Below are 230,686 nucleotides of genomic sequence, written 5' to 3' on the forward strand. Positions count from 1 at the left end.
TCGGAAAATGGTTTTTTCCGAAAGAATTTGATTAAGGAATATTCATCTGTGTTTCCTCCAACTACTACATCAGCAACGACCTCTATTGAAAGTGGTTTAACCCCTTTGGAACATGGGTGGTTAGGATGGAGTTTGTATTTTAGTGAAATAAATAAAATTGTAAACGCATTTATTAATACGGAAAAAGACACAGAAATTCATGTGGCGGATTATCATGTTGCCAGTCAAATTTTACCGTATAAAAGTATTTACGAAAAAATAAGAGATGCTGGGATGGCTAACGCATATAGTGTGTCGAAATTCGGAAGTAATAAAATAAAAACATTTGATGAATTGACGCATGAAGTAGAACGGTTGTGTGCTACCTCCGAGAAAAAATACATATATGGATATTGGGAAAATCCTGATAGCTTAATGCATGAGTTTGGTTGCTATAACAGTCTGGTTACTGAGAATATAAAAGAACTCGAAGAAAAAGTAACAGATATGTGCAAAAGATTATCCGATACATTGGTTATTGTTACTGCAGACCATGGACATTGTAATTTGAAGCACTATATTTTGAGTGATTATCCTAAGTTAATTACTATGTTAAAACGTCCAACTTCTATCGAAACAAGAGCTACAGCTTTCTATATAAAAGATGAATATTTGAATGATTTTCCCATTGAATTCAATTATAATTTTGGCGACGACTTTTTATTGTATTCAAAAGAAGAGGTTACCGAAAAGAATATATTTGGTGTTGGAAAAATGCATCCTAAGTTTGAAGAATTCATAGGAGATTATTTAGCAGTAGCAATTAGTGACAAAGGTATTGTATATTCTCAAAAATCAAATCAATTTATTTCCAATCATGCTGGGATGACTGAACAGGAAATGAAGATACCACTTATAGCAATATGTAAAAAATGAGCATTTTCAAAAGTTAGTTCGCAATATTCTTTTTTAGCGTCACAACAATAAAAACCGAATAATTATTCTAAACACCGCATTATTCAGAATTGAATTTTGCGGTGTTTTTACGTCACAATACAAATATTTTATGACTTTATATTAACTTTAATAAGTGATTTACAATACTATATTTAGATGGTTCTTTATTAGAATATATTGGAGATAAATAGTAATTGAAGTATTTACCTAAAATGGATTTTACTTTTCACCTGGCGATATGATGCTGGAACTACCCTTATTAGTTAGCTCTAGGCTACTTTTTAATTCCTGTTGGTGTGATTCAGAGAAATGTTGGCGAGGCCTCTTATTACAGGCGTAGGAAGAGAAATAGGTAAAGTCATAGCAACATAATATACTACTAGTGGTGCAAAAGTATGCTGTTTACCAAGGAGTCAGAATGAAATCGATGATACAGCAGGTTTTACAAATAAGAACAATAGGAATGCAATAGCATTAACCTATGACGCTAGTAATTATAATGAATTAGTAAAGAAAGTATTTCAAAAAAATTATAAAACTTATGGTGGAGCCTATTATACATCTAAAGTAGTAATTCCATATATCAAGAAACAAGGTGGTAGTAAGATAATTACAATTGGCTTAGGATTAGGACATTAAGGAAGAATTAATTTTAACAAAGAATTTAGCTGAAACCTCATCAGATGAGCACATAAAGACTTATGGAAAAACAATAGAATTCTATTCTCTCGTTGAGGTAGAAGGCGCATCTGTGAAGCACAAATTAACTTTATTGACAGATAAAACAAACTACCATTTGATATTATTACTGAGGTTAGACTTTTGCCTACTATCATATTTTAGTTTAGCCTGACATGCTACACAAATTTATTTGTAGACTCAAAATCTATATCCCACTTTTTAGATAGTTGTTCTTTACCCTTAGCTGTTAACTTAATAGCTCTACTATCTCCTGTACGCTCTATCCATTGATTATTAAAAAATATATTCATTAGAGCTTTTCCTACACTACCAGCTACGTGATGTTTTCTCTCACTCCAATCTAAACACATTCGGCAGTAGCATCTTTTTTCTTTCTTTAATAACTCAATATTTACTCCATTGGACTCAAAAAAATTTTCCCCTTCTGTGCTTAAGCTCCAACCAGCTTCTGATTTTATAATATAATTCTTTTCAAGTAACCAATCAGTAATTTGTACTCCTATTTTTCCAGCTAAATGATCATAGCAAACCCTACCAAAATATAGCATCTGATTTTCAATACTTTGATTTAATGACCTTGAAGGTTTTAAAGGAGAAATTTGAAGCCAACTCTCGAGCATCTGAGCCAATTCTTTATTACTTATTTGATAATAATGAAATCGTCCATATTTTTCCATAACTATCCATTTCAATTCAGTAAGCTTTGCTAAATGATAAGAAGCAGTATGAGATTTAATTCCAGCAGCTCTAGCTAACTCATTAACAGTGTGAAATTCACCATCCATCATTACCATAAGAATGGTAGCGCGTGATTTATCAGCTAAAATTTCTGCTAATTGTGATATTTGTGGAGTTCCAGTCATATATATCCTCCTAATAATTTCATATATCGATGAGCATTGATGTATCTATAGTATATAATAACTTATACAAATTGTACAAGGGGTGAGTCTATGAATCATAAAATTATAAATCCTATAAATAATAAAAATACTTATGAAATGGGGACAAATATGGATATTACAAAGCAATTATACTTAGCAAAACAATTTCAAGAAATTCACCATCGTAATAAAATGTTTATCCTTCCTAATGCGTGGGATGTTGGTAGTGCAGTTATATATGAAAAATTTAATTTTCCAGCAGTTGGAACAACAAGTGCTGGACTTGCTTATAGTTTAGGTTATTCTGATGGAGAAAAAATTGATTTTGAACATATTATTCAAATGGTAAAGCAAATAACTCAAAGGATATCTATTCCTGTGAGTGTAGACATTGAATTAGGTTATGCTGACACAATTGATGGAATAGTGGAAAATGTAACTAAAATTATTGAAGCTGGTGCAGTTGGAATCAACATTGAAGATGGCTATTCCAAACCAACTCCTTACCTAGAAAATCTAGATATTCAAATAAAAAAAATCCAGGCTATATCTAAGCTTAAAGAAAAATTGGGAATTCCTTTTGTTATTAATGCCAGAACTTGCGTGTTTTTTATTAAAGCAGGAAAAGAGGAGGAAAGGTTATCTATTGCTATTGAAAGAGCCAATGCTTTTTATAAATCAGGTGCTGATTGTGTTTTTATACCTGGTGCAATTGAAGAATGTAATATTTCAAAATTAATAGAAAATATTCCTGCGCCTATTAATATTCTTGCCACACCTATGACAAATAATTTAGAAAATTTAGAACGATTAGGGGTTAGACGATTAAGCCTTGGTTCTGCTCCGGTTAGAGCCGCTTATTCTAATCTAATAGAAACAGTAAAGCAGATACAGGATGAAAACAAAATTTCAAAATTACTAGATCACGATTTTTCTTACGAAATAGCTAATAAACTATTTACGCGTTAACTATATAAATATAACTCAAGTGTATAAATCATTAGTAAAATGCTAAAATAGCATATAATAATGTCCCAATTAAATTATATAGAATATTAATACGAGTTTAAAATATTGTGTATTAACTGTTTAAATTAATAAAATTAATTAACTTCTGATTGGAGGATTTTACATAATCAAAATAGTAAAAACACCCAAAACACCTTATTATGCTGTTATTTTTACATCAATAAGAATTTTAGGTCATAATGGATATGGGAAAGTAGGAGATGAGATAGTAAACATTGTTTCTAAAGAAAAAGGTTTTTTAGGGGCAGAAAGTATTAGCGACGAAGATAGATTTGGAATGACAATATCATACTGGGACTCTTTAGAAAGCATTAGTTCATGGAAAAATAATAGTCATCATATGAGCGCAAAAGAAATGGGGAAAAAGATGTGGTATTCAAAATATATGATACGAATTTGTAAGGTAGAGAGCGACAATTATTTTGAAAATAATTTTTAATTCACATTCTTCTTATTATTCATTAACTAGAGTAAAAGCGCACTTAAAATGGTTGTTTGTTATGCTAGATGTTCCGACTAAAATTCTGCTACATTAGTTATACTAAGTTAAAAAAGAATTGTAGGAAGCTATGTGGGCTACGAATAGAATTTTTACGGGGATCTTTGTAGGTATAATTTTTATAGCGATAGCTTTTGTGCTTTATAAAAAAATTAAGGGTAAGTAATAGGGAATCTTCTTATAATACGTAACAATTATATAATTAAATAATTTATTTATAATACCGTATTATTCAACATTAGTATGCGGTATTTTTTATTTCGTAATTTAAGTAAAAGACGAATTAGTTAATGAATTTTAAGATACAAAAATTAATTTCTTTGAAAGCTAAATAATACAGTGTTGAAATAATTTATTTTAATAGAGAAGCCATATTATAATTTGAATGTAAATTAAGTTATAATATTAGAATATTATAACTTAGGTATAAGGATATTAAGTAGCAAATATAATAGTAGAAGGTATGTACGTGTACTATCTAATTGTACTCATAACAATCAATTGCTACTCGCTTTACTATTGTTATTATTTGTGATATTATGATAAAAATATTTTATTTTTGGAGGAATGAATAATGGAAACAGACCCTGAACCCGCGAATTTAACTTCACAATTAATTTTAATAGTCATTTTAACATTGATAAATGCATTTTTCGCGTCAGCTGAGATGGCTATAGTATCTTTAAATAAGAACAAGATGAAAATTCTTGCAGAAGAGGGAAATAAGAAAGCAAAACTACTATTAAAACTTATGGAGGAGCCAACGAAATTCTTATCTACTATTCAAGTAGGAATAACTCTTGCTGGATTTTTTTCTAGTGCTTCTGCCGCTACTGGATTATCAGGTGATTTAGCGCAATATCTAAATAGATTTAATATTCCTTATAGTGGACAAATAGCCTTAATAATAGTAACTATTATACTTTCTTATATAACATTAGTATTTGGTGAATTATTTCCTAAGAGAGTAGCACTACAAAAATCAGAGACAATAGCAATGATTTCCGTAATGCCTATACTATATATATCTAAAATAACTGTACCATTTGTAAAACTACTTTCAGCATCAACTAATATTTTGATTAGATTATTTGGTCTTGAAATAGATGGTTTAGATGAAAAGGTGTCAAAAGAAGAGATTAAGTCTTTGGTAGAAGTTGGACAAGAACATGGAGTTATAAATGAAACTGAAAAAGAAATGATAAATAGTATATTTGATTTTGATGATAAATTAGCAGATGAAGTAATGACACCAAGAACTGAAGTATACTTAATTAATATAGATACTCCTTTAAGTGAAATCTTAGATGAATTAGTAGAAGGAAGATATTCAAGAATTCCTGTGTATGAGGGACAGATTGATAATATTATTGGTATTCTTTATATGAAAGATTTCTTCATTGAAGCAAGAAAGTATGGTTTTGAAAATGTAGATATTAGAAGTATATTACAACGACCATATTTTGTACCAGAAACAAAAAATATTGATGAGTTATTTAAAGAATTACAAGCCTCTAGAAAGCATATGGCGATATTAATTGATGAATATGGAGGGTTCTCAGGAATAGTATCCATAGAGGATCTTATTGAAGAAGTTATGGGTAACATAGAGGATGAATATGATGAAGATGAACCAGCTATAAAGAAAATTGATAACAATACTTTTATAATAGATGGTATGCTTTCACTAGATGATTTTAGCGATTATTTTCATATAGATATTGAAAGTGACAATTACGATACAGTAAATGGATTTATTGTTGACCTTCTTGGACGTATTCCAGAGACTACTGAGGAAGAAAATATTGAATATGAAAATTTAATATTTAAGTTAGAACAAATAAAAGAAAAAAGAATTGAGAAAATAAAAGTTTATATTCAAGTAAAAGCTTAGTTTTGTATTAATCATATAAAACTATAATCTTATATAATTAATTATTTAATATAAAAATAAATAGTAATAACCAATACCGTATTATTCAAACGTGAATTTTACGGTATTTTTTCGTTGTAATACAAATATCTTATCATTTATATCAACTTATAACCATGTATGTTTAAAATAGGATATATATTTCATGTAGTAACATGTAAGGGTAAACAGTGTTCGTCAGTTCTTTTTAATACGTCTTATAGTTTAATATTTATTCAATAATATATGGTGAACACTATTCACCGCTACAGTTAATCAATTCTAAATTTCTCAGTTACCACTGAAAAATATCCGAAATTGTGAACTGTGAGTTTTGAGTTTAGTAGTTTTAGTGACAATACCAATAAGCATTAATTATTTTCAGAGATAGATTAAATTTATAAGTGGTATATCTATACATTACATGCTCATTTTCATTGGCGGCTGTTAAGCAAATTATGAATCGTTGATAAGTGAAGTAATACGATGTTTAAAAATAGAAAAATTTATATTCTTATACAAAGGATATAAGTAATAATGAGTAACTTAATATAATATCCTAGTAATAATGAAACGAAGTTTTAGTAATTCCGCAAGTCTAAACTTCCTGTCCGTGGAGGGATGATAGATATAAATAGCGACAAGGAGTAGTTTTTACGGAATTGTAAGATTATACACTATTAAGTTATTTAGAAGGTGAATGAGTATGGCAACGAGACCACAAATTTTACGTGAAGGAGATACAATCGGAATAGTTACTTTAGGGAGTCCATTATCTGCAAATGCCATTAATACTGGCATACAGACTCTTAATAATATGGGCTTTAATGTAGTTTTGGGAAAATATGTATATTCTTCTAATGGATATCTTGCAGCCACAGAAGAAGAGAGGGCCTCTGATTTGATGGATATGTTTAAAAACCCTGATGTGAAGGCTATCATACCCTCAAGGGGTGGAGTAGGTGTTGCAGGTATTATACCATATCTTGATTACTCTGTCATTGCACAGAATTCTAAAATCATCACAGGGTACAGTGATATAACAATTTTATTAAATGTTTTGTATGAATGGGCTGACTTAATTACTTTTCATAGTCTTCTTTTAATAGACTTTAAACCGACTACTCCTGAATACAACTTCAATCAGTTTTTCACTGCTACGTCTACACTTACCTCACCAAGGGAACTTGAAAATCCTCCTGGAATGCCTCTAATAAGCAGAATCCCTGGAAATGTAACAGGGGCTATAGTAGGAGGTAACCTTACATCCTTTGTAGATAATCTTGGCACCCCATTTGAAGTTGATACCAAAGGAAAGATAATATTAATCGAAGAAGTTCATGAGCCTATTAATACAGTTTACAGGTATATAAACCATCTAATATTAGCAGGTAAATTTAAGGATTGTGCAGGGATTATTATGGGTGAATGTACGAATTGTCCGATTGCATATGGTAAGTCATATGAAGATTTAATTAATGAAGTTATAGTGCCATTGAATAAACCTCTTATGACAAATTTAGCATCAGGACATGGCAGATACAAGATGGCTATACCTATAGGTGCTCAAGCTAACCTTAACACTTATAACAATACATTGACAATACTTGAACCAACAGTGCGTATATAAAGAGATAGAACGTTTTTTCGATTATTATGGAATAAGGTAACTATTTTATTCCATAAGATTATTTATGTTTATTTACGGAATAAACCATTTACTCCTGCATATCAAATTCTGATGGACACCACTATATACACATCAATGCCGACAATTCTGATTTAGCGCCACAACTGAAAAAACGAAGGATTTATAAAACGCCGTATTATTCATAACTGAATTTTACGGTTTCTTTATGCCGCATTTCATACTGACTTTAATAAATAGCTTATAATAATATGATAGATAATGTTATTTATAAAATAAGGAGAGTAATTATTTTTATTGAAATAGGAAGAAGGAGAACAATACTTTATAGGGAATATATTACAATTAAATATTGAACTAAATTTATAAAAATAAGCTTTAAATGGAATTTAGCACAATACAAATAAAACTTGCATTATAATAGAATTTTTATGAAAGGATGAGTTTTATGGACATAATACTAAAAACAAGAAGGACTGATCATGTAGTAACCTTTTGGGAAAAAACTCAAGATGAAGAAATAAAAAAATTATTTCCCTTTAGTATTAAATCTTTAGATGAAGCATTAAGATTATTTGAGGAGTCTCTAAAAGAAGATGCTTTGAGCTACGGCAAAGTAATCTATTTTGAAGGAAAATATGTTGGAGATATTTGGTGTTATAGTATAGATGAAAGTAATGAAAAAATGTCTATGCTAAGTGTTGTCATCTTTGAAAAGGAGTTGTGGGGTAAGGGGATAGCAACAGAGGTTACAAAAGCTTTTGTTAAAGAAGTATTCAATAAGTTTGATATAGAAAAAATTGGAGCCTTTACATATTCCAATAATTATGGATCAATAGGACTATTAGAGAAAGTTGGATTTGTAAGAATTGAAACATTTGTTGAAGATGGGATTGAATCAATGTATTTTGAAATACAGGATAAAAGAGAGAAGAGGTACTAAGAGAATATGGTGCTAGCTATAGTATTATATATGAGAAAAGTAGAATATTTTAAATAAAGCTAAGAAATTTGTTATTAATAAAGTATAATAATGAGATATTGTATTCAAATAATTTATTGATTTGATTATTTATCAATTAAAAAATCTGAAAATAGATAATTTTGCATGAATTGTTGCGAATAGGGAGGAAAAATGAAAGATAATAATTTAATTCTAAAGCAAGCTTTTAAACTTTTCCAATTAAATATACTGGAAGTTAATATTAATAAAATTGGCAATTCAGCTAATCTTATTTACGAGTTACAAAATGAAAACAATGCATATATTTTAAGAATTTCAAAACAAAATTCCTGTAATTTATCACGTTATGAGGCTGAAATGGATTATATAAATTATCTATTTCATATGAAAGTAAATGTATCAAAAACTATACCATCTATAAATAATAAATTTGTAGAAATTATATATGATAATGACCAATGCTATTTTGTTTCAGTGTTTGAAAAAGCTAATGGACACTTTCCAAGAGTGGATAATGTTAATGAATGGAATGAATCTTTATTTCATCAATGGGGAAAGACAATGGGCAAGATTCATTGTTTAACGAAGGATTATATACCGAAAGAAGGAATAGTTGCAAGGGAACAGTGGAATGAAGACATCAATTTTAGAGAAGGATATAGAATTACTAAAGAGGATTTTGCTATTTATAACATATGGACAGAAATAATAAATGAAATGAATACTTTGCCTAAAGATAAGGACTCTTATGGGTTGATACACAATGATTTCCATCAATATAATTTTTTTATTCATGATGGTAGTATAATAGTCTTTGATTTTGATGATTGTTTATATCATTGGTATGTTTGTGATATTGCAATTGCTCTTTATCATTCTTTACAAACAGTTCCTATAAGGAACGCACAAGAGCGTATAGAGTTTGGAGTTAAGTTTATTGAAAGTTTCTTAAAAGGATATTTAGAAGAAAATAAAATTGAAGAAGAATGGATAGAAAGAATACCATTATTTTTAGAATATAGAAGGATTTGCTCATATAACTTTATTTTTAAATTATGGACAAATTATGAGATTAATGATTCACAGAAAGAGTATTTAAAAGATATGAAATATAATATTGAGAATCGACTACCTTATATTGATATAGATTTTAAAAGGTTGAAAAAAATTAAATGACTTAGGCTACTATAGTTTGCTTCATAATTTAATTAAAATGCGACGTAGCATTAGAAATTTAAAGTACGAATAATAGTCTTTGAAAATTGAGTATATAGTATTAGAATATTTATCGCTTAGTTTATCAAGTACATTCATCTATATTTTGTATTATATGTTACAATTTTATATAAATGGTTCTTCATTGTAAAGAACAATAAGCAAAGATTAGTTACATTAGGTTGGGAGGTTTAGATGATTAAATATTTGGACATTTGCAAAGAAACTACTCGTTTACAAATACGACCATTAAATATGGACGATTACCAAACATGGCTTGAAGGATTTAATGGGCAAGAGCCATCTAAAACAAAGTTTGATGAGGGATGGTTTTAACAGAAGAATGGTTTAAAAACAAACTTAAAGAGCGCGAAGAGCTTGGTAAAAAAGATTACAGCTATATGTTGAATATTTTTTCGAAAACTAATGGTGCATCAGTTGGATATTGTGATATAACCACTCATATGAGAGAAGATTTTCAATATGCACGAATTGGATATACGATTTTCAATCAGTTTTGGCAACAAGGATATGCAAAAGAGGCTATCGGTGCCATTGTCCAAATTGGATTTGAAGATCTAAATTTTCATCGTTTGGAAGCTCACATTAATATAGATAATGAGATATCAAAAAAGGTTGTTCTCTCTGCAGGATTTAAATTTGAATGTATTAGAGAAAAATTTATTATGGAAGATGGTATTTGGATAGACAATGAAGTCTATTATATACTCAACAACAAATGGATGGCATGAGCATAACACACAACAAAATTATTTCATTATCTTAATATGTATTTTACATAAGACTAAATATAACATGTAAAAGTACCGTACTATTAAAAAAGAATATACGGTATTTTTGCGCCACAATTTAAATAAATATGGAACAATATATAGTTTTAGAAAAAATATGTGTGATAGCAAAGAAAGGGTATTGTTTGAAATTTTATGTTGGAGTAAGTTTATTTATACAGATTGTCAAAGTAATTCCATTATTGATAGAACACAAGGGTAAGAGTGAGAACATGTAGGGTTTGTATTTAAGTTGAGGTATATGACTAATCCGGCCACCTTGGAAGCCGGATGTGATGATACGACAGTCATGCTTGCTTTATTCAAGCGGATAGTCATAGCGAATGAAACCTTTGTGATGCGCAATCTTGTCATAGAGAACACGAGCGCCGGTATTGTCTTGGTGAGTTTGCCAATAGAGCTTAGAAGCGTTATGTTCGTACGCAGCTTGAGCTACTTGTTCAATGAGTGCGCGAGCTACACCCCGTCCACGGGCAACTTCATCGACAAAGAGATCTTGTAGATAACAGACTTTCTCCATCCAGATAGTGCGATGAAACAGGTAGTGAGTGATACCAATCAAGTTTCCTTGAAGATACGCGCCAAAACCGAAGATTTCATCGGAGTTTAGCAAGTGGTTCCAAACCTCGTCGTATTCGGAGTCGGGAAGCTCAGTCTCGTAAAAGGTTTTGTAACTTCGAGCTAAAATATTCCAGCGGTTACGGTCCTCTGCTCTTAGAGGTGCTATGTCAATTATAATTTGTTGATTCGATATTTTTGTCATCTAATAATCATCCTCCCAATTATAGTAATTGTATTTAACTAGTTAATTGTAGTATGCAATATATAATTTTCACGGCTTAAGAGATATTTGTATGAAACATCGCGCATGTTTAATTCTACCATATGTCTTACACAAATAATAGAATTGAAATCTTCCCTAAAAACTATTATACACGTTTCAAATATTAGGGGTAACAAGGGGAAGAAAGAATGGCGAAAAGTGTTCTTTTGAAGTATGATAAAGAACTTTGGATTGCATACTTTTGCCCAAGTTGAAAAATATTTGTAGCGCAGAAAATTGCAGGAAATGCGGTCAAAAGTTAGATTGGAATAATAAAGATGAGTATAAAGGAAAGTTAAGTGGAGTTAATTTACATTACAAATATTTTGTGATTTTATATTAATTTTAACAATTAGTTTATATTATATGAGTGAAAAAATTTAGATATACAAAGGAAAACTGGCTAGCACTGTTCACCACTACGATATTATAGATAATAAAGTATAATATTATTAAGATAATTGACAAGTATTTTATACAATGGTATTATCGTTATAAATTTAATAAATAGAAGCGAAGAAAAGAAGCAGTAGTTACATAATACTGGCTAAAGAGAGTAGGAGATGGTGGAATACCTACGCTAAGAGTGTAATGAATAACATCTTGGAGTTTCCAATAGAAATCTATATTTATATTAGAGTGTATATTTGGACGGAGCCAAACCGTTAGGAGTTGGACAGTATCGAACTTAGAAATAGTTCTGTACTGATATTGAGTGAGCATATGTAAGCTAACATAGGTGGTACCTCGGAAGTTATACCTTTCGTCCTATTTCTTTAGGATGAAGGGTTTTTTTATATTTAATAATAGTTCACTAAATTTTAAAAATAACAACAAATAAAGTTTAATTATATAAAAATAAAATAAAAAAAGGAGGCTATATTATGTTTGATGAAAGGATTTTTAGATTAGGAACAAATTCAATAAAATGGGATAGATACAATAATGAAGAAATTATAGCTATGGGGACAGCGGATATGGATTTTATGTCGCCACAGTGTGTTACTGAAGCGTTAATCAATAGGGCCAAATTAGGGATGTTTGCCTATGAATTAAAATCAGATTCATATTATAATGCTATAATTGACTGGTATGATCAAAGATACAATTGGAGGATAAAAAAAGAATGGTTGTCTAGTTCTCCAGGTATTTGGGCAGGAGTTAGAATATGCATTGATTCATTTACAGAGCCTGGAGATAAGATAATGGCACATTCACCAACATTCCATCCAATCATTGATATAGTAAAAAAAAGTGGCCGTGACTTGGTAACAAACTCACTGGCACTTAAAGATGGGCATTACAGCATAGATTTTGAAGATTTTGAAAGTAAGATTGCTGACAATGTGAAAATATTTATATTAGTCAACCCTCACAATCCAAGTGGCAGAGTATTTACAAGTGAAGAGCTTACACGAATAGGTGAAATTTGTAATAAGCATAAGGTTTTAATCCTTTCTGATGAGGTACATGGTGGGGCAATATTTAAAGGGCATAAACATATACCCTATGGATCTATTTCAGAAGAATTCGCAATGAATTCCATTATTATTACAGCTGCAAGTAAATCTTTTAATTTACAGGGTTTGGCTCATGGCATATTGATTATACCTAATAAACAATTATTGGATATTTATGAATCTGCATTGATAGGATATGATTTTGATTTCGCAACAAATGTATTTAGTTTAGCTGCTGTTGAGGCTGCATACAGGCATGGTGGACCTTGGTTAGATGAATTAATCACATATTTACAAAGTAATTTGCACTATCTAATTGATTATTTTGAAGTAAATATACCCCAAATTAAAGTAATTAAGCCTGAAGGTTCATATATGGTCTGGTTGGATTGCAGAGAATTAAAAATGAATAAAGATCAACTTGAAAATTTATTTATGACCAAGGCAAAGGTTGCATTAACATTTGGATCAGGATTTGGGAAAGAGGGTGAAGGGTTCGCTAGAATTAATATTGCCTGTTCTCAAAATTTATTGAATGAGGCCCTTGAAAGAATTAAAGAAGCAGTAAATAGTATTACGTAATATTCTCATTTAACGTAGCAAATATAAAAATTAAATAATCATTAAAATACCGTATTATTTAGAAATAGATTTTACGGCATTTTTTATTATCCAATTTAAATATTTTTTGATAAATAGATCATAGTACTATAATAGTTATTGTTTTTATTAGAATGAGGAGAAGGGAAACAGTATTTTCTAGGGAATATATTGTGAATGAAAAGAGTTTTAGACATAATATAAATTTATAAAAATATAAATTATTACACTTAAAGGAAGAATTTTATTTTATAATTATATATTAAAAATCCACTTTGCGTAGGGGAGAACAGTGTTCTCCCGAAAATTCAAAACCACCTCATAATCATATTATTAACAATCAGTATCATCTATTAAAGATGTTATTGATTTATTATAATGACGTAAATTGAATAAAATGCATACCAACTTAGAAATTTGAATATATAAAAATCGTTCTTTGAAAATTGAATAATGCGGTATTAAATAAATTAATAGTATGGCTCTATAAACATATTATGATATAATAATGGTCTTGAGCAATTTATTAATTATAATAAGGACAAACTTCAAGTAGGGATCATTATTAAATATGAAGAGGAGTTAGATATAATGAAAAAAGGTTTGAAAAAACCTGTAATAATAATAGGAACATTAATTATAGTTCTAGGAATATGGATAATTGGGAATATAGTATTAAATAAAACAACTAAAATTGATTATAATTCTTTAGATCAAACAGATAAAGAAATGTTTACAGAACTATCAAAAATCTATATAAATTTTAGAGATAATAGTGATAAATTATGGGATGAAAAATATAAACTAAATGAAAAACCTATTATTTTAGTTAGAGCTAATAAAAGTAATGGATTAATACGAAATCAAGCATATGCTATTAATTGGGATGATTATAATAAAAGTATTTTTTCAAAGAAAATAGAAGTATCAACATCTTTGGAATTACCCAATGTATATAGGTTAAGTAAATTTGAGCTTAATACACTCAATACATGGTTACCAAATAATTTTGGCAAAGTAAATATTAAAGGAAAAGATGTATTTTATTTTAAATATTATCCAGATATGTTCGAAAATCCAGATTTATATTTAAATTTTTCTTCATTTTTATTACATGAAGCATTTCATACATATAAACAAAAAGATTGGTTATATGATAGCAATGATGGAGAATATATAGAAAACTATCCATATGATAAAGAAAATTATGCATTGATAGGTTTAGAGTTTAAATTACTAGATGAATGTATGCAAGCTAATAATGTTAATGAAATTAAGAATTATTTAAGAGAATGGACTATTATTAGAACATATAGATATAAAAAATGGCCACAATTATTGGCTGAGACTAATACTGAGGCTATTGAGGGAACAGCAAGGTATATAGAATACTCTTATAGTAAATTAATAGAAGGTAAGTTAACTGTTTTAGCAAAAAAACAAGAACCCTACTATGTTACTTTTAGCGAAGCATATAATTATATAGCTAATAATCAAGCTGAATCACCTAATTATCTAGAGAAATCTATGAGATATGAAACTGGTGCTGCACTAGGACTAATTATGGATAAAGCTAATATTAATTGGAAAACTGAAATAGAAGATAGCAAAGATAAACGGGGAAAAACACAATATCAAATATTAAAAGAGTATTTTAATGTTAGTAATGAAGATATTTCAGATGAAAATGTAGATAAGATTAAAAATGAAAATAATTATAATGAGTTGATAAAGAGTGGGGAAAAAATAGTTAATTTAATAAAGTAATAAATAATTTAATTTAATACCGTATTATTCAGAAGTGAATTTTACGGTATTTTTTATGCTACAGCACAAAAATAAAAAGGACACTATTAAAGTGTCCTTTAAGAAATAAATACATTACCATTACCAACTATTACAATTCTATAGTCGGGTAATAGAGGAATTAAATTATACTTGTCAGATTTAGGAGATAGTTTTAGTGATTGTATTAAAATCTGATTTTCATCAAAAACTTGTAGGTAAACACTATTTTCATTAGATATATTTTGAACAATATATTTATTTTCTGGTACAAGATTAAAATCTGCTGCTTTATAAACGCCTTCATTAAAGATATTTACGGAGTATACAGATTGAGTAAAAATACTAAATGATAATGATAAAGAAATTAAAATCATAGCAATAAATTTTTTCATTAGAATAACCACCTTTCAAGTTTATTTTGGCTATATAAATATCTAAATATACACAGTAGTAGCTGGTAAAAAATATGACTAAATTTGATTATGCTTAAAATTATTTAAATTGCAATTCAAAAACTTTGACAAGGGGGTAACTATGGATTTGTCAAAAATACGAAGTTTTATACACAATTTTTGGGATAGAAAATGCAACGAAGAATGCTCAAATTGTGTATTTCATAAAAAAATAGAAATACAAAACGATTATAAAGAAACATTATGTAATATATTTAGGAATTGCTTTTGGAGTGAAAGAACTAATGGTAAACTTGAAGCTTACACAAATGAGCAATTAATTAATGAAGTAAGAAGAAGATTGAAGTCTAATTAGGGTCATAATTCAAATATTTTGCGGCTTTATATTAACTTTAATAAGTAGCTTATAGTATATAAGTGAAAAGAAATCTAAATATGCAAAGGAAAACTGGTGAACACTGTTTGTCCCTACGATATCATAGATAATAAAACAGATGAAAGAATATGTTATAAAATAAATTGGTTCTCCAATTTGGTGAAGATTATATCATGATAATAATATTTACAAAGTTAATACTATTATCTATAAATATATTATTTCTCTATATAATGATGCATATTGATTAAAGGATAAATTAAAATATATAAATATTAAATATGAAAAGAATGTTATTTAAAAGTTGAATAATACGGTAAATAAAATTAAAATTTTCATCTATCTAAAAATAATAATAAACACTATTATATGCTATAATTACTAATTAATTTAGCTGGAATTGCAATTTATAACGAGTAAGAGATGGTGATAAAATGGAAAAATATAATATATTAATTAATTTAGAAATCCAAAATCATGAGATTCCAGATCTTCGGCAAGCTGTAGGGTGGGAACGAAGAGATAGCGACTATCCTGTTTTATTTGAGCATTGTTTATTTTGGGCAGGGTTACGGGATAAGAATTATAATCTGATCGCATTTGGATATATGGTAGGTCCAGGCATAGAACACGGATATCTTGAGGATATTATTGTTCATCCAAGTTATCAAGGGAAAGGTATTGGTAATGCACTTGTAAAAAGGTTAATGCAAGAGGCGGAAGATAGGGGAATTTCTATTGTAACAGTAACATTTGAAGAAAATAATCGCGATTTTTATCAAGGTTGTGGTTTTACTTCATGTCCTGGAGGAGTATGGAGAAAAAAATGATTAAGTTTTAAATAAATCAATTTGGAATCTGAGTATTAGGCGACGTAACTTTTGAAAATGCAGATACGGATAATGTTATTTGAAAATTGAATAATGGGATGTTAGAAAATAAAGTTGTTTTACATTTATTACAAAAGCAATCATTCATTGTTATATAAACATGATATAATTATCATTAGTTAAGCCAAAATAGGAAATTTTTATGAAGTATCTTTAAAATGGAGGTATAAAATGAAATATTGCATTCTTATGGGTAGTCCGCGTAAAAATGGAAATACATCCAAGTTATTAAAACCTTTTGTTGAAGAACTTAAACTTCAGCAAGTTCAGTATGATTTGATTTGGCTTTATGATAAACATATCAAACCTTGTACTGCTTGTCGGAATTGTCAAAAAGACTGGACAATTTTTGGATGTCGATATGCCGATGACATGCAGGAAATTTTTGATAAAATATATGATTGTGATGTGATTATTTTAACTACACCTATCTATTCATGGTACTGTACACCACCTATGAAATCACTATTGGATCGTTCGGTATACGGAATGAATAAGTATTATGGTGATGAAAGAGGACCTTCTCTTTGGAATGGTAAAAAGCTAGCTATTATAACTACCTGTGGGTATAAACCAGGAGAAGGAGCTGATTTATTTGAAGAAGGTATCAAACGATATTGTAAGCACTCTCAGCTAAAATATATTGGAATGCTTGCTGAAAGAGATTTTGGATATAAATCTACCTTTATAACGAATGATAAAATGGAGCATTCAAGATTATTTGCCCGACAACTAATAAGTGGTAAAGTATAATATGATATGATTCTTGGCTCATAGTTTTCTTATTTAATGTCACAACGAAAAAATGAATGATTTACTTGAACACTGCATTATTCAAACTAAATTTTGCGGTGTTTTTTGCGTCATAATGCAAATATATTGTAAATAAGGAAAATGACTAAATGATAAAGGAAACATATAAATATTAAATATGAAAATAATATTCTTTTATTATTAAATTTGTACTATATATTGATGTATATATAGTACAATCTCATTAAAGCTAATTCTACATTTTATTAGAAGATAAAACAAATATTATTTATATAACATAACTCAGTAGAAAAGGGGGGAACTACTATAAAGATAGTGAAAAATGTGAGTGTAAGCATTGTAACAATTGTTGGTATTTTACTAATAATTATTTTGATTGGATTTATTAATCATAAAATTAAGTTAAGTCAAGAGTCGAAGTTATTTCAACCATTAGGTACAATGGTTACGGTCAATGAACATTTTATGCATGTTTATAGTGAAGGTAAGGGTGATTTTACTTTAGTATTTATGTCATGGGGGGGACTTGTTCTCCAACACTGGATTTTAAAAGTCTATATTCTCGATTAAGTGATGATTATCGTATTGCAGTTATAGAGAAAGCAGGATATGGATTTAGTGAAGTTGTAGATGTTCCTAGAGATATAGATACAGTTCTAGAAGAAATGAGAAAAGCCTTAACTCTAGCTGGAGAAAAAGCTCCATATGTACTATTTCCTCATTCTATGTCTGGAATAGAAGCATTTTATTGGGCGAGAAAGTATCCAAATGAAATTGCGGCTATTGTAGGATTAGACCCAGCTGTTCCAGATGTATATGAGAACCATCCAATACCAAATAAAGTTGTTTTAAACTTGTCTGCATTTGCAGCTAGGATTGGATTAACTCGATTTATACCATCTATTTGTGACAATTCAGCAGCAATCCAATATGGTTCCCTAACTGATGATGAAAAGCAAATATATATAGCAATTTTCTATAGAAGAACGGCTACAAAGACAATGCTACGTAAACTAGAATATATTCAAGAAAGTGCAAAAAAATTAATGAAATGGGTTCACCGAGAGTACCTATGTTATTCTTTATTTCAAATGGTGATGGAACAGGTTGGGAGAAAGGACAGTGGCAAAAATATTTAATAGAATATGTTTCAAGGATACCTGAAAGTCAACAGGTTTTATTAGATTGTGGTCACTATGTTCATGATTACGAGTATGAAACAATTGCATACCAAAGTAAAGAGTTTTTAAACAAGGTCGTAGTAGGAGAAAGAGCAAATTAAGAAGTTAAGCCGCTTTTTTCTTAAATAATATAATAACTGTAAAACCAAAGAATTTCTTAAGATAATCTATTATTCCGTAATAAATTTTACAGTGTTTATTAAAGATATTACTGATTTATATGATGAGGGAAATTGATGGACTTTAGTATAACAATAGTGTTCTCTAAAACCTGAATAATGCTATATTAGAAATAATGTGCTGATACATATTTAAAGAAATATAGTGCAATTCTCCTAAAGATAATTCTGCATTATAAAAAAGTATGAATTATGTAGAAAAATTAATTAAAAGATAAAAAGGAGTTTAATTATGGATAACACTTTAGTTTATGTTACAGAGAATGATAATAAGTTTGATGTTGCTTTAAAAACATTTACTAATACAGGAATTGCTCTCTTAAAAAAGAGTTTAAGCACTCCTGAAATTCAGAGTAAAAGTGTTCAAGAAGTAGCTATGTATTCGGCTAGTTGGGCAAGTAAGGAGTTAAATCAATCGGTTATGGTAACAGATGCTGGTTTTTATATTGAATCTTTAAATGGATTTCCTGGACCTTTTATCAAGTTTGTAAATGAATGGCTTTCCGTAGATGATTATATTAATTTAATGAAAGGCAAAACTAATCGTACTATTATCATCCAAGATTGTTTGGCATATTGTCATCCGGATGAAAAACCGGTTGTTTTTACTGGAACATATCGAGGAAAATTAGCAACTAAGCCTGGTAAGAAATGCGGTACTTCAATTGAACAGCTTTTTATTCCTGAAGGTTTTGATATTCCTATTTCAGATATACCTGAGGAGGAAATGGTAGTCTATTGGAGTAATGGTGAAATAATGAGTAATTTTAAAGAATATATTTTGAATAAAGATGGCTTCAATAATAAAAGATTATGATTCATACTCCATGTATTAGGCATAATAGCTATAAAATCAAATAGTTTTTTATAATACTGTATAATTGAAAAATCAATATACGGTATTTTTTAATTTGTAATTTAAAATATTTTATTACTTTGTATTAGCTTTAATAAGTAACTTATAGAGCATAATGATAATTATTTTATAAAATAGGGGGAAGGAGAACGATAAGTTTCAGGGAATATATTATGAGTAAAAAGGAATTTATATGTGTAGTATAAATTTATTTTGTGTAGGGGCGAACAGTGTTCGCTTGAAAATCCAAGTCGGGTTCTATTATCAGATATTGGATAGAGAGTTTATATTTTGATAGATATTATTTCTCTATATAATTACGTATATTGATTATAGGACACTGTAAAGTAACTTGGCTATGGAGGTAACCATGATTAATGAATGTAATATTGAAAACGAAAAAATTTTTGGTGAAAAAATAAGTGGAATAACCTATGTTATAAGAGAAGGAGTATATGGAGTAGTATTTAATGAAAACGGTCAAGTAGCAGTTATCAAAAATCCCTATGGATATTTTTTGCCAGGTGGGGGTATAGAAGATGGAGAAAGCCTAGAAGAATGTCTTGTAAGAGAGTTTAGAGAAGAAACAGGCTATAATATCATTATTAAGAGTTTTATTGGTAAGGCATCTAAATATTATTTTTCTGAGGCATTTAATCATTACAGGCATCCAATTGGATTTTTTTACATTGTAAGCTTAGAACAACATGTAACTGATGAAATTGAAAAAGATCATGAATTACTTTGGATGGAACCACCTGAATGTGCTGAATTTTTGTATGAACATCAACAATGGGCTGTTAAAGAGGGGATGAATTTTTACTCTTAAGATGCAAATTTCTTATACTATGACCTAAGGAGTCAAAGATAGAAAAATGTTTTTAATTAGGGGGAAAGTCATGGAGGCTAAAAATATAAAAGAATTTTACAAATTCTTTAACGAAATTGTAGATAATCTAGTTATTTCAGATTTAGATATAAAACAGTCTATAGGGAGAAAAGTTCAACATACCTTTAGAGTTTGTGAAAATGTAAGGTCAATTGGGACATCTTTACAATTGAGTGATAATGAACTGCGAATAGGAGAAACTATTGCGTTATTTCATGGTATTGGACGATTTGAACAATATATAAAGCACAGAACACTTGTGGATTCGGTGAAAGATCATGGAGAACTAGGAATCCTATTATTAGAGAATTATGAAGTTTTAAATTTCTTATCTAAAGAAGAAAAAAACATTATTTTGAGAAGTATTAGATATCATAATAAATATCAACTTCCTAAAGATGAAGATGAAAGAGTTTTACTTTTCAGTAAACTTATAAGAGATGCAGATAAAATGGATAATTATTTTATTCATGTTAAATATTTTGAAGAGAAAAGTGATTATCATAATGAAATTTTAAAAGTCCTTCCGGATACAGGAGAATATTCACCAGAAGTTGTACAGGCTATCTTATCTAATAAATGTCCTGAAGATGACCATATTAAAACCTATAATGATTTAAAATTAGCCTATGTTGCATGGCTTTTTGACATTAATTTCAATTATGCTATTGAATATATAGTGAACAATGATTATATTCCTCGGCTTATAACTTCTTTGCCAGAGAATGAAGATATGGATAAGATTTTTTTTCATATAAATGATTTTATATGGAATAAGTTAAAATTGAAATCCTAATTGGGATATATGGCTTCTAAGGTAAGATATAAATACTTTGAACTTCAGTTATAGAATTTTTTATAAATGAACTTTACCTAAAGAGAAGGATTATTTAATAGAAATTGAATAATGGAGAGAATAAATATGTATAATGGTGAAAATGAGATTGAGTGTCCAAAGGATAAATATATAAAATATTATTTGTGGAATGATTATTTTCATGACAGTAAAATAAAAACTATAGAATTTAGTAATTCAAAAGGAAAAGATAATTATCGTCCAGATCAAGTGGTTTTAACCCTTGAATCTTGCGTTGATGTTGATATGGAATGGGATAAACTTAAAGGAACAGATATAGAGAAAAGAGCTTATGTTGAGGAAAATAAGTCCAAATATATGTATAACCTATATTTTAGTGATTGTAAGTATTTTAATTATGAGAAATCAATTATGGCCAATGACTATATTAATGGAAGATTTAAGAATACAGCTATATTACAAAAGATAATAAAATCAACAAATAAACTTTATTATCATTTTAGAATATCAACAGATGATGGGTATTTAGATATTATTTTTTCTAAGTTTAAAATAAAGAAATTAATAGGTAGAATTCGTATTAAAGATATGGAAATTAAAGATTATCATATTAATTGGCTACAAAAGTATGATAAAGGTATTTTATTAAGGGAAAATGGTGAATTTAATGAGAAAAAATTACTAGAAATAATGAAACATGGTGATGATGTTGAAAGATATTATGCACTATATTACTTTGTGAACTACACCAATGAAATAATAATTGATTATGCTAGAGATATAATGCTGTTGGATTGGGATAACTTTGAAATGTGCAAAATTATGGCTATATCTGTGATTGGTATACAAGGAAATAGAAAAGACTTACCATTGTTGCTTGGGGAATACTTTACTATGGAAGAAAGATTAAGTAGCCATAGTGTATGTTATGGGAGCACTTTGCTGCCTAAAAGACATATAATGGATGCTGTTGAAAAAATAAAGTATCGTGAAAATGGAGATTATATTTTACTATTATAAGATGAAATCTAGTTAATCTATATGTTCAATATACTGTAGGGGAAATATAAGTTTAAATCTTGGGGTTTATAAATTAGTATAATAGGGAATGAGGAGAGTTACATGAATAAAAAGCCTTTTGTTATTAATAATACTCTCTTGTCTAACAACAGTTAGAGGAATTCTACAAGATGTAGTTGTATTTTATGTAGGGGCGAACAGTGTTCGCCCGAAAATCTAAATAGTTTTCTATTATTAGACATTAAATATATAGTTTTTTATCTATAAGTCTTAAAAGCAACATTAAAATGTCCATCTTTAAATTCTTTATATAAACTTTTTTCTAAGCAGTTCTTAAAATAATCATATTCTTCATTTGGAATAGAAAGGGAAACTATTACATCAGCATAAAAGGTACCTCTTAAATTATTAAAGGATATATTTATACAATTTTTATCGACATATATATGCTGTTTTTCAAGTTCATTTAATACAGTATATATAATTTTATCCTGATATTTATCTAAAATTTTTTTATTTGACCCTTCTTTATTTTTTTTCTTACAAATACTTATAGTAGGTATTGCTAAAGGGATAAAAGTGAATATTAGATGAGCTTCACCAAGATTATAATATTGTCTTAAAATTAAATTTATAGTAAAGATAATTAGAGGTGCCACCAGAGTTGTATACAAAGTTAGTATAAAAATATCTATTAAAAGTTTTTTACTACAGCTTTTATATATAAATCTATAAATGATAAAAATTATTATTAAGAGCATTATATTAATTAATATTACTTCCATGATAGCTCCTTTAAGGCATTTTAATATATAGATGTACTAACCTATCTCTGAAAATAATTAGCACTTATTAGTATCTGGACTAAAATTCAATTCACAATTATGGATATTTCTCAGTATAAGCTGAGAAATATATAACTGATTAACTGTAGCGGCGAACAGTATTCACCATATAATAGCTAGCGATTGTATTGCTAGTTAAAAATTCATTAAAGAAATTATTTTGATAAAAAATAATTTCATCCTTAATTGTGCATTTTGCATTGTGAATTAAAATACAATAAAGGTATACATTGAGTTTTGAGGTAGTTTATCTATACTAATCTTAAAACTATGCCTAATATCTAAAAATTATATTATGGACTCTAAGTACTTTAACACTATTAATTTTTGCTTCGATTATAAGAAAAAAAGTATTAAATTCTTCAGAGAAAATATTTTTATTTAAAAGTGAAGCTTTTAAATCTTTAGGAATTAACTTTGAAGAATAAGTAAAATCTTCATTAAAAGTAGTAGTTAATTGATAAATGTCTTGAAAAGCTTTATCCTTATCTTTTATACCTATATAACATTTTAAATTAGGATATATTAATAGTTCTTTTGAGGATTTATTAAAAAGCTTATAAGTAAAGTTATAGGGCTTATTACTATTTAAGTCTATTTCCTCATGAAGACTATTAAATATCACTTTTAAAAGTTCTTCTTTTATTATTTCAACTTCAAAAACATCAGATATTATAAATATAGAGTTACTACTTATAATAGTATCTCCCTTAGAAGGTTTTAATTCCACTAACATATCATTATCTTTTTTATATATTTTGTAATTATCAGTTTTTAGACCTTTCATAAAGAGATCAATGTATTTATAACTGTCCTTATGGGATTTTATTATCTTTTCTATAGCATCTTCATCAATAGTAAAATTTAAGCTTCTTTCTGTGTCAAAAGCATCTCTAACTTTTATTTCCATAGGTCTGTCAATATAATCATAATTTATTCTAGTAAGCTTATCACTTTCAATTAGAGATAAATCAATAAGTTCGATCTCTTTGTAAAGACTCTTATTATTTAATTCTACAGAAATAGAATATGATAGGCTGTTAAACTTTAATTTTACTTTTATATCTTTTATATCTAAATAATAAAACGTTTTTTCTTCAATAGGTTCTTTGTTTCCTAAGGCATCCTTAGAATACACTATAATATTATTTATTCCAGGTTTTAATTCTAAATCAGTTAAGTTCCCATTATCAATTAATATAGGTTTGTCTTTGTTTATTGAACACCAGGTTTGAACTACACCATAAGAACCTTCCTCTAAATTGTCTATTTTTAAATTAACCTTTCCAGTACCATATAAATATCCTTCATCAGAAGTATTTATTTTCTCTCCTATTATGCTATATTTTGTTTTAGGAAGGCCTATATTGTTTTTATTAGTAAAGTTATCTAAAATATAAAGTTTTTGTTTAATTTTTTCTATGCCATTATTAATAAATAGTTGAAATTTATCAATGATTGAATTAATTATTAAATCTGCTCTAATGCCTTTATCAATATTGAAGCTTTTAAACACCGCAGTCTTTTTTAAATTTCCATTCTCATATTCATCTACTGAAATTGTTACAGCACCTTTATCGTAGCCTTCAATAATGAAACTTTCGCTATTATCCTCATCTTCAACTATAAAGTAAATACTGTCACCTATACTTTGAACTTTATTGATATAACTATATATATTTAGTTTGTCCAATTGAAGACTTTCTGTACTACCATAAAGGATATTGCCTTTTTTATCTTTTAAATATACAACTACTGGGCAAGCAATTTTAACAATTTTATATTTAAAATTTATAGAATTTACGTCACTAAGATTATAAACTTTATGCTTATCTCCATACTGCACCGCAGTGTTATTAAAAATAAGTTTTAAAATATTGTGCACAACAGAACTCTTAGTTAATTCACCATGATCACATTTAACAAAGTATTTTTTTGTAGCATCAGTCATAGCACTGTAAAGAGGTACTGTACCATCACCATCATTAAATTTACCTTTAAACTCACCATTATTTTCAATTAAATTACATAGGGTAGGTATGTTAAATCCTATAACTTCATGGTGAGATATATGAGATGGTAGGGAAGAAGTTAAAGTTTTATAAAATTTATCTAAGGTTAAATCTACATCTAAATTTACATCTTTTAATAAAGGCATGTATATATCATTATAAATTTCTTCCCAAGATAGGTCATTGTTATCTTTAACTAAATAATAATCTTTAAGATTTTCATAGTAATTACAGTAGTCTTCATTAGGTAAAAGTTGATAAATACTTGGAAAATATTTAATAACTTTTTTTGACTCACCTTTAGATAATATTATAGGAAACAATTCATTAGGAACAGATTTACCAAATAATATAGCTTTATAGGCATCAGGAGAACCATTGTAGGGAGTTCCAAGAGTTATTATTTTATTTATCTTCGATAGTATAGGATCATCTTTATATTCATCTAAAAATAGTTTGGCTATAATTCCACCCATGCTATGGGCTACAATTATTATTTCATCTGCATTTTTATTTATTTTTCCTCTTAGGATGCTGGATTGAACGAGATTATTTTGCCTCCAATCATAGTAAAAAGCTGTATATTCTGTGCATTGAGTTTTTAAAAATTTTTCTAAGCTATTATAAGCTATAGGAATTATGCTAGAAGCGGAGATTGAATTGTCATCTAAATCTTTAAGTATATCGTAAAAATTAATATCAAAAATATGTGAGATATGTTTAGGCCATATTGTAAGTTGTTTTTGAGATAATGTACTTCCCATAATTCCGGGAATCATTATTATTTGTCTAGTTATTTCACTCAAAGTTTCCCCCTCAAATTACTTGTTTTCTATATAAATATATAAGGTTAATCATAATTTTAGAAATAAAATTACTTATCTTTAAAAATAAATAATTTTGATAGTGGATATTTCTTAAAGGAATTAAAAAAGATAATGGATAAATTAAAATAAGAGAATTATGCATTAGAGATATGGGTATGATAGAATATTGTTAATTATAAAATATTAGAAAAAGTGGAGATGAATTATGAATTTAATTGTTGCTGTTGATGAGAATTTTGGTATAGGTAATGAGGGAAACTTATTAACTTATATTCCAGAGGATTTAGAAGATTTTAAGAAGAAAACTATAGGAAAAGTCGTAGTTATGGGAAGAACTACCTTAGAATCATTTCCTAATAAAGCTCCGTTAAAAAGTAGAATTAATATAATCTTAACTAGAGATAAAAACTATAAAGTAGAAAATGCTATAGTCATAAATTCCTTGGAGACTTTATTTGAGGTTCTTAAAAGTTACAGTAGTAAGGATATATATATAATTGGTGGAGAGAGTGTTTATAAAAAGCTTGAAAGTTATTGTGAGTTTGCATATGTTACTAAAATAAATAAAACTTATAAATCCGATAGGCATTTTTTAAATATAGATGAGGATAAAAAATGGGTATTGGAGAATAGAGAAGAGACAATTACTTCTTGTTCTGGAGTAACTTTTAACTTCAATATTTATAGAAATACTAAACCATTAAATTTTGATTGATGTCGTTCCTCAGGGGAATCCTAAAGGGCTTCACTACTGTTCTAAAAGGTGTAAGAGTGGCGAACACTGTTCGCCACTACAAATAAAAATAATCAGTTATCAATCGTCAATTCTCAATTATATAAGTTATACTAAGTATATTTTAACTTATCAAATTTGCTATCATTTTCATCGGAACTCACAATAAATTTCATATTAATATTCTCATTCTTCATTATATAGTATTGTAAGAAATCAAAAGATATATTGTCCATCATATGTAAATTTTCTATTATAATTGTAATAGCATTTATAGTAGATAGATAATTTAACAAATTTTCTAAAGCTATAAATATTCTATTTTTTTCTGTTTGAGGTGTTAGTATATCTCGGACAATTAAGGTATCATCTATATATTGAACTTTAGGGTGCACTCTAAGCAGGTCTACCCAATAATATTTTTCAAATCTTCTTAATTGTTCTATATCATAAATTGAAATAATACAATCAATAGCGTCTGAAATCCAACAGTAATTTATAGCTTTCATAGGATAGCATTTTGTGTAGATTATATTTTTCGATGAAGTTTTTGATAAATTCATTTGCAATGTTTTTATATCATTTTTATCTATTTTTAAAAGTGTTAACTTAGCAGGCGTATTCTCTATGTGTTTTTCTTTATGAGAAGGGTTTAAAGAACCACTAGTTAGACTATCATAAAGATTACGAATATCTTCCATAGGTCTCACATTTAATTCTTCTCTAAGAATATTTTCACATCTTTCATATTGTTTAATAGCAGAATTTCTATCGCCTAAGTCAATATATATTTTCATAAGTTTTAAATATAATTCTTCTTTAAAAGGATTGATATTTAACATTTCTTCTAAAAGATTAATGGCATTATCATACTCTTTATCTTCATAATGTATATCTATAAGTTTACATAGAATATCTTCATAAGTTCTTTGAAGCTTTGCTCTTTCGTAGAATATCCAATCATTAAATTCAGGACAATTTTTTATATAAAATTCTTCTAAAAATTCACCTTTAAAAAGTTTTTTAGCATTATTAAGATTAGCCTTTATATTAAGATTTTTTTCTATAGAGTTTAATATATTGTCTAAATGAAAAATATCTATATAAAAATCATAATTAGGATTAATCATACATGAATCTTTTGTACTAATTAGTATGTCTTCAGAAAATTTATTTTCATTTATAATTTTTCTTATATTCCAAAAATTGTATCTTAAATTGTATCTGGCAGATTCAATATTAACTCCATTCCAAAAATAAGTAGCCAATTTATCTCTTCCAAATTTTTTTCCTTTATTAGCACATAAAAAGCATAGTAAAGCAATAGCTTTACTACTTAGTTTTTCTAAGATTGATTGATTGTCTAATCGTATTTCTATATTCCCGAGAAGGTATATTTCAAGTTTTTTCAACTGACATCACCCTTTGTTTTAAATAATATCTTCAATTATCTAAGGTTATTTTCATAAAGTATATGTCCTTCCTTTATAGTTGCTAAAACCTCTATATCCTTAAGATTTTCTTTAGGTATTTCTAAAGGATTTTCATTTAAGATTACAAAATCAGCATATTTATTAGCTTTAATTGATCCCTTAATATTATCCTCAAAAACTGCATAAGCACTATTTATAGTAAACATCTTAATAGCTTCCAAAACGGATACTCTATGTTCACTTATAGGATGATTGACAGCAGAATGAATACCTAAAATAGGGTTAATAGGAGTTACATCACTATCTGAACCACCACAAATTATTAGTCCATTATCAATTATTTCTCTAAATGGATTTGTTTCTTCGCATTTCTTTTTGCCAATTGTTTTAGAGTACATTTTATCATATCCACCCCAAAGATATTCATAAGTAGGTTGCATAGATGCAATTAATCCAAGTTTATTTGCTCTTTTTATATGGTCTAAAGATGGAAGTTCAAAATGTTCCACTCTATTCCTCAAATTTTTATTAGGATAGATGCTTTGGGCATATTCATGAGCAGTTATAATTTGCTCAATAGCTCTTTCACCAACAGCATGTGTACTTACTTGTATATTATTTTTATAAGCTTTTAGAATGAAAGAATTCATTTCTTCCTGAGTGAAATATAATTTTCCGTAAGCATCATCATAGCCCAAATAAGGCTCTGAAAGAGCAGCTGTTCTGGAACCGAAAGACCCATCTAGGAATATACTTCCGCCAATTCTTTTAAGATTTTTATCAAGAGCTTTATTTATATTCACTGTTTGATAAAATAAAATAATATCTATTGGAAAACTATCTTTATTGTTATAAATAAATTCAGCATCCTTATCATGGAAGGTGAATCCTCCTTCCATAGCATTTATGGAAGTTACTCCTTTAGCTATAGCATCTATTAGAGTTTTATTTACTCCTTCTAATCTCATCTCTGAGCTGATTTTAGCTAATATTTGTTTTCTTACTAGAGCACTGGCACTTCCTGTTAAAACTCCTGTAGGAATGTTGTTTTTTGTTTCTACTCCTTCTGCATTTAAAGGTGTTTTAAGCTTATGAAGAGCTAAAGAATTTACTATACTAGTGTGATATTCAACTCTATTTATCCATACAGGATGATCAGGTGCACAATTGTCTAGCTCATATCTATTAGGAAGCCTTTTTTCATCTAGCTTATATTCATCAAGTCCCGTAGCTCTTATAAATTGTCCTTTAGGAGTTTCTTTAGTTTTGTATTCAATTAATTTGAATATCTGCTTAAGGCTTGTGCATTTACTTAAATCAAGACTTAAGATATTTAATCCTGTTTGAACTAAATGGACATGACTATCATAAAAACCAGGAAGAATGGTTTTTCCCTTTAAATCAATTACATCTGAACTATTGGATATATAAGCTTTAAAACCTCCATCATTTCCAAAGTCATATATTAAATTATTTTTTATAGCTATCCAATGGTAGATAGCATTATCATTTTCTAAACTTATAATCTTTCCATTATATAAAAGTAAATCTACTGATATCATAAACTTCAACTCTCTTTTAATTTAATTATAAAGAACTCATCATACTTAATAATTATATATTAAGAGATTTTGCTCTCTTAGGTGTCTTATATAAAATAACTATTCATTATTGTAGTAAATTTTAGACTCCTTAAATAAATTTATAAATCTCATGAATCATGAGAATCTCTAAATTTATAACTAGTAATATTCTATCATTGAGAGGAAATAAAAAACAGTTCTAATTTGTATTTATATTTAGATAATTAATATATTTAGATTATTTTATCTTAATTTTTAAAAGAATTAATAATAAGATAAACAACTCTTAATTGTGAAGTTAAGCTTTTATTGATTTTTCTTTAAGAAATCATAAAATTATATTAATACTTAAGTAGAGAAACCTCCTATAGAAACTATAGGAGGTCAGTGCTTAAGTAGAAAGACTATTTATTAAAAAATCAAAAATTGAAAGTGCTGTATCAATAACTGAGTCAATATATACAAATTCGTTAGCAGTATGATAGTTTTCTCCATTAGCACCGAAAATCAGGGTAGGAATATTCAATCTTGAACCTATATAATTAAAGTCACCTATGCTTGAAAAATAAGCAATATGAGGACTTTTACCACAGCAACTTTCAATGGATCTTACGAAGTTTTGAACATAGATGTTATTTTCGTCTACAGTATAAGGCATAAACCCTCTAGTTCCTTCACTAGGAGCTTCCCTAAAATTAAATTCTGCTTTTGAATTTATGTTAGCTTTTTTTACAGCTTCAAATAATTCATTTTTTATAGTTTCTTCATTTTCACCTCTTACAATATGTCTAAAAACTGTAAAGGAAGAAGTGTCTGGTACACTACATGCTTGTCCGCCACCTTCAGAAGAAATGACACATATTGAGCCTTTTCCTAATTTGTCATCTTCAATTAAAGTTGATTTCTCAAGTTCAAGCATAACTTTAGCTGCTTCTACAGCAGCATTTATACCTTTTTCAGGGTTAGCTGCATGGGCAGATTTGCCATAAAGATTAACAGTATAGTTATAACCACCTCTAGCACCTAAACACAGGCAAGGAAAGGGTTTAGAGCAAAAACCACTACTAGGTTCAGTAACTATTGCTACATCAGCATTTTTGGCAATTCCATCTTCGATTACTGCATTAGTACCTAGTCCATAAGGACCTTCTTCATCGGAAACAAAAGAATATATTATTTCGCCTTTAAAGTCATCTACTACATTTTTAAAAGCTTCTAATGCAAGCATTATAGATACTGCACCAGATTTCATATCTAAAGCACCTAAACCATAAAGCTTGTTGCCTTCAATAGTTGCTTTTAATCCATCGTAAGTCCAACCATTGCAAAGATTAACTGTATCTAGATGAGCATTTAAATATATACAAGGTCCCTTTGAATTACCCTTTAAACTTCCTACAACATTTACTCCTTGAAATTTTGTTACATTATTTTCTACATAATGGTGAAATTTAGGATTTAAATCTCTATGTTTTAACCAATCATAAGTAAAATTCATAATTTCTTTTTCGTGAAAATAAGGACTAGGTATTTCAACAAGTTTTGATAATAGACTTATTACTGCTTCCTTATTAATGTAATTAGTTTTATTCATTAGTATTCTCCTTATTTTAATTCTAAGTTATTATTTTTATAGCTACTTAAAGATTTAATATCTCCTTCCTTGAACATGAACTTATCAGTATAAGCATAAATTATAGCTATTAGCGGCGTTAAATATGCTAAAAATACATAAGGTGCATAAGAAAGAGTTGGAACTCCTAATACTCCTGTAAAATAAACACCACATAATCCCCAAGGAACTAACGGAGAAGTTACTGTAGCAGAGTCCTCACAAGTTCTTGAACAAACTTGTGGAAGTAAATTTAGTTTCTTGTAAGCTGGAACCAACATTCTACCAGGAATAATAATACCCATATATTGGCTAGCTGAGAATATGTTAACTGCTATACCAGATAAGACGTGAGTAGTTATAAGTCCTTTTTGAGTACTTACAATTTTAGAAATTTTCTCTAATATAATTTCTAATATTTTAGTTTTTTCTAGAACTCCGCCAAGGCTTAATGCTAAGAAGCCAAGAGAAATTGTCCACATCATACTTTGAAGTCCACCACGGCTAAGTAGAGCATCAATTTCTGCAATACCTGTGCTAGAAACAAATCCATCATTCATAAAAGAAAGCATTTCTCCGACGCCATATCCTTGAAATAATACAGCAAACAATAATCCAACCATAGATGCAATAACCATAACTGCAAGACCTGATACCTTTTTAACAGCTAGAATAACTACTATAATAGGTGGAATTATAGTTGCAGGGCTAATCCAATAATTATCTTTTAATCCATTTAACATGATATCTATTTGACTTGTATCAATTGATGTACTCTTAAATCTTAAACCTAATACTCCATAAAGTATTAATGAAATTATAAATGCTGGACCAGTAGTATAAATCATACTTTTTACATGATCAAATAAATTTGCCTCTCCAACTCCAGCAGAAAGGTTAGTTGAATCTGAAAGTGGAGACATTTTATCGCCAAATATAGCACCAGTTATAACTGCACCAGCAGTTAGTTCAGGCGGAATATTAAGCCCCATACTAATACCCATAAAGGCAACACCAAAGGTAGCACCTGTAGTATAACTACTTCCAGTTGATACTGAAGCAACTGCACAGATAAATGCAGCAGTTAGTAAGAAATATTTAGGTGAAATTAATTTAAGTCCATAATAAATTAATGTAGGAATTGTACCAGCAGGTATCCAAGATGCTATAAGCACTCCCACAAGCATTAGTATAAGCATAGGAATCATTGCTATCTCACAGCCATAAAGTATTCCTTTTTCAACATCACTCCAAGTAAATCCAGACATAAGTGCAACTATTGCAGCAACTACTGTTGCCAGAATTAATGTAATATGTGTTGCGTATGGTTGTTTTAATACAAAAATTTGTACTGCCATAGCAGCGCATAGAAAAAATACTACAAATAATGCAGCGCCAAAACTAGGCATTTTTTCTTTAGAATTGTTTTGATTTGCCATAAGTTTAACCCCCTATAAATTAACTTTTATCTTATGATAACCTATACATGTTTTTTTATTTGTTTTAAAAAGTGTTTATATTAAGAAAATTTAAAATATTTTTTGTGTATAATCTGTAAACAATAAACAATTAATAGTACAACAAATAAACAAAAGATTTATTTTGAATTTAAGATAAAGAATTCTATTATAGATCTTCATATATTTTCTTGAGAGAAATATTATAAACTTATTAAAATACCAAATAACTAGTGCTTTTATAAGCAAGCTATTTTATAATATATCTGTTAACATTATAAATACGACTTTAAAGATTAGTCTCAAAAATAAGGAGAGATTTAAGATGGAGAATTTAATAAACTTCTTTAAAGGAATGGTTATAGGTATTGCCAATATCATTCCAGGTGTCAGTGGAGGCACAATGGCTGTAGTATTAAATATATACGATAAGCTTATATCCTCTGTAAGTGGGATTTTGAAAGATTGGAAGAAAAATTTAATATTTTTATTGCCAATAGGTATCGGTGCAGGCACAGGTATTGTACTTTTTAGTAAATTAATAAAAACTTTATTAGAGAATAAACCTATACCTACAAACTTTTTCTTTATAGGACTTATATTAGGAAGCATTCCTATGATACGTAAAAAAGCGTTAGAGTCTAAATTTAAAGCATCTAGTATAATTCCATTTGCAATAACTTTTGGAGTGTTAATAGTTTTGTCTGTAATAATGCCACCAGAAACTAATGCAACAGTTATTAGGGATTTAACTTTTAATTCATTTATTCAACTATTATTAGCAGGAATAATAGGGGCATCAGCGATGGTTGTACCAGGAATAAGTGGTTCTTTTATATTACTCTTAATAGGACTATATACAACAGCTATAACTGCAGTGGCGGAATTTAATATTCCTCTTCTGATTCCAATAGCATTAGGAGCAATGATAGGATTAATATTTACAACTAAGGTTATTAATAAATTATTGAGTAGATTTCCTCAACCTACATATTTTGCAATATTGGGGCTTGTAATTGGTTCAGTATTTTCAATTTATCCTGGATTTACTCTTAATATGGATGGAATTATAGCCCTAGTAGCTATGGTAGTAGGAATTATATTAGCATATTTTTTAGGCTCAGATAAAAAATAAAAAATATATATTTTAAACATTAAAAAATGAAATTAATAATAATTACAGGTTATAATTAGTTATATTATAGTATAGGAATATAAATTTATAAATATTTATTAAAAAAGTAAAAAGCCCTACATTTTTGTAGGGCTTTTTACTTTTTTAGAAAAATCACTTCAACTACTATAGATTGGGCTGTTGCAATGTAATTGCTAAGTTTATATTACTAAAACTAATGTTATGCTTTCAAACAAATAAAATACTAAACTATTTTGGGTTATACAATTAGCTGTGATTAGGGCGATGCTTGCTACTAAATAAAATATCGATTACTTGCTAAATCTATTACTATATTTTACTGATTAATTATAGCAGTTGAAGTTGATAACTAACTAAATTTATATAGTTATTATTTTCTTTATTATAACATTTAAGATAAAGTGAGTAAATAGAGAAAATTTGAACAAATAACTGTTAAATTTTAAATTCTTGTAAAATATTTGTTAAATATTATGAATTTCATGAGAAAATTGAATAATTTACTTACTGAGGCTACAAAAAAATATGAAAATAAGTTTCAATCGTAGAAAGTTTATAAGGTATAATTAATTTATAAAATAAGTAAAGATTAATTATAGGAAGATATAATTAGAAAAAACATAGAAATCTTAGGAATACTTGAAAATTATTAAGGTTTTTATAAAATTCCAATCAAATAAGGTTTTAGATTGGAAATGTATATTATAATATAGGATAAGAAACATCGTATATATAGACGTACTACTTCCAAATTTAATCTATAGATTTATATAATTGTGTTACTAAATTATTAAAATTTCTATCTTATATAATTAACAATTGACTATGGAGAATTATTGATACTTCTCTTTTATAAGAGAAGTTTTAAATTGATTTCTTTGATTTAAAAGTAGTTTGAGGGAGAGAGTTATGAATAGATATATTAGATTTAAAATCATAACAGAAGATAAAATAGGTATAACTCTTCAAATATTAGAAAAACTGTATACTTCTAATATAAATCTTATATCTATTGAGGTATTTCCAAAGAAGATATATATTAAAATTGAAAAAATTAGTGAAGATAAAAAATTATCTTTAATGGAAGATATAACTTCTATGGATGAAGTTAAGAGTATAAATGAAGTAGAACTTTTAACCTATGAAGCAAATGAGAGAAAACTTTTAGCACTCATAGATTCTGTAGATGATGGTATTATGGCAGTAAATAAAAATTTTCAAATAGAAATATTCAATCGTTATTGTGAGAAAATCTTTCATTATAAAAGAGAAGAGGTTATGGGCAAAGATATTCGAACCATAATAAAGGAAGATGCACCTATAATAAATCTTGTTAAAAGTGGAAAGGACTATACTAATTTAGAGTTTAGTAGCAAAAATGAAAGAGGAAATAGCCATTATATTGCCACAGGAAGACATATAAAAGATGATAATGGAAATACGTTAGGATGGGTGTCATCTGTAAGAGATATGAAAAAGGCTATAGAAATGGCAAAAGTAGTGTCTTATACAAAGGAAGGTGCATTTAATGAGATTGTTGGCAATAGTATTGTCATTGAAAGAACTAAAAAAATCGCACATACAGTAGCAAAGGGTAGTTCTACCATATTAATTAGAGGAGAAAGTGGCACAGGAAAAGAGCTTTTTGCAAAAGCCATACATAACCTAAGCCCTAGAATGGACAAACCTTTCATAGCAATAAATTGTGCAGCATTACCAGATAGTTTAATTGAAAGCGAACTTTTTGGATATGAAAAAGGAAGCTTTACTGGTGCTTTAAATAGTGGTAAAGATGGACTTATTAAAGAAGCTAATCAAGGAACATTATTTTTAGATGAAATAGGAGAGTTATCAATGGTTCTCCAAGCAAAGCTTTTAAGAGTATTGCAAAATTCTGTAGTACGAAAAATAGGAAGTAGTAGGGAAGAAAAAGTAGATGTAAGGATAATAGGAGCTACTAATAGAAATTTAGAGGAAATGATTAAGAACAAAAGCTTTAGAGAGGATTTATATTATAGATTAAATGTAATTCCATTATATATACCACCTTTAAGAGATAGAAGTGAGGATATACCTAGCCTTGTAAATTATTTTATTGAAGAATTGAATCTATCTTTGAACAAAAATATAGTAGGTGTAGATATAGGATTTATGAATAAATTATTGGAATACCATTGGCCTGGGAATATTAGAGAACTTAAAAATATTGTTGAAAGAGCCATGAATTTATCCTCTTCTAACATTTTAACTATAGATAGTTTAATGCTAGATATAAATCCCCATAATTTTAATAGAGAACCAAGAGAAGATGATAAATGTTTAACTTTAAAAGAAAGTATAGAAAAGGTAGAAAAGGCATCAATAATTGAAGCATTACAAAAACATAAAAGTCTTAGAAAAACTGCAAAAGCATTAGGGGTCACCCATACTACTATTATAAATAAGATAAATAAATATAATATAAAATGGAAATAAAATTAACCATATGTAAAAATTATTTACCATTATTGGTTTGAAAAAGTTCCATTTGGTTATTATATAATAGTTTAATATTAAGATTATTAGCTAAAATAGTTAGATTATTAACAATTTTAAAGCTTTTTATCCTATGGCATAATAATTGCTTTAATATTATTTTGTGAAGATACCATATAAAATATTAAGGGGGTATACATATGAATAAAGGGCAATTAAAACAAATGGGGTTTTCGACAAAAGCTATACATGGTGGGGCTAAAAAAAATGAATACGGTGCATTAGCTACTCCAATATACCAAAGTTCTACTTTTGTTTTTGATTCAGCAGAGCAAGGTGGAAATAGATTTGCGCTAGAAGAAGATGGATATATATATAGTAGATTAGGTAACCCTACTAATAGTGTTTTAGAAGAAAAGTTAGCAATACTTGAAGGTGGGGAAGCTGCTATGTCAATGAGTTCTGGTATGGGAGCAGTTTCTTCAGCATTATGGACAGCATTAAAAGCAGGAGATCATATTGTAGCATCAAAGACTCTTTATGGATGTACCTTTGCTTATTTAAGTCATGGATTAACTAGATTCGGAGTAGAAATTACTTTCGTTGATACAAAAAATCCACAAAATGTGAAAGATGCTATGAGAGAGAATACTAGAGTAGTTTATTTAGAAAGTCCAGCAAATCCAAATTTAGATTTATCAGACATAGAAGCTATATGTAAAATTGCTCATGAAAATGAAAATTGTTTAGTAATGGTAGATAATACTTTCTGCACACCATATATTCAAAGGCCATTGGAATTAGGTGCTGATGTAGTTATACATTCTGGTACAAAATTTTTAAATGGCCATGGAGATGTAGTATGTGGATTTGTAATAGGTTCAAGTGAATTTATACAACAAGTAAGATTATTTGGAGTTAAAGATATGACAGGCTCTAGTATGAGCCCATTTGATGCTTTCTTAGTTATAAGAGGGATGAAAACACTTCCACTTAGAATGGAAAAACATTGTGATAATGCTATGAAGGTAGCGGAATTCTTAGAAAATCATAAAGCAGTTGAAAAAGTATATTATCCAGGACTTGAAAGTTTTCCACAATATGAACTAGCACAAAAACAAATGTCATTACCAGGTGCAATAATTGCTTTTGAAATAAAAGGAGGAGTAGAAGAAGGTAAAAAGATGATAAACAATACTAAGCTTTGCAGTTTAGCAGTAAGTCTTGGAGATGCAGAAACTTTAATTCAACACCCTGCATCAATGACTCATTCACCATATGCTCCTGAAGAAAGATTAGAAGCTGGAATTAAAGATAACTTAGTACGTTTAGCTGTAGGACTTGAAGATGTTGAAGATATAATTTTAGATTTAGATAGAGCTTTAAAAACCATATTATAACTTTTGAAAATCTAAAAATCTACAGTATTGCTGTTTAAAATCAAAAACTCTAAAGTGATCATCAATAATTTCTATGATGATTACTTTGGGGTTATTATTTTTGGAATAAATTATATTTAAGTTGAAAAGTAGTTTCATACTATGGTATTGCTTTTAAAAATATTTATAAATAAGTAGAAAGTAATTCATTGTTTAATTTGGAATATAATCTTCATATTTAAATAGTTAGGCATATTCAAAAAATAACTAGTCAGTATGCTCATCTATTTTGTAACATACTGCGTCGTCAGAACTCCATGATAGCTAGACTATAATGGAAACCCGTCGACCTGTCTGATACAAAATATATTTTGCATCTTTAACTAGCTATTTTATTTCATATGCCTTATTTTATTTTCTATGGATAAATGGATATAATAATTAGTATAAGCTACGTAATATAATAAATAAGGAGTGTAATGGACTTGAAACTAGAAAGAAGTTTTTATAGCTGTGATTCAGTTACTTTGGCTAAGAAGTTATTAGGAAAAAAATTAGTACATGAAATAGAGGGAGAAAGAATTTCAGGAATTATTGTAGAGTGCGAGGCTTATATGGGAGTTATAGATAAGGCTGCACATGTTTATGGAGGAAGAAGAACAGAAAGAGTAGAGGTTATGTATGGAGAATGTGGCTATGCATACGTCTATTTTATTTATGGACTATACTATTGCTTTAATGTAGTAGCGGCGGAAGTTGAAACACCTCAAGCTGTACTTGTTAGAGCACTAGAACCAGTAGAAGGATTAGAGTCAATGAGTAGAAATAGATTTAATAAAGAGTATAATGAATTAACAAAAGCACAAATAAAAAATCTTACAAATGGTCCAGCAAAACTTTGTAATTCATTAAAAATTAATAAAGGATTAAATGGAGAAGATTTATGTGGTAAAAAATTATATATTGAAGATAATAATACTGAGAATTTTGAAATAGCTGAGTGTAAAAGAATAGGAATTGATTATGCAGAAGAAGCGAAAGATTACTTATATAGATTTTATATAAAGGGGAATAAATTTGTTTCAAAGCAATAATGAAAGATCTTTTGAAAAATATGAAGTTTAGAGTATGACATTAGGTTATAAAGGTGGTTGTCACATATAGATATACTAGTTCTAAAATTAACATATATGTTAAAATAATTGGTGTTTTTTAATATTATAATTAGAACTATTAAATTCACAATGCACAGTTCACAATTCACAATTATGGATATTTCTCAGCGAAAGCTGAGAAATTTAAAATTATTTATATAAGAAGTGATGTAATCACTTCTTATATAAAATTAATAGCTGTAGTTTTAGTTAAATTTCTTAGTGTTCTTCCAGGATACACTGCACCTCAGGGGAACCTTTATATAATTGAGAATTATTGATGCTTCTTCTTTAGGAAAGAAGTTTTGAGGTGATTTATTTTTCAAGTTATACAGTCACTTTTATTTAAAAATCTATTTAAAGAAATTAATTTACAAATTAATTTGAACCGTGATTGTGCATTGTCCATTCTGAATTCTCCATTGATTAAACTGTTCCCCAGAGGTGGGAAAACTAGCAATGTATTGCTAGCAAAAAATAGTTTAAGAAATTAATTTATAAAGAATTAATTTCAACTATAATTTTGAATTTTGAATTATGAATTGAAATTTTAATATATTTAGGAGGGGGAGCTTTGGAGGAATTATTTAAAAACATAACAGAGCTTATTGAGAAGATTGAAAACTCTAATATTAAGTGTAAAGCTGTAGTAGGATTTGATGGTTTTGTAGATGAACTTGTTCATGCTGTAGATATTAGAAAAAGTCCAGGTGAGTATGAAAGAATTAAAACATTAAAATCATTTGGAGAAAGAATATCAAAAGCAGCAGGGCTGAGTACTAATATAGAAAAAGTTCCTCTTAAGATTAAGCTAGGAGGAAATGGACCTATAATGTGTGATGCGCTTATAAATCTAGGACTTGATTTAACTTATATAGGAGCATTAGGTGAAGATGATATACATGAAGTTTTTAAGGATATGACAAAAAACTGTAGAACCATATCTATTTGTAATCCTAGTTATACTGAAGCTTATGAATTTGAGGATGGAAAGTTAATAACTTCTAAGCAAAACTCCATGAAAGAGATAAATTGGGATCTTATTGATAAAAAGATAGGGCTTTCAACCTTTAGAGAACTTATAGAAGAGTGTAAGCTCTTAGCTATGGTAAATTGGACTACACTTCCATATATGAATGAAATTCTCGAAAACATGATTTCTAAAATAAACCCTTACATAAAATCAACAGATAAGTTTGTATTTTTTGATTTAGCAGATATTGAAAAAAGAACAGAAGAAGACGTAATAAAAGTATTGAATTTAATTTCTAATTTTAATTTAAAGTTTAAAGCAATACTAGGCCTTAATAAAAAAGAGTGCTTTGATGTGGCGAAGGTTTTAAAATTACCTTCTATAGATGGGAAAAATTATAACAATATGGATTTAAGAGCAACCTGCAGGGAAATAAGTGAAAATATTGATGTTTATGCAGTAGTAGTTCATCCTGTAGATGAAGCTTTATCATATTGCAATGGAACGTATTATCATACATTGGGGTCATTTACAGCGAATCCTAAAATAACTACAGGGGCAGGAGACAATTTTAATGCAGGTTTTTGCTTTGGACAACTATTAGATTTATCTATTCAATTATCTTTGCTGTTAGGAACAGCAGTTTCAGGATATTATGTAAGAGAAGGCAAAAGTCCTAACAAGGAAGAACTAGTGAATTTTTTAAAAGACTGGAGAGATACATTATAGATATATATAGATAAATTACCTTAAAATTACATCAAAACTTAATGTATATCTCTATGGTATTTTAATTCACAATTCACAATGCAAAATACACAATTAAGGTGGAAATTATTTTTGATCAAAATAATTTCTTTAATGGATTTTTTAAATACAAGTGACTGTGTCACATAAAAAGAAATAATATGAATAAATAAAAGTGCTTAAATTTCTTAAGCACTTTTACCATTGTTTAAGCTATCTTCAATTAAAGAAGCTCTAAATTTTTTATTATTTACAATTAGTAACATAAATAAAGAAGGTAATAAGATTCCTTTAATTATACTGCTAATACTTATGCTCCACCAAACTCCATTTAGACCTAACATTTCAGGTTTTGATAATATCATAGCGGCAGGTACACGAAGCCCTGTAAATATGATACTTATTAGAGCAGGAAAGGCGGTTTTACCAAAACCATTAAAAGCACCAGTAGTGGTAATCTCTAAGCACATAAATAGTTGAGAAACTCCTAAGATTTTTAAATATACTATTCCCATTTTAATAGCTTCTTCTTCAGGAATAAAGTATGAGAATATTGGTCTAGCACCAAAAATTAATAGTGCAGTAGCAAATATTCCTACTATGCTAACTACTCCAATAGCAATAAAGTATCCTTTAAATATACGATCATGTTTTCTTGCACCATAGTTTTGTCCTACAAAGGCACTTAGTGCAGTGGAAAAGCCTCCAGCAGTCATCCAAGATATAGCTTCAATTTGTGAACCAACTTTTTGAACTGCAACAGCGGTATCTCCATGAACAGCAATAATTCTTCCTATTATCATAGCAAAAGAAGAAAATAATCCATTTTGTAATGCAATAGGAAGTCCTAATTTAACTATTTTGGATAAGTATTTTTTATCAAATTTTTTTAATATGTTTATTTTAAATAGCTCAAGATTTTCTTTTTTCATTTCTCTTAAGAATAACATTGTAACTACGAACTGAGCTAATACAGTAGCTATTGCAGCACCTAAAACTCCCATTTCTGGTATGGGACCAAATCCAAAAATTAATAGGGGATCAAATACCATGTTAAATATAAGTCCTACAGTATTTATTTTAAAAGGAGCTTTACTATTTCCACTACCATTGAAAATCCCTGTTAAAACTGGATTTATAAAATTAAATACCATTCCTAAAGCAACTACAAATAAGTAGGTTTCTGCCATAGAAACTACTTCAGGACTGTTTAATTTAAAAAATCCTATCAAAGGAGACTTAAATAGTATTAAGAATAATCCATATAAAACCGCTAGAATAATATTTAATTGAATAGCATTTGTGGCAACATTTTTAGCATCATCATTATTATTTCTACCTAAGGCTTGGGAAACTCCAATTTCTGCACCAGCTTTAGATAATAATATAAAAGACTGACCAAACCATATAAAAAAACCAGCAGTGCCTACTGCAGCTACAGCGAGACTACCCACTCTTCCAATCCAAATCATATCTGTCATGTTGTATGCCATTTGGATAAAAGAAGTTCCCATTATAGGGATTGCTAAGGAAACAAGTGATTTTAAAATATTGCCATTAACCAAATCTGTTTTTTGGCTCAATTTTAACACCTCCATTATTTTTATTATAGTAATTTATAAGTTTCATTTTATAGTTAGATAATTAAAAAAACAGAAGTTTAAGATAGATAGAAATCTTTAACATTAGAATTAAAAAAACTATGTTAAATTAACTATGATTTTTTATTTAATCATACTTTTTCATATTATGTAATAAACTACATATTGTCAATAAAAGATTAATATTTAACAACAATTTATAGTTATATATTTCTAAAATTAATGCATATACAAAAATAACACCATTGTTTAGCACATTTAAATGAAGAAGTTCAATTAAAGTGAATTTTAAATAATGGATAAAATATTATTTATATTATGAATTATTGTTGCAAAGTGAAATGCCTAAAAATTAAATTATGTCAATTTTCTATATTAATTTTAATTGGGCTTTGATATATAATCAATAGTAAATTGTATAGATTATAGATTATAAATAAAAATATTCTAAAGTTGTTAAGATATATAACTACTTTAGAATATTAGAAGATTGAAAAATAATTTCTTTTAGCCATCTGAAATAAAATAATTATTGAAAATGTGACAGATATTTGTTGGAAGATGAGAAGACTTTGAGTAAATATGAGCTGAAGTACATTCTTAAAATACAGTGTAAGTTAAAATAGACTTATTATTTTTTAAAATCCTTTAAGTCTCCACTAATTTCAAGACCTACAGTAGTTCCTATATCATCGAAAATTTTTTTGTAATGTTTATTAAATACTTGTATATGTATCTTTGAGTTTAAGCTTTCTCTTATGGTTCTTTCCATCTTACCACTGCTAGGTGCCTTTAATTCTACTCCATCTTCTTTAATGGAACAAAGATTAATTTTAAAATTTTTATCCTCTATGGTTATAAAAAGTCTATTTTTTATAATAGTTATATCTTTTATAATTGCGCCTGTATAAGTTGCAAAATTTAGCAGTATTCCATCAATGTAAAGAAAGCCTAGAAAACCTACAAAATGATTTTTTAGCCAAGGTATTTTAGCTATAGAAAGCATAAAGGAAGAATTACTACCTTTGAAATTATTACATTGTAACCATATCCATGAAGAAGGAAAAGATTTCCCCCAATCTTTTTCAATATATCCTTTTCCACTATCTAAATTATAAAGCTCCTCATTGATAATTAAGCTACCTTTCAAGATGTGATTTATAGATACTACTCCATGATAACATTCCATAAAAGGGACAAAGGAGTACCATCCCATAATTCCAGGTTTATATATTTTACTAGGGAAAGGAACTGTATCTTGGAAATAAACTTTGCCCTTTACCTTAAAATTATCATCATTTATGTTAATATCTATAAAATCCTTAGAAAATACATTATTAGCTATTTTTACTTCAAACTTATCTTCTCTATAAGAAAAATCCCACATAGGAAAAGTGAAATATTTACTTTCACCAGTAGAAGCATTAAAAAATTGAATAAAACAATGACCTTTTTTATTTTTTTCAAAGGATATTCCAGGAATAAATGCAAAAGTATTTTTCTCATCTTCTGACACTAGCTTAAAATACCACCCTTCAAAATAATTTCTTTTATTTAAATTTCCTTGAAAGATTGAAGGATTCCATCTTTTTAAAAAGTTATTATGTAACATAGTTGACTCCTTTTGTTTTTATTAATATTGTTGACATATTCTATAGATTATAAAAACATAATTAAAATTAAAGAGTTTCTATGATAAACCATAATTTTTACTTTTGAATTTCAATTTTATGGATTTTAAATTATTTATTAATAACTGTTAAATGTATAAAACATTAATTGAAAAATAAATTTATTTTAAAACTATAGAATTTTCAAATAAACAGTTATTTATCTATTAGCAAGTGGAATTGGAATAATACTATTTCAAAATGTATAATCATTGTTGGTATAATAATGTAATAGTGAGGTGTCTTATGAAAAGATCAAAGAAAATTTGTTTAGTTACTCATTGTATATTAAATGGAAATGCTAAGGTTGAAGGACTGTGCAGTTATAAAGGAGCAGTAAAAGAAATAGTAGAGCTTTTGATGAATAAAAATTTTGGTATAATTCAACTGCCTTGTCCTGAAATTAATCTTTATGGAATTAAAAGATGGGGACATGTTAAAGAACAGTTTGACACACCATATTTCAGAGAAAATTGTACAAGTTTGTTAAAACCTATTATTAATCAAATAGAGGATTATAAAAACAATGGTTATGAAATAGCTTTAGTATTAGGTATTGATGGAAGTCCTAGTTGTGGAATTAATTATACTTGCTCTTCTAAAAAGTGGAGTGGGGAACTAAGTGGAAATGCAAATCTCTCTGAAATATTAAATGATATTTCAACTATTAAATCTCCAGGAGTTTTTATGGAAATTTTTAAAAATAATCTAGAAAGTATAGGGGTTAATCCTACTTACTTAACTTTAAACGAGAGTAATGTAGAGTCTTCAATTGAAGCTATAAAGAATTATTTCTAAAGTATAAAATAGTTATGTTGATAAATTTACATAGTTGTATTTTATAAGCTCTAGATTGTGAACTATGAATAAGACATGATAAGGTTTGTCTACAGTCTTGTTCATAGTTAACATAAAAACTTAAATATATGTGGGAGGTAGTTATGAAAGAGGCATTTAAGAAAAAATTATTAGTGGGATTATTAACTGTAATTTCAGTTTTTACTTTTATCGGATGTTCAAATGCTAAAGATGAAAGTAAAACCATATCTTCAATGGTAGTAGAGGATGGAAATTTGAAGGTAGGATTATGTGCAGCATACCCTCCTTTTGAATCAAGAAATGAAAAAACTGGTGAAATTGAAGGCTTTGATGTAGACTTAGCAAAGGCATTAGGAGAGGAATTAGGTCTTAAAGTGGAAATAATTGATGCTGAATGGTCCGCATTATTAGGCGGAGTAGTTAATGGAGACTATGATACTTTAATAACTTGTATGTCTAAAAAGGAAGCATCTAAAGAAAATGTAAACATGTCTGACGCCTATTATAATTTAAATGATGTAATTGCTGTAAATAAGGATAATACTTCAATAAAATCAGTAGATGATTTAAAAGATAAAGTTGTCGGGGTACAACTAGGGTCGGGAAGCGAACAAGCACTTGATAAAATGGAAGGATTAAAAGAAATAAAAAGATATAATTATAATCCTGAAGCTTTCATAGACTTAGAAAACAATAGAATTGATGCAGTAGCAGTAGGATATGCTTATGCTTTAAATCAAATTAAAAAAGATAATAGTTTTAAGATTTTAGAAAGGCCTATTGATTCTGCAGAAATTGTTATGATACAAAAACATGGAAATGATGAGCTAACAAAAAAACTAAATGAAGCACTAGCTAAGATTAAGGAAAATGGAAAGTACGATGAAATACTTAATAAGTGGCTTAAGTTCTAAAATTTTATAATGGAGTGATAAATATATGAAGTTTGACATTATCTTTGATAATTTGAAATATATTTTGCAGGCAACTTCAGTAACTATCAAGATTACACTAGTATCTTTTATTCTATCTATATTAATAGGGGTTATAATAGGTACTATTAGAAGTTCAAAGCCACCTAAAATAGTAAATTTCATTTTATCAGTATATATAGAAATAAATAGAGGAATTCCTTTATTAATACTACTATTTTTTATATATTATGGACTGCCTTCTATAGGTATTAAAATGAGTAGTTTTACAGTAGCAATATTAGGATTATCTTTAAATAGTGGTGCTTACATATCAGAAATATTTAGAACATCAATATTAGCAGTACCTATAGGGCAAAATGAAGCAGCATATACCTTAGGTATGAATAAGTCCCAAATATTATTTCATATCATATACCCTCAGGCTATAAGAATAGCACTTCCACCACTAGTTAATTCTTTTTCTTCTGTATTAAAAGATAGCTCATTAGTTTCCATATTGGCTATCACTGAATTAACTAGAAGTGGTCAACTTATATATACAAGAACTTCTAGACCATTTGAAATATATCTTTTGGTTGGATTGTTATACTTTACAATGGTATTTATAATATCTACTATTTCTAAAATTCTAGAAAAAAATATAACTAACAAATATAGCATATAAGAGGTAATATTATGAAAACTATTCTTTCGGTAGAAAAAATAAATAAGTTTTATGAACATAATCATGTATTGAAAGATGTATCTTTTAATGTGAATAAAGGAGAAATACTAGCAATAATAGGCTCTAGTGGTTCAGGTAAAAGTACGATTTTAAGATGCATAAGTCAGCTTGAAAAGATAAATAGTGGAAAAATAAAAATTAATGATGAGATAATACAGGAAAATAAAAAGCTAAGTAGCAAAGTAGGGATGGTATTCCAAAACTTTAACTTATTTCCGCATTATACTGTAGTGCAGAATATAAGTAAGCCTTTAATGATAGTAAATAAAGTACCAGAAAGAGAAGCAAATAAGAAAGCTTTAGAACTTTTAAGAAAGGTAAAGTTACAAGGTAAGGAAAATAGTTATCCACATCAATTGTCAGGAGGGCAAAAACAAAGAGTTGCTATTGCCAGAGCTATGGCACTTGAACCAGATATATATTTATTTGATGAACCTACTTCGGCATTAGATCCAGAACTTTCTATTGAGGTTTTTAATACTATAAAAGGTTTAGCAGAAGAAGGACAAACAATGATTATAGTTACACATCAAATAAACTTTATAAAAAATATAGCTAATAAAATAATTTTTATGGAAAATGGAAAAATCTTAAAGTCTGGAAACGTAGAGGAAATGTTTAATAATTACGATGAGAATAATAAGATAAAAAGATTTATAGATTTAACAACAGCTGTTATATAAGATAAGGTTAAGGCCTTATCTTTTTTATGATAAGAAATTTATAAATAATAGGATTGAATATTTTTGATTAGGAAAGAAATTTTAAAAAGTCGTATGAAAATCATATTTGAAGAACTCTTTTGGTGATGGATTTCATTATGAACTGAAAGTCTAAACTTAATGATAATAATACTAAATACTATTATCAATTGATAAGAAAAGTCGTGAATATAAAATTCGATAAAAGAGTTGATAAAAATGGACTTGTTGCATATAATGTCAGAGTAATGTATTTTCAATTGAAAGGGGAATTGGGATGAATAATTATAAAAAAGCGACAAAAGTATCAATTATTACAGTAATTATTAACACAGTATTAGCAATATTTAAGGTAATAGCAGGAATTGTAGGAAAAAGTAGCGCAATGATAGCAGATGGTATTCATACCTTTTCAGATATAGCAACTACAGTAGTTGTTATTATAGGGTTGAAAATCTCTAATAAAGATGCTGATGAAAAACATCCTTATGGTCATGAAAAATTTGAACCTGAAATTTCCAAAGTAGTTAGTTTAATATTAGCAGGAACAGGAGTGTTTTTAGCTTATAATGCTATACAAATTTTACTATCAGGAAATTTAGATACTCCAAAACCTATAGCATTGTATGCTGCTTTAACATCAATAGCTGTTAAGGAAGGAATGTATTGGTACACAATTATAACTGCAAGAAAAGTAAAGAGCATTGCAATGGAAGCAGATGCATGGCACCATAGGTCAGATGCTATTTCCTCTGTAGGTACCCTTATAGGAATAGCTGGAGCAAGAATGGGTTTTAAATTCTTGGATCCTATAGCCGGAATTATAGTATCATTAATACTTATAAAAGTTGGAGTAGAATTTTATTTAAAAGCTACTGATCAATTAGTTGATCAATCTGCTGATGATGAAGTTATAGAACAAATTAAAGAAGTAGCTACTTCTATTGAGGGAGTAAAAGAAATACATGATTTAAAAACGAGAAAGTTTGGAAATAAAATTTATGTTGATATAGAGATACAAGTGGATAAACGTATAACAGTTGAAGAAGGCCATCATATTGCAAGTTTAGTTCATGATAGTATAGAAGACACTATAGAAGATGTGAAACATTGTATGATTCATGTGGAACCAGATTAAAAAAGAAAGCTTTAGAATTATAAAATTCTAAAGCTTTCTTTAAATGTCTTACAATTTTTTGAAATATCATAAAAAGATATTAATATAAATTTTTGTTTTATATCCTAATATAGTTTAGTAGTATAGATTGAATATAGTATAATAATTGTAAAATATACTATTATTATACTGATTATATATAATAGTATTTCTGGCATAAATATATTAAGAAGAATTTATAATGAATGATTTTTTAATAGTATATTTATAGAAATATTGTGATGCAACAAATTAATTTATATGAGAGGTAAAGATATGAAGCAATTTATCGAAAAATCTGATATTATAGTTTTAAGATTTACTGAAGAAAGTGATTTAGATTTTGTGGTTCATTCTGAAAGGGAAGATGAAAATGCTGATTATGTAGTTCAATGGAGTAGAGAAGAGCATTTCAATGCTTTGCTACAAGAAGATATTATGCATTTAATAGTTGAAGATAAAAATACACATAGGTCTGTTGGATATGTAATTATAGCAGGGCTTCAAAGTTCTAATCATAGCATTGAACTTAAAAGACTTGTAATATGTGACAAAGGAAAAGGATTGGGAAGGGAAACTTTAAGAACAATTAAAAATATTGTTTTTAAGCAATTAAAAGCACACAGATTGTGGCTAGATGTTTTTTATAAAAATCATAGAGCAAAAAAACTTTATAATTCTGAAGGATTCACTGAAGAGGGGATTTTAAGAGAATGTTTTCTGCGTAATCATCAATATGAGTCATTAATTGTTATGTCAATTTTGGAGAACGAAGTATGTGAACAAGCTTAACACCTAATATTTTTAACATAGCAATTTATCAATAATTTAAAATTAATGAAAAATAAATCTAATGGGTATAACTTCATAGGGGATTATAAAATACAAGAAATATGGAATTTCATATTAGTTTATAGAGTACTTTATAGACTAATGATTATTTAATTTTAATGTAAATTTTTGTGAATTTACATTAAAATTAATGAGACGATAATTTAAGGGGGAATTTAAGTGCTTGATAAGAAAAAAAGGTTATTACAGGAAATTGAAGAGAAAAATAGTGAAATAGAAGAGTTAAAAAAAGAAGTATATATGTTAAGAGCTATAAGAGATGCAGTACCAGATCCTTTTTATGTTAGAGATATGGATTATAATATAATATACTGGCCCAAAACTATGGAGGAACTAACAGGTTATACGGAAAATGAGGCAAAAAATATGACTTGTAAACAAATTTTTAATACAGAAATTTGCAAAGATTGTCCTACTACTAAGGCAGTCTATAGCAAAAATTTCATTAAAGACTCATTAGCAGAAATGGTTGATAGAAAAGGGAAAAGATTTTCAACTCTAGCATCAAATTCAGGAATGTATGATGATGAAGGGAATCCACTAGGTGCTGTTGAGGTAATTAAAAATAATAGTAAATATGAAGAATTAATAAATTTTGTAGATAGCAATTCATCAAGAATTAATAGCGCGTCTTCTGAAATAGCTAATTCAATGCAAGAAATATCAAAGGTTTCAAGTAATATACAAGTTCAATCAAATGAAGTATTAAATGAGGCTAAAAATAGTTTGAATGAAGCTAAAGAAGTCTATAAAAAAACAGATGCTTGCACTAAATTTGGCAATGAAGTTAAGGATAATATAGAATCTATAAATAATTCTATGAAAAAGTCTGTAGACAAGATAAATGATTTAAAAGGTAAATCAGAACTTATAATGGATATATTAATTACAATACAAGGAATTGCCTCTCAAACAAATCTATTAGCACTAAATGCATCAATTGAAGCAGCTAGAGCCGGTGAATCTGGTAAAGGATTTGCAGTAGTTGCAGAGGAAATTAGAAAATTAGCAGAGGTGTCACAAGAATCTACTAAAGAAATTAAAGTAACTATAGATGCCATAATGCAAATAGTACAAAGCACCGTAGATTTTATAGAGAAAACTGATAAGGATCTTTTAGATGGAGTAAATGGAGTAGGAAAGCTTTTAGAACTTATAAAGGATATAGAACATTCATCTAATGGAATGCTATATGCTATTGAGAATATTGAAAAGATATCTCTTGAAAGTTCTAAAGTTATTACAGAACAAAACGAGTCACTACAAGAGATAGCTTCCTCTAGTGAAGAGTTTGCAGAGATTTCTAGAGAATTAAAGGACACTTTTAGAGAAGAATTATCTCAAATAAAGAGAACAAAATAAAGCATATTTATGTAAAATATTTCCATAAAAGCTTTACAATATGTTTAGTTTGTTATATAATTAATTAATAGATAAATATAGGGAACATAAGGGAGTAGCTGGCAGATTAATCTGTTTCAAGGTCAACATACTGATGCTTTGCATCTGGCTTTGTATTAAATAGTGAGACTTATGTATAGCACAAAAATATTTTTTGTGCTATACATAAGTCTTTTATTTTTATTAGAAAATTATTATTAAAATTTTAGAAGGAGAAATGGGTTAACATGAGCATTATATCAATTTTTTTAACGTCATTAGCTTTAGCAATGGATGCTTTTGCAGTATCTTTAACCATCGGAATGAAAGAGAAAGGACATAGAATAAAAACTGCTATAAGAGTAGGTGCTTATTTTGGTATATTTCAAGGACTTATGCCGCTTATAGGATGGTTATTAGGTGTTAATTTTTCAGATTATATAATAAAGTTTGATCACTGGATAGCTTTTACATTGTTATTTATAATAGGTGGTAGAATGATTTATGAGGCTGTAAAGGGTAATGGTGAAGATGAACTTAAATATGAGCTAACAGTGAAAGTAATGCTTTTGCTTGCCATTGCTACTAGTATAGATGCTTTAGCAATAGGGGTTAGTTTTGCTTTTCTAAGTGTAAATATAGTGTTAGCAGTTGCTTTAATTGCTATAATTACTTTTATAACCTGCTTTTTTGGAGTTATAACTGGTAAAAGTTTAGGCAAGATTTTAGAAAGTAAAGCAGAAATATTAGGTGGAATTATATTAATATTTATAGGTGTTAAGATTTTAATTGAACATACAAATGCTCTGGAAGTATTTAAGAATATGTTATAAGTAAAAATAATTAAGGGAAGTAAGTTTGAAGTGACCCCAAAAAATTAGACAAAATTCAATTAAGCTACATGAGAGGACTGAATCCTATATTGAACAGGACTTAGTCCTTTTAATTTTTTCTTAATACGGTCATTGTTATAGTAGTCTATGTACTCGATTAGTTCTTCTATGAATTGTTCTATATTATTAAATTCCTGCAAGTACAGCAGCTCTGTTTTCAACATACTAAAGAAATTTTCCATAACTGCATTATCTAGGCAGTTACCTTTACGAGACATGCTCTGTTTGATACCTTTTTTCTTTAGCATTTGTTGATAACTAAACATTTGATATTGCCATCCCTGATCTGAGTGAAGTATTAATTGTGTATTATCGGGAATTTTCTCAAATGCCTTTTTTAGCATATCAGTTGTTTGATGAAAAGTAGGTCTTTCAGATAAATTATAGCTTACTATTTCTCCGTTGTACAAGTCAAGTATTGGTGAAAGATATAGTTTACTCCCAAAGATTGAGAACTCGGTTACATCGGTAACCCATTTCTGATTAGGTTTATTTGCTTTGAAATTACGTTTTAGCAAATTTGGTGCAATCTTACCAACCTTTCCACGGTATGATTTATATTTCTTAATACGAACCATGCATTTTAATCCCAGTTGTGACATTAGCTTTTGAACGGTTTTATGGTTTACAATATATCCTCTATTACGCAATTCCATTGTAATTCTTCGATATCCATATCTACCTTTATTCTCGTGATAGATTTGATTTATAGCAGATTTAACATCTTCATATTTGTCATGTTTTTTCATAGCTTTTAGCTGATAGTAAAATGTGCTACGGGCTATGCCCACAAGTTTCAATAAATCAGCTAACTTGTATTTATGCCTTAATTCAGTGATAACAACTATTTTGTCTTTTTCTCTGATTTTTCCTTGGCTTGAATTAAGGCATTCAACTTTTTTAAGTATTCATTCTCCATTCTAAGCCTTTGATTTTCTGATATTAAGTCTTCCTCTACTTGTTTATTGAGTTGCTTAGAAACCTTTGTATTCTTACCACCTTTTTTTCTTCCACGCCTCTGTATGTATAGTCCTTCTACGCCTTCTTCTAAATATATACGATCCCATCTTGAGATAATTGAATCAGCAATTCCATACTTTTCTTCTGCATCAGTAAAACTAAGATTATTATTTCTAATATCCTCTATAACCCTTTGCTTGATTTCACCAGTATAAGTTTTTCTTTTGGACATAAAATATGCATCCCTTTTTTAATTATACACTTCTTATTTACAGTGTCTAACTTTTGGGGTGCATATCAAGTTTACTTCCCTTGATTCATCTTTTAAAAAATGTTCATTAAGAACTTTAAAAGTGTAAGTTAGTTATTCTATTTTTTTACTACTGGATACCATAATTCAATATAAGCATATTCAGGAGTTCCACCATAAATTTCAAATTCGGCACCTTCAATTTTTTCGTAGTTTGAAGTCGGTAACCATTCGGTATAAAATCTTCTTTGCAGTGTGGTTAGAATTTTCATTAAATCTTTATTCCATTGAAACCTTTTAGATGGAAAAATAGCATAGGTTTGCTCTGGAATGTGAGCGATACTATAACCTTCTGTATTACTATTTTCACCTACAAAAGAACAAAGCATATAAGGAAATGTATTTTCTTCTGTTTTTCTATAGTTTACTGCACCATGAATTTTACATAAATCCTGTGAAATAAACGATGGTAAATTGCCGGAGTCTTTAAATAACTTTTCATACAGTCCATTTTTCTGACAATCTTGCCAAAGTTGAGCGGGGCTTTGATATATTTCATCTCCAATTGAAGATCCAATAGTCTCAATTCCAAAAATATCAAAAGCTTGTTTTGTTTCAATTCTGTATTCCATCTCACTCTCTCCTTTAATAGAAATCTGAAAGGATATTCGTGGATAGGCTTTAAGTACAACTCCACCATCACGCGCCAATGATGGCGCTATACCATGCAACGCCTGAAATGCTCTTGTAAATGAAATCGGTGATTCATAACCATACTTTAAAGCAATATCCATTATTTTTATATTACTGTTTTGAATTTCAAAGGCTGCAAGAGTTAGTCTCCTACGTCTTATATATTCAACGAGTGATATTTCAGTTATAAACGAAAACATTTTTTGAAAGTCATAAGATGAACATAATGCCATTTGAGACACTATATTCATATCAATTTCATTTGTTAGATTGCTCTCAACATAGTCCAATGCACGATTCATCCTTTTTAGCCAATCCATATAAAGACCTCCTTTCAAGAAAAAGTATATATAAAATACAGGTTATTGTCGCAACTATTTTCATACAGAAAATGTTTGGTTAATATAATAATGCAATCCAGTTTTATATTAACCTATATTACATTTAGTACATAATATTTTACAAGTGTGTATTAAATTGTAGTTCACCTATATGCTAATTATAACATTAATCCTATTCATCTACTTATATAATTTACTGTGTATAGCATTAATGTGTTGAATATGGTGAATTCCTTTTTTTATGTTTTCTTGCTTTTGTAAGTAGTAGAGTTTGCAAAATCAGTAAAAATCTTATTGCAGGATTTATAGATATATCTTTGTTTTCCTTTATACTTTCCCTTTCTAATAATATATCAATTTTCAACATTAGATTAAAACACATAGCCTAATTTATATACTATATAAAATAATTTAAATAGTAAAAATATTCGTACAATTACTTAAAAATTATGGAACAATATGGTATAATGTTTAATGGGAGGGATTAAATATGGAAAAAATTAACGAGTATAATTTAAGGTATAAGAAGAGAAGTGCATATTCAATTACTGCAATTATTTTTCTATTTTTAGCAGTCATAAGTAGTTTTGTATTTGGATTTTTAGTTTTTAATTGTAGCTCATTATTAGAAGTATTTAAAGGTTTTAGTTTATTGATACTTATTTTTGTAATACTAACATTGGTATTTGCTATCTATTTTTTTAATATAAGTAGAATGAACTATGTAAGTATAAAGAATAAAAAGATAATAGTTAATAGTGGAACTATATTTAGCAGAAGTATAGATATGGATAAAATTGAAAAGATTAAAATTAAAGATAACATGATGATAATAATGGCTAAAGATAGTGAGGATGAGATTAATATTAACCTTAGAAAACTTACATTAAGAAATGAAGAAAAACTTACAGATGCATTATCAAACTATATAAGAGTTTATTAAATAGCATATATAAAAGGCTATTTGTAAAAGGCAATAGCTTGTGTTTTGGCCTTTAATAGTAACAAATTGTAATTATATGGATACATTAAAATTAGAAGCAATATATTGGGGAGAGTTTATGAGTTACACAACTATAAGGCACCCTGAAGGAATGGTTTATAGCTATGATAATTTACTTAGGCAGGCTATGATTGCTGAACTTGTAGCTATCAATGACTATAGCGAAATACTTGCTTATAGTGATATTAAAGAGCTAAACAATATACTTGAGCATATTTTAGAAGAAGAAAAAGAACATTATGGGAAGCTTCTAAACTTACTTAGAAAAGTGGATGAAGAGCAATATTATATGTATAGACGGGTTTTAAATGAAAATGAATCTAAGTGTTTAGAACCTCTTAGAATTGACTATGGAATGGAAAAAAAAGATGGAAGATTTATTTTAGATAAATTACGAGAAGAGATAAAAGGGGAACTTGAAGCAATAGTTTTATATGAAGATCAATTAAGAAAAATTCCAGATCCAGAAGGTAGGACTATAATATATGAGATTATTATGGATGAGAAGGAGCATGTAGAAGAACTGACACAAGCATTATTAAGGCTTGATAAACATAAATACGGACCAATAAGTAGATGTTAAAAAGTGTGGGTTACCCACACTTTTCTATTTGCATTGCTTCTTTAGAATTATATCCATAATAATATCTTTGAGTATCCAAATCTGTAAAATACATATAGTTTATAGTATATAGGAAATGTTTTTAGTATCAAATTATTTTTTGTAGAAAACTATAACTATTTAAGGATTTTTCATTGTTTATATTTAAATATAATGTTATTGTAGAAATATACTATACCATCCTAAAATTATAATGAAATAAAATTAATAACAAATAATTTATTAACATTTCTTCTTAAAGAAATATTTATATGTTAGATATAATTTTAAAATAGATGATATTTTTAATTATGAATAAATCAAGAGGTGATGGGTATGAAGAACATACATAGAGAAAATTATAAGGTTAAGTTTAATGAAACAGACTATAGTACAAAGATAAAAATGCATTCATTAATCAATTATATGCAGGAAACCTCAAGCATACATGCAGAATTTTTAGGAGCAGGATATGAAGAGTTAAAAAAACATAACTTATTTTGGGTAGTTTCAAGATTAAAAATAAATATGAAGAAATATGTTAATTGGAACGATGAAGTAATTGTGGAGACATGGCCTAGTGGTGTAGATAAAATGTTTTTTACTCGTTCTTTTAGAATTTATGATAGAGAGGAAAATCATATAGGTGACATTAATGCAGCTTACTTATTAGTGGCTGAAGATTCTATGTTTCCTCAAAGAATAAGTAAACTACCTATAGATATTCCAGCTATAGAAAATCGTTTTGAACCTTATGAGAGACTAGAAAAGATTAAGTTTCCTAAAGGTGATAAAGTTCTAGTTGCGAAGAAGAAAGTTAGATACAATGATATAGATTTAAATCTTCACGTTAATAATGCTAAGTATATAGAATGGGTTGAGGATTGTTTTCCATTAGAGATATATAAAGATATGAGAATAGAAACTCTCCAATTAAATTTTATTAAAGAAGCAAAATGTGGAGAAAAGATTTTCTTCTATAAATATAATGATTTAGAGGACGAAAACACTTGTTACATTGAAGGAGTTGAAAAACAGTCAGAAAGCCAGATTTTTCAATGTAAACTAACCTTTAATAAGCTGTAAAATATTCTATTTATTTAAAGAGAAATTGCAATAAAAACGCTATTTAAAAATATTATAGATAAATATATAAAAAACTATTGAATTTTATTTATTTACAGTGTATTCTTAATAGGTCATTTTATTTCTTTTATAGATAGGAGGATGTAGAGTTGAAGGGATGTACTAATTTGATGTTTTTATATGAAAATTCAAAATTTAATGAGGCATATTTAGATAATATGTATAGAAAAAGTTTATCAACTGGTAAGTATATAGCAGAAGTAAAGCTTAATAATTATCAGGAAACTTTAATAAGCCACAGCTCTACAACAGATGAAATAAGAGCTACTAAAATTTATAATTTTTTGGCAGATCGCTTTGAAGATATAAATTCTATCAAGCAATATGGTGAATGTAATAGAAGTAAGAAAAATGTTCTTCAAAGCCAAGAGTTAATTCAAGATATTTTTTTTAATAGTAGTTCAAAAACTTTTATAAAAAAGCAATGTGTACTAAAAAATTCTACCTTAAAGTTTTTAATAACAATTATTATTTCAATAGTTGTATTTACTATATGCTATGGAGTGAATAGTAGCACTGTTTCTACTATTGTTACAGGAGTAAATGCAATTGCTATTTTATTTGTTATAGAAAGTGTATATGAATACTTTAAGGAAAGAGACTCACTATTAAGAAATATAAACAAAAATAAGAATTTGATGAATCCAAAGATTTATCTTCAATATAATAAAATGTAATTAAAGCCTTAGCTTATGCTAAGGCTTATTTTATTGTATAAAAGAAATATAAATAATAATTTATATTTTAGTGAACCAACCTCCTATATAATTTATCTAATGATTGTGAAGGGAGGAAGTAAGGTGGAGTTAGTAATGAAAAAGGATATAGATAAGACCTTAGAATATGAAGTAAAACTAGCTAAAAAAGGTGATAAAAAAGCTTTTATCTCTCTTATTAAAAGCTGTGAAAAAAGTCTTTATAGAGTAGCTAAAGGAATATTATCTAAGGATGAAGACTGTGAAGATGCCATACAAGAAACTATAATTAAAGCTTACGAAAGTATAATAAATCTTAAGAAAAATCAATATTTCAAAACTTGGATTATAAAAATATTAATTAACGAATGTAGGAAGATTTATAATTCTCAAAAAAGAATTGTTCCTATTGATAAATTAAAAGAAGATGGGGTAGAAGATAATCATGGTAAATTAGAGGTCAGAGAAGCTGTAAATAAGCTTTCGGAGGAATTAAAAGTTCCAACTATACTTTTTTATTATGAAGATATATCTGTTAAAGATATAAGTAAGATAATGGATATACCTGAGGGAACAGTGAAATCTAGATTGTCTAGAGCTAGATCAAAGCTTCAAGAACATTTAGAGTATAGGGGGATAGTGTAATGAATGAAGAATTATTTGATAAATTATTAAGAGATGAAATTAACGAAGAAGTTGTTAGCCTTCCAGAGAATATAATAAATTCTATAGATAGAACTTTAAAGAATTTACCAGAAAGAAAAAGGAAGAAAAATATTAAAGGTATAGTAGCAGCAAGTATTGTTGCAGCGGTAGGTATAGGATTGTTTACAATAAATCCTACATTGGCAAAGGATATACCTATTTTAAATTCTGTTTTTGAAAAGTTAAATCAAGTATTTAATATGGGAGAAAACTATATTAAATATAGTGAAGATATAAATATATCTAAAACTTATAAAGGAATAGAAGTAACTGTAAATGAGATAGTTACTGACAATAGCAGCATAACAATAGCTTATACTATAAAAAACAATAAGAAATTTGAAGAAAATATTAAATATCCCCATATAAGAATAGATAAATTTAAAATAAATGATAGAGATTATGGCAGTGGTATGAGCCAAAAGGGGGAATTTATTAATGAAAAAACTTATATAGCTTATCAAAATTTTCATTTTATGGAAGATAAAAACATACCGGAAAGTTTTAAACTAGACTTAGGAATATCTGGAATAGGTAATGTACAAGGACATTGGGATTTTAAATTTGATGTTTCTGGAATTGGAAAAGAAAATATAGCTAAAGAATATAATATATTTACTCCTCTAAAATCTGTAATTTTACCTAATGAGGATATAGTTATAGAGAAAATATCACTTACACCTATAAATACTAAAATATCAATTAGTGGAGTTTATAAAGATTTAAGTGATAATAAAGGGGAAGATAATGAGTGGTTTTTATTTGACGATAGTAATATGCAAATACAAAGTAAGAGTGCAGGAGGGTCAAGCTCTAGAGAAAATTTTGAAAGAGAGTTAATTTTTGACCCAGTTAAAAAAATACCTAAAAAGCTTAAAGTGGTACCATATAAATATATAAATTCGGAAGACACTACTAGAACTGTAGTATCAGAAAGGATTAATAGTAAATATCCTATAGAATTGTCTCAAGGAAAAATAGGAAAACTTACTATAGATAAGATAGAGTTTTTAGAAGAAAAAACCTTAGTTCATTATAAAGTAGAAGGTACTGCACCACTATACCAATACTCTAATATATTCTTTATTGATGATAAAGGAAATGAAATATGGGGAGAATTTGATAAGATTAAGAAGATAGATGAAAAAACTTATAGTTTCATTTGGGAAACTGAGCCTTTAGATAAAAATAAAGTATATGACATATGTACTTTGAACTTTGACGAAGTAATAGAAATTTATAAAGGTTTTGATATAGAATTAAAATAAATTTAGTTAAGTTATAGAGAAATTTAATTATCTTATGCTTTTAAGTGTAAAAGCAAAGATGATAAAAATAAAGAAAAATAATAAGCCAATATGTTAACTTATTTTATAGCAGACTGATTTACTAAAACCAGATGTTTTGCCTTATATAAAATACATTAATATTTTTGGTTTGTTATTTTCTTTCAAATGTAATTAATAAATGAGGTGGTATAAAAATGAAGAAGAAATTTCTTTTACTCGTTACTTTACTTTTTACACTGCTATTTATGATAGGATGTAAAAGTAGCGAAATTAAAGATAATAATTATAAAAGAGATATATACAGTGTAGATGAGTTAGATATAGAGAAATTATTAAAATATAAAAACTCATATGTTGGTGATAATAGTAAAGTAGGAGGAATTCTTTCAATTTTGCCTGGAAATATGTTCATAAAGGAATTTTCATTGACAAATGATAGCATAAAGGTAGATTATGAATACAAAGGACAGTTAAATATAAAAGAAGAGGATTTACACAAATACTTCAATGATGAAAATACCAAAAAAATATTTTTTAATAATCTTACTACATTATTTATATTGATTAAAAACGTAGAAAATATAGAATTAAACTTGCATACAGAAAATCAATTATCATTTAATATTTCAAGAAAAGAAGTTGAAGATTTTTATGGAAAAGATTTAAGAAAATATGCTGAGGATAAATTATTATGGGAAAAGGAAGTTTTAAAAGATAAATTGGAATCAAAGGAAAGTATAGAGGACTTTTTTGAAGCTCATAGCATTATTATTAAATAGAACTATAATATCTAAAATTTAAATTTTTACTAATAAGTGTAATATATTTCATAGTATAGGTGATTGCATAATGCCAAGACAAGAAATTTTTGTAAAGGTGTTAAAAGGTGAGAAATATCTGCAAATAAAATAATAAAAGCTAAGTTTAGAGAACTTATTTAAAAAAATAATTAATAATAATTAAAAAAAATCGTGGTGATTAACCACGATTTTCTTCATCCGTATTTTCAGGATTAATTAATAGTTTTTTATAATCTTTACTACTTTTATTTTTTCTTAAAAGATATAATCCAAAACCTATAAATAAAATAGGTACAAAATAGGATCTTATTGTGTAATAAAGTCTATATAAATCTATATCTAAATTCAAATATCTAGTAATATCACTTATTATTAAATTGAATACAGAGAAAAATCCAATAACTACAAAAATCGTTCCTATTACTTTTAGATTTAATTTGTTAAAAGAAATTTTAAAGTTTGAAGGATCATCTAAAAGTATAAATTTATCTTCGATATATTCACCATGATCTAATCTTGCTTTTACATTAAAGGTGTCAAAGAAAGTATAAAACCAAAACGGTATAAGTACTGCTGGTACTAAAACACCCAAACGTAAAAAATCACCTAATAAAATTATAAATCCAAATCCTAATAATACTTCTAGTCCTCTTTTTAAAAGTCCATTATACATATATCCTGCACCAGGTATACATGCAAATATAAAGTTTAAGAAATTACTTCTTCTTTTATATATCATAATAATCCTCCTATATTATCCATTATCCTAAGAAAAATAATACTTTTAGTCTCATAAAAAATTCTGCTATTTTTGAAGATAGTCCTAAAGAGTTTATTAAAAGCATTAAAACTCCACTAAATATAAGACTAAAGCCTTCTTTTTTCTTATAAAAGAAATTTAAAAATTTATTTTTTATTTTAACCTCTACAGGTTTATTGCTTTCTTCAAGTTTGTTTAATAAGTTGCTATTATAATTATCGCTTATTGTAAAATCATTATCACAGCGTTTAAATAATTCACTCATATAGTCCCTTTGTTGCTCCATAGTACTACCTCTCCTTTTTCTAATTTAACCTTAAGTTTTTGCTTGGCTCTATACAACCTACCTTCAACTGCTCTTTCAGAAATTCCTAAAATGTCACCAATTTCTTTATAACTAAGACCAATATAATAATAAAGTACTATAACATTTTTTAAATCTTCAGGAAGTTCTCTAATACATTGTCTTACATAGGTCTTATCGTCTAAATTTAAACTATGTTCTTTATGAACGTTAAAAAGTCCTCCTAAAAAACCCTTTAGGTTATTTTTCTTTTTAAAGTTTAAACATATATTAATAGTTATTCTATATAAATAAGTTGATACCAAGCTATCCCCTCTAAAGTTACTTATATTTTTATAAAATGCTATAAAAACTTCTTGAGATAAATCTTCGGCTTCACCGTAATCAGAGGTATAGGAGTAACATAGGGAAACAATTTTTTTCTTATATTTGTCTACAAATACTACAAATGCATCCTTATCTCCATCTCGTATTCTATCTATTAATTCTTTTTCCTCCAAAATTAATCACTCCAAATTATTTAATTACTACACCTTCCTCTGCATTTACTTTTAACCTATCAACATTAAAAGTGATTTCAAGGTTCTTAGGCACATACAAAATTCCAACCACGTTATATATATCATCAGTATTAGCATTTATTGTAATAACTCCTTTATCTACTTGAGATTTTAAAGTAGTAACACCTTCATCAGTATGAGAATTTTTAAATATAAGCCCATTAAATTTTACTACTTTATCATCACTTTTCACTACTTGCAAATCTGCGCTATGTGCATTAAATATTAATTTTGTATTTTCTCCCTCAATAACGGTATCTGCTTTTACACCCATAGAATTAAAAAACATATCATTTGCATTTATAAAATGTCTATATTCAGGAAGGTTAGATTCTACATGCCACTTAATATTATAATATCCTTGAGCACATAAAAATAAAAGAATAATTAAAAAAATTCCTTTATTGTATTTCATAGTACCAAAATTATCTCTTTTTTTGCTTTCATATAGCAATTCTCCACCAAAGCATATAAATAATACTGGCCAATAATTTATAAGAGATTTTCCGATCTGAAAGTCTAGCTGTATTAATAACATAATTATACCAAAAGCTATAAATCCTATTGCAACGGTATTGCTTCCAAGTTTTTTCATAACACTCCTCCTAATATTTCCTTTCATATATTTAGACAATATAATTTAGAAAAACCCACAGATAAATTTAAAAAATTTATTTTATATAAAATTTTATGAGTTTCTATTGTTTTAAATTGATAAAGTATTACTATATGTAAATATATCATCTACAGTTATACCATATTTATTTTTAGAAATATTATTTTTTACATTATCATTAATGCTGTAATATCCTTGAGCACATAAAAATAAAAGTATGATTAAAAAAATACCTTTATTGTATTTTATATTATGTAAATCCTCTGTATCCTTACTTTCATATAACAATTCGCCACCAAGGCAAATAAATAATATAGGCCAATAATTTATAAGAGATTTCCCAATTTGAAAATCTAAATATATTAATAGCATAATTATGAAAAAGGCTATAAAGCCTAATATAACTGTAGTACTTCCTAGTTTTTTCATGATAATCCTCCTAATATTTATCTTAAAACGTATTTATATATAAATTTAAAATAAATAAAATATTAAAGTTTAAGCTAGCTTATAAAAGATTTAAATTACATAGCCACACTAACTTAGACATAAGATAATCATAAAAACCCATGAAAAAAATTAAAAAAAGTAAATTTAAAAGCTTTTTTAATTGTAAACAGATATTTTCATTTATTTAATTATATGTTAACATTTTCATGTCATTAGTTTTGTAGTATAATGGTAATTATGATAGTATAAAAAATACATAATACCAATATATTGTAAGAAACTTAGTGAAAATATGGAGGCAATATGAAAAATCAAATAAAACAATTAGTTAAATGTTTTATAGTCTTATTAATAATATGTACAAATTTTTCAACTAAAGCATATTCATTAGATTCTAATTCTGATAATAAGAAGATATTGATAATTAACTCCTATCACTTTGACGAACCTTGGGAAGCTAGTATTTTTTCAGGAATAAAAAATATATTAGATAAAGGTTTTAAAAAAATAGAATATAATTTTGAATATTTAGATAGCAAGCAGAATGCTATTGATACAGAACAAATGATAAAAAATTACTCTATAAAATTTAAAAATCAAAAATATGATTTAATAGTTGTATGTGATGATGAAGCCTTTGAAGTTTTTAATCAATGTTACGAAGAAATATTTTATGGGACCCCAGTTGTGTATACTAGTATTAATAACCCCAATATAGAAATAAATGATAAATTAAAAGAGTTTTCTACAGGTGTACAAGAAGAACAGCCAATAACTAACACTGTTGAGCTTGCTTTAAATCTTCATAGTGACGTAAAAGTATTGAATTTTTTACTTGATAATAGTAAAACATCTACAGTTTATAGAGAGCAAGTTAACACTATAGAAAAACAATATAAAGATTTTAAGTTTAACATAATTCAAACTGATAATATAGAAAAAGTTATTAGCGAATTACAGGGAACTGAGAAAAATAGCATAAATTTTATTTATGGAGTTTATAAGGACAGAAATAATCAAATATTAAACAGAAGAAATAGCGCTAATATCATAGTTAATTATACAAAAGCACCATTATATACTTGGGTTGAACCTTATTTTAGTGAGGCAGTATTGGGGGGAATAGTATTAGAGGGAGTCAAAATAGGACAAGCCACCGGAACAATATGCTATAGGGTACTAAATGGGGAAGAAGTAAAAACAATTAAACCTGTAATGGATAAAAATTTTAAATATATATTTAATTATGATGCTATGAGAAAATACTCCATAAAAACTAAAGAATTACCAAGTGATGCAGTTATAATGAATCATCCCTCTGTATTTAAGCAAATTCCTACAGAGATTAAAGCAGCGATAATTTTAATTATTGCTATATTGAGTTTAATTGTAATTTTATTATTTGTTAAAATGGAATATAAAAATGAGTTATATAAAAAAGCCATAGAATATGAAAATTTAAGAACTGAGTTTTTTGCTAATATATCTCATGAACTTAGAACACCTTTAAATATTATTTTAAGTACACTTCAACTTCATGATATGTATGTAGAGAATGGAAGTATAATATATAAGAATGAAACTACATATAAAAGAATGAGTGCATTAAAACAAAATAGTATGAGATTATTAAGACTTATAAATAATTTAATTGATATTACAAAAATAGATGCTGGGTATTTTAATCTTCAATGTCAAAGTCTAAATATAATAGAATTTATAGAAGATATTACAATGTCTGTAGCTAATTATATAGAGAGAAAAAATATAAGTCTTATCTTTGATACAGAAATAGAGGAAAAGATAGCTTGTTTTGATCCAAATAAAATGGAGAGAATCATATTAAATTTACTTTCTAATGCTGTCAAATTTACACCTAAAGGTGGAACTATTTATGTAAATATACGTGATGAAAATGATAAAGTTAAAATTATAGTAAGAGATACAGGAGTGGGAATTCCTAAGGATAAGCAGGAAATAATATTTGAACGTTTTAGACAAGTAGACAATCTTCTTACAAGAAATCAAGAAGGTAGTGGAATAGGACTTTCATTAACAAAATCATTAGTAGAGATGCATGGTGGAAAAATCCATATTGAAAGTGAAGTAAATATAGGAAGTTCTTTTATTATTGAGATTCCTTGTGGAGCTTGCGCTATTGAAGATAATTCTGATAAGAGCTTTATAAATAGTCACGAGGATAGAGTGAATTTAGAATTTTCAGACATATATGATTAATATTTTATAATTTTAGTTATTTTATTATTGACATATAAATTGCTAAATTATATACTGATAATGATGTAACTTTATATGCATCTCATATATTCAAAAATATCACAAGGTGATGGAGTTCACCATAATCGCAGAAATGCTAATGACTCCTACAAGATGACAAAGGTCTATCTTGTAGGAGTTTTTTATTTTATTCCTATTATTCACATAATAATTTATAAAGTTTAGATGTTTAAAGATTTTTAAGGAGGGTTTTATATGGCTACGAGTATAGCACTAATTTTATTGTTAGGTTTTATAGTAAATAGTATTTTTAATAAAATCAAATTACCAGGATTATTAGGAATGTTGATTTTGGGAGTAATAATTGGACCTTATGGATTAAATTTATTAAGTAATAGTATCTTAACAATTTCTCCTGATATAAGAAAAATTGCACTTATTATTATATTACTGAGGGCAGGACTTGGAATTAATAAAAAAGAGCTTAAGGAGGTTGGGATTACTGCTATAAAATTTAGCTGTATTCCTGGGATAATAGAGGGATTATTCATTGCAATTATATGTACAAAATTATTAGGCTTTACTTTTATAGAAGGAGGCATATTAGGATTTATAATAGCTGCTGTTTCACCAGCAGTAATTGTACCATCTATGTTAGAACTTATTGAAAATAAAATTGGTACTAATAAGGGAATACCAACAATAATATTAGCAGGAGCATCTATAGATGATGTCTTTGCTATAACTATATTTACTTCTTTTTTAAGTATGTATGGGGGAAACAAAGTGAATTTAGGATTGAAGGTACTAGAAATACCACTATCAATACTACTCGGAATTTTACTTGGTATAATTGTTTCAATAATACTACTTCAAGTATTTAAAATTTTTAAAATTAGAAATACTAAAAAGGTTTTATTGGTATTAGCTTCAGCAATATTATTAAATTCTTTAGAAGGAATATTAAAGGATAAAATAGAGATTGCTACTTTATTAGGGGTTATGACTATTGGATTTGTAATAACGGAAAAGGATAATGCTATAGGGAAAGCGCTTTCAGATAAATTTAATAAAATGTGGATATTTGCAGAAATATTTTTATTTGTATTAGTAGGAGCTCAGGTTAATATATCAGTAGCTATAGATGCTGGATTTTTAGGTATACTGATAATATTATTTGGGCTTTTAGGAAGAAGTATAGGAGTATTTATTTGTACTATTGGTACAAATTTAAATCTAAAGGAAAGGCTATTCTGTGTAATAGCATATATTCCTAAAGCTACAGTACAGGCAGCTATTGGAGCAGTGCCTTTATCAGTGGGAGTAGCATCTGGAGATATTATGTTAGCAATAGCGTTTTTATCTATATTAATAACAGCTCCACTTGGAGCTATAGGAATAAAAATCTCTTCTAATAAATTTCTTAATACTGAAGAAACTATAAAGAAAACAGCATAAGTTAAATTAAAGTGAAGAAATTTAAGTATATTATCTTTTACAAGATTAAAAAAATATATCATAGAAATGAACTTTATTAAATTTATCTTCGTATATGTTTTAGATGTATAAATAAGACATATTTAAAACAATAACTAGTAAGTATGATTATCTATTTTGCATTTTTAATTAGTTATTTTTTAAGATGGCTAAATTTTATTTATAAGGAGGAGAACATATGAAAAGATTAATTACCTTAATATCAGCACTATTGATAGTGTTTACTTTTGGTGGATGTGTAAAAAAAGGAGATGAAGGTGCAATTAAAGATATTCCTGTAGCTGATATAATAGCTGCAATAGAAGAAAAAGTTGATTTAAATATAGTAAATTTGCCTAAAGATGAGACCTTAGAGAAAAATTATTATATAAATCCAGAAGATGTAGCAGAAGCGGAAATTAAAACCGCAATGATGAATGTTAAGTCTAATGAATTAGCTATAATAAAAGTTAAAGATAGCTCTAAAGTTGAAGATATTAAAAAGTCAGTTGAAAAACGTGGAGAAGATTTAGATAAACAATGGTCAAGTTACTTACCGGATCAATATGAACTTGTTAAAAATAGAAAAATAAAAGCTATTGGAAATTATGTAATATTAATTATAGATAAAGAAGCTGATCAAATAGAAGAAATAATAGAATCAAAACTTAAATAAGGAAGATGGTGCTAGTTTTTAGTAACCATCTTTTTCTTTTATCAAGGTGAAGATAAAAGAAAAATTATTATTTGAAGTAAGTTTCAGTATAGAAGATAACAATTTAATAATAAATTTATTTAAGTATGATAATATTATATATACCTATCATTTTTACTATTATTGAATTAGAGGTTCACATATGTTAAAATACAACGGAGCTAGTTAGGAAGAAATTAGGAGGTAATCTATGGAAGGTTTTAATTTTTATTATCTTTTTTCTTATTTTATAATTTATAGCTTTTTAGGATGGTGTTTAGAGGTATTATATCATTTATATTCAAGTAGAAAATTTGTAAACAGGGGCTTCTTACATGGACCTATATGCCCAATATACGGAAGTTGTGGAGCTCTAATGGCTTGGTTTCTAACTCCTGTAGTGAATAATCCATTTTATTTATTTTTAGGAGGATTTATATTAGCTAGTATTATAGAATATGTTACAGGGTATTTATTAGAAAAATTATTTGGAGCTAGATGGTGGGATTATACTGATGAGAAATTTAATATAAAAGGATATGTTTGTTTAAAATTTTCTCTTTTTTGGGGAGTTATAAGTATTTTTGTAATGAGAATAATACATCCGAGGATAGAAGCTTTAGTTTATTCTATACCTCCATTTTTATCAGAATCATTATATACATTTATATTAATCCTGTTTGTAATAGATTTTACTTTAACTATTAACAATTTAATAGAATTTAATAATATATTAAAGGAATTAAATAATATTGCTGATGAATTTAGAGGAAATCTAATAGAGATGAAAAATGGATTATTTGATAATATTAATGATATGAGAGACAATATAGGAGAGAGAAAAGAAGAAATCAATTCCAAACTTGATTTTAGAAATACTAATTTTAAGCAATATAGCGAAAAAGTTATGAGTAGATTAAAGCTTAAACATAAATCTCTTTTAAAAGCTTATCCTAATGTTACATCTAGAAAGTTTAATGATATACTTGAATACATAAAAAACAAAAAAAATAATTAGAACTCTTTTTAGGGTTCTTTTATTTTTGTAAATTTATCAAAATAAACAAAGGAATATATATAGTTTTATAGAAACTATGATATAAATTATAACTTTACTTTTAAGGGGGATTATTTATGTCAAGATTATATGGAAAGAATATTATGCTTAGGGAATATAAAAGAGAAGATTTACCTTGTATAAGAAAATGGGTAAATGATCATGAGATAATAGATATGTTATCAGATATATTTTTGTCTCCTCATACATTAAATTTTACTGAAAATTATTTAAATTCCATTCTTGAGAATACTTCTAGTAATACTGCTAATTTTATTATAGCTTTAAAAGAAACAGAAGAATATATAGGACAAATAGATTTGTTAAAAATAGATTGGAAAAATAGGGTAGCAAATATAGGCATAGTTATAGGAAGAACAGACTTTTTGAGTAAAGGTTATGGTTATGAAGCAATAAAGCTGCTTCAAAATTATGCTTTTAATAGATTGAATTTAAATAAACTAGAACTATCTGTTCATGATTACAATATTAGAGCATATAAATGCTATTTAAAATGTGGTTTTAAAGAAGAAGGAAGAAGAAGACAAGCTTTTTATACTAATGGTAAGTACACTGATTATATAATTATGGGAATTTTAAAAGATGAATTTAATATGGATAGTGAAATTAAATATTAAAATATAAGAACAAAGCTTATTAATGGATAATTTTTAGTAAGTTTTGTTCTTTTTTAATGATTGTATAAATAGTTTTTAGTAGGGAAAATATATATAGATACAATGTAAAAACTTAAAATATATTGTGGTAAATAAATTTTCTATAAAAATAGTTTAAATTCTTAGAAATTAAGGATTAATAATTAAGAATGAAGAATCTAGGGAAAAATTCACTAAAGGTGAATTTCTAAAATAAAATTTATTTTTAAAAAACTCCAAAGACTTTGAAGTTTTAGCCATAATTCGTATCTTTAATTCTTAATTTGTATTCATAGAAAAGAATTTTTTTATGGAAATTAAAATCATGTATAAGTTGAATTTTCATTGTAGAACTCTATATAAATATATAGAATATTAATTTTATAAATATAAAAAAAGGCGTGGTATTGTGTTAAAAAGGATTGATTGTAATGTAGAAAATCAATATGATAAGAACCTATTACAGTATAGATGCGGAGTCGCACATAATTTAGAAAGTGGAAATATATATATAGAAACTATTCCAGGAGAGTATGTAAATGATGAGCTTCCAGTATCATGGTATTTGGTAGATAATAATGGAAAAGTTTTAGTTAAGCAAATTCATAACTATGATCACATATATATATTAAATATAGAAACTAGACAATTTGAATATTCTAAAATTGAAGAAATTAATGGGGAAATTGAACAGGTGCATATATATGAAATAGTTAATTTAATAAAGAGATTTTCAGTTAGAAATCCTAATGTAAGAATTTATTGGAACTTAAATAAAGGAGAAGTTCGCTGCACTAATATAATTTATGATATTATGTAGGGGAGATAAGGAAAAATAACTTATAGAGCATTATATGGAGAATATAAACTTTTTGTAAGACCTTATGATATGTTTATGGAAGAAGTACCAGAAGGAAAAGAAAATCCTACTGGACAAAATACAGATTTATGACAAAGAAAGAAATATTAGATTTAATATAATTATAAATCCTTCTAGGTTCTACCTAGAAGGATTTTTTATATAAGGAATCGTAAAAAGAAAAAGGCACATTAAAGAAATATGAGATTTTAACGATAATTATTGGGGGAGATGATAATTTTATAGGGGTAAAAATATATGGATGAAAAGATATATATCATTGATTTTGAGATATTAGAAGAAAAAAATATAGAAGAAATATTTTATAAATGGGTTAATAGTAGAAAAAATACACCTTTGGGCTTTAAAGAGGATGTTAAGTTAATGGAGATAAATGCCCATTATGCACCTTGCTATGTTTGTGATTTAAATGTTAGTGCAGATTATAATATAAAAGTGCAAAAAAGACATGGACTTAGAAGAGGAGTTAGTACTTTAATTTCAAAGAATGAAGAATTCACAACAAAAGATTATACTATGTTTGCATCTAAAATACTTCATAGATATGACATGGATCAAATAGCACCTTTTGATTTTTCAAGAATGTCAATTAGTGGATATGAAAAAAAACAAGGAACTAAGGAGAGGTTTTCTCAAAATTATGAAGAATGCCTTCAACATTATAGAGGTGCAATACTAAAAAAATTAGAGATGTTTATAAATAGTGGGCTTGCTAAAGTCAATACTAAAGAGATGAAAAAGAAATTTAATAATATAAATTCACATGAAATAATTAAGACATCTAGCCATGAAGTACTAGTTCCAGTATGGGTTTGTAAATATTCTTATAAATATGATACATATTACTGCTTGATTAATGGACAAAACGGTAAATTCTATGGCCGTACTCCTAATAAACAGTTCAAAGGAAAAATTTTTATTATAATTTTTATTACATTGCTTTTATTATTAGGTGGAATGTATATTATATATAAATTTTAATATTTTGTTATGAGAAATTATTTTGCAACAGAGTTTAATAACTCTGTTTTTTTATTGTATTTTTATAAAAAGCATATTGACAGTGCATGTTAAAAAAGTATATACTGTGTATAGCGAATATGTACAGTATATACTTTATATACTCTTAAATAATGGAGGAACCTATGAATATAATAATATCTAATTCGTCATCGCAGCCGATTTATGAGCAAATAGCAAGCCAAGTGAAGGTTCATATAATTAACGGGGTTTTACAACCAGGTGAAGTTCTTCCTTCTATAAGAAATTTAGCAAAAGAGCTTCAAATTAGCGTAATAACCACAAAAAGGGCTTATGAAGAACTAGAAAAAGAAGGCTTTGTTGAAACAGTAGGAGGAAAAGGAACTTTTGTATCTGGACAAAACAGTGAATTCATTAGAGAAAAGAGACTTAAAGAACTAGAAGAAAAGATAACAGAAGTAGTTCAAGAAGGAAAAGCACTAAATATTTCAGCTCTTGAGTTAAAGGAAATGATAGATTTAGTTTACGAGGAGGAATAAGTATGGAAAAAATTTTAGAGATTAAAGATATATCAAAAAAATATAGTGATTTTGCACTTGATAATGTGAGTTTTAATTTAGATAGAGGATATGTTATGGGCTTTATAGGTCCTAATGGCGCAGGAAAAAGCACAACTATAAAGCTTATAATGAATTTGATTAGAAAAGGTAGTGGATATATTAAGGTTTTTGGATTGGATTCTGTAAGAGATGAAAAAGAAATTAAGGAAAGAACAGGTTTTGTTTATGATAATAGCTACTTTTACGAGGATCTAACTTGTGAAAGTATGAAAAAAATAATAGCTCCCTTTTATAAAAGATGGGATGAAAAACTTTATAAAAAATATATGGATGAATTTTCACTACCTAGAGATAAAAAAATTAAAGAATTATCCAAAGGTATGAGGATGAAATATTCTATTATATTAGCATTATCTCATAATGCAGAGCTTATTATAATGGATGAGCCTACTTCAGGGTTAGATCCAGTAGTAAGAGCAGAAATTTTAGATATATTTAGAGATATAATCCAAGATGAAAATAAATCTCTTATTTTTTCTTCTCATATAACTACAGATTTAGAGAAAATAGCAGATTATATAACTTTTATAAATAATGGAAAGATAGTTTTTTCAGAGGAAAAGGACAGTATAATTGAAAGTTATGGAATAGTTAAAGGAGATAATGATCTTTTAGACAGAGACATAGAGAAAGAATTTATTGGTGTTAAAAAAAATAAATTTGGATTTGAAGCACTGACCTCAAATAAAGAAAAAACAAAAAAAATCTTTGGAAATAAAGTTATTATAGAAAGACCAACTATAGATGATATTATGGTTTACAATGTAAGGGGGAATTAAACCATGTGGAATTTGGTGATTAAAGATTTTGTAGTACAAAAAACTAATATAAAATTTATATTGATATATGCATTAGCAGGTAGTTTATTCTTTGCCACATTAGGTGATGGCGCATATATTATGATACCAATGATGCTTTCATATACGTATTTATTGGGTGGCTTAGGACAAGATGATAAAAATAATAGTGAATTTTTATTAAACTCATTACCAGTGTCTAGAGATAGTATAGTGTATGCAAAATATCTATCTGTAATAATTTTTTCTGCAATAGCAATTGTATTGACTATGGGTGGAATATTTATAATGTCTTCTATAGGTTTAAGTAAAATGACAGGCAACATGAGGGCTGAGAATATCGTTGGATTCCTATTTGGAATTATGATATTTATGGCAATAAATTTTCCTCTATACTTTAAATATGGTTATGCTAAACTTAGATATTTTAATTTTGGTATATTTATATTATTTTTAATCAGTCCTATAATAATAAAATTTTTAAAGGATAATATAAATTTTAATAGTCCTTTTATGTTATCTATGAGGACAAAATTATTATCATTATCAGATACTCAAATTGGAATATTTATTATATGTATAGCATTATTTATATATATGGCATCTTTAGCTATATCCTTAAATATTTATAAGAAAAAAGAATTTTAATTAATAAGACGCATATTCAAAAAAGTAGAAGCAAGTAACTTCTACTTTTTTAATTTTATAAGTAGCTTAACATAAAACAAAGTTCTATATTGAATATTTATATTTTTTTATATAGCTAAATTCATTTAATGATAAATATGTGTAAAATTTATACAAAAAAAGAAGAGTTAGAAGGAAAAAACTTGAAACATATGGAATAGTTATGTAAGATTAAAACATGTAGATGTACGACTAAAATTAAAAATGTTTTAATTTACTTTATAAGAAACATAAAAGTGTTTTAATCAATTGACTATTGATAGTAGACAATTGATTTTTTAAAGATTTAGAGGGGGATTTTATGGGAATAAAAGTATATTCAAAAGAACAAAGATTATTTAAAGGAGTTAGGGAAGGAGAAAGGATTACTAATCCAATTTTAGTAATATTTATGCCTATAATCGTTATGTTCCTTTCTCGTTTTATTACAGTACCAATAATTAGAATAGCTTATAGAATATATCTTATTAATAATCCAGGAGAAAGTATTAATGAGTTTATTGGTAAAATTGGCGGCGGCTTTGGTGGGGGATTGCAGCTTATATTATCTTTTGGAAGTACTGCTTTGATTTATTTTTTATGGGTTAAGTTTGTGGAAAGAAGATCTATTGTTACTATGGGTTTCCACCTTGATGGAGCCTTTAAAAAATATATACGAGGTTTTTTATTTGGTTTTTTAATGATAGCACTGTCCGCTATAATGTTAATGCTCTTAGGAGAAGTAGAAGTATCAAAGGGAGATTTGATTTTCAATGATATTTCAATGGTATTTGGATTTTTATTTATGATTATTGGATGGATAATACAAGGTGCTACAGAAGAAATAATGATGAGGGGATATGCCTTACCGATATTAGGAACAAAAATTAATATTCCTGTAGGAGTTTTAATATCTTCATCTATATTTGGGCTTTTACATTTATTAAATAGTGGAATTAGTCCGCTAGCTATTGTGAATCTAATATTATTTGGAGTATTTGCAGCTTTTTATGCGATGTATGAGGATAGCTTATGGGGTGTATGTGCATTACATTCAGCATGGAATTGGGCTCAAGGAAATGTTTTTGGTTTTTTAGTAAGTGGAGGAGGCAATATGGGTGGAAGTATTTTTACTTTTACCAATAAAACAGATAATATAGTAAATGGCGGAGCATTTGGACCAGAAGGAGGACTCGTAATAACAATAATATATTTAATAGGAATTGGAACCTTATTGCTTTTGCAAAAGAAAAAAGTGGAAAGAATAAAATCAACCTATTTAAATAAAAGTTATTAAAAAGTAAGAAAATATTATATATATGTAAATTCTAAAATTAATATATATGTGAAAATAATTAGTATTTTTAAGTATCATAGTTGAAACTATTGAACTCACAATTCACAGTTCACAATTATGGATATTTCTTAGTGGTAACTGAGAAATTTAGAATTGATTAACCGTAGCGGCGAAAAATGTTCGCCATATATTATTGAATAAATACTAAATTATAAGACGTATTAAAAAGAACTGGCGAACACTGTTCGCACCTACAATAAAACACTAGCAATTGTATTGCTAGTTAAAAAATCCATAATTTTTGAGAAAGTCTATCTATATATAATAGGAGAGGGAAAATAAATGAAAGTAGTAAAAGCGGAATTAAAAGCAATTAGAAAAAGCGGTATAGATGTAAAAGTACATAATGGATTAATGGGACTTATTACTTCTATAGATAAAGAAGATATAACCTTCGAAGATATAGTAAATCATCAAGTTCATACAAAAGTTATACTTCTTACAAGAAAATGTTGCAGTTCTACACCTATGACAATATTAGAAACAGGTGTGAAGCCAGAAGATGATGAGGAGATTGTGGAATTATTAGATAGAATAATAGAGTTAATAGGAGAAGAAATAAAAGAAAATTTAAAAAAATAATTTAATATAAGAAAGTCGTGGTTTATAATCACGACTTTTTTAAATTTGAAAATAAATTTGATATTTAAAGCATGTATTGTATATTCCCTAAAAATATATTTCACAAATTTATAAATTAGGCCTTTTCCATTTCTATTAATATAAAATGAGAGTTTTGAGTTGCTTTTATTTTAAAATCCTCTTCATATATTTCTAGAGCTTCTTTTTCATTAAGCTCTATAGTATTTTTATATCTTGGCTCAAAGACTATATTTTCTATAATGGAGTTTCCTTCTATTTGTACTAAATATCCTTGACGATTTTTATTTATTTTAAATTCGATTTTTTTGTTAATATCTAATTCTAAGCTATATATGTTAACATCTTGATTAATTTTAACAGGGGCGAAACCTTTCTTACTACTTACCATATAGAGCCATTTATTCTTCTTTTCTTCTGTGTTAAAATCATAATCGCCATAGTTTGGATTGCATCCTAATTTATTAGGATATATCCATATTTGCATAATTCTTAAATCATTATTAGCTAAGTTATGTTCCTCATGAATTATCCCTGTACCTGCACTTATATATTGTATGCCATCTTTTTTTACTGCTTTCTTATTTCCCATGCTATCGCCATGAGTTAGATCACCTTTAATAACATAAGATATGATCTCCATATCTTTATGAGGATGATTATGAAAACCACTACGAGGTTTAATAATATCATCATTTAGAACTCTAAGTACACCAAAGCTCTCATTTAAGGGATTACAATAATCTTCAAATGAAAAATGATGTATGCTAGATAGCCAACAATGATCGCTTGATCCCATTTCAGTTAATGTCTTTTTCTTAAACATATTTTACTCTCCCTTAAAAATTTAAAATTGATATTTAACGTCACAATTATATTGTTTGTATTTTTATAAATTAAATTAGTGCCATCTTTTTCTTAATTTATAAAAGGCAGCATTATCAATGTTAGACAACTTTTAAAAAAATATACCAATATGTTGGAATATTTTTCACCATAATGTATTGCTAGAATCTTCTTACAGAGAGTATGAGTATAATTTGAAGTTTTGTCTAATATGAACATAACTAATATCTTTGCTCTATTATTTTTGGATATATTATCTAGAAACTTATTTTTATGTATTGACTTCAGTTAATTATTAGTGTACTATTTAAGTAGAACACTAATACGGTATGGAGGTTGCATATGAAAGTTGAGTTTGATAACAATATACCCATATATTTGCAGATAATGAATATAGTAAAAAAGCAGATAATTAGGGGTGAAATAAAAGAAGGAGATAAAATTCCTTCTGTAAGAGAGTTTGCAGAAATGCTTCAAATCAATCCCAATACTATTCAGAGAACCTTCCAGGAACTTGAAAGAGAAGGAATAGTAATAACCAAAAGAGGCATGGGAAGATATGTAACGGAGGATAGTGAAAAAATTATGGAAGTTAAACAAGAAATGTCAAAAGAAATAATTACTAATTTTTTAAATGGAATGAAGTCTTTAGGGTTTGAGGAAGAAGAAATTTTAAAAATTGTATTAAAAGAAATTAAAAAAGAAAATTAATTTAGAGGTGAATATAATGGGAGATTTATTAAAAGTTGATAATGTAACTAAGAAATATTCCTCTACTATTGCATTAAATAACGTTACTTTAAATATAGGAAAAGGAAAAATTGTAGGATTATTAGGAAGTAATGGGAGCGGTAAAACTACTTTATTAAAATTAATCGCTGGACTTTCAAGATATAATTCAGGAAATATTACTGTTATGGATAAGGAAATAGGTATAGAGACAAAAGAAATTGTATCATTTATGTCAGATAAACATTTCTTTGAAAAGTGGATGAAAATAAGTGATACCATAAATTTTTATAAAGATTTCTATAAGGATTTTGATGAAGAGAAAGCATTAAAAATGTTAGAGTTTATGAATTTAAATGTTGAGCAAAAAGTTAATACACTATCCAAAGGTATGGCTGAGAAGCTTCATTTAAGCTTAGTTTTATCAAGAAAAGCTAAACTTTATTTATTAGATGAGCCTATAGGTGGAGTAGATCCTGTAGGAAGAGATAAAATTTTAGATGCAATTATAAATTTTTATGATGAGGAAAGTACAATTTTATTTTCAACTCATTTAATTAGAGATGTAGAAAGAATATTTGATGAAGTTATATTTATTAAAGAAGGAAATGTAATTCTACATGATAATGTTGAAGATATAAGACTTAAAGAAAAAGTTTCTATTCATGATAAATTTAAGGAGGTATATGGGGAATGCTAAAATTAGTTAAATACCAATTTAAATCTAATTTTAAGAACTTGATGATATTTTTAGTAACTACATTAGTATTTCAAATACTATTTATTTTAAGATTAAACTCTCTAGTAAGTTCAGTACAAATGAGTTCAAGTAGTTTTAATGTCGGTGCGAATAATATTAGAGGGATTATAGATATAATAGTAGTATTAGGAGTGGTAGCTACTAGTGTTATTCCGTTAATACTCTTTATTCAAAATTGTAATTCTTATGAAAAAATGATGAAGAACTATAACTTGATGTTAACTCCTCAGAAAGGTATAAATTATCCATTAGCTAATTTGATTTATTGGACAATTTGTTTAGTAGTTATAGGTTTAATAGATTTAATATTTGTTATACTTATTATTACTGATGCTAGTGGAGCTATTGGATTTGATGGGATTATTTCTATATTAAAGTTATTATTAACTCCTATGGGATTAATATTTTTAGTAAATATTTTAATTGGAATATCATTATTCTTGGTTGGAATACTTTTATCTATAACAGTATGTACTATGAAAATTGCTAACAAATCTATACATTGGATATTTGGAATAGCATTCTTTCTAATCATTGATAAAATATATGAAGTTATAATAAATTTTGTTGAAAATAAAATAACATTTGCTAATGTCGCTTTTAATACAGATGTTTTATCTTTAAATACTTCTATAATATCTTCAGGTGTGACTGTTAGTAATGCAGCTGTTACTATAAATTTGATGGTGATGCTGGTGAAGATACTAGCTTTAGCTTTAGCTATATTTGCCACTGGTTATATAATCGATAAAAAGTTAGAGATTTAGCAAAGCTTAAAATGATTCATAATTTATAGATGGAATTAGTTTTAATTTAAATAATTTCTTTAATTAACTTTTTTACTAGCAATACAGTTGCTAGTTTTTTTGTTAAGAAGCCATTTTGCAACTTTAACAGGAATTAATCATGCTATTTATAATATAATTTTGGAACAGAGGAAAATCAAACTAGAATTTAAAAAGCTCAATAATTTGAAAAAATCAACATTAGCTTTATTTTAGGAAGTTCACACTTAGTGAATTTGATCCTAAATTCTTCATTATTAGCCATTAATCCTTAATTTTTAAGATGTTAAGCTATTTTCAAGGATATATTTAAATTTTCATATTGGATACCTATAATAGTAGTATTTAAATATTAATAGAAATTCTGAAAATAATTTATAAAATAGATTTTTAAGTTTTAGTTATTAATTATATAAATTAACCATAGATTAACTTAAGAAGTTTGCATTATACTAAAATGATAAGAAGTATATTTAAATAAATTTAAAGGGGGAATTTTCATGACTAATATTACTACAATTGAATTTAAAGAGAATAAATTATTTTTAATTGACCAAAGAAAATTACCTAATAGTTATGAAATTTTTATTTGTACAACCTATAAAGATGTAGATTTTGCTATTAAAGATATGGTAGTTAGAGGAGCACCAGCTATAGGTGTAGCAGCTGGTTACGGAATACTTTTAGCAGCTGAGGAATTTTCTGAATTATCTAAAAATAATTTTTTGGTTAATCTAGAGAAAGCCTGTGAGATTATATATAATTCTAGACCTACAGCAGTAAATCTTATGTGGGCAGTTAATAGAATGAAAAAGGTTATAAAAAGAAATGAAGGTAAATCCATAGAAGAAATCTATAAATTTATTGAAAAAGAAGCACATACAATTTTAAAGGAAGATATAGACATTAACATGACTATGGCTAAGCATGGAAATAAAATAGTACCAGAAAATGCGACAATACTTACTCACTGTAATGCAGGTGCATTAGCTACTGCTGCTTATGGTACAGCAGTAGGAGTAATAAGAGAAGCACATTATAGTGGAAAGAATATTTTTGTATATGCAGATGAGACTAGACCAAGATTTCAAGGAGGAAAGCTTACTGCATGGGAACTTGTTCAAGAAAAAATTCCATCAAAACTAATTCCAGATTCTGTAGCAGCTACTCTCATAAGAGATAAAAAAATTGACTTAATATTAGTAGGAGCAGACCGAATTGCATTAAATGGAGATACAGCTAATAAAATAGGAACTTTTATGTTATCAGCAATAGCGAAAATTTATAATGTTCCATTTTATATTGTAGCACCAACCTCAACTATTGATATTAATACAGAACATGGAGAGCTTATAGAAATAGAAGAAAGGGATAGCGAGGAAATTACTCATATAGATGGTAAAAGAATATTAGCAGAAGGAATTGAAGTTTATAATCCAGCCTTTGATGTTACACCTAATGAAAACATCACAGGAATTATTACAGAAAAGGGGATTATATCTAAACCATTTAAGGAAAACATATTAAAACTTAATTTAGCCCTAATGAAATAATAAAATTAAAAATATAAATTTTATTGGATGAATATATTAAGTATATATATTAGGAACTTAGAATTAAATATTACTAAGACTTTAATCTTCGGAAAGATAAAAGAGTATGTGAAAGAAAATTGTAATCAATGTTTTTAATTACAATTTTCTTTTCATATCTATATTTATCAATGATTATCGAAACTTTCTATTATATTTAATATGTGATTTTTATCGTTCTTGCTACTTATAAAAATATATAAAAGATTTTCATCATCAGCGTTTATTGCATTAAAAGTATAATAGGATTTATTACTATTAATATCTTCTGAAAGTAAATATATCTCTTTAAATCCTTTTAAGTTTAACCTTTCACTAGTATTTTCCATTTTATCCTTGGAAGATATAAAAAGTTGTAGTTCATTATCAGTACTTTTATAATGTACTTCTGTCATGGGATATTCAAAATCTTTGCAATTAAATTTGACAGAAGTTATAGTATAACCAAAGCTATTTAATTGAGGGATTGGAAAATGTCCCATAGAAATATTTACATCTTCTTTATTAATGGAATTTAATTGGTTCTTATTATCTGAAAAATATAATAATGAAATATGACTGCATATAAATATTAATGTTATAGCTGTAATTATTAGCGCTTTATTCTCTTTAGATACTGCTAATAATAAAGTTATTATAGATAAAATAATAAATAAAGCTCCCACAAAAAACATAACATACCTCTAAGAAAATATAAGATAAATACATTATAATGGATAATTTTACAAAAGTCACCATAAATTTATAAAAAAGAAATATTTTTAAATTTTATTGTATATTAGCTTTGAAATATTCTTGCATTTAAGCCATTATTAGAGTAACATATGTTAAAATATATAAGTTCTGTGTGTTAACAACTTTTTCAATTCACAATTCACAATTATGGATATTTCTCAGCAAAAGCTAAGAAATTTAGAATTAATTAAACCGTAGGGGAGAACAGTGTTCTCCAGAAAGCCTAAATCCATTCCTAAATTGTGAATTGTGTATTATTTTAAGTTGTGAATTAAAATATTTAAGGATATAACTATATTGAGTTATACATTGATTTTTTAAGCAGTATGTGCTAATTAAGTGTAAAAGTAATTATTCAGAAAGGATGTTGATTATGAATATTCTAATTAAAAATACAACAATTGTAACTATGAATAATGATAATGAAGTAATATATAAAGGTGATATAGCTATTGAAAAGAATAGAATTAAATATATCGGGGAAATACCAAAAGGATTTATAGCTGGAAAAATTATTGATGGCAGTAATAAAGTCGTTATGCCAGGAATTATAAATGCACATACCCATATAGGAATGTCCTTAATTAGAAGCTATGCAGATGATCTACCACTTTGGGAATGGTTAAATGAAAGAATTTGGCCTATAGAGAAAAAGTATACAGAGGAAGATATATATAATGGAGACATGCTTAGTATAGTGGAGATGATTAAAAGTGGTACTACTTGCTTCTTAGACATGTATTTTTCCTTAGAACAAACTGCAAAGGCCGTAGAGATTTCAGGTATGAGAGCTGTACTATCAAAGAGTTTAAATGGAGAAATTAATAAAGATGAGAATAAATTTGATGAAGTTAGAGAGTTTAAAAAGAACTGGGAAAATAGAGGAGATGGAAGAATAAAAATGATGGTGGCTCCTCACTCACCATACACTTCTTCTAAAGCTTATTTAGAAAAAACAATAGATCTTGCCAAAGAACTAGAGCTTCCAATTCATATACATGTATCTGAAAGCAGAAAAGAAGTAAAAGATAGCTTTGAAGAGCATGGAGTTTCACCGGTAAAATATTTAGAGAATTTAGGATTATTTAAAATTCCAACGGTAGCAGCTCACTGTGTCCACATTTCTGATGATGATATAGAAATCTTAAACAAATATAAAGTATCAGTAGCAAATAATCCTTGTAGTAATTTAAAGTTAGCTAATGGATTTGCACCAGTAGAAAAAATGTTAAACAGAGGGGTGAATGTAGCTTTAGCTACAGATAGTTCTTCAAGTAACAATAATTTAAACATGTTTGAAGAAATTCATACAGCTGCACTTATAAATAAAGGAATAAATGAAAATCCTCTTTCCATACCGGCTATAAAGGCACTAGAAATGGCAACAAAAAATGGAGCTAAAGCATTATTTTTAGAAGATGAGATAGGGTCTTTAGAAGTAGGAAAAAAAGCGGATATGATATTAATTGATTTAAATAAACCTCATCTATATCCAAGGCATGACATAATATCATTGTTAGTTTATTCTGCTCAAGGTTCAGATGTGGAAACTGTTATTATAGATGGAAAAATAGTAATGGAAAATTACAAGATGAAAACTATAGAGGAAAGTGAAGTAATGAAAAGAGCAAAAGAATCAGTGGAAAGAATATTTTCATAGAAGATAAATAAACATAAAGAATTAACTTTACTAATGAATTTTAGGAAAAGTAACGGATTTACTTTTCCTTTTTAATTTTTTATTTTATTTATTTTTGAATTTTTTAACTTTTTTAAATAAGTAGGGTTGTATTTCCTTATAAGTTAAGTTTTCTGGTAAATTTTCTCTAAAAATTACTTCAGCGATTTCTAGTGGTGGTAATTCACCTAATTTGTAAACTTGGGCATAGAATAACCTTCCATAAGAAGGTATATCATCTCTAGTAACAGAATAATCACAAATAGCTTCAATGTGGAAATCTGTAGCTCCAGTTTCTTCAAAAAGTTCCCTAGATGCAGTCTTATTTATATCTTCTCCATCTTCTCTATGGCCACCAGGAATTTCAAGAGTAGTTCTTTCTTTATGTCTTACAAATAACCACTTATTATTATATTCAGCTGCAATTACTGCAAATTTTAAGCTTTTATTAGCTACAGTGTCTAAACTGTAAAAGTTTATCTCCATAATTACCTCCTTGTATTTCATAACAAATACTTTAATAAAGTTAATCTTTATTTAAAGCTTTTATATTATATTATTTTGATTTAAATTCTCATTAATTGCATTTTGTATTTTTTTTACCATTTTAAAATCATGAATGGTAAGAGGTAGTTTCTTAAGTAGATTATTTTTCACAACAAAAATAGAAATAATCTGTATCTTTTATTTTCATTTCTTTAAAGTCGTATCTATTACAAAGTTCTACTAAAGTACTATCTATAGGAATGGGATCATTAATAGAGGTATAGCCAAGTAATTTACGACGTTCTTTTAATTCTTCTCTGGTTCTACAATGAACAATAATAAATTTTCCATCAGGATTTAAGTTGTTATAAGCATTTTTAAATACAGTATTTAAGTCGTAAAAATGAGGAATAGAGTTGAAAATTATTATGTAATCAAAGTCTTCTTTAAAGGTTACTTCCTCCTCAAAGTCCATTAATCTCACATCTGTATTAGGATGAAATTTTAAAAATTCACTTACCATTTTTTCAGCTATATCCATAGCTGTATATTTTGAAAGATTGGTATTTTTTAATATAGGATATAAAATACCTGTACCACAAGCTACATCTAAAAGAGATTGTCCTTTAACTATATTTAAATTCTCAATAATTTCTTTAGCAATAATATAATTCTTTTCTGGGATATTCTTTTTCCATTGTGATGATAGTTCATTAAACATATTAATATCTTGTTCTTTCATAAATAGCCTCCTAATCAAATTATTAGTAATTTATATCTTTAATCACTGTTTAAAAATATAATTAAAACTATTGAATTTACAATTGATCTTTTATTGAAGTGACACAGTCACTTCTTATAAAGAACTAACGATAGTTGTGAATTGTGCATTAGTCTAAATTTCTAATTGAAATATTTAAGTGCATAGCTATATTGGCTATATATTAGTTTTTAAGGTAGCTTATCTATACAGTTGTATTTGAAGTCTAAAAAAGCGTGATTTAGTCACGCTTTTTATAATTAATTATTTATAATTGATTTCTGATAGTTTTGATACATGCTGAAAATTTATTTCTTTATTTTCATATAAGAATCTAACACCATCAATCCATTGACCAGGGTATGAACGTTGTAGAAAGCTTTCAATTAAAGCAGTAGATGTAATGGTTCCACCTGCTGAACCTTGAAAATAATTTTTTGACCAACTTGGACCTTTAAAATCAATAGCTTCATTAATTCCAGCATTTATTTCAGATTCTTTAAGATTTATTACAGCTATTTTTTTACCATCTTTGTCTTCTATTTTTGTTACTTCTATTGGTAAAGAATTAAATTCAATTTTAGATAAATTTTTAGCTAATATATCTAATTTCTCTGTTAATGTACCGCTATTTATTGGAAGATAACATAATAATTCTTTTTCATAACTATCAATGTTAGCAGTATATATAGCATAAAGATTATTAGTATTATCTCCAGTGATTGGATTGTCTGTACCTTTAGAGGTTTCTGGAGTTTTATTAGGTTTTGAACCATTATCTTTATTAAGTTGTTCTTTTAAAGAAGATACTTCTTTATTTAAAGTTGCATTTTTTGAATCCAAAGAAGAAACTTGAGTGGTCAATTTTACATTTTCTTCTTTAGCTTCTGAAAGTTGCTTTGAATATTTCACATTTAAGTTAATAGCATAACCGATAACTGGTATTAAGATAATAATTAGCATTGCTATAACTAAATTTTTTCCTTTCATTGGAATCCCTCCTTAAAATTATAATGCTATCAAAGTATCTTTATGTTTTCATAGGTACATATATTAATCATCATATAAATTTATATAGATGATTTTTTAAAAAAGTTTATACTTGCAATTTTTTCTCCAAATTATGACCTCAAATATAATTATTTTTTGTAAAAACTCTCTATATTCTTATAAATATTCTATAAAATCATAAAAATTCCTCTAAAACTTTAAATTTAATTAATCAAAAACTTATTTCATTAAATTAGAAATGTAATTTATTTAGGAATACTTTATATTTATTATTTTAAAATTAACAGTGGGATATAAATGGAGTTATACTAAAATGAGACATATAAAAATACTTATAGGAATACTAAAAGGTCTATTATTAAATAAAAATAATTTAGAGATAATATGAGAAGTTAACCATACAATAAATAAAAAATATATATTATAGTTTGTTATTAAACGAATGTTTTTATTAAAATTTTTAAAAAAGTACTTTTAAAAATAATAATAATATACTATAATATAATTATCGAACAATAATTATAAAATATAAAATAAAGTTCGTAATATTAAAGGATTACTCAAGGGGGAAAAGATGAGAAAAGATATTTTTACAGTGTTTGTAGAGAAAAAACCGAATTTTAACTTAGAGAGTGAAAATTTATTAAGGGATTTTAAACACCTCTTAAGGATAGATGACTTAAAGGACGTTAGAGTAATCAACAGATATGATATAGAAGGAATTAATGAAAGTGAATATAAAGAAATAAAAAATAATATTTTAAGTGAATCCAATATAGATAAAGTTTATGATGGAGATTTAAAATTTGGTGGTAGAAGGGCATTTTCAGTAGAGTATGTACCAGGACAATATGATCAGAGAGCAGACTCTGCTGCACAATGTATACAAATAATAACCCAAAAAGAAATGCCTAAAGTTAAAAGCTCAAAGATTATAGTTTTAAATGGAAATATTAGTGATGAAGATTTTGAAAAAATAAAAAAATACTACATAAATACTGTAGATTCAAGAGAAGCTTCTATGGGAGAATGTAAAAGTCTTGAAGTAGAAAGTAAAGATCCAAAGGATATAGAAATACTAAAGAATTTCATTAATTTAGATGAAAAAGAACTGAATGAATTTTTAGGATATCATTCACTAGCAATGAATATAGGGGATTTGGAGCTTATTCAAAAATATTTTAGAGAAGAAGAACAGAGAGATCCTACAGTTACAGAAATAAAAGTAATAGATACTTATTGGTCAGATCACTGTAGACATACAACCTTCCAGACTATTTTAGAGGATATAAGTTTTGAAGATGGAAAATATACAGAAGCTATAAAAGAAGGTTTTGATATTTATAAGAAATATAGAGAAGAGTTATATGAGGATAAAGAAAAACCTATGACACTAATGGATATAGCTGTTATAGGAATGAAGAAGCTAAGGTCTACAGGTAAATTAGATGATTTAGATATATCTGATGAAATTAATGCTTGTAGCATAGTGGTTGATGTAAATGTAGATGAAAAATTAGAAAAATATTTAATAATGTTTAAAAATGAAACACATAATCATCCTACAGAAATTGAACCTTTTGGTGGTGCATCTACATGCTTAGGTGGTGCTATAAGAGATCCGCTATCTGGTAGAAGTTATGTTTATCAAGCAATGAGGGTTACTGGAAGTGGAGATCCTAGAACGCCAATTGAAAAGACTTTAAAAGGAAAATTGCCACAAAGAAAAATAACAAAAGAGGCAGCTAAAGGTTATAGTAGCTATGGAAATCAAATAGGTCTTGCTACCGGTCATGTAGCGGAAATCTATCATGAAGGCTATTTAGCTAAAAGAATGGAAGTTGGAGCGGTAATAGCTGCAGCACCTTATGAAAATGTAATAAGAAAAGCTCCAGAAAGTGGCGATGTGATAATTTTACTTGGAGGAAGAACAGGCAGGGATGGAATAGGTGGAGCATCTGGTTCCTCTAAAGAACATAGTGAAAACTCACTTGAAAGTTGTGGAGCAGAAGTTCAAAAAGGAAATGCTCCAATAGAAAGAAAAATTCAAAGGTTATTTAGGAAAAAGGAAGTTACAACTTTAATTAAAAAATGCAATGATTTTGGTGCTGGAGGAGTTTCTGTTGCCATAGGAGAACTTGCAGAAGGAATAAATATAAATTTGGATTTAGTAACCAAAAAATATGAAGGATTAGATGGAACAGAAATTGCCATATCAGAGTCTCAGGAAAGAATGGCAGTAGTAGTTGACAAAAATCATTCAGAAAAATTTATTAAACTTGCAGAAGAAGAAAATTTAGAAGCAGTAGCAGTAGCAGTGGTTACTAATGATAAGCGAGTTACTATGACTTGGAGAGAAAAGGAAATAGTAAGTCTTTCAAGAAAGTTTTTAGATACTAATGGTGCTAAGGGTTATATAAACATTGAAGTGAAAGAGCCTTTGAAAGATGAAAATTATTTTAGTAAAAGTAAGTTTAAAAGTGAGTCTGTAAGAGAATGTTTTAAGAATACATTAAAGGATTTAAATATATGCTCCCAAAAAGGACTTGTAGAAATGTTTGATAGTTCAATAGGAGGAAACACAGTACTTATGCCTTTTGGAGGAAAAAGTCAAAGTACTCCAAGTGAAGGTATGGTGGGGAAAATTCCTGTTTTAAATGGGGAAACTACAACAGGAACCATAATGGCACATGGCTTTAATCCATATATATCAGAATGGAGTCCTTTCCATGGAGGATTATATGCGGTAGTAGAAAGTGTCACAAAGATTGTTGCATTAGGAGGAGATTACAAGAATATTAGATTATCTCTTCAAGAATATTTTGAAAAGCTAGGTACAGATAAAAGAAAATGGGGTAAACCTTTTTCAGCATTATTAGGTGCACTTTATGCTGAAGATCAGCTTCAAATACCAGCTATAGGTGGAAAAGATAGTATGTCTGGTACTTTTAAAGATTTAAACGTGCCACCTACATTAATATCCTTTGGGGTTTCCACTATAGATGTAAATAAAGTGATTTCACAAGAATTTAAAGCTTTAAATAGTAAAGTGGTAGCTATAAATTCAAGAAGAGATAAAAGAGAAGTTATAGATTTTGATAATTTAAAGAAAAATTATGAGCTAGTTCATTCTTTAATAAATAGAGGAAAAGTACTTGCATCTCACACTGTAAAATCAGGTGGAGTAGTTGAAGCTATAAGTAAAATGTGTTTTGGAAATAAAATTGGATTTAGCTTTAATAATAACATTTCTTTAGGGGAATTGAGTGAGCCAAGATACGGTAGCATTGTTTTAGAATTAGAAAATCACATAAATATTGAGGAAGAATTAAATGATGTGGAATATACTCTTTTAGGAAGTACCATAGAAAAATATGAAATTAATATTAATGGAGAAATAATTTCATTAGAGGAACTTCAAAATGATTTTGAGGATACATTGGAAGAGGTATTCCCAACAGATTATTCAGATAATAGATTTGCAAGTGAGAAAATAAAAAAATATAGTTCAAAAATAAATAATTTAATTAAATCTCCATTAATAAAGATATCAAAACCCAAGGTATTAATACCTGTATTTCCAGGTACAAACTGTGAATATGATTGTGAAAGAGCATTTGTAAAAGCAGGTGCAGCAGTAAATACCTTAGTATTTAATAATTTAAGTTCAAGACATATCGAGAATTCTATTGATGAGTTAGCCAATCAAATTTCTAAATCGCAAATAGTTATGCTTCCAGGAGGGTTTAGTGCTGGGGATGAGCCAGATGGATCTGGAAAATTTATAGCTACAATTTTTAGAAATGAAAAAATTAAATATGAAGTTATGAATTTACTTAAGAACAGAGATGGATTGATATTAGGTATATGTAATGGCTTCCAAGCACTTATAAAGTTAGGGCTAGTTACTTATGGAGAAATTGTAGATATTAAGGAAGATAGTCCAACTCTAACTTATAATGCTATAGGAAGGCATATATCTTGTATGGTTAATACTAAAATAGTTTCAAATTCTTCACCGTGGTTTAGTTCAATGAAGGTAGGAGAAATTCATACTATACCGGTTTCTCATGGTGAAGGAAGATTTTATGCAGATGAAGGAAATATTAAGAGATTATTTGAGAATAATCAAGTTGCCACTCAATATGTAGATTTTGAAGGTAATCCAAACTATGATATAAAATTTAATCCTAATGGTTCTTGTTATGCCATAGAAGGAATAACAAGTCCAGATGGAAGAGTTTTGGGGAAAATGGGGCATAGTGAAAGAATAGGAAAGAACGTAATTAAAAATGTTATAGGAAATCATGAGCAAAAAATATTTGAAAGCGGAGTTAATTATTTCAAATAAGAGGTTTAAAATGAAATAACTAGACAAAGATGATATAAAAATTTAAGAGTATTTGCTAGTTATTTCAAGATTCTTAAACTAAAAATTGATAATGGCGATTTATATATTTAAAAAATAATACTTTGGAGGTTCTTATGAGAGTAGCAATAATTTTTGGTAGTAAATCAGATACAGAAGTAATGAGGAATGCAGCAAAATGTTTGAGGGAGTTTGATATAGAATTTGAAGCACATATTTTATCTGCTCATAGAGTACCAGAAAGATTAGGAGAAGTGCTTACCGAACTTGAGAACAAAGGATGTGAATGCATAATTGCAGGGGCAGGACTTGCTGCCCATCTTCCAGGAGTCATAGCATCAAAAACTCTAATTCCTATAATAGGAGTTCCTATAAAGGGAGCTATTGAAGGATTAGATGCATTATATTCTATAGTTCAAATGCCAAAATCAATACCAGTAGCAACAGTTGGAATTAATAATAGCTATAATGCAGGAATGTTAGCTGTACAAATATTAGCAAATAAATATCCAGAAGTTAAAGAAAAGTTAGCAGAGTATAGGAAAATTATGAAAGAAAACTTTATAAAAGAAAATGGAGAAGGGGTTGAATTATAATGGAAAATAAAGTATTAATGTACGAAGGAAAAGCTAAAAAAATATTTTCAACAGATAAGTTAGATGAAGTTTTAGTTTATTATAAGGATGATGCAACAGCTTTTAATGGAGAGAAAAAAGCTTCTATAGCTTCAAAGGGAATATTAAATAACAGTATTACTTCATTATTATTTGAAATGCTAAATGAAAAAGGTGTAAAAACTCATTTTATCAAAAAAATAAGTGATAGAGAACAAATTTGTAAAAAGGTAGAAATAATACCTCTTGAAGTTATAGTAAGAAATGTGGCAGCAGGTAGTATGGCTAAAAGATATGGATTAGAGGAAGGAACAGAGCTTAAAACTACAGTATTTGAATTAAGTTATAAAAACGATGATCTAGGAGACCCATTAATGAATGATTATCATGCAGTAGCTATGGAGATTACGACTTTTGATGAATTATATTATATTTATGGAGTAGCTGCAGAAGTAAATGAACTTTTAACAGAATTCTTTAAAGCTCAAAACATAAAATTAATAGATTTTAAATTAGAATTTGGTAGATTAAACGGAGAAATTCTATTAGCAGATGAGATTTCACCTGATACTTGTAGACTTTGGGATATGACTACAGGAGAAAAACTTGATAAAGATAGATTTAGAAGAGACATTGGAGATTTGGTTGAAGGATATACTGAAGTGCTAAATAGAATGATGAAATAGCTATAAGGTTTGAAAGATAATTATAAGGCTATGAAGATGGAGGATATAGAGATAATGAAATTACCTTTAAAAGACGGATATGTTTATAATAACTACGATCCAGATAAATTTCATGATGAATGCGGTGTATATGGAATTTTTAGTTTAGGTGATAATTTAGATGTGGCAAGAAGAACTTATTATGGGTTATATGCTCTTCAACATAGGGGCCAAGAAAGTGCAGGCATAGTTACTTATAATGGTAAGAAGATGAAGTGTCATAAAAATATGGGTTTAGTTTCAGAAGTATTTAATAATGAAATACTAAATCAACTTACAGGATATTCAGCAGTTGGACATGTTAGATATTCCACTGCTGGAGATAGTTCTGTAAAAAATGCACAACCTGTACTTGGGGAGTTTAAATTAGGAAATATTGCCATAGCTCATAATGGAAACTTAATAAATGCGGATATTATAAGAGAATTACTTGAAGATTCAGGATGTATTTTTCAAACTTCTATAGATTCAGAAGTTATTTTAAATCTTATAGCTAGAGGAGCTAAAAAGGGTATTTTAAATGCAGTAGTAGATACAGTGCAAGCAATAAAAGGATCTTTTGGTATTGTAATTTTAACAGAAAATGAATTGATAGGTGTTAGAGATCCACATGGTATTAGACCATTATGCCTTGGGAAAATTGGAGAGAGTTATGTTATAGCTTCAGAAAGTTGTGCATTAGATGCTACAGGAGCAGAATATATTAGGGATATTGAGCCAGGAGAAATTGTAGTTATAAATAATGAAGGAATAAAAAGTATTAATTTTGCGGAAAAAAGTAAAAAAGCAATTTGTTCCTTTGAATATATATATTTTGCAAGACCGGATACAATAATTGATGGCATAAGTGTACATTCATCTAGAGTTAAAGCAGGTAAGAAGCTTTATGAAGAGTATCCAGTAGAGGCAGATATAGTAGTTGCAGTTCCAGATTCGGGGGTATCAGCAGCTATGGGATATGCAAAAGCTTCAGGAATACCTTATGAAATAGGGTTGATAAAAAATAAGTATATAGGAAGAACCTTCATTACTCCTTGCCAAGAAGAGAGAGAAAATGCTGTTAATGTTAAGTTAAATGTATTAAAAGAAAATGTAGAGGGTAAAAAAGTAGTTTTAATAGATGATTCAATAGTTAGAGGAACTACAAGTAAAAGGTTAGTTGAACTTCTAAGAAAAGCTGGAGCAAAAGAAGTACACTTTAGAGTTTGTTCACCTGTAGTTAAATTTCCTTGCTATTTTGGAATAGATACTCCTTATAGAAAAGGTCTTATAGGAGCTAATATGAAAGTAGAAGAAATAAGACAAATAATAGGTGCAGATACTTTAGGTTATTTAACTCAAAAAGGCCTTTTAGAATGTTTAGGAGAAGGCGAAGGCTTTTGTTTAGGATGTTTTGATGGAGAATATCCAATTTCTGCTCCAATTAAATCAAGTGAAGATTAAGAATTTAAAGTGGTTTTTAGTAATTTTAAATGTAATTTGGGGAGTAATTATGTTTAACTAGCATTTTATTGAATTAAGCCATAAGGATTTAAGCTTTCTTCTTTAAAAATATTTTGGAAAGAAGGGTGAAATAATGATAACATACAAGGATGCTGGAGTTAATATTGAAGAAGGATATAAAGCAGTACAGCTTATGAAAAATTACACTTCGAAAACTTTTACTAGTGGAGTTTTAAATGGCCTTGGAAGTTTTGCAGGAATGTTTGAAATAGGAAGTGGCTATGAAAATCCTGTATTAGTTTCTGGTACTGATGGTGTAGGAACTAAACTTGAAATTGCAATAAAATTAAATAAATTTGATACTATTGGAATTGATTGTGTAGCAATGTGTGTTAATGATATTTTATGTCATGGTGCAAAACCATTATTTTTCCTTGACTATATAGCTTGCGGAAAATTAGACTCTAGTATAGCGGCGGATATAGTGAAAGGAGTTTCTAAAGGTTGCATTGAAAGTAATGCAGCATTAATTGGTGGAGAAACAGCAGAAATGCCTGGTATGTATAAAGATGGGGATTATGATGTGGCAGGTTTTGCAGTAGGAATAGTAGATAAGAAAAATATAATAGATGGAAGCGCTATAGAAGAAGGGGATGCTCTAATAGGAATTGCTTCTTCCGGAGTCCATAGTAATGGATATTCATTAGTTAGAAAATTAGTTGAAAATTATGATGAAATTCTAGGTAATAAAACAATAGGAGAGATTTTACTTGAGCCTACTAAAATATATGTTAAACCTGTGCTTAATTTAATAGATAAATTTAGTATAAAAGGAATGGCACATATAACCGGTGGCGGTTTTTATGAAAATATTCCAAGAATGTTTAAAGGAAACTTGACTGCTATTATTGATAAAGATTCCTTTGAAATTCCTGAAATTTTTAAGTATTTAATGAGAAAAGGTGTAGATGAGTCTCATATGTTTAATACTTACAATATGGGAATTGGAATGGTTCTGTGTGTAAATGAAAGTGACAACGAAAATATAATAAAGGCATTAGAAGAAATGGGAGAAAAGGCATATAAAATTGGTACTGTAGCTGCTGGAGGTGAAGGAGTGTGCTTAAAATAGCAGTTTTAATATCAGGTGGTGGCTCAAATCTTCAAAGTATAATTGACAATATAAACTCTGGATATTTAAAAAACTGTACTATTGAATATGTTATTAGTGATAGAGAAAACGTCTATGGAATAAAAAGGGCAAAAGAAAATAATATAAAAACTATGGTTTTTGATAGAAAAAAATATAGTAAAGCTTTAAGTGATGAGATTCTAAAGGTGTTAAAGGATAAAGTTAATTTAATAGTTTTAGCAGGTTTTACCTCCATATTAAATAAAAGCTTTATTGAGAGTTTCAAAAATAAGATAATAAATATTCATCCTTCATTAATACCTAATTTTTGTGGAAATGGCATGTATGGTATAAAAGTTCATGAAGCAGCTATTAATTATGGAGTTAAGGTTAGTGGGTGTACTGTTCATTTTGTAGATGAAGGGACAGATACAGGGGCTATAATACTTCAAAAAACGGTAAATGTATATGGAGAAGATTCTGCGGAAGGGTTACAAAAGAGAGTTTTGATAGAAGAACATAAAGCATTACCAGAAGCTATAAAGCTTATAAGCGAAGATAAGGTTAAGATTAGAGGAAGATTAGTTTACATAAAGGAGTAGTTGATATGATAAAAAGAGCATTAATAAGTGTTTTTGATAAAACCAATGTATTAGATTTTGCTAAATTTTTGGTGAGTAAGGATGTAGAAATAATATCCAGTGGTGGTACTTATAAATATTTAAAAGAAAATGGTATTGATGTAATAGAGGTATCAGAAGTTACGAAGTCAGAAGAAATGCTAGATGGTAGAGTTAAAACACTTCATCCAGCTATTCATGGTGGTATATTAGCACTTAGAGATAATGAAAGTCATATGAAAACTATAAAGGAAAGACAAATTAATACCATAGATTTAGTTTGTGTAAATCTATATCCATTCTTTGAAAAAGTCAAAGAAGATTTAACTTTTGAAGAAAAAGTTGAATTTATAGATATTGGTGGACCAAGCATGATAAGAAGTGCAGCTAAAAATTTCAAAGATGTACTTGTTGTAAGTGATATAAATGACTACAGTGAGATTATGAAGCAAATAAATGAACAAGGAGAAGTAGATTATGCTACACGTAAAAAATTTGCAGCTAAAGTTTTTAATTTAACCTCCGCTTATGATGCAGCAATTTCAAAATTTTTATTAGAAAATGATGAAATATATGAAGAATATCTTTCTGCTTCCTACATAAAAAGTAAAACTTTAAGATATGGGGAAAATCCACACCAAAGTGCAGCAGTTTATAAAAATGCAGATGGTAGTGGAATGATGAATAATATAATAGAGTTAAATGGTAAGGAACTTTCTTATAACAATATTAAAGATATGGACATTGCATGGAAAGTAGTTAATGAATTTGAAGAAATAGCTTGCTGTGGATTGAAACACAATAGTCCTTGTGGAGTAGCAATTGGAGAAACTGTTAAAGAAGCGTATATTAAAGCATATGAATGTGATCCTATATCAATTTTTGGTGGAATAGTAGCAATAAATAATACTGTAGATAAGGATACAGCAGAAGAGATGGTAAAGACCTTTTTAGAAATAATAATTGCACCAAACTTTACAGAGGAAGCTTTAGACATATTAAAAAGAAAGAAAAACTTAAGAATAATAAAATGTAATTCAAAACCAATGGACAATAAAGAAATGGTAACTGTTGATGGAGGAGTATTAGTACAAACTGTCGATAATAAATTAATAGATGAAATAAAGGTTGTAACTAAGAAGTCACCTAGCGAAGAAGAAATGAAGGATTTAATTATAGGTATGAAGGTAGCTAAATACGTTAAATCCAATGCCATTGTAGTAGTTAAAGAGGGAAAAGCTACAGGTATAGCAGGTGGCCAAGTGAATAGAATTTGGGCCACTGCACAGGCATTAGAAAGAGGAGAGGGTGGATTTGTATTAGCTTCAGATGCATTCTTCCCATTTAGAGATTGCGTAGATGAAGCTGCAAAATCTGGAATTAAAGCTATAATTCAACCTGGTGGTTCTGTGAGAGATGAAGAATCAATAAAAGCTTGTGATGAACAAGGAATATCTATGGTATTTACCGGATTAAGACACTTTAAACATTAAAAATTGTCTATTGTCAATCGTCAATTTTCAATTGAATAAAAGGTGGTATAACTATGAAGATATTATTAATTGGTAATGGTGGAAGAGAGCATACATTAGCATGGAAAATGTCACAGAGCAGTTTAGTTAAAAAGATTTATTGCGCACCAGGTAATGGCGGTACAGCCTTTGAAAATAAATGTGAAAATGTAAATTTAAAAAACATTAATGAATATTTAACTTTCGCATATGAGAACAAGATTGATCTCACTGTAGTTGGTCCAGAAACACCTCTTTGTGATGGAATTGTAGATATATTTAAAGCTCATGATTTAAAGATTTTTGGACCAAGTAAAGAAGGAGCAAAGTTAGAAGGCAGTAAGAGTTTTTCTAAGGCTTTTATGAAAAAATACGGGGTAAAAACAGCTGAATATGAAAGTTTTAATAATGTAATAGAAGCTTTAAATTATATAGAGTACTGCAAATTTCCTGTAGTTATTAAAGCAGATGGGTTAGCAGCAGGAAAAGGTGTTGTTATAGCTAATAGCAGAGAAGAAGCTAATAATACAATAAAAGAATTTATGGAGAAGGATATATTTTCTGGAGCAGGGAAATCTATAATTATAGAGGAGTTTTTAGAAGGTGTGGAGGCGTCAATACTATCTATAACTGACGGAGAAACTATTATACCTTTTATATCTTCAAAAGATCATAAAGCTATATATGACGAAAATAAGGGACCTAATACAGGGGGAATGGGTACCTTAGCGCCTAATCCTCATTGTAATGAAGAAGTTTTAAAAGAATTTTATGAAAATATTATGTCTCCTACATTAAAAGGAATCAAATCAGAAAATATGGACTATGTAGGAATAATATTTTTTGGGTTAATGATTACCAAAAAAGGCATTTATTTATTAGAATATAATGTAAGAATGGGCGATCCTGAAACTCAAGTTGTACTTCCGCTAATGGAAAGTGATTTAGTTCATCTTATGATGGAAGCACTAGATAAAAGATTAAATAGAAATAAGGTACTATTTAAAAAGGCTTATGCATGCTGTGTGATAGCCTCATCAGAGGGATATCCATTAGAATATAAAAGTGGATTTGAAATAACAGGATTAGATAATATAGATAGTAAGGTTTTCTTAGCAGGAGCAACAAGAACAAGTAGCCAACTTTTAACTTCGGGTGGAAGAGTTTTGGGAATTACAGCTTTAGGAGAAAGTGTAGAAGAAGCAAGAGAAAAAGCTTATAAGGATATAAAAAATATAAATTTTAGTGGAATATATTATAGAAGTGATATAGGAAAGTTGTAAATACAATAAAAGGTAACCATATTGTCCTTAAAATAAAAGGAGATATGGTTATTTTTAGTCGATAAGTATTATAGATAAACTACCTTAAAAATTGATATATAGCTAAATATAACTACACCCTTGAGTATTTCAATTCACAATTCACAATGCAAAATTCACAATTAAGGTTGAAATTATTTTTTAGCAAAATAATTTCTTTAATCAATTTTTTCACTAGCGATTATATCGCTAGTTATTCTGTGGCGAACACTGTTCGCCGCTACAGTAATTCTAAATTTCTCAGCTTTTGTTGAGAAACATCCACAATTGTGAATTCAATATTTTCAGCTATTATATCAAAAAAATATTAATTATTTTCACATATATATTAATTTTAGAGCTGGTATATCTATAGATAAGCTACTCTAAAATTTAATGTATATCTGAATATAGCTTAACACTCTGATATGTTAATTCACGACCTTAAAAAATTGATAATTGATAATGGAGAATTGACAATTATTGTTGAAATTAGTTTTAATCAAACTAATTTCTTTAATAGATTTTTAATAAAAGTGACTTCGTCACTTTTATAAGGAATAAGTTCAAAACTTCTCTTAAGAGAAGTATCCAGAATTGTCCATTGTCAATCGTCAATTCTCAATTGCATAAATATAAGCTAAAACAATTTGTTAACACAATTTTATGAGCGTATAGATTAAATTTATGAGTGGTACATCTATATATATAGTAGAGGATAGGAAAAGTTAAAAACTAATGTAGAATTTGTATTGTTTAAATAAGGATTTTTGAATGATTATTTTTGAAGATGTATAAAATACTGAATAATGAAAAAAATATGATATAATATTATCTATGTAATGAGAAATTAGCTCAAATTTAGGAGTTGATAGATTTGAATTTATTTAAAAAGTTTGTTAAGGAATGGGGTATACCTATACTATGTGCTATAGGGTTAGCGCTTTTAGTTAATAAATTTATTTTCTTTAATATTAGAGTACCTAGTGAATCTATGTATCCTACTATACAACCAGGAGATAGAATCTTTGTAACTAGAAATTATAGTGAAAAATCTCTTGAAAGAGGAGATATTTTAGTTTTTCATTCTAAAGAATTAAAAGAAGATCTGATAAAGAGATTAATTGGGCTACCAGGAGATACTATCGATATAAAAAGTGATGGGACAGTATATATAAACGGTGAAAAATTGGACGAACCGTATGTAGCATATAATAGTGATAAAGAAGCAACGTTTCATGTACCCGAAAAGTCTTATGTATTTATGGGGGATAATAGATCGAACTCATTTGACGCAAGATTTTGGGAAAATCCATATATATCCTATGATGATATAATGGGAAAAGCAAGATTTATAATAAAACCATTTTCTAGATTTGGAAAATTAAAATAGTAAAAAAGGAGCTGTTGCAAAATGACTAAAGTTTAGTCAGGATAGCATGGCTTTTTTATTTTTGTACAATTTTTATCTAAATAATTTTCTCTTTTTCATTATAGACATAAGTATTTTATTAAAAATTTAGGCTATATTTAAATAATAGTAGGATTGTGTAATAATGTAAAATCTAAATAATGTATAATAAAAAATTCTGTGATATAATATTATCTGTGTGATAAGGAGTTAGGCAAAATTTAGGAGTTGATAGATTTGAATTTATTTAAAAAGTTTGTTAAGGAATGGGGTATACCTATACTATGTGCTGTAGGATTAGCACTTTTAGTTAATAAATTTATTTTTTTTAATGTTAGTGTGCCTACAGAGTCTATGTATCCTACAATACAGCCAGGAGATAAAATTTTCGTAACTAGGAATTATAGCGAAAAATCTCTGAAAAGAGGGGATATTTTAGTTTTTCATTCTAAAGAGTTAGGTGAGGATTTAATAAAAAGGTTAATTGGACTTCCAGGGGAGACTATTAATGTAAAAAGCGATGGAACGGTATATATAAATGGAGAAAAATTAGATGAATCTTATGTAATATATAATAGTGATAAAGAAGTGACACTACAGGTACCTGAAAATTCTTATGTATTTATAGGGGATAATAGGGCAAATTCATTTGATGCAAGATATTGGGAAAATCCATACATATCATACGAAGATATAATGGGAAAGGCAAGATTCATAATAAAGCCATTTTCTAGATTTGGAAAACTACAATAGCAAAAAACACTAGTAGCTTAAGCTACTAGTGTTTTTTATTAAGCCCATGAAAACTATAAATTAATCAACTGTAGAGGAGAACAGTGTTCTCCTAAAAATTTAAATCTGTTCTCATGGTTATATATTGAACAGATGATTGATGTTTTAATAAATAATTAGGAAATGCAAATTAAAAAGCTATGACTATTAATTATAATTTTATTTTAAAATCAATATAAATTATTTGCAAAAATAAAAAGTTACTATTTTAAATAGTTTAAATATTGATGAAATAAAGAAGATCATTGTTGAGTTTGTTTCTAAAATATGTGATAATAACACTATATTTGTTAATAAATAATTAATAGAAATTCATAAATAAGAGAAAATAATTTAATAGAAGGTAATAATATATGATTTTTATGAAAGGAATGAGTATTTATGGAAATTAATAAAAGAATTGATGAAATGAGCAATGATATAATAAATTCAGTAAAAGAAATAGTTAAAATAAGAAGCCTTGAAGGAGAAGCAAAGCCTGGAATGCCTTTTGGAGAAGAAGTAGATAAAGCACTTCAATGTGCTCTTGAAATTTCTAAAAAATTAGGATTTAAGACAGTAAATGTTGACGGATATGCAGGCTATGCAGAATATGGAGAAGGAGAAGAATATGTTGCTACACTAGGTCACATAGATTTAGTACCAGAAGGAGATGGATGGATACATCCTCCATATGGAGCTGAAATTCATGATGGTAAGATGTATGGAAGAGGGACTACAGATGATAAAGGACCTATAATTGCATGTCTTTATGGACTAAAAGCTATAAAAGATGCAGGACTTCCGTTATCTAAAAAAATAAGAATAATATTTGGAACAAATGAAGAAACTGGTGGAGAAGATATACCCTATTATTTACAAAAAGAATCAGCACCAGTAGCAGCATTTACTCCAGATGCAGATTTTCCAATAATAAATGGAGAAAAAGGAATAACTATATTTGATTTAGTTAAGGATTTTACATCAGCACCTACTGGAGATATAGTTATAGAAAACATAATAGGTGGAAACGCTGCTAATATGGTACCAGATTATGCAGAAGCATTATTGATTTGTAAAAATACTGCAGAGGTTGTTGAAAAATTAAAAAGATTCGCCTTAGATAATGAATATGATATGACCTCAGAAGTAAATGGCTCTGAAATTAAAATTAAATCTATAGGAATTTCAGGACATGGAAGTACTCCTGAACTAGGGAAAAACGCTATAATGCAACTTATAACATTCTTAGCGTCATTGGATTTAGGAAATGACGAGTTATCTAATTACGTTAAATTCCTAGGAGAAAAAATAGGAATGAATCTTAATGGGGAAGGTTTTGGTATATATCTTGAAGATGAAAATTCTGGAAAACTATCTTTTAATGTAGGTAAGATAGCTATAAACAAAGATAAAGGAGTAATTACTTTAAATTTAAGATATCCTGTAACAAAAACATTAGATGATATGATGAAACCATTAAATAAAGCGTTAGAGGGAACTGGAATAACTATAGAAGATTTTTCTCATCAAGCGCCATTATACTTTTCCCCGGATCATCCATTAATTCAAACTTTAGCCAAAGTTTATAATGAGCAAACTGGCAAAGAGGCAGAATTAATTTCAATAGGTGGAGGTACTTATGCTAAAGAAATGCCAAATACAGTTGCCTTTGGACCAATATTCCCAGGGCAGCCAAGTACAATACATCAACCTAATGAATATATAGAAATAGAAGATTTAATAAATATAACAAAAATATATGCGCATTCACTATATGAGCTGGCAAAATAGTTAATATAGTTACAATTAATAAGACATGTTCAAAAAATTAACTAGTCAAAATGATAGTCTATTTTTCATTAGATTGTGCCTTTTAAACTTCATGAGAGCTTAGCTTTCATGGGAACCTATTGACCTATCTAATGGAAAATATACGACTTATTTTTGACTAGTTATTTTCTTTTAAATGCCTTATAAATATTTTATAGATATATAAGGAATAAAATGCTATAATATGTACATATTGTTAATTGGTTTATTAAAAGTTAATTTGTTAAGTATTTCACCGAATTTTTATAACTTTTAATTATTATTTTTTAATCAATTAAATATTTGATTAGTGTGGTATAATTATATTTAAAATCATATAAGGTGTCTAATATAAGATATATTAATAACTGATTAATTACTTTTTAAGATGGCTAAAATTTTTTATTAAAGACATAAGTTTAGGTGAAACAAATGTAGGAAAAGGCAATTATTGTAGTATTATTAACATTCATATTAAGAATGTTAAAAGTATAAACAAAATTTATGATTAAGTCTATCTATAAAATTTTAGCAATAGTAAGATTATAAAAATTGTTAAAGAATTTAAAAAGGTAAGAGCTTATAATTTACTAAAAAATTTAAGCTTAGAAACTTTGAATGATAATAAATTATTATTAATAAATAAAAACAAAATTAATAAAGGGAATTAGAGAAATGTTGCAAAATCTTACTTTAAAAAAAGATATAGAATTTAATAAATATTAAAGATATTGATGTATTTAAATATATACTATAACAACTATTTATTAGTTGATAATAAGAAGAATAATAGCTTAAATTGTAATATGAAAAGAACATAGCCTAAGCTAAAAATAAATATACAATATTATAATTAACAAATTTTATGTAAAATAGGAGAAGATAAATGGTTATATTGCCAATAATATCATTAATAATTATAATAATGGTGTTATGTACACCTATAGTTAATTCTACATTAATAGCCTTGGGATTTATTTTCATAAGTATAGTTAGCTCCATTATATCCATTAAATATGCTTCTACTGCAAAAGGAGTTAATAATAAATTAGCTAAGGTAACGATAAATTTATGTTCAGTAATTATTATTATGAGTATGTTCGCATTAGCTTTTATTATAGTATTAAATATATTAACTTGCTTAACTTAAATATAAAGAGATAATGTGATATTAAGATTTAGCATTTATTTATATGAAATATTTTTAATAGATACATAGCTACATTAGGACTTGCATGAAGAAATTATTTTATAATATAATAGAGCAGTAATAGAAATATTTTACGTAATTTGGTAGAGTGAAATAAAGATAATTCACTAGATTTATATACAAAGGTTTATGTTAATACTATTTAATATAAACCTTTATATTTTTTAAAGACTAATAAAGTACATTCAAAAAATGGCTAGTCGGTATACTCATCTATTTCTTTATCATACCGGGTTGTCATAACTTGAACTAGCATGGAAATCTATCTATTTGTTTGATGCAAAATATACTTCATATCTTTGACTTGTTATTTTCATTTAGATGTCTAATATTATTTAATCTTACACAATTATAGTAGTCTTAAAATTTATATTATTTTATTAAGAAAGGAAATGATATCTTGCATAAGAAAGAAATAGAAGAAAAACTTAAAAAAGAATTAGAAGTTTCATTAGAAGAAGAGAAGCTAAAAACAGTTATAGAAATATTAAATCAAGAGATATTACAGAACCTAGAAAAGCGTAAAGAAGTTACTAAATATATATTAGACTATAGAAAAGGTGTTCTTGATGAATATAAGGATGATGAAGATAAAATAATAGAATACTTTGACCATGAAAGATTTGTTAAAGAAGAAGCATTTAAAACTATAGATAGAAAACTTAAAGAATTTAACATACTCAAAAGCTCTCCCTATTTTGGAAGGGTAGATTTTAGGGAAGAAGATTTTGGGGTTGAGAAAATTTATATAGGACGTTTTGGGGTGACGCCAGAGGAGAGCTTTGAACCTCTCATCATAGATTGGAGAGCACCTATAGCATCACTTTTTTATAATGGAACTTTAAATGAAGCACATTATGAAGCACCTATGGGAATAGTAAAAGTAAATATGCTAGCAAGAAGACAGTTTATAATTAAAAAGGGTATTTTAGAAGGAATGTTTGACTCAGATATAAACATTAATGATGAAATACTTCAAATGGTATTAAGTAAAAATTCTTCTGAAAAGTTAAAAGATATAATTATGACCATACAGAAAGAACAGGATGATATTATAAGAGAAGAAAAGAATAAAGTAGTAGTTGTTGATGGAGTAGCAGGAAGTGGAAAAACCACTATAGCTCTTCATAGAGTGGCATATCTTTTATATAATTATAGAAAACTTTTAGAAGATAAGGTACTAATTTTAGGACCTAATAGTATATTTATGGATTACATTTCTGAGGTATTACCTAGTCTTGGAGAGAGTGGAACAAAGCAAAATACTTTTTTAGATTTTGCATTAGACCTTTTAGATATTGAAGAAGTATTAACGTTAAAAGAAGTGATGGAAAAAATATTAAAAGGTGATGAAGGTTTTAGTGAGGATATAGCGTATAAAGCTTCTTTAGATTATAAAAGTTATTTAGATAATTATATAGAAAATCTTAATAAATGTTATTTTGAGTATAAGGACATTATCTTTAGAGATAAGATAGTTATATCTAAAGATGAAATGGAAAAGATGTTTAATGTATATTTCAGCAACTTACCTTTATTTAGACGTAGTAAAAAAATAAAAAGAATTATATACTCTAAACTAAAAGATGTCAGAGATGAAGAGTTTAGAGAAATTGAAAAGAAATATAAAGAAGAAAAAGAAGCTATTCCTAAAGATGAATTACTACTTCACATAAATAACTTAGATTTTCAAAGAAGGCTTAGCATAAGGGAGCTTATTCAGGATTTAATGAATTTAAAGAAGAATCTAATTTATTTAAACTCACCAGATATTCTTAAGTTATATAATGAAATTAATAATAATAAAGAGTTACATGAAGGTGATTTAAGTGCAATACTTTATTTAAAGGTTAAATTGGAAGGACTAAAATTAAAAGAAGAAATTAAGCATATAGTAATTGACGAAGCTCAAGATTATTCACCTATACAGTTTATTGCAATTAAAGAATTAACTAGATGTAAATCTTTTACCATTGTAGGAGACAGTAATCAAAGAATACTTCCTCTTCAAGGTAAGGTAGCTATGTCAAATATGGAGGATTATATTGAAGATTTCGATGTAGAGCATTTTAATCTTCATAAAAGTTATCGTTCTACTAGAGAGATAATGGAATATGCTAATGATTTTTTAACTAGCAGTAACATAGTACCATTAGTTAGAAGTGGTAGTGAAGTTAAAGAAATAAATTTAGAAAATAGTAATGAATTAAATGATAAAATAGTTGAAATAGTTGATAATATGAGAAGTGAAAAATTAGAAAATATTGCTATTATTACTTACAATACTGAAGAGGCACGTGAACTAAATGAAGGATTAAAACATAAGTTGAATTTTAAATTAATAGATAAAGATTATATACAATACTCTCATGGTGTTGTTGTAATACCTTCTTATTTTGCAAAGGGACTAGAGTTTGATGGAGTAATAATAGTCAAAGAAAATAATTTTATAGAAGAAGGATATAGTAATGCTAATAAATTGATGTATGTAATGGCGACGAGAGCGCTACATCAACTATATGTAATAAATAAATAGCTTAAAGCAATGCACAATTCAAAATTCATAATTCACAATGCGGAGGAAATTAGTTTTGATTAAACTAATTTCTTTAACTTCTTTTTATTAGCAATACAATTGTTAGTTTTTATAAGAAGTTATTTTGTAACTTCAAAAACAAACTAATTCTAAAATTCTCAGCTTCTGCTGAGAGTTTCCACAATTGAGGATTGTGAATTGAAAAAGTTGTGAATTTAATATTTCTAGCTAAAATGCTAAAAATAACGTTTATTCTCATATATACATTAAATTTAGGATAAGTATAATCTATATTATTGCAGATATTATTAAAACAAAAAAATCGTGATTGAATCACGATTTTTTTATTTTATTATAGCAATTAATCTTTCAATCCAGAATAAAGTAAGTATACCAGCAGTAAAGAAAAATAATCTTCCTTCTTTTTTCTTATTTCTAGCATATATAGTCTTTATTCCAATAAATATAAAACCTACTATTAAAAATCCATTAGCAACTAAAATTGATATAATTTTTTGCTCTTCATTGAGATTTTTATAAAATATAGAAAAAATACTAATTACAATAGCTATAAAAGGAAATCCCAAAGTAGTTATTTTATATATTAAAGAGTTTTCATTTTTAAAATCCATAAATTAAATCATCCTTTCACAATTTTTATACAACTAAATAGTATATAGCATTTTAATCTATTATAAAAGCATTTATAAATGTGCCACTTTGAAATTTAGTCTATACATTCATAAAATTGTATTATTAAATTGTTTAAGCTTGCACTAATATGGAATTGAGAATTGACTATTGACAATAGACAATTATGGTGAATTCTCAGCAGGACATGAGAATTTTTAAACTGATTATTTTTATTAGAAAATAGTTAAGAAGTATAGCTTTTTAACTAAATTTCAACTTCAATTGTCCATCCTCAATTCTCCATTGACTAAAGTTGTTGATTAAAATATTTAAGGCATAGTTACTGTTGATAAATTAATTTTAAGTAGCATATACATGATATTATTTTGTTATATGAACAGCAAATTTATAAAAAATTCCCTATAGTTTAAAAATGTGATACCATATTTATAGGATTTTATAACATGTAGGGGAGATAGGAAGATGAAACAAAAAATAGTTATATGTAAAGCAGCTTTTATGTTTTTTCTAGGATTAATGGGTGGAGGTATACTAGGAACATTAACACTAGGAAGGGAAAAAGGTGTACTATATTATCAAATAGGAATTCCACTATGTATATTATTAGCAGCAATTGCTATTTATTTTTATAGCAGAGAAAAGAGATATAAAAAAATACTTTATTTAAAAGAAAATTGGCCTAATGAAGTAGAAACTAAAAGAGATTTTAATAAAATTGTTAAGTTTTTTAAAGAGATAAGTATTGATTTTTATGGTGAAAAGATAGGATATACTATCGATGATCAAACTGCTAATGATTTAGATTTAAATGATGTTTATAAAAAATTTGATAGTACAATTACAACAGCAGGGCAGCATATGCTTTATCATATTTTAAGAACTCCTAAATTAAAAAAGGAAGAACTTAAGGATAGGGATAAGATTATAGAATTATTTCAGAATGATAATGGCATAAGAGAAGAAATTCAAGTTAATTTGACTAATTTAGGAAAACAAGGAAATGGAGATATAATAAATTTATTTAATAGTACAACTAAAGTAGATAAAATGAAGAAATATGTTTATAGTTTTTTAGCTCTAATACCAATAGTGGCAGGAGCGAGTTATTTTATTATAGGTAGTAAAGCTATTTTATATATAATTATATCATTTACTGTTAATACTTTTATTCATCATAAATCTACTAGCGAAATAGTGGATGAAGTAGATTCTATTGCTTATCTAGGTAATTTAATAGCTATAAGTAAAAATTTATGTAAAATTAAGAATCAACAATTAGAGGATAAAATTAAAAATATAAATGATAATTTAAAATACTGCAATACAATAGATAAAAAAGCTGTATTCTTATCTTCTGCTGAAGGCGTAGATATTTTAATGGATTATGTAAATAGTATATTCTTAACGAAAATTAGGGCTTACTATAGCATAATTGAAATAATACAAAAAAATAGAGAGCATTTAATAGAAGTATATAGTACTTTAGGTGAATTAGATGCCTTAATTGCTGTAGCCGCATATAGAGAGAGGGGAAAGGGATATTGTAAACCAAATTTTATAGATAATGATCAATACATATCGATAGTTGATGGAGTACATCCCCTTATTGATGAACCAATAGCCAATAGCATAATGCTTGATAAAAAAGGGATTATACTTACCGGCTCAAATATGTCTGGTAAATCTACATTTTTAAGAACTGTAGGAGTCAACATATTATTAGCTCAAACAATATATACTGTATGTGCTAAAGAATATAAAGGAAGCTATTTTAAATTATTAACTTCTCTTAGTATTACGGATGATGTAAATAGTGGTAAAAGTTATTATCTAGGAGAAGCGGAAGCACTACTAAGAATTTTAAATTCTTTAGAAGGAAATATAACTACCTTTTGCATGATAGATGAGATATTTAGAGGAACAAATCCTATTGAAAGGGTTGCTTCATCAACAGAGATTATTAAATATATTATGGATAGAAATGCTATAGCACTTATAGCAACTCATGATTTAGAGCTTACAGAAGTTGCTAAAGATAAGTACGAATGTTACTATTTCTCAGAATTAGTAGATGAAGAAGAAGGATTAAAATTTGATTATTTAATGAAAAAAGGAGTATCTCCAACAAGAAATGCAATTAAGCTCTTAAAGTTTATAGGATATCCTGAAGAAATAATAGAAGGGGCTAATGAGAGAGTAACTATGGCGTTAAAAAGTGAATAACAAAGCTATAAATTTACTAAAGAATATATAAAATAGAGTTGATTAAATGTTGAAATTTCAATATATTATGGAGGCTGGGGAAAATGGAATTAACTATACTTCATACCAATGATATTCACAGTAATTATGAGAACTTTTCTAAAATAGTATCTAAAATAGAGGAATTAAAAGATGAAAATACCATAATTCTTGATGGAGGAGATTTTGCTGACTTTAAAAGAATGGAGTTACAGGGTACCGATGGAATGGCTGCAGTAGATTTATTAGAGTATAGTTGCTATGATGCAATAGCTATAGGAAATAATGAGACTTTTAATGGACTTGATATACTAACAAATATGGCCACTACATCAAAGGTTCCATTTCTAGGTTGTAATCTTTATAAACTAGGATTTGAGAATATTAAAGGGGTTAAAAAAAGTACAATAATAAATAAGAATGGCGTAAGAATTCTTATTATAGGGGCATCTCCTGACTTAGGGGTATTTAATACATTAAGTGGTATAGAAACAAAAGATCCCATAGAGTCTATAAAGGAAGAGATAGGGTTAAATAGTGGAAAATATGATTTATGCCTAATCTTATCTCATTTGGGGATGGATAAGGATAAAGAAATTGCAGAAGAGATAGATGAGGTTAATGTAATAATAGGAGGTCATTTTCACATATTAATGGACAAGCCAGAAATAGTTAATAACACTATTATACATACCTCTGGATGTTATGGAGAGAATTTAGGCTTATTAAAAATTAAAGTTTATAAAAATAATGTGGAATTATTAGAAGGTAAAAATATAAATGTAAATACTTGTGATTTATGTGAAAATGTAATAAACATATTAAAAGAGAATAAAGAAAAAGCATTAGATAATCTAATGAAGCCATTATATAGCATACCTGTTGATTTATGGCATGATGTGGCGGAAGAAAATCCAATTACAAACTTACTTGCAGATGCCTTAGCTCACGTATTTAACTGTGATATAGGCATTATAAATAGCGGAGTAATTAATGGAGGGATTAAAAAGGGTGAAGTTTCAAGTAAAAAGATTTTTGAGATATGTACATCACCTTTAAATCCAACTTACTTTGAAATACAAGGAAAATATCTAAGAGAAGCTTTCCAATCTTCCTTAGACAGCGATGTTTGTTTTAGAGATGGAAGTGGACCAGGTTTTAGAGGGAAATATTTAGGTCGAATTCATGTTTCTAAAGCATTAATAGAGCATGATGGCAGAAAGGTAAAAGATATTTTTGTTAATGGAGAAAAACTTCAAGATGATAAATGGTATAAGGTGTCAACATCAGACTATCTTCAAAGAGGAACAGGATATGAATCACTAAAAAATAATAGAAATGAAATATATAATAAAGAATACTTAAGAGATGTATTAAGAGAGTATATGGGAAAAAGAGAATTTTTAGAGGAAGCTATTAAAGATAGATGGATATTAAAGAAAGGTTAGAAATACTCTTATATTTTTAAAACATGGTTTAGAAACCATGTTTTTTATATGGATTTAATCTGTTAAAGAGGCAAGTAAGTAAAACATTAAACCATCTAGTATATTGTAGATGTTAATAAGTTATACAGAAAACTCATCTTTCCATTATAAGAGAAGTGTTTAAGTCGCTATTATGGTGAGAGAAAGATGAGTTTCATGGATAAAAGTTTAGTAAATAAAATCAATGTGAAAATACTCTATATAAAGATAAGCCAATGAAATCTCTTCATAAAGTGATAGAAAATTTCCATATTGTACTTTTTCCTTGCAGCTTGAGCAAATGTAAATATGGTCAATCAGTTTCAGCAGCATTTCTTGATGAAATTAGTTAATAACAATATACTTCTTAATAAGTGCAAGTAGTGTATCAATATCCTTCCGTCTTTGTTTGGAGAGGAAAGTTTTTCTTTTTTGGTGTGTTGATCTGTTTCTGTAGATCAACAATGTTACATTGGTAAATTTGTTCTTTAAAATCTATTTTTAGAATTCGCATAATCATCTAAGCATCATCATCCTCTCTTTGGTACAAGACCTTTGCCAATACAGTCGTAAGTAGCATGGCTGAACTCATAAATAATGTGGGAAGGTAGACCTTTAGACTAAATGTTTCAAATAGAATACCATATAGTATCTGTCCTACCGGAGCTGCACATTGTGCAACTGCAGTAATAATTGCCATAACCTTTCCCAATAGATTGTTGGGAGTTTGTTTCTGTACACGGGTCAGTACAAAAATAGATAGAATTGTCATTGCCATTGCAATAGGAACTACACAGATAAAAAAGACAATAAACGCAGGATAATATCCAAGCTTAAGAACCATAGGAGAAAGGGAGATTGCCATTGGCAGAGCTAAGAGAGCAATCATAAGCAGCCATTGATACAATGTTTTCATTTTCATTCTTTCGGCAAAAACGCCAATGGATAGTGCACCTAAAATAGTACTGAACTGAATAATTCCCATTCCAATTCCATATAGCGTTTCATTGCTCTGCATAGTGACACGCAAAATGATTGGACCACCTACAACAAGAAAAGGAGTTAAAATCAGGTTTAGCAGAGCTGCAAGAACCATGGCTTTGAGAATATAAGGCTGTTTTACAACATAAACAAATCCTGCTTTCAGATCCTTTGCGATTGTGGGAATAATATGTCTTTCTGGCTCCCTTTTTACAAAAGGAATCTTTATAAAAATTTCCATCACCGCGGATAGGAAAAAGGCAATACAACTTATCACAATCAACATTTTTAAGCCTAACATACCATATAGTACACCGCCTAATACAGGAGCGGTAACGTTGGACAAAGCACCCACACCACTTACAATACCATTTGCCTGCTCCAGCTTGTTTTCCTGTACCAGCAAAGGGATACTTGCCTGTACAGCAGGCTGGTACATCGAACTAATGAGAGCTAGAAGCAGCATAATCATACCAATGACAAGAACAGTTACATTTCCTGATATCAAAAGGTAGAAGAAACATAAAACAAGGGCGCTGCTTGTAAAATCAAAAATGACCATCAGATTACGGCGATTGAATCTATCAGCAATAGCTCCGCCAATGGGTGAAAGTAGTAGGGGAATATTCGATATAGCATATAATGTGGCATAGATATCTGCCCGACCAGTAATATCAAGTACATAGAGGGATAGTCCAAATCGCAGCAAAGCAGAACCAAGGATAGATACAATTTGTCCTAGCACCATAAGATTAAAGTTTTTAGAGGATGTCTGAAAAGAATAGTTATTTTTCATAATGAACACACACCTTTCATGCTTAGACTGACCGTCAGTCTATAAAATTATAAAAAAAGAGCAGCCTCTTTTTTATGTTTGGGATGCAAGTAGTTGTAAAATATTATCAAAACTGCCTTTTTTGGCCCCTAATGTGGTTTCCATGATGGATACAAAGGCTTTCACTTTTTGCAACATTTCATCAGGATTCCAAGCAAACAAATCCTCATCAAATAGAAAAGTAGAGGATGCAATTAAAAATTCTATGGTTTCTTCTGGATAATCTGTGGCAAATATATTCTCCTGAATTCCTTGGCGGATGACTTCTGCCAAGATAGGCGTTAAATGGCGAATAGTCTGAACCAAGCTTTTTTGATGCATTTCTGCATTGCCCTTCTGATGGAATTGTTTAATCATTTGTTCCTTGCTATCTCCATTTTTCGGTCTTTGTGCAATTAAGATTTGGAACAATTTATCAATAGTAGGGATACTTGGATTAGATGCAATTTTTTTTGCTGTGGCTACGTCCGTACTTACAATCCGCATAATAATGGCATCCATCACTTCTTCTTTGGATTTGAAATAATAATAAAAGGTTCCCTTTGCAATACCAATTTCATTCAATATGTCAATAATAGTTGTTTTGGTGTAGCCTTTCGTGGTAAAAAGCATTTCAGCGGCATCCAAAATTTCATTTCGCCGTTCCTGTGGTTCTTTTATAATTCTCATATGTAATACCTCCGTCTCTATAGACTGACCGACGGTCTATAGATATAATATACCATATTCTTGAAGCTGTCAAGCTCTTTTTGTGAGGAATGATGGACAGAAAAATATCAAAAGTTCTATTGAGGTTTAGAATACTAGATTAGTTAAGGAAATCGAGAGGAGATAAAAGTTTATTGGTATTTTTCAGTGCTTCACTTTGAATTGCATTGATAGTAGTAGTTTTGTAACTAGACTGTCTCATAAACTGAGATAATATAGATGATAATGACCAGTGGATTTTATAATCAATATAAACTTAATTCAAAAGGCACTTTCTGCTCCTTTCAGTAGATTAAGCACTAAAAGAATTGCAAAAATCACCACTTCTAGAGGTAATCATGGCTGCAAATACTAATAATAGAGAATTATTTAAAATATGTTTTTAGAACCTTTTATTTAAGAAAGTTGTTAAATAATACTATTTAATATAGAATGATTATTATGAATTTAAAATATTTAAGATAAAGAGAGGATTAATTATGAAGGCACAATCTGCAGGTAAAGGTTTTTTAGTACTATCTATATCTTCATTAATTGTGAAGTTGGTTTCACTATTGTATTTACCTATATTAAATATAATTATTACTACAGAAGGCTATGGGGTTTATAATATTGCTTATATTTTTTTTGCATTTATATACACTATTAATTTAGGTGTGTCTGTAGCAATATCTAAATCAGTATCTCATTATACTTCTATAGACAATAAAAAATCCTCTAGACAGTGTTTTGAAAATGCAAAAATAGTTATTTATATATTCGGCATTGGAATAGGATTAATTATGTTTTTCTTTTCAAAACCTTTAGCAAACTTATTGAATTATCCTGATGCATATTTAACAATAAAAATGCTTTCACCTACGGTATTGATATCAGGTATACTGGCAGCTTATAGGGGATATTTTCAAGGGAAAAGAAATATGATTCCTACGGCTATTTCAGAAATAGTTGAGCAACTTATAAATGTACCAGTGAGCCTATATTTTGCGTCAAAATGGATTGAAGATGGTCTAGCAAAAGGATGTGCAGGAGCTACCATAGGCTCTTTTACAGGTGCGTTAATAGCATTAATTTATTTAAGAATTCTTTTTATAAAATCAGAAAAAGAGAAATATAGCTATAGCTTTTTACCACATATAGTAAAAGAAATATTAAAGTATGCTATTCCTGTAACTTTAATTTTAGGATTACAGCAATTTATTAGTTTAGTGGATTTAGCACAGATAAAGGGTAGATTATTGTATATTGGATTTGATCATTCTCAAGCAGATAAGCTTTCTGGCATATTAGGGAATTTTAACACTTTAATTAATGTACCTATGACTATAATATCTGCATTATCTACAGCATTACTTCCATCTATAACTTCTTCTTTAGCTTTGAAGGATAATATAAATTTACAAAATAAAATATCCTATGGATTTAAACTTTGTGTATTAATTTCAATACCAGCATTTGTAGGACTTACAGTTTTAAGTTCTCCTATATATAAAATGCTGTATCCTACTGTGCCGGAAGGTCACATTCTTATGAGATTTGGTGCCATTATTATATTATTATGGTCTATAATGCAAATTCAAGTTACTATACTTCAAAGTATGTCTAAGACATATAGATTGTTTTTACACATATTTATAGGAAGTGTATTTAGAATAGTGGTAAACTATTTTTTAGTAGGAGTGCCTTCCATAAATATCAAAGGTGCAATAGTAGGAATCGGTATTAGCTTTTTAATTCCAGCAATTTTAAATCAATATTATATAAATAAGAAGCTAAATATAAAGTTAAGAATATATAATTTTAGCTTTAAAGTGGTAATTTCAGCTTTAATTATGGGAATCAGTTGTTACATTTTCCAAAGCAACTTATTAAGTATATTTAACAAAATAGCAAGTAGTGATTATATAGCTAATGGATTATCTGTATTAATTTCAGTAATTTTTGGTATTGGAATCTATGGATTTTTAGTATATATATTAGGAGCAGTTAAAAAAGAGGAAATTAAATTTTTTATAAAGCGATGATAAATATAAATTAGATAGAGGAAAATATAATTTATATTTTAGACATTGAAACAAAATAAGTCTTAAGTTCTTTAAAATAACCGCACAACCATTAAATTAGGAGGTGCGGTTATTTTAAAACTAGGAATATTTAATTAAATTTACATATAATATATAAATTTATTTAGTATTGTTTTCTTTTAAATATTCTTCTTCATATTTTAATAATTTATTTATAACTTCATTTGTTACAGCATTAACTTTTTCAAAATCCATATTTGGTATATATAGTTTTTCAAGTTCATCATGTAATGCCTTAGCATTTTCTATACAAGATAAGGCTTTATTTAATAGTATATAAAAGGTGTTTTTTACCTGTTCGATTTCATCCTTATTTTTTTCTATAGAGGATGAATTAAGGAAACTAGTCATGTCAAATATTCTTCCATCAAAAGTAAGTTTATTAATTTCATTTGAAGTAATAATAGCTGTATTTAATTCAGGGATTAAAACATGTTCAATCTTATCTGGCATTAGTGGAGTATGAAGTACTTCTACATAATATCCTCTTCTAACACCTTCTTCATATAAGTACTGAAGAACATCAGTCTTTCCTGTACCAGGAGGACCTTTTAAAATATATATATTTTCATAGTCTTCAATTAAATTTGTTATAAAGCTTATGACTCCAGCTGGAGTAAAGGCAGTAGCGAATAAATGTCTGTCATAGCCTAATTTAGAAATATCTTTTTTAAATATGGTATTTTTTAATTCCTCTTTAAATACATTTATTTTGTTCATGTTTAAAGCATCATTATTGAAAGTATACCAGTCTTCATAAATATCTTTTGCAGCAGCTAAAAATCTGTAAGCTCTTTTGAATGTTTTACCTATTTTTTTATTACTATCAATAATTAGATCTTTAGAATCTTTAAAATCATCTTCTCTCCAACATTCACCCATGTTTAATATTTCATCTACTGCACCAGGATTTATAGGATCAACCACATGAGGTGATGTTGCATCTAACAGTGCAACATTAAGTCCTTTAACTACAACTCCATCTAGAGAATTGCTGTCAGAGGAACAATGATGATATTCTACAGTATATCCTTTTTCTAAAAATAAATTGCCAACTTTTTTCATTAATGAAGATTTTCCAGTACCAGGACCACCCTTTATACATATAATTCTTCTAGCTTCATCTTGAGAAAGAATATATCTGTAAAGTGAATAAAATCCTTTAGATGTATTGCCACCTAAAAAATAGTGCCTTTGCTTTTTTAACATATAAGATCACACTCCATAATTTCATATCAGTATATGATATTCATTTATTTGCAAAAAGTTAACATGTAATACTTTAAATGTATGCAATCTATATTATACTATAAATCAAAGAAATGGTTAACATTTATGTTCAATATTAGCAAAATCAACGAATTTTACATGATGATTTTAAAAAAAATTTTAAATTTCTCTCTTATAAGAAAAATATTAGTAATTGTGAGCTGTGAATTTAATAACTCTATTTATAAAACTAAAAATAATCAATTATTTTCACATATACTAATTTTGCAACTGATATATCTAGATATAGCATTACATTTATGTTTGTATTAAACCTTAACTTTGCTGCAACTTATATAAGATAGTGAACTGCTACCACTTACTTCGTTGAAGTGATAGCTTCGTGGTCAATACTCCCAACGGAGCAAGTTTACCCACGCTCAAAAGGTCGAACCAACCTCGTTATAATACCAAAATTACATTGCTAATTTCAGTAGATTTTTACTAGCATTTATATCTCTATCATGGTGAGTACCACAATTCGGACAAGTCCATTCTCTAAGTGCTAGATTTCTTACTTCTTCATTTTTATAGCTACATTCAGAGCATAATTGGCTACTAGCATAATTACTAGGTGCTATAACTAGTTCTCTCCCATACCAATCAGCTTTATATTCTAACATCCTTCTAAATTCTGACCAGCTAGCTTCACTTATAGCTTTAGCTAATTTATGATTTTGCTGCATGTTCTTAACTTTTAAGTCCTCAATAACTATAGATTGGTTTTCTCTAATTAATTTTATTGATAACTTATGTAAAAAATCTGCCCTTTGATTTGCTATTCTTTCATGTAATTTAGCTACTTTTAATCTTGCTTTATTTCTATTGTTACTACCCTTTTGCTTTCTTGATAAGTCTTTTTGTAACTTAATTAATCTTCTTTCTGATTTTCTAAGATACTTTGGATTAGGTTCTCTATATTCATCTGAGCATATTGCAAATTCTTTCAGGCCCATATCTACACCTATTTTTTTATCAATTTTAGGCAATTTAGTATTTTCTGTATCAACTAATATAGAAACATAGTATTTATTGCTGGGTGTTTTAGATATAGTACAACTCTTAATTAATCCATTGAATTGTCTATGCTGTTTTATCTTTATCATAGTTTTAAATTTTGGTATTTTTATTTTATTATTTTTAATATATACAGTACCTTTTTGATTATTAGTTGTGTAACTATGATAATTACTTTTCTTATTTTTGAATTTAGGAAATCCTACTGACTTATCTCTAAAAAAGTTCTTATAAGCTTTGTCTAAATTTAATTGTTCATTAGCTAAAGCTAAACTATCAACTTCTTTTAGCCAAGGAAATTCAGTCTTGTATTGTGCAGGTGTAGGATATTTAATTTTTTTAATATCTAAATCTTTGTTTTCTTCGTAAGATTTAATTCTATCCGCTAACATTTTATTATAGATAAATCTACTACAGCCAAATGTTTTAGCTAAATATAATTTTTGTTCTTCATTTGGATAAATTCTATATTTATAAGTCTTTAATATATCCTCACCTCATTTCATTCCTTGATTTTCTATATATTTTTAACTATATCTATGGTCACGCTCCCAACTGCTATAAGGCAATAACTTCTATCTTAAAAATATTTTTTTCATAACTGTTTTTTTACTTGAGGAAATTCCTTTTTCATCAATCTACTACTAGCACTCTTATAAGCATTTATGAATTTTGATAACTTACTATTAGAATGTGCTTTGAATAATACATGAACATGATTTCTATAATATTCCCATTCTACAGTTGTTATATTATAATTTTTGCTTATATTATTAAATATATCTTTCAGTCTTATACTTACATCATCGCTAACTTCTATTCTGTAGTATATTACTAATACTAGGTGGTAATATACTGAGAATACTTAATAATTGTTACTATCTAAATCCATTAGTATCACTACTTTCTGTAATTTAATATAGTATAAGCACGTTATTTTTACGTATTCATCACCACCTTACTTCGTTGGAGATGAGGACTTTTGCTAGGTTACGTTAAATTTTATATAATAATATATATTCTTTGTTTAAGATAAAAATATTATTTTTTGAATTTATTATGATGTAATATAAAATTGAAATTTGAGAAATTAATATAGTTAATAAGATTATAAAAAGATATATATTTAATTTATAAAATAACCCCATGTACAAATTTTGTACATGGGGTTTGTAGTTAATATAAATTTTAATGAAGTACTACAGTCTTTTCTTATTCCACTCCAAGATAATCTTTATCTATAGTTATAATAACATTATATTTGGAGTGAATTTTTTTTATTGAATTATCTATATCTTTAATCAGCTTATGCTCTTCATCTTTTGATAGATGATGGCTTACATCTATAACTGCATCAAAAATTAAGTTTTTTATCTCACCTTCACCTACAACTCTAAAGTCATGTATAGATTTTATTATAGGAAATTCTTCTAAAACTTCATCTAGTATATTTCTATCATTTAAAACATCTTCACTATTTGTATTAATAGGATCCATATGTATAACTAGATAAATATCAAGTTCTTTAGAAACTTCTTTTTCTGCTTTATCTATAATTTCATGAATTTTTACTATAGAAATATTACAAGGTACTTCAGCATGTATTGAAGCTATTATTCTTCCAGGGCCATAATTATGAATCATTAAATCATGTACACCGCATATATTGTCATAGCTTAATACTGATTTTTGAATACTTTCTACTAATTCTTTATCCGGTGCCATACCTAATAATGGATTTAGAGTATCTTTTACTAAATTATAACCTGCATAAAGGATTATCAATGATACTACAATCCCCATGTATCCATCTAGTGGAAATGAAAAAAAATTAGAAAGTAACAAAGATAATGCTACAGTACTTGAAGATATAACATCACTTAAGGCATCTACAGATGAAGCTTTAAGTGCAGAAGAGTCTATAGTTTTTCCAACATATCTATAAAAACTGCTAAGCCATACTTTAAATAAAATAGATACTAAAATTAATAAAAAGGGTATTAGAGAAAAATTTACTGGTGTTGGGTTTTTAATTCTTTCTATTGAACTTAAAACAAATTGAAATCCTACAATCATTACAATAAATGCTACAATAAGTCCAGAAATATATTCAATACGTCCATGGCCAAAAGGATGCTCTCTATCAGCAGGTTTACTAGCAAGCTTAAAGCCAAAAATAGTTATTACTGATGAACCTACATCTGATAGGTTGTTAAAGGCATCAGCTATTACAGCAATACTATTACTAAAAATACCTATTGTAACTTTTACTCCAAACAATAATAGGTTTATGAGTATTCCTATAATTCCACCTAGATATCCATACTTTTCTCTTACATCTTTGTTTTTTACATCTTCATAATTTTTTATAAACTTTCTTACAATTAATTTAGAAATCATCTAATCACCTCAATGAAGCATATTTATTATCACTAAATTATACCATAATATAATAAATATGTTTTAACAATAGCAATTAACTATAAAAGACAAAATTGAATTTAAAATTTATTTAAAGGGTTTTCTATATAGATTATAATTCAAAGAGTGCTTTCGATAATTTGTGCTATATCTTATTATTTCAAAAATTCATAGAAATATTATGGAGAAATTTGTTATACTAAAGATATATATAGATATATTAGTTCTAATATTAATGTATATGTGAAAATAATTGCTACTTTATTAGTAGTATAGTTAAAACTTTAAATTTACAATTCACAATGCAAAATTCACAATTATGGATATTTCTCAGCAGAAGCTGAGAAATTTAAAATTGATTTGTTTTAAAGTCATATTAGTCACTTCTTATAAATAAGCTAGAAGTTATAGTCTCTTTAAAGTATTAGTTAAATTTATTGGTGTTGTTCTGATCTATACTGCATCTCAGTGGAACCCTTATACAATTGAAAATTGACTATTGAAATTGGAGAATTATTGATGCTTTTCCTTTATGGAAGAAGTTTTTAATTGATTTATTTTTAGAGTGACACAATTACCTTTACTAAAAAATCTATTTAAAGAAATTAATTTACAAAATTAATTTCAACCTTAATTGTGAATTTTGAATTGTGCATTATTTTAAGTTGCTAATTGAAATATTTAACAGCATAATTATTAATTATAAATTAACTTTAAAAGTAATTTATCTATAAATATTTTCGGAGGTGTATAAAATGTCACAACAATTAGAGTTTGCAAGAGACCTTATTGATTTTTTATATGAAAGTCCAACTGCTTTTCATGCGGTTAAATCAGTTAAGGGAAGATTAAATAAAGCTGGATTTACAGAAGTTAAAGAAGAAGATAAATGGAATTTAGAAAAAGGTGGAAGATACTATACAACTAAAAATAATTCAGCATTAGTTGCTTTTGTTGTAGGTAATGGAGAAATAGAAGAACAGGGATTTAAACTAGTAGGTGCTCATACAGATTCACCAGGATTTAGAGTAAAACCAAATGCTGAAATGACGGTAGAAGACTCTTATGTAAGACTAAATACAGAAGTTTATGGTGGTCCTATATTAAGTACTTGGTTTGATAGACCTTTAGCTATAGCAGGAAGAGTGGTTCTAAAAAGTGAAAGTATACTTTATCCAAAAACAACACTTATTAATATAAATAAACCATTATTAATTATACCTAATATAGCTATACATATGAATAGAGAGGTAAATAAGGGTTTTGATATAAATGCACAAAAGGATACATTACCAGTTTTATCATTAGTAAATGAAAGCTTAGAGAATGGTAATTATTTATTAAATGCATTAGCAGAGGAATTAAAAGTATCTAAGGAAGAGATTATTGACTTTGACTTATATCTTTATGAATATGAAAAAGGAAGCATAATAGGACTAAATAATGAATTTATATCTAGTGGAAGATTAGATGACCTTCAAATGGTTCATGCAGGAATTGAAGCTTTAATAAGAGCTGATATTACTAAGGGAACTAATGTTATGGTTTGTTATGATAATGAAGAAGTGGGAAGTTCAACTAAGCAAGGTGCGGATTCTGACATGTTATCTAACATATTAGAAAGAATAGTAATATCTCAAGGGAAAGGTAGAGAAGAATTCTTTAGAGCATTAGCTAAATCTTTCATAATTTCAGCAGACAATGCTCATGCCGTTCATCCTGCTGCACCAGAGAAACATGACCCAACAAGCAGACCGCTTATGAATAAAGGACCAGTTATAAAAATAAATGCAAATCAAGCGTATACTACTGATAGTGATTCCGATGCAGTTTATGAGGAGGTTTGTAAAAGTGCGGGAGTACCTGTACAAAAGTTTGTTAATCGTTCAGACTTAAGAGGTGGCAGCACTATAGGACCTATAAACTCAACACATATTAACATTCGTTCAGTAGATATAGGAAATCCTACTTTAGCGATGCATTCAATAAGAGAACTAGCTGGAGTAGAAGACCATACTTATGTAATGAAATCTTTTATAGAATTTTATAATCTATAATTTGATAAGAGCTAATACGATATTTAATGTATAAACTAAATATCGTATTAGTTTTTTATATATAAAGCAATATACCTATACCTTTAAATATTTCAATTTATAATTAAGGTTGAAATTAATTTCTTTAAAGATTTAGCTGAAAGGTATAACTTTTTAGTTGTTCTCTAATAAAAACAAACTATTGAAAAATATAAGGAGAGGAGTTTTATATTATTATGTATGATGATTATGTTTTAGAAACTTTAAGCTCAGTATTAGAACATATAAATATTGGGATAATTATCTATGATATTAATGAAGAAGTTAAGTTCTTGAATAACACTGTAAAAGATGTTTTTCAAATTGAGGAAGAAGTAGTAGTAGGTAAAGCCATAAGTGATATTTTGCCAAAGTACCAACAAGTTAAAATGTTTAATAGATATAAAAGTGAAAGCAATAGCACTATAAATTTGGAAGAAAAAATTATTCTATTTAATTCAGCTGAACTTGTGAAAAATAATCAGCTTATAGGAACAATTTGTGTATTTAAAGATATAACTGAATTGAAAAAAGCACAAGCACAGTTAAATATAGAAAAGGATTCTACAGAAATATTAAGAACTGCTTTAGATATGGCATATGATGGAATAGTAGTAGTAGATGACAAAGGATATGTAACTGAAATAAGTAAAGCCTATACAGATTTTTTAGGAATTGATCATGAAAAAGCTATTGGCAAACATGTTGAGGATGTAATTGAAAATACTAGAATGCATGTTATTGTAAAAACAGGAAAAGAAGAAGATGCCCAGTTACAAAGTATTAAAGGTAAATATATGATAGCTGATAGAAAACCTATAGTTATTAATGGAGAGATAAAAGGTGCTATAGGAAAAGTTCTTTTTAGGAATATAACTGAGCTTAATTTTTTTTATAAAAAGTTCAGTAAAATCCAAAAGGAACTTGAGGATTACAAAGGAGAAATTCAACAACTAAATAGTGCAAGTTATTCTTTTTCAGATATTATTGGTAATAGTGATGAGCTACTTGAAACTAAAAGATTAGCTAAAAAAGCAGCAGCTACCGTTTCAAATGTTTTATTAATTGGAGAAAGTGGAACAGGAAAAGAATTGTTTGCACATTCTATACATAAAAATAGCAGTAGAAAATATGGATCTTTTGTTAAGGTAAATTGTGCAGCAATTCCATCTGATTTATTAGAGTCTGAGTTATTTGGTTATGAAAAAGGAGCATTTACTGGTGCAAAGAAAGAAGGAAAGATGGGAAAGTTTGAATTAGCAGATGGTGGTACTATCTTTTTAGATGAAATTGGTGATATGCCATTACATATGCAGGTAAAGCTTTTAAGGGTAATACAGGAAAAAGAAGTGGAAAGAGTAGGATCTATTTCCCCCAAAAATGTAGATATAAGAATTATTGCTGCCACAAATCAAAATCTTAACGATATGGTTAAAGAAGGAAAATTCAGGGCAGATCTATATTATAGATTAAATGTTGTTACTATAAAAATTCCTCCTTTAAGAGATAGAAAAGATGATATTGCATTATTGACCAATTTTTTATGTAATAAAATTTGTAAAAAGTTAAATAAACAACCATGCAAAATTTCAAAACAAGTGTTAGAGTATTTTAACAATTATAAATGGGAAGGTAATATTAGGCAATTAGAAAATACAATAGAGAGAGCTATTAATGTAATTGAAGAAGAAAATATACTTTTACCTAAGCATTTACCTGCAGAAATAACAGGAGCTAAAATAAGCACAAAAATAAAAAAACTCGAAGACATTATAAATGATGCGGAAAGAAATGCAATAATAGCTGCAATAGAAGCTTGTGATGGCAATAAATTAAAAGCAACGAAGCTTTTAGGGATAAGTAGAACCACCCTATATGAAAAAATTAAGAAACATAAAATTATTTGAAAATTGTATCTATTATAAGAAAAATGTGCTAAAATTCGTACACATTTTAAGGTTAAATCTTAAAGTGTACGAATTTTAGTACATTTTTTTATTTGTAATTTTAAAAATATACGGAATTCCTTACATAATTAAAAGAAAATTCAGAATATAACTTAGAGATTTTTAAGGTTACACTTTAAGAATCTACTGAATTCAATGGTTATAGAAGAATTTTTAAAGGAGTTCATATATTGGCATGGGTATTGCTTTAATTATAGTCAATAAAAATAATAGTTATTTTTATAGAGGGAGGAATTTATTAGTGAATAAAGTAAAAGCTGTGTCAGAAGCTGTAAAAATGATTAGAAATGGTAGTACTGTTGCTATAGGAGGCTTTATTGGAACTGGACATCCAGAAGAGATAACCTCACAAATTGAAAAAAGCTATTTGAACCAAGGATTTCCTAAAGACCTTACTATTGTATATGCTGCTGGTCAAGGTGATTCAAAGGAAAAGGGACTAAATCATTTAGGACACGAGGGATTAGTATCAAAAGTAATAGGGGGACACTGGGGACTTGCACCTAAACTTCAAAAATTAGCATTAGATAATAAAGTACAGGCTTATAATCTTCCACAGGGAGTAATATCTCATCTTTTTAGAGATATTGCTGCTAAAAAAGTTGGAACTATTACTCATGTAGGATTGCAAACCTTTGTTGATCCTAGAGTTGAAGGTGGAAAATTAAATGACATAACTAAGGAAGATATTATAAAAGTAATCAATATTGAAGGTAAAGAAAGATTGCTATATAAGACTTTTCCTATAGATGTCAGCATAATAAGAGCAACTTATGCAGATGAAAAAGGAAATTTATCTTTTGAAAAGGAAGCCACTACTTTAGAGTCTATTTCAATAGCGCAAGCTGCAAAAAACTCTGGTGGAATAGTGATAGCTCAAGTAGAATCGGTTGTTAAGTATGGAAGTTTAGATCCTAAGTTAGTAAAAATTCCTGGAATATATGTGGATGCTGTAGTTATAGCACAATCAGAAAATCATATGCAAACATTTTCGGAACAATTTAATCCAGCATATTGTGGAATGATAAAAACTATTTTAGATACTAACAAAAATATGAATTTAGATGAGAGAAAAATAATATCAAGAAGAGCAGCTATGGAGCTCATACCTAACTCCATAGTGAATTTAGGAATAGGTGTTCCAGAGGGAGTTGCATCCGTCGCCAATGAAGAAGGAATAGCAGATATGATGACTTTAACAGTAGAAGCAGGACCGATAGGGGGAGTGCCTGCCAGTGGATTAAGTTTTGGAGCATCATTAAACCCTGAATGTATATTGGATCAACCATATCAATTTGATTTTTATGACGGAGGAGGACTTGATATAGCATTTTTAGGATTAGCTCAATGTGATAAAAACGGAAATGTTAATGTAAGTAAATTTGGTCCTAAAATAGCTGGATGTGGAGGATTTATAAACATAACCCAAAATGCAAAGAAAGTTATATATTGTGGTACATTTACAGCTGGTGGTCTAAAAGTGTCCGTTACCGATGATAATCTACTAATCGAACAAGAAGGAAGAACTATAAAATTTATTGATGAAGTAGAACAAATAACTTTTAGTGGAGAATATGCAAAAGAAATAGAACAACAGGTTTTATATATAACAGAAAGAGCGGTATTTGAATTAAGTAAAAAAGGATTAACTTTAATAGAAATAGCTCCAGGTATTGATTTAAATAAAGATATATTAAATGAAATGCAATTTAAACCAATAATATCAGAGAATCTCAAAATTATGGATAAAAGAATATTTAGAGAAGAAGTTATGGGGATTAATGTAGGGTAAAAATGAAAATTAGGAAGGAGTCATACTATGTTAGGTGTTTTAGGTATTATAATTTCCTTATTACTATTGATGTATTTAGCTTATAAAGGAATTACAGTTTTAATTTTAGCTCCATTACTAGCAATGCTTGCAGTAGCATTTTCAGGTGATCTTCCGATGCTTGCAAGTTATACAGAAGTATTTATGAAAGACTTTGCAGGATATGCTAAGACTTATTTTCCATTATTCTTATTAGGGGCTATATTTGGTAAAGTAATGGACGATTCTGGAGCTGCAAAATCTATTGCAAATTTTATAGCCAACAAGCTTGGAAAAGATAAAGCTATACTAGCAGTAGTACTATCTTGTGCAATATTAACTTATGGAGGAGTTTCTTTATTTGTTGTTGCTTTTGCAGTATATCCAATAGCAGCTGAATTATTTAGAGAAGCTAATATACCGAAAAGGCTTATACCAGGAACAATAGCTCTAGGAGCATTTACTTTCACAATGACAGCATTGCCAGGAAGTCCTCAAATACAAAATGCAATTCCTATGACTTATTTTGGTACAACTGCATGGGCAGCGCCAATACTAGGTATTGTGGCATCAATCGTAATGTTTGGCGTAGGTATGTGGTGGCTTAACAGAAGGGCGAGAAAAGCCATGGAAATTGGTGAAGGTTATGGTAATCATAAGGAAGAAATAGAGATGTTTGATATAAGTAGCCTACCTAATGTTGGTATAGCCATTATGCCAATAATTGTAGTACTAGTGCTTAATTATATATTAGGAAAGTATTTTGGTAATATGAATGCAGAATATCTTAAAGATTTTGGAACTTCTATAGATAAGGTAAAAGGTGTGTGGAGCTTAATAGTTTCATTGGCTATATCAATAGTAATGGCAATTATACTATTAAGAAAGAATTTTAAAAGTATTATAAAAACTGTGAACCAAGGAGCAATTGGATCCTTACTAGCAATAATTAACACATCATCTGAAGTTGGATATGGTAATGTAATAAAATCATTAGGAGCCTTTGCTTTAATTAAAGGAGCAATACTCTCAATACCTGGTACTCCACTTATTTCACTTGCTGCATCAACAAGTATATTAGCAGGTATAACAGGTTCAGCATCAGGAGGAATGAGTATAGCACTAGGTGCATTAGGTGATATATATATGCAAAAAGCAATAGCCCTTGGAATTAGTCCTGAGGCATTCCATAGAATAGCAGCTATTGCCTGTGGAGGGTTTGATACATTACCACATAATGGAGCTGTAATAACATTACTAGGAATCACAGGTCTTACACACAAAGAATCCTATATTGATATTGGAATGTGCACAGTAGTTATTCCAGTTCTAGCCACAGTAGTATGTATAATTTTAGCTAGCTTTGGAATTGTGTAAATATTTAGAAAATAAGGAGTGTTATTATGGGAAAGTCAATAAACGAATTACAAATAGGAGATAAATCTTATATAGAAAAAACCATAAGTGAAACGGATGTATATCTTTGCAGGTATAACTGGAGATTTAAATCCAGCTCATATAAATAAGGTGCAATCAGAACAAACTATGTTTAAAGGCAGAATTGCTCATGGTATCTTAGTATCAGGATTAATTTCAGCAGTATTAGGAATGCAATTGCCTGGAACAGGGACAATATACTTAGGGCAAAATTTAAAATTTACAGCTCCAGTTAAGATTGATGACACAATAAAAGCAGAAGTAGAAGTAATAGAGATGATTCCTGAAAAAAATAGAGTAAAATTAAAAACCATCTGCACTAATCAAGATGGAATAGTAGTTGTTTCAGGAGAGGCCTTGGTTATGCCACCAAAATGTGTACAAGTTAGCTGATAAATTAAAAATATGAAATTAATATAAAGTCTAAATTGAACTACAAGATACTATTAGCTAAGCTTATGTTATATGGAACTTTTAATTTGTTTAGGTAATAATTACAAGGCCTTGACTATAACTTTTATTATGATATAATAATATAAATTTTATATAAATATTTTATATTATACTTTAATAATATAAAATATTTATAATATCTTCGTATAACCCCAATAATATGGTTTGGGGGTCTCTACCAGGAATCCAAAATTCCTGATTACGAAGAAGATACCTTATGGGTATTTTCTTCGTAATCAGGATTTTTTATTATTTAACATTTATTATAGAAAAGGGGAGTAATATGGAATTGATAAAGTTACCTAAAATTGAATTACATTGCCACTTAGATGGTAGTGTTAGACCTGAAACAATTGTTGATATAGCACAGAAAGAGAATATAAATATTCCTAGTTCAGATATTAATATTATTAGAAATATGATGATTGCGCCTTTAGAATGTACCTCTCTTTCTGAATACTTAGAAAGATTTGCATTACCTATAGATATTATGCAGTCTAAGGAAAGCTTAAGAAGAATTGCTTATGAACTTATGGAAGATGCAGCAAAGGAAAATACAAAATATATTGAAATTAGATTTGCACCACTACTTCATACTAAAAAAGGATTAACTATTGAAGAAATAATATCAAGTGTATTGGAAGGAATTAAAGATGGAGAAAATGATTATGATATCAAAGGTAATTTAATACTATCTTGTTTAAGAAATGTTCCTGTAGATACTGTTTATGATGTGGTGGAAGCGGGAAGAAAGTTTCTAGAAAAAGGTGTAGTAGCTATAGATTTATGTGGTAATGAAGAAGCAGAATTTTCTAAAAGATACATAGAGCCTATTGCATTAGCGAGAGAATATGGATATAGAGTTACTATTCATGCTGGTGAAACAGGAATAGGAAAAAATGTTTTAGATGCTGCACAAATGCTTAAAGCTGAAAGAATAGGTCATGGAGTTTTTATAAAAGATTGTCCTGAAGCTTATGATATTGTAAAGAATAAAGCAATAACACTTGAAATGTGTCCAACCAGTAATATTCAAACTAAGGCAGTAAATTCTTACGGAGATCATCCTATTTTTAATTTTTACACTGATGGAATAAAGGTGACAGTTAATACTGATAATAGAACTGTATCAGATACAACCTTAAGTAATGAATATAATGCTATATTTAAAGAATTTAGTTTAAACTATGAAAATTATAAGGAGCTTTATTATAATAGCGTTAATGCAGCCTTTGTTAGTGAAGAAATGAAGGAAGAGTTAAGAAAATTCATATAAGTATTATATAAAAAGTCGTGATTTATCACGACTTTTTATATACCATGCAATATTGAATTATATCACTATTGGTCAAGTTTATATTCTTTATAAGTTTAAAGCCAAAATGTGTATATAAATTTATATTTTTTATATTTTGAGTTTCTAAAGTACAACAAATTCTTCTTTCATCAGCTTCTTTTAAAATCTCATTCATAATCTTGCTCATATATTTTTTACCTCTAAAATTTTTTTGAACAACAATTAGATCTAAATGAATATATTCATTTTTTACTATATCTGTTATCCAAGCAGAACTCATTTTCTGGAGAGTAAAAAATCCTTTTATAAATGTTTTTACATTTACATATCTACATATTTTAAAAGATTTTAATGTAGCTATAAAAACTTTAGAGATATATTGAAATGATGAAGTAAATTTTTCTGAATGAAATATAAGAGCAATGGCTTCCATATCTTCAGAGGTGCTATATAAACTGCTATAATCGTAAAGTAATTCAATATAATTCTCAAAGAATATGTTCAATACATCTAGCCTATTAGAGGTATGAGGAAGTATGTGCTCATATAAGGGATCATCTAAAAATTCCTTTGCAAAAATCTTTGAGGCCTTTTTTAAATCTTTTCTTGAGAGTTTAACTAAGTTACAAATAATCCCACTCCTAAACTTTTTATTTTTAATTAATTATAGCGCATCAATTTTAACGAAGTAAAGAAAAATATATACATATATAAGTTATCTTTAAATTAATATATAGCTTAATATAGATGGGACTTTAAATATTTCAACTATAATTGCAAATTGTATAAATGAATTGAAAAATCATCATTAAAATATTAGAACATAAATAATAGGACTATACCTTTTGATATAGTCCTATTATTAATATTTAAATTCAGTATTATTTTTAAATATAACTTTTATTTAAAGTATTTATACTTATTAAGTGTTGGTAAAAAGGTTAATATCATTAGGGATACCCCCATAATTAATATTTCACCTGTTGATTTTATTATGTTTTTATTTATAAGGAAAGCAACTAAAATCATATATCCACCAATGAGTAAATATAAAAATCTTTGGCAAAATATAAATCTTTTTTTATTTGATATAACTTTTCCGTTTTCTTCATACATTGCAAGGATCTTTTTCCAAGGCATGAATAAAGCCAGTAAGAGCTGTAAAATTCCTGCAGCAATCAGTATTATAATAATTAAGTTTTTCAAATTAAATCCTCCCTACAATAAAGAACTATATTATAATTCAATCCTCTAATTCAACATTAATTACATTGTACACTATAGATGGACTACTTCCAAATTTAATTTTATACATTTTTAAAACTAATTTATAACAAACTTTATTCCAGAAAACTTAATATACAGTAATAAATTATGATTACCTAGGAAATAATATACAGGTGACAATATATATTGAAAGTGAGGATTTTTATGGAGTACATAGTTATATTATCGATAGTTTTCTTAGTAGCATTGAGAGTTGTTACATTAAGAAAATGTAGTGATGATGATTTATTAGATTATATTAAGATAGGTGAAAATAATAAAGAGGATTTAAATAGCTTAGCTATGGAACTTTCACAAAAATACAGTGATATAACTAATAAGAGCTGTAAAAAATCTCTAATTTATAATATTCAAAAGTGCTATAAAAAGATTATTGCTTGTCATGATGAAATAAATGAGGAGTACAAAAAAAATTGCGATATTATACAAGGTGGAGAATGGATATTAGATAATATGTATATTCTAGAGAAAGAATATCATGATATAAAACTTAATATGCCACATAAATATTATAAACATTTACCTGTAGCTAAAAGAGGTATATTTAAGGGATATCCTAGAGTTTATCAAATTGCGGTAGAAGTTGTAAGTAATAGCGAAGGAAACTTAAATGAAAATATAATTAAAGAGTTTATTAACAGTTATCAAAAAGAAACTATATTGACCATGGGTGAACTATGGGCATTACCAATTATGATTAGAGCTGCTTTAATTCAAAACATAGGAAAAACTTGTGAAGAAATTTCTTTTACAGTGAGAGAAAAAAAGAGAGCAGAAATTTTAGCACAAGATATAATTAACAGTCAATTAGATGGAAGTTTAAAAAATAATTTTCATGAAACACTAAAAAAACAGAAAATAACTACTACTTTTGCAGATCATTTATTAAAACTTTTAAGAGATAATGGAATAGAAAATAATGAAATTAATAAAGTGATAGAAGACAAATTAGAGCTTAAAGAAATTAATATGGACACTGTAATAGCTACTTCTTATAAAAGAGAAAGTAAATTTGAAACCATATTAGGTAATAGTATTACATCTTTAAGAGATGTGGATAGTTTAAATTATAAAAGGCTTTTTGAAGAAATATCTATAGTTGAGCAAATATTAAAAGAAGATAAATTGAAAGTTTACAATAATATGGATTTTCAATCTAAAGATTATTATAGGCATGTAGTAGAAAAAATATCAAAGCAGAGTAATATTCCAGAATCTTATATTGCAAAAAAGGCTTTAGAATGTTCAAATGAAAGCACAGAGAAACCCTATGAAGATCATATTGGGTATTATTTATTTGATGATGGAAGAAAAAAATTAAATAAAAAACTAAATATTAATTATAAAGGCTTTGAAAGATTAAAAAACTATATAAAAGGGAAGGCAGTTACATTTTATGTAACAACTATTATTCTATTAACTATTATTTTATCTGCAACCTTTGTATATTGGAGCTATATAAATGATTACAATTTTAGGTTATGGAAGTACATATTAGCGGTATTGATAACAGCTATACCTCTTAGTGATGTTGTAATTTCTATACTGAATTGGAGTATTACTCACTTATGTATTCCAACCATAATGCCTAGAATTGAATTCAACAATATACCAGATGACTATAAGACTGCAGTAGTAGTGCCTACTATTATAAATGACAGCAAAAGAGCTAAAGAATTAGTAGATAATTTAGAAGTTTATTATCTAGCTAATAGAGATGAAAATCTGTTTTTTGTATTATTAGGAGATTTCAGAGATAGTGATAGAGAAGTATTAGAAGATGATAAAAAAATTGGTGAAGATACCATTAGTTATATAAGAGAATTAAATGAAAAATACTGTAAAGATAAGGATGATAAGTTTTTCTTTTTATGTAGACATAGAGTATATAATGACAGAGAGAATCTTTATATAGGTTATGAAAGAAAAAGGGGAAAAATAATGGAGTTTAATGCTCTATTAAGAGGAGAAAAAAATACAACTTATAATATTTTTAGTAGTAGTATCGAAGAGTTAGGAAAGATAAAATATGTAATAACTTTAGATGCTGATACAGTACTTCCTAGAGAAGCAGCTAAAAAACTTATAGGTGCAATGGCACATCCTCTTAATGTAGCATATGTAGCCAAAGAAAAGAAGGCTGTATTAAGAGGTTATGGGCTAATGCAACCTAGAATTAGTATAAGTCTTTTAAGTTCGAATAAAACCTATTTTTCTAATATATTTTCTGGAGAAACAGGGATAGATATTTATACTATGGCAGTATCTGATGTATATCAAGATCTTTTTGGAGAAGGTATTTTTACTGGTAAAGGTATTTATGATTTAGACGTATTTGAATATATGTTAAAAAATGAAATACCTGAAAATAGAGTATTGAGCCACGATTTATTGGAAGGTTCCTATGTTAGGGCTGGGCTTATAACAGATGTGGAGTTAATAGACGATTATCCAGCTTATTATAATTCAAGTTCCAAAAGACTTCATAGATGGGTTAGGGGAGATTGGCAGCTTATCCCTTGGCTATTTAAGAAAAGTCCAATAAATAGATTATCTAAATGGAAAATTTTTGACAATCTTAGAAGAAGTTTAATTTCGCCTTCTATGATAATACTACTATTTTTTACTTTAATAAAATTATTACCTGATGGAACTGATAAATGGTATATGGTTGCATTTATATCTCTCATCACACCTATACTATTTGATGTTACTGAATATGTTGTATCACCACTAAAAGGCATTAGCTTAAGTGGAAGAATACAAGATGGAAAAATGGTATTTAAACAAGTATTTTTTATATATGTATTTTTACCTTATCAAGGATATTTAATGCTAGATGCTATAATTAGAACTATTTATAGAATGACTATATCTAAGAAAAATCTATTACAGTGGCAAACAGCAGCAGATGTAGAGAGAACTTCAGGGAAAAGTCTAAAAGCATACATATACTCTATGTGGTATGGTAGTATAATTTCTTTAATTATACTGACTGCAGCTTTTTATAACAACATAAATGTAGGATTGTCTTTATTACCAAGTTGTATCTTATGGTTTTTAAGCCCTATGATAGCATGGTTAATTAGTATTGAAAATGAAAAAGAGATATATACCATGGGAGAAAATGAAGAGGCTACAATAAGAAGGATAGCTAGAAAAACTTGGGCATATTTTGAAGATTTTATAACTGAAGAGTGTAATTACTTAGGGGTGGATAATTATCAAGAAGAACCATATAAAGGTGCAGCATTAAGAACTTCTCCTACTAATATGGGAATGAGTATTATTTCAAATATAACTGCTGTAGATTTAGGCTATATTAGCATTTTAAAAGCTGTAAAAAGAATAGAAAACTCTATAAATAGCATGGAAGAATTAGAAAAACATAGAGGACATTTTTTAAATTGGTATAATAGTGAAACTAAAGAACCATTATATCCAAGATATATTTCCACAGTAGATAGCGGAAATTTAGCAAGTTATTTGTTTACTACTTATGAAGCTTTAAATATCTATGAAGAAAAGCCTTTTATTACGTCTATCACTAAAGGAATTCAAGATACAATTAGCTTAGCAGCGGAAGAAATTGAAAGTTTTCCATCTAAACAATATATATATTTGATGCTTCAAGATGAATTTGATAACAATACTAATGATTTGATTTCTTTTAGGCACAATTGCTGTAATTTATTATTAAGGGTAAAAGAAATATTAGAAATTCAAGATTTGAAGTCAACTTATTGGACTAACAAACTTATAGAAGACTTACAAGGCTATATCAAAGAAATAGATAATATATTTCCTTGGATTACTCATTTGGAGTGTTATGATGATGATATTTTAAATGAAATAGATAATATTGCTACCTATAATACATTAAAAGAGTATGAAAGTAAGATTAATGTGTTAATGGGAAAAGTAAAATCAAGTGAAGGAAAGTCTTTTCTAAAAAACAGTATAAATAAAATAAACACATTAATAAACTCTATAGATGAAGTAAAAGAAAAAGTATTAAATATGGCTTATGCAATGGATTTTTCTATACTTTTTGATAAGGATAGAGAATTATTTTCCATTGGCTATGATTTAGAAAGTAATAGTAGAGGAAAAAGTTATTATGATCTTTTAGCTTCAGAGGCAAGACAGGCAAGTTTTATAGCTATTGCTAAAAATGAAGTACCAACAAGCCATTGGTTTAAACTTGGAAGAGCTATGACCACTGATGGTGTAGGAAAAGGGTTAGTATCTTGGAGTGGTACTATGTTTGAATATTATATGCCTAGGCTTATAATGAAAAATTATCCTAGCACTCTATTAGATGAAAGTTATGAGTTTTCTTTAAATTCACAAATAGAATATGGAAAAAATAAAAAAGTTCCATTTGGTATTTCAGAAAGTGCTTATTACAACTTTGACATGGATTCAAATTATCAATATAAGGCCTTTGGAGTGCCAACATTAGGATTACAAAGAGGTCTTGAAAATGAATTAGTTGTGTCACCTTACTCAACTATAATGTCACTTATGGGAAATCAAGAAAAGGGATTTAAAAATATAGGCAAACTTATTCAAGAAGGGTCCGAAGGATTATATGGTTTTTATGAAGCTATAGATTATACTCCAGATAGAGTTTCAAAAGATGTGAATAAGCAAGTTGTAAAATGTTATATGATACATCATTTAGGTATGAGCATAATGGCTATAGATAATATATTAAACAATAATATACTCCAAAAATATTTTCATTCAATGGCAATGGTTCGAGCTACAGAGTTATTATTGCAAGAAAAGATTTCTAAAAGAGTAATTTATGATAGAGAAAAGAAATATGCAATTCAGAAAAGTATGCATGATATACAAAAGATTATACCTAGAAAAATTGAATCTCCAGTTAGCAAGTATCCTATAATTGGTCTTTTATCTAATAATAATTATAGTGTAATGCTAACAAATAGTGGTAGTGGATATTCAAAGATAGATAAATTACTACTTTATAGATATAGAGAAAAAAATGCAAATAATAATACTGGTATGTTCTTTTATGTAAAAGATATTAATAATGGAGAATATTTTTCTTCAACCTATGAACCTTGTAGGGAGCATAGAGAGAAATATACTGCTAATTTTTATTTAGATAAAATTGAGTATACAAGAAACGATAGTGAGTTGTTGACTAAAACTTCTATAGTGTTATCTAAAGATGAGAATTTAGAGCTCAGAACTTTAGAATTAAAAAACAATAGTGAAGAAGAGAAAATATTAGAGATCACCAGTTATTGTGAGGTTGTACTTCAGGAATATGATGGCGATTTAGTTCATCCTGCCTTTGGAAACTTATTTATAAAAACAGAATTTATAGGAGAAGATGACTTAATAATAGCTAATAGAAATCCTAGACATAAAAATGAGAAAACTCCTTATATGATGCAATATGCAGTAGTAGAAGGAGAGGTAATAGGTGCTTTAGAGTATGAAACTTCAAGAGCAAAATTTATAGGAAGAGGTAACGATAAGAATGCTCCTCAAGCTATAAAAAATAATATAATGCTGACTAACACCGTAGGTGCTGTACTTGACCCTATTATAAGCTTAAGAAAGAGAGTTAAAGTAAAACCTAAAAGTAGTTGCAAAATTCATTTTTTAACTTCTTTTAACTATGATAGAGAAGAATTGATAGGAATTTCAAAAAAATATAGTGAAGTAGAAACAATAAATAAGTTATATAGTTTAAGTTTTGAATATTGTCAAAAAGAAATGAAAAACTTAAATATAAAATCTACTCAAGGAAATTTATATCAGCAATTAGCATCAAAAATATTATTTTTAAATTCTAGCTATAGAGAAAGAGAAAAATATATTATAAAGCTCAATAAAGGGCAAAGAGATTTATGGGGATATGGAATATCTGGCGATATACCTATGGTTTTAGTAGTGGTAGAACAAGAAAAACACATAGATATTGTAAGGCAAATTATCGATGCTCATAGTTATCTAAGAAGAAAACATATATTTTTTGATTTAGTAATATTAAATTTAGAACCTATAAGTTATAAACTTCCTCTTCAAAAAAGTATAAGAGATTTAATATCTTCAACTAACTTGAAGTATCTAGAGAATAAAAAAGGTGGAGTATTTTTACTTTCATCAACTATACCTGAAGAAGATATAAACTTGTTTAAAGCGATATCTTCTGTAGTTGTTCAGGGCGATAAGGGAACTTTAGCTTCACAAATAAATTATATGGAAAAGGAAAATAAAATAGTCTTTTTAGAGGATGATACAAAAAAAGAGAAGAAAAGATATAACTATAAGGAAGATATAGATATTAAAACTCCACAACTAGAGTATTTTAACCAATATGGTGGCTTTGGAGATAATGGGAAAAATTATACTATTATACTTAAAGATAATCAGAATACCCCTGCACCTTGGATAAATGTAATAAGTAATCCTAATTTTGGATTTTTAGTGTCTGAGAGTGGAACATCTTATACTTGGTTTAAAAATAGTAGGGAAAATAAGTTAACCATATGGAACAATGATTATATTGTAGATTATTGCAGTGAATGTATATATATTAGTGATGGCCAGGAAGTTTGGAGCCCAACACCAAAGCCTATAAGAGATAATAAAACTTATATAATTGAACATGGTTTTGGTTACTCTAAATTTGTCCATTATAATTTTGGAATAACTTCTGAAACTACAATGTTTGTACCTATAGATGAAAATGCAAAGCTCATAAAATTAAAACTTAAGAACAATGAAAATTATGAACGAGAATTACGTGTAGCCTATTATGCAGAATTAACTATGGGTGTTGTTAGAGAAAATACTTACAAAAAAATCTTTACTGAAATAGATAATGACAAGTCATATATATCCAGTAAGAATTCTTATAATACACCATTTAAAGATACTATATGTTATTTAACTATTAACGGAGAAGAACAGATATCTTTTAGTGGAGATAAAGTTGAGTTTTTAGGAGAAGAAGGTAACATTTCAAATCCTAGAGCTATGAAATATAAGGAGCTAAGAGGTACCTATGGAGGAGGATTAGATCCTTGTTTGGCATCAATGGCCACTATTAAACTTAAAGAAAATGAAGAAAAAGAAGTTGTCATTATTTTTGGAGCTGAAGAGAGTAGAGAAGTTTTAGAGAAAACCATAGAAAAGTATAGAAGTATAGAAAATGTAAATGCTTCCTTAAAAGAAGTAAAAGATTATTGGAATATACGTTTAAATACACTTCAGGTTAATACTCCAGATAAAAGCTTTGATATAATGATAAATGGATGGCTCATGTATCAAACTATATGTTGTAGGCTATGGGCTAGAACTGCATTTTATCAATGTGGAGGAGCATTTGGCTTTAGAGATCAGCTTCAAGATGTTATGGCAACATGCTATTTAGATCATAAAATTACTAAAAATCAAATTCTCTATGCTGCTTCAAGACAATTTGAAGAAGGAGATGTACAACATTGGTGGCATCCAATTATAGATAGTGGAATTAGAACTAGGTTTAGTGATGATTTATTATGGCTTCCTTATGTAGTTAGTGATTATATTGATAAAACAGGAGATTATAGTATTTTAGATGAAGAAATATACTATTTAAAAGATGAAGAACTTAGAGAAGGTGAAGATGAAAGATATAGAATTTCACCTAGATCGGAGTTAAAAGAAAGTTTATATAAACATTGCTTAAGGGCTATAGAAAAATCATTAAAATTTGGAGAACATAATATACCATTAATGGGTAGTGGTGACTGGAATGATGGAATGAGTACCGTAGGCAATAAAGGAAAAGGAGAAAGTGTTTGGCTTGCATGGTTTTTATATAGTATCTTAAACAGCTTTAAAAATATTTGTAGCTTTAAAGATGATGATAAATCTTATAAAAAATATGATGAAATACAGCAGTTTATAAAAAAATCTCTAGAGGAAAATGGATGGGATGGACAGTGGTATAGAAGGGCTTACTTTGATGATGGTACTCCATTGGGATCATCTTATAATGAAGAGTGTAGAATAGATTCACTAAGTCAATCCTGGTCTGTTATTTCTGGGGCTGGAGATAAAGAAAGAGCAGAAGAAGCTATGAATAATCTTTATAAATATTTAGTAAGAGAAGATAAGGGAATGATATTATTATTAACTCCTCCTTTTAAGAAATCAAAACTTGAGCCAGGATATATTAAAGGATATATACCAGGAGTTAGGGAGAATGGAGGTCAATATACTCATGCTGCTACTTGGGCAATACTGGCTTTTGCTAAAATGGGTAAATGCGATATTGCGATAAAACTCTTTAACATGATTAATCCTATAAATCATAGTAGTGATTATTTATCCACAGAAATTTATAAAACAGAGCCTTATGTAATGACGGCAGATGTTTATTCTGTTGAGCCTCATGTAGGTCGAGGTGGTTGGAGTTGGTACACAGGAACTTCTTCATGGATGTATAAAGTAGCTATTGAGGGAATTTTAGGATTTTCTATTAAAGATGGGAAAGGATTCACTATAAATCCTTGCAGCTCTTTACCTTGGGAGCAATATGAAATACAATATAAGTTTAATAAGGCTATTTATAATATTAGGATTAAAAAAGGTGACAAAAAGAGTATTTATCTTAATAATAAAAAAATTGAAGATAATTTTATCCCTTATTTTGATGAAGGACAATATAATATAGAAGTAACTTATAATTAATACATTTTTTAAAAAAATAATAAGTTAACATTTAACTATAAACTATTAACTAAAAAAACGTGGTGGTTAACCACGTTTTTTTAGTTAAAATCTTCTTCTATAAGTTCAATGGTGATTCCATCCATATCCTTTACAAATATGATTTTAGCGCCTAAATCTGTAGTTATAGGTCCCTGTAAGATTTCAATATTTTCACTTTTAATAATATCTAACATTTTATCTATATTTTCAACATGAACTATTACAGACATATTAGACTTAGATGAGCTTTCAGAGTTTATATTATTATTTTTTATAAATTCAATAAGGTTATTGTTTTCATCACCTAATATTATTATGTGTACATTAGGTTGAGGAGTAAAATTTCTTTTTTCTTTAAGATTTAAAAGCTTTTTATAGAAATTTGTAGATATTTCCATGTCTTTTACAAAAATTGTTGGGTAAATAGATTTTATCATGTACTTTCCTCCTAAAACTAAATATTTTAAATTTTATGGTATACATTCTTAATTTCCTTATATTTTGATTATAACAATTTTTTGAATTTTTCACCATATAAAAATACCTAGCTTTAAAAGCTAGGTTAAGGCATTTAAAATAAATTATTTTTTCTTTAAAGTTTTTTCAGATTTAAAACCAGGTATATCTGAACCACTATTATAAGTATAGTCGAATTCTTGATTGGAGATATTATTTGATACAATATTATCTCTTACATTATCAGGAAGCTTTGTATAATCTTTTAATGAATAAGCTCTAACTTCTTTTAATGGTGCTTCTAAAAATTCGCGTTCATTTGGTCCATAAGAGTTTTTTTTCCTCTTCGCCATAAAAATCACTCCCTTATATAAATATGATTTAATTTAAGTATTTTTCAAAAAAGCTAGTCATTATATTAATTTACTTTCTGTCACACCACCTATAACGTGGATAGAACTTATCAATGTAAGTTAACTTTTAACCTGATATAAAATATTACTATCATTTTTAACTAGTTATTTTATTTCAGACTCTTACAGTTATTTTGCGTACAATATAAAAAATAATACTAAATATATTTTGGATAAATTATAGAATTAAAAGGAGAATATTTCTTTTTGTAGAATAAGATAATTAATGATACTAAAATTAGAGAATTTGTAATTTTATCCATATTTATGACAATTGTTATAAATATGGCTTTAATACAAATTGCAGTATAGTAAGTACTAGTATTTTAGCATATAAAAAATAACTGATCAGTATGCACATTTATTTCGTGGTATGTTATGTCTTTAGGATGGATGATAATCTAACTACTATTGGAATATATATATGCATGACGGAAAATATACTTGGCATCTTTGACTAGTTATTTCTTTATATAGTTACAATTTTTATTAAATAAGGAGGAATTAATATGACAGAATTAAGACAAGTTTATAAATGTGATATTTGCGGAAATATGATAGAGGTTGTACATGCTGCTGGAGGTAGTTTAGTTTGCTGTGGTAAACCTATGACTCTTAAAAAAGAAAATACTACTGATGCAGCTAATGAAAAGCATGTTCCTGTGTTAGAAGAAGTGGATGGAAAAGTTGTTGTTAGAATAGGTTCAGTAGAGCATCCAATGACACCAGAACATCATATTGAGTGGATAGAACTTCATACAGAAGATAGAGTTTACAGAAAATATTTAAGCGTTGATGAAAAACCAGAAGCTGTTTTTAGCACAACTCTGGATAAAGTTTTATACGCAAGAGAATATTGTAATTTGCACGGATTGTGGAAATCATAAAAACTATTGACATTATCTGCTTAATGTCATATCATATATAAAAAGAAAATTAATAAAATCGTTGAAAAGAAGTAAGTAAGCTTAAAAAACAGATTTAAAGAGAGTGATAGATGGTGGAATTATCATAATTATGCTTAAGCTGAATGGGTCTTTGAGATTCAAGATGAACTTAAAGTAGTCTTTGACGTGAACCTCCCGTTATAGAGGTAAGATATTATAATGTATCTGATAAAGAAGACTAAATTAATTAGTTTTGAATTTAGGTGGCACCGCGTATGATAGCGCCCTATGGAATTTTTCCATAGGGCTTTTTTATTTAATTTAGGGAATAATTTTAAAAGATAAAGGAGGAAGTTTTATGGAAGACAAAAAAAAGGTTATATTTAGTGGAATAAAACCTTCAGGAGATTTAACATTAGGCAACTATTTAGGAGCTATTAAGAATTGGACTAAACTTCAAGAGGAATATGAATGTTATTTTTGTGTAGTTAATTTACATGCAATTACGGTATCACAAAGTCCAGCAGAGCTTAGAAGAAGAACTTTAGAAATTTTAGCAATTTATATAGCGGCAGGCATAAATCCAGATACTAATACACTATTTATTCAGTCACATGTACCAGCTCATTGTGAGGCATCTTGGCTTTTAACTTGTAATAGTTATATGGGAGAGCTTAGCAGAATGACTCAATATAAAGATAAATCTAAGAATAGTGGAGAAAGTATAGGTGCTGGATTATTTAACTATCCAGTGCTTATGGCAGCAGATGTGCTTTTATATCAAACAGATGTGGTGCCTGTAGGAGTTGATCAAGTACAACATTTAGAACTTGCTAGGGATTTAGCTGAAAGATTTAATAGGCTATACAGTCCTACTTTTGTAATACCTGAAGCTTATGTAGGTAAAACTGGAGCTAAAATAATGGATTTACAAAATCCAGAGAAGAAAATGTCTAAATCTGAAAATAATCCAAATGGATATATATTAATTATGGATCCACCTGAGGTTATAAGAAAGAAAATTTCTAGAGCTGTTACAGATAGCTTAGGTGTAGTTAAATATAATGATGACCAATTAGGAGTTAAAAATTTAATGACCATTCTAAGCACTATAACAGGAATGACAATGGAAGAAATAGAGAAGAAATATGAAGGTTTAGGATATGCAGAATTTAAGAAGGATGTAGGAGAAGCAATAATTTCTGAGCTTGAGCCAGTTCAAAAAAAAGTTAAAGAGCTTCTAGAAAACAAGGATTATCTTGAAGAAATATATAAAAAAGGTTCAGAAAAAGCAAATTATGTAGCTACAAAGACATTAAGAAAAATGCAGAAAAAGATTGGACTTATACCAAGATAATTAGATTTATTTAAGAGATTTTGCTTCATATCTAAGTAAAATGTTGAAAATTGCATAGTAAATTGCTATAATTTACTATGCAATTAAAATATTTGGAGGTCATAAGCAATGACTACTAGAATAGCAGTTTTGGGTGGACCAAGATGTGGAAAGACTACACTTATACAACAATTATATGTTGATATGAAAATATTAGGATTAGATGTAGGCTGTGCGGCAGAATATAGTACAGAATATTTAAGAGAAAAGGGTATGATTGAAACTATCTCTGAACAATATGGTATATATTTAGGCCAAGCTAAGTTAGAAGAAGAGCTAGAAATTTTTGAGTATGCTATTACTGATTATGCTACTTTTGTTCCATACATATATGCAAGGTTTATGTTAGGTGATAAAAAACGCACTGTAAAAGAAATAGAGATATTAAAAGATCTTTATGGCCTTGCAATTAGAGATATTTCAAAATACGATTATATATTTTATGTAGGACGAGAATTTGGATACTCTAAAGATGGAGTTAGATGGCAAGATGAAGAAACTGCCAGCAAAGTAGATGAAGCTATTAAACAGTTTTTAGATGTAGAGTCTGTACCGTATATTAAATTAACGGGAAACACTAGAGAAAGAGCGAAACAAATATTAGACATAATTGGGATAAAAGGTGCAACTTCAGAAGTTGCGGGAGAAAGCATTTAGAGACTATATTTTAGTCACTAAATGTCTTTTTTATTTTAATTCTTTATTGTCAATTTTCAATTGTATAAGGTAGAAATTTAAAGAATTCAATAATGTAATTATAAAATGTATAGATTAAATTGGAAAGTAGTACATCTATATCTTAACTAAAAAATATTTTTAAAAATTGTTTTATACAAATCAATATGATATTATATAAGGTAGGTTTATTTACAGAACATAGCCTAAATCTTATAAAAATTTTATTAACTTAGCTAATTTTACTAAAGATTAAAGTGATAATAATATACAATAAATTATAGTTTTATTTTAAAATATTTATATAATTAATTAAAAGTTTATTTTAAATTGTTTCAATTTATTATAGTTAAATTTTTCTTTACAATAATAGTTATATGGATATTTATAAAACTTTAAATTTATATATTTTGTGAAGATTTAGGATAAAATAGTTAATATATTTAAATAAAGGAGCGGTACTTTTGAGCGATTACATAAAAGAAATTGAAAAAAGAAGAACCTTTGCTATAATTTCTCACCCTGACGCTGGTAAGACTACACTTACAGAAAAGTTACTTTTATATGGAGGAGCTATTAGACTTGCAGGGTCTGTTAAAGCTAGGAAAACAGCTAAACATGCTGTTTCGGATTGGATGGAAATAGAAAAAAAGAGAGGAATTTCCGTTACTTCTTCAGTAATGGAGTTTAATTACAATGGATTTTGTATAAATATATTAGATACTCCAGGACATCAGGATTTTAGTGAAGATACCTATAGAACTCTTATGGCAGCGGACAGTGCAGTTATGGTACTTGATGGGGCTAAAGGGGTTGAAGAACAAACAAGAAAGTTATTTCATGTTTGTAGTATAAGAGAAATTCCTATATTTACTTTTATAAATAAAATGGATAGAGAAACAAGAGATCCTTTTGAACTTATGGAAGAACTTGAAAATGAACTTGGAATTAAATCTTATCCAATAAATTGGCCAATAGGTACAGGAATTCACTTTAAAGGAGTCTATGATAGAGAGAAAAAAGAAATAGAAATATTTAATGCAGGGAACCATGGACAAACTGAAGTTGAAACAGATATAATTCCTATGGAAGATGAAGATGCAGTAAGAGAAGCTATTGGAGATTCACTATATGAAAAACTTTTAGAAGATATAGAGCTTTTAGATGTAGCAGGAGATGATTTTAATTATGAAAAAGTTAAAAGAGGAGAATTAACTCCTGTGTTTTTTGGAAGTGCATTAACAAATTTCGGAGTAGAACCATTTTTAGGGCATTTCTTAAATTTAACTACAGTACCATTACCTAGAATATCAGATAAAGGTAAAATAGATGTATTTTCAGAGGATTTTTCTGCCTTTGTTTTTAAGATACAAGCTAATATGAACAAAGCACATAGAGATAGAATAGCATTTATGAGAATTTGTTCAGGGAAATTTGAAAAGGGCATGGAAGTTTTCCACATTCAAGGAAATAGTAAAGTTAAACTTTCACAACCTCAGCAATTCTTGGCACAGGATAGGGAAATAGTAGAGAATGCTTATGCTGGAGATATAATAGGGGTATTTGATCCAGGTATTTTTAGTATAGGTGACACACTATGTTCTCCAAACAATAAGTTAAAATTTGAGGGAATACCAACTTTTGCACCAGAGCATTTTGCTAGAGTTAGAACAGTAGATACAATGAAAAGAAAACAATTCATAAAAGGAATAACTCAAATTTCTCAAGAGGGTGCTATTCAAGTATTTAAAGAACTTCATATAGGTACAGAACAAATTATTGTAGGTGTTGTAGGAGTACTCCAGTTTGAAGTTTTAGAATTTAGACTTAAAAATGAGTATAATGTTGATATTAAAATGGATATGCTTTCCTTTAGAAATATAAGATGGATTGAAAATTCTGATATACCAGCAGAAAAATTGAATATTACTAGTGATACTAAAGTGGTAAAAGACTTTAAAGATAGAGATTTACTGATTTTCCAAAATGATTGGGGAATAAGTTGGGCATTAGAGCATAATGATGGCCTAGTATTATCAGATATAGCTAAAAATAATGATTAAGATATTTTGAAATACCTAACAAAGAAAGCGTGATGAATTCACGCTTTCTTGCTTTTAAAAAACTAATTATAGATAGATTGGAAAAAGGAATTTAAAAATTAAGAATCATTTTTGACTCCGCTTTTAGAGATGTTTTATGGACGTAAATATTTATGAAATATATCTTGAATTATAGTAAACAAACTGATTATTAACAGCACATTTATCAAATTTCCACCAATTAAAAAGAAGAGACATATTAATAATAGTAGTAACATAAAACCGCCAAACCACCGTAAATATGTCATTTAGCTATCATCCGTTATGTAAAACTTATAAAATTTAATAAAAATATTATAAAACTTTATTGTTGATTTTATCTTTAATTTGTTCATCTTCATAAAATGCTATTTTTATTTTATATATCACTAGAAGAGATCAAATTTCTATGTAACTCATAATACGCAGAAATGCTTACTCTAATGATTAATTTATTAAGTATCTTATCTACTTAAAGCTTTATTAAGCATAAGTGAAAGTATAGTTGTAATTTTATATTTACTAATATAATGTCACATATTCAATGAATAAAAAGATAAATAGTTTTATAATAGATTTTTATAAGTAACAATAACGGTTTTCACCTACCTTTCTTCAAAGAATTTTTGAATATTTTTATAAAAATGCTTTAACTGTAGACAATATATAGAAAAGCAGAATAATAAATAAAATTTTACTTATTATATATAAGCTTTTTCTTTTAAAACAAATTTATAAACTTAATAGAACTATTCACTTATAAATTTGCAATTAAAATTAGTTTCCTCTAAAGGACAATAAAATATACAAAACTTTTTAAATATTATAAACAAAACATTGTAATTTTTTTGTTTATATGTATAATTAATATGGGAAAACTTTATGGAGGAGTGTTTAGTATGGGAAATAACAAGGTAACTACTAAGAATGGTGTAAATAGTAATACAGCATTATCATTAGTACAAGTTGCTATAATGGCTGCAATAATTTATATTGCAACTAGTATAATACATGTACCATTTATTTCTGGAGAAGGTGTACTTCACTTAGGTGATAGTGCAATTTTTGTTGCAGCAGTATTGTTAGGTAGGAAAAAGGGAGCTGTGGCAGGAGCGATAGGAATGACTTTATTTGATGTGCTTTCCCCATATATTATTTGGGCTCCATTTACTTTTATAATAAAAGGCTCAATGGCTTATATTGCTGGTGCTTTAGCTTATAGAAATGGTTATGAGGGGAAAAATTTTATGAACAACTTCTTTGCTTTTGTTATTTCAGGAGTTGTTATGATAATAGGGTATTTTTTTGCAGGTTGGATAATATATGGCTTACCTAATGCAATAGTAGCTATTCCAAGTAATGCATTGCAAGTTGCAGCTGGTATGGTTATAGCGTTACCACTAGCGACACAATTAAAAAAATACATAAAGTTTTAATAAGGTAGAGGGTATACTTCCCTCTATTTTTTATATAAAGCCTTTTATGCTAAGAATATTATCCATATGGTCTAAAATTAAAAAAGAGAGCAATTGCTCTCTTAGTATTCTAGTTATTATTTGCTATAGTTATTTCTAGAATTTTTTCTAGATTTTCTGCACTCTGGGCATCTTACTGGATCATTTTCGAATCCTTTTTCTTTGTAGAAAGCTTGCTCTCCTTCAGTGAATACAAATTCTTTTCCACAATCTTTACAAGTAATATTTCTATCTGCCATTATTAATGACCTCCTTTTAATCTAAGGACTAATTAAACAATGGATACTATCACTTTCTTTTCCTCGATTAAAGGAGGGGATAATTGCCTTGTTCTAATTAACCTTGTTCAATCTATTAGAGTTGAATAAAACCCTAATATTATTATAGCATAATTATTATATAATACAATAGAATTTTTCAAAATAAGTGGAAATTTTTTTATGAAAGTAACAATTTATGTATATGAGTAAATTAAAATTATCATCTGCATAAAATAATATAAAAGCCAGTTATGAAGAGGATTATAGAGCATATGGAAAAAAAAATTATTGGCAAAAAATAGTATATAATTTAAAATTCAAAAAATTCAAAAATAATCACAAAACTAGCATAAAAAAATATTTCAAGACCAAAGATTATTTTATAAAATATAGGTTAAAATGAATAATTATATAAGATTTAGTTATTGTAAAAGTGAGAAATTTATAAATAGATTTTACATTAATTGAAAATTTTCCTAATAGTTTATTGTAAAAATATTCTGAATAATATATAATGAATATAACTCAAACATAGTAACTCATAGTAATAATTAAATAATAAAATAAGTCTGGGGGCGTTAAAAATGATTCATGTATTCTGTAACAAAAAAGGCTCAGGAAAAACAAAGGCTCTTGTTAGCTTAGCAAATGACAAGGTTTCGAAGGCAAAGGGTAACTTAGTTTATGTTGATGATGACAGAAGAATGGTTTTTGAACTAGATAGGAAGATAAGGTTTATATGCGCAGAGGACTTTAAAGTAGATAATGCAAAAGATTTCTATGGTTTTTTATGTGGAATGATAGCACAAGACTATGACATTGAAGCTATTATGATAGACGGAGTTATGAATGGAGTAATTTCATCCTTGGAAGAAATGAAAAAATTATTTTATAAAATTGAATATTTGACTCAAGAGTTTAACATTGAGTTTTTCATAAATATTAGTGGAGATCCTAGACAGTTACCAGATGAGATAAAGAGATATATTAGTTAAACCCAGTTATTTTATATAATTTATACTTGTATTTACTAAAGAATAATAGTATTATAGTAATAATAAATTTTATATTTAAAGGCGATGATAGAAATAAGTAGTTATGGAAATCATAAAGAGAGCTGATGGTTGGTGTAAATCAGTTGAGGAACATAATGAAATACATTCTTGAGCTTTAGGCTGAACTTAGATTTTAATAGTAGGCTGATACGGCATTTCTTACGTTACAAGATATGAGTGGATTTTTTACAAAATCAATTTGGGTGGTACCACGGAAAATTTCGTCCCTAGTTTTTTAACTAGGGACTTTTATTATTTAAAAAACTATAAAAGCTTTAAAAAAGTATTTTTAAAGAAATTTCAATGATAATTTTAAATTTTGAATTCAAAAAGAGATATAGCTAATTATTATTAAAATTAATATCGTACTACAAAGGGAGGAATTAAAATGAGTAATACAAATGTATATGACGTTTTAAAAGAACGTGGATTTTTAAAACAGTTAACACACGAAGAAGAAATGAAAGAAATATTAGGAAAAGAGAAAGTTACTTTTTATATAGGATTTGACCCAACAGCAAATAGTCTTCATGTTGGACATTTTATAGCTATGATGTTTATGTCCCATATGCAACAAGCAGGTCATAGACCAATAGCATTAGTTGGTGGCGGTACTGCAATGGTAGGAGATCCATCAGGAAGAACTGACATGAGAAAAATGCTTACAAGAGAAGATATAGATGAGAATATTAGAGGTATTAAAAAACAATTATCAAGATTAATAGATTTTAGTGATGATAAAGCTATACTTGAAAATAATGCTAATTGGCTATTAGATCTTAACTATGTTGAATTTTTAAGGGAAGTAGGAGTTCATTTTTCTGTTAATAGAATGCTTACAGCAGAATGCTTTAAGCAAAGAATGGAGAAAGGATTATCTTTCCTGGAATTTAACTATATGTTAATGCAAGGATATGATTTCTTAGTATTAAATCAAAAATACAATTGTACTATGCAATTAGGTGGAGATGACCAATGGTCCAATATTTTAGCAGGTATGGAGCTTATAAGGAGAAAAGAAGGTAAAGCAGCATATGGTATGACATGTTCACTATTAACTAATAGTGAAGGAAATAAAATGGGTAAAACTGCAAATGGTGCTGTGTGGTTAGATCCAGAAAAAACTTCTCCTTTTGATTTTTATCAATACTGGAGAAATATTGATGATGCTGACGTTGAGAAATGTTTATCATTATTAACTTTTGTACCTATGGATGAAGTTAAGAGACTTTCTGCATTAGAAGGATCTGAAATAAATAAAGCTAAAACAGTACTTGCTTATGAAGTTACAAAGCTTGTTCACGGAGAAGAAGAAGCAGAAAAAGCTAAGACTGCTGCAGAAAGCTTATTTGGTGGTGGAGTTGATATGTCTAATGTGCCTACAGTGGCTATAGGCAATGATATGTTAGAAGGTAATATATTAGATATATTGGTTCAAACAGAAATAGTACCATCTAAAGCAGAAGGAAGAAGACTTATACAACAAGGCGGATTAACTATAAATGAAACCAAGATAGAGGATGTTAATGCTAAATTCTCTATAGATTTTATAAAAGATGGATATGCATTAATAAAAAGAGGGAAGAAAAAATTCTATAAATTAGAAGTTAAATAGAAGAAAAACTGCTAACAATGTTAGCAGTTTTTCTTTTGTTTATGTATTATAATGGTATTTTTAAAAATATATGTATACAAGTATTTTAAATAAAGGTGGTTTTAATGAAACTTCAAAATAAAATGATAATTTTAGTAACTAGTATAATATGTTTTACCTTAATTATTGTAACTTATTTTTTTATGAATTATTCCAAGATGATATTAAAAGAAGAAAAAGGTAAGGCTGTTATGAATATGGCTACCTCTGTTGCAGCTATGGAAGTAGTTATAGATAATGTAGGAATGGAAAAAGGAATTTATAAAATACAGCCTAGAATAGAAGCCTTGAGACTTAAAACAAGAGGTCAATTTATTGTAGTGATGGACATGAAAGGTATTGCATATTCTCATTATCTTACAGAAAGCTTAGGGGAAGCTTTTATTAATGAGGGAGAAAATATTGTATTATCAAAAGGACGAAGTTATATTACTACAGACACAATTGAAGATATAGATAAATCTATTAAGGCTTTTACACCTATATATAGAGATGGAAAACAAGTTGGTGCTGTTTGTGTAGGATTATTCTTAGGGAGTTTTAATGACGAATACACAGATTTAATGATAAATTTTCTTCCCTATGTAATTATAGGTCTTATAATAGGAATTGTAGGAGCTATTATAATTTCTCATAACATTAAAAAGTCTATTTTCGGACTTGAGCCTGATGAAATAGCTTGGGTACTTAGCGAAAGAGAAGCAATTTTAGAAAGTATGAATGAGGGAATAATAGCTTCAAATAAAGAAGGAATAATAACAGTAGTAAATAAAAATGCTAGAGAATTTTTAGCTGAGGAAAAATATGTAGGAAGAACTTTAAAAGAAATTGAGCATTTTAATAAATTAAAAATAGTGTTAAAAAATGGAGTACCTATTACAAATGTAGAAGAAAAACTTCCTTTAGGAAAAACAGTTATTAGTAATTATTATCCTATCACTAATAATGAAAGTAATATCATAGGTTCTATTGTGACTTTTCAAGATTTTACAAAGGTTAAGCTTATGGCTGAAGAGCTTACAGGAATTAAAAGACTTATGTGGTCTTTAAGAGCACAAAATCATGAATTTATGAATAAGCTCCATGCAATTTCAGGGCTTATTCAACTAGAAGAATATAAAAAAGCTTTAGAGTTTATACATAATACTGCACAAGCGAGAACGCATATTTTAGATTTATTAAATAATAAAATTAAAGAACCTGTTATAGCCGGATTAATATTAGCAAAATATAATAAAGCATCTGAAGCAAGGATAGATTTTCAGATTGATAGCAACTGTGAACTGAGGGAAATTCCTAAAGTCATAACAATAGATGAGTTTGCAATTATATTAGGAAATTTAATTGAAAATTCCATTGATGCAGTTATAGGAAAAGAAAATGCTAAAATAACAGTGTTTATAATGGATTATGACCAGGAGATTCAAATAGAAATAAGTAATAATGGAGATAAGATATCAAAAGATATAGAAGATAGAATATTTAATCAGGGCTTTACAACAAAACTTGGTGATAGAGGACATGGACTTTATAATATATTGAAAATAATAAAAGAGATAGAGGGTAATATATACTTTACTACTGATGAAAAGACCACTTGGTATGTAACAATTCCAAAATAGAGGAGGATATTTAAAATGATTAATGTTTTAATTGTAGAGGATGATCCAATGGTAAGAGAAATAAATTCAATGTTTTTAAATAAATTAAAGGGATTTAAACTATGTGGAGCAGTAGGAAATTTAGAAGAAGCAAAAAAAGAATTATAGAAAGTAAAAATCCACAGTTAGTGCTTTTAGATATATTTCTTCCAAATGAGAATGGATTAGATTTTATTAGATGGATAAGAAATGAAGGGATTTGCTGCGATGTAATATTGATTACTGCTGATAGAACCTCTGAAGCTGTGCAAGAAGCTTTTAGATATGGAGCAATAGATTATTTAATAAAGCCTTTTACTTTTGATAGATTTAAAGAGGCATTATATAATTATAAAAAACGTATGGAAACCTTTAATAAACTAATTTCTATAGAACAAAAAACTATTGATCAATATGTTCTAAATAATGAAGAAAATTATAAAAATATGTCTGAGAATGAGAGAGAAATAGAGTTGGCAAAAGGACTGAATATTCACACATATAATCAGATTTGGAATTATATTAACGATGATGCACACTGTTGCTTTACAGCAGAAGCACTTTCTGAAAATATAGGCATGGCAAGGGTTACAGTTAGAAGATATCTTGAATATATGTTAAAAGAAGGTAGGCTTTATATTGAATTAGAATATGGGAAAATAGGTAGGCCTTGTCATGTATATAAGATTCTAGACCAAAAAGAACAAAATAAATAATAAGAACAAAATATTGATTGTTTATTATTTAACAAATATGCTCTAGCCATAGATAATTTCTGTTAGGGGGAAGAAAAATGAAAAAGAAGATATTAGCCTTAGCAATGACAGCTATAATCACTATTCCGTTATTAGTTGGTTGTGGAAGTAAAACGGAAAGTGCAGATATTGTTATTATAGGGGCAGGTGGGGCAGGTCTTGCAGCAGCTGTTGAGGCACAGGAAAGTGGAGCTAAAATTGTTGTTTTAGAAAAGATGCCTATGGTTGGAGGAAATACAACTCGTGCAACAGGTGGATTGAATGCTGCTGGAACAAAAGCTCAAGAAAAAGCTGGAATTGAAGATAGTGCCGAATTATTCTTTAAAGATACTATGAAAGGTGGATATAATAAGAATAATGAAGAGTTAGTTAAAGTATTAACTGAAGAAGCAAAAGATACTGTTGAATGGTTAGAAAGTTTAGGTGCTGATTTATCAGATGTTGGAGCGGCAGGAGGGGCCTCAGTTAGAAGGATTCATAGGCCAACAGGGGGATCAGCGGTAGGACCTAATATAATTTCAACATTAAAAAAGGTTTCAGAAGATAAGAAAATTGATATTAGAACGATGAATGAGGCTGTGGAAATAGTTAAAGATAAAGAAGGGAAAATTTCAGCTGTTAAAGCTACAAATAAAGAAGGTAAAGAATACACAATAAATACTAAAAGTGTTATATTAACTGCTGGAGGATTTTCAGCTAATAAGGAAATGGTTGTAGAAAATAAAGCTGAGTTAGAAGGATTTGATACAACAAATCACCCGGGGGCTACTGGAGATGGAATTGTATTAGCTAAAAAAGTAGGTGCTGCTTTTGTAGATATGAGTGAAATACAAACTCACCCAACGGTAGTTCCAGGAAAAGGTATTATGATTACTGAAGCAGTAAGAGGTAATGGTGCAATACTTGTAAACAAAGATGGTAAAAGATTTATCAATGAATTATTAACTAGAGATGTTGTTTCAAAAGCTATATTAGATCAAAAAGACAAGGTTGGTTACTTATTTTTTGATGAAGAATTGAGAAAGGGATTAAAATCTATAGAAGAATATTTTAGTATGGATTTAGTTACTGTGGGAAACTCTATAGAAGAATTAGCTGAAAAATTAGATATAGATAAAGCTAATTTAACTACAACAGTTGAAACATATAATAAAGCTCAAAAATCTAACAATGATACAGAATTCCAAAGAACTGATATGGCAGTAAGTTTAGAAAGTCCAAAATTTTATGCAATTGAAGTTACACCAGCAGTTCATCATACTATGGGTGGAGTTAAAATTAATACCGATGGAGAAGTAATTGGTGAAGATGGACAAGTTATATCAGGATTCTATGCAGCAGGAGAGGTTACTGGAGGAATTCATGGTGGAAATAGACTTGGCGGAAATGCACTAGCAGATATAATAGTTTATGGAAGAAGGGCAGGACAAACTGCAGCAAAAAATTTAAAATAATACTATTGCTAGTAAAATAAATTCTTTATAAGTTTGTTTTTTATAGTAGAAGCATTTATAAGTATAAACTGTGAATTATAAATTTAGATATTAAATAAGTAACAATTATTTTAGATATATATTAATTTTATAATGGAACATTATGGGGAACTATGAGTAAAATGAGTTAAAAACAAACTGTATACAATGTAGAAAAATTATGGTATATTTATTGAGAGAAATTATCAAAGAATAATTTTGTTATGTGATATTAGTAATTATTTGCATTGAAAATTTAATATCACTAAGGAGGAATTTAGAATGAAAAAAGTAGTAATCGTATTATTATCATCAATATTAACAATGGGGATATTAGTAGGATGTGGAAGTAAAGAAGCGGCTTACAAAGACGGAATCCATGAAGGTGTTGGAAAAGGATTTAAAGGTGATATAAAGGTATCTGTAGAAGTTAAGGATGGAAAAATAGAAGATATTAAAGTTGTTGAGCAAAAAGAAACTGAAGGTCTTGGAGATAAAGCGATAGAAGAGATAATCAAAACAATTAAAGAAAAACAAACAACTGAGAAAATAGAAGCAATTTCAGGAGCAACAGGATCAAGTAATGGTGTTGTAGAAGCTGTAGATAAAGCTTTAGAGCAAGCAAAATAGATAAAAAGAATTGGACAAGGTCTTACTGATGAAAATCGGGAGGCCTTTTTTATATATTATAATAGAAAAAGGAATAGTAATTATTAGAACATAAATAATATATTTAGACATTTTAAAGAAAATATTTATTTTATCTTTAAATACTATTTTAAATAAATTAACAAAATCTATTTATAGGAGATGTTATTATGATTATAGCTATAGCGAAAATAAAATTAGGTGCACCTTGGGTACACTCATTAAAGGAAAAACGGATGATTGTTAAAAGTATAATAGATAAGGTAAAACATAAGTTTAATGTGTCTATTGCAGAGGTAGAAAATCAAGATATACATCAAACTATAGTAATTGGAATTGCGCTAGTGAGTAGTAGTAGCAGTCATGGTGATAGTGTATTACAAAAGGTTATAGATTATATAGAAAAAAATTGTGAGGCCAATATTGAGGGTATAGAAACAGAAATATTATAAAAGCTTTCCTTTATGTTATCAATAAATATAGATTCTTTACGATAATTAAAGTAAATATAGATACCTTTAAGGAGAGATATTATGTCTGGTATTTGGAAAATCAACATGGTTCAAAATCAGGCTACTCAGCAAGATTTTAATAAAACTACTTTCAGAAAGGGAGATAGCTTTAGTGCAAGGATATTAAATATCAATAAGGAAAGTGGTGAAATTGTAATAAGACTTTTAGATGGAAGACAATTTCCTGCTAAAATAGATGGCTTTATTGAGGATACCCTGTTAGAAAATTATTTATTAAAATTTGTAGTAGATGATTTTAGTGAAGGAAAATTAACTTTAGTATTAGGTGGGGACAGTAAACCTCTAGAAGCCTTAATACCTTTAGAGAGCAAAAGCATATTAGAAGAAGTAATAAAAAACTTAGGATTAAAAATTTCAAAAGGCGATGAGTATATATTAAAGGAAATGCTCAAATTTAATATTCCATTAACTCAAGAAAACTTTGATGAGGTTAAAACTATAGTTGACTTTACTAATAAAATAAATATAACACCTGGAGAAGAAGATAATTTTATAGAAAAGTATTTAACAGCAAAAAATATAGAACCTAATAGTGAAAAGGGAGTTATGGTTAAAAATACTTTAAAGAACTTTTTCTCTTCTCTAAAGACTTTAGATTTAAACTCATTACTAATGATGAAGGAAGAGAACATACCAATTACAGAAGAAAATATAAAAAGTTTCAATAATATTAATAAAGAAGACTCAGTAGTAGTTAAAAATATTCAAGAAGTATTAGAAGCATTAAATATTGAGAATAAAGATATGACTGTAGATAATAAAATTTCTAAGGAGAAAACTATTCCGGATAAATCATTAACAACATTAGATGCGGAGAACAAGGTAATAAAAAATGAGAGTTTTGATAATACTGTAAAAGACATTGCTTTACAAGGCAAAGAGATATCAGATAAAGAAATTAATAATAAAGTTGTTATTGATGAGAAAAATCTTTTAGTTAAAAACGAAGAAAAAAATATTAATAGTAATGAAGTGATAGAAAAGGAAATCATTACTTCAAAAGAAGGTAAGATTATAGATGATAAAGTTACTAAAGATATAAAAGAAAATAAAGTTATTGAAAAGGATATAGACTTAAAATTTAAAGTTCCTACTTCTGATATAGTTAAAAGTGAAATAAAAGAAAAAGTATCTATGATGAAAGATGGAATTATGCAACTTATAAAGACTAATGAAGATAGTCCATCTACATTCAACAAGGTAATGCAACTTATTGAAAGTAAAATGCATGATTTTAAAGTTTTCAACACTTTAAGCAATGATTACTATTATTTAAATGTACCTATGAATATTAAAGAGCAAGATTACGACTGTAAGCTTGTAATTAAAGATGAAAGAGGTAAGGGCAAAAAGATAGATTCTAGAAATATTAAAATTGCTACAAGTATAAGAACGTTAAATATGGAAGTAGTAGACGCTTTTATTAATGTAAATAACGACTATATAAATATAGATATTCATTCACAAAAGGCTTTTATGGATGTATTAGAGGCTTATAGATATAAGCTTATTGAAGATTTAAGTTGTAATTCATATGTTTTTAATGTTAACATTAAAGAAAAAATAGAAAAATTTACATTATCAAATTGTAGGGAATTTTTTGATGATAATGATTTAAGTATAATTAATGTAAGGGTATAACTAGTATTCAATTGAAAATTGACGATTGACAATGGAGTATTATTAATACTTCTCTTTTATAAGAGAAGTTTTGAATTGATTTTTTTCATGTGGCACAGCCACTTCTATTAAAAAATTTATTTAGAGAAATTAATTTTCACTATAATTGTCAATTGTCTGATTGTAGCGGCGAACAGCGTTCGCCATAACACTTTCTTATTGATATTAAATTATAATATGTATAAAAGAAAGATGGCGAACAATGTTCGCCGCTACAAAACCAATTAAATTTTAAAATATTTTAGTTATACATATTAATTAACTATTTTATAAAGGTGTGGTAAAATGAAAAATGTAAAAAAAGCTGCTGCAGTAAAATATGATTATGGAGCTACTGCACCTAAGGTTACTGCAGCAGGCATGGGGCATATCGCAGATAAAATTCTAGAAAAAGCAGAGGAAAATGAAGTTCCTATAGTTGAAAATGAAGAGTTGGCAAATCTTCTTACTAATGTAGACGTAGGAGATGAAATCCCTTTAGAGCTTTATGACGTGGTAGCAAAGGTCATTGCATATGTTATGGATATTGACAATAGGATGAAGAGCAGGTGATAAATATTGGCATTATATGCTATATCTGATTTCCATTTAGCATCTACTGGAGATAAGCCTATGGATGTTTTCGGAGATAAATGGTATAAACATGATGAAAAAATAAAAAATAATTGGCTAGAAACCATTAAGGTAGAAGATACGGTTTTAATTGCAGGAGATATTTCTTGGTCTATGAGGATGGAAGAAGGTAAGGAAGATTTAGACTTTATAAATAGACTTCCAGGAAGAAAAATATTAGTAAGAGGAAACCATGATTATTGGTGGACTAGTATAACAAAGCTTAATTCTCTTTATGATAATATGGATTTTATACAAAATAATTTTTTTACTTATGAGGATTATGGAATTTGTGGCAGTAGAGGATGGATTACTCCAATAAGTTCTAAATTTACTGCTCATGACAAAAAAATTTATGAAAGAGAACTTATAAGACTTAGATTATCTTTAGATAGTGCTAAAAAAGCTGGTTATGAAAAATTTATAGTTATGCTTCATTACCCACCAGTAAATAGTATTGAAGAAGAAAATGGATTTACTGAAATATTAAATGAATATGGAGTAGAGAAGGTTATTTATGGGCATATTCATGGTAATGCTTTAAATTATGCCTTTGAAGGGATTAAAAATGGTATAGATTATATATTAACTTCTTGCGATTATATAGATTTTTCACCAAAATTAATACTACCATAAAAATTTATATATTTATAACATACAGGTTATAAATATATAAATTGTGAATGAAAAATTGTGAATAATAATATCAATTTTTCATTCACATCTTTAATTTTAAAAGTGGTGATTAGCTAATCACGATTTTTAGAATTAAAGATTTTTGAAAAGATTCCTTTAGATTTATCTTCTTTATTATTTACTTCTTGAATATGGTCTTTTTCATCTTTACTATCAAAGTTAAAATTATCATCAAGGATATCACTAGTTTTTTCAAGCTTAGCTTTAATAATTTCTGCTTCTCTAATTAGGTCTCTTTGAGTTCTGACTAATTCTTTTAAACTTTGCTTTACATTAGGAGCAGTTAATACTTGGCTAAACCATACAAGAGCTGTATTATAATTTAGCAATCTTCTATTTAATTCACCTATTAGATACATCATAACAAACTTATCCATGCCATATAAAGGTAAAGTCTCGTTGTAATAGGCATCGTTAAAGCCTTTTAATGCAAAGCTTAAAAAGGTTCGTTCCATTTCATTATGATAGTCTGAATTACCTAATCTATACATCCATGATAGTTTCAAACAAATCATAGCCTTCTGACTAGGTTTAGCATCCATAAAAACTGCATTTAATAGTGCCATTTTATATCTTTCTATAGCAATTTCTAATGTATATTTATCAGGATAAGTTCTTGGTTTAAATTTTAAAGTTACATTTTTAAGTATTAAATCTTTTTGAACAGTCATTATTTTATAGAAGTCAGATTTTAAAGCTGAATACCCACAGCTTTCACAAATATAAACATCATAAAAATAAGGATTTATAAGATCATATCTTATAAAAAAATCTGAGTCTTTTGAAATCATTCTATAAGAAGTACTTTTAAGTGCAAGTTGTTTAAATTTATAATTACATACAGGACAGTCTATAGTCTTATGATAAAGTAAAGACTCATATAAATTATTTTCAACTTCTTCTTTTTTGTCTGTGCTTTTTTCTACCTTATATATTTGAAGATTCTCTATCTCTTCAAATCCTAGATCCTCTAATCCAGAAAAAATATTTTTCATAATAAAATCCTCCATAAACCGCTAAATAAACAATAAATACAATATTATATCTAAATCATTGATATTTTTCTATAATAACATTATATTATATATATAATCTAATATATATTTCGTAACAATTTAATATTTGTGAAGGGTGACTTACATATGGCAATAAGAGAATGGAAAAAATTTTTAATTCCTTATGAACAGGCAGTAGAAGAACTTAAAGTTAAATTTAGAAGTATTAGAAGAGAACTTAGAAGAAAAAATGAATATTCTCCAATAGAATTTGTAACTGCAAGAGTTAAGGAAGTATCTAGTATTTTAGAAAAAGCAAATAAATTTAACATACCATTAGATAGAATAGAATATGAAATGGAAGATATAGCTGGTATAAGAATTATGTGCCAGTTTGTTGATGATATAGAAAAAGTTGTTAATTTAATTAGACAAAGAAAGGATATGCAAATAATCTATGAGAAAGATTATGTAACTAATGTTAAGACAAGTGGTTATAGAAGCTATCATATGATTATAAAATATCCAGTAAATATGGCTGATGGACAAACAGAAATTTTAGCAGAGTTTCAAATTAGAACTTTAGCTATGAATTTCTGGGCTACAGTAGAGCATTCTTTAAATTATAAATATAAACACGATATACCTAAGGATGTAAGAATGAAATTAAAAACTGCGGCAGATGCAGCCTTTCAATTAGATGAACAAATGCTTGAGATAAAAGATGAAATTAAAGATGCTCAGAAATTATTTGAGGTGAAATCTAGCCTGGTTACAGACATAGTTGAAAATATTTTAACACTTTCATCTTTAGGAAAACTTTTAGAGGCTTCAAGATATACTGAACAGTTAAATAAGCTTTTAGAAGAAGGTGAAGTATTTGAACTTAGTAGTCTATTAGAGGCTACAAAAAAGACGCTAGATAAATACAAAGCATAAGACCGATATATTGGTGTTATGCTTTGTATTTATATTATAGGATATTTTATATAATTAGGATGACTTAATAAGTATTAACTAGTAGATTACAACTATTCTTAATAAGAATTTTTTAATTTTATCATAATTATCTATAATTATAGTATATATAGATATATTACATAAAAAGTTAATATATAACTAATATTTATGCCATTAAATATTTCATTGGCAACTTTAGTTAATGGAGAACTGAAAATGGACAATTGACAATTATGGTGGAGATTAGTTTAATTAAAACTAATTTCTTTAATAGATTTTTTAATAGAAATACAATTACTAGTACTTTATAAGAAGTGACTAGGTCACTTCAAAAAGAAATCAATTAAAAACTTCTCTTATAAAAGAGAAGTATCAATAATTTTCCATTGCCAATTGTTAATTCGTATTGTATAAGGCAAAATTCTAATAATTCAATAATAAGATTATATAAATATATAGATTAAATTTAAATGTAATATATTTTTAATATAAGGAGGATATATGTTAAAAAGAGAAGATATTATGGGGATATTAGAAGAATTAAATTTTCCTAAGGAGCATTATTGGGTTTTAGCAGGTGCGTCATTAGTTATGCACGGAGTGAAGACCGAAACTAGAGATATTGACTTAGGCTGTAGCAAGTTTTTATTTGAAAACTTAATTAAAAATGGATATAAACCAGTAGTTTTAAAAGATAGTTCAAGAGTAATAAGGGTAAATGAAGGATTAGAGGTTTTTGAAGAATGGAACGTAGATAATGTGGAATTAATTAATGATCTTCCTGTAGGAAGTTTAGAAAGCATAAGAAAACATAAGATAAAACTGGGAAGAGAAAAAGATTTAAGAGATATCGAGCTAATAGATGTTTTTTTACAGAAAAAATAAAATATGTATGTTTTATTAAGATATTTTAGCCTAAGTAACTGATTAAATAGATTGCTATGATATATATATATATCGTTTTGCTTATATGTATTTTAACTAAAATAAAAGTTAGTATATGCTAATTAAGCGAAGTAGAACCAGAGAGCAACCTCTGGTATTTTTGTTTCTAAATAATATGGAAATTGGTCATTTTAAAAGAAATTCTTAAAATTTTAATTATTATAATAAATCTCTTTTAAAGTGACCTTACATTTATTGAAATGCTTATAATTTCTATTTAAAAGAATTTGTGTACAAATTTAAATGAACTGTTAACATCTCTAAATATCTATTTTTACATCTAAAGAATTTATTTGCTTTATATTATTTGAAGAGTATTTTCTTTTAAATTTTCCATAGATAATTATTTCTTATTTGAAAAAAATATAATTTCATAATTCATAAAATCATCATATTTCACTAAAATTTACATTGTTAAATCATTTTCCTCTTTAACTTCAATAGCTACTTTAAAAAAGTCATTTAATATTATACAAGTGAAACCTATTATTATAAAGAAAATCCAGCTTGAAGTCTTAATATTTAAAACTCCAACAATATCTTTAAATTTTTAGAAGCTATTATTATACAAATGCCGGATACTATCATGAGCAATTGAATATATATAGTTAGGATACCTTTTTAAAAATTCGAAAATACACTAAATACACATATAAGAATTAAATATTAAAAAATTAATAATAAATTGGCTAAGGAAATATACAAGCTATAAGTATTATTTTCTCTATTTATAAGAACCTACTCAACATATTAATTAATTATATTATAGATAGAAATTTTAGAGAGATGAATAAAAAATTATTTAAAAAAATAAAAATATATTCTTTCAATAAAAATTCTTAAAGAAATCAGTAAAAAGAATATAGCTATAAATAAACTATTATGTTAAAAAGGATTTAATGGATATTAAAAGAATAAGTAGTTAATGGATTAAAGGGGGAATATATTGTGGAAGAACTAAAGTGTCCTAAATGTAATTCTACTGAAATTAAAAGAGCTGCAAGCAAAACTATATTATTAGAACCTATGGACAAAATTTTTGCATTAGGATCAAAACTCTATGCTAATGTTTGTACTGATTGTGGTACAGTTTTTGATTTTACTGTAGATTTTCCAGAGGATTTTAAATAAGGGAAGGTAGAAGAAATGAGAGAGGGAATTATAATAGAAAATACCAATACTATAAACACTATAGAAAGCCTAAAAAAAGATTTAACTGCATTGGGACTTAAAAAAGGAATGACTGTTATTGTACATTCCTCTTTAAGTTCTATAGGCTGGGTTTGTGGAGGGGCTGTATCAGTAATAAAATCACTTATGGATATAATTACAGTGGAAGGCAACATTATTATGCCAGCTCAAACAGGAGATTACTCAGAACCTTGCTATTGGGGAAATCCTCCTGTACCTGAACAATGGTATGAAATAATTAGAGAAACTATGCCTGCCTTTGATAAACATATAACCCCTACAAGAGGAATGGGAAGAATTGCAGAAGCTTTTAGAAGCTTTCCTAATGTGTTAAGGAGTGATCATCCACAGGCTTCTTTTACTGCCTGGGGTAAGGATTCAGAAGATATTATAGGGGTTCATAATTTGGAGGATTCACTAGGAGAGACATCACCTCTAGGAAAAGTTTATAATATAAATGGATATGTACTACTGCTAGGAGTACCTTATGAGAATAATACCTCTTTTCACTTAAGTGAATATAAATCTAATGTAAGAATGTATACAGAATTAGCTGCACCTATTTTAGAAAATGGTAAGAGAGTTTGGAAGACTTTTAGGGATATTGATTTAGATAGTGAAGATTTTAATTCTATAGGCTTAGAATTTGAGAAAAAGCATAATGTGAGTAGAGGATTGGTAGGACAAGCTGAGAGTAGATTATTTCATCAAAAAACAGCAGTAGATTTTGCAACAGAATGGTTTAAGAAAAATAAGGGGAGTAAGAATTTATTAAAGTAGAAGCTTATTTAGCATCTACATATAATAATCATAGAATCAATAATTTCGGAGGCGTATTCTATGAATGTACTATCTATAATTTGTATTATTTATGCCATGTTTTTAATAATTTATGGTTTTATAAATAATGAAAGAGTAGATAACAGGAATAATTGGTATCACATTAAAGATATGAAGAGCTTTTTAAGAATTCAATTCTTATGGAAGTTTATAACTGCAATATATTGTATTGCTACTGCTTATTTTTATGAAAAATATACTATAAGCTTTTTATTTATCCTTACAATTATTTTTATAGATAGAATAATATTTTTTATTATAGTTAGGCTTAAAAAAATAGCTTTACCTAAAAGATATTTAGAATAAGGCATGTAAAAGAAAATACTATTCTTTTAGGACTATTAAATAAAACATTGATATCTTCAATATCTTATAAAAGATTAAAATAAAGCTTGAATTTATACAATTTGCTAATAGTTTCTATTAAAGAGATTTCTAATCTGAATATATCGAATATTCAGATTAGAAATCTACATTTGCCTTTAAAAATAATTTACTTTTTACATTTTCCTGTTATATGATCTATACTAATTTTTATAATGTTAGCTTTAGAAAAAGCTTTATCTATATATTTTTTTCCTTCTTCCATAAAATCAGAAGAATATTTTTCAATAAATTTTAGTAATACAGCCTTTTTTTCTTTTTCTTCTTCAATATTTTCAGCCTTTCCAAAGATTATTACATTTTCAAATTTAGTATTGAATGTTTTAGATAAAACTTCAACATTATCAACAATTGAAAAACATACTTTATTATTAAAACTTATATTATCAAGTTTATGTCCTACAGGAGCACAATGAAAATAAATAGCATCATTGTAGTATACATAATTTAAAGTTGTACAGTAAGGATAACCAGTTTCACCTATAGTACCTAAAGTGCCTTCTTGTCCTCTTTCTAATAGTGCAAATATATCTTTATCGTCCATTGCCTTGTTAATCTTTATCATCTCTTTAAACATTGAAAATACCTCCACATCTTTTAATTATTTAAATAAGATTAGTTTTATATTAACATATCTTTTAATTATATGTAATATATAAATATATTGTAAGTTTCACATTATATACTGTAGAACTCTATGTAATTATTAATTAAAACTTTGAGTTAATGATAAAATAAATTAATAGTATAGAATGGAAGGGGCCGTGGGGGAGAAAAATTGAAATCTGCAAATGCTGTGATGAGTGATGTTTGTGAGCTTTTTTGTTTTGAAATGAAAGAGATGTGCCTTGTAAAAATTAAAACTTGATATAACTGACGAACTTCTCACCAGTATGTAAATCATTTGTGGTTCCTGTGGAAGCTTAGAACCTCTGACTTTTTAATACTAGTAAAGGCGATCACTGGAAAGAAAGTCTTAATCTTATCGTTTTTAGAAAGCGAAAGATGTGTCAAAAGCTCTTTTAATTCTTCTTTAGCATAGAATTTTATTGCTTCTTTTTCCTATTTCTTACGAGGTAAGGTAATTTTTTGCATAGGTGATGATTCTATTAGTTCAATAACTGTGCCGAAAAAATTACGGATATCATTGTGAATGTCGACTAGAGAATAGAACTATTAAGCAACTATCCTTTAAGCGAGAAGGAACTTTACAACAAGTGATTTAATTTGTTGACATAAAGTAAAATAGAGCGTAATATAAAACATACCGAATGAATGTTTTTTCGGAAAAAGATTAAAGGGGGATTAAAGAATGTCTTAGGAGACAGCACTAAAAACAGGGTTAGAGAATAGAACCGTTAAGGAAATTATCTTTTAACCCAAAAGAAACTAGAAATTTATGATAAGTGATTAAGTTTGTTTACATAAATTGAAATGGAGTGTGGTCTAGAACATACCGACTAAATGTTTGTTAGAAGGAGAGCTGAGTAATGAGTAAAAGGTATAGTACTGAAGACACAATTAGAGATATTTTAGATGCATCGACGCGGCTGTTTGTAGAAAAAGGTTATGAGAAAACGACCATCCAAGATATTGTCAACGAATTAGATGGCTTGTCGCGTGGAGCGATTTACCACCACTTTAGATCAAAAGAAGAGATTATTGATGCAGTTGTAAAGCGACTTGTTCCAGGCTCAGAGTATATAGAGGCGATTAGTAAGCGCCAAGATCTAAATGGTTTAGAAAAAATTCAACATTTACTAATGGAAACGCTAATTAATAAAGATGTTAGAGCTTCATTTGGGATGGCATTTCCTTTATTTAATAATCCAAAATTTTTCATGATGCGTATGATTAATAGCAACGAGGTCCTATCACCCCAAGTTGAATTATACATAGACGAAGGAAACAGGGATGGATCACTTGATGTGAAGTTCCCAAAGCAGATTTCAGAGATTATTGTCCTATTATTAAATACTTGGTTTATGGTATCTTTATTTCCCAACACTATAGATACTTTTTGGGATAAAGTTTATGCAGCGAAATATGTCTTCGATGGTATAGGAGTTGATGTACTAAGCGATGAAATTATAGAAAAAATTATTAGTGAAATAAAGAAAGAGGAGGCAGAAAATGAACGAAAATAAAAAAAGTGGTATTAAACAAATTCTGCATATCCTAAAGATAAGTGCTCTTGTACTTGTACTGATAATAGCCTTAGCATTGGGGGGAATCTTTACAGCTCACCGTTTAAGTTTACGAAGTGAGGCTAAGAAAATTGTAGATTATGGACAGAAATTAGAGGTTTTTGATGGCACGATGAACGTACTTATTGAAGGTAAGGGCGAAGAAACAATTGTTCTTTTAACAGGCTATGGCACGGCAAGTCCAAGTATTGATTTCAAGCCGCTGATTGATGAACTTAAAAGTGATTATCGTGTGGTTGTTATCGAACCCTTTGGCTATGGATTAAGCGGGCAAACGGAGCGTGAGCGAACAGCAGAAAATATGGTTGAGGAGATTCATGATGTTGTTAAACAATTAAATATAGACTCCTTTATTTTGATGGGTCACTCAATTGCAGGCATTTATGGGTTGAACTATGTCAATACTTTTTCTGAGGGTGTCAAAGCTTTTGTTGGGATTGATTCAAGTGTTCCGAACCAACCTTGGCCAGGTTTTGATGATAGATTAATCAACTTCGTGCAAAAATCAGGAATCTTCAGATTGATAGTAAAATTGAATCCTGAAAGCTTCATGGGTGAAAATATGAATGAAGAGTCTTCTGATCAATTGCGCATGATTACCATGAAAAATATGGGAAATGAGACTGTGCGAAATGAACTAAAGTCACTAGGGCAGAGTTTTGATTCGGCAAAAAGTCTGTCGTTTCCAAAGGAAGTCCCTTTATTACTATTCGTAGCTGAAGCAAGCGAAACGTCTATAGAAGGATGGCTTGAGCTTCATGAACAGCAAATTGAAAACTCATCTAAGGGTAAGGTGGTTGAATTGCCAGGAACACACTATCTTCACCACACGCAATCTAAAGCAATCGCAGAAGAACTAAGGAAATTTTTAGATTAATAGTAAAAAGCTAATAACAAGAATAAGAAGTGCCTATACTTTTTTGGCTGCTAACTTAAATAAAACAGTATACTTATAGAGAACTTATTGTCAATTCATAAATGTGAGTTGCAATAAGCTCTTTTTTTATTTTAGGGGAACCATTACTTCTATCAATTATCAATGTCATGAATGAATTAGTCTAATTATGTGGTAAAATAATCATGAGGTAAGTAATTTATAAATTCAGTATAATTATTAGTTGAAAGTAGAATTGATGTCATGCAAGTTAAAAAAAGTGAGGAATATATTTCATTCTAATAAATAGATATTTTTATTAAAGTAGAGCGTATTGTTTTATAGTATCTCTTTTAATAGGTTTTAAATATAAAAAATAAAATAGAATAATCAGTTATTTATAAATATATAACTAATTATTTTATTCAAAAATTAAGGACGAATTGGTAGTTTTGAATATAAATCTACATCAGTTAATTTGTTAATTTGGGATATTATCAGTTTGTCATCAACTTTATCTATAGTAACTTGGCCTATAAGCTCTACATCATCTTTAGTATTTTTTTCTACATTATTTAGATTTATTATAGCCTTAAAATTATAAACTTTATCTGTATCACTTTTTTTAAAATCTTTCAATTCTACGAACTTAGAATTAGTTTTATTGGCAATTAAGTGGCGTATATACATATAATTAGCTCTATCAGATGTAGTTGCTTTAAAGGCATTATCTGATAATAATTCTTTATATCTAAGGGTATATTGATCATTAGGAAATTTATCAATAGTTTCATTAAGATCAACTTTAGTGTAATCTTCTATGTCATAGAAAGCATGAAGAAAATCTTCTATTAATTTTTCTTCAGTATTTGCTTTGCTGCATCCTATTAAGAAAAGTGGAATAATAAATACTATTAGAAGCATAGGAATTAACTTTTTAAATTTCATAACATTACCTCCTATAAATAATTTTTCACTTGACTTTTTTCCATATATTAGATAAAGCATTTTAAATATTATAAATCTTTTCATAGAATTACCTAATTAAAGAGTACATTATTATTATATTAACATATTTTACAATAATATGTTAATATATCCTTAATATAAGAACTTTAATAACTACAAAAAAGAATAATATAAATAAATTAATATTGTTTAATAATTAAAAATGTTGAATAAGTCTTATGGTACATTGATAAAAATTTATAGGGGTAAAGTATATGGGGAAAACTAGTAAAGTCTTGATTATAGCTTTTTTAACAATAAGTTGTATTTTATTATTAGGCTGTGAAAAAACAGAACCTAAAATTGTTCTTAGTGATTTTTCGGAAGAACAAAAAGAACTATTACAAGGTACTATTGATACTGATTTTAAGGCTTTTAAGATAATTGGAAGTTTAAAAGATTATGATGATATTGAGATAAGCTTATGTGTCTATGAAAAAGGAAAGCTTATAGGGAAAGATAATACGGCAACTATATCTTTAGATAAAGACGATACTTTAAAATATATAACTATGAGCTTATATCAATACTCTGATAAATATAGTGATAAAGGGGAATTTAAGTTTACTGCTATAGGTGATGAGTTTAGTAATTCAGCTAAAATTAACATAGACTTTAGTAATAACTTAAATGGAACTAGGAGATTCTATAACAACGAAGTAACGATAGAAAAAGATGTAGAGCATATTTTATTTGCACAGCTAGAGCGAAATGAAGGAATAGGTCCTATGAGCTTTATTTTTGATGGAAAAAATGAAGTAGATAGAGCTATAAAAAACTATGATAGAGTAGTTTTATTAAAATGTAAATTTAAATAGAGGAATATTTATAAAAAACAACTATACTCAGAGTTTCTTTAAGTTATTTTATAATAGTAAAAATAAACTAGTTAGCTAAAAGAGAAATTCTGTCTATAATATAGATAAATTTTTTAGGGAGGCAAAGAGATGAAAAGAGAAGAAACATTTGAAATTTTAAAAAAATATATGAGTAGTGAAAGTTTACTTAAACATTCCTTTGCAGTAGAAGGATCAATGAGAGGGCTTGCAAGAAAATACAATGAAGATGTAGAAAAGTGGTCTATAGTAGGACTATTGCATGATATAGACTATGAAAAATATCCTGATACTCATCCAGAGGAAGGGCAGAACATTTTAAAAGAAGAAAATGTAGAGGAAGAAATAAGAGTGGCTATTTATGGTCATGCAAAGGAAGCAAAATCGTACAGAGAAAGCCTTATGGCAAAAGCGCTTTTTGCAGTAGACGAGCTTTCAAGTTTTATTGTAGCATGTGCTTTAGTTAGACCCTCAAAGAGTTTTGAAGATTTAGAGTTAAAGTCAGTAAAGAAAAAATTAAAAGATAAGGGATTTGCAAAAGGAGTAAATAGAGAAATAATTAAGGAAAGCAGTGAAGAACTAGGATTAGAATCTTCTGAACTCATAACAGAGATAATAGAAGCACTTAGAGTCAGAGAAAGAGAATTAAATTTAGAAGGCTATAGTTTACTCTAATTATGAGAAATATCTAGAGTAGAAATCAATTCACATTAATTTTTCACCCCTGGGGTTTACAACAAAATTATAAATTTTAAATAAAATTAAAGTAATCACAGAATTTTAATTTATAACTACTTTCTATTTAAACCCCTGGGGTGCAGTATGATATGGCACTATATTTGCAACATTAACTAACATCTTAATTTTATTTCTTATCTTCATAGTATTATTGTAAAATCAATAAGATTGTTCCGAATTATACTGCACCTCAGGGGAACCCTTACGGGCTTCGCTACTGTTCCACAGAGGTGGAAAATTTATTCTGTAGCGGCGAACAGTGTTCGCCATAATAACTAGCAATTTTATATTGCTAGTGAAAAAACATGTTTAAAGAAATTATTTTTTATAAAAATAATTTCAACTTAAATTGTCCATTGTCAATTCTCAATTCTCAATTGCATAAATGGGGGAAGATGGTTATGGTAAAAGTAGAGATTTTAACAGATGAAATAAAAAAGTTAATATTAAAATTTTTATATGAAGAAGAGGAGATAAACCTTTTTATAATACATTGTATCGAAAGTAATAATATAGGGGATTTATATATAGATAGTGAAAAAAGTATAGGAGCTATATTGCATATAAAGGATGATGGAAATTCACTTTTTACTAATTTTTATTATAATAATAAAAAAAGTTTTGAAATTATTATAAAAGAAATTAAAAGAATAAATAATCCACGTATGCTTTTGGCATCTAGAGAAGAAGATGTAAGAGAAATATTAAAAAGATTAAATATAAGTAGAAATATAGATAAAAATTTTTATTATATTTTTGATAATGATAAAAAAACTAATTTACATATAGGAGAATTTAATTTTAGAAAAGCAACTTTTAAAGATAAAGATTTTATTAAAGAAGCATATATAGATTTTTTTGAAGCAACTTCTGAAGATGACATAAAATCTTTAACTAATGATAAAAAAATAAAATATGATTTAAAAAATGGGATATATTTATTATGGAGAGAAGATACTCCAGTTGGGCTAGCTAAATTTAGCGAGTTTAGTAAACATTTTGGAGAGATTACTACTGTTTATATAAAAAGTGAATATAGGGGTAGGGGATTAGGAAAAATTCTTATGAGTAAAATGGTAGAGAAATTGATAGAAATGGGAAAGACACCAATAACTCAAGTAAATATAAGAAATTTAAGTGCAAAAGCTATATATGAAGGTATAGGATTTAAAAAATACTGTGACTATGCCTTTGAATTTTTAAATAATTAAAATTTATTTTCAATTTCTTTCTATAGTAAACATATATAGTTAATTATTAATTTAAAAAGTCGTGATGGTTAATCACGACTTTTTGTTAGTTAGCTACTATATTTACAAGCCTACCTTTAATTACTATAACTTTTCTCACAGTTTTTCCTTCAAGGGCAGCTTTTATATTTTCATTGTTTAATGATGCTTCTTTTATTCCAGCTTCATCAAGACTTGTTGGAACATCAATTTTAGCTTTAATTTTACCATTGATTTGTATTGCTATTTCAACTTCATCTTTAATTAAGGCAGATGGATTGAAAACAGGCCAACTTTCGTTAAATACTGAATAATCCATACCTAAAGCTTCCCATTGCTCTTCAGAGAAGTGAGGTGCAAATGGTGCAAGAAGCTTAATATAATCTATTAATGCTTCTTTTAGGAAAGCAGGATTTTTAATGCTTTCATTAAGGTATTTAGATAGAGCATTAGTAAACTCCATCATTCTTGCTATTGCAGTATTAAATTGAAGTTTTTCAGCATCTTCAGATACACCTTTTATAGCAAAATGCCTCCAATAATTAAGTTCTTTTTCAGCAGTTTCCATAACTTCCTTATTATTATCCTTGTTTCTAAGTTCAGCTATAGAATGTTCTAGAACTCTTTCTATTCTCTCAACGAATCTACCTATAGATTTTATTCCATCATCACTCCAAGCTCCACCTTCAGTATATCCAAATCCAAACATTAGATACATTCTGAATACGTCCGAACCATATTCTGTAATATAGCCATCAGGAGATATAGTGTTTCCTTTAGATTTACTCATCTTAAGTCCATCTGGTCCTAAGATAAGTCCTTGGTGAGTTAGAGATTTAAATGGTTCTCCAAAGTTTATATAGCCAAGATCTCTTAATGCTTTAGTTATAAACCTTGCATATAATAGATGCATACAAGCATGTTCTGGGCCTCCAACATATTTATCTACTGGAAGCATTTTATTTGCTAATTCACTATCAAAACAAACTTCACTATTTTTGTTATCTACATATCTTAAATAGTAGAAAGAAGAACAAACAAAGGTATCTAAAGTATCTGCTTCTCTTTTAGCAGGTCCACCACAACATGGGCATGTGGTATTCATAAAGCTTTCACATTTAGCTAGTGGAGACTTTCCATCTGGTGTAAATTCAACGTCGTATGGAAGCTCTACAGGTAAATTACTTTCAGGCACTGGTACTGTTCCGCATTTTTCGCAGTATACTATTGGAATTGGTGCTCCCCAATATCTTTGTCTTGATACTAACCAATCTCTTAATCTATAGTTTATTTTCTTTTCTCCTAAACTTAGTTCATGAAGCTTATTAACTATAGCTTCTTTAGCATCTTCACTAGAAAGTCCATCAAATTCTCCACTGTTTACAAGTTTTCCAGATTCAGTATATGGAAGATTTTCTCCGCCTTCAATAACTTTTTCTATTGGAAGATTATATTTAGTTGCGAAGGCAAAATCTCTTTCATCATGAGCTGGAACAGCCATAACTGCACCAGTTCCATAAGTATTTAGTACATAATCTCCAATCCAAATAGGAATCTTTCTTCCGTTAATTGGATTTATAGCATAAGAACCAGTAAATACACCAGTTTTTTCTCTTGTTATGGATTGTCTTTCTATATCAGATTGCTTTCTAGCATTTTCTTTATATTCTTCTACAGAAGTTTTATACTCCTCAGTAGTCAACTGATCTACTAGCTCATTTTCAGGAGCTAAAACCACATAAGTTACTCCAAATAGTGTATCAACTCTTGTAGTGAATACGTTGAAGGAAATATCTTTGCCATCTACTTTAAAAGTAGCTTCTGAACCTGTAGATTTACCTATCCAATGTTTTTGCATTGACTTAGTTTTTTCTGGCCAATCAAGATTATCGATTTCATTAAGAAGTTCTTCAGCGTAATCTGTAATTTTTAAGAACCATTGAGTTAAATTCTTTTTAGTAACTTCGCTAGAACATCTTTCACAAACACCATCAATTACCTGTTCATTAGCTAAAACAGTATTACAATCAGGACACCAGTTTACTGGTGCATTTTTTCTATATGCAAGACCTTTTTCATATAATTTTAGGAATAGCCATTGAGTCCATTTATAATAGTCAGGACGACAAGTTACTACTGAATTTTCCCAATTAAACATAGCTCCCATAGCTCTTAATTGTTTTTCCATAGTTTCAATATTCTTTTCTGTTGAATCCATTGGGTGAATTCCAGTTTTAATTGCAAAGTTTTCAGCAGGTAATCCAAAAGCATCAAAACCCATTGGTTGAAATACATTATATCCTTGCATTCTTTTCATTCTAGCCCATGAATCAACAGGCCCAAAGTTAAACCAATGACCTGCATGAAGTTGGCTTCCAGATGGATAAGAGAACATTTCTAAAACATAAAGTTTTTTATCTAAATTATTTTTATTAAATTTATATAGTTCTGTTTCTTCCCATTTTTGTTGCCATTTTTTATCAATTTCTGTGCTATATCTAGCCATATTATTTCCTCCTAATCTATAGTGAATTTTTATTATTTTAAATAAGATATAAGACAATAGACTTTTTCTATCTATGAAAATCATTAAACAGTGCATTAAAATACAGGTTTTAGCTATTTCTTATTAATAGATAGATATATAAAGGTTATTATAAATAAAAAAAGCCTTCATCTCGCAAAGAGACGAAAACTTATAATTCCGCGGTACCACTCTAATTAGGCATAGTGCCTCACTTTAAAATATAACGGTTTAATCCGTACTTGTTTTTCACAAGTAAGCTCCTAGGCAAGTTCATAGTTCTTAACTACTGCATTACACCAAACTGCAGCTCTCTGAAAATTAAGATGAATATTACTACTCCTAATCAGTGCAATAATATATTAAGTTAATAATTTCATATTATAAATTAAAATCTTTTTATTGTCAATAGTTTACTAATTTTTTGTATATGGTATTAATTATTTAATTTATGAATAAAATTACTATCTACATAGGTTATAAATATAGTCATTGCATAATCATAAACTATAAACATAAATTGATAAGCTAATATTAAAAATAAAAAGTTTCCTGGTATTGATAGTGAGGACACAAATAAAAATTTATAAATTAAATAAAATATTCCCATAGATATATTAAAATATACAATCTTTAATATAAATTCTAAGGACATTTTTCTTAATTTTTCTATATAAAGTTTTATAAAACCATAAAGTCCAAAAAATACAGTATAAGATAACCACATAGATTTTAATGGAAGTAGAAAGTAAGATAATAAGGAAACACCCACATATACTATAATAGAGTTTTGTATGTTAGTAGTTAATATTGATAGAGGAATTATAGCTGAAGCTACTCCTAAAAGAAATATTGTGTTAAATGGCAAAAAGGAAGTGGAGTACAGCACAAATAAGCTAAGTGCTACATATATTCCACCTCTTGCAACAAAACTTGCTTTATTGTTTATATTATGTTTTCCCATATTAAAAAACCTCACAATAAAATATTATTTTAAATTATCATGTTATAAATTTAGGTATATTCACAAATGAATCTAAAGACTCGTTTATTATTTTTAACAAATGACTTTTCATAGTGTAAATTATATTATTAAAAGCAACTAATTAAATCTCCACCCATACATTCACAACAAGTATCTGCGCACCAAAGTTTACAACAAAGATCACAGCACTCACTATCACTACCTTTTCGTGTTCCATAATAAGTTTGTCTATAAGAATTTTGTCTTTGATTTAAACTATTTAAAGTCTGTCTATATTCAAAATTATTTGGATCCATATTACAAGCTTGATGAATTAAATTATAGGCATTATCAAACCAACCTTTTCTATAATTAACCATGCCCATTAAAAAATACCATTCCGCAGTTCTATCTGATATGGAATTAAGCTTTGCCTCTGCGCCACCTATGTTTCCTTTATTTAAATCCATTCTTATACTTTGATAAATGTTAGAATTATTATCTCCTCCACTATAACTTTGATAGTTACTAGAACTTCCATTATTTTTAGTAAGAGCATCATAAGCATCATTTATTTCTCTCATCTTTTCTTCAGCTAAATCTTTTAAAGGATTATCACCATATTGATCTGGGTGATATTGCTTTGCTAGTTCCCTATATGCTCTTTTTATTTCATCTTGTGATGCACCTTGTCTTACACCAAGTACCTCATATGGATTTCTCATGTTTTTTACACTCCTTAATCTTTATACTTTCAATTTTTTCCATTAAGCCAAGCTGAAGAATGTTGGTTAAAAGCTCCTTATTTTTCTTTAATGGAAGATTCTCCAAAGAAGCCGCACAGCTTTCAGCGCTTAATATTAGATTAAATTCAATTCTTTCTCTAATAGTTTCTATAAATTCTTCAAAGGTGAGCTTTTCGCTATTAAAAGCTCTTTCAATAGCATTAAATTTATGATTTTCCATATCTTCCTTTAAGTCATCATAGGCATCAATTAAATATATAAATCTTCCTAAATTATATCCAAGCCAATAAAGAGCGGTGTTATCCTCTTGCTTATAATATTGAGAAATTATATAACCAGTTAAATCTGCAAATATATCAGAAATTTCATCTATATTTATAGATTCTTTAGAGTTCTCCATTTTACTTAATAAATCTAATTTAGTTTTCATATAATCGATTATTTCTTTTTTTTGTTCATCACTAATTTTTATATACTTTTTCAAAAATTTAGATAATAGTTTACTGATTTTAGAATTATTATCATTGTAGTTATCTAATAATTTAAAGTAAGTTAAAGCTACATTACAAAAAGCGGCATATTTTAAAGCATCATTATCAATTACTTTAGGTTTTTTATTTAATGGATGTGCAATACAGCTAGATTTTTCATAATGAATTGTATCTTCATTAAGTCCATCTAAAAGTATAGCTAAAAAAGTCATATCATAATTTAAAGTAAGTCTAGGTATATGACCAAAGGTTTCTTTTATAGCTAAGCATAATCCACAGTAATAAGCTTTAAATTTTTCATAGTCTTTTACTTTAAGCTCCATTTTGCAGGGAGTAACATATCCAAACATTATAGTCCTTTTAAAGCTCCTTTATTTTTATCTTCTAAAATTTCATGAATAGTTTTAGAAGTAGTATCTTTCATAGTGTACCCCAATAGATTCACTACATCCATAATTTCATCTTCATTACTGGATTCAATTTCTACGTAAGGAAAAGGACAAAAGCTTTTATCATTAATATCTATTTCAATTAGAGTATTCTTATACTTATAACTTTCTCTATATTTCTTAATAGATTCTACTAATTCTAGACCTAATGCTTTAAAAATATTAGAGCCTTCAACGGAGTCTAATATTTCAATTTCATGCTCTTCCATTACCTTATATTTTTCTTGACTTATAAGCTTTTTAGTAGTCATATAATTTATTGTTTTATTATGTAGATGATCATCTACTACTCTAATTCTAGCATAGCCTTTGGCGTTTAATAGCCTTCTATCTGAAAAGTCATATATATTATTAACTTGGCTTTCTTCTTTAACCTTTAATGCATTAATATCTTTCATTTTTTTTCGGATATCTTCTACGTTAATATCTAATATTCTAGTTTCCATTTCTTTCAAGGTACTCACTCCTTTTAGGTAATTATATCATAATTTTTTTTCCTAAGCTTTATTTTAATTTGTTTATAATTTATTTTTAACCCAATTAGGCATTTGAAAGAAAATAATAAACCAAAGATGTTAGTATATTTTATATCAGGCAAGGCGTCAGAATCTGCTCATAGTGGTGCTATGGGCAGGTTCTGACAACGCAGTATGATGGAAAATGGGCTAACATACTGGTCTATTATTTTTTGAAGATGCCTTATATTTAATAATTACTTTGGAGAAAAATCATATATTGTTATATAATTATATTAATCAATTGATAATTGTCAATTAGGATAAATTCATTCATAGATGATGAACGGATTTTAAAAATTTTTTGGTCAATTTTAATAATTAGTCAACGCTTAGAGGAGGTTTAACATTTGGATTACATTAAAGAAATAAATATAATTGAAGCAGTGATTCATATACTAGATAACAATGCTGATGGAGCTGTGTTAAATGAATTTGCACTAGAATTAAATGAGGAGATATATACTTTTCTTTTAAAACATATTCAAAGATGTTTAAAAGATGAAGAGTTAAAATATGCCATTTTTAATGAAGAGAGGAACATAGTTAAAGATTTGTCCCAGGAATTTTTGAATGGAGAAAATAATATTTTAGGAGTATCTAAAGAATTAGCAAGACAGATGTTTGTACTTATGAGATCCAAAGGCAATATTCCTTCCTGTGATTTAATTACCGTTAGCTTTTCTACAGAATACGGAATGTTTTTAGGTATATTTAAAATGGATTATATAAAAAATTATATGCATACTATTGAATATATAGATGATAAGGTAGGAATTGATATAATTCCTCAATTTACAGGATTACCTTCTTCAAGTTCGCGCATTCAGAAATGTGCTTTTATAAGAGCAATTAGAGATGATAATGAATATGATCTTATGGTAATTGATAAGCAAAGTAAGAATAAAAATAATGAGGATTATGGCTCAAATTATTTTATAGATAGTTATTTAGGATGCACTATAATTGATAATGAAAGAGACATGACTAAAACATTTGTAAAAGCAGCAGAAAAATGGACTCAAAATGCACTAGTTGAAAATGCTTCTGAACAGGAGAAAATTAGAACTCATATTAAGAAAAAACTAAGAGAAGAGGATAATATTGACGTTAATGAGTTAACTGAGGAAATTTTCAATGATAATGCAGAAAGAAAAGAAAGCTTTAAAACTTTTATTGCTGATCAAGGAGTAGCAGAGAAGGTTTCTATTGATAAAGAATGGGTTGAGAAAAAGCTTAAAAGAATAAGATTAAAAATTGACAAGGATATAGATTTATATTTATCAGAAGAAGCTTATCATGATTTTGAAAGATTTGAAATTAAACGTAATGGTGATGGAAGTATTAATATTATAATAAAGCATATCATGAATTATGTAGAGAAATAATAAATAAACATAATAATTACAAATTTATTAATAATAATTATAAATATGTTTAAATACAAGAGTCGCTAGAGAAAATTCTAGCGACTCTAAACCGTTGAACTTGACTTAAATATAAATTTAGATAATATCTAAATATAAAATTAAAGTAAATCTATTATGTTAATATTTTATCAACAAAATATAAAATAATAAACCCTAAAATTACATTAGGTATATAAAAAAATAAATTAACTAGAATTATGCGTATTTTTAATAATAATTATTAATTCTAGATGTCTTATGGACATAATTATCACTCCTCTAAATTTAGTTTCCATTTAAGAATATCATATATACGTGATAAATATATAGCTTTATATGGATGTGTTTACAAAAAAATAATATTTATGAATTATTTAGTAAAAATTTTAGATTAATTAAAATTTTTAAGTTAATTAGACTATGACTTATTAAATTTACTTATAAAAGCTATATGAATAAATAATAATTGATTTAAAGGATAATATTGTAATCATGTCTAATTAAATTGTTAAGAATATTTTAATTATTTTGACTAAGGAGGGGCATAATGTCAAGCTATAACGACAATGAAATAAAAAGCATAGTTTGCTCTATAATGAAAAGTGATAAATTTGTACTTTTTCCCATAATGCAAGAAGAACAATACATGATTTATGAAATTAATATCAAAGGGAATAAATATGCTACTTTTAAACTTTCAAAGGAAAATATAAGCACTAATGCTAATATTATTGAAAAAGGAGTTTTAGAAAGTGGAGAATATTGGACAATAGAGGTTGAGTAATATCAGTATGTATGATAGTCTTGTCTTAATGTTGATGAAAATTTAATTTATACAGTATTTTGATTTCCATAACAAACAAAAATTTTTTCTGTGAATTAAAGATTAAGGATAAAAAATTATAGTTGAAACTCCAATGACAAAGCCTTTGGAGTTTTTTTAAACAAATTTTATTTTAAGAAATCAACATTTAGTGAATCTCATCCTAAATTCGTATTCTTAACTATTAATTTTCAATTTTTAAGGAATTAACCCACTTTTATAGAAAATTTATTTTCTAGCGTATATTTTAATTTTTTATATTAGATACCTATTTATTACTCTCGTAATAATAATAAATAGGCGGCTCCAGATTTAAATATATCATTACCATGTATCTTTCCTATAGGCTCTGCTCCAAAAGCACTATCGTAAACAAAACCATTTTTATCTACATATCCTATAGGGAAATTCCCCTTGCTATAATCATAAACTAATCCGTTAGTATCTACCTTACCAATAGGAGTATTTATAGTATGATTATAAATAAATCCTTCTTCATCTATTCTTCCAACAACATTACCAAAAAGTGAAGCGTCATAAACAAGTCCATCTTTTTCTAATATACCAATTGGTCTAATACTGAGAATGTTATCGTATATTTCACCCATATCAATACCTCTTAAAACATAATAAAAATACATTATAATATATTGATAGAGGAATACTTATATTACATTAAAATATAAAATTAAAAGAATATTGATAAAGTATATTCTGTGAAATAAAATGTAACTAATACTTATGGAATTATATTTGGAATAGTAGCAGGAATTATGGTCTATATATCTTTAGATCAAATAATACCTACTGTAGAAAAATATGGAGAGCATAAATATGTCATGAGAGGTACTTTTGCAGGAATGTTAGTAATGGCAACTAGCTTAGTATTACTTATGTAAATTGTAATTAATTTTTAATATGTACGTTAAAAAACGTGGCTACTATGAGCCACGCTTTTTTATTTATTCATAGAATTTTGACAACCTAAAACATTTGTTATCTTATCTTCAACTAGTGTTTGAATATTTTTTCTAGCTTCTCCAAGATATTTTCTTGGGTCAAACTCACTTGGCTTATCACCCATAACTTTTCTTATTGTACCAGTCATAGCAAGTCTTAAATCTGTATCCATATTAATTTTGCAAACAGCCATTGATGAAGCTTTTCTTAACATTTCAGCAGGAACTCCTTTAGCTCCTTTTATATCTCCACCATTTTCATTACACATAGCAACATAATTTTGATCCACAGCTGAAGCACCATGAAGGACTATTGGGAAGTTATGTATCCCAGCTTCTTCTAATTTTTTTGTTATTGTTTCTAGCCTATCAAAGTCTAATTTTGCTTCACCTTTAAATTTATAAGCACCATGACTTGTTCCTATAGCAATAGCTAAGGAATCAACGCCAGTTCTTTTTACAAAATCAGCTGCTTGGTCTGGATCAGTATAAGTAGCTTCATGAGCAGCAACTTTAACTTCATCTTCAACTCCAGCAAGTTTTCCAAGTTCTGCTTCAACAACTACACCTTTTGCATGAGCATATTCAACTACTTCCTTTGTAAGTTTAACATTCTCTTCATATTCATAATGAGAACCATCAAACATAACAGAAGTAAATCCAACATCTATACATTTTTTTACTAATTCTAAAGAATCACCGTGATCTAAGTGTAGAGCTATGTCTATTCCAGATTCTTCTACTGCAGCATCAATCATTGCTTTTAAGTAAGAAGGTCTCATATATTTCATAGCGCCTGAAGAAACTTGAAGAATAACAGCAGAATTTTGCGCTTTACATCCGTCTACTATTCCTTGTATAATCTCCATGTTATTGATATTGAAAGCACCAATAGCATAATTTCCTTTAAAGGCTTTATCAAACATTTCTTTAGTGGTAACAAGTGCCATATAATTCACCTTTCCTTTCAGCGTAATCCTTTTAATAATATAACTATCTTTATTATAATGTATGCTATTAGTATTTTCCATATAAATTAGGATTATTTACAAATTTATAGAATTGACATGTTAAAGTTATATATCAAAATACATTACGAAGAGTTATCTTTTGACCTTCTTTAATTCCTTCAATTAGAGATTTTACAAGATGAATTGAGGATAGCGAATGAGTTTTATCTTCTTCCTTAGTGTATTGAGTTAATTTTAGAGCCTCATTATATATAATATCTAGCTCTTCATGATTTAAGAATAGTGTTACTATAGACATATCTTTTTCATAACTAGTAAGTAATGTCATAGAATTTATATATGCATTATCCCATTGTTCAAAAGCAATGGATGATTCAGTTTCATAAGCAATTTCTAAAAGTTTATCACAGGTATTATTTGTATATTTAGTAGAATAATAAAGCCCTACTAACATGGCTAAAAAAAGCATAAAAGGCAATATAACTTTTTTCATTTTTCTACCTCTTTATAAGTTTATTTTTCATTATTTTCTTTAAGCTGATAAAAGAATTTGTCATCTTCATAAACTATTCCTATAAATACATCTTCATAAGATTCGATATTGTTTTGTCTAAGTTGTTTTTTGACCCATTTCATATTTTTACCTACTTTTTCTAAGTTTTGCTTATTTATGGTGCCATCGTTTATAATTATCATAGGCATAGATTTTTCTTGTACACTTATATTTAAAAATTTTGGAGTTATAGGAGTATTTTCTTCTTTAGGCATTATGGATATGTTTCCATTGGTTTCTAATATAGCATAATGAATATCGGATAAATTGAAATATCCATTTAACCGTAACTCTTCTAATAAATCATCTAGATTAAATCTTTGATTTCTAAGTTCATTTAAATCAACTTCGCCATCTTTAATTAATATACTAGGCTCTCCATTTAGTAAGGTTCGCGCCTTTTCGCTTTTAAGCTGAATTATTGAAGTAATTATTTGAAGAATAACTAATGTGGTTATAGGAATCATAGAGCTAATAAGTGGCATTCTATTATCTTCCATTGGAAGAGCAGCCAACTCTGAAATCATTAATGCAGTTACTAAATCAAAAGGCTCCAATTGTCCTAGTTGACGTTTGCCCATAAGTCGCATTATTATTAATAGAAAACTATATAATATAATTGTTCTTATTACTAATAGGAACATAATTTCACCTCCTAATAGTTTTAGTCTTCCAATTTTTCAATAAAATATTATTAAAATAAAGGATACAATTCATAGGAGTGCAAATATAATAATATTAATCAATTTTTGAGGTGTTGAGATGAAAAAAATTAAATTACAATTTGAGAAAGAGTACATTATCGAAGTTAATAGTGGAATTAGCTGCTATGAGGTTGTAAAAAACTATAGTTTAGAAAAAGATGTACCGATAGCACTTGCAAGAGTTAATGGAAAGTTATGTGAATTATCTTCAGTTATAGAAGAAGATTCCACATTTAACATTGTAGATATTAAAGATAAATTTGGAATGATGACTTATATTAGAACTCTTCAATTTGTTCTTATTAAGGCAACTTTAGAACTATTTAAAGATGCTCAAATCACTATTGGACACTCTTTGAGCAAAGGATTATTTGGAGAGATTTATAAAAAATCTAAACTTGATATAGATGATATATATTTAATAAAAGAAAAGATGAAAGAAATTATAGAAAAAGATATTAAAATAAATAAGAAATGTTTTCAGAAGGAAGAGGCAATTAAAATCTTTAAAAACTATGGAATGGATGATAAAGTAAGACTTTTAAGTTCAATAGATTTAGAAAAAGTAAATTTATATGAATTAGATGGACAATACGATTACTTTTATGGCCCAATGGCATATTCTACAGGTGTTTTAAGAATCTTTGATTTAATTTATTACGATCCAGGATATATTTTAAGATTTCCAACATTAGAAGAAACTTTTAAAATTCCTAAATTTGAAGAACATAAAAAGCTTGCAAAAGTATTTTATGAAGCTGAAAAGTGGGGGGAGACTATTAATATTGAAGATGTTGGAGCATTAAATAAAATTATTGATAATGGAGATATTGTTAATTTAATTAGAGTAGCAGAAGCTCAGCAAGAAAAGAAAATTGCATATATTGCAGATAAAATAAGTGAAAACAAAAGTGTAAATCTTGTGTTAGTTGCAGGACCATCTTCCTCAGGTAAAACAACTTTTTCTAAGAGATTAGGTATTCAGTTATCTGTTAATGGCCTAATACCGATACCTATTTCACTAGATGATTACTTTGTAAATAGAGAAGATACACCAATGGATGAGTTTGGCGCATATGATTTTGAATCCATACATGCCTTAGATCTAGAACTGTTTAATAATCATCTACAAATACTATTATCTGGTGGAGAAGTAGAGGTTCCTACGTATAATTTTAAAACAGGTAAAAGAGAGTGGAATGGTCATAAAATGAAGCTTCCTCATAAGGGAGTGTTAATTGTAGAAGGAATTCATGGTCTTAATGAAATGCTAACTTCTTCCATAATAAAAGATAGAAAATTTAAAATTTATATTAGCCCATTGACACAACTTAATTTAGATGATCATAATAGAATAGCGACCACTGATGTAAGGATGATAAGAAGGATTGTAAGAGATTTCCTTTCAAGAGGTTATGGAGTGGAAGATACCCTAAAAATGTGGCCTTCAATTAGACGTGGCGAAGAAAAAAATATTTTTGTATTTCAAGAAGATGCGGATGTTATGTTCAATTCTGCTTTAATTTATGAACTTGCTATACTAAAAAAGTATGCTTTAACAGAGCTTCGTAAAGTACATCCAGACAGCATAGTTTATGATGAGGCGAGAAGGCTTATAAGTTTTTTAAACTTCTTCAAGGAAGTTGATAAGGAGTTAGTACCTAGTAATTCACTTATGAGAGAGTTTATAGGAGGTAGTTGCTTTTATCAATATTAGTATATAGAAATGAATGCTAGGTTTGCCCTAGCATATCCTTTGAATTTTATAGTTTAAAATATTTTTAAGTTAAAGCATGTTTTAAATTGATTAATTATTTTGAGTATTAAGTACTTTATAAAATATTACAACAAAACTTTAAAGTAGGTAAATTTTTAAAATTTATTACTACAGAATTATGTAGGAGGAAATATATGAAGAATTACAGTGCTTTTGATATTTTAGGGCCTATTATGATTGGTCCATCAAGTTCGCACACTGCAGGAGCAGCTAGACTAGCAAAAATAGCAGCTAAGATAGCAGGAGAAAAAATTATTAAAGTAAAGTTTTTATTACATGGTTCTTTTGCAAAAACTTATAAAGGACATGGAACGGATAGAGCGCTAGTGGCGGGAGTTTTAGGAATGGATCCTATGGATGAAAGATTGAGAGATGCTATGGATATAGCAAGAGAAAAAGGATTAGATTTTTCTTTTGAAGAGGCAGATTTAGGTGACAATGTTCACCCTAATACAGTAAAATTTATTTTAACTACAAATGAGGGATTAGAAGTTAATGTTGTAGGATCATCAATAGGTGGGGGAAACATAGAAATTTTTGAAGTTGATGGTCAAAGATTAAAATTTACAGGAGAATATCCAACACTTATCATAACCCATTTAGATACACCAGGAGTAATTTATAAAGTTACCACTGTACTTTATAAAGAAGAAGTTAATATAGCCTCTATGAATGTATACAGAAAAGGTAAAGGATCAGAAGCCTCAATGGTAGTTGAAATAGATAGTATTGTAAATGATAATATTATACATAAGTTAGAAGAAGTAGAAAATATAAAAACTGTAGATCAGATAGTACCACCTAAGGAAGGAGAATAGACCATGTTTGTTAACAATGCAGTTGAACTAATAGAGATTTGTGAAAAAGAAAATATAAGTATAGCTGAATACACAATAAGAGAAGAAATAGAGACAACTGGATTAACTCGCCAGGAGGTAATTGAAAAAATGAGAAGAAATCTAGAAGTTATAAAAAAATCTTCTAGAGAAGCTATGGAAAAAGAAGTTATTTCTGTAAGTGGATTAATCGGTGGAGATGCTATTAAAATAAGGAAGTATTTAGAGAAGAATAAAGATAATACACTATGTGGAGAAACAATGATAACTGCTATGGCAAGAGCACTTTCTACTTCAGAAGTAAATGCAGCTATGGGAAAAGTAGTTGCTGCACCTACTGCTGGAAGTTGTGGTATAATTCCAGGAGTTATAACAACAGCAGGAGATAAGCTCAATAAAACAGAAGAAGAGTTAATAATGGCATTATATGCTGCAGCAGGAGTTGGAATTCTTATAGCTAAGAATGCTACATTATCAGGAGCAGAAGGCGGATGTCAAGCGGAATGTGGAAGTGCCGCTGCAATGGGAGCAGCAGCAGTAGTAGAAATGATGGGAGGAACTCCTAATATGGCTTTTGATGCTGCAGCAATAGTAATTAAAAATGTAGAGGGGTTAGTTTGCGATCCAATTGCTGGACTAGTTGAAATTCCTTGTGCTAAAAGAAATATAGCTGGTGCAGTTAGTGCGTTAACTACTGCAGAATTAGTTATGGCAGGAGTTAAAAGCAAAATTCCTTTTGATGATTGTATAGCTGCAATGTATAAAGTTGGTCGTGAATTGCCAAGTTCTTTAAGAGAAACAGCTATGGGGGGACTTGCAACAACTCCTTGTGGATTAAGATTAAGAAAACAAGTATTAAAAGAGAATAATTAATTTAGTACATAATGCCTGTTGGTTTCCAACAGGCTATTTTAATGCACAGATTAAAATAATGGAGAATTGACAATTAAGGAGGAAATTATTTTTTGATTAGCAATTTTATACTGCTAGTTATATGGCAAACACTGTTCGCCGCTACAGGACCAATTTTAAATTTCTCAGCTTTTGCTGAGAAATATCCATAATTGTGAATTGTGCACTGTGACTTGTGAATTAAATTTACAAGTCACCTTTTGTCAGCATTTGAATAAAGTAGAAATAGGAAAAAGTCTAAGGAGGATAAAATGGAAGCAAAACATGGGAAAACAATAAACATGACAATATTTTTTAAATTTGTATTACCTATAATATTTTCTTTAATATTATTATTTATAAACACCTCCTCTAGTATTTTAAATACGGTACTTTATTCAATAGCAATGATACCTTTAGCAATAATGTTAGGAAACCAAACTTCGAATATGACCGAGTATATAGGTGAGAAAAAAGGGGGATTATTAGCAGCTACAGTGGGAAATATTCCTGAGCTTATGATGGGATTATGGTCAATTAAATATGGAATGATAGACATGGCTAAAGCAGGGCTTATGGGTGCTGTTATAACTAACATGCTTTTAGGACTTGGACTTGCTGTTTTTTTTGGAGGGATACAGTTTAAAGAACAAAAATTTAGTAAAATGATAGCTAGAACAAATTTTCATTTGCTACTTTTAGCCATATCATCAATTATAATAATATCATCATTAAATAGATACGGAGTAATAAATGGTTCTAAAATGGTATCGGTCAGCGTAATTGTTTCTTGTTTATTAGTTGGAATATATATATTGGGACTTGTTTTCTCTTTATATACTCATAGAAATTTATTTGTAATTACTAAGGAGAGAGAGAATAGTGATTATAAAAAATTTGGAAAAGAAGCTTTTATAATACTGATTAGTATGGCTATAATTTCTAGTTTATTATATTTTGTTAGTGAAAAACTAATTTTTAACGTGAATAACATAGTTAAAAATTATAATATTTCTCAAGAATTTATAGGAATTATATTGATTCCACTTTTAGGTAGTTTTGGAGAAAATGCTACAAGTATAGTTTGTGCTGTAGATAATAAGATAGATTGTAGTCTTGAAACGGCAATAGGGTCAAGTATACAAATAGCGTTGTTTGTAACTCCATTATTAATAATTTCTTCTGCAATTATGGGATTGAATATGACTTTAGTATTTTCCACTTTTCAAATTATAATGCTTATCATTGCTGTGGCTATGTCTTACTTTGTATTTCAAGATGGTAAAACCTATTGGCTTGAGGGGGGAGTACTAACTGTAACCTATCTAATAATAACAATAGCTTATTATTATCTAGGTTAAAGTTAAGTGCATAAAAGCCTTTTAAAATTAATATATTAAATTATAATCAATAAATTATGGTGATAAAGTGGGACATAGAAGGGTAATTGAAACTTACTATAAAGATGTAAATAACTTAGTATTTTTATTGGAGAAACTAGTAGGATCATATAGATTATTAGTAGGGGGAGCAGATGAACTTAATAGAATAGCACTTGCTAAGAAAAGTGATGTTAAACATGCATTAAAAAGAGCAGATGATCTAGGCAAAATAATAGATGATGTTATAGAGGCATTAGATTGTGCAACTCATGATTGTACTTGTTATACTAAGATAAAAACTAATGTAGTTAAGAATACACTTAACACTCAATATATTCAAGCAGAAATTGAAGAAGATCTAAAGTTTAATGGATAGTTAGAGAGGCTGAATCATTTATTGTCAAGAAATTAAAGATAAATATGAGAAAAGTTGAAAAATAGAAATTCACAAATATCGGTGAGTTTTTTATTAAGTATATACTATAAATGGAAAAGTGGTAACATTTAGTCACCACTTTTCTTAATTATCTTTTTTTAATTTGTAGTTTACTAACCATAAGGTAAGAAAAAACTAACATAAGTATAACAGTTACAGTAACTCTAGGCTGCATATTTTCTGTAAAAATGGCATATATAGCCATAATGCTGCCTGCAATAGTTATAGGAATTCCTGTAAATACATTATTAAATTCTGAACTATTATAACGTGCTAATCTAAAAGCTCCAGCTACAGGGAATATTATAAGTGTACTATATCCAATAAATCCTAAATTTGATAATCTATAAAGCGTAAATATTAACATTGAAGGTGCAACACCAAAAGATACTAAGTCCGCTAGTGAGTCGAGTTCTTTACCAAGAGGGCTTGAGACACCTAGAAGTCTTGCAACAGTACCATCATATCGATCTAATACACCGGCAAGAAGTATTAATGCAGCTGCTACTTTAAAATTTTGTTGCATTGTAAATTGAATTGATAAAACTCCACAAATTAAATTACCAAATGTAAGTGAATTTGGTATAGATGATTTTTGCATGATATCACCTCTCGTCATTAACAAATTTCTATTAATATTGCTATGAATTTAGTATAAATAGACTATAAAGACAATGATTATTATACTATAGTTTGATAATTAATATAAGAGTATTAGGCGCTTTCTTAATGAAATTATAATAATTTTATAAGTTTTCCCTAATAAAACATGAAAATGTAAATATTCAGATTAATAAGTGGGTAAAATATGATAGAGGTGATATTATGAAAATTAATGACATTATGACTAAAGAAATTTTAAAAATAGACAGTAATGAGTCAATAAATAAGGCTGCAAAAATGATGAAAGAATATAATATTGGTGCAGTTCCAGTTTATGATAATGACAAGGTAATAGGAATAATTACTGATAGGGATATTGTAGTTAGAGCAATAGCGGATGAAAAAAATTTGCAAAGCACTACTATTAGAGAGGTAATGACATCTAATCCTGTATGCTTGAATAGTGATGAAGCTGTAACGGAAGCTGCTCGAGTTATGAGTGAAAGACAAATTAGAAGAATAATAGTAAAAGATAATGAAGAAGTAAAAGGAATAGTATCATTAGGAGATTTAGCAGTTGAAAAAATTCCAAAAGAAGAGATTGGTGAAACTTTAAAAGAAATATCTACTCCATGTAGCCCTTCTTTTTAAAAGGTTTAGAACAATCAATAAATTTTCTACTAAATTCAAAAATTTATACCAAATAAAATATTAAGATATCTAAAAACAAATCAGTATGTTACTCTATTTTGTAAATATTATTTTGTTAGAATTTCAGTGGAGTATTACTATGATAGAAAGTTAACTTCATGTCTAGTATATACATATTCAAAAAATAACTAGTCGCTATGTTTGTATATTTTTTAGCATACTGAGCTGTCAGAACTTCATGATAGCTGGGTTATCGTTGAAATTCATCTCCTTATCTAATGCAAAATATATGACTAGTTATTTTATTTCACATGGATAAAATAGACTAATATCTTTGAACTGTTATTTTTTTCAGAGACTTAATATAATGAACTGTGAACTATAAATCCATTGAAAATACCTTGTCTAAAAATACTATAGAGGTTACAATTATTAAATAATGTGTTATTTTTTAGTTAGGAGGAAAGTCATGAAAAAGGTTAAGTTTATATACAATCCTTATTCAGGTGAAAATGCAATTATAGATGATTTAGACAAGGTTATAAAAATACACCAAGAATATGGCTTTTTTGTAGAACCTTATAGGATAGAGAGAAATAAAAGTATAGAAGATGGATTTATAGGTATAAATGATAATTTTAAATATATATTAATTGCAGGTGGGGATGGTACTATTGATTCTGTAGTGAATCATATGAAAAAAAGAAATATAGATTTACCAATAGCAGTATTACCAGTAGGAACAGCTAATGATTTTGCAAAAAATATTATGGGAATGCCGCAGGATATAGAAAAGGCGTTAAGACAAATATTAGAAAGCAAAGTTAAATACTTAGATTTAGGAAAAATAAATGATAAATACTTTGTAAATGTGGCAAGTACAGGTATTTTTACTGATGTATCTCAGAAAACTGATACTAATATGAAGAATACCATGGGAAAATTAGCATATTATATTAAGGGCTTAGAACAAATTCCCAATATAAGAAAACTTAAAGTGAAAATAACTTCTCCTAAGGTTAACTATGATGGACTCATGTATGCACTATTAGTTTTTAATGGTAAAACTGCAGGGAATATAAAATTAGCACAAAAGTCTGAAGCTGATGATGGACTTTTAGATGTAATTGTTATAAAAAGTGATGTAATAAAAAATGCTTTAAATAATTTATTTATAATAGCTACCAAAAGAGATATTTATGATATGGACGGTGTGCTATGCTTTAAAACAGATGAATTAATTATTGAATGTGATGAAGATATAGTAACAGATATTGATGGAGAAAAAGGGCCAGATTTCCCTCTTTATATAAAATGTGAAAGAAGAGCAATTAAAGTATTAGGATATCTTAGGGAATGTAATTATTTGTCATAATTAATTAAAATAATAAATATATATTACTAAGAATAAGTGAAATGGAGACGATAACTTGGTAGGATATATTTATTTGGCATGCATATTGGGAATGATAATGCTAATCTATGAGGGAATTACTACTTCTATAAGTTATGCACCTGAGAAAATAAAGCATATAACAGTAATGGCCTTAATTCTAGTAGTATTAAGATATATTTCACTTTTACTCTTATATTTAAATCAAAGACCTTTATATATATACTTATTAAAGCCAATAATGTTTTTAGAAATAGTTTATTTGCCAATAATAGGATTTATATGTATTTATATTTTTTCTAGGAATGATAAGATTAAACTTAACTATTTTTACTTTATAAGTACCATATTTTTAGTGATTTATTTATTTATAGCAGTAAAAGCACCAATAAAAACAACTTTATCAGAATTATATGGATATACTATAATACTTGGAAAAGATTATAATATGTATTTAATATTGTGTATAATAAATACAATATATTTTGTTATGGGGATTAGAGCTTATGGATATAAATATTCAAATAAGTTAGGCTCATTATTAATATTAATATCTTCCTTATTGACACTTGCTTCAGTACTTTTAACAATAGTAGATATGAGATTTTTTGGAGTAAAGTTAGTTGGTGAGATATTATGGGTAATAACTATGGTTTATGGACTAAAAAAATTTAGACAAAATTATAAAAAATGAGTCTTCTCAAAATAATTTTTAAAATCATCTGAAAAAATGGCTTCTTTTCTCTTTAAATTAAAGAAAATATTAAAATTTCATTGCTATCAGCAATGAAATTTTAATGTTTTTTATTTTTCAGATAATAAAATAGAGATAACTTAAATATTTAGTCTTTTAAATTTAGGATGCACATTTTAAATAAAATTTTAATGACAAATTTTAATAAATAAATCCTATATGTTAAATGCTTTCTTTATATTTTTCTCTTTTTTTAAGCTTATAGTCTAATTAAAAAGAATACTCGCTAATACTTTTAAAAATGTCTAAAAGATTGTTACAATTTTTTTGAGCCTTTTGATGATTTTAAGCTTTTTTTATTTTTATAAGATTTTTTACTCACATCTTGCTCTTTCACTTTATTTTTACCTTGATAACCTTGCTTTTTTATAGGTCTAGGAGCAATCAAACAATTTGATCCAAATCCAATTAAGTCACTTCTATTTGCTTTAATTAGTGCATTTTTAACTAAGGTATGATTCTCAGGATTTTGAAACTGTAGAAGTGCCCTTTGCATACTTTTTTCTTTATGTTCTTTAGGTACATAAATCTCTTTTTCAGTTATAGGGTTTATACCAGTGTAATATATAGTAGTTGAAAGACTTCCAGGTGTTGGATAGAAATCCTGTACTTGTTCTGGCATATGTCCCATAGTTTTAATATATTCTGCAAGCTCAATAGCTGCGTTTATATCACTACCAGGATGACTAGACATTAAATATGGAACTACAAATTGATTTTTCCCTAATTTTTTATTTATGTCTGCATACTTCTTTTTAAAACTATCATAAACCTGCTTTTTAGGTTTACCCATTTGTGATAATACTTTATCACTTATATGTTCTGGGGCAACTTTAAGTTGTCCACTGATATGATGTTCACAAAGCTCATGAAAAAAATTTGTGTTTTTATCCTCCATTAAATAATCGTAGCGTATACCAGAACGAATAAATACTTTTTTTATTTTAGGAAGAGCTCTTACCTTTCTTAAAAGACTTAAATATTCGCTATGATCTGCAATTAAATTTTTGCAAGGAGTAGGGAACATACATTGTCTATCTTTACATACTCCATGTTTCAGTTGTTTTTTACAAGCTCTATGTCTAAAATTAGCAGTAGGTCCGCCAATATCGTGAATATACCCTTTAAAATTACTATCTTCAGTTAAAAGTTTAGCTTCATCTATTATAGATTGCTGACTTCTATTTTGTATTACTCTTCCTTGGTGATATGTTAGAGCGCAAAAAGAACAACTTCCAAAGCAACCTCTATGGCTTGTAATTGAAAATTTAACCTCTTGTAATGCAGGAATTCCTCCCATAGGCTCATAAATTGGATGATAGGTTCTTGTATATGGAAGATTATAAACTTTATCCATTTGTTCTTCTGTTAGTGGATGTTGAGGAGGGGTTTGTACCACATATCTATCACCATAGGGTTCAATTAAAGTTTTTCCCCATATAGAATCCTGCTCTTTTGAATAGAGCTTATAGCTTTTAGCATAGGCTTTTTTATTTGTAGAAACTTCTTCAAAAGAAGGAAGTAGAATGTAATCTTTAATATTGGAAATGTCTTTAGTTATATAAGATGTGCCTCTTACATGATGTAATCTTTCTACAGAACTTCCATAGCTTAAAAATTTAGCCACTTCTAATATAGGTCTTTCGCCCATACCATATATTAATAAATCTGCCTTAGAATCCATGAGAATACTTTTTCTAACCTTATCATCCCAATAGTCATAGTGAGCAAATCTCCTAAGACTAGCTTCAATACCACCAATAATTATTGGAACATTTTTATAGGCTTCTCTTGCTCTATTACTGTAAACAATAACTGCTCTATTTGGCCTATATCCTGATTTCCCACCAGGAGAGTATAGATCATCACTTCTTCTTTTCTTAAAAGCAGTGTAATGATTAACCATAGAATCAATATTACCAGAGTTTATTAAAAAACCATATTTAGGTTCTCCTAATCTTTTAAAATCATCAACATTATTCCAATTAGGTTGAGCTATTATTCCAACAGTATATCCTTCACTTTCTAAAACTCTTCCTATAATGGCTGTACCAAAGGAAGGATGGTCTATGTAAGCATCACCAGTGATAATAACGAAATCTAACTGTTCTATATTCCGCTTTTTCATATCTTCTTTATTTATAGGTAAAAATTCTGTATTTAATTTCATATAAATTCCTCCATAGAGATAGTATAATCTATTAATAATTATCTTTCGTTAATAATTTATTATAAAATATAAAAAATATTTAAATTTCAAGTGAAATTTAAAACATAGCCTAATATTAACACAAGTATTAAAAAATATGAATAACAATATATTCTTATAAATTATCTAAAATGAGGATAACCAAAGGAAAATCAATCATATAATGGTAATATACTACAAATATGAAGGAATTTTGGTTTAAAGGTAGAATTAGTTTTCATAGTAGAGTTAATTATATTAATGAAATAAAAAATAAACATAAAAATATATTTTTTACTTAAAATTTGAAGTTATAAAATGTGATTTTGTAACAAAATAATAAAATAAAATAACTAGTCAAATATGAGAAAACATTTATGTCATAATGACTAGTTATTTTTAAAATATGAACTATTACTTTTTTAAAGTTATAGTTATTATGGAAAATCACATTTTAATTACTTTCTAGGATCATCGTATTCATAATTTAATCCTTCAACTAAATCTTGAATAGAAGTATTGACATTATTAACTTGACCTTTAGTTGGAAGACCAGTATTGGAAATTTCATCCTTTAAATCCTTATTTTGACTAAGATTAGTTAAATTAGGATCTACATAATCATCAATTTTCATTTTAACATAAGGTACACCTTTAGGATTACTTACATCAAATTTTTCTCTTTCTTTATTCATTATATATCACTCCTTTACTTTAAGATTTTGATTTCTTATTTTAGTATGGGATGTATTGAGAAAATTATGTATGGATATTTATATAAGGCTATGTTATAAACTCAAATTGATATTATTATGTAATATTTTAGAAGGGTGATGTGAATGGCATTTGAAATATATAAAAAAGGATTTATATTTTGTATTTTATATGTAGGTCTTATGTTTATATTAGGAGGAATTTTCGATGGGTTTAATCTAGAAGGAGCAGATTTACCCAACGATTTATTAGCAAATATTATGCATATTAATGGAACTTGTATAATGGCTTTTTTAACGGTTTTTAGTGGTTGTGGTATGTATTTAAGTGAAAAGCATTTCAAATGGTATTATACATTAGCGATATCTATAGCTTTAGGATTAGCAACATCTAAAATTATTAATAAATTTATAATAAAGCCACTTAAGAAAATAGAAGGAAGCTTTGATATGAAGACAGAAAACTTAATTGGCGAAAAGGCAGTAGTTACTACAACAATATATGAAAATGGTTTTGGACGAATATCTTATGTATATAATGGAGTTAAAATGACTTCACCAGCTAAAGAAATAAACTTAAAGCAATTAGATGTAAATACTCTAGTATGTATAAAAAAAATTGAAAATCAGGTATTTTATGTGGAAAAATTATAAAATTATTAATATAAAGGAGCAATAATCATGAATTCACCTTTTTTTATTCCTCTTATAATTTTAGGAGTATTATTATTACTAATCTTATTATTATTTTCACTATGGAAGAGAGTGCCTCAAGATAAGGCTTTGGTAGTAACTGGTCTTAAGAAGAGAGTAATTAGCGGAGCAGGAGGATTTGTTTTTCCTCTACTAGAAAGAACTGATATTATATCCTTAGAAAATATGAAAATTGATGTAAGAACTGACGGAGCTTTAACAGAGCAAGGTGTTGGAATAATAGCAGATGGAGTGGCTATTGTTAAAGTTAAATCTACAGCAGAATCTATTTTATCGGCAATAGAGCAATTTAATACTGGTAACGAAGCTAATACCATAGTAAACATTAAAGATACTGCAAAGGATGTACTTGAAGGTAAGTTAAGAGAAATTATTTCAAAGCTAACAGTTGAAGAAATATATAAAGATAGAGAAAAATTTGTTTCTCGAGTTCAAGAAGTTGCAGCTGTAGATTTGGCAGAGTTAGGATTAGAAATTAAAGCTTTTACTATTAAGGATCTATCCGACAATGATAACTATTTAGTTAATTTAGGTCGCCCAAGGGTTGCTCAAGTTAAAAGAGATGCTGATATTGCACAGGCAGAGGCACAAAAAGAAACTCATGTAAAAACTTCTCAAGCTTATAGAGAAGGAGAGGCAGCTAAAATACTTGCAGAAACTCAAATTGCAGAATCTAACAAAGAAAAAGAATTAAAGGTTCAAGCTTATAGGAAAGAGCAAGAAAGTGCAAAGGCTATATCAGACCTCGCATATCAAATTGAAAGTAACAAGGTTCAAAAAGAAGTTACAGAAACACAAATGCAAGTCGAAATATTAAGAAAACAAAAAGAAAGAGAACTTGCTGATGAAAATATGAAGATAGAGCTTGTTAAGAAGGAAAGAGAAATAGAAATTGCTACTCAAGAATCTTTAAGAAAGGAAAGAGAGCTTGAAGCAACCATTAAAAAACAAGCAGATGCTAATAAATACAAACAAGAAAAAGAGGCAGAAGCAGTTAAATTTAAAGAAATTGCTGATGCTGAAGCTAGAGCAAGAGCCATAGAGCTTGAAGGTAAGGCTAAAGCAGAAGCATTAAAACTTCAAGGTATGGCAGAAGTAGATATTATACGAGAAAAAGGACGTGCAGAGGCGGAAGCAATGATGAAAAAAGCAGAAGCTTTTAAAATGTATAATGATGCTGCAGTTACCCAAATGATAATAGATAAGCTACCAGATATAGCAAAAGCAGTTGCGGATCCATTATCAAAAACTGAGAAAATTGTTATTATAGATAGTGGAGAGGGAAGTGGAAAAGGAGCTTCAAAAGTTACTAAGTATGTAACTGATATAATGAGCTCTCTTCCTGAAACCGTTAATGCATTAACTGGAGTAAATATAAATGATTTATTTAAAAGCAAAACTGAGGAAATACAAAATAAGGATGAAAAAGTAGAGCATAAAGAAATAGAAAAATAAAATAAAGTGGTGACTAATTCACCACTCTATTTTATAGATAAACTACTTTTAAAATTAATGTATAGCTGAATATAGCTACACTCTTAAGGATTTTAATTCACAATTCACAATGCAAAATTCATAATTATGGATATTTCTCAGCAAAGGCTGAGAAATTTAGAATTGATTATTCCTTGAAATTACAAGGCAACTTTTCATGAATGATTAGCAATTACATTGCTAGTCAAAGAGTACATTAAAGAAATTATTTTGCCTAAAAATAATTTCAACCTTAATTGTGCATTGTGAATTTTGAATTTTGCATTGATTAATCAACAATATTATTAATTTTTCATCAAAATCTTATTAAATTAGCTACTGATAGGGTTACATTTAAAGCTATTTATTGTATAATATAGGAGAAGGTATTTTATATGCTTTAATTAAGTTAAACAATTTAAATAATTAACGTTAGGTGAGGCTCCTATATAGATATACGCTACTGCCCCGAAACATCGAGAGATGCCAATGGGTTAACAGGTACTACCGAATCAAGGTTTTACTTAATGTAGCTGGCATAATGTCCAAAGCTATATAGTGCTAAAGCTCAAACATAGTTTTATGGCTAGAGATCTCACTTTATTTAAGTGAGTTTTTTATTGTGTATAAATATATTTTCTATAAGAAAAATTTTAATATAAATTTATTTTAGGTGGTGAGTTTGAATGGAAAGTGGCCCTCGAATTAGAGAGTCAAAGTTAAAATTAAATAAATTCCAGAGAAATATTTATGATTTAATAGCTTTCTGTTCAAAAAGATAATTAGATATTTCTCTGGTAAAAGGAGGAGTATCTATGAAAAAACTAAATGAATTCTTTTTAAGCAATATTTTAAATGCCTATATTTATGATGAATTAGATGATAATATAGGTAAATTAATAGATATATATGTAACTACAGAATCAGGATATCCAAGGGCTATAGGATACAAGATTAAGAAAGGTAAGGAATTGTTAAACTTTGAATTTAGAAATATAGATATCTATAAAGAAAAATCAACTTATATGGTAAAGATTATAGGAGCAAAAGATATTATCCCTAGGAGGTACTCCTATCTATTATCTAAAAATCTTTTGGATAAACAAATTGTGGATATTAATGGTAAAAAAGTTATTAAAGTTAATGATTTAAAGATGATAAAGACAGCAGGAGAAATAAGAGTTTTAGAAGTGGAATCTGGATTACTATCTTTATCACGAAGATTTGGAATGGAAAGTCTAGTCAAAGGATTTTGTAGATTTGTAAATAAGGAAGTAAAAGATGATTCTATAACTTGGGAAAGTGTTCAATCTATAGAAATGATTGACGATAGGTTAAGACTTAGTGAACCATATAAGAAGCTTACAGAACTTCATCCTGTAGAACTTGCAGAAATTGTTGAGGGATTATCTTCAGAGGATAGAAGAAAAATATTTGAAAGCTTAAGAAATGATTTTGCAGCAGATACATTAGAGGAATTAGAAACGGAAATCCAAATAGATATTTTAAAAAATCTTAGTAGTGGAAAGGCAAAGGAAATATTAGATGTTATGCCTAATGACGAAATTGCTGATATTTTAGAAGACATGGATGATGAAACTAAGGAGAATTTATTAATAAATATTGATGATGAAGATGAGCTAGAGATAAGGGATCTTATGGAATATGAAGATGAAATGGTAGGTAGCATAATGAACACTGACTTCATTTCTCTAAATATTGATATAACTGCTAGTGAAACCATTGATATTTTAAGAGCACTAAAGCCAGACGACGAGGTTGCACATTACATTTATATAGTAGATCAGAATGAAAAACTTCAAGGTTTTATATCTTTAAGAGATTTAATTTTAGCAGATCCCAATTCAAAATTAAAATCTATAATGAATACAAAAGTTTTACTAGTAAAAGATAGTGATGACATAGAAAAAGCTGTTCAACTTTCAGTAAAATATGAACTCTATTCATTACCAGTAGTAGATGAGGAAGAGAAATTATGTGGTGTGGCAGTGATGAGTGATATTATTGAAGAATTATTAACACCTAGCTGGAAGAGAAAACTTAAAAAATCAAGTTAATATATAGTTTCATAATATAAAGATGTATGTTATGAAACTATATATTTATGAAAAATCGTGACTTTTAGTCACGATTTTTTTAACTCACAGAAGAGTATAAAAAATTAGAATTATTATAATAGCCATAGAGAACAGATATAGAAATAATTTAAAACTATCATGATGTAAATTACTACATGATAGTTTTAAAAGGATAATTTATAGTTCTCTAAAGATATATTTTTTAATAGAAATAATAAATACTTTTTACAATAAGTGTATATTGTGTTTTTTACATTCATCTATCATATCTAAAGGCCAAATTGAGGATTGTACTTCACCAATATGTATCTTGTTTAAAAAATACATACACATTCTAGATTGACCTATACCTCCACCGATGGTATAAGGAAGTTCATCCTTAAGTATTGAACTATGAAATTGAAAATTTCTTTTAAAATCTGAGTTTGTAACTTTAAGTTGATGATCTAAAGCGGCACTATCTACTCTTATACCCATAGAAGAAAGCTCTAAACCTTCCTCAAGTAATGGATTCCAAAAGATTATATCGCCGTTTAACTCCCAGTCATCATAGTCAGCTGCACGATTATCATGTTTTTTTCCTGAAGCCAATTCTTTTCCTATTCCAGTAATAAAAATTGTACCATACTCTTTAGAAGCAAGATTTTCTCTTTCCTTAGATGACAAATTAGGATACTCATCTTCTAGTTCTTGAGAAGTAATAAAGGTTATTTTAGACGGAAGTTTTTTACCTAAATGAGGATATTTTTCAAAAAGGTAGTCTTCTGTATTTTGAAACACGGAATAAATACTTTCTACAGTATTTTTTAGATAGTCTAAATTTCTTGAAGATTTATCTATAACTTTTTCCCAATCCCATTGATCTACATAGATAGAGTGAATATTATCTAAATGCTCATCTCTTCTAATTGCATTCATATTAGTATAAAGGCCTTCTTCCACTTGAAAATCATATTCATGAAGTGCAAGCCGTTTCCACTTTGCAAGAGACTGGACTATTTCTAATTCTTCACCAGTATGAAGTATGTCAAAAGAAACAGGTCTTTCAACTCCATTTAAGGTATCATTAAGTCCTGATGATTTTCTTACAAATAGTGGTGCTGAAACTCTAGAAAGATTAAGAGTTTTAGCTAAATTTTTTTCATAAAATACTTTTATTTCCTTGATTGCCTTTTGAGTTTCCTTAATAGTCATTGATGGAATGTAAGGAGTTTTGCTTAAGCTAATCATAGAAACACCCCCTTTAATTGTAATATCATAATTTAAAATGCCAAAGATGTAAAGCTTATTAACAAAAAATATATAATATTCATTATTTGTTTTAAATTTATCAAAGTAAATATAGATATATTACTTTCAAATTTAATCTATGCATTTATTATAATTATGTTATTTAATTATTTTAATTTCTACCGTATATTTTTACTAGTAATACAACTGCTAGTTTTTTTGGGGGAAGTTACTACGTAACTTCAAAAACAAATCAATTTTAAATTTTTCAACTTTTTCTGAGAAATATCCTCAATTGTGAATTTTGCATTGTGAATTGAAAAAGTCGTGGTACAATTACCACGACTTTTACTATTTAACCTCTTCTTGAATATACTTAACTATTAAATCAACTGTAGCTAAAACAGAATCAATATGGGTTCTCTCATATCCATGAGAAGCGAATATTCCAGCTCCAATTAATGCAGTTTTAATATCATAGCCCGCTCTTAATGCTGCAGAAGCATCAGAACCATAGTTAGGATATACATCAATTCTATAATCAATATTATGAATTTTGCAAAGTTCAGTTAATCTTACTCTTAATTCTACGTCATAAGGACCAGAAGAATCTTTAGCAGCTATACAGCAGGCATATTCTGTAGAATTTTGTTCAAGTCCAGGGCACCCCATATCAACAGCGATAAATTCTTTTGTATTTTCAGGTATTGAAGAAGAAGCTCCATGCCCTATTTCTTCATAGTTACTTATAAATATGTTTATTGTATGAGGAAGCTCTATTTTATTTTCTACAATATACTTTAATGTGTATAATAATATTCCTACACTAGCTTTGTCATCTAAGTGTCTTGATTTTATAAATCCACTTTCAGTAAACCTAGTTCTTGTATCAAAGCATATAAAATCTCCAATTTCAATTCCTAAATTTTCAACATCTTCTTTAGAAGATACTTTCTCATCTAGAATTACTTCCATATTTTCAGCAGATCTTTTTAAATCTCTAGCTTCTGAACCGCTAATGTGAACAGATGGTTTTATAGTCTGAATTGTGCCTTCAAAGGTTTTGCCATAAACAGTTTCAATAGTGCAATTTTCACCTTCAATTGATGTCATCATATATCCACCTAGTGGAGTTAAAGATAGTTTCCCATTGCTTTTTATACCACTAACCATAGCTCCTAAAGTATCTACATGAGCAGATAAGGTTTTTTGGTATTCATTGTTTTTACCTTTTATTGTAGCGATAAGTGCACCTTTATTTGTAGTTTTATATTCTATATTTAGTTTGTCTAGTTCACTTTTTATATAACTCATTATTTTTGTAGAATATCCAGATGGACTTGGTATTAATAATATATTTTTTAGATAATTTTTAATTTCGTCTATATTGTACATAATAACACCCCTTAATTGTAATATATGTATTTAATGCCATTTATTAATAGTATCATTGTTTTTAATATTATCATAAGGAAATAAAAAAATCTATGTTTTGTTATATATAAAAAACTATTTTTCTATTTTGTTTATGCTTAATCTATAAATACATTCATATAATTAATTATGGAGGTGTATTATGTGAAGAATAAAATACTATCAACAACATTAATTATAGTTCTTTTTTTACTCTGTGGAATTTTATCTTTTAGTTTTTTTATGATAAGAAAATATGATAAATTAATATATCCTAATGTACATGTTGAAAATATTCCTGTGTATGATTTAGAGATAGAAAAAAGCAAGGTAATTCTACATAAAGATTTGGAAGAAAAAATATATAACAAAACATTAGATATATTAGTAGAAGATGAAATATATAGGATAGATTATATGGAGTTAGGGGTTAAATTCAATGTTGATAAGGCACTAAATGAAGCTTTTGCCTATGGTAGAGATTTTAATATATTTAAGAAGATGTTCATTATTACTAAACCAAACTATATAAATATTAAAGTTGAATTGACTTTTAGTGAACAAGCTATAGAGGGTATTATAGCTAAAATTGAGAGCCAAACAGATGTAAAAGCTGTTGATAGTAAAATTAAACTAATTAATAATGGAGAGTTTCAAATATCAGATGAAATAAAAGGTAAAAAATTAGATAGGGATTTATTAAAAAAAGAAATAGTTAAAAATATAAATACTAATATAGATACAAGCAACATAATTATTCATGCTACCATTAATGAAATTAATCCAAAGCGTACCAGAGAAGAGCTTTCGAAGATTAATGCCAGCATAACTAGTGGTAGTACTAATTTTAATAGTTCTTCTAGTGAGAGATCAAACAATATAAGACTAGCTACTAATGCAATCGATGGTACAGTAATAATGCCAGGTGAAATTTTCAGTTTTAATGATATTGTAGGTGAAAGAACCTATAGTAAGGGATATGAGAAAGCTTCTGTAATTATGGGGGATGAGTTTATAGATGGCCTAGGTGGAGGAATTTGTCAAGTTTCTACTACACTTTATAATGCAGTTCTAAGGTCTGAATTAGAAGTAGTAGAGAGAAAAGCACATAGTCTTTATATTACCTATGTACCTTTAGGACAAGATGCCACTGTGAATTATGGTACCACAGATTTAAAATTTAAAAATAATTTACACTATCCCATATATATTCATGGATATACTAAAAATAATAACTTATCTTTTGATATATACTCTAATAACAAGATGAAAAAGAAAAGCTATAAAATTGAAAGTGAAATTTCAGAAGTTTTAAAGCCTATGGATAAAATAAAATATGATAATAACCTTCAAAAAGGAAGAAGATACGTAGAAAAGGTAGGCAAAAATGGATATATAGTTAATGTTTATAAATATATTTATGAGGATGGGGAAGTAGTAGAAAAAAAGCTTGTCTCAAAGGATAAATATAAAGCAACAGATAATATGGTTAGAGTAGGAATTTAATAAATCTCTAAGGAATTTCTTAGAGATTTTTAATTTTGTTGTAATTATAACTATGTTATAATTACATAGCGCAGAAGCCAAGAGGGAAGGGTGAGGTGCATATATAATGAGAATGGTTATATTGATGATAATAGTGTTAATTATTTTAATATCAACAGTATTATATTTAAAGTTATCTATTAAAAAAAATAGAAATAAGAGTGTAATATTTAAAAGTGATACCATATATATTGGGGGATATGATGGAATAGATCAAGATAAAGATTGCAATTTTGTAGTTTACTGCAATAAATTATGCCTTAATATAGATGAAAATATTGAAAAAGTTTATGACCTTATAAATATTAAAGAATGTAAAATAATAAAAAAAAATGAATTAATAGAAGCTTTAGATAAAAAGCAAATAACTTTGCTGAATAAAATTGACTATGATAAATTAATAGAAAATAAATATATATTATTTAATATAGAAGAAAAAGAGGAGAAAAATACAATAATATTTACTGCTAGTTATCCTGAATTTATTGTTAGTACAATACATGGGATTATGGAAGAAGAAATTTAATATACAAAATAATACATTTATAGGCGTCCAGTATGAAAGCTTAAAATATACTCTGGAAAATAATTTTTCTAAAAAATAGCTTAAATCCTTAAAAATTAAGGATTAACAATTAAGAATGAAGAATTCAGGAAAAAATTCACTAAGGCGAATTTCTTAAGATAAAATTTATTTTTAAAAAACTCCAAAGGCTTTAGTAGAGGAGTTTTAACTATAATTCTTCATTTTTCATTTTTAATTTTTAATTCATAGAAAAGAATTTTTGTTATGGAAATTAAAATCATGTATAAGTTAAATCTCTATTGTGGAACCCTATAGATAGCAACATTATATAAAAGTTTAAATATACTCTAAAGAATAAAATATTATGTAAGTTTATACAATTTTTTAGAAAAAATGCACATTTATATGTAAATTTAAGAACATTTTCTTTTTTTTAAAATATATTGATATTAGAATATGAAAAGAAAACTTATGTTTATAAAAGTTGGTGTTATAAATGTGGTGTTGTAATGAATTACTTTTATTGATTTTATTATTAATATTACTAGATGATGAAAATTGCTGTAGACCAAAGTATAAGATTAAAGTAGATAATGGTGAGTGTAAATCCTGTAATAAATGTAATAATGACGAAAATGATTGTGGAAATATAATTATATATTCACATAAGGTTAATATCTTTAATAAAGTATAAATACCTTTAAATACTTAATCTTCAATGGAGTAGGTAACCAATGTGAATATTGATATGGCTACATGTTATTATAAAAATTAAAAAATAAATACTATCAATATATTACTAAGATTTACACACTGTATTGAAGTTGAATTTAAAAAATGTGTATAAGAGGTGCATAATATGAGTGATATAAACAAAGAAATACTAGGTGAAAAAGAATTATTAGAAGAAGAATTACTTGGAGAAAATACAGATAAGAGATTAGAAGCAAACCATGGATCCTCACATAAACATGAATGTAACTCAAATTGTGGAGTAACAAAGATTTACACTAAAAGTGTTAACATTTGGATAAACGGTTGTGGAAATTAAAATAAAAAATTAACTAAAAATGCTCTAAATTTTTTAAAATTTAGAGCATTTTTAGTTAAAAAAAACTAAAAAGTCTCCAAGAAATAATTAGTGAGTATTTTATTGTATTTTTTCCCACATGTAAAGTAACAAAGAATTGGAATACTTCATAATACATAATATATAAATAAGCAATTATTATGTTTATTTTATAAGGAGTGAAAGACTTGGCAAAATATAATGATAATAGTATTTTGTTAAAGAGTATTAATATATATAAAATAGAAAAAATTGAAGCTTCAAAAGATTTAATGGAGCTTTATAATATAAATGTTAGTGAGCACAATAGAAAAGATTGTTATTATACTCTTCAAAGTAATTCATTAGGAGAAGTTTTAAAATAAAATTAAGTAATTTTTAAGAAAAGTGAAAATTCACTTTTCTTTTTTTAGTAATTCGAAAAAATTAACTAAAAAAATATTCACCTTCGTATAAAAAAGAACTAATATTATCTGTTAGCAATTATGAAGTTAAATCTTAAAAAGAATGATTATATTAAAATTACTTTTATATTAGAAATATTTAAATTAAATTTAAGCGATCAATAAATAGTGTATATTATCCAAAAATAGCTTAAATAACCATATGGCAAGTTTAATTTTTATAGTATAATTATGTAATAGCTTAAGTACTTTGAACACAAAATTAATAAGAATATGATATGATTTACATAAATCAGAATTTTTTGCTTATTGGGGGTATGATTATGAACAGAGAAATTGAGCTAATTGAAAGTATAGTAAATAATATTGAAAAAGTAATTATAGGAAAGAAAAATGAAATTTATAATATAATGAAAGGCATTTTAGCTGATGGCCATATACTAATTGAAGATGTACCAGGGGTAGGAAAAACGACATTAGTGAAAGCATTAACTAAAACTTTAAATTTAACTTATAGCAGAATTCAATTCACACCAGATTTATTACCATCGGATATTATAGGTGTGTCTATATATAATCCTAAAAACCATGAATTTGAGTTTAAGAAAGGACCTGTATTTGCCAATATTATATTAGGAGATGAAATAAATAGAACTTCGCCTAAAACTCAATCAGCTTTATTAGAGGTTATGGAGGAAAAGCAAGTTTCAGAAGGAATAACAACTTACATTTTAGAAAAACCATTCATTGTTATGGCAACTCAAAACCCTATAGAATATGAAGGTACTTTCCCATTACCAGAGGCGCAACTTGATAGATTTATGATAAAAGTTAAAATGGGTTATCCAAGTGAAAAAGATGAAGCATCTATATTAGATATATATAGAAAAGAAAATCCACTGGAAACTCTAGAATCTATTATAACTCGAGAAGAAATTTTGATGCTTCAAGATAAGGTTAGAGAAGTTTATATAAACGAAGAATTAAATGAGTATATAGTAAATATAGTAAATGCTACTAGGCATAACAAAAGTTTAATCTTAGGGGCAAGTATAAGAGCATCATTAAGTCTTCAAAGAATTGCACAAGCTACTGCATTAATTAAAGGCAGAAATTATGTAATTCCTGAAGATATAAAGGAAAATGCTAAATTGGTTTTATGTCATAGAATTCTATTAAGCCCTAGCACAAGAGCTAGCAGAGTTGATTCTGAACAAATTGTTTCTGAAATATTAAGAACTATACCAGTGCCAAAGGTGAAAAAATATGATTAAAGTTAATATTAAATTTATATTACTTACCATTGTTTCCTTTATTTTTGCTAAGATTTCAGGTGGAAATCTTCCTTATAGTATTTTTTATTCCTTATTTATAATGCTTATAATATCTATATTATATCTGTATTTATCATTACAATATGTTCAATGCAGAATAAAGCATAATGAAGCAGAGTATAGTGTTGGTGATGAAGATGAGTTTTCACTAATTGTTAGCAATAGAAGTTTTATTCCTATACCATATATTGAAACAGTAAATGATACATTTTCTAATTTAATTAAGATATATAAGGGAGATGTATTTTTTCTTCAACTAAATAGTGATAAATGGATTAAAAAAAACATTGCTTTTAGTAAAAGAGGAATATATGATTTTGGGGCAACAACAATTAAGATAACAGATTTATTTAATATAATAACTTTTAATAAGAATATAAATCATAAGCTAGGAGTAAAGGTATATCCTAAAATTTATAATATAAAGTTTTTTCAACTTAGCGGTAGTGAAAAGCTAGAAAACTTATTGAGTAGTGATAGTAAAGTAGAAGATTTAACATTAATTAAAGATATAAGACAATATAGAATAGGAGATAGTCTTAAAAGAGTTCATTGGAAGATTAGTGCTAAACAGGGAGAGTTATATGTAAAAAATTATGATTATATTTCAGGTACTCAATGTAATTTGTTTTTAAATATGAAGAAAATAGATTTTACCAATAAAGAGGAGGAATCGAAAGAGGAACTTATGATTGATTTCACAGCCTCTCTATTAAAAAAATTTGTAAACTTAGGGGTAAAATCAAAAATATATATAAATAATTTTGAGAATAAAAGGTTTGAAGTGGAAAACTCCATGGACTTTAATGGAGTTATGGAGTATTTTTTATTTCACAATAGTGATGGAGAAGGAGATTTTGTAGACTTTATAAATAGTAGTTTAAACTCCTTAGGAGGGAAAAGTTTTTTAGGTATAATTACCTGTAATTTAACTTCTACATTGAAAGATGAACTTTTACATTTAAAAAGCGTAGGTTATAATGTTAATTTATTTTATTACAATAATTCTTTAGGAGTAATGGAAGATATTAATTTTCTTACAGGTACAGGAATTAACTGCTATGATTTTAAAGAAATTATAAAAAATAGCTTATAGCTAATTAAGAGATCAGGTGAGCTTATGAGTAGGATAAAGGAAGAATTAATAGCAATACTATTAGTATTTATTAATCTAGTAGTGACTATAAAAATATTAATAGAAAGTTTTAAGATAGTTGGATTTAATTATAAATTTATATTAATGCTATTTTTAATAGGTGTAATTTTATATGAATTCTATTCTAAAGTATTAAATAAAGTTAGGTATAGAATAGTATTTACCTTTATTTTGTTAGCATTTGGAGTAATTTATGGATATAAAAATAAGGAGTTAGTAATTAACTTTTTTCAAAATGTTATTATTAAAAATGCGTTACAGATAAATAAACAGCTTTTAGAAAATAGTACAACTTATTTTTCTCAATATGTAGAGATATTTTTGATAATTCTACCTATTTTAGTTTCATTATTAATTTATATAACTTATAAGAAAAATAAAAGTATAATATTATTAAATTTTATATTTGTAGTAAGTTTTTGGTATTTACGTTATAGCCAAATAATAATAAACAATCTTTATTATTATCTATTTGTAACTATAATAACTTTTATTGTAGCTAATTATTTAAAGTTAGCAAAAAGATATAAAAATATGGAATTAAAAATTAATTTAGATATAAAAAAGATAATTCCATATGCATTAATCATAACTTTTTTAATCATAAAGGTTATATCAGCATTACCACAACATTATAGTGGCATGAATTTAAGTAATTATGGAGAATTTTTAAATAATACCTTTGCAAAAACAAGTGATGGTAGAGAAAGTGCATTAAATGGTGAATTCACTATAAATTCTTCTGGGTATAGTAATAGTGAAAAAAAGCTAGGTGGTCCTATTACTTTAAATAAACAGGAGGTATTTAGAGTAAAATCTCCAAAGCCATACTATTTAAAGGGGAGTGTAAAGGAATATTATACTGGGAATTCTTGGACTACAGTAGATAAGAATCTTGGTAAAAAGGATAAAAATTTTAAATTTGAAAATTCATATTTAAAAAGACGAGACATAGGAGTTGGAGCTTCTTTAGGAAGTGTTAGAATTACTCCTACAAAAAAATTTAATACTACAAGTTTTTTTACTCCTAATATGGGAATTGATATAAAAGGTGATTACAATGAGATTTATTATAATAAAATTCCAACATTTTTATCAAGAGCAGATGTAACTAAACCCTATGATGCTGTTTATTACATATACAATGGACCTTATGGTGATGTGGTAGAAACTGTAGAAAGTATGATAAATAATAAAGGGGATACTAGATATGCCAATGAATTTAATTATTATAATTTTTCTATAAGAGATTTTGAAGCAAATGAAGGACGACTTTATATCTTTAATGAAATTTTAAGTTATGAAATGAAAACAGCCATGGAAGAAGATTATGTAAAATATATGCGAGTTCCAAGTAGTGTGCCTTCAGAAGTCTATGATTTAACTAATCAAATAGTTGGAGAGAATAATACGGTTATTGAAAAAGCAAGAAGCATAAGAAATTATTTAAGTGAGAACTACCCTTATACTTTAAAAGTTTCTGATGTACCTATGAATTCAGACTTTGTTAATTATTTTTTATTTGAAGAGAAGAAAGGATATTGTACTTATTTTGCTAGTGCAACCACTATTATGTGCAGAATTGCTGGAATACCAGCACGATATGTAGAAGGGTTTAAAACTCCTAATAATATTGATGAAAATGGTGAGTATATTGTAACTAATGGTGAAGCACATGCTTGGTGTGAAATTTTAATAGATCCTAGTAGAGATATATGGGCAGTAGTAGATCCTTCTCCTACACCTACTGAGTTTGAAGAGGAAAATGTAGCTGAGGATAAGGAAAAAGAAGAAAAATCTTTAGAAAATGACAATAAGAAAAATAAAAATACAGCACCTAATAGGGATAGATTTAATAGAGAAGAAGAGGAAGAAAACTGGGACTTAGAATTAAACTCTAAAGATAATAACAGATTTAAATATTTATCTTTAATAGTTACAATAGTATTATATATATTAATTAGAATAGCTAGTTTTTATAGAAAAAGAAATAAAATAATATCTAGTAAAAGTGTAATTCCGCTTTATCAATATTACTTAAGAAGATTAGAAGCTATAAGAATTATCAAGAATAAAGAAATAGGAGATTTAGAATTTGTAAACAGTATAAAAGATCCTAGCTTAAAGGATAAATTAAATACTTTAGTGAATCTTTCTTATGAAGAATTTTACGGTAACAAAATTGAAAATACCTCAATAGAAAGATTAGAATACTTTAATTTTATAGAAGAGTATATTAAGAATAAGGATAATAGGATAAACTATATAATGAAGAAGTATTTTGGATTATAATAAGTAATGATATTGAGGGTTTATTAAATATGTATAGGACCAAGTTTACCACTACAAATTTGCTAATATGGTAAACTTGGCCTTCTTAAATGGAATTGTAATACTAGAAATACAAGATTAGGACAAAATGTCTAATTTAAAGATAAAATATAAATAGCATCTTATTACCCTAAGGTTATTTATAGCAAAGGAGAATAGAAATGAAATATAAGTTAATATGTACAGATATGGATGGAACTCTTTTAAATAGCGTAAAGGAAATAAGTAAAGAAAATCTAGACGCCATAAAAAAAGCTCATGATAAAGGTGTGAAAATTGCCATATGTACAGGAAGAATATTTACTTCTGCCAAGTATTATGGAGAACTTATAGGTGTTAAAGCCCCTATAATAGCTTCTAATGGTGCATATATAAGAGAAAAAGATAGAGAAGAAGTTATATATAAATGTATATTGGAAAAAAAGGATTGCTTTGAATTATTAGAAATATTTAAAAAGCATGATTTAGTTCCTCATTTTTATACTGCAGATAGTATATATGCAGGAGAAACAAGTTATGCATTGAGATTTTATTCTAGATCAAATAAAACATTACCAAATGGTTTTCAAATAAAAATTAAAGAAGTAGAGGATTGGAATGAAATTTTTAGTGTAAATGAACTTGATATTTTGAAAGCTGTTGCTTTTGATGATGATATAGAAAAAATAAAAAGAGCAAAGAAGGAGATTAAATCTTTAGGAAGATATGAGGTAGTGAGTTCTTTAGTTAATAACTTTGAAGTTATGAATAAAAATGTTTCTAAGGGTAGAGCAGTAGAAATGCTAGCTAGTTATTACAACTTATCTAAAGATGAAATAATAACAATTGGAGATAATGAAAATGATTTGTCAATGATAGAATATGCAGGCCTAGGAGTAGCTATGAAAAATGGTGAGGAAATAGTAAAGAATAAAGCGAAATACATAACTTCAACTAATGATGAAGATGGGGTTAAAGAAGTTATAGAGAAATTTATATTAAATGAAAATATTTAAATAATTTTAATAAAAATGTCATTGTTATTTTACAATGGCATTTTTTTATTTTACAAATTATAAGTTCTTAATTTTGTTATACTAATATAGTATAAATCGGTGTTTCAAAGAAAAAAATGACCAGGGGTCAAAAAACTATTGATTTTCTTCTAAAATAGTAATAGAATATATCTAGAGCAAAAAATGACTTAGGGTCATTTTTACTTCGAAGGAGTGAAGTGAGGTTGGAAACAAAGGGCAAAGAGCCAATGAAAAAGTCAGAAGCTAATAAACTTGAGAAAAAGAAAAATCTAATGGATGTAGCTTATGAACTTTTTACAACGAAGGGTATAAACGATACTTATATCAGTGAAATAACTAAGAAAGCTGGAGTAGCGAAAGGAACTTTTTATCTTTATTTTAATGATAAATATCATTTAAAACATTTAATTATATTAAATAAAAGTAGTTTAGTGTTGAAAGAAGCCATAGAAACTTCTAATAAAAATTGTTTTGATGATTTATCTGATGAAGTAATATTTTTTATAGATTATATAATCAATTATTTAAAGGAAGATAAAAAACTTCTAAAGCTAATATATAAAAATCTAACTTGGGGACTTTATAAAAAAGCTTTACTTGATGAAAATGAGTACCAAGAGATGAATGAGATATATTTTCACTTTGTAAAAAAGCTAAAGCAAAAACAAAATATAACAATGGATGCAGAAAAATTGTTATTCTTAATTATTGAATTAACTAGTGGAGTTTGTTATAGTTCAATAATTTTAGAAGAACCTGCACCGATTGAATCAATGAAGCCAATACTATTTGAATCAATAAAAAAATTACTTAATTAAAATATTTAGAGGGTGGGGAGTTAAAATGAAGAAAATCAGTAGAGCAATTGCTAAAAATAGGGTATTAATTTTAATACTGTCAGTGCTACTTATATTTCCATCTTTATATGGTTTTATAAGCACAAGAGTCAATTATGATTTGCTTACTTATTTACCAGAAGAATTGGATACAATGAAAGCACAAAAAATATTGAATGAAAAATTTGATAGTGGATCAATGTCCATGTTAATTATTGAAAATATGGAAACTAAAGATATAGTTGATTTAAAAGAAAAAGTTAGTAAAATTGAAGGTGTTCAAAAGGTATTATGGGTTAATGATATTTTAGATACATCAGTACCAAAAGAAATTTTACCTGAAAGCTTTAGTAAAGTATTTTATAGTGATGATTCAACTATGTTAATTATAAAATTTGAGGATGGTTCTTCATCAGAATCTACTCAAAATGGTATTGGTGAAATAAGAAAAATTACTAATGATAAATGTTTTTTAAGTGGTATGGCGGGAATAGTAAAAGATACAAAAGAATTAGCAGATAAGGAAACACCGTTTTTTGTACTAATCGCAACAGCATTATCTGCAATAGTTTTAGCTTTGACAATGAATTCTTATATTATTCCAATCATATTTTTGACAAGTATAGGAATGGCAGTATTATATAATTTTGGAACAAATATATTCTTTGGAGAAATATCGTATGTAACTAAAGCTCTAGCAGCAGTCCTACAACTAGGGGTTACCATGGACTATTCAATATTTTTATTACACAGATATGACGAAGAAAGAGGATATACAGAAGATAAAGTGGAGGCAATGTCAGAGGCTATAGCTAATACTATGGGATCAGTAGCAGGAAGTTCATTGACTACAATTGCTGGATTCTTGGCATTATGTGTTATGGAATTAGGCTTAGGTAAAGATATAGGTCTTGTTATGGCTAAAGGAGTATTCATTGGATTAATATGTACAGTTACAATACTTCCAGCATTAATACTAACCTTTGACAATGCTATTCATAAATTTAATCACAAAACAATATTACCTGAATTTGAAAAAACTGCATCATTAGTTACAAGAAAATATAAATTATTTTTAGCAATATTTATAATTGCATTCATACCTGCTATATATGGAAAGGTGAATGCTGAGGTTTATTATAATCTTGATGAGTCATTACCAAAGGATTTACCTTCAATTGTGGCTACTAATAAATTAAAAAATGATTATAATATGACTACAACAAATATGATAATTGTTAAAGATACAGTTTCTAATAATGATATTAACAAAATGGTAAAAGAAATTGAGAATATAGACGGTATAGAAGTTGCTTTAGCTCTCGAAAAATTTATTGGCCCAACTTTACCAGAAAACTTTTTACCGGATACAATAAAAGATACTTTCCAAAAGGAAGGTTATAAGCAAATAATTGTTAATTCTTCTTATAAAGCAGCTACAGAAGAAGCAAATAAACAAATAGAAGAGATAAATAAAATAGTTAAATCTTATGATAATGAAGGCGTAGTAGGAGGAGAAGCTCCACTTACAAAAGATTTAATTGAAATATCAGATACTGATTTTAAAAAAGTCAGCATAGCGTCAATCTTAGCTATATTTATTATAATAATGGGAGTATTTATGTCATTCTCACTTCCAATATTATTAGTTCTATCTATAGAACTTGCTATATTAATTAATCTAGGTATTTCTTATTATTTAGGGACAACCATGCCTTTCGTTGCATCTATAGTAATAGGAACTATACAATTAGGGGCAACAGTTGACTATGCAATACTTCTAACTTCAAGATTTAGGGAAGAGATGAGAAATGGACTAGACAAATATTCAGCTATGACTATTGCAGTTCAGAGTTCAGCCAAATCAATTGTAACAAGTGCTTTAAGTTTCTTTGCTGCAACTGCAGGTGTTGGAATTATTTCAAAACTTGAAATGATTAGCTCTTTATGCACATTAATGGCTAGAGGAGCAATTATAAGTATGTTAATAATATTATTTATACTTCCATCAATACTTTTAGTTTGTGAAAAAGTGATTGAAAAGACTAGTAAAAATTTTAAAGGTGAAAGTGGGGTAAAAGAAGATGAAAAAATGTATGTCTAAAAGAGTATTAGCTTTAGTAATGGTAGGAACATTACTAAGTGGAAATATGGTTTATGGAGCAGAATTAGTTAAAAAGGACGAAACAGTATATGTTACTTTAGATTCTCAAGGAAATGTAAAAGAGAGAATAGTAAGTGATTGGTTAAGTTCTAATAATAAAAATTTTGAGATAAAAGATAAAAGTGAGTTAGCAAACATTAAAAATTTAAAAGGTAGTGAGGAACCAGAAATATCAAATAAAAATGTTACTTGGAAGATGGAAGGAAAAGATATATTTTATCAAGGTACAACTGATAAAAAACTTCCACTAGAAATAAAAGTTTCTTATGAATTAGATGGTAAATCAATTAAACCAGAAGAGTTAATAGGAAAATCTGGTGAACTAAAAATAAGAGTTGACTATAAAAACAATGAAAAACATAAAGTAACTGTAAAAGGAAAAAATAAAGTAATACACACACCATTTACAGTAGCTACATTAGCAACATTACCTGTAGAAAACTTTACTAATGTAAAAGTGAATGGTGGAAAAGTGATAAATGATGGCAACAACCAAATAATAACTTTTATTAATATGCCAGGGTTAGAAGAAAGTTTATCTTTAAAAGATGGAGTATTAAACATACCAAAAAATTTAGAAATTACAGCTAAGGTTGAAGATTTTTCTATGTCACCTATGATGATTACTGCTACTCCAGAGTTATTAATAGAAGATATAGAAGGTATAAAATCAGTAGATGAATTAATTGAAAGCATAGATAAACTTCAAGATGCTAGTAGTAAACTTGTTGAAGGGTCAGAAACCTTCTCAAAGAAACAAGTTGAATTTAGCAATGGTTTTAAAACTTATTATGAAGGTGTAAGTAGATTTGCATCCGGTGCAGGAGAAGCCATTGATGGAATAGGCAAAGCAGCTGACAATTTAGGCAAGCTATCTGAGGGAACTTCTAAACTGGCATTAGGATTAGACGAATTTGGTTCTAAAGTGAATGAATTTACTAATGGCATTGAAAAAATAACTTCAAGTACTGATGCACTTATAGACGGTCAAAGTCAAGTAAAAGGTGGAATAGAGCAAAGTTTACAAGGTGCAACTACATTAAAGGAAAAGAAAAATTTAGAGCTTCAAGGATTAGATGAATTAAATGGTAGTACTGAAGAGCTGGAAAAAGTGGCTAAAGCTTTATCTCAAGTTCCGGGAAATGAGGCAATGGTTGCACAATTAAATATGATAATCCAAGGACAAAAACAAGGTATAGCTTCTCTTAAAAATGGTGGTAATGAATTTTTAGGTGGACTTGAAAAGTTAGAAGGAGGATTATCACAAACTAAGGCAGGATCAGAAAAAGTGCTTTCAGGAATGTCTCAATTAAAAGAAGGCGGCACGGCACTTAAAAATGGAGGAAGTCAAATTTCAGAAGGATCTAAAGCTTTAGCTGCTGGTGCTAATGAAGTATCAAGTGGTGCAACAGTATTAAAAGAAGGGGTTTCTAAATTAAGTGATGCTAAGACTTCCTTAAATGATGGACAAAAGCAATTGATTGATGGTGGAAAAATACTTCAAGATGGGTCAGAAAAATTAGCTTTAGGTGCTGATGAATTATTTAAGAATATGAGCAAATTCCATAATGAAGGAATTGAAAAAATGAAGAGTGAAGCTAATAATAAGATGGGCGATTTAAGTGAAATAATTGAAGTGAAGGATGAAATAGTTAAGCTTTCAAAAGATTATGGAACATTTACTGGACTAGGAGAAAATATGGAGGGTAAAGTTAAGTTTGTAATGAAAACTCCTGAGCTTAAAAAAGCAGAATCTAAGGAAAAAGTAGAAGAAAAGGTAGAAGAGAAAAAAGGTTTTAAAAATTGGATAAAAGAAATATTCAATTAAGAATAAAAACTTGCCTCATAAGGAAATACTTATACAGTATTCCTATCATTATATAATATTAATATTATAAATTTAAAAGAAGAAATCCTAATGTAAATTAGGATTTCTTCTTTTAACAGCTTATAATTTAAAATGTATGTAATATATATGTAATGTATAAATGAAAATTTAGGTACTATAAATAAAAGAAATTTTAAAGTATAATATTTTGTATATCTATATGAAGATAAATTTAATTTAGCAAAATTAGTAATTGAAAAAATAATCTTTCGCATCATTGAGGGTTACTTTATAATTAAGAAAAAAACCTATAGTTTCAAGTGATTATATTAAAGTATGTTAACTTTACGAATTTAGTTAATTAGAGTATGATAGTGATTAATGACATAATATGGAGGTATAGCTATGAATTTAAATATAGTATTATTTCAACCAGAAATTCCTCAGAATACAGGAAATATAGGAAGAACTTGTGTGCTTACAAACTGTAAGCTTCATCTTATAAAGCCCTTAGGATTTAGTCTTGAAGAAAAGGAAATTAAAAGAGCTGGACTAGATTATTGGCCTTTATTAGATATAGAAATTCACGAATCCTATGAAGCTTTAAGAGAAAAATATAAAGAAGGGACTTTTTATTTTTGCACCACAAAAGGAGAAAAGTTCTATAGCGATGTAAGTTTTAAAGAGGGTGACTTTTTAGTATTTGGTCGCGAATCTAAGGGGTTACCAGATTATATAAGAAATGATAATATAGATACTTTAATAAGAGTTCCTATGATAAACACTACTACTAGGTCATTAAATTTATCTAATACTGTAGCAATTATAGCTTATGAGGGTTTAAGACAACTTGGATTCCCTGAAATGAAATAGGAGGAGTTAATTTATGGAAGATAAGAAAATTAAAATCATAACGGATAGTACCTGTGACTTACCAGATCATATAATTAATAAATATAATATAGAGATGATACCCTTAGTATTCACAATAGATGGTGAAACTTATCTTGATAGAGTGGATATTAAACTACCAGAATTTCTAGAGAAAATGAATAATTCTAGTGAACTACCTAAGACTGGACAGATAAATCCTCATAGATTTTATGATATATATGATAAATATTTAAAGGAAGGATATAAAATAATATCAATACATATATCATCTAAAATGAGTGGGACTTACCAGTCAGCTCTAGTGGCAAAAGAGATGTTAAATAGTGAAGATATAATGGTAATTGATTCTCAATGCGTATGTGGTGCTCTTGGAGCTTTAGTGGTAAAGGCATGCTTGTTAAAAGAACAGGGGTTAAATTTTACATCAATTAATGAAGAAGTATTAAAATCAATACCAAAGATAAGAAGTATAACCTGTTTTGAATCCTTAGATAATTTGGTTAAAGGTGGAAGGCTATCTAAAACAGCTGGTATTATTGGAAGTTTTTTAGGAATTAAACTTTTACTATCTATTGAAGATGGAGAAATGACAGTTAAAGATAAGGTAAGAGGAAGTAAAAAAGCCTTAAGAAATATGTTGGAGTATATAGAATCCTATGGAGTTGAAAAGACGACTCCTGTGATATTGATGCAAGCAGCACCAGAAGAAGAGAATATGGGTATATACAATAGCCTAAAGTCACATATGGAAAATAAACACATAGATTATATTGAATGCGAAGTGGGATGTGTAGTTGGTACTCACTCAGGAAGAGATGCTTGTGCAGCGTTTTTTATAGAAGAATAAAGATTAGCTATTATAGTTTAATATTTTAATAATTAAAATTTTGAATAAAGATATAAATAATTTATAGAACTAGAATTTATAAATAATAGAATTTTTAATGAAATTAATCCTTATATTTGATTTATATAATACATTTAATTAAAATTAAAAAAACTAGTATTTTAAAATATAATATTAATAATTGATAAACAATTAACAGAGTTTCTAAAAAATATGAATCATTTGAACTTTTAAAATTGGTTATAGAGAATTTAAATAAGGAAAAATGCTAAAAAATATAGAAATTTATTGACGAATGTTGTATACTTGGGTTGTAAGTTAAAACAATTTAATAAAAGTATGGATGAAATTTTCGGGAGATGATCTATTAAAAATAATTATTAATAATTATTTTTATAACAATGGGTAGCCGAAGAAGCAAAAATTTATTTTGCCAATAAATTTGAAACTCTCAGGCAAAAGGACCGAAAATGGACATAACTCTGGAAAGCGGTAAGCACCGAAGGAGTAAAACTCTCAGGTTTAAAGGACAGAGGCATAGGCAAAGTTAATTATTACTTTTGCATATGCCTTTTTTATATGTGAAAAAGGAGGGAAGCTAGGTGATTGAACCGTTATTTATAATAACCAATAATCCATTGTCAAAGAGAACCTTTGAAGCAAAGTATAAAATAGTCTATATAGATGGTTCGGCAATGGAAGTGCTAAAAAATGTTAGAGATAGCATACATTTAGGCCATAAGCTTCTAACTCATCCATTAATGAGTAGTGTTAAACCTAACGAAACGCCATATAGAACCGTATGTTTATCATTAGATAGGGAGTCCTTAGATATTCAGTCATTAGAAATAATTGAAAGTACCATAATGACTACAGAAAAATTTTTAAGAGATTTCAATACTCCAAATTGGAGTGATAAAATATTACAAGATTTTCAATTGATAGATTGCGATTTAATAAATCATGCAATCAATTAAGGAGGGTTACCCATGGAACATATTATTTATGATACTATCATTTTAGGTGGAGGTCCTGCAGGATTATCAGCTGGATTGTATGCTGCGAGATCAAGAATGAAAACATTATTAATAGAAAGAGCAAAGTTTGGTGGACAGACAGCCACTACTGATGAATTAGAGAACTATCCAGGATCTATTGAAGATTGTACAGGAACAAGCCTTAGCCAAAGAATGAGAAAACAAGCAGAAGAATTTGGAACTGAATTTGCTAAAGATGAAGTTATAGAAGTTCAGCTTGAAGGAGATATTAAAGTAGTTAAAACAAGAAAAGCTACCTATGAAGGTAAAACAATAATAATAGCTACTGGTGCATATCCAAGATTAGGTGGATTTAAAAATGAAATTGAATTAAGAGGAAGAGGAGTTTCTTATTGTGCAACTTGTGATGCTGACTTCTTTACAGATTTAGATATCGCAGTTATAGGCGGAGGAGATTCAGCTATAACAGAAGCAATATACTTAGCTAAATTCGGAGAAACGGTAACAATAATTCATAGAAGAGATCAATTAAGAGCTGCTAAGTCATTACAAGAAAAAGCTTTCAAAAATCCAAAAATTAAATTTATTTGGGATAGTGTTGTTGAAGAAGCTAAAGGTGAAGAGATCCTTGAAAGTTTAGTGATAAAAAATGTAAAAACTGGAGAACTTAGCGAATTAGCAGTAAATGGTTGTTTTGTCTTTGTAGGATACTTACCAATATCTGAGCTATTTAAAGGAAAGATAACTATGAATGATAGAGGAGATATCATTACTGATGAAGAGATGAGAACTAATATTCCAGGAGTATTTGCAGCTGGAGATGTTAGAGAAAAATCTTTAAGACAAGTTATTACAGCAGCAGCGGATGGAGCTATAGCAGCTACAAACTGTGAACATTATATAGAGGAAAAATTTAACTAATAGTTAAATACTAATAAAATTATTTTTTTAAACAGAATTGTTTGAAAAGTTAATTAAGTTCAAAAATTTTTATAATATATTTATATTGTGAAAATTTAAGGTATATTGACTAAAAAAATATGAAATAGGAAAATATATTCATGAAAGTAATGAGCTTGCTTTTATTGAAGAAAGAGAGGGAATTTTAATGGTAGAATTAAACAAAGATAATTTTGAGGCAGAAGTACTTCAAAGTGATAGACCAGTATTTGTAGATTTTTGGGGAGACAAATGTGAAATCTGTATAGAATTAATGCCAGGGGTTCATGGATTAGAGCCAAAATACAGTGATAAAATTAAATTTGCTAGCTTAAATATAGGCGGAGCTAGAAGAGTTGCTATAGGACAAAAAGTTTTAGGATTGCCAACAATGAAGATATATAATGGTGGGGAATGTGTTGAAACAATTACTCCAGATAAAATATCTACATTGGATGATATAGAAAATTTCATAAAAGCTTACTATGAAAAATTATAATTCATTCTTTAATTAAGATGTTATTAAGGTAAGCAGTAAACTGCTGCTTACCTTCAAATAAAAAACAAATTTAGGTTAAACTCATATATTCATAGGAGGTGAATGTTTTGCGTCTAGAGATTGGAAACATCATTATAAAAGATCTTCAATTCGGAGCAGAAACAAAAGTTGATAATGGAGTTCTTTATGTAAATAAAGAGGAATTACTTAAAGAAGTATCTGGAGATGAAAGAATAAGTAGTATCGATTTCGATATTGCAAAACCAGGTGAAGAAGTTAGAATAATTCCTGTTAAGGACGTAATTGAACCAAGAGTTAAAGTTGAGGGAAATGGAGGGATTTTCCCAGGCTTTATAAGTAAAGTTGATACAGTAGGTTCAGGAAGAACTCATGTATTAAAAGGAGCTGCAGTTGTTACTACTGGTAAAATTGTAGGATTCCAAGAAGGTATAGTTGACATGTGTGGAGAAGGAGCTAAATATACACCTTTCTCTAAAACAAATAACTTAGTTGTTATATGTGAACCAAAAGAAGGTATAGGACAACACGAACATGAGGAAGCCATAAGAACAATAGGCTTTAAAACAGCTGTGTACTTAGGCAAAGCTGGTAAGAATGTTGAACCAGATGAAGTTAAAACATTCGAAACATTGCCACTATTAGAGCAAGTTAAGCAATACCCAGATCTACCAAAGGTTGTATATGTTTACATGCTTCAAACTCAAGGACTATTACATGACACTTATGTTTATGGTGTAGATGCTAAGAAGATAATTCCAACATTTATATACCCAACAGAAGTGTTTGATGGAGCTATAGTAAGCGGAAACTGTGTATCTGCTTGTGACAAAAACCCATCATATGTTCATATGAACCATCCAATAATAGAAGATTTATATGAAAGACATGGAAAAGATTTTAACTTTATCGGATGCGTAATTACAAATGAGAACGTATACTTAGCTGATAAGGAAAGATCTTCAAATATGGTTGCTAAATTAGTAGAATTTTTAGGAGCAGATGCTGCTATAATTTCAGAAGAAGGCTTTGGTAACCCAGATGCTGACTTAGTTATGAATTGTAATAAAATCACAGCTAAGGGTATTAAAACAGTACTTTTAACAGATGAATATGCAGGACAAGACGGTAGTTCACAATCACTAGCTGACTCAACTCCAAAAGGAGATGCAGTAGTTACTGGAGGAAATGCTAATGAGGTTGTTATATTGCCAAAAATGAAAAAAATAATAGGACATATTGAGGCTGCTGATATAATAGCTGGAGGACACGTTGGAAGTTTAAGAGAAGACGGTTCAATTGAAGCAGAAATACAAGTTATAACAGGAGCTACAAGTGAGGTAGGATTTAATTACCTAACAGCAAAAGGATATTAATATAACCAAATTATTTAGAATATTATAAGTTTCACGAATGTTAAGTTTTTAATATGAAAGGAAGATAAAATTATGTTACAAGGAAAAAAGGCTATCTGTATAGGAGATAGAGACGGAATACCAGGACCAGCTATAGAAGCTTGTTTAAAATCAGCAGGGGCAGAAGTAGTATTTGCATCAACAGAGTGCTTTGTCTGAACGGCTGCAGGTGCAATGGATCTGGAGATCCAACAAAGAGTTAAAGATCTAACTGAGAAATATGGTGCAGAAAATATGGTAGTAATAATTGGGGGAGCTGAAGCTGAAGCATCTGGATTATCAGCTGAAACAGTTACAGCAGGAGACCCAACTTTTGCAGGACCACTAGCAGGAGTAGAACTAGGATTAGCAGTTTATCACGTAGTAGAACCAGAGGTTAAAGGTGAATGTGATGAAGCTATCTATGATGAACAATGTGGAATGATGGAAATGGTTCTGGAAGTTGATGAAATAATAGGTGAAGTTAAATCTGTAAGAGATCAATATAGCAAATACGTTTAATTTTATAATAGATTTATGATTAAAAGTTAAGAATTAATAGGAAAACTGAAATTGATAATTGACCTTAAAAAGCTCTATGCTTTTTAAGGATCAATTCCCAATGAGAGGGGGAAAATGCATGATTAAGATAGTTCATTATATAAACCAGTTCTATGCTGGAATAGGCGGAGAAGAAAAAGCAGACTTTAAGCCAGAGGTACGTGAAGGTTTCGTAGGCCCAGGTATGGGACTAAATGGATTATTTAAAAAAGAAGGCGCAGAGATAGTTGCAACTGTAATTTGCGGAGATTCTTATTTTGCTGAGAATACTAAAGAAGCAAAAAAAGAAATATTAGAAATGGTTAAGAAATACGAGCCAGATCTATTTATAGCTGGACCTGCATTTAACGCTGGAAGATATGGAGTTGCTTGTGGAGATATTTCTACAACAGTTAAAGAAGAATTAAATATACCAGTTCTATCAGCAATGTATATTGAAAATCCAGGTGCTGATATGTATAAGAAATTTGTGCATATTGTATCAACTAGAAACAGTGCCGTTGGAATGAGAGATGCTCTTCCAAAAATGGCTAAATTAGCTTTAAAATTAGCTAAAGGCGAAGAAGTTGGATCGCCAGCTGAAGAAAACTACATTGAAAGAGGTATTAGAAAGAACTATTTTGCTACAGAAAGAGGTTCTAAAAGAGCTGTTGATATGTTAGTTAAGAAGTTAAAAGATGAAGAGTTCGTAACTGAGTTTAAAATGCCTGACTTCGATAGAGTTGATCCATTGCCACCAATAGTTGACATCACTAAAGCTAAAATAGCTATAGTTACATCTGGAGGTATAGTACCAAAAGGAAACCCAGATCATATTGAATCTTCAAGTGCTTCTAAAATTGGTAAATATGATATAGAGGGAGTAATGGATTTAACAGGGGAAACTTATGAAACAGCTCATGGTGGTCATGACCCTGTATATGCTAATGATGACCCAGATAGAGTAATCCCTGTAGATGTATTAAGAGATTTAGAAAAGGAAGGAAAAATAGGAGCTCTACACAGATATTTCTATTCAACAGTAGGAAATGGAACAGCTGTTGCTTCTTCTAAAAAATATGGTGAGTTTGCTGCTAAAGAATTAATTGCAGATGGTGTTGATGCAGTTATATTAACTTCTACGTGAGGAACTTGTACACGTTGCGGAGCAACGTTAGTTAAAGAAATAGAAAGAGCTGGATTACCAGTAGTACACATGTGTACAATAACTCCAGTATCTTTAACTGTTGGAGCTAATAGAATAATACCAACAGTAGCTATTCCTCACCCACTTGGAAATCCTGCATTAAGCAAAGCAGATGAGTATACATTAAGAAGAAGATTAGTTGAAAAAGCTCTAGAAGCATTACAAACTCCAGTTGATGGACAAAAAATATTTGAGTAATTTTATATCTTGATAAGTAAATAATAATTAGGGAACTTAAAGTTCCCTAATTATTTCTAAGTGATATGGAGAATGTATAATGCATAATGATTTTATAAATTATGTGCTATAGATTATCCATAGTATTAATGATAAAACTTAGATAATCTAATTGTTCAGAATAAAATTAGCAAATTCCAAAATTAATGTGAATTTATTTCACCTATTTATAAGGGGAGGTTGGAAGAATATGAATTTTCCAGTATTAAAGAAAGCAGCGTATATTTTAGTTAATACTCCAGATATGGTAATACATAATGGAACAACTCAAACGTTAGAAAGAGAAACACATCCTGATTCAGAATATCTAAAGGAATTAAATAGCCATTTAAGACCATTCGAAGAAGTTATGGCTTATGCACCAAATCAAACCTATATAGGAAATATAACTCCAGAGGAATTAGGAGAAATGCCACGACCATGGTATGGAAAAAATACTCCTAATGCTAATAGATTTGGTAAATTTGGCGAAGTTATGCCTCAAGATGAATTTTACGGATTAATGAAAATATCAGACGTTTTTGACTTGGTAATATTAGAAGAAGAATTTGCAAATAATATAAGAGAAAAATTATCTAAACATCCATTAATTGCTTCAAAAGTTGAAAAGATTGTAGGAGATAGTTTAGAAAAAATAGAAAATTTAGTTAACAATTCAGGAGCAGAGGGATTATATGAAGGTGGAAAACTAGTAGGATGTGTGAGAAGAGCACATGAGTTTGACCCTAATCTATCAGCTCACTATATGCTTGAAAACTTAGCTGTTAAAGCTTCAGGAGTTTTAGCGGGAATGCATTTAGTAGACAATTTAGATATACCAATTGAAGAAATTGAATATATAGTTGAATGTTCAGAAGAAGCTATTGGTGATATGAACCAAAGAGGTGGCGGAAACATTGCTAAAGCTATTGGAGAAGTTGTAGGACTAACTGGTGCAACTGGTGCAGACATGAGAGGATTCTGTGCAGGACCAGCTCACTCATTAATAACAGCAGCATCACTTGTTAAGAGTGGAATATATAAAAATGTTTTAGTAATAGCAGGAGGAGCTACAGCTAAACTCGGAATGAATGGTAGAGACCATGTTAAAAAAGGTATGCCAGTACTAGAAGATTGTTTAGGTGGATTTGCAGTACTTGTTTCTCAAAATGATGGAATTAGTCCAATATTAAGAACTGATGTTGTAGGAACACATACAATAGGGCATGGAGCTTCACCACAAGCGGTTTTAGAGGCATTAGTACTTGACCCATTAATAAAAAATGGAATTAAGATAACAGATGTAGATAAATATGCTCCAGAAATGCAAACACCGGATATAACTGAGCCAGCAGGAGCCGGAGATGTTCCAACACAAAACTACAAAATGATAGCTGCATTAGCTGTTAAAAAGGGACAACTAGAAAAGAAAGAATTACCAAACTTTGTTAAACAACATGGATATCCAGGATATGCTCCAACTCAAGGACACATCCCATCAGGTGCACCAATAATAGGACATGGAATAGAGCACATAAAAAATGGTACATTAAATAACTTCATGATAGTTGGTAAAGGAAGTTTATTCTTAGGAAGAATGACTAATTTATTCGACGGAGTTTCAATATTAGTTGAAAAGAATCCAGGAAAGGTTGAAGAAAGTGCTGGAATAAGCAAAGAGGAAGTGAAGTCAATGGTTGCAGATGCAATGAAGGACTTTGCAGAATTTTTAGCAAAAAACATGGAGTAATTAAGTGAAAATAAATAAGTAGTTCCTCAAATTTAGAGGAACTACACTTAAGAAAAGGGGTGTAACTATGAGCCAAAATGCAACCAAAGCAATGATAGCTGAGGTATTTAATGATATAGCAAATGGAATAAAAAGCGGTCAATTTAGGAAAAGAGTAAGGATAGGATTAACTATATTAGGCTCTGAGCATGGCGTAGAAGAAATGGTTAAAGCTGCTGAACTTGCTAAATCTAAATATGATGACTTTGATATAGTATTAATAGGCCCAAAAGTTGATGCTGATTTTGAAATAATAGAAGCAGAAACTGCAGAAGAAGGCCATAGCAAAATGACTGAAATGCTTGAAAATGGTAAATTAGATGGATGTGTTACTCAGCATTTTGATTTCCCGATAGGGGTATCTACTATAGGTAAAGTTTTAACTCCTGGTAAAGGAAAAGAGATGATAATAGCAACTACTACAGGAACAACTTCAACAAATAGGGTTGAGGGAATGGTTAAAAACGCTATATCTGGTATAGCAGTTGCTAAATCAAATGGAATAAAAAATCCAAAGGTTGGTATATTAAACCTAGATGGAGCTAGACAAGTTGAGAGAATATTAAATGAAGTAAAAGAAGCAGGATATAATTTCGAATTTACTGGATCATTAAGAGCAGATGGTGGAGCTGTTATGAGAGGAAATGACCTATTAGCTGGAACTCCGGACGTTATGGTATGTGATTCATTAACAGGAAATTTACTTGTAAAAATATTCTCTTCATTTACAACCGGTGGAAATTACGAGACTGTTGGTGCTGGTTATGGGCCTGGAGTAGGGGAAAACTATGATAAACTGGTTAACATAGTTTCAAGAGCTTCTGGTGCACCACTTATAGCTGAAGCTTTAAGATATTGTGCAACCTGTGCAGAAAATAAGGTTTTAGATATTGCTAGAGAAGAATTTGAAAAAGCTAATAAGGTTGGACTTCAACAATTTATAGATAAAACAGCTAAAAAAGTAGCTAAAGTTGAAAGTTCTGATGAAGATATAAAAATGCCAGAAAAGAAGGTTGTAACTTATTCAATAGCAGGAATAGATATACTTGAACTTGAAAATGCATGTAAAACATTATGGAAAGAAAATATTTATTCTGAAAGTGGAATGGGTTGTACTGGACCAATAGTTTTAGTTGCTGAGGAAGATTCAGAAAGTGCAACTGAAATATTAAAAAAAGCTGAATATTTGGGATAATATTGACTGAGCAGATACTGCTCAGTCTCTATTTCCCTTTTATCAAAAAAATTGTAACTAAGAATGAAAAGAAACCATTAATTAGAAATGCTGTATAAATAATTATAAAATATATAAAATTGATTAAAAAATAGAAAAAAATTTATTAACTAAATTAAAAAAATTTATAAAACAGTTGAATATGTAAGTACTTTTTAATTATAATAGTAACATAGTGTTAAATATAGTAAGGGTGATTATTATTATGTAATAACACCGTAACTTACATAATACACAGTGTAATCTTAGGAGGTTAGTTTTATGAAAATGAAAAGATTGGTGGCAGTTCTGGCATCAGCTATATTAACTGCTGGAGTGCTAGTTGGCTGCGGATCATCTGCAACTAAAGAAAATGAAGGCGGAGCAAGTACAGGAGAAGGAAAGAAAAGTGAGATCATGATAGGTCTTGCAACAGACGAAGGTGGATTAAATGATAAATCATTTAACCAATCAGCAGATGAAGGTGTTAAAAAAGCAGTAGAAGAATTTGGTGTAGAATATAAACCAATAGAATCTAAGAAAAAAGAAGATTATGAACCAAATCTACAAGCATTAGTAGATGCAGGTTCAGATTTAACATTTGCTATAGGATTTCAATTAGATAAAGCAACTGAAAGTGCAGCAAAAAATAACCCAGAGAGCAAATTTGCTATAATAGATGCTAAAGTAGATGCGCCAAATGTTACATCTATAACATTTAAGGAAGAAGAAGGTTCTTTCTTAATGGGAGTTATAGCTGGTAAAATGACAAAAACAAATCAAGTTGGATTTATAGGTGGAAAAGACTTTGATACAATTCAAAAATTCGAATCAGGATTTGTAGCTGGAGTTAAAGCTGTTAACCCAGAAGCAGGAAAATTATTAGAGAGTCCAGATGGAAAAAAAGCTGGTAAAAACGTTAAATATGCGGATTCATTCGATGATACAAATAAAGGATATGAATTAGCTAAAGCATTATATGACTCAGGTTGTGATGTTATATATCATTCAGCTGGTGGAGTTGGAATAGGAATGTTTAAAGCAACTCAAGAATTAAAAGATGCAGGAAAAGAAGTTTGGGCTATTGGTGTTGATAAAGACCAAGCAGCTGAAAAAGACTTACAGAAATATGCTAATGTAATACTTTCTTCTATGATTAAGAGAGTTGATGTTGCAACTTATGATGCTACAAAAGCTGTAGTTAATAATGAGTTTAAAGCTGGACATATAGAATTAGGATTAAAAGATGGTGCAGTTGGTATTGCTGAAACAACAGAAAAAAATACTCCAAAAGAAGTTATAGATCTTGCTAAAGATTATGAACAAAAAATTATTAAGGGAGAAATAAAGGCTCCAGCAACAAGAGAAGAAGCTAAGAATTTTAAATAATTGTTACTTTACTGGTAAATAAAAAAATAGTATAATAAAAGCTAGATGTCCGTTTGCATCTAGCTTTTGTTACTCATGAGCTAGATTTTAAGAATCAAAAATTTTCCTTTCTTTATCCAAAAAATACATGCTAGAGGTATAGAAAAAATGTAGTATAATATTAGTAATTATCTCAAATTTATTGAGAATGGTAGTGAAGGTTGTTAGTATAAGGAGGAAGCGGGATGAACAAGGTAATAGAAATGAAAGGTATAACCAAAGTTTTCCCTGGAACTATTGCCAATGACAATGTGGATTTTGAACTTTTAAAAGGCGAAACTCATGTTTTACTTGGAGAAAATGGTGCAGGTAAAACCACACTAATGAATATTCTATATGGATTATATCAACAGGATAAGGGTGATATTTATGTAAACGGTAAAATAAGTAAAATAGCTAATCCTAATGATGCTATTGGCTTGGGAATAGGTATGGTGCATCAGCATTTTATGCTTGTTCACAATTTTACTGTAGCTGAAAATATAGTATTAGGCACAGAACCTAAAAAAGGTGCTAAGCTTGATATGAAAACCGCTATTAAAAATGTTGAAGAGCTTTCAAAAAAATATGGCTTTGCAATTGATCCAAAGGCTGTAATTGAGGATATTTCTGTAGGTCAACAACAAAAAGTTGAAATATTAAAAGCATTATATAGAGGAGCTGAAATATTAATACTTGATGAGCCTACAGCCGTTTTAACGCCTCAAGAAATTGAAGAGCTAGGAAACATTATTAAGAATTTAAAGAAGGAAGGAAAATCTGTAATATTAATCACTCATAAACTTAAAGAGGTTATGAGTATGAGTGATAGAGTTACTATAATTAGGAGAGGTAAAGTAACTGGTACCGTTTCTACTAATGAAACTAATATTGATCAATTAGCAGAGCTAATGGTAGGAAGAAAAGTAAATTTAGTAGTTGATAAAAAAGAGAGCAAAATAAAAGGTGAAGTTTTAAGAATAGAAAACTTATCTGCAAATGATCATAGAGGAATTGAAGCTGTTAAAGATCTTAATTTAGTTGTTAATGGTGGAGAAATTCTTGGTATTGCAGGAGTTGATGGAAATGGCCAAAGTGAATTCTTAGAGGTATTAACTGGTCTTAGAAAGGCTAAAAATGGAAAAATTGTATTAAAAGATAAGGACATATATGGTAAAGCACCAAGAGAAATTACTGATTCAGGAGTAGGACATATTCCAGAAGATAGACATAAAAGAGGATTAATTCTTAAGTATTCACTATTTGAAAACTCTATACTTGGAGTTCATAGAAATAAACCTTTTACCAAGGGTATTGCAATGAATTATAGTGAAATTAAAGCTCATTGTGATAAACTTATAGAAGAATTTGATGTTAGAACTCCAAATAACGAAGTGGCCGCTTCAGCATTATCAGGTGGTAATCAGCAAAAATTAATTGCAGCAAGAGAAATTTCAAAGAATCCAGATTTATTAATTGCAGCTCAACCAACAAGAGGACTAGATGTTGGTGCTATTGAGTATATACATAAAAGATTAGTAGCAGAAAGAGATAAGGGTAAAGCTGTACTCTTAGTATCTTTAGAACTTGATGAAATTATGGCTTTATCAGATAGAATTGCTGTTATGTATGATGGAAAGATAGTTGCAATACTTGATAGAAGTGAAGCTACAGAGCAAAAACTTGGTATTTTAATGGCTGGTGGAACCTTAGGACAAGCGGAGAAAGGAGCTAACGCAAATGAAAAGTAAATTCAAGCAAAATTTAAAATCTATAGCTTTCCCATTCATTGCTATAATACTTTCACTATTTATATCAGTATTTTTCATAATGTGGGCTAAAGGTTATCCAATAACTAAATACTTTACAGCATTAGGTGAATTAATATCTATTGTTTGGAAAGGTAGCTTTGGTACAAAGAGAAACATAATGACTACATTATCAGAAGTAACTCCACTGATATTTGCGGGGGTTGCCCATGCATTAGCATTTAGATGCGGCTTATTTAATATAGGAGTTGCAGGACAATTTGCCCTTGGAATGCTTGCAGCTGCAATTGTTGGAACAATTCCAGGATTAAGTCCAGTAATTCACATTCCACTAATGATAGTTTCAGGTATAATAGCAGGTAGTATATGGGCTGGAATACCAGGTTACTTAAAGGCTAAATTTGGAACAAGTGAAGTTATTAATACAATAATGATGAACTATATATCAGTATTCCTTTGTAATTATATTATATTAAAAACACGTTTTGGAGTGCCTGGTAAGGCAAGTACTCCAATAATTGAAGAAAGCGCTCAATTTACTAGATTTATGAAAGCGGCACCAGCAAATACAAGCATATTCTTAGCTATATTAGTAGCAGCATTTATCTTCTGGTTACTATGGAAAACCACAGTTGGATACGAAATTAGAGCTGTTGGTATAAATCCACATGGTGCAGAATATGGTGGAGTAAATATACCTAAAAATATGATTTTAGCTATGGTTATTTCTGGAGCTATTGCAGGACTTGGTGGAGCAACTCATATATCAGGAGTTATGCATACTCTTCAAGATTTTATGGCTGTGCCAAGCTATGGATTTGATGGAATTGCTGTTGCATTACTTGCAAAGAATAATCCAATAGCATGTATAGGTTCTGCAATACTGTTTGGTGCTTTAAACAATAGTGCTAGAGCGTTACAATTAAATGGAATTCCAAAACAAATAGTATATTTAATACAAGCAATAATTATTATATTTGTTGCAACGGATTATATTGTTAAATACTTTGAAGAAAAGAAAAAGAAAGGGGCGATTGTAAATGAGTAATTTAAATGCAATTGCATTATTAACGGCTACACTTAGAATAGCAACGCCTCTAATTTTTGCAGCTCTTGGGGGAATGTTCTCAGAAAGATCTGGAGTAGTAAATATAGGATTAGATGGTATGATGACTATAGGTGCATTTTTTGCAGTTTATGGAACTTATGCATCAGGAAGTCCTCTTATTGGTATAGTTTGTGCTATGATAGCCGGAGGAGCTCTAGCATTAATTCATGCAGTTTTAAGTATAAATTTAAAAGCTGATCAAGTTATTTCAGGTACGGCAATTAACCTTTTTTCTACTGCTCTTGCCAGTTTCTTGATTTCAAGATTATTTGAAGGTAGAGGTGGTCAAACAGATATAGTTAAAAGTTTACCTTTTGACGTGCCAGATTTTATACTAAACATACCTATATTAGGAGAAATAATTGGTGGAATTAACTGGTTTGTGATACTTGCTATAGTATTAGTTTTTGTTTCACACTATGTTATATATAAAACTCCATTAGGATTAAGAATTAGAGCTGTAGGAGAACATCCAAAAGCAGCAGACACATTAGGAATAAATGTATACAAAATGAGATATTTATGTGTAATTTTATCAGGTGCACTGGCAGGTCTTGGTGGAGCTGCATTGTCTCTTGGTATTACACCATTATTTAGAGATAATATGGTTGCAGGTAGAGGATTTATAGCTTTAGCAGCGATGATATTTGGTAACTGGAAACCATTTGGATTATTAGGAGCATGTTTATTGTTTGCCTTTGGTGAATCATTCCAAATAGTGGCGCAAGGTTTCTCATGGTCATTACCAACAGAATTCTATTCATCAATACCATATGTATTGACAATGCTTGCATTAGCAGGATTTGTTGGAAAGACTCAAGGACCAGCTGCTTCAGGACAGCCATATGAAAAAGGTTCAAGATAATATTTAAAACCACAGATTTTTCTGTGGTTTTTTATAAGTAGAAAAAGAAAATTATATGAATTTAGACTTTTAGGCATCCTTATAAAAAACTAACATACTAGTTAGTTATTCTATAAAGATGTTTTTTATTTATATAAAGTATAAAACTATATTAGTTTATTATAAATATCATTAAATAAGAACACAGTGTATTTATAAGTTTAATAATTGATAAGCTATTATTGGATAATAAAATACTGCATAAATATTTGCAAAAATTATTGCTTTAATAGTATAATTAGAGTATGTTTTTATAAAATTTAATATATTTAGAATATTTATAATATTAAATTTGAAGAATATAAAAATCTGAGATTATGCTATTCTTATTATTGTTTAAATTTATCTATAAAGTTAGTTAGAAATGAAAATTGAACTTTAACAATTTTTTATTTATAATATTAGATAAAAAATTGTTACTTACAGTCACTAATAATAGTGCTAATACCCTTAAATTTTATTTAAGACAGGTATGGTAAGCTGCATATAAGGATAGTTGTAGAGGTGAAAAATATTCACTCTCAAAAATTATTTTATAATACTATATGAGTTTGAATTTGAAGAACTTTTACAATTAAAGTAATTAGGGGGAAAAACTATGAATAGGCTAAAAAGTATTTTTGGACCAACAGTTGATGAAGTTTGGGAGAAACTATGTGACCAAATCAACGGAGAGATAGTAAGTAAAGGAATGTGGAAAGACAAGAGAATTGAAGGAAAATATAAATGTTGGACAATTATATTGGATTGCTATACTATTATGGCAGGTCAAACACCTATGACTTATACAAGAATTAGAGTTCCTTTTATAAATGTAGATGATTTTAGATTTAAAGTGTATAACAAAAATATTTTAAATACTATTGGCGAAGAAGTTGATATGGAAGAAATGGAAACAGGAAATGAAGAGTTTGATAATAATTATATAATTAAAACTACTAATATAGAAAAAATGAAGATTATTTTATCAAAAGAGAAAATTTTTGATATTATAGCAAGGCAGAAGAAGATAAATCTTGAGATAAGAGATGATGAAGGAAAATTTGGTGTTGAATTTCCTCAAAATGTTGATGAGATTTATTTTCATACTTTAGGTATTATAAAAGATGGAGAAAGATTAAAAGATTTATATAATCTATTCTGTGAGCTATTGGATTTGCTCTGTGAAATTGGAAGTAGTTATGAGACTAAAGCAGTAGTAGAACTATAGAGGAGAGGATACTATGATTTTATTTGATATATATAGTGTACTGTGACAACTTATACGGGGACCTCCATTATAATAATTAGATTTGGAATATTATAAATATTGGAGGAAAAGATATGAAGATATTAAATGAAAAGTTATTCTACTCATTGATAGAAGATATAAACAAAGATTTCTCTGGATGGGATTTCTCCTATATAAATGGAAGAATGGAGGAATTTCCATTAAATTATAGCTATACCAATGAGGTGTTAAAAGAAATAAAAGATAATATATTTTTATTGGATATGGGAACCGGTGGAGGAGAATATTTAACTTCTTTTAAAAATCTACCAGTAAATACCTTTGCAACAGAAGGATATAAGCCTAATATTGTTATAGCTAGAGAAAGATTGTCTCCTTTAGGAATTAAAGTTTATGAAGTTTTAGATGATGAAAAATTACCTTTTAACAATGAATTTTTTAACTTAATTATAAATAGGCATGAATCTTATTCTATAAGGGAAATACAAAGAATATTGAGCCCAGAAGGAATTTTCATTACTCAACAAGTAGGAGGATTAAATGATAGTGATATAAATGCAGCTCTAGGATGTGAGCAAAGCGAATTTTATCATTGGGATTTAAAAAAAGCTTCAAAAGATCTAGAAGATGGTGGGCTTCATATTTTAAACCAAATAGAAGACATAACTAAAACTAGATTTTATGATGTAGGAGCTATTATCTATTATTTAAAAGTAATACCATGGCAAATTCCTGATTTTTCAATTGAAAAATATTATGACAAATTAATAGAAATACACAATAGAATTCAAAGAGAAAGGTATATAGATTTTATATGCCATAGATTTTTTATAAAAGCTAAAAAGAAACAGTAAAAACAAAAAGGGATGCTTAATTATTAAGAGTAAAATTTAAAAAATCTTAAAAAAACTTACGTTTCATACTATATATGTGTAGTATTTAATATTAATAAAGTCCAGCAAAATTTTTGCTGGACTTTATTTCATAATATATTAAATCTACTCACTAAATTTATAATATGTAAAAATTATTCTTTTAATAGTGAATATAAATTCAACTACAAACTGAAATTTATATATTTCGGCTTATCTTCAAACTGAGCACAATAAAAATCAAAACTAATCAAAAAACTTCCCCTTGTAAAAATTCTCATTGTCAAGTTTCTTTGCCGTCAGCCTGAACATGACGCAGCCATCTGGGCATACAATGTCCTTGCTATATTTGCCATTGCCGCCAATGTTCTCTAAATCTCCGCCACTTCTGACCGACTCCATGATTGGGAACATAATCATCATGACCTTGGAACAGATACCCTGTCCATCGGCATTTATGGGACAGCCATAGGTGCAGGTATACTTATCCCCGACTTCCTCGCCGTTTCGGCAGTACCGCTCTGTATGGTCACTGCGAAGAAACCCAGTTACCTCAATTTCAAATTCGTACTCCTCATCATACCATTTTTTCATGATTAACCTCCAAATTCCAATTTATAAAGCTCAATTTAGTGAAATTATAACTTAATTTATATATTTAATTGTAGCATAATTTTCAACAATTTATAATTGTTTATATATCTCAGCATAATTAACTTTGAGTTGTTCTTTAAGTTCTTTATTTTCTTCTTCAAGTCTTTTGAGTATTAAAACTCTTTTCACTATTATCTATATACTTTAAATATCTTGCTACTGACATTATAGGTACCCCATTATAACCAACTAACAAATATCTTCTTTGGTTATTCTCAACTTTACTAACTTAATAATTTATGCTTAATTAATATAGTATATAAAAAAATATGGAATTATCGCTTATATTACACTATCTATTCTATATCTATAATACTATATTTAAATGATTATCTCCTTTTATTTTTATTGTTTTAACTTAGAGTTGTTAAATTTACAATTAAGAAAAAACTTGGCTTGATCAAACTAATTTTTCACTAGCAATATATTTGCTAGTTTATTCACCTCCGTGGAATAGTAGTGAAGCCCTTTAGGGTTCCCCTGAGGTGCAGTATAGTTCGGATTAATACCGATAAATTTAACTAATATTATGGAGAGATTATAGTTGCCAGTCTTTTTATATGAAGCGATTAATCATTTGAAAAAAGCATCAATTACTTTTAATATATTAATTTTAAAGCTAGTACATATTTGTTATTGCCCTGGAAATTGAATTTTTAAATATAAATTATATTTAACTTGTGATGTGTTAGATATTGAATAAAAGATGGAGCTATATAATATATTTATATAGTTATGAAGATTTTTTAAGACATTTTAAAAGAACCTATTTAATTATAAAACTTAACTTTAATATTGGAAATATTTATAAAAACTTTTGTTACGTCAGTAAAAATATAGTATAGTATTAAATGTAGGCTTTTTAATGAAAATTTAACTTAAATTCTTCATTCTTAACTATTAATTCTTAATTTCTAAAGGGTTAAGCTATTTTTATAGAAAATTTATTTTTCACAGTTTATTTTAAGTTTTCATATTGGATGTCTATAGTAGGTATTATAAAAATTTATTATTTTTAGCTAAGGGGGATTTTATGAAAAAAACATTAAAAGCTAATTTATTCGGAATGATTGTTATTATTTTAATGATTTTATTATCATTTACTGTTCAATTAAAACTTATGGAGGCAAATGTTTCAACTTTTAGTAGTATAGCTATA

The 230,686-nt window shown here is 28.0% G+C and carries 201 protein-coding genes, 5 pseudogenes, 5 riboswitches and 4 other annotated features (2 of these 215 cut by a window edge); of the genes and pseudogenes, 151 read left to right on the forward strand and 55 right to left on the reverse strand.

What is annotated here, in order from left to right; all coding sequences use genetic code 11:
- Positions 1-915: the 3' portion of an alkaline phosphatase family protein gene (locus ACWPW7_RS08210; protein WP_454053129.1), read on the forward strand. The gene continues 180 nt to the left of window position 1, outside the view; only the last 915 of its 1,095 coding nucleotides appear in the window; its start codon lies off the left edge, out of view; its stop codon occupies positions 913-915.
- Positions 916-1,793: 878 nt separating this feature from the next.
- Here the strand turns inward: ACWPW7_RS08210 and ACWPW7_RS08215 are convergent.
- Entirely contained in the window at positions 1,794-2,501 is a 708-nt protein-coding gene (locus ACWPW7_RS08215; protein ID WP_454053130.1) for an ArsR/SmtB family transcription factor, read from the reverse strand.
- A 90-nt stretch (positions 2,502-2,591) separates the two neighbouring features.
- Here ACWPW7_RS08215 and ACWPW7_RS08220 point away from each other — a divergent pair, with 90 nt between their 5' ends.
- From ACWPW7_RS08220 to ACWPW7_RS08255, 8 genes are all read left to right on the forward strand, one after another.
- Complete coding sequence (locus ACWPW7_RS08220) at positions 2,592-3,491, forward strand: isocitrate lyase/PEP mutase family protein (protein WP_454053131.1); 900 nt, start codon at positions 2,592-2,594, stop codon at positions 3,489-3,491.
- Positions 3,492-3,828: 337 nt separating this feature from the next.
- Positions 3,829-3,990 carry a hypothetical protein gene (locus ACWPW7_RS08225; RefSeq protein ID WP_454053132.1) on the forward strand — a complete coding sequence of 54 codons (162 nt, stop codon included), beginning with the start codon at positions 3,829-3,831 and terminating at the stop codon, positions 3,988-3,990.
- Between the two features lie 634 nt (positions 3,991-4,624).
- Positions 4,625-5,944, forward strand: a complete 1,320-nt coding sequence (locus tag ACWPW7_RS08230; protein ID WP_454053133.1) for a hemolysin family protein — start codon at positions 4,625-4,627, stop codon at positions 5,942-5,944.
- A gap of 724 nt (positions 5,945-6,668) precedes the next feature.
- On the forward strand, positions 6,669-7,592 hold the full coding sequence (locus tag ACWPW7_RS08235; protein WP_454053134.1) for a S66 peptidase family protein: 924 nt from the start codon (positions 6,669-6,671) through the stop codon (positions 7,590-7,592).
- A gap of 466 nt (positions 7,593-8,058) precedes the next feature.
- Entirely contained in the window at positions 8,059-8,553 is a 495-nt protein-coding gene (locus ACWPW7_RS08240; RefSeq protein WP_454053135.1) for a GNAT family N-acetyltransferase, read from the forward strand.
- Positions 8,554-8,745: 192 nt separating this feature from the next.
- Complete coding sequence (locus ACWPW7_RS08245) at positions 8,746-9,750, forward strand: phosphotransferase enzyme family protein (protein WP_454053136.1); 1,005 nt, start codon at positions 8,746-8,748, stop codon at positions 9,748-9,750.
- A gap of 246 nt (positions 9,751-9,996) precedes the next feature.
- Entirely contained in the window at positions 9,997-10,125 is a 129-nt protein-coding gene (locus ACWPW7_RS08250; protein WP_454053137.1) for a hypothetical protein, read from the forward strand.
- On the forward strand, positions 10,116-10,541 hold the full coding sequence (locus tag ACWPW7_RS08255; RefSeq protein ID WP_454053138.1) for a GNAT family N-acetyltransferase: 426 nt from the start codon (positions 10,116-10,118) through the stop codon (positions 10,539-10,541). Before ACWPW7_RS08250 ends, ACWPW7_RS08255 begins: the two co-directional genes overlap by 10 nt.
- A 358-nt stretch (positions 10,542-10,899) precedes the next feature.
- On the opposite strand, the gene ACWPW7_RS08260 is transcribed toward ACWPW7_RS08255, so the two are convergent.
- The gene (locus ACWPW7_RS08260; RefSeq protein WP_454053139.1) at positions 10,900-11,364 is read right to left on the reverse strand and encodes a GNAT family N-acetyltransferase; all 465 of its coding nucleotides are present in this window, start codon (positions 11,362-11,364) and stop codon (positions 10,900-10,902) included.
- Positions 11,365-11,931: 567 nt separating this feature from the next.
- Positions 11,932-12,198 (forward strand) — a binding site (T-box leader).
- Positions 12,199-12,308: 110 nt separating this feature from the next.
- Here ACWPW7_RS08260 and ACWPW7_RS08265 point away from each other — a divergent pair.
- Together ACWPW7_RS08265 and ACWPW7_RS08270 are read left to right on the forward strand one after the other, a co-directional pair.
- Positions 12,309-13,466: a MalY/PatB family protein gene (locus ACWPW7_RS08265; RefSeq protein ID WP_454053140.1), complete on the forward strand. Its 1,158-nt coding sequence runs from the start codon at positions 12,309-12,311 to the stop codon at positions 13,464-13,466.
- A 609-nt stretch (positions 13,467-14,075) separates the two neighbouring features.
- Complete coding sequence (locus tag ACWPW7_RS08270) at positions 14,076-15,251, forward strand: hypothetical protein (protein WP_454053141.1); 1,176 nt, start codon at positions 14,076-14,078, stop codon at positions 15,249-15,251.
- A 98-nt stretch (positions 15,252-15,349) separates the two neighbouring features.
- Here the strand turns inward: ACWPW7_RS08270 and ACWPW7_RS08275 are convergent, their stop codons facing one another.
- Positions 15,350-15,664: a hypothetical protein gene (locus ACWPW7_RS08275; protein WP_454053142.1), complete on the reverse strand. Its 315-nt coding sequence runs from the start codon at positions 15,662-15,664 to the stop codon at positions 15,350-15,352.
- Positions 15,665-15,806: 142 nt separating this feature from the next.
- Between ACWPW7_RS08275 and ACWPW7_RS08280 the strand changes: the two genes are divergently transcribed.
- The 9 genes from ACWPW7_RS08280 (at position 15,807) to ACWPW7_RS08320 (ending at position 22,667) form a co-directional block, all read left to right on the forward strand.
- Positions 15,807-16,040, forward strand: a complete 234-nt coding sequence (locus ACWPW7_RS08280) for a hypothetical protein (RefSeq protein WP_454053143.1) — start codon at positions 15,807-15,809, stop codon at positions 16,038-16,040.
- Between the two features lie 455 nt (positions 16,041-16,495).
- On the forward strand, positions 16,496-16,891 hold the full coding sequence (locus ACWPW7_RS08285; protein ID WP_454053144.1) for a GNAT family N-acetyltransferase: 396 nt from the start codon (positions 16,496-16,498) through the stop codon (positions 16,889-16,891).
- A gap of 231 nt (positions 16,892-17,122) precedes the next feature.
- Complete coding sequence (locus ACWPW7_RS08290; protein WP_454053145.1) at positions 17,123-17,704, forward strand: flavodoxin family protein; 582 nt, start codon at positions 17,123-17,125, stop codon at positions 17,702-17,704.
- Between the two features lie 536 nt (positions 17,705-18,240).
- Positions 18,241-18,864, forward strand: a complete 624-nt coding sequence (locus tag ACWPW7_RS08295) for an alpha/beta fold hydrolase (protein WP_454053146.1) — start codon at positions 18,241-18,243, stop codon at positions 18,862-18,864.
- Positions 18,798-19,007, forward strand: a complete 210-nt coding sequence (locus tag ACWPW7_RS08300) for a hypothetical protein (RefSeq protein ID WP_454053147.1) — start codon at positions 18,798-18,800, stop codon at positions 19,005-19,007. Before ACWPW7_RS08295 ends, ACWPW7_RS08300 begins: the two co-directional genes overlap by 67 nt.
- Before the next feature lie 310 nt (positions 19,008-19,317).
- A complete protein-coding gene (locus tag ACWPW7_RS08305; protein ID WP_454053148.1) occupies positions 19,318-19,902 on the forward strand; it encodes a non-canonical purine NTP pyrophosphatase in 585 nt (194 codons plus the stop codon).
- Between the two features lie 409 nt (positions 19,903-20,311).
- The gene (locus tag ACWPW7_RS08310) at positions 20,312-20,770 is read left to right on the forward strand and encodes an NUDIX hydrolase (RefSeq protein WP_454053149.1); all 459 of its coding nucleotides are present in this window, start codon (positions 20,312-20,314) and stop codon (positions 20,768-20,770) included.
- A 70-nt stretch (positions 20,771-20,840) separates the two neighbouring features.
- Positions 20,841-21,626, forward strand: coding sequence for an HD domain-containing protein (locus ACWPW7_RS08315; RefSeq protein ID WP_454053150.1), 786 nt, complete (start codon positions 20,841-20,843; stop codon positions 21,624-21,626).
- A 126-nt stretch (positions 21,627-21,752) separates the two neighbouring features.
- Positions 21,753-22,667: a hypothetical protein gene (locus ACWPW7_RS08320; RefSeq protein ID WP_454053151.1), complete on the forward strand. Its 915-nt coding sequence runs from the start codon at positions 21,753-21,755 to the stop codon at positions 22,665-22,667.
- A gap of 257 nt (positions 22,668-22,924) precedes the next feature.
- On the opposite strand, the gene ACWPW7_RS08325 is transcribed toward ACWPW7_RS08320, so the two are convergent.
- Together ACWPW7_RS08325 and ACWPW7_RS08330 are read right to left on the reverse strand one after the other, a co-directional pair.
- Positions 22,925-23,452: a hypothetical protein gene (locus ACWPW7_RS08325; protein WP_454053152.1), complete on the reverse strand. Its 528-nt coding sequence runs from the start codon at positions 23,450-23,452 to the stop codon at positions 22,925-22,927.
- A 334-nt stretch (positions 23,453-23,786) separates the two neighbouring features.
- A complete protein-coding gene (locus ACWPW7_RS08330) occupies positions 23,787-26,330 on the reverse strand; it encodes a lipase/acyltransferase domain-containing protein (protein ID WP_454053153.1) in 2,544 nt (847 codons plus the stop codon).
- A gap of 226 nt (positions 26,331-26,556) precedes the next feature.
- Here ACWPW7_RS08330 and ACWPW7_RS08335 point away from each other — a divergent pair, with 226 nt between their 5' ends.
- Positions 26,557-27,066: a dihydrofolate reductase gene (locus ACWPW7_RS08335; protein ID WP_454053154.1), complete on the forward strand. Its 510-nt coding sequence runs from the start codon at positions 26,557-26,559 to the stop codon at positions 27,064-27,066.
- 131 nt (positions 27,067-27,197) lie between these two features.
- Here the strand turns inward: ACWPW7_RS08335 and ACWPW7_RS08340 are convergent, their stop codons facing one another.
- From ACWPW7_RS08340 to nhaC, 4 genes are all read right to left on the reverse strand, one after another.
- The gene (locus ACWPW7_RS08340; RefSeq protein WP_454053155.1) at positions 27,198-28,496 is read right to left on the reverse strand and encodes an AfsR/SARP family transcriptional regulator; all 1,299 of its coding nucleotides are present in this window, start codon (positions 28,494-28,496) and stop codon (positions 27,198-27,200) included.
- 35 nt (positions 28,497-28,531) lie between these two features.
- A complete protein-coding gene (locus ACWPW7_RS08345) occupies positions 28,532-30,079 on the reverse strand; it encodes an amidohydrolase (RefSeq protein WP_454053156.1) in 1,548 nt (515 codons plus the stop codon).
- Between the two features lie 412 nt (positions 30,080-30,491).
- Positions 30,492-31,694 (reverse strand): M20 family metallopeptidase, encoded by a 1,203-nt coding sequence (locus ACWPW7_RS08350; RefSeq protein ID WP_454053157.1) that lies wholly within the window; start codon positions 31,692-31,694, stop codon positions 30,492-30,494.
- A gap of 11 nt (positions 31,695-31,705) precedes the next feature.
- On the reverse strand, positions 31,706-33,151 hold the full coding sequence (nhaC, locus tag ACWPW7_RS08355; protein ID WP_454053158.1) for a Na+/H+ antiporter NhaC: 1,446 nt from the start codon (positions 33,149-33,151) through the stop codon (positions 31,706-31,708).
- Between the two features lie 343 nt (positions 33,152-33,494).
- Here nhaC and ACWPW7_RS08360 point away from each other — a divergent pair, with 343 nt between their 5' ends.
- The 5 genes from ACWPW7_RS08360 (at position 33,495) to ACWPW7_RS08380 (ending at position 41,035) form a co-directional block, all read left to right on the forward strand.
- Positions 33,495-34,304: a DUF368 domain-containing protein gene (locus ACWPW7_RS08360; RefSeq protein ID WP_454053159.1), complete on the forward strand. Its 810-nt coding sequence runs from the start codon at positions 33,495-33,497 to the stop codon at positions 34,302-34,304.
- Positions 34,305-35,234: 930 nt separating this feature from the next.
- Positions 35,235-36,800 carry a sigma 54-interacting transcriptional regulator gene (locus ACWPW7_RS08365; RefSeq protein WP_454053160.1) on the forward strand — a complete coding sequence of 522 codons (1,566 nt, stop codon included), beginning with the start codon at positions 35,235-35,237 and terminating at the stop codon, positions 36,798-36,800.
- 200 nt (positions 36,801-37,000) lie between these two features.
- Entirely contained in the window at positions 37,001-38,200 is a 1,200-nt protein-coding gene (megL, locus tag ACWPW7_RS08370; protein WP_312575537.1) for a methionine gamma-lyase, read from the forward strand.
- 464 nt (positions 38,201-38,664) lie between these two features.
- Positions 38,665-39,273: a DNA-3-methyladenine glycosylase gene (locus ACWPW7_RS08375; protein ID WP_454053161.1), complete on the forward strand. Its 609-nt coding sequence runs from the start codon at positions 38,665-38,667 to the stop codon at positions 39,271-39,273.
- A 634-nt stretch (positions 39,274-39,907) separates the two neighbouring features.
- Positions 39,908-41,035 (forward strand): hypothetical protein, encoded by a 1,128-nt coding sequence (locus tag ACWPW7_RS08380; protein WP_454053162.1) that lies wholly within the window; start codon positions 39,908-39,910, stop codon positions 41,033-41,035.
- Between the two features lie 206 nt (positions 41,036-41,241).
- Here ACWPW7_RS08380 and ACWPW7_RS08385 read toward each other — a convergent pair whose 3' ends face one another.
- Together ACWPW7_RS08385 and ACWPW7_RS08390 are read right to left on the reverse strand one after the other, a co-directional pair.
- Positions 41,242-42,636 (reverse strand): MATE family efflux transporter, encoded by a 1,395-nt coding sequence (locus ACWPW7_RS08385; RefSeq protein WP_454053163.1) that lies wholly within the window; start codon positions 42,634-42,636, stop codon positions 41,242-41,244.
- 649 nt (positions 42,637-43,285) lie between these two features.
- Positions 43,286-44,266 (reverse strand): tocopherol cyclase family protein, encoded by a 981-nt coding sequence (locus ACWPW7_RS08390; RefSeq protein ID WP_454053164.1) that lies wholly within the window; start codon positions 44,264-44,266, stop codon positions 43,286-43,288.
- A 304-nt stretch (positions 44,267-44,570) separates the two neighbouring features.
- On the opposite strand from ACWPW7_RS08390, the gene ACWPW7_RS08395 reads away from it, so the two are divergent.
- The 8 genes from ACWPW7_RS08395 to ACWPW7_RS08430 all read left to right on the forward strand — a co-directional run bounded on the left by ACWPW7_RS08395 (position 44,571) and on the right by ACWPW7_RS08430 (position 51,724).
- Positions 44,571-45,122, forward strand: a complete 552-nt coding sequence (locus ACWPW7_RS08395) for a CD3072 family TudS-related putative desulfidase (RefSeq protein WP_454053165.1) — start codon at positions 44,571-44,573, stop codon at positions 45,120-45,122.
- A 143-nt stretch (positions 45,123-45,265) separates the two neighbouring features.
- Positions 45,266-46,057: an ABC transporter substrate-binding protein gene (locus tag ACWPW7_RS08400; RefSeq protein WP_454053166.1), complete on the forward strand. Its 792-nt coding sequence runs from the start codon at positions 45,266-45,268 to the stop codon at positions 46,055-46,057.
- Between the two features lie 25 nt (positions 46,058-46,082).
- Positions 46,083-46,742, forward strand: a complete 660-nt coding sequence (locus ACWPW7_RS08405) for an amino acid ABC transporter permease (protein WP_454053167.1) — start codon at positions 46,083-46,085, stop codon at positions 46,740-46,742.
- Between the two features lie 20 nt (positions 46,743-46,762).
- Entirely contained in the window at positions 46,763-47,485 is a 723-nt protein-coding gene (locus ACWPW7_RS08410; protein WP_454055486.1) for an amino acid ABC transporter ATP-binding protein, read from the forward strand.
- Positions 47,486-47,780: 295 nt separating this feature from the next.
- Entirely contained in the window at positions 47,781-48,641 is an 861-nt protein-coding gene (locus ACWPW7_RS08415) for a cation diffusion facilitator family transporter (protein ID WP_454053168.1), read from the forward strand.
- A gap of 294 nt (positions 48,642-48,935) precedes the next feature.
- Positions 48,936-49,451 carry a GNAT family N-acetyltransferase gene (locus ACWPW7_RS08420; protein ID WP_454053169.1) on the forward strand — a complete coding sequence of 172 codons (516 nt, stop codon included), beginning with the start codon at positions 48,936-48,938 and terminating at the stop codon, positions 49,449-49,451.
- A 219-nt stretch (positions 49,452-49,670) separates the two neighbouring features.
- The gene (locus ACWPW7_RS08425; RefSeq protein ID WP_454053170.1) at positions 49,671-50,873 is read left to right on the forward strand and encodes a methyl-accepting chemotaxis protein; all 1,203 of its coding nucleotides are present in this window, start codon (positions 49,671-49,673) and stop codon (positions 50,871-50,873) included.
- 266 nt (positions 50,874-51,139) lie between these two features.
- Positions 51,140-51,724, forward strand: a complete 585-nt coding sequence (locus ACWPW7_RS08430) for a manganese efflux pump MntP (protein WP_454053171.1) — start codon at positions 51,140-51,142, stop codon at positions 51,722-51,724.
- Positions 51,725-51,783: 59 nt separating this feature from the next.
- On the opposite strand, the pseudogene ACWPW7_RS08435 reads toward ACWPW7_RS08430, so the two are convergent.
- The 4 genes and pseudogenes from ACWPW7_RS08435 to ACWPW7_RS08450 all read right to left on the reverse strand — a co-directional run.
- Positions 51,784-52,751 (reverse strand): annotated as a pseudogene (locus ACWPW7_RS08435) (IS3 family transposase); the annotation flags it as partial.
- A gap of 48 nt (positions 52,752-52,799) precedes the next feature.
- Positions 52,800-52,976: pseudogene (locus tag ACWPW7_RS08440) on the reverse strand (helix-turn-helix domain-containing protein); the annotation flags it as partial.
- A 137-nt stretch (positions 52,977-53,113) separates the two neighbouring features.
- On the reverse strand, positions 53,114-54,007 hold the full coding sequence (locus tag ACWPW7_RS08445; RefSeq protein WP_454053172.1) for an AraC family transcriptional regulator: 894 nt from the start codon (positions 54,005-54,007) through the stop codon (positions 53,114-53,116).
- Between the two features lie 263 nt (positions 54,008-54,270).
- Positions 54,271-54,378 (reverse strand): annotated as a pseudogene (locus ACWPW7_RS08450) (IS1595 family transposase); the annotation flags it as partial.
- A 140-nt stretch (positions 54,379-54,518) separates the two neighbouring features.
- Here ACWPW7_RS08450 and ACWPW7_RS08455 point away from each other — a divergent pair.
- The 7 genes from ACWPW7_RS08455 to ACWPW7_RS08485 all read left to right on the forward strand — a co-directional run bounded on the left by ACWPW7_RS08455 (position 54,519) and on the right by ACWPW7_RS08485 (position 60,246).
- Positions 54,519-54,971, forward strand: coding sequence for a hypothetical protein (locus ACWPW7_RS08455; protein ID WP_454053173.1), 453 nt, complete (start codon positions 54,519-54,521; stop codon positions 54,969-54,971).
- A 118-nt stretch (positions 54,972-55,089) separates the two neighbouring features.
- A complete protein-coding gene (locus ACWPW7_RS08460) occupies positions 55,090-55,614 on the forward strand; it encodes a ferritin family protein (protein ID WP_454053174.1) in 525 nt (174 codons plus the stop codon).
- Between the two features lie 354 nt (positions 55,615-55,968).
- Positions 55,969-56,718 carry an acyl-[acyl-carrier-protein] thioesterase gene (locus tag ACWPW7_RS08465; RefSeq protein WP_454053175.1) on the forward strand — a complete coding sequence of 250 codons (750 nt, stop codon included), beginning with the start codon at positions 55,969-55,971 and terminating at the stop codon, positions 56,716-56,718.
- A 149-nt stretch (positions 56,719-56,867) separates the two neighbouring features.
- Positions 56,868-57,455: a hypothetical protein gene (locus tag ACWPW7_RS08470; RefSeq protein WP_454053176.1), complete on the forward strand. Its 588-nt coding sequence runs from the start codon at positions 56,868-56,870 to the stop codon at positions 57,453-57,455.
- Positions 57,456-57,578: 123 nt separating this feature from the next.
- Complete coding sequence (locus tag ACWPW7_RS08475) at positions 57,579-58,118, forward strand: sigma-70 family RNA polymerase sigma factor (protein ID WP_454053177.1); 540 nt, start codon at positions 57,579-57,581, stop codon at positions 58,116-58,118.
- Complete coding sequence (locus tag ACWPW7_RS08480) at positions 58,118-59,446, forward strand: DUF4179 domain-containing protein (protein WP_454053178.1); 1,329 nt, start codon at positions 58,118-58,120, stop codon at positions 59,444-59,446. Before ACWPW7_RS08475 ends, ACWPW7_RS08480 begins: the two co-directional genes overlap by 1 nt.
- Before the next feature lie 215 nt (positions 59,447-59,661).
- The gene (locus tag ACWPW7_RS08485) at positions 59,662-60,246 is read left to right on the forward strand and encodes a DUF4825 domain-containing protein (RefSeq protein WP_454053179.1); all 585 of its coding nucleotides are present in this window, start codon (positions 59,662-59,664) and stop codon (positions 60,244-60,246) included.
- 199 nt (positions 60,247-60,445) lie between these two features.
- On the opposite strand, the gene ACWPW7_RS08490 is transcribed toward ACWPW7_RS08485, so the two are convergent.
- From ACWPW7_RS08490 to ACWPW7_RS08510, 5 genes are all read right to left on the reverse strand, one after another.
- Positions 60,446-61,006, reverse strand: a complete 561-nt coding sequence (locus ACWPW7_RS08490) for a hypothetical protein (RefSeq protein ID WP_454053180.1) — start codon at positions 61,004-61,006, stop codon at positions 60,446-60,448.
- A gap of 22 nt (positions 61,007-61,028) precedes the next feature.
- Complete coding sequence (locus ACWPW7_RS08495) at positions 61,029-61,313, reverse strand: hypothetical protein (protein WP_454053181.1); 285 nt, start codon at positions 61,311-61,313, stop codon at positions 61,029-61,031.
- Entirely contained in the window at positions 61,289-61,831 is a 543-nt protein-coding gene (locus tag ACWPW7_RS08500; protein ID WP_454053182.1) for an RNA polymerase sigma factor, read from the reverse strand. The genes ACWPW7_RS08495 and ACWPW7_RS08500 overlap by 25 nt, the downstream gene beginning before the upstream one ends.
- Positions 61,832-61,847: 16 nt before the next feature.
- Positions 61,848-62,486, reverse strand: a complete 639-nt coding sequence (locus tag ACWPW7_RS08505; RefSeq protein WP_454053183.1) for a LiaF transmembrane domain-containing protein — start codon at positions 62,484-62,486, stop codon at positions 61,848-61,850.
- Positions 62,487-62,597: 111 nt separating this feature from the next.
- Positions 62,598-62,936 (reverse strand): hypothetical protein, encoded by a 339-nt coding sequence (locus ACWPW7_RS08510; RefSeq protein WP_454053184.1) that lies wholly within the window; start codon positions 62,934-62,936, stop codon positions 62,598-62,600.
- A 324-nt stretch (positions 62,937-63,260) separates the two neighbouring features.
- Between ACWPW7_RS08510 and ACWPW7_RS08515 the strand changes: the two genes are divergently transcribed.
- The 13 genes from ACWPW7_RS08515 to ACWPW7_RS08575 all read left to right on the forward strand — a co-directional run bounded on the left by ACWPW7_RS08515 (position 63,261) and on the right by ACWPW7_RS08575 (position 74,961).
- Positions 63,261-65,195: a sensor histidine kinase gene (locus ACWPW7_RS08515; RefSeq protein ID WP_454053185.1), complete on the forward strand. Its 1,935-nt coding sequence runs from the start codon at positions 63,261-63,263 to the stop codon at positions 65,193-65,195.
- 96 nt (positions 65,196-65,291) lie between these two features.
- Positions 65,292-65,351, forward strand: a riboswitch (Fluoride riboswitch).
- Between the two features lie 99 nt (positions 65,352-65,450).
- Positions 65,451-66,653, forward strand: coding sequence for a cation:proton antiporter (locus ACWPW7_RS08520; RefSeq protein WP_454053186.1), 1,203 nt, complete (start codon positions 65,451-65,453; stop codon positions 66,651-66,653).
- A 217-nt stretch (positions 66,654-66,870) separates the two neighbouring features.
- Positions 66,871-67,347, forward strand: a complete 477-nt coding sequence (locus ACWPW7_RS08525) for a DUF4358 domain-containing protein (protein ID WP_291564210.1) — start codon at positions 66,871-66,873, stop codon at positions 67,345-67,347.
- Between the two features lie 229 nt (positions 67,348-67,576).
- A complete protein-coding gene (locus ACWPW7_RS08530; RefSeq protein WP_454053187.1) occupies positions 67,577-68,383 on the forward strand; it encodes a putative ABC transporter permease in 807 nt (268 codons plus the stop codon).
- 116 nt (positions 68,384-68,499) lie between these two features.
- Positions 68,500-69,060: a GNAT family N-acetyltransferase gene (locus ACWPW7_RS08535; protein ID WP_454053188.1), complete on the forward strand. Its 561-nt coding sequence runs from the start codon at positions 68,500-68,502 to the stop codon at positions 69,058-69,060.
- Positions 69,061-69,487: 427 nt separating this feature from the next.
- Positions 69,488-69,898, forward strand: a complete 411-nt coding sequence (locus ACWPW7_RS08540) for a hypothetical protein (RefSeq protein ID WP_454053189.1) — start codon at positions 69,488-69,490, stop codon at positions 69,896-69,898.
- A gap of 15 nt (positions 69,899-69,913) precedes the next feature.
- Positions 69,914-70,030, forward strand: coding sequence for a DUF1653 domain-containing protein (locus ACWPW7_RS08545; protein ID WP_454055487.1), 117 nt, complete (start codon positions 69,914-69,916; stop codon positions 70,028-70,030).
- 165 nt (positions 70,031-70,195) lie between these two features.
- Positions 70,196-70,939 carry a hypothetical protein gene (locus tag ACWPW7_RS08550; RefSeq protein ID WP_454053190.1) on the forward strand — a complete coding sequence of 248 codons (744 nt, stop codon included), beginning with the start codon at positions 70,196-70,198 and terminating at the stop codon, positions 70,937-70,939.
- A gap of 164 nt (positions 70,940-71,103) precedes the next feature.
- Positions 71,104-71,478, forward strand: a complete 375-nt coding sequence (locus ACWPW7_RS08555; protein ID WP_454053191.1) for a GntR family transcriptional regulator — start codon at positions 71,104-71,106, stop codon at positions 71,476-71,478.
- A 2-nt stretch (positions 71,479-71,480) separates the two neighbouring features.
- On the forward strand, positions 71,481-72,338 hold the full coding sequence (locus ACWPW7_RS08560) for an ABC transporter ATP-binding protein (RefSeq protein ID WP_454053192.1): 858 nt from the start codon (positions 71,481-71,483) through the stop codon (positions 72,336-72,338).
- 3 nt (positions 72,339-72,341) lie between these two features.
- Entirely contained in the window at positions 72,342-73,004 is a 663-nt protein-coding gene (locus tag ACWPW7_RS08565) for an ABC-2 transporter permease (protein WP_454053193.1), read from the forward strand.
- A 340-nt stretch (positions 73,005-73,344) separates the two neighbouring features.
- The gene (locus tag ACWPW7_RS08570; protein WP_291564233.1) at positions 73,345-74,319 is read left to right on the forward strand and encodes a CPBP family intramembrane glutamic endopeptidase; all 975 of its coding nucleotides are present in this window, start codon (positions 73,345-73,347) and stop codon (positions 74,317-74,319) included.
- A gap of 342 nt (positions 74,320-74,661) precedes the next feature.
- Entirely contained in the window at positions 74,662-74,961 is a 300-nt protein-coding gene (locus ACWPW7_RS08575) for a hypothetical protein (protein WP_454053194.1), read from the forward strand.
- A 115-nt stretch (positions 74,962-75,076) separates the two neighbouring features.
- Here ACWPW7_RS08575 and ACWPW7_RS08580 read toward each other — a convergent pair whose 3' ends face one another.
- A complete protein-coding gene (locus ACWPW7_RS08580; protein ID WP_454053195.1) occupies positions 75,077-75,805 on the reverse strand; it encodes a pirin family protein in 729 nt (242 codons plus the stop codon).
- Positions 75,806-76,167: 362 nt separating this feature from the next.
- Here ACWPW7_RS08580 and ACWPW7_RS08585 point away from each other — a divergent pair, with 362 nt between their 5' ends.
- The 4 genes from ACWPW7_RS08585 (at position 76,168) to mtnA (ending at position 79,652) form a co-directional block, all read left to right on the forward strand.
- Complete coding sequence (locus tag ACWPW7_RS08585) at positions 76,168-76,536, forward strand: GntR family transcriptional regulator (RefSeq protein ID WP_291564242.1); 369 nt, start codon at positions 76,168-76,170, stop codon at positions 76,534-76,536.
- Between the two features lie 16 nt (positions 76,537-76,552).
- On the forward strand, positions 76,553-77,254 hold the full coding sequence (locus ACWPW7_RS08590; RefSeq protein WP_291564244.1) for an ABC transporter ATP-binding protein: 702 nt from the start codon (positions 76,553-76,555) through the stop codon (positions 77,252-77,254).
- Positions 77,248-78,081 (forward strand): hypothetical protein, encoded by an 834-nt coding sequence (locus ACWPW7_RS08595; RefSeq protein ID WP_454053196.1) that lies wholly within the window; start codon positions 77,248-77,250, stop codon positions 78,079-78,081. Before ACWPW7_RS08590 ends, ACWPW7_RS08595 begins: the two co-directional genes overlap by 7 nt.
- Before the next feature lie 527 nt (positions 78,082-78,608).
- Positions 78,609-79,652 carry an S-methyl-5-thioribose-1-phosphate isomerase gene (gene mtnA / locus ACWPW7_RS08600; protein ID WP_454055488.1) on the forward strand — a complete coding sequence of 348 codons (1,044 nt, stop codon included), beginning with the start codon at positions 78,609-78,611 and terminating at the stop codon, positions 79,650-79,652.
- A 167-nt stretch (positions 79,653-79,819) separates the two neighbouring features.
- Here mtnA and ACWPW7_RS08605 read toward each other — a convergent pair whose 3' ends face one another.
- Complete coding sequence (locus tag ACWPW7_RS08605; RefSeq protein ID WP_454053197.1) at positions 79,820-80,365, reverse strand: hypothetical protein; 546 nt, start codon at positions 80,363-80,365, stop codon at positions 79,820-79,822.
- Positions 80,366-80,799: 434 nt separating this feature from the next.
- Between ACWPW7_RS08605 and ACWPW7_RS08610 the strand changes: the two genes are divergently transcribed.
- Entirely contained in the window at positions 80,800-82,086 is a 1,287-nt protein-coding gene (locus tag ACWPW7_RS08610; RefSeq protein ID WP_454053198.1) for an amidohydrolase, read from the forward strand.
- Between the two features lie 84 nt (positions 82,087-82,170).
- On the opposite strand, the gene ACWPW7_RS08615 is transcribed toward ACWPW7_RS08610, so the two are convergent.
- The 3 genes from ACWPW7_RS08615 to ACWPW7_RS08625 form a co-directional block, all read right to left on the reverse strand.
- Positions 82,171-82,590, reverse strand: coding sequence for an NUDIX hydrolase (locus ACWPW7_RS08615; protein WP_454053199.1), 420 nt, complete (start codon positions 82,588-82,590; stop codon positions 82,171-82,173).
- A 160-nt stretch (positions 82,591-82,750) separates the two neighbouring features.
- Positions 82,751-83,332 (reverse strand): class I SAM-dependent methyltransferase, encoded by a 582-nt coding sequence (locus tag ACWPW7_RS08620; RefSeq protein ID WP_454053200.1) that lies wholly within the window; start codon positions 83,330-83,332, stop codon positions 82,751-82,753.
- Positions 83,333-83,614: 282 nt separating this feature from the next.
- Positions 83,615-84,340, reverse strand: coding sequence for a hypothetical protein (locus ACWPW7_RS08625; RefSeq protein WP_291563094.1), 726 nt, complete (start codon positions 84,338-84,340; stop codon positions 83,615-83,617).
- A gap of 595 nt (positions 84,341-84,935) precedes the next feature.
- On the opposite strand from ACWPW7_RS08625, the gene ACWPW7_RS08630 reads away from it, so the two are divergent.
- The 13 genes from ACWPW7_RS08630 (at position 84,936) to ACWPW7_RS08690 (ending at position 103,816) form a co-directional block, all read left to right on the forward strand.
- Positions 84,936-88,712 (forward strand): phosphoribosylformylglycinamidine synthase, encoded by a 3,777-nt coding sequence (locus ACWPW7_RS08630; RefSeq protein WP_454053201.1) that lies wholly within the window; start codon positions 84,936-84,938, stop codon positions 88,710-88,712.
- A gap of 134 nt (positions 88,713-88,846) precedes the next feature.
- The gene (purE, locus tag ACWPW7_RS08635) at positions 88,847-89,326 is read left to right on the forward strand and encodes a 5-(carboxyamino)imidazole ribonucleotide mutase (protein WP_454053202.1); all 480 of its coding nucleotides are present in this window, start codon (positions 88,847-88,849) and stop codon (positions 89,324-89,326) included.
- Positions 89,326-90,030 (forward strand): phosphoribosylaminoimidazolesuccinocarboxamide synthase, encoded by a 705-nt coding sequence (gene purC / locus ACWPW7_RS08640; protein ID WP_291563084.1) that lies wholly within the window; start codon positions 89,326-89,328, stop codon positions 90,028-90,030. Before purE ends, purC begins: the two co-directional genes overlap by 1 nt.
- 54 nt (positions 90,031-90,084) lie before the next feature.
- On the forward strand, positions 90,085-91,512 hold the full coding sequence (purF, locus tag ACWPW7_RS08645; RefSeq protein ID WP_039633894.1) for an amidophosphoribosyltransferase: 1,428 nt from the start codon (positions 90,085-90,087) through the stop codon (positions 91,510-91,512).
- A 133-nt stretch (positions 91,513-91,645) separates the two neighbouring features.
- Positions 91,646-92,644 carry a phosphoribosylformylglycinamidine cyclo-ligase gene (gene purM / locus ACWPW7_RS08650; RefSeq protein ID WP_454053203.1) on the forward strand — a complete coding sequence of 333 codons (999 nt, stop codon included), beginning with the start codon at positions 91,646-91,648 and terminating at the stop codon, positions 92,642-92,644.
- Positions 92,632-93,246, forward strand: coding sequence for a phosphoribosylglycinamide formyltransferase (purN, locus tag ACWPW7_RS08655; RefSeq protein WP_454053204.1), 615 nt, complete (start codon positions 92,632-92,634; stop codon positions 93,244-93,246). Before purM ends, purN begins: the two co-directional genes overlap by 13 nt.
- 5 nt (positions 93,247-93,251) lie before the next feature.
- Positions 93,252-94,757: a bifunctional phosphoribosylaminoimidazolecarboxamide formyltransferase/IMP cyclohydrolase gene (gene purH / locus ACWPW7_RS08660; RefSeq protein ID WP_454053205.1), complete on the forward strand. Its 1,506-nt coding sequence runs from the start codon at positions 93,252-93,254 to the stop codon at positions 94,755-94,757.
- 53 nt (positions 94,758-94,810) lie between these two features.
- Entirely contained in the window at positions 94,811-96,058 is a 1,248-nt protein-coding gene (gene purD, locus ACWPW7_RS08665; protein ID WP_454053206.1) for a phosphoribosylamine--glycine ligase, read from the forward strand.
- A gap of 895 nt (positions 96,059-96,953) precedes the next feature.
- Entirely contained in the window at positions 96,954-97,469 is a 516-nt protein-coding gene (lepB, locus tag ACWPW7_RS08670) for a signal peptidase I (protein ID WP_454053207.1), read from the forward strand.
- A gap of 255 nt (positions 97,470-97,724) precedes the next feature.
- The gene (gene lepB / locus ACWPW7_RS08675; protein ID WP_454053208.1) at positions 97,725-98,240 is read left to right on the forward strand and encodes a signal peptidase I; all 516 of its coding nucleotides are present in this window, start codon (positions 97,725-97,727) and stop codon (positions 98,238-98,240) included.
- Between the two features lie 420 nt (positions 98,241-98,660).
- Positions 98,661-100,052 (forward strand): dipeptidase PepV, encoded by a 1,392-nt coding sequence (gene pepV / locus ACWPW7_RS08680; protein WP_454053209.1) that lies wholly within the window; start codon positions 98,661-98,663, stop codon positions 100,050-100,052.
- A 904-nt stretch (positions 100,053-100,956) separates the two neighbouring features.
- Entirely contained in the window at positions 100,957-101,220 is a 264-nt protein-coding gene (locus tag ACWPW7_RS08685) for a hypothetical protein (RefSeq protein WP_291563061.1), read from the forward strand.
- Positions 101,221-101,680: 460 nt separating this feature from the next.
- Positions 101,681-103,816: a HelD family protein gene (locus tag ACWPW7_RS08690; protein ID WP_454053210.1), complete on the forward strand. Its 2,136-nt coding sequence runs from the start codon at positions 101,681-101,683 to the stop codon at positions 103,814-103,816.
- Positions 103,817-104,160: 344 nt separating this feature from the next.
- Here ACWPW7_RS08690 and ACWPW7_RS08695 read toward each other — a convergent pair whose 3' ends face one another.
- Positions 104,161-104,448, reverse strand: coding sequence for a hypothetical protein (locus tag ACWPW7_RS08695; protein WP_291563055.1), 288 nt, complete (start codon positions 104,446-104,448; stop codon positions 104,161-104,163).
- A gap of 484 nt (positions 104,449-104,932) precedes the next feature.
- Between ACWPW7_RS08695 and ACWPW7_RS08700 the strand changes: the two genes are divergently transcribed.
- Both ACWPW7_RS08700 and ACWPW7_RS08705 read left to right on the forward strand, forming a co-directional pair.
- Entirely contained in the window at positions 104,933-106,693 is a 1,761-nt protein-coding gene (locus ACWPW7_RS08700) for a MutS-related protein (RefSeq protein WP_454053211.1), read from the forward strand.
- Between the two features lie 83 nt (positions 106,694-106,776).
- Entirely contained in the window at positions 106,777-108,159 is a 1,383-nt protein-coding gene (locus ACWPW7_RS08705; protein ID WP_454053212.1) for a bifunctional metallophosphatase/5'-nucleotidase, read from the forward strand.
- Between the two features lie 538 nt (positions 108,160-108,697).
- Here the strand turns inward: ACWPW7_RS08705 and ACWPW7_RS08710 are convergent.
- Both ACWPW7_RS08710 and ACWPW7_RS08715 read right to left on the reverse strand, forming a co-directional pair.
- Positions 108,698-109,954, reverse strand: coding sequence for an MFS transporter (locus tag ACWPW7_RS08710; RefSeq protein WP_454053213.1), 1,257 nt, complete (start codon positions 109,952-109,954; stop codon positions 108,698-108,700).
- A gap of 72 nt (positions 109,955-110,026) precedes the next feature.
- Entirely contained in the window at positions 110,027-110,662 is a 636-nt protein-coding gene (locus ACWPW7_RS08715; protein ID WP_454053214.1) for a TetR/AcrR family transcriptional regulator, read from the reverse strand.
- A 518-nt stretch (positions 110,663-111,180) separates the two neighbouring features.
- Between ACWPW7_RS08715 and ACWPW7_RS08720 the strand changes: the two genes are divergently transcribed.
- Positions 111,181-112,725 (forward strand): putative polysaccharide biosynthesis protein, encoded by a 1,545-nt coding sequence (locus tag ACWPW7_RS08720; protein ID WP_454053215.1) that lies wholly within the window; start codon positions 111,181-111,183, stop codon positions 112,723-112,725.
- A gap of 159 nt (positions 112,726-112,884) precedes the next feature.
- On the opposite strand, the gene ACWPW7_RS08725 is transcribed toward ACWPW7_RS08720, so the two are convergent.
- The 4 genes and pseudogenes from ACWPW7_RS08725 to ACWPW7_RS08740 all read right to left on the reverse strand — a co-directional run bounded on the left by ACWPW7_RS08725 (position 112,885) and on the right by ACWPW7_RS08740 (position 117,471).
- A complete protein-coding gene (locus ACWPW7_RS08725) occupies positions 112,885-113,994 on the reverse strand; it encodes a PRK06851 family protein (RefSeq protein WP_454053216.1) in 1,110 nt (369 codons plus the stop codon).
- A gap of 476 nt (positions 113,995-114,470) precedes the next feature.
- Entirely contained in the window at positions 114,471-115,559 is a 1,089-nt protein-coding gene (tnpB, locus tag ACWPW7_RS08730; protein ID WP_454055489.1) for an IS200/IS605 family element RNA-guided endonuclease TnpB, read from the reverse strand.
- A 9-nt stretch (positions 115,560-115,568) separates the two neighbouring features.
- A pseudogene (gene tnpA / locus ACWPW7_RS08735) lies at positions 115,569-115,903 on the reverse strand (IS200/IS605 family transposase).
- Between the two features lie 380 nt (positions 115,904-116,283).
- Positions 116,284-117,471, reverse strand: coding sequence for a cation diffusion facilitator family transporter (locus tag ACWPW7_RS08740; protein ID WP_454053217.1), 1,188 nt, complete (start codon positions 117,469-117,471; stop codon positions 116,284-116,286).
- Between the two features lie 776 nt (positions 117,472-118,247).
- Between ACWPW7_RS08740 and ACWPW7_RS08745 the strand changes: the two genes are divergently transcribed.
- From ACWPW7_RS08745 to add, 6 genes and pseudogenes are all read left to right on the forward strand, one after another.
- Entirely contained in the window at positions 118,248-119,549 is a 1,302-nt protein-coding gene (locus tag ACWPW7_RS08745) for a M18 family aminopeptidase (protein WP_454053218.1), read from the forward strand.
- A gap of 215 nt (positions 119,550-119,764) precedes the next feature.
- Positions 119,765-121,474 (forward strand): sigma 54-interacting transcriptional regulator, encoded by a 1,710-nt coding sequence (locus tag ACWPW7_RS08750; protein WP_291563025.1) that lies wholly within the window; start codon positions 119,765-119,767, stop codon positions 121,472-121,474.
- A gap of 301 nt (positions 121,475-121,775) precedes the next feature.
- Positions 121,776-123,326 (forward strand): acyl CoA:acetate/3-ketoacid CoA transferase, encoded by a 1,551-nt coding sequence (locus ACWPW7_RS08755; protein WP_454053219.1) that lies wholly within the window; start codon positions 121,776-121,778, stop codon positions 123,324-123,326.
- Between the two features lie 27 nt (positions 123,327-123,353).
- Positions 123,354-124,721, forward strand: coding sequence for a GntP family permease (locus ACWPW7_RS08760; RefSeq protein ID WP_454053220.1), 1,368 nt, complete (start codon positions 123,354-123,356; stop codon positions 124,719-124,721).
- Between the two features lie 26 nt (positions 124,722-124,747).
- Positions 124,748-125,174 (forward strand): annotated as a pseudogene (locus ACWPW7_RS08765) (MaoC family dehydratase).
- 182 nt (positions 125,175-125,356) lie between these two features.
- Positions 125,357-125,456, forward strand: a riboswitch (purine riboswitch).
- A 61-nt stretch (positions 125,457-125,517) separates the two neighbouring features.
- On the forward strand, positions 125,518-126,510 hold the full coding sequence (add, locus tag ACWPW7_RS08770; RefSeq protein WP_454053221.1) for an adenosine deaminase: 993 nt from the start codon (positions 125,518-125,520) through the stop codon (positions 126,508-126,510).
- 25 nt (positions 126,511-126,535) lie between these two features.
- Here the strand turns inward: add and ACWPW7_RS08775 are convergent, their stop codons facing one another.
- Both ACWPW7_RS08775 and ACWPW7_RS08780 read right to left on the reverse strand, forming a co-directional pair.
- On the reverse strand, positions 126,536-127,036 hold the full coding sequence (locus ACWPW7_RS08775; protein WP_454053222.1) for a GNAT family N-acetyltransferase: 501 nt from the start codon (positions 127,034-127,036) through the stop codon (positions 126,536-126,538).
- Between the two features lie 395 nt (positions 127,037-127,431).
- Positions 127,432-127,737, reverse strand: coding sequence for a hypothetical protein (locus ACWPW7_RS08780; RefSeq protein WP_291563009.1), 306 nt, complete (start codon positions 127,735-127,737; stop codon positions 127,432-127,434).
- A 225-nt stretch (positions 127,738-127,962) separates the two neighbouring features.
- Between ACWPW7_RS08780 and ACWPW7_RS08785 the strand changes: the two genes are divergently transcribed.
- Entirely contained in the window at positions 127,963-136,542 is an 8,580-nt protein-coding gene (locus tag ACWPW7_RS08785; protein WP_454053223.1) for a GH36-type glycosyl hydrolase domain-containing protein, read from the forward strand.
- Positions 136,543-136,622: 80 nt separating this feature from the next.
- On the opposite strand, the gene ACWPW7_RS08790 is transcribed toward ACWPW7_RS08785, so the two are convergent.
- Together ACWPW7_RS08790 and ACWPW7_RS08795 are read right to left on the reverse strand one after the other, a co-directional pair.
- On the reverse strand, positions 136,623-137,000 hold the full coding sequence (locus tag ACWPW7_RS08790) for a VOC family protein (protein ID WP_291563003.1): 378 nt from the start codon (positions 136,998-137,000) through the stop codon (positions 136,623-136,625).
- Between the two features lie 144 nt (positions 137,001-137,144).
- Positions 137,145-137,372, reverse strand: coding sequence for a hypothetical protein (locus ACWPW7_RS08795; protein WP_291563000.1), 228 nt, complete (start codon positions 137,370-137,372; stop codon positions 137,145-137,147).
- A gap of 569 nt (positions 137,373-137,941) precedes the next feature.
- Between ACWPW7_RS08795 and ACWPW7_RS08800 the strand changes: the two genes are divergently transcribed.
- The 5 genes from ACWPW7_RS08800 to ACWPW7_RS08820 all read left to right on the forward strand — a co-directional run bounded on the left by ACWPW7_RS08800 (position 137,942) and on the right by ACWPW7_RS08820 (position 143,907).
- On the forward strand, positions 137,942-138,319 hold the full coding sequence (locus ACWPW7_RS08800) for a desulfoferrodoxin (protein WP_291562997.1): 378 nt from the start codon (positions 137,942-137,944) through the stop codon (positions 138,317-138,319).
- A gap of 52 nt (positions 138,320-138,371) precedes the next feature.
- Positions 138,372-138,611, forward strand: a binding site (T-box leader).
- 66 nt (positions 138,612-138,677) lie between these two features.
- On the forward strand, positions 138,678-139,676 hold the full coding sequence (trpS, locus tag ACWPW7_RS08805) for a tryptophan--tRNA ligase (RefSeq protein WP_454053224.1): 999 nt from the start codon (positions 138,678-138,680) through the stop codon (positions 139,674-139,676).
- 108 nt (positions 139,677-139,784) lie between these two features.
- On the forward strand, positions 139,785-140,372 hold the full coding sequence (locus tag ACWPW7_RS08810) for an AAA family ATPase (protein WP_454053225.1): 588 nt from the start codon (positions 139,785-139,787) through the stop codon (positions 140,370-140,372).
- A gap of 482 nt (positions 140,373-140,854) precedes the next feature.
- Complete coding sequence (locus ACWPW7_RS08815) at positions 140,855-142,453, forward strand: peptide chain release factor 3 (protein ID WP_454053226.1); 1,599 nt, start codon at positions 140,855-140,857, stop codon at positions 142,451-142,453.
- A 917-nt stretch (positions 142,454-143,370) separates the two neighbouring features.
- Complete coding sequence (locus tag ACWPW7_RS08820; protein ID WP_454053227.1) at positions 143,371-143,907, forward strand: ECF transporter S component; 537 nt, start codon at positions 143,371-143,373, stop codon at positions 143,905-143,907.
- Between the two features lie 116 nt (positions 143,908-144,023).
- On the opposite strand, the gene ACWPW7_RS08825 is transcribed toward ACWPW7_RS08820, so the two are convergent.
- Entirely contained in the window at positions 144,024-144,185 is a 162-nt protein-coding gene (locus tag ACWPW7_RS08825) for a zinc-ribbon domain-containing protein (RefSeq protein ID WP_291582006.1), read from the reverse strand.
- Between the two features lie 605 nt (positions 144,186-144,790).
- Here ACWPW7_RS08825 and ACWPW7_RS08830 point away from each other — a divergent pair.
- From ACWPW7_RS08830 to ACWPW7_RS08880, 11 genes are all read left to right on the forward strand, one after another.
- The gene (locus ACWPW7_RS08830; protein WP_454053228.1) at positions 144,791-145,201 is read left to right on the forward strand and encodes a hypothetical protein; all 411 of its coding nucleotides are present in this window, start codon (positions 144,791-144,793) and stop codon (positions 145,199-145,201) included.
- A gap of 75 nt (positions 145,202-145,276) precedes the next feature.
- Positions 145,277-145,493 (forward strand) — a binding site (T-box leader).
- Positions 145,494-145,649: 156 nt separating this feature from the next.
- Positions 145,650-146,876: a tyrosine--tRNA ligase gene (tyrS, locus tag ACWPW7_RS08835; protein WP_454053229.1), complete on the forward strand. Its 1,227-nt coding sequence runs from the start codon at positions 145,650-145,652 to the stop codon at positions 146,874-146,876.
- Between the two features lie 104 nt (positions 146,877-146,980).
- The gene (locus ACWPW7_RS08840) at positions 146,981-148,537 is read left to right on the forward strand and encodes an ATP-binding protein (protein ID WP_454053230.1); all 1,557 of its coding nucleotides are present in this window, start codon (positions 146,981-146,983) and stop codon (positions 148,535-148,537) included.
- A 15-nt stretch (positions 148,538-148,552) separates the two neighbouring features.
- Positions 148,553-148,684 carry a hypothetical protein gene (locus ACWPW7_RS08845; protein WP_454053231.1) on the forward strand — a complete coding sequence of 44 codons (132 nt, stop codon included), beginning with the start codon at positions 148,553-148,555 and terminating at the stop codon, positions 148,682-148,684.
- Positions 148,639-149,271, forward strand: coding sequence for a response regulator (locus ACWPW7_RS08850; protein WP_454053232.1), 633 nt, complete (start codon positions 148,639-148,641; stop codon positions 149,269-149,271). The genes ACWPW7_RS08845 and ACWPW7_RS08850 overlap by 46 nt, the downstream gene beginning before the upstream one ends.
- 77 nt (positions 149,272-149,348) lie before the next feature.
- Positions 149,349-150,764: a flavocytochrome c gene (locus ACWPW7_RS08855; protein ID WP_454053233.1), complete on the forward strand. Its 1,416-nt coding sequence runs from the start codon at positions 149,349-149,351 to the stop codon at positions 150,762-150,764.
- A 300-nt stretch (positions 150,765-151,064) separates the two neighbouring features.
- Positions 151,065-151,412, forward strand: coding sequence for an FMN-binding protein (locus ACWPW7_RS08860; RefSeq protein WP_454053234.1), 348 nt, complete (start codon positions 151,065-151,067; stop codon positions 151,410-151,412).
- A gap of 188 nt (positions 151,413-151,600) precedes the next feature.
- Positions 151,601-151,882, forward strand: coding sequence for a DUF503 domain-containing protein (locus ACWPW7_RS08865; RefSeq protein ID WP_454053235.1), 282 nt, complete (start codon positions 151,601-151,603; stop codon positions 151,880-151,882).
- Positions 151,883-151,963: 81 nt separating this feature from the next.
- Positions 151,964-153,604, forward strand: coding sequence for a hypothetical protein (locus tag ACWPW7_RS08870; protein WP_454053236.1), 1,641 nt, complete (start codon positions 151,964-151,966; stop codon positions 153,602-153,604).
- Positions 153,605-153,928: 324 nt separating this feature from the next.
- Positions 153,929-154,195, forward strand: coding sequence for an EscU/YscU/HrcU family type III secretion system export apparatus switch protein (locus ACWPW7_RS08875; RefSeq protein ID WP_039633949.1), 267 nt, complete (start codon positions 153,929-153,931; stop codon positions 154,193-154,195).
- Positions 154,196-154,201: 6 nt separating this feature from the next.
- Positions 154,202-154,891 (forward strand): metallophosphoesterase, encoded by a 690-nt coding sequence (locus tag ACWPW7_RS08880; RefSeq protein WP_454053237.1) that lies wholly within the window; start codon positions 154,202-154,204, stop codon positions 154,889-154,891.
- Positions 154,892-155,004: 113 nt separating this feature from the next.
- Here the strand turns inward: ACWPW7_RS08880 and ACWPW7_RS08885 are convergent, their stop codons facing one another.
- Positions 155,005-155,946 carry a DUF2225 domain-containing protein gene (locus tag ACWPW7_RS08885; RefSeq protein ID WP_291562909.1) on the reverse strand — a complete coding sequence of 314 codons (942 nt, stop codon included), beginning with the start codon at positions 155,944-155,946 and terminating at the stop codon, positions 155,005-155,007.
- A gap of 147 nt (positions 155,947-156,093) precedes the next feature.
- Here ACWPW7_RS08885 and ACWPW7_RS08890 point away from each other — a divergent pair, with 147 nt between their 5' ends.
- The 5 genes from ACWPW7_RS08890 to ACWPW7_RS08910 all read left to right on the forward strand — a co-directional run bounded on the left by ACWPW7_RS08890 (position 156,094) and on the right by ACWPW7_RS08910 (position 160,188).
- Positions 156,094-156,885 carry a GTP pyrophosphokinase gene (locus ACWPW7_RS08890; protein ID WP_312575036.1) on the forward strand — a complete coding sequence of 264 codons (792 nt, stop codon included), beginning with the start codon at positions 156,094-156,096 and terminating at the stop codon, positions 156,883-156,885.
- A gap of 522 nt (positions 156,886-157,407) precedes the next feature.
- Positions 157,408-157,791 carry a hypothetical protein gene (locus ACWPW7_RS08895; RefSeq protein WP_291562903.1) on the forward strand — a complete coding sequence of 128 codons (384 nt, stop codon included), beginning with the start codon at positions 157,408-157,410 and terminating at the stop codon, positions 157,789-157,791.
- Positions 157,792-158,799: 1,008 nt separating this feature from the next.
- Entirely contained in the window at positions 158,800-158,982 is a 183-nt protein-coding gene (locus ACWPW7_RS08900) for a hypothetical protein (RefSeq protein WP_039633958.1), read from the forward strand.
- A 15-nt stretch (positions 158,983-158,997) separates the two neighbouring features.
- Positions 158,998-159,822 carry an aminoglycoside N(3)-acetyltransferase gene (locus ACWPW7_RS08905; protein ID WP_454053238.1) on the forward strand — a complete coding sequence of 275 codons (825 nt, stop codon included), beginning with the start codon at positions 158,998-159,000 and terminating at the stop codon, positions 159,820-159,822.
- A gap of 60 nt (positions 159,823-159,882) precedes the next feature.
- Positions 159,883-160,188: a hypothetical protein gene (locus ACWPW7_RS08910; RefSeq protein WP_454053239.1), complete on the forward strand. Its 306-nt coding sequence runs from the start codon at positions 159,883-159,885 to the stop codon at positions 160,186-160,188.
- Positions 160,189-160,375: 187 nt separating this feature from the next.
- Here the strand turns inward: ACWPW7_RS08910 and ACWPW7_RS08915 are convergent, their stop codons facing one another.
- Positions 160,376-160,843 (reverse strand): pyridoxamine 5'-phosphate oxidase family protein, encoded by a 468-nt coding sequence (locus tag ACWPW7_RS08915; RefSeq protein WP_454053240.1) that lies wholly within the window; start codon positions 160,841-160,843, stop codon positions 160,376-160,378.
- Between the two features lie 913 nt (positions 160,844-161,756).
- Between ACWPW7_RS08915 and ACWPW7_RS08920 the strand changes: the two genes are divergently transcribed.
- Positions 161,757-162,413 (forward strand): TetR/AcrR family transcriptional regulator, encoded by a 657-nt coding sequence (locus ACWPW7_RS08920; protein ID WP_454053241.1) that lies wholly within the window; start codon positions 161,757-161,759, stop codon positions 162,411-162,413.
- Positions 162,400-163,350: an alpha/beta fold hydrolase gene (locus ACWPW7_RS08925; protein ID WP_454053242.1), complete on the forward strand. Its 951-nt coding sequence runs from the start codon at positions 162,400-162,402 to the stop codon at positions 163,348-163,350. The genes ACWPW7_RS08920 and ACWPW7_RS08925 overlap by 14 nt, the downstream gene beginning before the upstream one ends.
- 429 nt (positions 163,351-163,779) lie before the next feature.
- Here the strand turns inward: ACWPW7_RS08925 and ACWPW7_RS08930 are convergent, their stop codons facing one another.
- Complete coding sequence (locus ACWPW7_RS08930) at positions 163,780-164,295, reverse strand: hypothetical protein (RefSeq protein WP_454053243.1); 516 nt, start codon at positions 164,293-164,295, stop codon at positions 163,780-163,782.
- A gap of 275 nt (positions 164,296-164,570) precedes the next feature.
- Here ACWPW7_RS08930 and ACWPW7_RS08935 point away from each other — a divergent pair, with 275 nt between their 5' ends.
- The 3 genes from ACWPW7_RS08935 to ACWPW7_RS08945 all read left to right on the forward strand — a co-directional run bounded on the left by ACWPW7_RS08935 (position 164,571) and on the right by ACWPW7_RS08945 (position 167,140).
- Positions 164,571-165,173, forward strand: coding sequence for a hypothetical protein (locus ACWPW7_RS08935; RefSeq protein WP_454053244.1), 603 nt, complete (start codon positions 164,571-164,573; stop codon positions 165,171-165,173).
- 129 nt (positions 165,174-165,302) lie between these two features.
- The gene (locus ACWPW7_RS08940; protein ID WP_454053245.1) at positions 165,303-165,866 is read left to right on the forward strand and encodes an HD domain-containing protein; all 564 of its coding nucleotides are present in this window, start codon (positions 165,303-165,305) and stop codon (positions 165,864-165,866) included.
- 464 nt (positions 165,867-166,330) lie between these two features.
- Positions 166,331-167,140, forward strand: coding sequence for a GNAT family N-acetyltransferase (locus ACWPW7_RS08945; protein ID WP_454053246.1), 810 nt, complete (start codon positions 166,331-166,333; stop codon positions 167,138-167,140).
- Between the two features lie 85 nt (positions 167,141-167,225).
- Here ACWPW7_RS08945 and leuS read toward each other — a convergent pair whose 3' ends face one another.
- The 5 genes from leuS to ACWPW7_RS08970 all read right to left on the reverse strand — a co-directional run bounded on the left by leuS (position 167,226) and on the right by ACWPW7_RS08970 (position 172,787).
- A complete protein-coding gene (leuS, locus tag ACWPW7_RS08950) occupies positions 167,226-169,664 on the reverse strand; it encodes a leucine--tRNA ligase (protein WP_454053247.1) in 2,439 nt (812 codons plus the stop codon).
- A gap of 175 nt (positions 169,665-169,839) precedes the next feature.
- Positions 169,840-170,041, reverse strand: a binding site (T-box leader).
- A gap of 77 nt (positions 170,042-170,118) precedes the next feature.
- Positions 170,119-170,646 (reverse strand): hypothetical protein, encoded by a 528-nt coding sequence (locus tag ACWPW7_RS08955; RefSeq protein ID WP_291562869.1) that lies wholly within the window; start codon positions 170,644-170,646, stop codon positions 170,119-170,121.
- 128 nt (positions 170,647-170,774) lie between these two features.
- Positions 170,775-171,371 (reverse strand): J domain-containing protein, encoded by a 597-nt coding sequence (locus tag ACWPW7_RS08960; RefSeq protein ID WP_454053248.1) that lies wholly within the window; start codon positions 171,369-171,371, stop codon positions 170,775-170,777.
- Positions 171,355-172,233, reverse strand: a complete 879-nt coding sequence (locus ACWPW7_RS08965; RefSeq protein WP_454053249.1) for a DUF5685 family protein — start codon at positions 172,231-172,233, stop codon at positions 171,355-171,357. Before ACWPW7_RS08965 ends, ACWPW7_RS08960 begins: the two co-directional genes overlap by 17 nt.
- Entirely contained in the window at positions 172,233-172,787 is a 555-nt protein-coding gene (locus tag ACWPW7_RS08970; RefSeq protein ID WP_454053250.1) for a class IV adenylate cyclase, read from the reverse strand. The genes ACWPW7_RS08965 and ACWPW7_RS08970 overlap by 1 nt, the downstream gene beginning before the upstream one ends.
- A gap of 410 nt (positions 172,788-173,197) precedes the next feature.
- Between ACWPW7_RS08970 and ACWPW7_RS08975 the strand changes: the two genes are divergently transcribed.
- On the forward strand, positions 173,198-174,235 hold the full coding sequence (locus ACWPW7_RS08975; RefSeq protein WP_454053251.1) for a nucleoid-associated protein: 1,038 nt from the start codon (positions 173,198-173,200) through the stop codon (positions 174,233-174,235).
- Positions 174,236-174,803: 568 nt separating this feature from the next.
- Positions 174,804-175,040 (forward strand): hypothetical protein, encoded by a 237-nt coding sequence (locus tag ACWPW7_RS08980; RefSeq protein WP_454053252.1) that lies wholly within the window; start codon positions 174,804-174,806, stop codon positions 175,038-175,040.
- Between the two features lie 314 nt (positions 175,041-175,354).
- Here ACWPW7_RS08980 and ACWPW7_RS08985 read toward each other — a convergent pair whose 3' ends face one another.
- Positions 175,355-175,687 carry a hypothetical protein gene (locus tag ACWPW7_RS08985; RefSeq protein ID WP_312578588.1) on the reverse strand — a complete coding sequence of 111 codons (333 nt, stop codon included), beginning with the start codon at positions 175,685-175,687 and terminating at the stop codon, positions 175,355-175,357.
- A 165-nt stretch (positions 175,688-175,852) separates the two neighbouring features.
- Between ACWPW7_RS08985 and ACWPW7_RS08990 the strand changes: the two genes are divergently transcribed.
- Entirely contained in the window at positions 175,853-175,978 is a 126-nt protein-coding gene (locus tag ACWPW7_RS08990; protein ID WP_454053253.1) for a hypothetical protein, read from the forward strand.
- A 59-nt stretch (positions 175,979-176,037) separates the two neighbouring features.
- Here the strand turns inward: ACWPW7_RS08990 and fba are convergent, their stop codons facing one another.
- From fba to ACWPW7_RS09005, 3 genes are all read right to left on the reverse strand, one after another.
- Positions 176,038-176,988 carry a class II fructose-1,6-bisphosphate aldolase gene (fba, locus tag ACWPW7_RS08995; protein ID WP_454053254.1) on the reverse strand — a complete coding sequence of 317 codons (951 nt, stop codon included), beginning with the start codon at positions 176,986-176,988 and terminating at the stop codon, positions 176,038-176,040.
- Positions 176,989-177,121: 133 nt separating this feature from the next.
- A complete protein-coding gene (locus tag ACWPW7_RS09000) occupies positions 177,122-177,502 on the reverse strand; it encodes a DUF4363 family protein (RefSeq protein ID WP_454053255.1) in 381 nt (126 codons plus the stop codon).
- Positions 177,503-177,522: 20 nt separating this feature from the next.
- Positions 177,523-178,206 (reverse strand): DUF421 domain-containing protein, encoded by a 684-nt coding sequence (locus tag ACWPW7_RS09005; RefSeq protein ID WP_454053256.1) that lies wholly within the window; start codon positions 178,204-178,206, stop codon positions 177,523-177,525.
- 118 nt (positions 178,207-178,324) lie between these two features.
- On the opposite strand from ACWPW7_RS09005, the gene ACWPW7_RS09010 reads away from it, so the two are divergent.
- The 5 genes from ACWPW7_RS09010 to ACWPW7_RS09030 all read left to right on the forward strand — a co-directional run bounded on the left by ACWPW7_RS09010 (position 178,325) and on the right by ACWPW7_RS09030 (position 183,528).
- Positions 178,325-179,983 (forward strand): nucleoside kinase, encoded by a 1,659-nt coding sequence (locus tag ACWPW7_RS09010; protein ID WP_454053257.1) that lies wholly within the window; start codon positions 178,325-178,327, stop codon positions 179,981-179,983.
- A 194-nt stretch (positions 179,984-180,177) separates the two neighbouring features.
- Positions 180,178-180,861: an L-serine ammonia-lyase, iron-sulfur-dependent subunit beta gene (gene sdaAB / locus ACWPW7_RS09015; protein ID WP_454053258.1), complete on the forward strand. Its 684-nt coding sequence runs from the start codon at positions 180,178-180,180 to the stop codon at positions 180,859-180,861.
- Between the two features lie 3 nt (positions 180,862-180,864).
- The gene (sdaAA, locus tag ACWPW7_RS09020; RefSeq protein WP_454053259.1) at positions 180,865-181,752 is read left to right on the forward strand and encodes an L-serine ammonia-lyase, iron-sulfur-dependent, subunit alpha; all 888 of its coding nucleotides are present in this window, start codon (positions 180,865-180,867) and stop codon (positions 181,750-181,752) included.
- A gap of 290 nt (positions 181,753-182,042) precedes the next feature.
- Positions 182,043-183,131, forward strand: a complete 1,089-nt coding sequence (gene cax / locus ACWPW7_RS09025) for a calcium/proton exchanger (protein ID WP_454053260.1) — start codon at positions 182,043-182,045, stop codon at positions 183,129-183,131.
- Positions 183,132-183,198: 67 nt separating this feature from the next.
- Positions 183,199-183,528 (forward strand): hypothetical protein, encoded by a 330-nt coding sequence (locus tag ACWPW7_RS09030; RefSeq protein WP_291562826.1) that lies wholly within the window; start codon positions 183,199-183,201, stop codon positions 183,526-183,528.
- A gap of 148 nt (positions 183,529-183,676) precedes the next feature.
- Here the strand turns inward: ACWPW7_RS09030 and pssA are convergent, their stop codons facing one another.
- Positions 183,677-184,189 (reverse strand): CDP-diacylglycerol--serine O-phosphatidyltransferase, encoded by a 513-nt coding sequence (pssA, locus tag ACWPW7_RS09035; protein WP_039634007.1) that lies wholly within the window; start codon positions 184,187-184,189, stop codon positions 183,677-183,679.
- A 224-nt stretch (positions 184,190-184,413) separates the two neighbouring features.
- Between pssA and ACWPW7_RS09040 the strand changes: the two genes are divergently transcribed.
- The 3 genes from ACWPW7_RS09040 to ACWPW7_RS09050 all read left to right on the forward strand — a co-directional run bounded on the left by ACWPW7_RS09040 (position 184,414) and on the right by ACWPW7_RS09050 (position 186,929).
- Positions 184,414-184,842 (forward strand): CBS domain-containing protein, encoded by a 429-nt coding sequence (locus ACWPW7_RS09040; protein WP_454053261.1) that lies wholly within the window; start codon positions 184,414-184,416, stop codon positions 184,840-184,842.
- 469 nt (positions 184,843-185,311) lie between these two features.
- Positions 185,312-186,217: a YegS/Rv2252/BmrU family lipid kinase gene (locus tag ACWPW7_RS09045; RefSeq protein WP_454053262.1), complete on the forward strand. Its 906-nt coding sequence runs from the start codon at positions 185,312-185,314 to the stop codon at positions 186,215-186,217.
- A 73-nt stretch (positions 186,218-186,290) separates the two neighbouring features.
- Positions 186,291-186,929, forward strand: a complete 639-nt coding sequence (locus tag ACWPW7_RS09050; protein WP_454053263.1) for a hypothetical protein — start codon at positions 186,291-186,293, stop codon at positions 186,927-186,929.
- Positions 186,930-187,245: 316 nt separating this feature from the next.
- Here the strand turns inward: ACWPW7_RS09050 and ACWPW7_RS09055 are convergent, their stop codons facing one another.
- Positions 187,246-189,159 carry a YgiQ family radical SAM protein gene (locus ACWPW7_RS09055; RefSeq protein WP_454053264.1) on the reverse strand — a complete coding sequence of 638 codons (1,914 nt, stop codon included), beginning with the start codon at positions 189,157-189,159 and terminating at the stop codon, positions 187,246-187,248.
- 476 nt (positions 189,160-189,635) lie between these two features.
- Entirely contained in the window at positions 189,636-189,872 is a 237-nt protein-coding gene (locus ACWPW7_RS09060) for a hypothetical protein (protein WP_454053265.1), read from the reverse strand.
- A gap of 144 nt (positions 189,873-190,016) precedes the next feature.
- On the opposite strand from ACWPW7_RS09060, the gene ACWPW7_RS09065 reads away from it, so the two are divergent.
- The 3 genes from ACWPW7_RS09065 (at position 190,017) to ACWPW7_RS09075 (ending at position 194,155) form a co-directional block, all read left to right on the forward strand.
- Positions 190,017-190,544: an NfeD family protein gene (locus tag ACWPW7_RS09065; protein ID WP_291562808.1), complete on the forward strand. Its 528-nt coding sequence runs from the start codon at positions 190,017-190,019 to the stop codon at positions 190,542-190,544.
- Between the two features lie 27 nt (positions 190,545-190,571).
- A complete protein-coding gene (locus tag ACWPW7_RS09070) occupies positions 190,572-192,059 on the forward strand; it encodes a flotillin family protein (RefSeq protein WP_454053266.1) in 1,488 nt (495 codons plus the stop codon).
- Positions 192,060-192,498: 439 nt separating this feature from the next.
- Positions 192,499-192,665, forward strand: a riboswitch (M-box (ykoK) riboswitch).
- A gap of 227 nt (positions 192,666-192,892) precedes the next feature.
- The gene (locus ACWPW7_RS09075) at positions 192,893-194,155 is read left to right on the forward strand and encodes a magnesium transporter (RefSeq protein ID WP_454053267.1); all 1,263 of its coding nucleotides are present in this window, start codon (positions 192,893-192,895) and stop codon (positions 194,153-194,155) included.
- A gap of 246 nt (positions 194,156-194,401) precedes the next feature.
- Here ACWPW7_RS09075 and asnA read toward each other — a convergent pair whose 3' ends face one another.
- Both asnA and ACWPW7_RS09085 read right to left on the reverse strand, forming a co-directional pair.
- On the reverse strand, positions 194,402-195,406 hold the full coding sequence (asnA, locus tag ACWPW7_RS09080) for an aspartate--ammonia ligase (RefSeq protein WP_454053268.1): 1,005 nt from the start codon (positions 195,404-195,406) through the stop codon (positions 194,402-194,404).
- Between the two features lie 351 nt (positions 195,407-195,757).
- The gene (locus ACWPW7_RS09085; protein ID WP_291562796.1) at positions 195,758-196,801 is read right to left on the reverse strand and encodes a M42 family metallopeptidase; all 1,044 of its coding nucleotides are present in this window, start codon (positions 196,799-196,801) and stop codon (positions 195,758-195,760) included.
- 183 nt (positions 196,802-196,984) lie between these two features.
- Between ACWPW7_RS09085 and ACWPW7_RS09090 the strand changes: the two genes are divergently transcribed.
- From ACWPW7_RS09090 to ACWPW7_RS09225, 28 genes are all read left to right on the forward strand, one after another.
- Positions 196,985-198,325: a VanW family protein gene (locus tag ACWPW7_RS09090; protein ID WP_454053269.1), complete on the forward strand. Its 1,341-nt coding sequence runs from the start codon at positions 196,985-196,987 to the stop codon at positions 198,323-198,325.
- Positions 198,326-198,431: 106 nt separating this feature from the next.
- Positions 198,432-198,890, forward strand: coding sequence for a hypothetical protein (locus ACWPW7_RS09095; protein WP_454053270.1), 459 nt, complete (start codon positions 198,432-198,434; stop codon positions 198,888-198,890).
- Between the two features lie 496 nt (positions 198,891-199,386).
- Positions 199,387-199,584, forward strand: coding sequence for a hypothetical protein (locus ACWPW7_RS09100; protein ID WP_291562787.1), 198 nt, complete (start codon positions 199,387-199,389; stop codon positions 199,582-199,584).
- Between the two features lie 165 nt (positions 199,585-199,749).
- Complete coding sequence (locus tag ACWPW7_RS09105) at positions 199,750-199,941, forward strand: hypothetical protein (RefSeq protein WP_291562783.1); 192 nt, start codon at positions 199,750-199,752, stop codon at positions 199,939-199,941.
- Positions 199,942-200,147: 206 nt separating this feature from the next.
- A complete protein-coding gene (locus ACWPW7_RS09110; RefSeq protein WP_291562780.1) occupies positions 200,148-200,324 on the forward strand; it encodes a hypothetical protein in 177 nt (58 codons plus the stop codon).
- A 362-nt stretch (positions 200,325-200,686) separates the two neighbouring features.
- Positions 200,687-201,637: an AAA family ATPase gene (locus tag ACWPW7_RS09115; protein ID WP_291562777.1), complete on the forward strand. Its 951-nt coding sequence runs from the start codon at positions 200,687-200,689 to the stop codon at positions 201,635-201,637.
- The gene (locus ACWPW7_RS09120) at positions 201,630-202,793 is read left to right on the forward strand and encodes a DUF58 domain-containing protein (protein WP_454053271.1); all 1,164 of its coding nucleotides are present in this window, start codon (positions 201,630-201,632) and stop codon (positions 202,791-202,793) included. The genes ACWPW7_RS09115 and ACWPW7_RS09120 overlap by 8 nt, the downstream gene beginning before the upstream one ends.
- Positions 202,794-202,817: 24 nt before the next feature.
- The gene (locus ACWPW7_RS09125; protein ID WP_454053272.1) at positions 202,818-205,145 is read left to right on the forward strand and encodes a transglutaminase domain-containing protein; all 2,328 of its coding nucleotides are present in this window, start codon (positions 202,818-202,820) and stop codon (positions 205,143-205,145) included.
- Positions 205,146-205,345: 200 nt separating this feature from the next.
- Positions 205,346-206,179 carry a Cof-type HAD-IIB family hydrolase gene (locus ACWPW7_RS09130; RefSeq protein ID WP_454053273.1) on the forward strand — a complete coding sequence of 278 codons (834 nt, stop codon included), beginning with the start codon at positions 205,346-205,348 and terminating at the stop codon, positions 206,177-206,179.
- Positions 206,180-206,397: 218 nt separating this feature from the next.
- Positions 206,398-207,018, forward strand: a complete 621-nt coding sequence (locus tag ACWPW7_RS09135; protein ID WP_396152945.1) for a TetR/AcrR family transcriptional regulator — start codon at positions 206,398-206,400, stop codon at positions 207,016-207,018.
- Positions 207,019-207,043: 25 nt separating this feature from the next.
- Positions 207,044-209,140, forward strand: a complete 2,097-nt coding sequence (locus tag ACWPW7_RS09140) for an efflux RND transporter permease subunit (protein WP_454053274.1) — start codon at positions 207,044-207,046, stop codon at positions 209,138-209,140.
- The gene (locus tag ACWPW7_RS09145; RefSeq protein ID WP_454053275.1) at positions 209,121-211,028 is read left to right on the forward strand and encodes a hypothetical protein; all 1,908 of its coding nucleotides are present in this window, start codon (positions 209,121-209,123) and stop codon (positions 211,026-211,028) included. Before ACWPW7_RS09140 ends, ACWPW7_RS09145 begins: the two co-directional genes overlap by 20 nt.
- A gap of 405 nt (positions 211,029-211,433) precedes the next feature.
- Entirely contained in the window at positions 211,434-211,901 is a 468-nt protein-coding gene (locus ACWPW7_RS09150; protein ID WP_454053276.1) for a tRNA (cytidine(34)-2'-O)-methyltransferase, read from the forward strand.
- A gap of 13 nt (positions 211,902-211,914) precedes the next feature.
- The gene (locus ACWPW7_RS09155) at positions 211,915-212,769 is read left to right on the forward strand and encodes a DegV family protein (protein ID WP_454053277.1); all 855 of its coding nucleotides are present in this window, start codon (positions 211,915-211,917) and stop codon (positions 212,767-212,769) included.
- A 343-nt stretch (positions 212,770-213,112) separates the two neighbouring features.
- Positions 213,113-213,246: riboswitch (glycine riboswitch) on the forward strand.
- A gap of 3 nt (positions 213,247-213,249) precedes the next feature.
- A riboswitch (glycine riboswitch) is annotated at positions 213,250-213,304 on the forward strand.
- A 67-nt stretch (positions 213,305-213,371) separates the two neighbouring features.
- Positions 213,372-213,746, forward strand: coding sequence for a GrdX family protein (locus ACWPW7_RS09160; protein WP_454053278.1), 375 nt, complete (start codon positions 213,372-213,374; stop codon positions 213,744-213,746).
- Positions 213,747-213,758: 12 nt separating this feature from the next.
- Positions 213,759-214,688 (forward strand): thioredoxin-disulfide reductase, encoded by a 930-nt coding sequence (gene trxB, locus ACWPW7_RS09165; protein ID WP_039634047.1) that lies wholly within the window; start codon positions 213,759-213,761, stop codon positions 214,686-214,688.
- Between the two features lie 187 nt (positions 214,689-214,875).
- Positions 214,876-215,205, forward strand: a complete 330-nt coding sequence (locus tag ACWPW7_RS09170) for a thioredoxin family protein (protein WP_454053279.1) — start codon at positions 214,876-214,878, stop codon at positions 215,203-215,205.
- A 107-nt stretch (positions 215,206-215,312) separates the two neighbouring features.
- Positions 215,313-216,599, forward strand: coding sequence for a glycine/sarcosine/betaine reductase component B subunit (locus tag ACWPW7_RS09175; RefSeq protein ID WP_454053280.1), 1,287 nt, complete (start codon positions 215,313-215,315; stop codon positions 216,597-216,599).
- 72 nt (positions 216,600-216,671) lie between these two features.
- Positions 216,672-217,139: a glycine/sarcosine/betaine reductase complex selenoprotein A gene (grdA, locus tag ACWPW7_RS09180; protein WP_454053281.1), complete on the forward strand. Its 468-nt coding sequence runs from the start codon at positions 216,672-216,674 to the stop codon at positions 217,137-217,139.
- A 118-nt stretch (positions 217,140-217,257) separates the two neighbouring features.
- Complete coding sequence (gene grdB, locus ACWPW7_RS09185; protein ID WP_454053282.1) at positions 217,258-218,562, forward strand: glycine reductase complex selenoprotein B; 1,305 nt, start codon at positions 217,258-217,260, stop codon at positions 218,560-218,562.
- A gap of 229 nt (positions 218,563-218,791) precedes the next feature.
- Complete coding sequence (gene grdC, locus ACWPW7_RS09190) at positions 218,792-220,330, forward strand: glycine/sarcosine/betaine reductase complex component C subunit beta (protein WP_454053283.1); 1,539 nt, start codon at positions 218,792-218,794, stop codon at positions 220,328-220,330.
- Positions 220,331-220,397: 67 nt separating this feature from the next.
- Positions 220,398-221,564, forward strand: a complete 1,167-nt coding sequence (gene grdD, locus ACWPW7_RS09195; RefSeq protein WP_454053284.1) for a glycine/sarcosine/betaine reductase complex component C subunit alpha — start codon at positions 220,398-220,400, stop codon at positions 221,562-221,564.
- Between the two features lie 300 nt (positions 221,565-221,864).
- The gene (locus tag ACWPW7_RS09200; protein ID WP_291565955.1) at positions 221,865-222,971 is read left to right on the forward strand and encodes a BMP family lipoprotein; all 1,107 of its coding nucleotides are present in this window, start codon (positions 221,865-221,867) and stop codon (positions 222,969-222,971) included.
- Positions 222,972-223,195: 224 nt separating this feature from the next.
- Positions 223,196-224,740, forward strand: a complete 1,545-nt coding sequence (locus ACWPW7_RS09205; RefSeq protein ID WP_454053285.1) for an ABC transporter ATP-binding protein — start codon at positions 223,196-223,198, stop codon at positions 224,738-224,740.
- On the forward strand, positions 224,730-225,806 hold the full coding sequence (locus tag ACWPW7_RS09210; RefSeq protein ID WP_454053286.1) for an ABC transporter permease: 1,077 nt from the start codon (positions 224,730-224,732) through the stop codon (positions 225,804-225,806). Before ACWPW7_RS09205 ends, ACWPW7_RS09210 begins: the two co-directional genes overlap by 11 nt.
- A complete protein-coding gene (locus tag ACWPW7_RS09215) occupies positions 225,799-226,731 on the forward strand; it encodes an ABC transporter permease (RefSeq protein ID WP_454053287.1) in 933 nt (310 codons plus the stop codon). The genes ACWPW7_RS09210 and ACWPW7_RS09215 overlap by 8 nt, the downstream gene beginning before the upstream one ends.
- Positions 226,732-227,368: 637 nt before the next feature.
- Positions 227,369-227,980 (forward strand): DUF3137 domain-containing protein, encoded by a 612-nt coding sequence (locus ACWPW7_RS09220; protein WP_454053288.1) that lies wholly within the window; start codon positions 227,369-227,371, stop codon positions 227,978-227,980.
- Positions 227,981-228,093: 113 nt separating this feature from the next.
- Positions 228,094-228,855: a methyltransferase domain-containing protein gene (locus tag ACWPW7_RS09225; RefSeq protein ID WP_454053289.1), complete on the forward strand. Its 762-nt coding sequence runs from the start codon at positions 228,094-228,096 to the stop codon at positions 228,853-228,855.
- A gap of 264 nt (positions 228,856-229,119) precedes the next feature.
- Here ACWPW7_RS09225 and ACWPW7_RS09230 read toward each other — a convergent pair whose 3' ends face one another.
- Positions 229,120-229,467 carry a TIGR04076 family protein gene (locus ACWPW7_RS09230; RefSeq protein ID WP_041173129.1) on the reverse strand — a complete coding sequence of 116 codons (348 nt, stop codon included), beginning with the start codon at positions 229,465-229,467 and terminating at the stop codon, positions 229,120-229,122.
- 1,093 nt (positions 229,468-230,560) lie between these two features.
- Here ACWPW7_RS09230 and ACWPW7_RS09235 point away from each other — a divergent pair.
- Positions 230,561-230,686, forward strand: partial view of a CPBP family intramembrane glutamic endopeptidase gene (locus ACWPW7_RS09235; RefSeq protein ID WP_454053290.1) — the 5' end (the start) only. Its footprint extends 804 nt past the window's final position; only the first 126 of its 930 coding nucleotides appear in the window; the start codon lies at positions 230,561-230,563; the stop codon falls past the right edge of the window.

The organism is Clostridium sp. Marseille-Q7071 (assembly GCF_965112025.1).

Coding starts and splice junctions, on each gene's coding strand:
- ACWPW7_RS08525 (WP_291564210.1), top strand. CDS start 66,871: ATGAAAAGATTAATTACCTTAATATCAGCACTATTGATAGTGTTTACT.
- purH (WP_454053205.1), top strand. CDS start 93,252: ATGATAAAAAGAGCATTAATAAGTGTTTTTGATAAAACCAATGTATTA.
- ACWPW7_RS08365 (WP_454053160.1), top strand. CDS start 35,235: ATGAATAGATATATTAGATTTAAAATCATAACAGAAGATAAAATAGGT.
- ACWPW7_RS08885 (WP_291562909.1), bottom strand. CDS start 155,946: ATGAAAAATATTTTTTCTGGATTAGAGGATCTAGGATTTGAAGAGATA.
- ACWPW7_RS09065 (WP_291562808.1), top strand. CDS start 190,017: ATGGCATTTGAAATATATAAAAAAGGATTTATATTTTGTATTTTATAT.
- sdaAB (WP_454053258.1), top strand. CDS start 180,178: ATGAAGAATTACAGTGCTTTTGATATTTTAGGGCCTATTATGATTGGT.
- pssA (WP_039634007.1), bottom strand. CDS start 184,189: ATGCAAAAATCATCTATACCAAATTCACTTACATTTGGTAATTTAATT.
- ACWPW7_RS08535 (WP_454053188.1), top strand. CDS start 68,500: ATGTCAAGATTATATGGAAAGAATATTATGCTTAGGGAATATAAAAGA.
- ACWPW7_RS09105 (WP_291562783.1), top strand. CDS start 199,750: ATGAGTGATATAAACAAAGAAATACTAGGTGAAAAAGAATTATTAGAA.
- ACWPW7_RS08550 (WP_454053190.1), top strand. CDS start 70,196: ATGGATGAAAAGATATATATCATTGATTTTGAGATATTAGAAGAAAAA.
- ACWPW7_RS08685 (WP_291563061.1), top strand. CDS start 100,957: ATGGTTATATTGCCAATAATATCATTAATAATTATAATAATGGTGTTA.
- ACWPW7_RS08570 (WP_291564233.1), top strand. CDS start 73,345: ATGGGAATAAAAGTATATTCAAAAGAACAAAGATTATTTAAAGGAGTT.
- ACWPW7_RS08870 (WP_454053236.1), top strand. CDS start 151,964: ATGTCTGGTATTTGGAAAATCAACATGGTTCAAAATCAGGCTACTCAG.
- ACWPW7_RS08605 (WP_454053197.1), bottom strand. CDS start 80,365: ATGTTTTTTGTGGGAGCTTTATTTATTATTTTATCTATAATAACTTTA.
- ACWPW7_RS09045 (WP_454053262.1), top strand. CDS start 185,312: ATGAAAAAGGTTAAGTTTATATACAATCCTTATTCAGGTGAAAATGCA.
- ACWPW7_RS08575 (WP_454053194.1), top strand. CDS start 74,662: ATGAAAGTAGTAAAAGCGGAATTAAAAGCAATTAGAAAAAGCGGTATA.
- ACWPW7_RS08580 (WP_454053195.1), bottom strand. CDS start 75,805: ATGTTTAAGAAAAAGACATTAACTGAAATGGGATCAAGCGATCATTGT.
- ACWPW7_RS08625 (WP_291563094.1), bottom strand. CDS start 84,340: ATGAAAGGAAAAAATTTAGTTATAGCAATGCTAATTATTATCTTAATA.
- ACWPW7_RS08725 (WP_454053216.1), bottom strand. CDS start 113,994: ATGTTAAAAAAGCAAAGGCACTATTTTTTAGGTGGCAATACATCTAAA.
- pepV (WP_454053209.1), top strand. CDS start 98,661: ATGGAAATTAATAAAAGAATTGATGAAATGAGCAATGATATAATAAAT.
- ACWPW7_RS09010 (WP_454053257.1), top strand. CDS start 178,325: ATGAAAAAAATTAAATTACAATTTGAGAAAGAGTACATTATCGAAGTT.
- ACWPW7_RS08630 (WP_454053201.1), top strand. CDS start 84,936: ATGAGAAAAGATATTTTTACAGTGTTTGTAGAGAAAAAACCGAATTTT.
- trxB (WP_039634047.1), top strand. CDS start 213,759: ATGGAACATATTATTTATGATACTATCATTTTAGGTGGAGGTCCTGCA.
- ACWPW7_RS08700 (WP_454053211.1), top strand. CDS start 104,933: ATGAAACAAAAAATAGTTATATGTAAAGCAGCTTTTATGTTTTTTCTA.
- ACWPW7_RS08615 (WP_454053199.1), bottom strand. CDS start 82,590: ATGGAGATAAACTTTTACAGTTTAGACACTGTAGCTAATAAAAGCTTA.
- ACWPW7_RS08590 (WP_291564244.1), top strand. CDS start 76,553: ATGGGAGATTTATTAAAAGTTGATAATGTAACTAAGAAATATTCCTCT.
- ACWPW7_RS08795 (WP_291563000.1), bottom strand. CDS start 137,372: ATGGCGAAGAGGAAAAAAAACTCTTATGGACCAAATGAACGCGAATTT.
- ACWPW7_RS08825 (WP_291582006.1), bottom strand. CDS start 144,185: ATGGCAGATAGAAATATTACTTGTAAAGATTGTGGAAAAGAATTTGTA.
- ACWPW7_RS08405 (WP_454053167.1), top strand. CDS start 46,083: ATGAAGTTTGACATTATCTTTGATAATTTGAAATATATTTTGCAGGCA.
- ACWPW7_RS08935 (WP_454053244.1), top strand. CDS start 164,571: ATGGGGAAAACTAGTAAAGTCTTGATTATAGCTTTTTTAACAATAAGT.
- add (WP_454053221.1), top strand. CDS start 125,518: ATGGAATTGATAAAGTTACCTAAAATTGAATTACATTGCCACTTAGAT.
- ACWPW7_RS09115 (WP_291562777.1), top strand. CDS start 200,687: ATGAACAGAGAAATTGAGCTAATTGAAAGTATAGTAAATAATATTGAA.
- ACWPW7_RS08305 (WP_454053148.1), top strand. CDS start 19,318: ATGGATAACACTTTAGTTTATGTTACAGAGAATGATAATAAGTTTGAT.
- ACWPW7_RS09200 (WP_291565955.1), top strand. CDS start 221,865: ATGAAAATGAAAAGATTGGTGGCAGTTCTGGCATCAGCTATATTAACT.
- ACWPW7_RS08810 (WP_454053225.1), top strand. CDS start 139,785: ATGACTACTAGAATAGCAGTTTTGGGTGGACCAAGATGTGGAAAGACT.
- ACWPW7_RS08860 (WP_454053234.1), top strand. CDS start 151,065: ATGAAAAAAGTAGTAATCGTATTATTATCATCAATATTAACAATGGGG.
- ACWPW7_RS08930 (WP_454053243.1), bottom strand. CDS start 164,295: ATGAAATTTAAAAAGTTAATTCCTATGCTTCTAATAGTATTTATTATT.
- ACWPW7_RS08695 (WP_291563055.1), bottom strand. CDS start 104,448: ATGGATTTTAAAAATGAAAACTCTTTAATATATAAAATAACTACTTTG.
- trpS (WP_454053224.1), top strand. CDS start 138,678: ATGGAAGACAAAAAAAAGGTTATATTTAGTGGAATAAAACCTTCAGGA.
- ACWPW7_RS08515 (WP_454053185.1), top strand. CDS start 63,261: ATGAAAAATCAAATAAAACAATTAGTTAAATGTTTTATAGTCTTATTA.
- ACWPW7_RS08270 (WP_454053141.1), top strand. CDS start 14,076: ATGAAAAAAGGTTTGAAAAAACCTGTAATAATAATAGGAACATTAATT.
- ACWPW7_RS08705 (WP_454053212.1), top strand. CDS start 106,777: ATGGAATTAACTATACTTCATACCAATGATATTCACAGTAATTATGAG.
- ACWPW7_RS08290 (WP_454053145.1), top strand. CDS start 17,123: ATGAAATATTGCATTCTTATGGGTAGTCCGCGTAAAAATGGAAATACA.
- ACWPW7_RS08830 (WP_454053228.1), top strand. CDS start 144,791: ATGATTCATGTATTCTGTAACAAAAAAGGCTCAGGAAAAACAAAGGCT.
- ACWPW7_RS08610 (WP_454053198.1), top strand. CDS start 80,800: ATGAATATTCTAATTAAAAATACAACAATTGTAACTATGAATAATGAT.
- ACWPW7_RS09225 (WP_454053289.1), top strand. CDS start 228,094: ATGAAGATATTAAATGAAAAGTTATTCTACTCATTGATAGAAGATATA.
- ACWPW7_RS09120 (WP_454053271.1), top strand. CDS start 201,630: ATGATTAAAGTTAATATTAAATTTATATTACTTACCATTGTTTCCTTT.
- ACWPW7_RS08360 (WP_454053159.1), top strand. CDS start 33,495: ATGGAGAATTTAATAAACTTCTTTAAAGGAATGGTTATAGGTATTGCC.
- ACWPW7_RS08495 (WP_454053181.1), bottom strand. CDS start 61,313: ATGGAGCAACAAAGGGACTATATGAGTGAATTATTTAAACGCTGTGAT.
- ACWPW7_RS09005 (WP_454053256.1), bottom strand. CDS start 178,206: ATGTTCCTATTAGTAATAAGAACAATTATATTATATAGTTTTCTATTA.
- ACWPW7_RS08510 (WP_454053184.1), bottom strand. CDS start 62,936: ATGAAAAAACTAGGAAGTACTACAGTTATATTAGGCTTTATAGCCTTT.
- ACWPW7_RS08430 (WP_454053171.1), top strand. CDS start 51,140: ATGAGCATTATATCAATTTTTTTAACGTCATTAGCTTTAGCAATGGAT.
- ACWPW7_RS08345 (WP_454053156.1), bottom strand. CDS start 30,079: ATGATATCAGTAGATTTACTTTTATATAATGGAAAGATTATAAGTTTA.
- ACWPW7_RS09155 (WP_454053277.1), top strand. CDS start 211,915: ATGGAAGATAAGAAAATTAAAATCATAACGGATAGTACCTGTGACTTA.
- ACWPW7_RS08530 (WP_454053187.1), top strand. CDS start 67,577: ATGGAAGGTTTTAATTTTTATTATCTTTTTTCTTATTTTATAATTTAT.
- ACWPW7_RS08850 (WP_454053232.1), top strand. CDS start 148,639: ATGTGGAGCAGTAGGAAATTTAGAAGAAGCAAAAAAAGAATTATAGAA.
- ACWPW7_RS08265 (WP_454053140.1), top strand. CDS start 12,309: ATGTTTGATGAAAGGATTTTTAGATTAGGAACAAATTCAATAAAATGG.
- ACWPW7_RS09100 (WP_291562787.1), top strand. CDS start 199,387: ATGTGGTGTTGTAATGAATTACTTTTATTGATTTTATTATTAATATTA.
- ACWPW7_RS09130 (WP_454053273.1), top strand. CDS start 205,346: ATGAAATATAAGTTAATATGTACAGATATGGATGGAACTCTTTTAAAT.
- grdD (WP_454053284.1), top strand. CDS start 220,398: ATGAGCCAAAATGCAACCAAAGCAATGATAGCTGAGGTATTTAATGAT.
- ACWPW7_RS08505 (WP_454053183.1), bottom strand. CDS start 62,486: ATGAAAAAACTTGGAAGCAATACCGTTGCAATAGGATTTATAGCTTTT.
- ACWPW7_RS09060 (WP_454053265.1), bottom strand. CDS start 189,872: ATGAATAAAGAAAGAGAAAAATTTGATGTAAGTAATCCTAAAGGTGTA.
- ACWPW7_RS08485 (WP_454053179.1), top strand. CDS start 59,662: ATGAAGAAGAAATTTCTTTTACTCGTTACTTTACTTTTTACACTGCTA.
- ACWPW7_RS08820 (WP_454053227.1), top strand. CDS start 143,371: ATGGGAAATAACAAGGTAACTACTAAGAATGGTGTAAATAGTAATACA.
- ACWPW7_RS09215 (WP_454053287.1), top strand. CDS start 225,799: ATGAGTAATTTAAATGCAATTGCATTATTAACGGCTACACTTAGAATA.
- ACWPW7_RS09220 (WP_454053288.1), top strand. CDS start 227,369: ATGAATAGGCTAAAAAGTATTTTTGGACCAACAGTTGATGAAGTTTGG.
- ACWPW7_RS08415 (WP_454053168.1), top strand. CDS start 47,781: ATGAATAATTATAAAAAAGCGACAAAAGTATCAATTATTACAGTAATT.
- ACWPW7_RS09095 (WP_454053270.1), top strand. CDS start 198,432: ATGAGAATGGTTATATTGATGATAATAGTGTTAATTATTTTAATATCA.
- ACWPW7_RS08840 (WP_454053230.1), top strand. CDS start 146,981: ATGAAACTTCAAAATAAAATGATAATTTTAGTAACTAGTATAATATGT.
- ACWPW7_RS09210 (WP_454053286.1), top strand. CDS start 224,730: ATGAAAAGTAAATTCAAGCAAAATTTAAAATCTATAGCTTTCCCATTC.
- ACWPW7_RS09070 (WP_454053266.1), top strand. CDS start 190,572: ATGAATTCACCTTTTTTTATTCCTCTTATAATTTTAGGAGTATTATTA.
- ACWPW7_RS08955 (WP_291562869.1), bottom strand. CDS start 170,646: ATGGGAAAACATAATATAAACAATAAAGCAAGTTTTGTTGCAAGAGGT.
- fba (WP_454053254.1), bottom strand. CDS start 176,988: ATGGCACTTGTTACCACTAAAGAAATGTTTGATAAAGCCTTTAAAGGA.
- ACWPW7_RS09150 (WP_454053276.1), top strand. CDS start 211,434: ATGAATTTAAATATAGTATTATTTCAACCAGAAATTCCTCAGAATACA.
- ACWPW7_RS09085 (WP_291562796.1), bottom strand. CDS start 196,801: ATGTACAATATAGACGAAATTAAAAATTATCTAAAAAATATATTATTA.
- ACWPW7_RS08875 (WP_039633949.1), top strand. CDS start 153,929: ATGAAAAATGTAAAAAAAGCTGCTGCAGTAAAATATGATTATGGAGCT.
- ACWPW7_RS08990 (WP_454053253.1), top strand. CDS start 175,853: ATGGTCTATATATCTTTAGATCAAATAATACCTACTGTAGAAAAATAT.
- ACWPW7_RS08310 (WP_454053149.1), top strand. CDS start 20,312: ATGATTAATGAATGTAATATTGAAAACGAAAAAATTTTTGGTGAAAAA.
- megL (WP_312575537.1), top strand. CDS start 37,001: ATGAATAAAGGGCAATTAAAACAAATGGGGTTTTCGACAAAAGCTATA.
- ACWPW7_RS09125 (WP_454053272.1), top strand. CDS start 202,818: ATGAGTAGGATAAAGGAAGAATTAATAGCAATACTATTAGTATTTATT.
- ACWPW7_RS08455 (WP_454053173.1), top strand. CDS start 54,519: ATGGAAAAAATTAACGAGTATAATTTAAGGTATAAGAAGAGAAGTGCA.
- ACWPW7_RS08905 (WP_454053238.1), top strand. CDS start 158,998: ATGAGAGAGGGAATTATAATAGAAAATACCAATACTATAAACACTATA.
- leuS (WP_454053247.1), bottom strand. CDS start 169,664: ATGGCTAGATATAGCACAGAAATTGATAAAAAATGGCAACAAAAATGG.
- ACWPW7_RS08280 (WP_454053143.1), top strand. CDS start 15,807: ATGGATTTGTCAAAAATACGAAGTTTTATACACAATTTTTGGGATAGA.
- ACWPW7_RS08335 (WP_454053154.1), top strand. CDS start 26,557: ATGAATTTAATTGTTGCTGTTGATGAGAATTTTGGTATAGGTAATGAG.
- ACWPW7_RS09075 (WP_454053267.1), top strand. CDS start 192,893: ATGAAAAAACTAAATGAATTCTTTTTAAGCAATATTTTAAATGCCTAT.
- ACWPW7_RS08285 (WP_454053144.1), top strand. CDS start 16,496: ATGGAAAAATATAATATATTAATTAATTTAGAAATCCAAAATCATGAG.
- ACWPW7_RS08245 (WP_454053136.1), top strand. CDS start 8,746: ATGAAAGATAATAATTTAATTCTAAAGCAAGCTTTTAAACTTTTCCAA.
- ACWPW7_RS08895 (WP_291562903.1), top strand. CDS start 157,408: ATGTTAAAAAGAGAAGATATTATGGGGATATTAGAAGAATTAAATTTT.
- ACWPW7_RS08745 (WP_454053218.1), top strand. CDS start 118,248: ATGTCACAACAATTAGAGTTTGCAAGAGACCTTATTGATTTTTTATAT.
- ACWPW7_RS08300 (WP_454053147.1), top strand. CDS start 18,798: ATGTTATTCTTTATTTCAAATGGTGATGGAACAGGTTGGGAGAAAGGA.
- ACWPW7_RS08960 (WP_454053248.1), bottom strand. CDS start 171,371: ATGAGAAATCCATATGAGGTACTTGGTGTAAGACAAGGTGCATCACAA.
- ACWPW7_RS08760 (WP_454053220.1), top strand. CDS start 123,354: ATGTTAGGTGTTTTAGGTATTATAATTTCCTTATTACTATTGATGTAT.
- ACWPW7_RS09145 (WP_454053275.1), top strand. CDS start 209,121: ATGAAAAAATGTATGTCTAAAAGAGTATTAGCTTTAGTAATGGTAGGA.
- ACWPW7_RS08395 (WP_454053165.1), top strand. CDS start 44,571: ATGAAAAGATCAAAGAAAATTTGTTTAGTTACTCATTGTATATTAAAT.
- ACWPW7_RS08965 (WP_454053249.1), bottom strand. CDS start 172,233: ATGTTTGGATATGTTACTCCCTGCAAAATGGAGCTTAAAGTAAAAGAC.
- ACWPW7_RS08940 (WP_454053245.1), top strand. CDS start 165,303: ATGAAAAGAGAAGAAACATTTGAAATTTTAAAAAAATATATGAGTAGT.
- ACWPW7_RS08585 (WP_291564242.1), top strand. CDS start 76,168: ATGAAAGTTGAGTTTGATAACAATATACCCATATATTTGCAGATAATG.
- ACWPW7_RS08980 (WP_454053252.1), top strand. CDS start 174,804: ATGTCAAGCTATAACGACAATGAAATAAAAAGCATAGTTTGCTCTATA.
- asnA (WP_454053268.1), bottom strand. CDS start 195,406: ATGATTAGCTTAAGCAAAACTCCTTACATTCCATCAATGACTATTAAG.
- ACWPW7_RS08915 (WP_454053240.1), bottom strand. CDS start 160,843: ATGTTTAAAGAGATGATAAAGATTAACAAGGCAATGGACGATAAAGAT.
- ACWPW7_RS08420 (WP_454053169.1), top strand. CDS start 48,936: ATGAAGCAATTTATCGAAAAATCTGATATTATAGTTTTAAGATTTACT.
- ACWPW7_RS08565 (WP_454053193.1), top strand. CDS start 72,342: ATGTGGAATTTGGTGATTAAAGATTTTGTAGTACAAAAAACTAATATA.
- ACWPW7_RS08750 (WP_291563025.1), top strand. CDS start 119,765: ATGTATGATGATTATGTTTTAGAAACTTTAAGCTCAGTATTAGAACAT.
- ACWPW7_RS09055 (WP_454053264.1), bottom strand. CDS start 189,159: ATGAAATTAAATACAGAATTTTTACCTATAAATAAAGAAGATATGAAA.
- purF (WP_039633894.1), top strand. CDS start 90,085: ATGAAATTACCTTTAAAAGACGGATATGTTTATAATAACTACGATCCA.
- ACWPW7_RS08865 (WP_454053235.1), top strand. CDS start 151,601: ATGATTATAGCTATAGCGAAAATAAAATTAGGTGCACCTTGGGTACAC.
- ACWPW7_RS08465 (WP_454053175.1), top strand. CDS start 55,969: ATGAAGAACATACATAGAGAAAATTATAAGGTTAAGTTTAATGAAACA.
- grdC (WP_454053283.1), top strand. CDS start 218,792: ATGAATTTTCCAGTATTAAAGAAAGCAGCGTATATTTTAGTTAATACT.
- ACWPW7_RS08855 (WP_454053233.1), top strand. CDS start 149,349: ATGAAAAAGAAGATATTAGCCTTAGCAATGACAGCTATAATCACTATT.
- ACWPW7_RS09040 (WP_454053261.1), top strand. CDS start 184,414: ATGAAAATTAATGACATTATGACTAAAGAAATTTTAAAAATAGACAGT.
- ACWPW7_RS09230 (WP_041173129.1), bottom strand. CDS start 229,467: ATGAAAAAATGGTATGATGAGGAGTACGAATTTGAAATTGAGGTAACT.
- ACWPW7_RS08460 (WP_454053174.1), top strand. CDS start 55,090: ATGAGTTACACAACTATAAGGCACCCTGAAGGAATGGTTTATAGCTAT.
- ACWPW7_RS08220 (WP_454053131.1), top strand. CDS start 2,592: ATGAATCATAAAATTATAAATCCTATAAATAATAAAAATACTTATGAA.
- ACWPW7_RS08315 (WP_454053150.1), top strand. CDS start 20,841: ATGGAGGCTAAAAATATAAAAGAATTTTACAAATTCTTTAACGAAATT.
- ACWPW7_RS09205 (WP_454053285.1), top strand. CDS start 223,196: ATGAACAAGGTAATAGAAATGAAAGGTATAACCAAAGTTTTCCCTGGA.
- ACWPW7_RS08400 (WP_454053166.1), top strand. CDS start 45,266: ATGAAAGAGGCATTTAAGAAAAAATTATTAGTGGGATTATTAACTGTA.
- ACWPW7_RS09170 (WP_454053279.1), top strand. CDS start 214,876: ATGGTAGAATTAAACAAAGATAATTTTGAGGCAGAAGTACTTCAAAGT.
- ACWPW7_RS08790 (WP_291563003.1), bottom strand. CDS start 137,000: ATGATAAAATCTATTTACCCAACAATTTTTGTAAAAGACATGGAAATA.
- ACWPW7_RS08890 (WP_312575036.1), top strand. CDS start 156,094: ATGGCAATAAGAGAATGGAAAAAATTTTTAATTCCTTATGAACAGGCA.
- ACWPW7_RS08710 (WP_454053213.1), bottom strand. CDS start 109,954: ATGAAAAATAACTATTCTTTTCAGACATCCTCTAAAAACTTTAATCTT.
- ACWPW7_RS08320 (WP_454053151.1), top strand. CDS start 21,753: ATGTATAATGGTGAAAATGAGATTGAGTGTCCAAAGGATAAATATATA.
- ACWPW7_RS08295 (WP_454053146.1), top strand. CDS start 18,241: ATGGGGGGGACTTGTTCTCCAACACTGGATTTTAAAAGTCTATATTCT.
- ACWPW7_RS08230 (WP_454053133.1), top strand. CDS start 4,625: ATGGAAACAGACCCTGAACCCGCGAATTTAACTTCACAATTAATTTTA.
- ACWPW7_RS09000 (WP_454053255.1), bottom strand. CDS start 177,502: ATGAAAAAAGTTATATTGCCTTTTATGCTTTTTTTAGCCATGTTAGTA.
- ACWPW7_RS08350 (WP_454053157.1), bottom strand. CDS start 31,694: ATGAATAAAACTAATTACATTAATAAGGAAGCAGTAATAAGTCTATTA.
- ACWPW7_RS08740 (WP_454053217.1), bottom strand. CDS start 117,471: ATGATTTCTAAATTAATTGTAAGAAAGTTTATAAAAAATTATGAAGAT.
- ACWPW7_RS08520 (WP_454053186.1), top strand. CDS start 65,451: ATGGCTACGAGTATAGCACTAATTTTATTGTTAGGTTTTATAGTAAAT.
- ACWPW7_RS08925 (WP_454053242.1), top strand. CDS start 162,400: ATGAACGAAAATAAAAAAAGTGGTATTAAACAAATTCTGCATATCCTA.
- purD (WP_454053206.1), top strand. CDS start 94,811: ATGAAGATATTATTAATTGGTAATGGTGGAAGAGAGCATACATTAGCA.
- ACWPW7_RS08920 (WP_454053241.1), top strand. CDS start 161,757: ATGAGTAAAAGGTATAGTACTGAAGACACAATTAGAGATATTTTAGAT.
- nhaC (WP_454053158.1), bottom strand. CDS start 33,151: ATGGCAAATCAAAACAATTCTAAAGAAAAAATGCCTAGTTTTGGCGCT.
- ACWPW7_RS08445 (WP_454053172.1), bottom strand. CDS start 54,007: ATGGATTGGCTAAAAAGGATGAATCGTGCATTGGACTATGTTGAGAGC.
- ACWPW7_RS08620 (WP_454053200.1), bottom strand. CDS start 83,332: ATGAAAGAACAAGATATTAATATGTTTAATGAACTATCATCACAATGG.
- ACWPW7_RS08720 (WP_454053215.1), top strand. CDS start 111,181: ATGAAGGCACAATCTGCAGGTAAAGGTTTTTTAGTACTATCTATATCT.
- ACWPW7_RS08785 (WP_454053223.1), top strand. CDS start 127,963: ATGGAGTACATAGTTATATTATCGATAGTTTTCTTAGTAGCATTGAGA.
- ACWPW7_RS08945 (WP_454053246.1), top strand. CDS start 166,331: ATGGTAAAAGTAGAGATTTTAACAGATGAAATAAAAAAGTTAATATTA.
- purE (WP_454053202.1), top strand. CDS start 88,847: ATGAGAGTAGCAATAATTTTTGGTAGTAAATCAGATACAGAAGTAATG.
- ACWPW7_RS08490 (WP_454053180.1), bottom strand. CDS start 61,006: ATGATATATAAAAGAAGAAGTAATTTCTTAAACTTTATATTTGCATGT.
- ACWPW7_RS08215 (WP_454053130.1), bottom strand. CDS start 2,501: ATGACTGGAACTCCACAAATATCACAATTAGCAGAAATTTTAGCTGAT.
- ACWPW7_RS08555 (WP_454053191.1), top strand. CDS start 71,104: ATGAATATAATAATATCTAATTCGTCATCGCAGCCGATTTATGAGCAA.
- ACWPW7_RS08845 (WP_454053231.1), top strand. CDS start 148,553: ATGATTAATGTTTTAATTGTAGAGGATGATCCAATGGTAAGAGAAATA.
- ACWPW7_RS08240 (WP_454053135.1), top strand. CDS start 8,059: ATGGACATAATACTAAAAACAAGAAGGACTGATCATGTAGTAACCTTT.
- ACWPW7_RS08595 (WP_454053196.1), top strand. CDS start 77,248: ATGCTAAAATTAGTTAAATACCAATTTAAATCTAATTTTAAGAACTTG.
- sdaAA (WP_454053259.1), top strand. CDS start 180,865: ATGTTTGTTAACAATGCAGTTGAACTAATAGAGATTTGTGAAAAAGAA.
- ACWPW7_RS08260 (WP_454053139.1), bottom strand. CDS start 11,364: ATGACAAAAATATCGAATCAACAAATTATAATTGACATAGCACCTCTA.
- ACWPW7_RS08715 (WP_454053214.1), bottom strand. CDS start 110,662: ATGAGAATTATAAAAGAACCACAGGAACGGCGAAATGAAATTTTGGAT.
- ACWPW7_RS08910 (WP_454053239.1), top strand. CDS start 159,883: ATGAATGTACTATCTATAATTTGTATTATTTATGCCATGTTTTTAATA.
- ACWPW7_RS08390 (WP_454053164.1), bottom strand. CDS start 44,266: ATGTTACATAATAACTTTTTAAAAAGATGGAATCCTTCAATCTTTCAA.
- ACWPW7_RS08985 (WP_312578588.1), bottom strand. CDS start 175,687: ATGGGTGAAATATACGATAACATTCTCAGTATTAGACCAATTGGTATA.
- ACWPW7_RS09140 (WP_454053274.1), top strand. CDS start 207,044: ATGAAGAAAATCAGTAGAGCAATTGCTAAAAATAGGGTATTAATTTTA.
- ACWPW7_RS08560 (WP_454053192.1), top strand. CDS start 71,481: ATGGAAAAAATTTTAGAGATTAAAGATATATCAAAAAAATATAGTGAT.
- ACWPW7_RS08225 (WP_454053132.1), top strand. CDS start 3,829: ATGACAATATCATACTGGGACTCTTTAGAAAGCATTAGTTCATGGAAA.
- purM (WP_454053203.1), top strand. CDS start 91,646: ATGATAACATACAAGGATGCTGGAGTTAATATTGAAGAAGGATATAAA.
- ACWPW7_RS08235 (WP_454053134.1), top strand. CDS start 6,669: ATGGCAACGAGACCACAAATTTTACGTGAAGGAGATACAATCGGAATA.
- ACWPW7_RS08325 (WP_454053152.1), bottom strand. CDS start 23,452: ATGGAAGTAATATTAATTAATATAATGCTCTTAATAATAATTTTTATC.
- ACWPW7_RS08275 (WP_454053142.1), bottom strand. CDS start 15,664: ATGAAAAAATTTATTGCTATGATTTTAATTTCTTTATCATTATCATTT.
- ACWPW7_RS08480 (WP_454053178.1), top strand. CDS start 58,118: ATGAATGAAGAATTATTTGATAAATTATTAAGAGATGAAATTAACGAA.
- ACWPW7_RS08800 (WP_291562997.1), top strand. CDS start 137,942: ATGACAGAATTAAGACAAGTTTATAAATGTGATATTTGCGGAAATATG.
- cax (WP_454053260.1), top strand. CDS start 182,043: ATGGAAGCAAAACATGGGAAAACAATAAACATGACAATATTTTTTAAA.
- tyrS (WP_454053229.1), top strand. CDS start 145,650: ATGAGTAATACAAATGTATATGACGTTTTAAAAGAACGTGGATTTTTA.
- ACWPW7_RS08255 (WP_454053138.1), top strand. CDS start 10,116: ATGGTTTTAACAGAAGAATGGTTTAAAAACAAACTTAAAGAGCGCGAA.
- purC (WP_291563084.1), top strand. CDS start 89,326: ATGGAAAATAAAGTATTAATGTACGAAGGAAAAGCTAAAAAAATATTT.